Origin of the sequence: Aeromonas popoffii (assembly GCF_037818705.1) — a bacterium.
Lineage (GTDB): Bacteria > Pseudomonadota > Gammaproteobacteria > Enterobacterales > Aeromonadaceae > Aeromonas > Aeromonas popoffii.
Window position 1 is genome coordinate 4,451,991 of sequence record NZ_CP149129.1, and the last position, 228,307, is coordinate 4,680,297.

At 58.8% G+C, this 228,307-nt stretch carries 212 protein-coding genes, 7 pseudogenes and 2 riboswitches (2 of these 221 only partly in view); of the genes and pseudogenes, 82 read left to right on the plus strand and 137 right to left on the minus strand.

The genetic code is table 11. The features are described 5' to 3' along the window. Positions 1–552, minus strand: the 5' portion of a protein-coding gene (locus tag WJM78_RS20655) for a 1,4-dihydroxy-2-naphthoate polyprenyltransferase (protein WP_287147066.1). It extends 354 nt beyond the left edge of the window; the window shows 552 of its 906 coding nt (coding positions 1–552); it begins with the start codon at positions 550–552; its stop codon lies off the left edge, out of view. A 207-nt stretch (positions 553–759) separates the two neighbouring features. On the opposite strand from WJM78_RS20655, the gene WJM78_RS20660 reads away from it, so the two are divergent. The 7 genes from WJM78_RS20660 to WJM78_RS20690 all read left to right on the plus strand — a co-directional run bounded on the left by WJM78_RS20660 (position 760) and on the right by WJM78_RS20690 (position 9,506). Next, the gene (locus WJM78_RS20660; RefSeq protein WP_339011584.1) at positions 760–2,079 is read left to right on the plus strand and encodes an isochorismate synthase; all 1,320 of its coding nucleotides are present in this window, start codon (positions 760–762) and stop codon (positions 2,077–2,079) included. A gap of 51 nt (positions 2,080–2,130) precedes the next feature. After that, positions 2,131–3,849, plus strand: a complete 1,719-nt coding sequence (menD, locus tag WJM78_RS20665) for a 2-succinyl-5-enolpyruvyl-6-hydroxy-3-cyclohexene-1-carboxylic-acid synthase (protein ID WP_339015954.1) — start codon at positions 2,131–2,133, stop codon at positions 3,847–3,849. Beyond that, complete coding sequence (gene menH / locus WJM78_RS20670) at positions 3,839–4,612, plus strand: 2-succinyl-6-hydroxy-2,4-cyclohexadiene-1-carboxylate synthase (RefSeq protein ID WP_108535977.1); 774 nt, start codon at positions 3,839–3,841, stop codon at positions 4,610–4,612. The genes menD and menH overlap by 11 nt, the downstream gene beginning before the upstream one ends. A gap of 162 nt (positions 4,613–4,774) precedes the next feature. Then, complete coding sequence (gene menB / locus WJM78_RS20675; protein WP_422388423.1) at positions 4,775–5,635, plus strand: 1,4-dihydroxy-2-naphthoyl-CoA synthase; 861 nt, start codon at positions 4,775–4,777, stop codon at positions 5,633–5,635. Further along, positions 5,635–6,564 carry an o-succinylbenzoate synthase gene (gene menC, locus WJM78_RS20680; RefSeq protein WP_339011588.1) on the plus strand — a complete coding sequence of 310 codons (930 nt, stop codon included), beginning with the start codon at positions 5,635–5,637 and terminating at the stop codon, positions 6,562–6,564. Before menB ends, menC begins: the two co-directional genes overlap by 1 nt. Before the next feature lie 10 nt (positions 6,565–6,574). Continuing rightward, positions 6,575–7,981, plus strand: coding sequence for an AMP-binding protein (locus WJM78_RS20685; protein WP_339011591.1), 1,407 nt, complete (start codon positions 6,575–6,577; stop codon positions 7,979–7,981). Between the two features lie 301 nt (positions 7,982–8,282). After that, positions 8,283–9,506 (plus strand): winged helix-turn-helix domain-containing protein, encoded by a 1,224-nt coding sequence (locus tag WJM78_RS20690; RefSeq protein WP_339011594.1) that lies wholly within the window; start codon positions 8,283–8,285, stop codon positions 9,504–9,506. A gap of 2 nt (positions 9,507–9,508) precedes the next feature. Here WJM78_RS20690 and WJM78_RS20695 read toward each other — a convergent pair whose 3' ends face one another. From WJM78_RS20695 to WJM78_RS20720, 6 genes are all read right to left on the minus strand, one after another. Beyond that, a complete protein-coding gene (locus WJM78_RS20695) occupies positions 9,509–10,057 on the minus strand; it encodes a fimbrial protein (RefSeq protein ID WP_339011597.1) in 549 nt (182 codons plus the stop codon). Between the two features lie 11 nt (positions 10,058–10,068). After that, the gene (locus tag WJM78_RS20700; RefSeq protein ID WP_339011599.1) at positions 10,069–11,094 is read right to left on the minus strand and encodes a fimbrial protein; all 1,026 of its coding nucleotides are present in this window, start codon (positions 11,092–11,094) and stop codon (positions 10,069–10,071) included. Between the two features lie 4 nt (positions 11,095–11,098). Further along, on the minus strand, positions 11,099–11,830 hold the full coding sequence (locus WJM78_RS20705) for a fimbrial biogenesis chaperone (protein ID WP_042038642.1): 732 nt from the start codon (positions 11,828–11,830) through the stop codon (positions 11,099–11,101). A gap of 10 nt (positions 11,831–11,840) precedes the next feature. Beyond that, complete coding sequence (locus WJM78_RS20710; RefSeq protein WP_339011604.1) at positions 11,841–14,372, minus strand: fimbria/pilus outer membrane usher protein; 2,532 nt, start codon at positions 14,370–14,372, stop codon at positions 11,841–11,843. A 67-nt stretch (positions 14,373–14,439) separates the two neighbouring features. Then, positions 14,440–14,829 (minus strand): hypothetical protein, encoded by a 390-nt coding sequence (locus WJM78_RS20715; protein WP_339015958.1) that lies wholly within the window; start codon positions 14,827–14,829, stop codon positions 14,440–14,442. A 100-nt stretch (positions 14,830–14,929) separates the two neighbouring features. Further along, on the minus strand, positions 14,930–15,478 hold the full coding sequence (locus WJM78_RS20720) for a fimbrial protein (protein ID WP_339011607.1): 549 nt from the start codon (positions 15,476–15,478) through the stop codon (positions 14,930–14,932). 1,110 nt (positions 15,479–16,588) lie between these two features. Continuing rightward, a riboswitch (cyclic di-GMP riboswitch) is annotated at positions 16,589–16,675 on the plus strand. Positions 16,676–16,762: 87 nt separating this feature from the next. Between WJM78_RS20720 and WJM78_RS20725 the strand changes: the two genes are divergently transcribed. The 3 genes from WJM78_RS20725 (at position 16,763) to WJM78_RS20735 (ending at position 21,400) form a co-directional block, all read left to right on the plus strand. Next, on the plus strand, positions 16,763–17,095 hold the full coding sequence (locus WJM78_RS20725) for a fimbrial protein (protein WP_339011610.1): 333 nt from the start codon (positions 16,763–16,765) through the stop codon (positions 17,093–17,095). A gap of 498 nt (positions 17,096–17,593) precedes the next feature. Further along, on the plus strand, positions 17,594–20,341 hold the full coding sequence (locus WJM78_RS20730; protein WP_339011613.1) for a collagenase: 2,748 nt from the start codon (positions 17,594–17,596) through the stop codon (positions 20,339–20,341). A 216-nt stretch (positions 20,342–20,557) separates the two neighbouring features. Beyond that, on the plus strand, positions 20,558–21,400 hold the full coding sequence (locus tag WJM78_RS20735; protein WP_339011616.1) for a SanA/YdcF family protein: 843 nt from the start codon (positions 20,558–20,560) through the stop codon (positions 21,398–21,400). Positions 21,401–21,472: 72 nt separating this feature from the next. Here WJM78_RS20735 and WJM78_RS20740 read toward each other — a convergent pair whose 3' ends face one another. Further along, the gene (locus tag WJM78_RS20740) at positions 21,473–22,087 is read right to left on the minus strand and encodes a superoxide dismutase (RefSeq protein WP_108536767.1); all 615 of its coding nucleotides are present in this window, start codon (positions 22,085–22,087) and stop codon (positions 21,473–21,475) included. A gap of 21 nt (positions 22,088–22,108) precedes the next feature. Beyond that, a complete protein-coding gene (locus WJM78_RS20745) occupies positions 22,109–22,534 on the minus strand; it encodes a hypothetical protein (protein ID WP_275931134.1) in 426 nt (141 codons plus the stop codon). A 290-nt stretch (positions 22,535–22,824) separates the two neighbouring features. Here WJM78_RS20745 and WJM78_RS20750 point away from each other — a divergent pair, with 290 nt between their 5' ends. Together WJM78_RS20750 and WJM78_RS20755 are read left to right on the plus strand one after the other, a co-directional pair. Continuing rightward, positions 22,825–23,736 (plus strand): triacylglycerol lipase, encoded by a 912-nt coding sequence (locus WJM78_RS20750; RefSeq protein WP_339011621.1) that lies wholly within the window; start codon positions 22,825–22,827, stop codon positions 23,734–23,736. After that, on the plus strand, positions 23,733–24,485 hold the full coding sequence (locus WJM78_RS20755) for a lipase secretion chaperone (protein WP_339011624.1): 753 nt from the start codon (positions 23,733–23,735) through the stop codon (positions 24,483–24,485). Before WJM78_RS20750 ends, WJM78_RS20755 begins: the two co-directional genes overlap by 4 nt. A 50-nt stretch (positions 24,486–24,535) precedes the next feature. Here WJM78_RS20755 and WJM78_RS20760 read toward each other — a convergent pair whose 3' ends face one another. The 4 genes from WJM78_RS20760 to sgrR all read right to left on the minus strand — a co-directional run bounded on the left by WJM78_RS20760 (position 24,536) and on the right by sgrR (position 29,921). Next, positions 24,536–25,249 (minus strand): hypothetical protein, encoded by a 714-nt coding sequence (locus WJM78_RS20760; protein ID WP_275931124.1) that lies wholly within the window; start codon positions 25,247–25,249, stop codon positions 24,536–24,538. A 32-nt stretch (positions 25,250–25,281) separates the two neighbouring features. Further along, a complete protein-coding gene (locus WJM78_RS20765) occupies positions 25,282–25,677 on the minus strand; it encodes an acyl-CoA thioesterase (RefSeq protein ID WP_042039144.1) in 396 nt (131 codons plus the stop codon). Between the two features lie 198 nt (positions 25,678–25,875). Further along, the gene (gene katG, locus WJM78_RS20770; protein ID WP_339011630.1) at positions 25,876–28,053 is read right to left on the minus strand and encodes a catalase/peroxidase HPI; all 2,178 of its coding nucleotides are present in this window, start codon (positions 28,051–28,053) and stop codon (positions 25,876–25,878) included. 191 nt (positions 28,054–28,244) lie between these two features. Next, on the minus strand, positions 28,245–29,921 hold the full coding sequence (gene sgrR / locus WJM78_RS20775; RefSeq protein WP_042039147.1) for an HTH-type transcriptional regulator SgrR: 1,677 nt from the start codon (positions 29,919–29,921) through the stop codon (positions 28,245–28,247). Positions 29,922–30,018: 97 nt separating this feature from the next. On the opposite strand from sgrR, the gene WJM78_RS20780 reads away from it, so the two are divergent. From WJM78_RS20780 to WJM78_RS20790, 3 genes are all read left to right on the plus strand, one after another. Next, positions 30,019–30,198, plus strand: a complete 180-nt coding sequence (locus WJM78_RS20780) for a hypothetical protein (protein WP_212514222.1) — start codon at positions 30,019–30,021, stop codon at positions 30,196–30,198. Positions 30,199–30,343: 145 nt separating this feature from the next. After that, positions 30,344–31,612: an O-acetylhomoserine aminocarboxypropyltransferase/cysteine synthase family protein gene (locus WJM78_RS20785; RefSeq protein WP_339011634.1), complete on the plus strand. Its 1,269-nt coding sequence runs from the start codon at positions 30,344–30,346 to the stop codon at positions 31,610–31,612. A gap of 111 nt (positions 31,613–31,723) precedes the next feature. Continuing rightward, positions 31,724–32,350, plus strand: coding sequence for a glutathione S-transferase (locus WJM78_RS20790; protein WP_339011637.1), 627 nt, complete (start codon positions 31,724–31,726; stop codon positions 32,348–32,350). 159 nt (positions 32,351–32,509) lie between these two features. Here WJM78_RS20790 and WJM78_RS20795 read toward each other — a convergent pair whose 3' ends face one another. Together WJM78_RS20795 and WJM78_RS20800 are read right to left on the minus strand one after the other, a co-directional pair. Continuing rightward, positions 32,510–33,685 carry an iron-containing alcohol dehydrogenase gene (locus WJM78_RS20795; protein ID WP_339011640.1) on the minus strand — a complete coding sequence of 392 codons (1,176 nt, stop codon included), beginning with the start codon at positions 33,683–33,685 and terminating at the stop codon, positions 32,510–32,512. Positions 33,686–34,050: 365 nt separating this feature from the next. After that, the gene (locus WJM78_RS20800; RefSeq protein ID WP_339011643.1) at positions 34,051–34,503 is read right to left on the minus strand and encodes a hypothetical protein; all 453 of its coding nucleotides are present in this window, start codon (positions 34,501–34,503) and stop codon (positions 34,051–34,053) included. Positions 34,504–34,831: 328 nt separating this feature from the next. Between WJM78_RS20800 and WJM78_RS20805 the strand changes: the two genes are divergently transcribed. Next, positions 34,832–34,963 (plus strand): hypothetical protein, encoded by a 132-nt coding sequence (locus WJM78_RS20805; RefSeq protein WP_275931132.1) that lies wholly within the window; start codon positions 34,832–34,834, stop codon positions 34,961–34,963. Positions 34,964–35,024: 61 nt separating this feature from the next. On the opposite strand, the gene WJM78_RS20810 is transcribed toward WJM78_RS20805, so the two are convergent. The 3 genes from WJM78_RS20810 to WJM78_RS20820 are packed head-to-tail and all read right to left on the minus strand — an operon-like array spanning position 35,025 to position 36,614. Further along, positions 35,025–35,771, minus strand: a complete 747-nt coding sequence (locus WJM78_RS20810) for an SDR family oxidoreductase (protein ID WP_287145702.1) — start codon at positions 35,769–35,771, stop codon at positions 35,025–35,027. 41 nt (positions 35,772–35,812) lie between these two features. Further along, positions 35,813–36,058 carry a DUF3624 family protein gene (locus tag WJM78_RS20815; protein WP_339011650.1) on the minus strand — a complete coding sequence of 82 codons (246 nt, stop codon included), beginning with the start codon at positions 36,056–36,058 and terminating at the stop codon, positions 35,813–35,815. 25 nt (positions 36,059–36,083) lie between these two features. Next, positions 36,084–36,614: a GNAT family N-acetyltransferase gene (locus WJM78_RS20820; protein WP_042039161.1), complete on the minus strand. Its 531-nt coding sequence runs from the start codon at positions 36,612–36,614 to the stop codon at positions 36,084–36,086. 186 nt (positions 36,615–36,800) lie between these two features. Between WJM78_RS20820 and WJM78_RS20825 the strand changes: the two genes are divergently transcribed. Both WJM78_RS20825 and WJM78_RS20830 read left to right on the plus strand, forming a co-directional pair. Then, a complete protein-coding gene (locus WJM78_RS20825; RefSeq protein WP_339011654.1) occupies positions 36,801–38,246 on the plus strand; it encodes a RimK family protein in 1,446 nt (481 codons plus the stop codon). A gap of 24 nt (positions 38,247–38,270) precedes the next feature. After that, positions 38,271–38,807, plus strand: coding sequence for an MgtC/SapB family protein (locus WJM78_RS20830; RefSeq protein ID WP_042039163.1), 537 nt, complete (start codon positions 38,271–38,273; stop codon positions 38,805–38,807). A 60-nt stretch (positions 38,808–38,867) separates the two neighbouring features. Here WJM78_RS20830 and WJM78_RS20835 read toward each other — a convergent pair whose 3' ends face one another. Together WJM78_RS20835 and WJM78_RS20840 are read right to left on the minus strand one after the other, a co-directional pair. After that, positions 38,868–40,475 (minus strand): alpha-amylase family protein, encoded by a 1,608-nt coding sequence (locus WJM78_RS20835; RefSeq protein ID WP_339011658.1) that lies wholly within the window; start codon positions 40,473–40,475, stop codon positions 38,868–38,870. A gap of 121 nt (positions 40,476–40,596) precedes the next feature. Next, positions 40,597–42,564: a TonB-dependent copper receptor gene (locus tag WJM78_RS20840; protein ID WP_339011661.1), complete on the minus strand. Its 1,968-nt coding sequence runs from the start codon at positions 42,562–42,564 to the stop codon at positions 40,597–40,599. On the opposite strand from WJM78_RS20840, the gene WJM78_RS20845 reads away from it, so the two are divergent. After that, positions 42,563–42,817: a hypothetical protein gene (locus tag WJM78_RS20845; protein WP_212512537.1), complete on the plus strand. Its 255-nt coding sequence runs from the start codon at positions 42,563–42,565 to the stop codon at positions 42,815–42,817. The genes WJM78_RS20840 and WJM78_RS20845 overlap by 2 nt on opposite strands. Here the strand turns inward: WJM78_RS20845 and WJM78_RS20850 are convergent. Beyond that, the gene (locus tag WJM78_RS20850; protein ID WP_108535832.1) at positions 42,810–43,067 is read right to left on the minus strand and encodes a DUF2442 domain-containing protein; all 258 of its coding nucleotides are present in this window, start codon (positions 43,065–43,067) and stop codon (positions 42,810–42,812) included. The genes WJM78_RS20845 and WJM78_RS20850 overlap by 8 nt on opposite strands. A gap of 275 nt (positions 43,068–43,342) precedes the next feature. Then, positions 43,343–43,813: an Lrp/AsnC family transcriptional regulator gene (locus WJM78_RS20855; RefSeq protein ID WP_042038432.1), complete on the minus strand. Its 471-nt coding sequence runs from the start codon at positions 43,811–43,813 to the stop codon at positions 43,343–43,345. A 157-nt stretch (positions 43,814–43,970) separates the two neighbouring features. On the opposite strand from WJM78_RS20855, the gene WJM78_RS20860 reads away from it, so the two are divergent. Continuing rightward, positions 43,971–44,489 carry a cyclin-dependent kinase inhibitor 3 family protein gene (locus WJM78_RS20860; RefSeq protein WP_042038431.1) on the plus strand — a complete coding sequence of 173 codons (519 nt, stop codon included), beginning with the start codon at positions 43,971–43,973 and terminating at the stop codon, positions 44,487–44,489. Positions 44,490–44,507: 18 nt separating this feature from the next. Here the strand turns inward: WJM78_RS20860 and metA are convergent, their stop codons facing one another. Continuing rightward, positions 44,508–45,452, minus strand: coding sequence for a homoserine O-acetyltransferase MetA (metA, locus tag WJM78_RS20865; RefSeq protein WP_339011671.1), 945 nt, complete (start codon positions 45,450–45,452; stop codon positions 44,508–44,510). Positions 45,453–45,597: 145 nt separating this feature from the next. Here metA and WJM78_RS20870 point away from each other — a divergent pair, with 145 nt between their 5' ends. The 5 genes from WJM78_RS20870 (at position 45,598) to WJM78_RS20890 (ending at position 52,144) form a co-directional block, all read left to right on the plus strand. Next, the gene (locus WJM78_RS20870) at positions 45,598–46,836 is read left to right on the plus strand and encodes an HD-GYP domain-containing protein (RefSeq protein WP_339011674.1); all 1,239 of its coding nucleotides are present in this window, start codon (positions 45,598–45,600) and stop codon (positions 46,834–46,836) included. A gap of 58 nt (positions 46,837–46,894) precedes the next feature. Beyond that, positions 46,895–48,046 carry a CinA family nicotinamide mononucleotide deamidase-related protein gene (locus WJM78_RS20875; protein WP_339011677.1) on the plus strand — a complete coding sequence of 384 codons (1,152 nt, stop codon included), beginning with the start codon at positions 46,895–46,897 and terminating at the stop codon, positions 48,044–48,046. Between the two features lie 322 nt (positions 48,047–48,368). After that, entirely contained in the window at positions 48,369–50,039 is a 1,671-nt protein-coding gene (locus tag WJM78_RS20880; protein ID WP_339011680.1) for a FapA family protein, read from the plus strand. Positions 50,040–50,195: 156 nt separating this feature from the next. Then, positions 50,196–51,005 carry a sugar-phosphatase gene (yidA, locus tag WJM78_RS20885; RefSeq protein ID WP_339011683.1) on the plus strand — a complete coding sequence of 270 codons (810 nt, stop codon included), beginning with the start codon at positions 50,196–50,198 and terminating at the stop codon, positions 51,003–51,005. A 365-nt stretch (positions 51,006–51,370) separates the two neighbouring features. Beyond that, positions 51,371–52,144, plus strand: a complete 774-nt coding sequence (locus tag WJM78_RS20890) for a gamma-glutamyl-gamma-aminobutyrate hydrolase family protein (RefSeq protein WP_339011686.1) — start codon at positions 51,371–51,373, stop codon at positions 52,142–52,144. Here WJM78_RS20890 and WJM78_RS20895 read toward each other — a convergent pair whose 3' ends face one another. After that, the gene (locus WJM78_RS20895; RefSeq protein ID WP_042038421.1) at positions 52,145–52,558 is read right to left on the minus strand and encodes a hypothetical protein; all 414 of its coding nucleotides are present in this window, start codon (positions 52,556–52,558) and stop codon (positions 52,145–52,147) included. A 115-nt stretch (positions 52,559–52,673) separates the two neighbouring features. Here WJM78_RS20895 and WJM78_RS20900 point away from each other — a divergent pair. Then, a pseudogene (locus tag WJM78_RS20900) lies at positions 52,674–52,937 on the plus strand (mechanosensitive ion channel protein MscS); the annotation flags it as partial. Between the two features lie 157 nt (positions 52,938–53,094). After that, positions 53,095–53,493 carry an STY0301 family protein gene (locus WJM78_RS20905; RefSeq protein ID WP_339011689.1) on the plus strand — a complete coding sequence of 133 codons (399 nt, stop codon included), beginning with the start codon at positions 53,095–53,097 and terminating at the stop codon, positions 53,491–53,493. Positions 53,494–53,522: 29 nt separating this feature from the next. On the opposite strand, the gene WJM78_RS20910 is transcribed toward WJM78_RS20905, so the two are convergent. From WJM78_RS20910 to lptM, 6 genes are all read right to left on the minus strand, one after another. Continuing rightward, positions 53,523–54,233, minus strand: coding sequence for an HAD-IA family hydrolase (locus tag WJM78_RS20910; protein WP_339011691.1), 711 nt, complete (start codon positions 54,231–54,233; stop codon positions 53,523–53,525). A gap of 34 nt (positions 54,234–54,267) precedes the next feature. Beyond that, complete coding sequence (xerC, locus tag WJM78_RS20915) at positions 54,268–55,224, minus strand: tyrosine recombinase XerC (RefSeq protein WP_042038417.1); 957 nt, start codon at positions 55,222–55,224, stop codon at positions 54,268–54,270. Then, a complete protein-coding gene (locus tag WJM78_RS20920; protein ID WP_275929125.1) occupies positions 55,217–55,897 on the minus strand; it encodes a DUF484 family protein in 681 nt (226 codons plus the stop codon). The genes xerC and WJM78_RS20920 overlap by 8 nt, the downstream gene beginning before the upstream one ends. 81 nt (positions 55,898–55,978) lie before the next feature. Continuing rightward, entirely contained in the window at positions 55,979–56,809 is an 831-nt protein-coding gene (gene dapF / locus WJM78_RS20925; RefSeq protein ID WP_042038414.1) for a diaminopimelate epimerase, read from the minus strand. Between the two features lie 88 nt (positions 56,810–56,897). Further along, the gene (lysA, locus tag WJM78_RS20930) at positions 56,898–58,148 is read right to left on the minus strand and encodes a diaminopimelate decarboxylase (RefSeq protein WP_339011697.1); all 1,251 of its coding nucleotides are present in this window, start codon (positions 58,146–58,148) and stop codon (positions 56,898–56,900) included. 19 nt (positions 58,149–58,167) lie between these two features. Then, on the minus strand, positions 58,168–58,344 hold the full coding sequence (lptM, locus tag WJM78_RS22855; protein WP_219927913.1) for an LPS translocon maturation chaperone LptM: 177 nt from the start codon (positions 58,342–58,344) through the stop codon (positions 58,168–58,170). 73 nt (positions 58,345–58,417) lie between these two features. Between lptM and cyaY the strand changes: the two genes are divergently transcribed. Both cyaY and WJM78_RS20940 read left to right on the plus strand, forming a co-directional pair. Beyond that, the gene (cyaY, locus tag WJM78_RS20935; RefSeq protein ID WP_042038410.1) at positions 58,418–58,732 is read left to right on the plus strand and encodes an iron donor protein CyaY; all 315 of its coding nucleotides are present in this window, start codon (positions 58,418–58,420) and stop codon (positions 58,730–58,732) included. After that, a complete protein-coding gene (locus WJM78_RS20940; protein ID WP_212512545.1) occupies positions 58,729–59,382 on the plus strand; it encodes an alpha/beta hydrolase in 654 nt (217 codons plus the stop codon). Before cyaY ends, WJM78_RS20940 begins: the two co-directional genes overlap by 4 nt. A gap of 183 nt (positions 59,383–59,565) precedes the next feature. Here the strand turns inward: WJM78_RS20940 and WJM78_RS20945 are convergent, their stop codons facing one another. Beyond that, positions 59,566–62,040: a class I adenylate cyclase gene (locus tag WJM78_RS20945; RefSeq protein WP_339011701.1), complete on the minus strand. Its 2,475-nt coding sequence runs from the start codon at positions 62,038–62,040 to the stop codon at positions 59,566–59,568. Positions 62,041–62,364: 324 nt separating this feature from the next. Here WJM78_RS20945 and hemC point away from each other — a divergent pair, with 324 nt between their 5' ends. Genes hemC through WJM78_RS20965 form a run of 4 tightly spaced genes read left to right on the plus strand, consistent with a single transcriptional unit; the run spans position 62,365 to position 66,295 of the window. After that, positions 62,365–63,294, plus strand: coding sequence for a hydroxymethylbilane synthase (hemC, locus tag WJM78_RS20950; RefSeq protein ID WP_339015960.1), 930 nt, complete (start codon positions 62,365–62,367; stop codon positions 63,292–63,294). Between the two features lie 46 nt (positions 63,295–63,340). Further along, on the plus strand, positions 63,341–64,075 hold the full coding sequence (locus tag WJM78_RS20955; RefSeq protein ID WP_339015962.1) for a uroporphyrinogen-III synthase: 735 nt from the start codon (positions 63,341–63,343) through the stop codon (positions 64,073–64,075). Then, a complete protein-coding gene (locus WJM78_RS20960; protein ID WP_339011704.1) occupies positions 64,072–65,121 on the plus strand; it encodes a uroporphyrinogen-III C-methyltransferase in 1,050 nt (349 codons plus the stop codon). Before WJM78_RS20955 ends, WJM78_RS20960 begins: the two co-directional genes overlap by 4 nt. A 10-nt stretch (positions 65,122–65,131) precedes the next feature. Further along, a complete protein-coding gene (locus WJM78_RS20965) occupies positions 65,132–66,295 on the plus strand; it encodes a heme biosynthesis HemY N-terminal domain-containing protein (protein ID WP_042038403.1) in 1,164 nt (387 codons plus the stop codon). 102 nt (positions 66,296–66,397) lie between these two features. Here WJM78_RS20965 and WJM78_RS20970 read toward each other — a convergent pair whose 3' ends face one another. Both WJM78_RS20970 and glpX read right to left on the minus strand, forming a co-directional pair. After that, positions 66,398–66,649: a YkgJ family cysteine cluster protein gene (locus tag WJM78_RS20970; protein ID WP_042038401.1), complete on the minus strand. Its 252-nt coding sequence runs from the start codon at positions 66,647–66,649 to the stop codon at positions 66,398–66,400. A 183-nt stretch (positions 66,650–66,832) separates the two neighbouring features. Beyond that, the gene (gene glpX / locus WJM78_RS20975) at positions 66,833–67,843 is read right to left on the minus strand and encodes a class II fructose-bisphosphatase (protein ID WP_042038400.1); all 1,011 of its coding nucleotides are present in this window, start codon (positions 67,841–67,843) and stop codon (positions 66,833–66,835) included. A gap of 218 nt (positions 67,844–68,061) precedes the next feature. Between glpX and WJM78_RS20980 the strand changes: the two genes are divergently transcribed. The 4 genes from WJM78_RS20980 to WJM78_RS20995 all read left to right on the plus strand — a co-directional run bounded on the left by WJM78_RS20980 (position 68,062) and on the right by WJM78_RS20995 (position 71,571). Beyond that, positions 68,062–69,126 (plus strand): porin, encoded by a 1,065-nt coding sequence (locus WJM78_RS20980; RefSeq protein WP_212512550.1) that lies wholly within the window; start codon positions 68,062–68,064, stop codon positions 69,124–69,126. 133 nt (positions 69,127–69,259) lie between these two features. Next, the gene (locus tag WJM78_RS20985; RefSeq protein ID WP_212512551.1) at positions 69,260–70,174 is read left to right on the plus strand and encodes an ABC transporter substrate-binding protein; all 915 of its coding nucleotides are present in this window, start codon (positions 69,260–69,262) and stop codon (positions 70,172–70,174) included. Between the two features lie 281 nt (positions 70,175–70,455). Continuing rightward, positions 70,456–71,013: a hypothetical protein gene (locus WJM78_RS20990; RefSeq protein ID WP_212512552.1), complete on the plus strand. Its 558-nt coding sequence runs from the start codon at positions 70,456–70,458 to the stop codon at positions 71,011–71,013. Positions 71,014–71,142: 129 nt separating this feature from the next. Then, complete coding sequence (locus WJM78_RS20995) at positions 71,143–71,571, plus strand: N-acetyltransferase (protein WP_339015964.1); 429 nt, start codon at positions 71,143–71,145, stop codon at positions 71,569–71,571. Positions 71,572–71,764: 193 nt separating this feature from the next. Here WJM78_RS20995 and WJM78_RS21000 read toward each other — a convergent pair whose 3' ends face one another. After that, on the minus strand, positions 71,765–72,388 hold the full coding sequence (locus tag WJM78_RS21000; protein ID WP_275929194.1) for an outer membrane beta-barrel protein: 624 nt from the start codon (positions 72,386–72,388) through the stop codon (positions 71,765–71,767). A gap of 242 nt (positions 72,389–72,630) precedes the next feature. Between WJM78_RS21000 and WJM78_RS21005 the strand changes: the two genes are divergently transcribed. Further along, positions 72,631–73,269: an exopolysaccharide biosynthesis protein gene (locus WJM78_RS21005; protein WP_339011715.1), complete on the plus strand. Its 639-nt coding sequence runs from the start codon at positions 72,631–72,633 to the stop codon at positions 73,267–73,269. Between the two features lie 65 nt (positions 73,270–73,334). On the opposite strand, the gene WJM78_RS21010 is transcribed toward WJM78_RS21005, so the two are convergent. Continuing rightward, positions 73,335–74,534, minus strand: coding sequence for an HAAAP family serine/threonine permease (locus WJM78_RS21010; RefSeq protein WP_339011718.1), 1,200 nt, complete (start codon positions 74,532–74,534; stop codon positions 73,335–73,337). A 762-nt stretch (positions 74,535–75,296) separates the two neighbouring features. On the opposite strand from WJM78_RS21010, the gene WJM78_RS21015 reads away from it, so the two are divergent. Beyond that, positions 75,297–75,614, plus strand: coding sequence for a DUF6968 family protein (locus WJM78_RS21015; RefSeq protein WP_042037900.1), 318 nt, complete (start codon positions 75,297–75,299; stop codon positions 75,612–75,614). Between the two features lie 2 nt (positions 75,615–75,616). Then, positions 75,617–75,949 (plus strand): annotated as a pseudogene (locus WJM78_RS21020) (GNAT family N-acetyltransferase). A 67-nt stretch (positions 75,950–76,016) separates the two neighbouring features. Here the strand turns inward: WJM78_RS21020 and WJM78_RS21025 are convergent. Then, positions 76,017–76,598 (minus strand): penicillin-binding protein activator LpoB, encoded by a 582-nt coding sequence (locus WJM78_RS21025; protein ID WP_212512555.1) that lies wholly within the window; start codon positions 76,596–76,598, stop codon positions 76,017–76,019. A gap of 237 nt (positions 76,599–76,835) precedes the next feature. Here WJM78_RS21025 and WJM78_RS21030 point away from each other — a divergent pair, with 237 nt between their 5' ends. From WJM78_RS21030 to WJM78_RS21040, 3 genes are read left to right on the plus strand one after another with little or no spacing between them, the layout of a single operon-like run. Further along, the gene (locus WJM78_RS21030; protein WP_339011725.1) at positions 76,836–77,471 is read left to right on the plus strand and encodes a Vat family streptogramin A O-acetyltransferase; all 636 of its coding nucleotides are present in this window, start codon (positions 76,836–76,838) and stop codon (positions 77,469–77,471) included. Positions 77,472–77,499: 28 nt separating this feature from the next. Then, on the plus strand, positions 77,500–77,916 hold the full coding sequence (locus WJM78_RS21035; RefSeq protein WP_339011728.1) for a GNAT family N-acetyltransferase: 417 nt from the start codon (positions 77,500–77,502) through the stop codon (positions 77,914–77,916). After that, a complete protein-coding gene (locus WJM78_RS21040) occupies positions 77,916–78,458 on the plus strand; it encodes a GNAT family N-acetyltransferase (RefSeq protein ID WP_339011731.1) in 543 nt (180 codons plus the stop codon). Before WJM78_RS21035 ends, WJM78_RS21040 begins: the two co-directional genes overlap by 1 nt. Positions 78,459–78,661: 203 nt before the next feature. Here the strand turns inward: WJM78_RS21040 and WJM78_RS21045 are convergent, their stop codons facing one another. Together WJM78_RS21045 and WJM78_RS21050 are read right to left on the minus strand one after the other, a co-directional pair. Next, entirely contained in the window at positions 78,662–79,177 is a 516-nt protein-coding gene (locus WJM78_RS21045; RefSeq protein WP_339011734.1) for a hypothetical protein, read from the minus strand. 3 nt (positions 79,178–79,180) lie between these two features. Next, a complete protein-coding gene (locus WJM78_RS21050; RefSeq protein ID WP_339011737.1) occupies positions 79,181–80,437 on the minus strand; it encodes an ATP-binding protein in 1,257 nt (418 codons plus the stop codon). A gap of 246 nt (positions 80,438–80,683) precedes the next feature. Between WJM78_RS21050 and WJM78_RS21055 the strand changes: the two genes are divergently transcribed. Beyond that, the gene (locus WJM78_RS21055; protein WP_339009338.1) at positions 80,684–81,820 is read left to right on the plus strand and encodes an ISAs1-like element ISKpn31 family transposase; all 1,137 of its coding nucleotides are present in this window, start codon (positions 80,684–80,686) and stop codon (positions 81,818–81,820) included. Positions 81,821–82,390: 570 nt separating this feature from the next. Here the strand turns inward: WJM78_RS21055 and thiH (WJM78_RS21060) are convergent. The 10 genes and pseudogenes from thiH (WJM78_RS21060) to WJM78_RS21105 all read right to left on the minus strand — a co-directional run. Then, positions 82,391–82,507 (minus strand): annotated as a pseudogene (gene thiH / locus WJM78_RS21060) (2-iminoacetate synthase ThiH); the annotation flags it as partial. A 146-nt stretch (positions 82,508–82,653) separates the two neighbouring features. Beyond that, positions 82,654–83,922 (minus strand): 2-iminoacetate synthase ThiH, encoded by a 1,269-nt coding sequence (thiH, locus tag WJM78_RS21065; RefSeq protein WP_339011740.1) that lies wholly within the window; start codon positions 83,920–83,922, stop codon positions 82,654–82,656. After that, a complete protein-coding gene (locus tag WJM78_RS21070; protein ID WP_339011743.1) occupies positions 83,919–84,686 on the minus strand; it encodes a thiazole synthase in 768 nt (255 codons plus the stop codon). The genes thiH (WJM78_RS21065) and WJM78_RS21070 overlap by 4 nt, the downstream gene beginning before the upstream one ends. A gap of 1 nt (position 84,687) precedes the next feature. Next, positions 84,688–84,900 (minus strand): sulfur carrier protein ThiS, encoded by a 213-nt coding sequence (gene thiS / locus WJM78_RS21075; RefSeq protein WP_249126446.1) that lies wholly within the window; start codon positions 84,898–84,900, stop codon positions 84,688–84,690. Further along, positions 84,897–85,673, minus strand: a complete 777-nt coding sequence (locus tag WJM78_RS21080) for a HesA/MoeB/ThiF family protein (protein WP_339011751.1) — start codon at positions 85,671–85,673, stop codon at positions 84,897–84,899. Before WJM78_RS21080 ends, thiS begins: the two co-directional genes overlap by 4 nt. Further along, positions 85,663–87,237: a thiamine phosphate synthase gene (thiE, locus tag WJM78_RS21085; protein WP_339011754.1), complete on the minus strand. Its 1,575-nt coding sequence runs from the start codon at positions 87,235–87,237 to the stop codon at positions 85,663–85,665. The genes WJM78_RS21080 and thiE overlap by 11 nt, the downstream gene beginning before the upstream one ends. Beyond that, on the minus strand, positions 87,234–89,270 hold the full coding sequence (gene thiC, locus WJM78_RS21090; RefSeq protein ID WP_339011756.1) for a phosphomethylpyrimidine synthase ThiC: 2,037 nt from the start codon (positions 89,268–89,270) through the stop codon (positions 87,234–87,236). Before thiC ends, thiE begins: the two co-directional genes overlap by 4 nt. Positions 89,271–89,559: 289 nt before the next feature. After that, positions 89,560–89,673, minus strand: a riboswitch (TPP riboswitch). A gap of 105 nt (positions 89,674–89,778) precedes the next feature. After that, positions 89,779–91,257, minus strand: a complete 1,479-nt coding sequence (gene aerA / locus WJM78_RS21095; protein WP_339011759.1) for a beta-barrel pore-forming toxin aerolysin — start codon at positions 91,255–91,257, stop codon at positions 89,779–89,781. Between the two features lie 301 nt (positions 91,258–91,558). Then, positions 91,559–92,050, minus strand: coding sequence for a hypothetical protein (locus WJM78_RS21100; RefSeq protein ID WP_422388424.1), 492 nt, complete (start codon positions 92,048–92,050; stop codon positions 91,559–91,561). A gap of 86 nt (positions 92,051–92,136) precedes the next feature. Beyond that, positions 92,137–92,559, minus strand: coding sequence for a hypothetical protein (locus WJM78_RS21105; RefSeq protein ID WP_108535503.1), 423 nt, complete (start codon positions 92,557–92,559; stop codon positions 92,137–92,139). 90 nt (positions 92,560–92,649) lie between these two features. Between WJM78_RS21105 and WJM78_RS21110 the strand changes: the two genes are divergently transcribed. Together WJM78_RS21110 and WJM78_RS21115 are read left to right on the plus strand one after the other, a co-directional pair. Next, positions 92,650–93,318 carry a response regulator transcription factor gene (locus WJM78_RS21110; protein ID WP_339011762.1) on the plus strand — a complete coding sequence of 223 codons (669 nt, stop codon included), beginning with the start codon at positions 92,650–92,652 and terminating at the stop codon, positions 93,316–93,318. Positions 93,319–93,373: 55 nt separating this feature from the next. Further along, entirely contained in the window at positions 93,374–94,603 is a 1,230-nt protein-coding gene (locus WJM78_RS21115) for a HAMP domain-containing sensor histidine kinase (protein WP_339011765.1), read from the plus strand. A gap of 122 nt (positions 94,604–94,725) precedes the next feature. On the opposite strand, the gene rimK is transcribed toward WJM78_RS21115, so the two are convergent. Together rimK and metH are read right to left on the minus strand one after the other, a co-directional pair. Beyond that, on the minus strand, positions 94,726–95,622 hold the full coding sequence (gene rimK, locus WJM78_RS21120) for a 30S ribosomal protein S6--L-glutamate ligase (RefSeq protein WP_042037925.1): 897 nt from the start codon (positions 95,620–95,622) through the stop codon (positions 94,726–94,728). Positions 95,623–95,861: 239 nt separating this feature from the next. Beyond that, on the minus strand, positions 95,862–99,557 hold the full coding sequence (gene metH, locus WJM78_RS21125; RefSeq protein WP_339011768.1) for a methionine synthase: 3,696 nt from the start codon (positions 99,555–99,557) through the stop codon (positions 95,862–95,864). Between the two features lie 203 nt (positions 99,558–99,760). Here metH and WJM78_RS21130 point away from each other — a divergent pair, with 203 nt between their 5' ends. The 4 genes from WJM78_RS21130 (at position 99,761) to WJM78_RS21145 (ending at position 104,040) form a co-directional block, all read left to right on the plus strand. Next, positions 99,761–101,038 carry a cation:proton antiporter gene (locus WJM78_RS21130; protein ID WP_042037929.1) on the plus strand — a complete coding sequence of 426 codons (1,278 nt, stop codon included), beginning with the start codon at positions 99,761–99,763 and terminating at the stop codon, positions 101,036–101,038. Positions 101,039–101,504: 466 nt separating this feature from the next. Continuing rightward, positions 101,505–101,681 carry a hypothetical protein gene (locus WJM78_RS21135; protein WP_021139540.1) on the plus strand — a complete coding sequence of 59 codons (177 nt, stop codon included), beginning with the start codon at positions 101,505–101,507 and terminating at the stop codon, positions 101,679–101,681. Between the two features lie 659 nt (positions 101,682–102,340). Then, a complete protein-coding gene (locus WJM78_RS21140; protein ID WP_339011777.1) occupies positions 102,341–103,546 on the plus strand; it encodes a J domain-containing protein in 1,206 nt (401 codons plus the stop codon). A gap of 68 nt (positions 103,547–103,614) precedes the next feature. Next, a complete protein-coding gene (locus WJM78_RS21145) occupies positions 103,615–104,040 on the plus strand; it encodes a hypothetical protein (protein WP_339011780.1) in 426 nt (141 codons plus the stop codon). Between the two features lie 53 nt (positions 104,041–104,093). Here the strand turns inward: WJM78_RS21145 and WJM78_RS21150 are convergent, their stop codons facing one another. Both WJM78_RS21150 and WJM78_RS21155 read right to left on the minus strand, forming a co-directional pair. Further along, the gene (locus WJM78_RS21150) at positions 104,094–104,594 is read right to left on the minus strand and encodes a GNAT family N-acetyltransferase (RefSeq protein ID WP_275929146.1); all 501 of its coding nucleotides are present in this window, start codon (positions 104,592–104,594) and stop codon (positions 104,094–104,096) included. Positions 104,595–104,710: 116 nt separating this feature from the next. After that, on the minus strand, positions 104,711–105,532 hold the full coding sequence (locus tag WJM78_RS21155) for an HDOD domain-containing protein (protein ID WP_339011784.1): 822 nt from the start codon (positions 105,530–105,532) through the stop codon (positions 104,711–104,713). Positions 105,533–105,707: 175 nt separating this feature from the next. Between WJM78_RS21155 and WJM78_RS21160 the strand changes: the two genes are divergently transcribed. Beyond that, entirely contained in the window at positions 105,708–105,971 is a 264-nt protein-coding gene (locus WJM78_RS21160) for a hypothetical protein (protein WP_108535881.1), read from the plus strand. A 180-nt stretch (positions 105,972–106,151) separates the two neighbouring features. Here the strand turns inward: WJM78_RS21160 and aphA are convergent, their stop codons facing one another. Beyond that, entirely contained in the window at positions 106,152–106,871 is a 720-nt protein-coding gene (gene aphA / locus WJM78_RS21165; RefSeq protein ID WP_339011788.1) for an acid phosphatase AphA, read from the minus strand. A gap of 105 nt (positions 106,872–106,976) precedes the next feature. Next, positions 106,977–107,651 (minus strand): ATP-binding protein, encoded by a 675-nt coding sequence (locus WJM78_RS21170; RefSeq protein WP_339011790.1) that lies wholly within the window; start codon positions 107,649–107,651, stop codon positions 106,977–106,979. 248 nt (positions 107,652–107,899) lie between these two features. On the opposite strand from WJM78_RS21170, the gene WJM78_RS21175 reads away from it, so the two are divergent. From WJM78_RS21175 to WJM78_RS21185, 3 genes are all read left to right on the plus strand, one after another. Next, positions 107,900–109,207 (plus strand): MFS transporter, encoded by a 1,308-nt coding sequence (locus tag WJM78_RS21175; RefSeq protein WP_339011793.1) that lies wholly within the window; start codon positions 107,900–107,902, stop codon positions 109,205–109,207. 144 nt (positions 109,208–109,351) lie between these two features. Then, entirely contained in the window at positions 109,352–110,068 is a 717-nt protein-coding gene (locus WJM78_RS21180; protein WP_042037945.1) for a MarC family NAAT transporter, read from the plus strand. Positions 110,069–110,232: 164 nt separating this feature from the next. After that, positions 110,233–110,436 carry a hypothetical protein gene (locus tag WJM78_RS21185; RefSeq protein WP_042037946.1) on the plus strand — a complete coding sequence of 68 codons (204 nt, stop codon included), beginning with the start codon at positions 110,233–110,235 and terminating at the stop codon, positions 110,434–110,436. A gap of 143 nt (positions 110,437–110,579) precedes the next feature. Here the strand turns inward: WJM78_RS21185 and tldD are convergent, their stop codons facing one another. The 26 genes from tldD to WJM78_RS21315 all read right to left on the minus strand — a co-directional run bounded on the left by tldD (position 110,580) and on the right by WJM78_RS21315 (position 140,651). Further along, entirely contained in the window at positions 110,580–112,028 is a 1,449-nt protein-coding gene (gene tldD / locus WJM78_RS21190; protein WP_339011797.1) for a metalloprotease TldD, read from the minus strand. Positions 112,029–112,098: 70 nt separating this feature from the next. Continuing rightward, positions 112,099–112,905, minus strand: coding sequence for a carbon-nitrogen hydrolase family protein (locus WJM78_RS21195; RefSeq protein ID WP_339011800.1), 807 nt, complete (start codon positions 112,903–112,905; stop codon positions 112,099–112,101). 19 nt (positions 112,906–112,924) lie between these two features. After that, positions 112,925–113,521, minus strand: a complete 597-nt coding sequence (locus tag WJM78_RS21200) for a nucleotidyltransferase domain-containing protein (RefSeq protein ID WP_339011803.1) — start codon at positions 113,519–113,521, stop codon at positions 112,925–112,927. A 29-nt stretch (positions 113,522–113,550) separates the two neighbouring features. Then, positions 113,551–117,450: a YhdP family protein gene (locus WJM78_RS21205; protein WP_339011806.1), complete on the minus strand. Its 3,900-nt coding sequence runs from the start codon at positions 117,448–117,450 to the stop codon at positions 113,551–113,553. Continuing rightward, the gene (gene rng, locus WJM78_RS21210; RefSeq protein ID WP_042037955.1) at positions 117,451–118,920 is read right to left on the minus strand and encodes a ribonuclease G; all 1,470 of its coding nucleotides are present in this window, start codon (positions 118,918–118,920) and stop codon (positions 117,451–117,453) included. A 194-nt stretch (positions 118,921–119,114) separates the two neighbouring features. Continuing rightward, complete coding sequence (locus WJM78_RS21215) at positions 119,115–119,702, minus strand: Maf family protein (protein ID WP_042037957.1); 588 nt, start codon at positions 119,700–119,702, stop codon at positions 119,115–119,117. Between the two features lie 51 nt (positions 119,703–119,753). Next, positions 119,754–120,239 (minus strand): rod shape-determining protein MreD, encoded by a 486-nt coding sequence (mreD, locus tag WJM78_RS21220; protein ID WP_042037959.1) that lies wholly within the window; start codon positions 120,237–120,239, stop codon positions 119,754–119,756. After that, entirely contained in the window at positions 120,239–121,144 is a 906-nt protein-coding gene (gene mreC / locus WJM78_RS21225; RefSeq protein WP_339011812.1) for a rod shape-determining protein MreC, read from the minus strand. Before mreC ends, mreD begins: the two co-directional genes overlap by 1 nt. A 42-nt stretch (positions 121,145–121,186) precedes the next feature. Continuing rightward, the gene (locus tag WJM78_RS21230) at positions 121,187–122,227 is read right to left on the minus strand and encodes a rod shape-determining protein (protein ID WP_005308111.1); all 1,041 of its coding nucleotides are present in this window, start codon (positions 122,225–122,227) and stop codon (positions 121,187–121,189) included. A gap of 204 nt (positions 122,228–122,431) precedes the next feature. Continuing rightward, complete coding sequence (locus tag WJM78_RS21235; RefSeq protein ID WP_339011816.1) at positions 122,432–126,919, minus strand: DUF6701 domain-containing protein; 4,488 nt, start codon at positions 126,917–126,919, stop codon at positions 122,432–122,434. Between the two features lie 137 nt (positions 126,920–127,056). Then, positions 127,057–127,476: an MSHA biogenesis protein MshP gene (locus WJM78_RS21240; protein ID WP_339015969.1), complete on the minus strand. Its 420-nt coding sequence runs from the start codon at positions 127,474–127,476 to the stop codon at positions 127,057–127,059. A 37-nt stretch (positions 127,477–127,513) separates the two neighbouring features. Continuing rightward, the gene (locus WJM78_RS21245; protein ID WP_422388425.1) at positions 127,514–128,317 is read right to left on the minus strand and encodes a PilW family protein; all 804 of its coding nucleotides are present in this window, start codon (positions 128,315–128,317) and stop codon (positions 127,514–127,516) included. 11 nt (positions 128,318–128,328) lie between these two features. Continuing rightward, positions 128,329–128,925 carry a type II secretion system protein gene (locus WJM78_RS21250; protein ID WP_339011822.1) on the minus strand — a complete coding sequence of 199 codons (597 nt, stop codon included), beginning with the start codon at positions 128,923–128,925 and terminating at the stop codon, positions 128,329–128,331. After that, positions 128,912–129,427 (minus strand): type II secretion system protein, encoded by a 516-nt coding sequence (locus tag WJM78_RS21255; RefSeq protein WP_339011824.1) that lies wholly within the window; start codon positions 129,425–129,427, stop codon positions 128,912–128,914. Before WJM78_RS21255 ends, WJM78_RS21250 begins: the two co-directional genes overlap by 14 nt. A gap of 61 nt (positions 129,428–129,488) precedes the next feature. After that, positions 129,489–129,956, minus strand: a complete 468-nt coding sequence (locus tag WJM78_RS21260) for a prepilin-type N-terminal cleavage/methylation domain-containing protein (protein ID WP_339011825.1) — start codon at positions 129,954–129,956, stop codon at positions 129,489–129,491. Between the two features lie 14 nt (positions 129,957–129,970). Beyond that, entirely contained in the window at positions 129,971–130,642 is a 672-nt protein-coding gene (locus tag WJM78_RS21265; RefSeq protein ID WP_339011828.1) for a type II secretion system protein, read from the minus strand. A 77-nt stretch (positions 130,643–130,719) separates the two neighbouring features. Further along, on the minus strand, positions 130,720–131,181 hold the full coding sequence (locus tag WJM78_RS21270; protein ID WP_339011831.1) for a hypothetical protein: 462 nt from the start codon (positions 131,179–131,181) through the stop codon (positions 130,720–130,722). A gap of 228 nt (positions 131,182–131,409) precedes the next feature. Next, the gene (gene mshG / locus WJM78_RS21275) at positions 131,410–132,630 is read right to left on the minus strand and encodes an MSHA fimbrial biogenesis protein MshG (protein WP_287146433.1); all 1,221 of its coding nucleotides are present in this window, start codon (positions 132,628–132,630) and stop codon (positions 131,410–131,412) included. 68 nt (positions 132,631–132,698) lie between these two features. After that, entirely contained in the window at positions 132,699–134,408 is a 1,710-nt protein-coding gene (gene mshE / locus WJM78_RS21280; RefSeq protein WP_339011835.1) for an MSHA fimbrial ATPase MshE, read from the minus strand. 33 nt (positions 134,409–134,441) lie between these two features. Continuing rightward, the gene (locus WJM78_RS21285) at positions 134,442–135,527 is read right to left on the minus strand and encodes a tetratricopeptide repeat protein (protein ID WP_339011838.1); all 1,086 of its coding nucleotides are present in this window, start codon (positions 135,525–135,527) and stop codon (positions 134,442–134,444) included. Beyond that, positions 135,524–136,414 carry an ExeA family protein gene (locus WJM78_RS21290; protein WP_042037977.1) on the minus strand — a complete coding sequence of 297 codons (891 nt, stop codon included), beginning with the start codon at positions 136,412–136,414 and terminating at the stop codon, positions 135,524–135,526. Before WJM78_RS21290 ends, WJM78_RS21285 begins: the two co-directional genes overlap by 4 nt. A gap of 83 nt (positions 136,415–136,497) precedes the next feature. Next, positions 136,498–138,165 carry a pilus (MSHA type) biogenesis protein MshL gene (mshL, locus tag WJM78_RS21295; protein WP_042037978.1) on the minus strand — a complete coding sequence of 556 codons (1,668 nt, stop codon included), beginning with the start codon at positions 138,163–138,165 and terminating at the stop codon, positions 136,498–136,500. A 69-nt stretch (positions 138,166–138,234) separates the two neighbouring features. After that, a complete protein-coding gene (locus WJM78_RS21300) occupies positions 138,235–138,555 on the minus strand; it encodes a SctD/MshK family protein (RefSeq protein ID WP_108537934.1) in 321 nt (106 codons plus the stop codon). Continuing rightward, on the minus strand, positions 138,548–139,195 hold the full coding sequence (locus WJM78_RS21305; protein WP_339011846.1) for an MSHA biogenesis protein MshJ: 648 nt from the start codon (positions 139,193–139,195) through the stop codon (positions 138,548–138,550). Before WJM78_RS21305 ends, WJM78_RS21300 begins: the two co-directional genes overlap by 8 nt. Further along, complete coding sequence (locus WJM78_RS21310; protein WP_339011849.1) at positions 139,195–139,788, minus strand: PilN domain-containing protein; 594 nt, start codon at positions 139,786–139,788, stop codon at positions 139,195–139,197. The genes WJM78_RS21305 and WJM78_RS21310 overlap by 1 nt, the downstream gene beginning before the upstream one ends. Beyond that, positions 139,788–140,651, minus strand: a complete 864-nt coding sequence (locus WJM78_RS21315) for an MSHA biogenesis protein MshI (RefSeq protein ID WP_339011852.1) — start codon at positions 140,649–140,651, stop codon at positions 139,788–139,790. Before WJM78_RS21315 ends, WJM78_RS21310 begins: the two co-directional genes overlap by 1 nt. Positions 140,652–140,720: 69 nt before the next feature. Here WJM78_RS21315 and WJM78_RS21320 point away from each other — a divergent pair, with 69 nt between their 5' ends. Continuing rightward, positions 140,721–141,668 (plus strand): 1-aminocyclopropane-1-carboxylate deaminase/D-cysteine desulfhydrase, encoded by a 948-nt coding sequence (locus WJM78_RS21320; RefSeq protein ID WP_339011856.1) that lies wholly within the window; start codon positions 140,721–140,723, stop codon positions 141,666–141,668. Between the two features lie 23 nt (positions 141,669–141,691). Here WJM78_RS21320 and WJM78_RS21325 read toward each other — a convergent pair whose 3' ends face one another. Next, positions 141,692–143,620, minus strand: coding sequence for an EAL domain-containing protein (locus tag WJM78_RS21325; RefSeq protein WP_181364751.1), 1,929 nt, complete (start codon positions 143,618–143,620; stop codon positions 141,692–141,694). 544 nt (positions 143,621–144,164) lie between these two features. Here WJM78_RS21325 and WJM78_RS21330 point away from each other — a divergent pair. Beyond that, positions 144,165–145,694, plus strand: coding sequence for an EAL domain-containing protein (locus WJM78_RS21330; protein WP_339011861.1), 1,530 nt, complete (start codon positions 144,165–144,167; stop codon positions 145,692–145,694). Here WJM78_RS21330 and WJM78_RS21335 read toward each other — a convergent pair. Next, on the minus strand, positions 145,691–146,341 hold the full coding sequence (locus tag WJM78_RS21335) for a class I SAM-dependent methyltransferase (RefSeq protein ID WP_042037988.1): 651 nt from the start codon (positions 146,339–146,341) through the stop codon (positions 145,691–145,693). The two genes, WJM78_RS21330 and WJM78_RS21335, sit on opposite strands and share 4 nt — an antisense overlap. Before the next feature lie 265 nt (positions 146,342–146,606). On the opposite strand from WJM78_RS21335, the gene WJM78_RS21340 reads away from it, so the two are divergent. Then, positions 146,607–147,704 carry a calcium:proton antiporter gene (locus WJM78_RS21340; protein ID WP_042037990.1) on the plus strand — a complete coding sequence of 366 codons (1,098 nt, stop codon included), beginning with the start codon at positions 146,607–146,609 and terminating at the stop codon, positions 147,702–147,704. A 138-nt stretch (positions 147,705–147,842) separates the two neighbouring features. Here WJM78_RS21340 and hutH read toward each other — a convergent pair whose 3' ends face one another. The 10 genes from hutH to ftsY form a co-directional block, all read right to left on the minus strand. Further along, a complete protein-coding gene (hutH, locus tag WJM78_RS21345; protein ID WP_339011865.1) occupies positions 147,843–149,375 on the minus strand; it encodes a histidine ammonia-lyase in 1,533 nt (510 codons plus the stop codon). A gap of 1 nt (position 149,376) precedes the next feature. After that, positions 149,377–151,080 carry a urocanate hydratase gene (gene hutU / locus WJM78_RS21350; RefSeq protein ID WP_108536900.1) on the minus strand — a complete coding sequence of 568 codons (1,704 nt, stop codon included), beginning with the start codon at positions 151,078–151,080 and terminating at the stop codon, positions 149,377–149,379. A 55-nt stretch (positions 151,081–151,135) separates the two neighbouring features. Then, positions 151,136–152,092 (minus strand): formimidoylglutamase, encoded by a 957-nt coding sequence (gene hutG / locus WJM78_RS21355; protein WP_339011869.1) that lies wholly within the window; start codon positions 152,090–152,092, stop codon positions 151,136–151,138. After that, positions 152,085–153,320, minus strand: coding sequence for an imidazolonepropionase (gene hutI, locus WJM78_RS21360; protein ID WP_212514705.1), 1,236 nt, complete (start codon positions 153,318–153,320; stop codon positions 152,085–152,087). The genes hutG and hutI overlap by 8 nt, the downstream gene beginning before the upstream one ends. 155 nt (positions 153,321–153,475) lie before the next feature. After that, complete coding sequence (hutC, locus tag WJM78_RS21365) at positions 153,476–154,180, minus strand: histidine utilization repressor (RefSeq protein ID WP_042037996.1); 705 nt, start codon at positions 154,178–154,180, stop codon at positions 153,476–153,478. A gap of 11 nt (positions 154,181–154,191) precedes the next feature. Next, a complete protein-coding gene (gene can, locus WJM78_RS21370) occupies positions 154,192–154,851 on the minus strand; it encodes a carbonate dehydratase (protein ID WP_042037997.1) in 660 nt (219 codons plus the stop codon). Between the two features lie 125 nt (positions 154,852–154,976). Continuing rightward, positions 154,977–155,831 carry an RNA polymerase sigma factor RpoH gene (gene rpoH, locus WJM78_RS21375; RefSeq protein ID WP_042037999.1) on the minus strand — a complete coding sequence of 285 codons (855 nt, stop codon included), beginning with the start codon at positions 155,829–155,831 and terminating at the stop codon, positions 154,977–154,979. Positions 155,832–156,282: 451 nt separating this feature from the next. Continuing rightward, positions 156,283–157,236, minus strand: a complete 954-nt coding sequence (gene ftsX / locus WJM78_RS21380) for a permease-like cell division protein FtsX (protein WP_042038000.1) — start codon at positions 157,234–157,236, stop codon at positions 156,283–156,285. Continuing rightward, complete coding sequence (gene ftsE, locus WJM78_RS21385) at positions 157,236–157,904, minus strand: cell division ATP-binding protein FtsE (RefSeq protein WP_042038003.1); 669 nt, start codon at positions 157,902–157,904, stop codon at positions 157,236–157,238. The genes ftsX and ftsE overlap by 1 nt, the downstream gene beginning before the upstream one ends. A 69-nt stretch (positions 157,905–157,973) precedes the next feature. Then, positions 157,974–159,845: a signal recognition particle-docking protein FtsY gene (ftsY, locus tag WJM78_RS21390; RefSeq protein ID WP_339011881.1), complete on the minus strand. Its 1,872-nt coding sequence runs from the start codon at positions 159,843–159,845 to the stop codon at positions 157,974–157,976. A gap of 110 nt (positions 159,846–159,955) precedes the next feature. On the opposite strand from ftsY, the gene rsmD reads away from it, so the two are divergent. Beyond that, the gene (gene rsmD / locus WJM78_RS21395) at positions 159,956–160,585 is read left to right on the plus strand and encodes a 16S rRNA (guanine(966)-N(2))-methyltransferase RsmD (RefSeq protein ID WP_339011884.1); all 630 of its coding nucleotides are present in this window, start codon (positions 159,956–159,958) and stop codon (positions 160,583–160,585) included. A 117-nt stretch (positions 160,586–160,702) separates the two neighbouring features. Next, complete coding sequence (locus WJM78_RS21400) at positions 160,703–161,017, plus strand: DUF1145 domain-containing protein (protein WP_042038006.1); 315 nt, start codon at positions 160,703–160,705, stop codon at positions 161,015–161,017. Between the two features lie 34 nt (positions 161,018–161,051). Here WJM78_RS21400 and WJM78_RS21405 read toward each other — a convergent pair whose 3' ends face one another. Further along, positions 161,052–161,417 (minus strand): YijD family membrane protein, encoded by a 366-nt coding sequence (locus tag WJM78_RS21405; protein ID WP_157013440.1) that lies wholly within the window; start codon positions 161,415–161,417, stop codon positions 161,052–161,054. A gap of 19 nt (positions 161,418–161,436) precedes the next feature. Further along, entirely contained in the window at positions 161,437–162,057 is a 621-nt protein-coding gene (gene fabR / locus WJM78_RS21410) for an HTH-type transcriptional repressor FabR (protein ID WP_042038011.1), read from the minus strand. A gap of 149 nt (positions 162,058–162,206) precedes the next feature. Here fabR and WJM78_RS21415 point away from each other — a divergent pair, with 149 nt between their 5' ends. After that, positions 162,207–163,325, plus strand: a complete 1,119-nt coding sequence (locus tag WJM78_RS21415) for a fatty acid desaturase (RefSeq protein ID WP_339011895.1) — start codon at positions 162,207–162,209, stop codon at positions 163,323–163,325. A gap of 482 nt (positions 163,326–163,807) precedes the next feature. On the opposite strand, the gene WJM78_RS21420 is transcribed toward WJM78_RS21415, so the two are convergent. Continuing rightward, entirely contained in the window at positions 163,808–165,061 is a 1,254-nt protein-coding gene (locus WJM78_RS21420; RefSeq protein ID WP_339011898.1) for a phospholipase D family protein, read from the minus strand. Positions 165,062–165,139: 78 nt separating this feature from the next. Here WJM78_RS21420 and WJM78_RS21425 point away from each other — a divergent pair, with 78 nt between their 5' ends. After that, the gene (locus WJM78_RS21425; RefSeq protein WP_339011901.1) at positions 165,140–165,277 is read left to right on the plus strand and encodes a hypothetical protein; all 138 of its coding nucleotides are present in this window, start codon (positions 165,140–165,142) and stop codon (positions 165,275–165,277) included. A gap of 15 nt (positions 165,278–165,292) precedes the next feature. Here WJM78_RS21425 and WJM78_RS21430 read toward each other — a convergent pair whose 3' ends face one another. The 3 genes from WJM78_RS21430 to tatA all read right to left on the minus strand — a co-directional run bounded on the left by WJM78_RS21430 (position 165,293) and on the right by tatA (position 167,317). Next, positions 165,293–166,717 carry a lytic transglycosylase F gene (locus tag WJM78_RS21430; protein ID WP_212514701.1) on the minus strand — a complete coding sequence of 475 codons (1,425 nt, stop codon included), beginning with the start codon at positions 166,715–166,717 and terminating at the stop codon, positions 165,293–165,295. A gap of 127 nt (positions 166,718–166,844) precedes the next feature. After that, positions 166,845–167,141 (minus strand): YfcZ/YiiS family protein, encoded by a 297-nt coding sequence (locus tag WJM78_RS21435; RefSeq protein ID WP_042038018.1) that lies wholly within the window; start codon positions 167,139–167,141, stop codon positions 166,845–166,847. 14 nt (positions 167,142–167,155) lie between these two features. Then, positions 167,156–167,317: a twin-arginine translocase TatA/TatE family subunit gene (gene tatA, locus WJM78_RS21440; RefSeq protein ID WP_108537235.1), complete on the minus strand. Its 162-nt coding sequence runs from the start codon at positions 167,315–167,317 to the stop codon at positions 167,156–167,158. Positions 167,318–167,591: 274 nt separating this feature from the next. Between tatA and WJM78_RS21445 the strand changes: the two genes are divergently transcribed. Further along, on the plus strand, positions 167,592–168,560 hold the full coding sequence (locus WJM78_RS21445; protein ID WP_108537236.1) for a LysR substrate-binding domain-containing protein: 969 nt from the start codon (positions 167,592–167,594) through the stop codon (positions 168,558–168,560). A 68-nt stretch (positions 168,561–168,628) separates the two neighbouring features. On the opposite strand, the gene WJM78_RS21450 is transcribed toward WJM78_RS21445, so the two are convergent. Together WJM78_RS21450 and WJM78_RS21455 are read right to left on the minus strand one after the other, a co-directional pair. Then, positions 168,629–169,228, minus strand: a complete 600-nt coding sequence (locus tag WJM78_RS21450; protein ID WP_108537237.1) for a YhgN family NAAT transporter — start codon at positions 169,226–169,228, stop codon at positions 168,629–168,631. A gap of 102 nt (positions 169,229–169,330) precedes the next feature. Beyond that, complete coding sequence (locus WJM78_RS21455) at positions 169,331–169,576, minus strand: YecH family metal-binding protein (RefSeq protein ID WP_339011911.1); 246 nt, start codon at positions 169,574–169,576, stop codon at positions 169,331–169,333. 208 nt (positions 169,577–169,784) lie between these two features. On the opposite strand from WJM78_RS21455, the gene WJM78_RS21460 reads away from it, so the two are divergent. Continuing rightward, positions 169,785–171,068, plus strand: coding sequence for a dicarboxylate/amino acid:cation symporter (locus WJM78_RS21460; protein WP_042038024.1), 1,284 nt, complete (start codon positions 169,785–169,787; stop codon positions 171,066–171,068). Between the two features lie 14 nt (positions 171,069–171,082). Here the strand turns inward: WJM78_RS21460 and WJM78_RS21465 are convergent, their stop codons facing one another. Then, positions 171,083–171,397 (minus strand): DUF2007 domain-containing protein, encoded by a 315-nt coding sequence (locus tag WJM78_RS21465; protein ID WP_339015972.1) that lies wholly within the window; start codon positions 171,395–171,397, stop codon positions 171,083–171,085. A 118-nt stretch (positions 171,398–171,515) separates the two neighbouring features. Continuing rightward, on the minus strand, positions 171,516–172,418 hold the full coding sequence (locus WJM78_RS21470) for a LysR family transcriptional regulator (protein ID WP_339011917.1): 903 nt from the start codon (positions 172,416–172,418) through the stop codon (positions 171,516–171,518). A 99-nt stretch (positions 172,419–172,517) separates the two neighbouring features. Between WJM78_RS21470 and WJM78_RS21475 the strand changes: the two genes are divergently transcribed. Further along, positions 172,518–173,570 (plus strand): HlyD family secretion protein, encoded by a 1,053-nt coding sequence (locus WJM78_RS21475; protein WP_042038026.1) that lies wholly within the window; start codon positions 172,518–172,520, stop codon positions 173,568–173,570. Further along, entirely contained in the window at positions 173,570–175,123 is a 1,554-nt protein-coding gene (locus tag WJM78_RS21480; RefSeq protein WP_108537240.1) for a DHA2 family efflux MFS transporter permease subunit, read from the plus strand. Before WJM78_RS21475 ends, WJM78_RS21480 begins: the two co-directional genes overlap by 1 nt. Before the next feature lie 99 nt (positions 175,124–175,222). Here WJM78_RS21480 and WJM78_RS21485 read toward each other — a convergent pair whose 3' ends face one another. Next, positions 175,223–175,849 (minus strand): lysoplasmalogenase, encoded by a 627-nt coding sequence (locus tag WJM78_RS21485; protein WP_042038029.1) that lies wholly within the window; start codon positions 175,847–175,849, stop codon positions 175,223–175,225. A gap of 188 nt (positions 175,850–176,037) precedes the next feature. Here WJM78_RS21485 and WJM78_RS21490 point away from each other — a divergent pair, with 188 nt between their 5' ends. Then, a complete protein-coding gene (locus tag WJM78_RS21490; protein WP_258224744.1) occupies positions 176,038–176,172 on the plus strand; it encodes a hypothetical protein in 135 nt (44 codons plus the stop codon). Positions 176,173–176,229: 57 nt separating this feature from the next. Here WJM78_RS21490 and WJM78_RS21495 read toward each other — a convergent pair whose 3' ends face one another. From WJM78_RS21495 to WJM78_RS21515, 5 genes are all read right to left on the minus strand, one after another. Next, positions 176,230–178,782, minus strand: a complete 2,553-nt coding sequence (locus WJM78_RS21495) for a TRAP transporter permease (protein WP_339011924.1) — start codon at positions 178,780–178,782, stop codon at positions 176,230–176,232. Positions 178,783–178,888: 106 nt separating this feature from the next. Then, positions 178,889–179,860, minus strand: a complete 972-nt coding sequence (locus tag WJM78_RS21500) for a TAXI family TRAP transporter solute-binding subunit (RefSeq protein ID WP_042038032.1) — start codon at positions 179,858–179,860, stop codon at positions 178,889–178,891. A gap of 415 nt (positions 179,861–180,275) precedes the next feature. Beyond that, entirely contained in the window at positions 180,276–182,432 is a 2,157-nt protein-coding gene (locus WJM78_RS21505; RefSeq protein ID WP_339011927.1) for a S9 family peptidase, read from the minus strand. 236 nt (positions 182,433–182,668) lie between these two features. After that, complete coding sequence (locus tag WJM78_RS21510) at positions 182,669–183,100, minus strand: DUF411 domain-containing protein (protein ID WP_042038036.1); 432 nt, start codon at positions 183,098–183,100, stop codon at positions 182,669–182,671. Between the two features lie 49 nt (positions 183,101–183,149). Further along, complete coding sequence (locus WJM78_RS21515; RefSeq protein WP_042038037.1) at positions 183,150–183,473, minus strand: hypothetical protein; 324 nt, start codon at positions 183,471–183,473, stop codon at positions 183,150–183,152. A 240-nt stretch (positions 183,474–183,713) separates the two neighbouring features. Between WJM78_RS21515 and WJM78_RS21520 the strand changes: the two genes are divergently transcribed. From WJM78_RS21520 to WJM78_RS21545, 6 genes and pseudogenes are all read left to right on the plus strand, one after another. Beyond that, entirely contained in the window at positions 183,714–184,313 is a 600-nt protein-coding gene (locus WJM78_RS21520) for an NAD(P)H-dependent oxidoreductase (RefSeq protein WP_339011930.1), read from the plus strand. A gap of 64 nt (positions 184,314–184,377) precedes the next feature. After that, a complete protein-coding gene (locus WJM78_RS21525) occupies positions 184,378–186,234 on the plus strand; it encodes a monovalent cation:proton antiporter-2 (CPA2) family protein (RefSeq protein WP_339011933.1) in 1,857 nt (618 codons plus the stop codon). Continuing rightward, positions 186,231–186,617: a SirB2 family protein gene (locus WJM78_RS21530; protein WP_042038043.1), complete on the plus strand. Its 387-nt coding sequence runs from the start codon at positions 186,231–186,233 to the stop codon at positions 186,615–186,617. Before WJM78_RS21525 ends, WJM78_RS21530 begins: the two co-directional genes overlap by 4 nt. A 296-nt stretch (positions 186,618–186,913) precedes the next feature. Further along, positions 186,914–187,900, plus strand: a complete 987-nt coding sequence (locus WJM78_RS21535) for a helix-turn-helix transcriptional regulator (protein ID WP_042038046.1) — start codon at positions 186,914–186,916, stop codon at positions 187,898–187,900. A gap of 881 nt (positions 187,901–188,781) precedes the next feature. Beyond that, positions 188,782–189,265 (plus strand): annotated as a pseudogene (locus WJM78_RS21540) (transposase); the annotation flags it as partial. Positions 189,266–189,499: 234 nt separating this feature from the next. After that, the gene (locus WJM78_RS21545; RefSeq protein WP_339011937.1) at positions 189,500–190,708 is read left to right on the plus strand and encodes a tyrosine-type recombinase/integrase; all 1,209 of its coding nucleotides are present in this window, start codon (positions 189,500–189,502) and stop codon (positions 190,706–190,708) included. Positions 190,709–190,786: 78 nt separating this feature from the next. Here the strand turns inward: WJM78_RS21545 and WJM78_RS21550 are convergent, their stop codons facing one another. Next, the gene (locus WJM78_RS21550; RefSeq protein ID WP_339011940.1) at positions 190,787–191,068 is read right to left on the minus strand and encodes a DUF6966 domain-containing protein; all 282 of its coding nucleotides are present in this window, start codon (positions 191,066–191,068) and stop codon (positions 190,787–190,789) included. Next, the gene (locus WJM78_RS21555; protein ID WP_339011943.1) at positions 191,065–191,823 is read right to left on the minus strand and encodes a hypothetical protein; all 759 of its coding nucleotides are present in this window, start codon (positions 191,821–191,823) and stop codon (positions 191,065–191,067) included. Before WJM78_RS21555 ends, WJM78_RS21550 begins: the two co-directional genes overlap by 4 nt. Before the next feature lie 27 nt (positions 191,824–191,850). Here WJM78_RS21555 and WJM78_RS21560 point away from each other — a divergent pair. Continuing rightward, positions 191,851–192,009: pseudogene (locus WJM78_RS21560) on the plus strand (IS1 family transposase); the annotation flags it as partial. A 49-nt stretch (positions 192,010–192,058) separates the two neighbouring features. Here WJM78_RS21560 and WJM78_RS21565 read toward each other — a convergent pair. Together WJM78_RS21565 and WJM78_RS21570 are read right to left on the minus strand one after the other, a co-directional pair. After that, positions 192,059–192,349, minus strand: coding sequence for a hypothetical protein (locus WJM78_RS21565; protein WP_339011946.1), 291 nt, complete (start codon positions 192,347–192,349; stop codon positions 192,059–192,061). Continuing rightward, entirely contained in the window at positions 192,346–193,041 is a 696-nt protein-coding gene (locus WJM78_RS21570) for a hypothetical protein (protein WP_339011948.1), read from the minus strand. The genes WJM78_RS21565 and WJM78_RS21570 overlap by 4 nt, the downstream gene beginning before the upstream one ends. Before the next feature lie 27 nt (positions 193,042–193,068). Here WJM78_RS21570 and WJM78_RS21575 point away from each other — a divergent pair. After that, positions 193,069–193,227: pseudogene (locus tag WJM78_RS21575) on the plus strand (IS1 family transposase); the annotation flags it as partial. Between the two features lie 49 nt (positions 193,228–193,276). Here WJM78_RS21575 and WJM78_RS21580 read toward each other — a convergent pair. Then, positions 193,277–193,567, minus strand: a complete 291-nt coding sequence (locus tag WJM78_RS21580) for a hypothetical protein (RefSeq protein WP_339011946.1) — start codon at positions 193,565–193,567, stop codon at positions 193,277–193,279. Beyond that, positions 193,564–194,259, minus strand: coding sequence for a hypothetical protein (locus WJM78_RS21585; RefSeq protein ID WP_339011948.1), 696 nt, complete (start codon positions 194,257–194,259; stop codon positions 193,564–193,566). The genes WJM78_RS21580 and WJM78_RS21585 overlap by 4 nt, the downstream gene beginning before the upstream one ends. A gap of 27 nt (positions 194,260–194,286) precedes the next feature. Between WJM78_RS21585 and WJM78_RS21590 the strand changes: the two are divergent. Next, positions 194,287–194,445 (plus strand): annotated as a pseudogene (locus tag WJM78_RS21590) (IS1 family transposase); the annotation flags it as partial. Positions 194,446–194,494: 49 nt separating this feature from the next. Here the strand turns inward: WJM78_RS21590 and WJM78_RS21595 are convergent. The 22 genes from WJM78_RS21595 to WJM78_RS21700 all read right to left on the minus strand — a co-directional run bounded on the left by WJM78_RS21595 (position 194,495) and on the right by WJM78_RS21700 (position 222,882). Continuing rightward, on the minus strand, positions 194,495–194,785 hold the full coding sequence (locus tag WJM78_RS21595) for a hypothetical protein (RefSeq protein ID WP_339011946.1): 291 nt from the start codon (positions 194,783–194,785) through the stop codon (positions 194,495–194,497). Next, a complete protein-coding gene (locus tag WJM78_RS21600) occupies positions 194,782–196,059 on the minus strand; it encodes a hypothetical protein (protein WP_339011951.1) in 1,278 nt (425 codons plus the stop codon). Before WJM78_RS21600 ends, WJM78_RS21595 begins: the two co-directional genes overlap by 4 nt. A gap of 93 nt (positions 196,060–196,152) precedes the next feature. Then, positions 196,153–196,365 carry a hypothetical protein gene (locus tag WJM78_RS21605; protein ID WP_339011954.1) on the minus strand — a complete coding sequence of 71 codons (213 nt, stop codon included), beginning with the start codon at positions 196,363–196,365 and terminating at the stop codon, positions 196,153–196,155. Between the two features lie 110 nt (positions 196,366–196,475). Next, on the minus strand, positions 196,476–196,724 hold the full coding sequence (locus tag WJM78_RS21610) for a hypothetical protein (protein ID WP_339011956.1): 249 nt from the start codon (positions 196,722–196,724) through the stop codon (positions 196,476–196,478). Beyond that, positions 196,714–197,925 (minus strand): DUF637 domain-containing protein, encoded by a 1,212-nt coding sequence (locus WJM78_RS21615; protein WP_339011959.1) that lies wholly within the window; start codon positions 197,923–197,925, stop codon positions 196,714–196,716. The genes WJM78_RS21610 and WJM78_RS21615 overlap by 11 nt, the downstream gene beginning before the upstream one ends. Then, positions 197,870–199,006 carry an ISAs1-like element ISKpn31 family transposase gene (locus WJM78_RS21620; protein WP_339009338.1) on the minus strand — a complete coding sequence of 379 codons (1,137 nt, stop codon included), beginning with the start codon at positions 199,004–199,006 and terminating at the stop codon, positions 197,870–197,872. Before WJM78_RS21620 ends, WJM78_RS21615 begins: the two co-directional genes overlap by 56 nt. Positions 199,007–199,221: 215 nt before the next feature. After that, entirely contained in the window at positions 199,222–199,722 is a 501-nt protein-coding gene (locus WJM78_RS21625; RefSeq protein ID WP_339011962.1) for a hypothetical protein, read from the minus strand. Positions 199,723–199,734: 12 nt separating this feature from the next. After that, the gene (locus WJM78_RS21630) at positions 199,735–199,962 is read right to left on the minus strand and encodes a hypothetical protein (RefSeq protein ID WP_339011965.1); all 228 of its coding nucleotides are present in this window, start codon (positions 199,960–199,962) and stop codon (positions 199,735–199,737) included. Further along, positions 199,959–208,589: a DUF637 domain-containing protein gene (locus WJM78_RS21635; RefSeq protein ID WP_339011968.1), complete on the minus strand. Its 8,631-nt coding sequence runs from the start codon at positions 208,587–208,589 to the stop codon at positions 199,959–199,961. Before WJM78_RS21635 ends, WJM78_RS21630 begins: the two co-directional genes overlap by 4 nt. 156 nt (positions 208,590–208,745) lie before the next feature. Beyond that, on the minus strand, positions 208,746–210,380 hold the full coding sequence (locus WJM78_RS21640) for a ShlB/FhaC/HecB family hemolysin secretion/activation protein (protein ID WP_339011970.1): 1,635 nt from the start codon (positions 210,378–210,380) through the stop codon (positions 208,746–208,748). Between the two features lie 386 nt (positions 210,381–210,766). Then, a complete protein-coding gene (locus WJM78_RS21645; protein ID WP_339011972.1) occupies positions 210,767–212,134 on the minus strand; it encodes an SEL1-like repeat protein in 1,368 nt (455 codons plus the stop codon). A gap of 105 nt (positions 212,135–212,239) precedes the next feature. Beyond that, positions 212,240–214,684, minus strand: a complete 2,445-nt coding sequence (locus WJM78_RS21650) for a hypothetical protein (RefSeq protein ID WP_339011975.1) — start codon at positions 214,682–214,684, stop codon at positions 212,240–212,242. Between the two features lie 2 nt (positions 214,685–214,686). Then, complete coding sequence (locus tag WJM78_RS21655) at positions 214,687–215,205, minus strand: DUF3304 domain-containing protein (RefSeq protein ID WP_339011977.1); 519 nt, start codon at positions 215,203–215,205, stop codon at positions 214,687–214,689. A 115-nt stretch (positions 215,206–215,320) separates the two neighbouring features. After that, complete coding sequence (locus WJM78_RS21660) at positions 215,321–215,824, minus strand: hypothetical protein (protein WP_339011980.1); 504 nt, start codon at positions 215,822–215,824, stop codon at positions 215,321–215,323. Next, positions 215,817–216,299, minus strand: a complete 483-nt coding sequence (locus WJM78_RS21665) for a hypothetical protein (RefSeq protein ID WP_339011983.1) — start codon at positions 216,297–216,299, stop codon at positions 215,817–215,819. The genes WJM78_RS21660 and WJM78_RS21665 overlap by 8 nt, the downstream gene beginning before the upstream one ends. A 282-nt stretch (positions 216,300–216,581) precedes the next feature. Beyond that, positions 216,582–217,325, minus strand: coding sequence for a DUF4123 domain-containing protein (locus WJM78_RS21670; protein ID WP_339011986.1), 744 nt, complete (start codon positions 217,323–217,325; stop codon positions 216,582–216,584). After that, complete coding sequence (locus WJM78_RS21675; protein ID WP_339011990.1) at positions 217,325–219,418, minus strand: type VI secretion system tip protein VgrG; 2,094 nt, start codon at positions 219,416–219,418, stop codon at positions 217,325–217,327. Before WJM78_RS21675 ends, WJM78_RS21670 begins: the two co-directional genes overlap by 1 nt. Before the next feature lie 11 nt (positions 219,419–219,429). Continuing rightward, positions 219,430–219,717, minus strand: a complete 288-nt coding sequence (locus WJM78_RS21680) for a type VI secretion system PAAR protein (protein ID WP_339011993.1) — start codon at positions 219,715–219,717, stop codon at positions 219,430–219,432. A 196-nt stretch (positions 219,718–219,913) separates the two neighbouring features. Next, on the minus strand, positions 219,914–220,432 hold the full coding sequence (hcp1, locus tag WJM78_RS21685) for a type VI secretion system effector Hcp1 (protein ID WP_339011996.1): 519 nt from the start codon (positions 220,430–220,432) through the stop codon (positions 219,914–219,916). Positions 220,433–220,661: 229 nt separating this feature from the next. After that, complete coding sequence (locus tag WJM78_RS21690) at positions 220,662–221,462, minus strand: LuxR family transcriptional regulator (RefSeq protein WP_339011998.1); 801 nt, start codon at positions 221,460–221,462, stop codon at positions 220,662–220,664. A 117-nt stretch (positions 221,463–221,579) separates the two neighbouring features. Beyond that, on the minus strand, positions 221,580–221,981 hold the full coding sequence (locus WJM78_RS21695) for an H-NS family nucleoid-associated regulatory protein (RefSeq protein ID WP_339012000.1): 402 nt from the start codon (positions 221,979–221,981) through the stop codon (positions 221,580–221,582). Positions 221,982–222,102: 121 nt separating this feature from the next. Next, a complete protein-coding gene (locus tag WJM78_RS21700) occupies positions 222,103–222,882 on the minus strand; it encodes a hypothetical protein (RefSeq protein ID WP_310015429.1) in 780 nt (259 codons plus the stop codon). Positions 222,883–223,041: 159 nt separating this feature from the next. Here WJM78_RS21700 and WJM78_RS21705 point away from each other — a divergent pair, with 159 nt between their 5' ends. The 3 genes from WJM78_RS21705 (at position 223,042) to WJM78_RS21715 (ending at position 225,529) form a co-directional block, all read left to right on the plus strand. Further along, positions 223,042–223,212: a helix-turn-helix transcriptional regulator gene (locus WJM78_RS21705; protein ID WP_310015461.1), complete on the plus strand. Its 171-nt coding sequence runs from the start codon at positions 223,042–223,044 to the stop codon at positions 223,210–223,212. A gap of 73 nt (positions 223,213–223,285) precedes the next feature. Beyond that, positions 223,286–224,044: a hypothetical protein gene (locus WJM78_RS21710; RefSeq protein ID WP_339012008.1), complete on the plus strand. Its 759-nt coding sequence runs from the start codon at positions 223,286–223,288 to the stop codon at positions 224,042–224,044. 861 nt (positions 224,045–224,905) lie between these two features. Next, complete coding sequence (locus WJM78_RS21715) at positions 224,906–225,529, plus strand: inovirus Gp2 family protein (protein WP_339012011.1); 624 nt, start codon at positions 224,906–224,908, stop codon at positions 225,527–225,529. Positions 225,530–225,674: 145 nt separating this feature from the next. Here the strand turns inward: WJM78_RS21715 and WJM78_RS21720 are convergent, their stop codons facing one another. Then, positions 225,675–226,022, minus strand: a complete 348-nt coding sequence (locus WJM78_RS21720; RefSeq protein ID WP_339012014.1) for a helix-turn-helix transcriptional regulator — start codon at positions 226,020–226,022, stop codon at positions 225,675–225,677. Between the two features lie 160 nt (positions 226,023–226,182). On the opposite strand from WJM78_RS21720, the gene WJM78_RS21725 reads away from it, so the two are divergent. The 4 genes from WJM78_RS21725 to WJM78_RS21740 all read left to right on the plus strand — a co-directional run. Continuing rightward, on the plus strand, positions 226,183–226,995 hold the full coding sequence (locus WJM78_RS21725; RefSeq protein WP_339012016.1) for a hypothetical protein: 813 nt from the start codon (positions 226,183–226,185) through the stop codon (positions 226,993–226,995). A gap of 8 nt (positions 226,996–227,003) precedes the next feature. Further along, positions 227,004–227,453, plus strand: coding sequence for an IrmA family protein (locus WJM78_RS21730; protein ID WP_339012019.1), 450 nt, complete (start codon positions 227,004–227,006; stop codon positions 227,451–227,453). 87 nt (positions 227,454–227,540) lie between these two features. After that, a complete protein-coding gene (locus WJM78_RS21735; protein ID WP_339012022.1) occupies positions 227,541–228,119 on the plus strand; it encodes a lecithin retinol acyltransferase family protein in 579 nt (192 codons plus the stop codon). A gap of 63 nt (positions 228,120–228,182) precedes the next feature. Further along, a protein-coding gene (locus tag WJM78_RS21740; protein WP_339012025.1) for a DUF2787 family protein crosses the window boundary here: on the plus strand, positions 228,183–228,307 show its 5' end (the start). 301 nt of this gene lie beyond the right edge of the window; the window shows 125 of its 426 coding nt (coding positions 1–125); it begins with the start codon at positions 228,183–228,185; its stop codon lies off the right edge, out of view.

Here is a 228,307-nt window from a genome sequence, read left to right on the forward strand (position 1 = left end):
GGTGGCAGGCAGCAACAGATCCCACTCCAGGCTCTTGGTGAAGAGGTAGTAGGAGCCGAGCACCCCCAACAAACCGAAGAACAGAAACACCGAAATATCGCCGAAACCACGATAGCCATAAGGGGTCTTGCCCACCGTGTAGGTGATGGCCGCCACTATGGCTGCGCCGCCCAATACCACAAACGCCAGGATCTGCAGCCACTGGCCACCGAAGGCACAACCCAACAACAGCAGACCGCTCGCCACCGCCGCCAGCGCGGTCAGCGCCATGGCCATGCGCATCTGCTTTTGGGTAATAAGACCAGAGACCACGGCGCGCTGGGGACCGATCCGTTCACCATTGTCGGCACCGGAGACAGCATCCCCGTAATCGTTGGCCAGGTTGGAGAGGATCTGCAACAGGATGGCGGTCAGCAGGGAGAGCGCCATGATGGTGCCATCGAAGGCGCCACGGCTGGCCGCGAGCCCGGATCCCAGCAGGATGGAAGAGCAGGCGAGCGGCAGTGTTCGCAAACGCGCCGCCAGCAACCAGATAGAGAAGGTATTTGTCATATTGTGATGGCCAAACAATCAGATATTGATCGTGTTAAGGGTTATCGAACCGGATTTCGGTATACTTGGCCCCTCGGGAGTCAGCTCCCCGGGCGATTTACATGGACGAATGGGCAGATAATATATAGGAATAATCGCTCCTTTGGCATAAACCAACGGCATCCTTCTGCAGGATTGACCGTCACTATCGGCTCATAGACGAAATCCATGTTGGCTCAGACCCATATCAAGCAACAACTGGACGCCCTGCGTCACAGCAACGCCAGCGGCTTCGTGCGGCTGCGCGTGGCTGTCGAGATCCGCTCCTTCCTGGGCTGGCTCGCGGCGCAGACCCTCTATCCCCGTATCTATTGGCATGCCAGAGGGCACGACAAGCCCGAATACGTGGCGCTGGGCAGCATTCGCGAACTGACCCGGCCGCAAGACATACAGCAGGTCTGCGAGCACGCCAACCAGCCCCACGACGACAGCCCACGCTACTACGGCGGACTGGCGTTCGATCCGGCCCAATCCGGCTGGCAAGGATTTGGCCCCTGCCGTTTCGTGCTGCCCCGTATCGAGCTGGTACGCCGTGGCGAGTGCGTCAGTCTCTGCCTCAATCTCTGGCTGACCGACGGCAATCTCGATGCCGAGCTGCAGGCGGCCGAAGCGGCCCTCGATGCCCTGCACCCGGAAACCCCGCTACCTGCCCTGCAAAAACAGCCCTGGCTGCGCCAGGATTGCCCCGGCCCCGCCCAGTGGCAGACGCTGGTCGAGCGGGTGACGGCGCCCGACTTTCAGGCGCACACCCCCAAGGTGGTGCTGTCGCGGGAGAGCCTGCTCTCCCGCCAGCTACACGACGAGCAACTCTGCCCCTGGTCACTGCTGGCACAGTGGGCGCAGCACGCCCAGGAGTGCTTCCACTTCGGCTTTCAGTTCTCCCCCGAGCAGAGCTTCATCTCCTGCTCCCCCGAGCGACTCTACCGCCGGGAGCAAGACCACCTCTTCACCGAGGCGCTGGCAGGTACTATTCGCCGATCCGGCGACGAGGCGACCGATGCGGCCCTGGCCGCCGAACTGCTGACCGACAGCAAGAATCAGCTGGAAAACCGGCTGGTGCATGCTGACATCCTCAGCCGGCTGGCACCGCTCACCACGAGCGCCAGCCTGACCGAGCCGCGCATTCTGAAACTGCGGCTGCTACAGCACCTCAAGTGCGACATAGAGGCCGAACTCAAGCCCGGGGTGTGTGACTGGCAACTGCTGGATGCCCTGCACCCCACCCCCGCCGTGGGCGGCGCCCCGCGCGAAGCCGCACTGGCCTTCATCCGCGAGTTCGAACCCCATGATCGCGGCTGGTATGCCGGTGCCTGCGGCATGCTGAGCCGGGAAACCTCCGAGTTCTCCGTCGCCATCCGCAGTGCCCGCGTCACGGCGCAGACCATCACCCTGTTCGCCGGGGCAGGCATAGTGGCGGGATCCGAGCCCGCCGCCGAGTGGGCCGAACTCGACAACAAGATCGCCAACGTGCTCTCCCTGCTGGGATAGCGTTTTCCCATCGACCCCTCATTCAGCGAGAGCCCCATGTTTGCGAGCCCCGTGTTTGCCAGTCAACATGCCACCTTCAATCACGTCTGGTCTTCCCTCTTGCTGGAAGAGCTTCATCGCCTCGGCGTGCGGGACATAGCGCTGGCCTCCGGCTCACGTTCGGCGCCGCTCACCATGGCGGCCGCCGCCCACCCCGGTTTTCGTCGCCACCTCCACTTTGACGAGCGCGGCTTGGGGTTTATGGCGCTGGGGCTGGCCAAGGGCAGCGGCCGACCGGTGGCGGTGATCATGACCTCGGGCACGGCGGTCGCCAACCTCTGGCCAGCGGTGGCCGAGGCACAGCTCACGGGCGTGCCGCTCATCATTCTTTCGGCCGATCGGCCACCCGAGCTTATCGACAACGGCGCCAACCAAGCGATCGATCAGCAGGGGATCTTCGGTCGCTACCCCGTCTATCAGCAGAACCTGCCGAGCCCCACCCCGACCATACCCGCAGCCTTCGTGCTGAGCTCGGTGGATCAAGCCCTGGCCCAGCAGACGCTGACGCCGGGGCCGGTGCACTTCAACTGCATGTACCCCGAGCCGCTCTATCCCGGCGATGAGTACCTGGATTTTTCCGACTATCTGGTACCGCTCGGTGACTGGCTGCATTCAGGCGAGCCCTGGAGCCCCTGGCAGCAGAACGAGCAGATCTGTCCCCGCCAGCCCGATTGGGCGGCCTTGCAGGGCAAACGCGGCGTCATAGTCGCGGGCCGTATTCAGGATCCCGCCCAGGCGCAAGTGGTGGCCGAGCTGGCCGAGCGCCTCGGCTGGCCGCTGCTGGCGGATCTGCAGAGCCAGATCCGCTTCGATGCCCGCAACCTCATTCACATGGATCTCGCCCTGCAAAACAGCGGCTTCGTGGCCGAGCTGGCCCGCGCCGAAGTGTTGCTGCAATTCGGTGCCCGCCTCATCTCCAAACGGCTCGGCCAGTTCATCAAGCAGCACCCCTGGCAGGATTACTGGCTGGTGGAGCCGCAGCCGGCGCGGCTCGATCCCGATTACCGGCTGCGCCGCCGCCTGGTGTGCGAGCCCGCCGCCTTCGCCGCGACCCACAAGGTGAGCACCCGCCACCTGCCCTGGCACCGGCTGGCGGAGCGCCAGCAGAGTGCCACCCGCCAGATCCGCAGCGCTTGCGATCGCTTCTCCGAGCTCGGTGTCTGCCATCGGCTGGGCTCCCTCATTCAAGGTCAGCTATTCGTTGGCAACAGCATGCCAGCCCGGCTGATGGACATGCTCGGCGAAGCGGGCAAGGGACCGAGCAGGGTGATGACCAACCGCGGTGCCTCCGGCATCGATGGCCTCATCGCCAGCGCCTATGGTTTCGCCCAGTCGAGCGACCAGCCGACGACCCTGTTGATTGGGGATCTCAGCGCCCTGCACGATCTCAACAGCCTGGCTCTGCTCGGCAAATCGAGCCGACCGCTGGTGGTGATCCTGCTCAACAACGACGGCGGCAGCATCTTTCGCATGTTGCCGGTGCCCACCGGCGATCGGCTGCTGGAGACCTACTACTGCCTGCCCCACGGCCTGCACTTCGAGCAGGCCGCCGCCATGTTCGGCCTCCACTATCGGGCGCCGACCACGCTGGCTGAATTCGAGCAGGCCTACGGCGCAGCGCTGAAAAACCCGCCGTTGGAAAAGAAAGTAACTCTGATTGAAATCAAGGTACCGAGCAGCGAGGTGGCCGAAGATCTGAAAGCACTGGGGGCGGCTATTCGTGGCCTCTAACCCGAACAGCCAGGAACTGCCTCTGGTACTGCTGCACGGTCTGCTCGGCGATGGCCGCGACTGGCAGCCAGTGATAGAAGCCTTGCCTGGAGTAGATTGCCACGCGCTGGATCTGCCGGGTCACGGCAACAACCGGGGGCTGAGCGTGACCGGCTTCGAGCAGACCCATCAGTGGCTCTGCGATGCACTAAAGGCTCTCGGCATCGCGCAGTACCGACTGGCCGGTTATTCGCTGGGTGGGCGGCTCGCCCTCTATCACGCCAGTCGAGCCCCTGCCGGATTGCAGGCCCTGCTGCTGGAAAATTGCCATCCCGGCCTGCCGCTGGCCGAGCGGGCCGCTCGCATCGAACACGACGAGTGCTGGGCCCGGCGCTTCGAGCGCGAACCGCTGGCCGCCGTGCTGGCCGACTGGTATCGACAAGGGGTCTTCGCCGATCTCGACGAAGCGGCCCGCGCCCGCCAGATCGCCAGACGTTTGGGCAACGAGGGTCACGCTATCGCGGCCATGCTGCGCGCCACCTCGCTGGGCCAGCAGCCGGATCTCGCCGCCTGGCTAAGAGCAAAACCGCTGGTCGGTGCCCGGCTGCCGGTGAGCTGGCTCTCCGGCAGCCGGGATCACAAATTCCATCAGCTGGCTTGCCAGTTGGTGAAGCAGGGCTGCAATATCCATCACTTGACACTGGATGGCGGCCACAATCTGCACGCCAGCCAGCCCGATCGATTTGCCTCGTGCCTGCGCGACTGGATTGCGAGTACGCCATAACACGGCACAACACAATTTACCTGAGCCGGCATTGCGGGCTTATCACCAACAAGAAAAAGAGCGTGCACATGATGGAAGCAATGACGAAAGCTGAACTGTATGCCCCCGTTCAGATGACGCGATTGCTCAATCTGAGTACGACCAGACCAGAAGGAAAACAACATGATTGAGGCAATGACGGAAGCGGAACTGTACGCACCTGTCGAGTGGCGTGATTGCTCCGCCGGTTATGAGGACATCCTCTATCACAAGTCCGGCGATGGCATTGCCAAAATCACCATCAATCGCCCTCAGGTGCGCAACGCCTTCCGCCCCCGCACCGTGAAAGAGATGCTGCAGGCGCTGGCCGATGCCCGTTATGACGATCATATCGGCACCATCATACTCACCGGCTTCGGCGAGAAGGCATTCTGCGCCGGTGGCGACCAGAAGATCCGGGGCGACTACGGTGGATACCAGGATGACGAGGGCACCCATCACCTCAATGTGCTCGACTTCCAGCGCGATATCCGCACCTGCCCGAAACCCGTGGTCGCCATGGTGGCCGGTTATGCGGTCGGGGGTGGCCACGTACTGCACATGATGTGCGACCTGACCATCGCCGCCGACAACGCCCAGTTCGGCCAGACAGGTCCGAAAGTCGGCTCCTTCGACGGCGGCTGGGGTGCCTCCTACATGGCCCGTATCGTCGGCCAGAAGAAGGCCCGCGAGATCTGGTTCCTGTGCCGCATGTACAACGCTAGCCAAGCCCTCGACATGGGTCTGGTCAACACAGTCGTGCCGTTGGCCGAACTGGAGCGCGAAACCGTGCGCTGGTGCCGCGAGATGCTGCAGAACAGCCCGATGGCGCTGCGCTGCCTGAAAGCGGCCCTCAATGCCGACTGTGATGGCCAGGCGGGCTTGCAGGAGCTGGCGGGCAATGCCACCATGCTGTTCTACATGACCGAAGAGGGTCAGGAAGGGCGCAACGCGTTCAACGAGAAACGCCGTCCCGACTTCTCCAAATACAAGCGGAACCCCTGATGACACTTGCCCTGTATCGCTATCTACTGCCTTTTACCCAGCCACTGACCTTTCACGGCAAGGTGGAGGTGGCGCGAGAGGGGCTGTTGGTGCGCATCAACGACGGCTGGGGGGAAATTGCCCCCCTGCCCGGCTTCTCCAGAGAGACCCTGGCCGAGGCGCAAGCCGAGGCCCTCGGCTGTCTGGAGCAGCTGGCTCAGGGGCTGCCCATCGCGCCCCTGCTGCCCTCGGTGCAATTTGGTCTGGACTGTGCACGGCGGGTTTGGCCGGAACAGACAGCGGCACTGCCCGAGCCTTATCCCCTCATTCAAGGCTCCCCCCAGGAGCTGCTCAAACACTGGAAGAACTGGCTGCACCAGACACCCAGCAAGGCAAAACTGAAGGTGGCCCGTTATCCCATGCGCGACGAGCTGGCGCTGATCCGCCTGCTGTGCGATCGCATCCCCACCCTCAAGCTGGTGCTGGATGCCAACCAGGGCTGGACCCGCGAGGAAGCCTGGGCCTTTTGCGGTCACCTGGATCCAAACCGGACCGAGTATCTGGAAGATCCCTGCGCCAACTTTGACGACATCGCCTTCGTGGCGAGCCGAACCGGCATGCCGGTGGCCATCGACGAACTGCTGGCACAGGGTAAATCCTGGGAGCCGATCCCGCAGCTGAGAGCCTTGGTGCTCAAGCCCATGCTGCTCGGCTCGCTGGCCAACAGCGAGGCACTGGTGGCCCGCGCCCGCGAGCTGCGCCTGAAAGTGGTCGTCTCCTCCTGCTTCGAGTCCGGGGTCGGCCTCGGCCAGCTCGCCCGTCTCGCAGGTGAGTGGGCGCCGGAGCAGGCGCCGGGCCTGGACACCAAACGCTGGCTGGCAAGCGATCTGCTGGACCAGCAAGGTAAACCCGATCCTGGCCTGCTGGAGCCCCTGTTTCACCGTGACTGAAAAGGCCTTCATGCTGCCGACACCTGACCATCACGCCCCCCTGGAGCCCTGCCCGGTGCGTCACTGGGCACATGCATCACCCCAGCACATTGCCATCCACACAGACAGCCCCCTCAGCTATCAGCAGCTGGATGCACGGATCAACAGCCTGTGCCTGCAGCTGAAGCTCGCTGGCTTGAAAGCCGGCGACCGGCTGGCTGCCGTGGTACGCGGCGCCCTGCCGGACGTCTTGCTGGCATGGGCCTGCGTGCGTAGCGGCATCGTCTTCTGCCCGCTCAACCCCGCCTTTCCAGCGGCCAGACAAGCCGAACTGGCGCAGCAGCTGGCTGTGGCCGCCTTCTGGTCGGCCGACGACATTCCGGCTGGAAGTTGGTGCCCACTGCGGCTGGATTTCAACACTGAACTGGCGGCAGCCGATCAGCCCTGGCCGCTGGATCCCGCCCGGCTCAACAATATGATCCTCACCTCGGGCTCCAGCGGTACACCTAAAGCCGTGGTGCATCGCCTCGCCAATCACCTGGCCTCGGCGCGAGGCTCAGCCTCCCTGATCCCGCTGGATGAGAAGTGTGGCTGGCTGCTCTCCCTGCCGCTGTTTCACATCGGTGGCTATGCCATCCTGTTCCGGGTTTTTCTGGCGGGCGCCAGCCTGGTACTGGACGATCGCAGCCAGCCCCTCAAGACGCGCCTCGAACACTTGCCCATCACCCATCTCTCACTGGTGCCGACCCAGCTCTGGCGCCTGCTGGCAGAGGGCTTTGACCCCGCTCGTACCCGCTTGCGCGAGCTGTTGCTCGGGGGTGCCGCCATCCCGCAGCCGCTGGTTGCTCGCCTCGCGGCCATGGGGTTCACCCCCAAGTCGAGTTATGGTCTCTCCGAGATGGGCAGCCAGGTCTGCACCGGCCAGCCGACCGCCGCTGGCGTGGTTGGCAAACCGCTGCCGGGGCGGGAAGTCTGCATTCAGCAAGATGAGATCTGCGTGCGTGGCGACACCCTGTTTGCCGGCTATTTCCAGGAGGGCGTGCTGGAGCGGCCACTTGACGAGGCTGGCTGGTTTCACACCCGCGACAAGGGGCATTTCAGCGCCGGTGGCGAGCTGGTGGTAGAGGGGCGGATCGACAACCTGTTTATCTCGGGGGGTGAGAACATACAGCCCGAAACCATAGAGCAGCGGCTGGTGGATCATCCCGCCGTGGCGCAGGCACTGGTGGTGCCCATGCCGAACGACGAGTGGGGGCAACGCCCCGCCGCCTTCATCGACTGGCACGGCGAGCCTGTGCCCTATCCGGAGCTAGCAGCCTGGATCCGCGCAACCCTGCCCGGCTTTATGGTGCCGGACCTCTGGCAACCCTGGCCCGACATGGGCGGGGCTCTCAAGCCACAACGAAAACCGTATCAGCCATCTATCTTCAAACAATAAGGCGTCATACGACAGTTTCCGATACAGTTGGGGCCGTCGATTCACTCCTTCATTGAAGAGAAAACCCGCTCAAGGCCAACATTATCCCCTGCCTTCATCCTGAGTGAGAACGATGACATAAATGGTCATCTTTTTGGGCATTTTTTGAACCAAGTTAATCGACTGTAGTACCATGTCACTCGCCCAGCACTTCGATGGGGACATAATTGATTGATAGTAAAAGAAATTGTTAATTTGGCGTTATTTGAACAACTGCGACATGGTGGTAAAATGCACGCCTTGGCAGTAAGGTGAGTCACACATGAGTAACAAAATTTATAAAATCTCAGAGGATATCTATTTCTCCGCTGCAACCTTCAGGCTCTCAAAGAACGAAAAAGACATCAAGCTCAGTAACAAAGAGGCCGAGCTCCTCGACATGCTGTGTGAGGAGGCTGGCAGTGTCATTCCCAGAAACATACTGCAGGAAGCCTTGTGGCCAAATCAGGACAATACTGACACCAACCTTAATAGACAGATCCTCTCCCTGAGGAGAAAACTGGAATCATTTGGCTTGCTGGATTCAATTGATACCATCCCCAGGGTAGGTTATATCTTCTGTGCACCCATTGAGGTCACCGGGGAAGCTGAGAATACGGAGGCAAGGGCAGAAACGTCAGGGGACGCGCCGCGGGCCAGACGACAATACTCCCGCAGAAAATCCGATCGCTATTTCAGCCCAAAGCGCATTATGCTGTTCGCACTGCTGATTGTGGTGGCCTGCTCGCTGGCAGCGCTTATTTATCATTACAGCAATAAAAATACCCTTAGAACGATTAATCTCGGCCACGTTTCTCTCTCTACGACCAGCGAGACTGAGAATGCATTAAAATTGAAGATTGATATGCTGGCACCGCTTGTTAAAAAAGTGCAGCGTAATGAAGAGGAACGTGTTTCCATTCTCATCGGAAAGGAAGCTATCAGCTACTTCTCTATTGATAATAAAAATAAAGAGTTGTTAGCTAATGTCTTCCTACTGAGAGCCGGCCATTCCGTCGCGGAGGAGCTGCAGTGCGTCATTAATACCATGGCATTGCAGGGCGAAAACGTTTCCCACAACTACTATCACTATCCGAATACCACTGTCAGATATCACAGCAATTGCCAAGCGCCTGATAACTGGGTCGAAATCGCCAGAAAAAGCAAAATCATAGTGGCCATGAACAGAGAAATTGTGGTGGCCACTGTGATAGCAACCGATCATCTGGGGCAAACCCTGTTCAATCTGGATTCCGTTGGCAATATAGAGCGGGATCAGGGTGATGTTGCAATCGAAATAAAGAATACCATCGTCAACTTTATCGACCAGAAAGCGTTGACCAGCAATGGCATGGTCGCCACCCTGGTGGCTGCCCTGACCCCACCCAAACAGAAGTTGCTATTTATTCAGCTGCCAGGCGGGATATATCTTTCCAGCTATATGGGGGGGGTTATCTCTTGGCCCAGCAGAGGGAATTTAAATGTCATCCAGCGTAATGAGCTTTGAGGTTATTCATAGGAGACAATGAAGTTAGCCACCGCGGTATAATCCCCAGGCGTGATATTCTTGTCGGCGATCGCCTTCGGGTGGCCCTCAACCCGAGCGTAAAACAGCAGTTCATTTTCCGTTGAATCACCCAATGCATAGCCGCTAGAAGCAGTGCCCAAATCCAGCTTGGTCTGAGCGGCATTATAGAGCCTGATCCCGGCCCCCTTGGCTGAACCGGCAGAAAACGCCAGGGCACCGCTCATCTGCGGGTCTGCAGCACCACTGAAGGTCACCTTGGCCATGCGGAAAATACCGGGTTTGCAGTTGGTGAGACGGATAAAAAATTTCACCTTCTCCCCGGCACCTGCCGAGTAGAGCTCCCTGACGTCAACCACGCCCAGGTCGACCGACTGATCGGCCGATTCGGGAGAGATGATGCAGGGTTGGGCAATAATCCGGCCATGGAGCCGCATCGTATTGCCAAGTAACTCCAAATCATTGGCGCCGGGCGCTGCCGTCACAGCCAGCACTGGTGTCATCAGTAGTCCAAACCATACTCTGCGCAACATATCGCTATACCTCACTGGAATTCGGCGACTATGGTGGCGGTGGCGTAAAAGTCACCGGCGGCCACCTCCTCACTACCAGATGCTATCGGCGCGGCAATAAACCCCCAGTCACCAATATTCCCTTGCATGGTAACGGGATAGAACTCGTTCAACTTGAGTGGATCGCCATTCAGCTGCTTGAACTTGATCCCCAGATTGGGGATGATCGTGGCACTCTGATAACCCTCCTTGGTGGTCCTCAGATACTCCTGGCTAAAGGATGTCGGTCGTCCGGAGATACCCAGGTTGATTTTGAGCGCAGGGCCTTCAAATACCCCGCCTTCACATCGAAACGTCAAGGGAACCGTCTTTTCAAAGTTATTGCCATCCAGCCCGGTGCTTGGTAAATCACCAAACTCCACCTCTATGGTCTGCCCGCCATTGATGACACACTTCTCGGGTACGTAAAGAATCGCCGAAGAAATGGTGATCCGTGACATGGGTACGTTGTTGAAATCACCTACCGTGAACCCCAAGCGACCAAACATCTCAACCACTTGGCGATCGGAGATCTGCACCCCGTTGATGATGGGTTTGCGCACCCGGAAGGTCACCTTGCCCTTGCTGCCGCTCCCAAAATTGTCGATCCGGGTCAAGCCTCCCTTAGTACAGCTTTTGTTGACGTAGTTGTTGCTCTGGTTATCGAAGGGAGCCACCACATACTGTTTGCGATTACCGGCTATCCAGATCTCCACCTTCATATCGAGAAAATCGTTGAGCTTGACGAATCCATTGCCGGCCGGAGGCAAGCCACTGCTCATGACCGCCTTGTAGTGAACCGCTGAGTTGGGAATGGATTGCACCGGGCAGGTCACGGTGCCGGTATACGTGCTACCCAGATCCCAGGTAAAGGCATTGGTCACATAACCTAACTGATTCTGAATATCAGCATTACCAAGCTCGATTTTGTAGTCATGGATCGAGTCAGGCACCACATAACCGTTGGCCAGGGCTTTGCAACTCAACAGCAAACCGGCCATCAACAGGGAATAGCGCATTGGCTTACTCGCTCTTCACGGCGCGGCAGACGTTGGCCGAGCACTGGTAAGTGATATCCATATATCCGCCGTAGTCATTGACGTAGCTGATAATGAACTGATCCGGCAAGGCTTCGGGAATCGTGGCACTCATCTCCGACTTGGGTGACACCATAAACGCCGAGAAGCCCTTGATGGCGGTTTTTTCCTTGCCCTTCGGATGAGCCAGACCGACATAGGTGATGTAGTAAGGGGTCGGGTTGTTGACCTTCAGGGTCGTGCCCTGCTTGGTGATCGTCACCTGATCCTGCCAGACGGCACCACGCTCCGGGATGATGGCCTCGGGGCGGTAGAACAGCTTGATCTTGGACTGCACCGCAATCTGCATCACGTTGCTCTTCTCGCTCTTGGGCGGGATCTCGCGCAGGTTGAAGTAATAGATAGATTCACGATCCTTGGGCAGCGCATCGATGGCAGGCACGCTGGCAATCCGGACGATCGACTTCTGATTGGCATCGACCCTTTGTACCGGTGGCAACACCACGAAAGGCGAAGAGATCTTCTGCCCCTGGGCATCTTCCATCCAGGCCTGCGCCAGATAAGGCAACTTCTGGCTCTCGTTCTTGATATTGAGACTGATGGATTTGGCACCACCAGGATACACGGCACGGGTACGATCCAGCACTATGGCGGCACTGGCATTGATTGACGTCATGCCCAGCACGGCCAGACAGGTAAAAGAGAGCAGCTTTTTCATCGGTATCCCATTACTTGCAAGTGAGAGTCTTCATCGACAGATCGGTTACTTCGTGCGGCGCCACTATCTTGCACTGACGAGCACCACCCCAGGACACATCAAAGGATTCATCCGGCTTGACCCCCGTCAAGTAGATGAGGCCATCCTCATCCACCACTGAAATGACTCGCCCGGACTCTTTGACGACGGTTGCCCCAAAAGGAGGGTTGGCGCCATCAGGCAATGTTACACTCGCCAACAGCTTGAAACCCTGAGCAATTTCAAAGGCATTATAACCAATTGCACCTTCGGTCAGCGTACCTTGCTTGATCGCATTCATGGCATCTATGTCATCGCTCAGCTGATCCACGTCTATCCGGGTATCGCTCTTGCGATAGTCGCTCATGTCGCTGATCACTGCGACCCCAAACCGGTTGGTGACAGCACGGCCATTGTTGAAAGAGACGTCAGGCACCTTGTCGGTATCCACCATCATGCGGGTGCCACCGCGTCGGCTTGCCTGGTGCAAGGCGGCCCCATGTTCGGTCGCTGTCAGGCCACCCCGCATGCTTGCCCCCAGCGAGGTGTACTCACTCTGTACGCTGTAGGCGTTCAGGCTGACGGTACCTATATCGCTGTTGTGGCTGTAGTAGCCACGAGCGACGGCATGACCGTTGCTTTGCACCCCAGCCCCCAGCTGATAGGTATCATCCGGCCGGCTGTAATCCTGATAAGTTGCCAGGTGGGTGACCTTGCCATTGGAAGACTGCACGCTGTATCCCCCGCTCTTCCTGTCCCCAATCGGCATGTTGACCGACAGCATGACGCTCTTGTCATCCTCATAATTCTCAGTCTTGGTCTTGTAGGCAGACAAATAGAGAGAGACATTTTTGAAAGTGCCAATATTCACACTCTTGTTTATTGACAGACCGTAACGATTTTCCGCCTCATGATCCCAATAGGTTCTATGGGTGTAATCCAGATACACAGTCAATGCCTTGGCCGCATCATCGGCCCAGAATGTCTTGTTGGCAGTGATGGTATATAGCTCTTTGTCTCCCCAGGTTTTGTAATCGTCACTGGCGGCTGACTCATTCCTTTCCAGTCGGTCCTTGTTATTCAGGAACTGCGACATGGTCATGAAGTCATGCTGGGAAAAACGATAACCCGCAAAGCTGATGGCGCTGTTGTATTCATCGAACTGCTTGGCATAGTTCAACCGAAATGACTGGCCACTCTTGGTGGACAAGCTCGGCAATTTTGCAATGGATTGGGTCAGGTCAGCAGAGACTGCGCCAAACGCATACAGGTCTCGACCAATCCCCAGCCCCATGGAGTTATATTCGCCAGCGACCATGCTGCCACCATAAAGCGACCAGGAGTTCGCCACCCCCCATGAGAAATCCCCTGTCACGAAACCCGGACCGTGGACATCATGGGTCGAATTCCTCCGCTCGGAGGGTGCCCCGACCGAGAGGTTATACCTGACATATCCGGGACGAGTCAGATAGGGCACTGTCGCGGTATCCACCTGAAAGGAGTGGACACTGCCATCCTGCTCCGCTACCCGCACCTCGAGCCTGCCGCGCACCGAACTGTCCAACCCCCGGAGGCGAAATGGGCCGGCAGGCACGTTGGTCTCATAAATGACGCGGCCAGACTGGGAAACAGTGACCTTGGCGTTGGTCTTGGCAATGCCGCTCACCTCGGGGGCATACCCTTGCAAGCTCGGGGGCAACATGCGTTCATCATTGGCCAGATTCACGCCTGTATAGCGAAATCCATCGATAAGCTGGGAGTTGAGCTGTTGTTCGCCGACCGTCAACTTGGCGGCCATGTGCGATAGCGGACGATAGGCATAAATGCGGTTCAGCTCGGCTGACGACCGCTCATCATCACCCCAATAGGAACTTGCCTGATAGTCGCCGCGCAGGCGCCAGGCGCCATAGTTTGCCCCCAGGGTACCGTAACTGCTGATATTGTTATTGGCATAGTCGCTCCCTTCATTGACCTGGGCGTTGATATTGTAATCCAGCATCAGACCGGTAATACCCACGTCCCACTGCTCGGGCGGAATCCAGTTGGGATCACTGTATTTCATCCATGCCTGCGGGACTGCAATTCTGAGCAGCCCATTACCGATATCGTTGGAAATAACCACCCCATCAAGCGCCAGCAGGTTGGCACACTGGCCCTGATGCCAGTTATCTATCTTGGCGATGGCCTCATCCGTCAGTGCCATTCTGGGCACAATATCCAGTGGCAAACAGGCGACGCCGCCTTTTCCCTTGCCATCTTCCACTTCATAAAAAGGGATTTTCTGGAGTGGCAACTTGTTCTTGTTGACCTCAATTTCAAGATAGTAATCGCCAGGCATGATATAACCGGCATCCGCAAACTGGGAAAGATCTATCTTGGTTCGCTCATCCACATCAAGCGCATCAATATTAAACTCCGTTTCTGCCAATGCGTTATTACCCATTACCAACAGGCATGGTACGCATAGCATAAAAGCTTTTTTTAGATAAAATTTCCTAACAGAGTTTGATGTTGCAACGCTCATAATTTCACTCTAGGGATATCATAACGGTCTCACATAATGAGGTATCTACACTAAGCAATCGGCTTGCTTACATATAACTAAGTTCGAACAGTGCCATATTATTTGGATATACTATCTGGCTGCCATTCAGACTGACATTGAATTCCATATCACCATTGACAATATCCGAGACAATAAAACGCGCACCCGATACCTTGTGATATTGTCCATTGCTGACAATACCCAGATCGTCACTTATGGCCCCATGCACCGACATGGAGATAAGAGACAATGCCCCCCTCACAGATCCACCTGTCTGGCAACCACTGAATTTCAGCGTGCCGTGACGTGCCTGCTGCAAGGGAATGCTGTGCAATTCATCCAGGGTGCAACCTGATTCAGCCAGACCGTCCGTCTGCTCATTTGCACAAGCAGAGCCTGCCATCATCACCACCTGCAGCACCACTGGCACCATCATTGAGATCTTCATGATCAAGGTCCGATGTGAAGAGAGAAAGTGGAGTGAGGTTGTGGTGGTTTTCACCACCACAACCCTTGTCACACGTTAAGGCAGACTATTACTCGTAGGAGAGAGTAAAGTTGGTCACTGCAGTGAAGTCGCCAGCTCTCAGCGGGTTTTTAGCATCATGTACGGCATAACCTTTCAGCACGGCGGTGAAGGGCAGCTCGTTGTCACCAGGTGACAGTGCGTAGGCAGCGGTAGGCTGGCCCAAAACAACGGTAGCACCACCCGGAGCGATCATCTTGATACCGGCACCAGCAGCCTGACCACCGATCACCAGCAGGCTGGGGTCGACAGGATCTTTGGCACCGCTGAAGGTCACTTTAATGGCATCGTCAGTCTCACTGAGTTCGCAGTTCAGCAGCTTGATACTGAACTTCCCATTCTCTTCATTGGACTCACCACCTTTGGCCAGCTGTTTGGTGCTGATCTGGCCCAAATATACAGTTTGGTCAACAGAATCACTGTCTACGGAGCAAGGTGCATTGATGATTTCACCGTTAAAGGTGACTTTACCTGACCCAGTAGTGCCGGCAGCAATAGCAGAGCCGCACAGCAGCATGGAACCAACACCCATAGCAACCAGAATTTTATTAGCGTTCATTCGTATATACCTACATTAACGTGTGTTGTTATGCGGCATCATCTAGATCAAGCTGGAGTCATGATGTTCGATGATACCGCCATATCATTGCTCAGCAACTGTCAGCAGACCTATGCCTCATTAATGAGAAATGGTCACCAGTACAATTATCCGGGCATGTTAAACAAGCAAAGGAAAAAGCTATTTTCAATATTTATAGGCAGTTCCCGCCACCTCTCATCTGCAAGACGACACACATCCATGTCATCCGTACAGAAAACTGAATTCAACTGTATTCAACTTTGCTTGGCGGTCAAATTAACGACACATTTGATGCACATCAAATACATTTTGATTTTTATAAATCCCAAAATAAACACTTGAAAATCATCAACTTGCAAACAAAAGTGACATTTACAAATAATGAAAAACAATTAACTACTTTATACGCTGCGCGATCAACATGGCCATTTTTACAGCAACCTCACATTAAAAATCAAATTAACAAAAAACCAACATAGCTCACTAAAAATAAACACCATAACCAAGCTGGCAGCCTCTCTCCTCTTTGCCAGGTAATCAGGTAATCAGGTAATCAGGTAATCAGGTAATCAGGTAATCAGGTAATCAGGTAATCAGGTAATCAGGTAATCAGGTAATCAGGTAATCAGGTAATCAGGTAATCAGGTAATCAGGTAATCAGGTAATCAGGTAATCAGGTAATCAGGTAATCAGGTAATCAGGTAATCAGGTAATCAGGTAATCAGGTAATCAGGTAATCAGGTAATCAGGTAATCAGGTAATCAGGTAATCAGGTAATCAGGTAATCAGGTAATCAGGTAATCAGGTAATCATAATAAAAGCATATTGTGTATAAGAAAAATAAATATATCAGTTATGTGCTACGGATGAACAACCTCACTATTAAAGCCAGATAATGCAATAGACGAGCATATTTTCACTGTCGCACTGTTTTATAATGTTCATATTGATATTCAACCACTCTATTTCCTCAGTAGGTCACCAATATATCTCTCTCATCTGGACACTCATGATTTCTGCTATCTGTGACCCATATCTCATGTTTTTATGCTGATTGATTTCTCAAAGTAGGGTGTTATCATCTACACATAGAGTAAAGGGCAAACCGGTCGAAAGGTCGGGACGCAAAGCCACCGGTCTAAGGGTTTCAATACCTAAGACAGCGGAGCTGCCATCTGAGAAGAGTGATGTCATAAGCTGTATGCCATTCTCTTTGATTGCGTTGCCCTTTTCGTACAACACATGTAACGAAAAGGACATAAAATGAACACTTCCAACGCCTCTACCGGTTCCATCCGCAAAAGCATTCTCAGTTACGCCTCCTCTGCCGCCACCGCCTTGCTGCTTGGCGCCGCACTGCTGCCCGGCACAGCCTCAGCTCACGATGGCAGCGTGACCTTCACCGGGACCATCTACGAAACGCCGTGTGATTTTTCGGACAACAGCGTGACCTGCTATTCAGGCATTCAGCGCCAGACCCTGGATTTGGCCAGCCTGCAGCAAGCTGGCAGCCTCAACACTCTCAACAGCACCCTGAATTACAAATTGTCAGAGGGCAGCGCCAAGATGGCCATAGTGACTGTGAGCTACCTCTAACAGCACGAAGTCGCAGCGCCAGATCGCTTGCATTCCCGGGCAAGTGCACCAGTTTGTCCATGACCTGCTGACCAAGGGCTGTAGACAGAAGGACTGGGGTCCTCAGCTGCCTTGTTGTGCTCTTGTCAGCAGCGAGCTCCCGCGTCCTGACCTCGCATACTGTTATTGTCCCCTGTACCAGGGGGCCCTCCTTTTTGTACCTTTTCTATACCTCCCCCTCTAATCGCATGCACCAACCTGCTCTCTATCCGGGCGCAGGAGCCATGGCTCACGCCGTACCGGCGATACCTGACACCTGGCCTTAACAGGCTGGATGCTTAGCCCCCCCCCAGATGGCAGATGAGTCCTTGCTATCACTGCAGCCCCCAATGGGGCTTGTTTTGTTATGAACCAAGCTAAATAAATGATTTATATCGCCTGATTGGTGAGTTGATAGCCTTTTGGAACTTAGTACATTGCCCGCGATAACAACGCAGACTCTCATCTAAAGGGATAAAAATGAACTATCTGGGTACAAGGTTGCTGCTTCTGGCAGCACCGGGCCTGCTCGCCACTTCGGCGCTGGCCAATTACTCCCCCACCGACTGGCAAGCATACCGGCTGGACAGTGAATCGAGCCGCCAACTGAGCGATCGGATCACCGAAGTCAACTACGAGCTCAGCGCCCGTAATGACGATGCCCCCTATCAGCAACTGCGGGTCTATCGCCGCTTCGACTGGAGCGGTGCCAATCTGACCGCGCTGGCAGAGCAGCAGTGCGGCAAACCGCAGCTCAAAATCGAGCAGGGTTGGCAGATCCGCTACCTCCTCTGCGAGCAGGTAGTGCCGGTAGGCAAGGCCATCCCGGCCAGCAGCTATGACTTTGGCTACGGCATGAAACAAGGCCGCTGGGAACCCCTGACGGGCACCCCGACCGCTCCGCGTCAGGATCGTCTGTCGTTGGCCGAGCGCATCATCCTGAGTCACAGCGAGCAGGAGCTGGATCGCTGCAAGCTCAATGCCCAGGGCCGCTGTAACGAACAGGTTTGGCAATATCAGCCGCAAAACTGGCAGCAACTGAATGTACTGGAAGAGTCCCCCAACGAGCGGAATGGCCGCCTCGAGCAGATCTTCTTCCGCCTGCAACCTGTGGCCGGTAGTCAGGCCGCCCGCCAGGTGAAAGAGCTCCACGTCTGGCGCCAGTACAACTGGCAACTGGATCAGGCCAAAACCCAGCAGGAGTGTGATGAACCCCAGACCCGCCAGGAAGGGGACAAGACCATCAGCTACCGGGTTTGTCGCCAGACCCTGCCCGCCGGTAGCAAGGTGCAGGTGGTACTGAAAGACTCCGGCTATCAATACCCGGTCGGTAGCAGCGAATGGCAGACACTGCCGGAAACTGAAGAGTGGCAAGAGAGCCGGGTGCTCAATCGCCCCATAGTGCTGGCCAGCAAGGAGGAGCAGATCGACTGCCGCCGCGCCGATGGCCGCGCCTGCTCCGAGCCGGAACAACCGGGCACGGACCTGCTGGATGCCGACGCCGCCAAGATAGTGCAGGATGCCAGCGGCCAGCCCGCTCCCGTCTGGCAGGAAAACTATGGCCACGATGACACCAAGCTGCTAGCCGTGTCGCGCGGCATCCAGAGCCTGCTGGCGGCCAATCAGCCCGCCCATCCGGCCATGAAGCTGCTGCTCGAATATGTGCGCGCCCACAACTATCACAACTACGGCAAGCACAAGGAAGACGGCCCGGCCGCAGCCGAGGCACTGGCCAAGGCGCTGACCGCGCTCGGCGCCCATCCACGGCTCTATCCGAAGCAGATCAGCGATGAGGTGGGAGCCGTCATGGGCGCCTGGAGTATCGCCCTGCATGGCCAGTTCAAGAGCCCGGCGGTGCAGAGCCGGTTTGGTACCCTGCTCGGCCAGTTCAACCAGATGCTGGCCTACAGCACCCAGCATGCCCGCGAGATCAATGGTCAGCACGCCTGGGCAACCGGTCTGTTCGATCTGCTGAACTTCCTCGACTTCGCCAGCAACTACAGCGATGCCTTCGCCGCCGATTTCCGCCAGCAGGATGCCGAGCTGCGCAAACAGCTGCACGCCCTTGGCATGAGCGAGCTGTCGCTGTGGCAAGAACGGGATGGTCCGGATCTCTTCCTGCTCAGCAACGTGCTGGATGCCTATACCCGCCTCTACCGGGTCGCCCGTTATACCCGTCCCGACGAGAGCGAAGGCTATCGCAAGCTGCTGGATGACTCCGTCATCGCTCTCATCCGTCATCATGACCTGATCCCCGGCGGTCAACAGAGTCCGGCCCTGCTGGAAGACATGTCACTGACCCTCTCCACCTACTATCTGACCTACACGGATCGCACCAGCGAGGCCTGTATCAGCGGTGACTTTGCCGGACTCTGCACCCCGATCCGAGTGGAAAACGTGCTGCCGTTCGAGCACACCTGCTCGCCGACCCTGCGCCTGCGGGCCCAGGAACTGAGCCAGGATCAGGCCAACGGCATCTGCCGCGAGCTGGGCGCCGAGGAGCGGCAGTTCCATCAGCAGATGGAAACAGGCTGGCAGCCGGTGAGTGATGACAACAACGAGGTGCTGGAGCTGGTGATCTTCAACTCCTCCGCCGACTGGAAGCGCTACGGCGGCGCCCTGTTTGGTGGCGTATCCACCGACAACGGCGGTATCTACATCGAAGGGGATCCGGCGCGTCCCGGCAACCAGGCCCGCTTCTTCGCCTATGAGGCGGAGTGGAAGCGCCCGGCCTTCCAGGTATGGAACCTGCGCCATGAGTACGTGCACTACCTGGATGGTCGTTTCAACCAGTACGGCAGCTTCGGTCACTACCCTCTCAACCGCACCACCTGGTGGTCGGAAGGGCTGGCGGAGTTCATCGCCCACGGTCAGTGTTTCGCCCGCGGCATGGATAACGTCTCGGATCGCCCGGCGGCCGAGCGACCGAGCCTGGCCGACATACTGCACCTGGATTACGACAAGGGTGGCGATATGGTCTACTCCTGGTCCTATACGGTGCATCGCTTCCTGAACGAGACCGGCCGCGGCGCCAGCTGGCTGGCCATGGCCCAAGCCCTGCGCAACCCGGATAAGCAGCAGGCGATGAACGCCTTCGAGGCCGAGCTGGATCAGTTGATCGCGAGCGACAGCGAAGCCTACCAGAGCTGGCTGAGCCGCGATCTGCTGCCCTGGTGGGAAGCCAACAAGGAGTCTGACGAGTGCAAGGCGAACGACTCCTCCCACTGAGGATGAGACGCTAGCGACAAGGGGCAGCCACGGCTGCCCCTTGTTTTTATACGAGAGGTTTTTATCGGTGCAGGATCAACCGGTTAGCCAGCCACAGGATGCGACAACCTTTGCCCGAGTGATGCCATCGGCCGCTATCAAGCCTGACGTGCAGCGGTAACTTGTAATAGAATGACCCCCTGTCACCTATTACTTCAGATCTGAACCGCACCGCGCATGAAGAAGTTTGCCAAGATCCTCCTCGCCTGCTTTTGCCTGTTGCTGGCATCTGCCGCCATGCTGCTGGGCTACAGCGAGTGGACCATCTCGGATGCCCGTCATTACACCTATGACGACGTCGATGCGGTCCCCTACAACCGGGTCGCTTTGGTGCTCGGCACCTCCAAGTACCTGATAGGGGGCAGTCCGAACCACTACTTCAAGTACAGGATCAAGGCTGCCGCCGAGCTCTACAACAACGGCAAAGTGGACTACATCCTGGTCTCCGGTGACAACGCTACCGTGCAATACAACGAGCCACGCCAGATGCGGCGGGCCCTGATCCAGGCCGGCATCCCGGCCAAGGCCATCTACAGCGACTACGCCGGCTTTCGCACTCTGGACTCCATCGTGCGCGCCAAGGAGGTGTTTGGTCAGGCCCACTTCACCGTGGTATCGCAAGCCTTTCACAACGAGCGCGCTATCTTTATCGCCCGCCACTTCGGCATCGAGGCCGTCGGCTTCAACGCCAAGGATCCCAGCGCCTATCAAGGTATCAAGACCCGGGTACGCGAGGTATTCGCCCGCCTGATGGGACTGCTCGATCTCTACGTGCTGGACAAGGGGCCCAAGTTCCTCGGCGAGCCCATCGTCATCGGCGGCCCCACCCCTTGCCAGACCCTGAGCACCATAGGTGCAAGCCAGCCCTGCCTGCCCGTCCCGCCGGTTGCGCCTGCCGCCAGCGCGCCCACCGCAAGCAAAGAGGCCGATACCGCCAGCGCTGCCGCAGCAACCAGTGCGCAGCGCTCGACCAGCTCGGCCATGGCAACCCGTGGCGCAGCCCCCGCTTCAACGCCCTGACAAGACACAAACAAGAGACCCGCCATCAGACGGGTCTCTTTCATTTGGCTGCGTGCACAATCCTGCCGACGGTCATGCCAGCGCGGCACGATAGCGACGTGCCACCTCGTGCCAGTCGATCACCTGATAGAAGGCGGCGATGTAATCGGGCCGCTTGTTCTGGTACTTGAGGTAATAGGCGTGCTCCCACACATCCAGTCCCAGTATGGGCACATGGCCCTGCATCAGGGGGCTGTCCTGGTTGGCGCTGCTCTCCACCCGCAATCTTCCCTCCTCGTCCACCACCAGCCAGGCCCAGCCACTGCCAAACCGGCTTAGCGCCGCTTGGGTAAAGGCCTGCCTGAAGACCTCCAGTCCGCCCAGATCCCGATTGATCGCCTCCGCTAGCTCGCCGCTCGGCTCACCGCCGCCGTGTGGGCTCATCACCTGCCAGAACAGGCTGTGGTTGGCGTGACCGCCACCGTGATTGCGCACCGCCCCCTGCACGTTCACCGGCAGGCTGTCGAAACGGGCAAGCAGCGCCTCCACCGTCAGGGCCGCCAGCTCGGGGAGATCGGCCAGGGCAGCGTTGAGGTTGGTGATGTAGGTCTGATGGTGACGACTGTGATGGATCTCCATAGTCAGCGCATCTATGTGGGGTTCCAGCGCGTCGTAGCCGTAGGCAAGGGCGGGCAGGGTATGACTCATGATCACCTCTTTTTAGTGTGATTAATGCAGTTGATAGGCTGGCTCGGTCTGACACAGACACTGACCGAGACAGCGCTGAATGGCATCCTGGGTGCCATGTTTGCGCACGAAGGCGAGCAGCTCGGTGCGGGTGCTACGGGTGTGGCGCAGGGCCGCATCCCTCAAGGGGCCAGGGCTGGCGGGGGACTGGCTGGTGGCGAGCAGACAGTCGTGGATATGGCACAGCAGATCGGCGGCACGCTCCGGCAACGCCATGGCCACCAGCAGATCCGCCAGATTGTGGTGAGCCACCACCAGCGCGGCCACCGCCTCGTCTGCATCGTGCCAGCAGGCCAACTGCTGGCGCGCCAGCCACAATGCCTGCTGGTAATAGGCAAGCGCCTTGGCGTGCTCGCCGGCATCGAAGTGGCGATTGCCGCTCAGGGTCTGCACTTTCCAGTTCACCATGCTGCTGTCGGCGTCGCTCGAACCGACCCATCCCTTCACCCAGGTTCCCGTCATGATCTCCACCACTCAAATGATAATAATTATTATTTAACTTATATAAGTGCCGAACACAAGGGATACGTGTGCCAGCGCCCCCCACAGCACTGCCCATATGGGTAAGGCTTTTTTGAATCTGTCTGTTTAGTGATCACTTGCACAGATACAAGCGACCCTATTCGCCATGCTGGTTGGCACTGGCATGAGGCCGGTGGCTGTCGGAGCGGCAGCCTGTTTTCACAAGGATGATGACGATGAAAAGATGGCTATTGGTGCTGCTGTGCGCCCTGCCCATACTGGGCCAGGCGGCAGGTTATACCCAGACCCGTTACCCCATAGTGCTGGTGCACGGGCTGTTCGGCTTCGACAAGTTGCTCGGGGTCGATTACTTCTACGGGATCCCCCAGGCGCTGACCCGGGACGGCGCCCGGGTCTACGTGGCCAAGGTCTCTGCCACCGAGAGCTCGGAGCGGCGCGGTGAGCAGCTGCTCAAGCAGGTGCAGCAGGTACTCGCCATCACGGGGGCTGACAAGATCAATCTCATTGGCCACTCTCACGGCGGCCCCACCATACGCTATGTCGCCTCGGTCGCCCCCGAGCTGGTCGCCTCCGCCACCAGCGTGGGAGGCGCCAACTATGGCTCCGAAATCGCCGATCTGGTGCGCGCCAAGGTGGCGCCGGGCTCGGTGACCGAGAAGCTGGCGATGGCCGCTGCCTCGGCGCTGTCCGGCGTTATCTCATTGCTCTCCGGTGCCTGCCAGCTGCCACAGGATCCCCTCGCCACCCTCGATGCCCTGACCAGCGCAGGTGCCCAGCGCTTCAACCAGCGCTACCCCGAGGGGTTACCCGACCAGTATTGCGGTGAAGGGCCGCTGCAGGCCGCCAACGGCGTCTACTACTTCTCCTGGAGCGGGCGCGGCAACATGACCAACATACTGGATCCGGTGGATCCCGCGCTGGCCCTCACCGGCAGCTTCTTCAGCGAGCCCAACGACGGTCTGGTCGGGGTGTGCAGCAGCCATCTTGGCAAGGTGATCGGTACCGGCTACCGGATGAACCATCTGGACGAGGTGAATCAGTCGTTCGGCATCCACCACCTGTTTGAAACCGATCCTGTCACCCTCTATCGCCAGCACGCCAATCGCTTGCAGAGGCTGGGACTATGAAAAAATCCCTGCTAATCGCCGTGTTCCTCGGGGCGGCCCTGCTACTGGGGGCCGTCCTGTTCTCGCCCGACCCGCAGCCAGATCTGACGGCGGCCCCCGAACAGGGGGCCCTGCGCCACCAGCTGGCCCAGCGTCTGGAACGGGGGGAGACGAACGCAGAGGACGAGCTGCTGGCCCGCTACCAGAGCTTTCTGGCGGCGGAGGGCAGCCTGACGGTACCGGCGGATCCTGGCCTCGCCAGCCTGCTGGTGCTGTTTGACGAGCGCGAGCAGCTGCGCCAGCAGAGCTTCACCCCGGCCGAGCAGGATCAGCTGTTTGCCGAAGACCGGTTAATGGAACAGTGGACCCTGCGCCGCAAGGCGCTGGCAGAGACGAGCGAGGCCGACAAAAAGATGCTGGCCGATGAACTCGATCTCTGGCTGGCGGAACAGCCCCAGTGGTTCAGGGAAGCCGAGGCCAATAGCCGCCTGCTCGGTGATCTGCAGGCGTTGGAGCCACTGACGCCCGCCGAACGCGACGCCGTGCTGCTGGAGAGGCTGGGACCTGAAGCGATGGATCGGCTGCATCAGCTGGAGCAGGGCTGGCAAGGGTTTGAACGACAGCTAGCGGGCTATCTGGCCGAACTCAAGCCCCTGCCCGCCCTTGCTCGGGCCGAACAGCAGCAGGAAATACTGGCCCGCTGGTTTCCCGCCGAGCAATGGCGGCGGGTAGAGGCGTTGACCCGGCTGCAGCTCGGGGAACAACCATAAACAACAAGGGGGCCCCGACGCGGCCCCCTTAGTTCATGCTGCAACCGCACTCATTGCGGCTTGTTGGCACCGGGCAGTGGCTGCCAGGTGAGGCGGGTCACTTGTGTGCCCTGCACCTCGCACTTGAGGCTAAGATCCTGCCACCCCTTCTCCTGACGCAGGGAGACTTCCCCCTCGATCCCCTGATCGCCAATCTTCAGCATCTCCTGCTCGAAGATCACCTTGTCACCCCGGGCGAGCTCCATCAGCCTGCCATTGCAGAGCCAGTGGGCGAGATCCGCCCCCTTCAGCTTGACCTCCCCCTTGGCCGCCTTCTGCTCGACCGGGCTCGGGGCAAATAGCTTAGTCAACTCGGCGGCCCGTTTGGTGAGCCAGGCTTCGCGCTGCTGCATGCCCATCTTGCTGACGAACTCGGCCGGCTGGCCCTTGTCGTCCAGCCAGTGGGTAAGCGTCCCCTTTTCATCGAAGGCGAACTGGGCCGCAGGCTCCTTCACCCCGAACAGTTTGCCCCCCTTGAAGTAGTAACGGCTCTCCCCTTCCAGCTTGCCCTGCTCGTTCATGATGGGCACGGCTATGATGACGGGGAAACCATCGATCCAGGCCTTGATGTCGACACCATCATGGCTGAACAGGCGAGTGTCGAGGGCGTTCTCAGCCCCCCGCTCCATCAGGGTGAACTGCTCTGCGAGAGAAGCAGCCACAGAGGGCAGGGAACAGATCCCCAGCCCCAAGCCCAGACTCAGGGCGATCACTGTATTGCGCATTAAGTGTCCTGTGATTGGCCGATAGGCCAAGGTTAACTTTCTACCAACCAGGCCCGCAACCCCTCCCTGTGCTTCTCGCTCAGGGGGAGGGACTGGCGGGTCTGATAGTCAAAATGGATCAGGGTCGTCTCGGCGGTGACGGCCAGCTCGCCGCCCTGCCAGGCTTCCTGCCAGAGCGTGAAAGAGCTGGAGCCAATGCGACGCACCCCGGTTTTGATCGCTACCTGCTGGCCATAAAACAGCTCCCGTTTGAACTGCACCGTGTAACCCGCGATGATCAGGTGCCAATTATGCACATCCAGCTCGGGGGAGAAGATGCGAAACAGGGGATCCCTGGCCGCTTCGAACCAGACCGCCGGCACCGTATTGTTGATGTGACCGAGGGCATCTGTCTCTTGAAAACGGGGTTGGATCTGCATTTCCAGCATGGGCGACTCCTTGTCAGCAGGGGCTTGGTAACTAGCCATCATCAATGAATCAAGATGTTACCTGATATCCAGTCCGAAAAGACAGGGTACTGCGCTTTCCCCCAGCGCTGGCCAATCTGTGTCGCAACCCCCGCCCTGCCGTTGGCTCAGGACAAAAAATACCCGCACACCTGGGTGTGCGGGGTTGTCAGGTCGGCCTTAACTCATCAGATCAAAGCGGTCCGCATTCATCACCTTGTTCCAGGCACTGATGAAATCGCAGACGAACTTCTCCTTGTTGTCATCCTGGGCATAGACCTCGGCGTAGGCACGCAGTACCGAGTTGGAGCCGAACACCAGATCGATCCGGGTCGCCGTCCATTTCACCTTGCCGCTCTTGCGATCGCGCACCTCATACAAACGCTCTCCCGCTGGGTGCCAGGTGTTGGCCATATCGGTGAGGTTGACGAAGTAGTCGTTGGTCAAGACCCCTTCTCGCTCGGTAAAGACACCGTGCCGGGTGCCGCCATGGTTGGTACCGAGCACCCGCATGCCGCCCACCAGTACCGTCATCTCATGGGCCGTCAGCCCCATCAACTGGGTGCGATCCAGCATCAGCTCCTCCGCTGTGACCGCATAGTCCCCCTTCAACCAGTTGCGGTAACCGTCCGCCAGCGGCTCAAGCACGTCGAACGAAGCCACATCGGTCTGGGCCTGACTGGCATCACCGCGACCCGGATTGAAGGGGACTGTCACCTCGACCCCGGCGGCCCTGGCCGCCAGCTCAACCCCCAGGTTACCCGCCAGCACTATCACATCTGCCACGCTGATCTGGCTGGCGGCAGCAATGGGCTCCAGCACCTTGAGCACCCGCGCCAGTCTCGCCGGTTCATTGCCTTCCCACTCCTTCTGCGGGGCCAGCCGGATACGGGCACCGTTGGCACCGCCACGCAGATCCGAGCCCCGGAAAGTACGGGCGCTGTCCCAGGCGGTAGTGACCAGTTCGCTGATGGAGAGGCCACTGGCGGCAATCTTGGCCTTCACCACAGCCACGTCATAATCGGTACGCCCAGCGGGAACCGGATCCTGCCAGATCAGCTCTTCAGCCGGCACATAAGGCCCCACATAGCGGGTTTTCGGCCCCAGATCCCTGTGAGTCAGCTTGAACCAGGCACGGGCAAAGGCGTCTGAGAAACGGGCCGGATCAGCGCGGAAACGCTCGGCTATCTTGCGGTACTCGGGGTCGAACTTCAGCGCCATGTCGGCGTCGGTCATGATGGGATTGTGGCGAATGGCGGGATCTTCCGCATCCACCGGCTTGTCCTCCTCCCGTATGTTGACGGGCTCCCACTGCCAGGCACCGGCCGGGCTCTTTTTCAGTTCCCACTCGTAGTTGAACAGCAGGTAGAAGTAGCCGTTGTCCCAACGGGTGGGGTGGGTGGTCCAGGCCCCTTCAATCCCGCTGGTCACCGCATGGCGGCCAATGCCGCGCTGGGTCTTGTTGAGCCAGCCCAACCCCTGATCCGCGACATCGGCGCCTTCCGGCTCGGGCCCGAGCAACTTGGCGTCCCCATTGCCGTGGCACTTGCCTACCGTGTGTCCACCGGCCGTCAGGGCGACTGTCTCTTCGTCATCCATCGCCATGCGGGCAAAGGTAACCCGCATGTCCTTGGCTGTTTTCAGCGGATCCGGATTCCCATCCACCCCTTCCGGGTTGACGTAGATGAGACCCATCATCACTGCCGCCAGCGGGTTGGCCAGATCCCGCTCGCCAGAGTAACGGCCACCGGGCTTGCTGCTCGGTGCCAGCCACTCCTTCTCCGCTCCCCAATAGATGTCTTTCTCGGGGTGCCAGATATCCTCGCGGCCAAAGGCGAAACCGAACGTTTTGAGCCCCATGGACTCATAAGCCACAGTGCCGGCCAGAATGATCAGATCAGCCCAGCTGATCTTGTTGCCGTACTTTTTCTTGATGGGCCACAGCAGGCGCCGGGCCTTGTCCAGGTTGGCGTTGTCAGGCCAGGAGTTGAGAGGAGCAAAACGCTGATTGCCGGTACTACCACCACCACGACCATCGGCGATGCGGTAGGTACCGGCCGAGTGCCAGGCCATACGGATCATCAGGCCGCCATAGTGGCCCCAGTCTGCCGGCCACCAATCCTGGCTGTCGGTCATCAGGGTGGTCACATCCTGCTTGAGGGCCGCCATGTCGAGCTTCTTGAGCTCTTCCCGGTAATTGAAACCGGGCCCCAGCGGATTGGTCTTGGTATCGTGCTGATGGAGAATGTCGAGGTTGAGGCTTTTTGGCCACCACGCCATGTTGGCTTGCTCGCCGGAGGTGGTACCACCGTGCATGACCGGGCATTGTCCTTGGGAACGTTCTGAATTGTTGCTCATCGTTTTCCTCATTTGCTCTGCTGTCCATAACCTCAACCAGCATGGCACTTTGGAATTGAATGTCCAATGAACTGCGACCTGCCGACCCATCGTAAAAACCGCAATCAAGACAGGATGACGATCTGCCGAAAGCGCCCCTACAGGTACAAGGTGGGGCGAGCTCGGTTCAACCCGCAACACGTGCGTCGCACTTACTCCGGCCTCAGCCAGGCACTGCGAAAATCGAACCAGCCGAGCGCCGTCATGCGCACCCCGTGTACCCCGACCCGACTCTCCAGCTCCAGCCAGTGATGAAACAGGGGCACAAACCAGCCCTGTTGCTGCACCCGGGCCAGCAGGGCGCGCGGGCCTGGCTCCTCACCGCTGGCACGCCACTGCGTCAGACCCTGCCACAGGGGTCGCTGGCTTGCCCACACTTTACGCAGCAGCGGCGTGCCCAGCAGCCAGGCGTAGGGGGCGAAGGCGTGCTCGTGTTCCAGGTTGAGGCTGCCGAGCCAGAGGTCCACGTCTTCATCCGCCCCGCTCACCCAGCGGCCGTAATCCAGGGTGCGCACCTCGAGCCGGATCCCCTGTTCCGCCAGCAGGCTGGTCATGGCCACGGCGCACTCGTTGAACTCCGGATGCTGGTTGAAACAGGCCAATACCAGGGTCGCTGGCAAGCGGGCCGGCGTTGGCAACGGCGCAGGCAGGGCCTCACGCCAGTGAGGCAGCAGGCCGAGGGCACTGGTCCAGCCCCGCTGCAACTCGGGGGTGACCCGCCCCATCAGGGCGACCGGATTGAGCTGCTGGCCGAGCCACTGGCGCAGGACGGGATCCTGCAAGGATCCGGAACGATCGTCCTGCAGCAGGAAATAGCAACCCGATTCAAGCTCCGACTCGCCACGCATGGTGCCCAGCTCCGGGCGGTCACGGCCCAGCTGCAGGTGGGTCTCCAGCCGATCCGCCAGATCCGGCAACATCCAGATGTCGATCTCGTCGAGCAGGGCGCGCAGACCGAAGTAGTCGTCGAAGGCCGCCAGACACAGGTGCAGGGGGTCGTTGGCCGCCACCTTGTAGGGGCCGGTACCGACCGGCTGCAGGGCAAAACCCGCCTCTCCCTTGAGTTCGCGCGGCAAGATGGCGGCTACCGGCTCGGCCAGCAGATGGGGCAGCAGGGGATCCGGACTATCGAGATACATATCCAGGGTGCGCGGCCAGGGGCTCTCCAGCCGGGCCAGATGGGCAAACAGCGGGCGATCCTGCAGGGCCAGCAGGCTCTCGATCACATCTTCCACCCCCAGCTCGCGCCCATGGTGAAAACGCACTGCCGGGCGCAGGTAAAAGCGCCAGTGACAGGGGCCGAGGCACTCCCAGTGGTGGGCCAGATCCGCCTCTATTTCCCCATTTTCCTCATTTCGTCGGGTCAGACCGTTGAAGAGCTGGCGGCTCAGGTGGATTTCGGAGCGGCGCATGGGGCCGGTCGGCAGCAACTGGGGCAACGGCCGGTAGTAGGGCACCCGCAGGATCTGGCGCCCTTCCCGGGTGGCCTGACCGAGCTGTTCGATCAGCAGTGGGGTAAGCAGATCGAGGCGATCTTCCGCCAGTCGCACCGCCTGCGCCAGCTGGCCCTGACTCAGCAGATCCCGCAACCGGCGCCGGGTCAGGCTCTCCTGGCTGTCCAGTAACACCAGCCGTGAGCGCCGTCCCCTGCCCGCCTCGGCCGACCAGCTGAGCCAGCCCTGATCCTGCATCCGCCGCAGCAGCAGACGGGCATTGCGCGGGGTGCAGCAGAGCAGATCCGCCACCTCGGCGAGACTGATCTCCCGCTCATCACTGCCAAGCAGCTGAGCGAGTCGTTGAAATTGCTGGTAGAGGCGACCGGTTGGCATAAAAGAGGAAATCCTATTGCTGTAATTCATCAGTTTTTACTTCCTCATTTTAGCTCAATACTGGTGGCGAACGTGAGAACCACAGCACAGGAGCACTATGATGAGCCAAGCCACCCCCCTCAAACCGAACCGGATCCAGCAGACCCTGCGTCGTTACTTCAAGCGGATCCTGCCCAAGCCGCTGCCCCTTATCGAGGATCCAATGCACCAGCTCAACCGCCTGATGCAGTGGGACATGCACCAGATAGACGACAAGGAGTATCGTCGCCGTCTCTGAGTGCCATCCCTCACACAGGTCGCTCAAGGGCTCGCTGGCGCAATTGCGTTGCCGGATCTTGCTGTTTACATCGGCTACGGGCCTGATAGATTGGACGTCTATCCATCTATAACTGCGACAAGCAACATCCAACAAGGAGTGTGTGATGAAAGATGCGACCCTGGCCCTGCACCACGGCTTTTCCAGCGACCCCACCACCAAGGCGGTCGCTGTGCCTATCTACCAGACGGTGGCCTACGAGTTCGACAGCGCCCAGCACGGGGCGGACCTGTTCAATCTGGCGGTGCCGGGCAACATCTATACCCGCATCATGAATCCCACCAACGATGTACTGGAACAGCGGATGGCCGCGCTGGAAGGGGGGATTGCCGGTCTGGTGGTCTCGGCGGGTTCTGCCGCCATCACCTACGCCATCCAGGCGCTGACCGCCGCCGGTGACAATATCGTCTCCACGCCCCAGCTCTATGGCGGCACCTACACCTTGTTCGCCCACATGCTGCCGAGCTTCGGGGTCGAGGTACGCTTCGCCAAAGATGACAGCGCCGAGGCCATCGCCGCCCTCATCGACGACAAGACCAAGGCGGTCTACTGCGAGAGCATCGGCAACCCGGCAGGCAACATCGTCGATCTGGCCGCCTTCGCCAAGGTGGCCCACGCCCGTGGCGTGCCGCTCATCGTCGACAACACGGTCGCCACCCCAGTGCTGTGCAAACCCATTGAACACGGCGCCGATATCGTGGTGCACAGCCTGACCAAATATGTCGGCGGTCACGGCAACTCCCTGGGCGGCGTCATCGTCGACTCGGGCAAGTTCCCCTGGGCGGATAACGCCGAACGCTTCCCCCAGCTCACCCAGCCCGAGCCCTCCTACCACGGGGTGGTCTACACACAAGCCTTCGGCCCGGCCGCCTTCATTGGCCGGGTGCGCACCGTGCCGCTGCGCAATACCGGCGCAGCGCTGGCCCCCATGAACGCCTTCCTGCTGCTGCAGGGGCTTGAAACCCTGAGCCTGCGCATGGAGCGCCACGTGGACAACGCCCTTCAGGTCGCCCACCACCTCAAGCATCACCCGAAAGTAGCCTGGGTCAGCTACGCCGGTCTGCCGGGTCACCCCCACTATTTGCTGGCGGAGAAGTACATGGGCGGTCGGCCGTCGGCCATCCTCTCGTTCGGCTTGAAGGAGGGCTATGAGGCCGGGGTGCGTTTCTACGATGCGCTCAAGATTTTCAAGCGGCTGGTCAACATAGGCGACGCCAAGTCGCTGGCATGCCACCCCGCCTCCACCACCCATCGCCAGTTGAGCGAGGAGGAGCAGGCCAGGGCCGGGGTCAAGCCGGAGATGATCCGCTTGTCGGTGGGGATCGAAGCGATCGAGGACATACTGGCGGATCTGGATCAGGCGCTGGAGGCATAAGCCAGGCGTTGAGCGAGCGGGCATCAGCCCGCTCTCTTGATTGCGCCATGCCAGTGAACCAGTCACCTCCCCGACGCGTATACCGACTCCTGCCACCGAATCGAGGTTTCAATGATAATCCTGCACCACCTGAACAAGTCCCGCTCCCAGCGCATCATCTGGCTGCTCGAAGAGCTGGGGTTGCCTTACCAGATCAAGGCCTACCAGCGCGACGCCACCACCTTTCTGGCACCGCCCGAACTCAAGGCCATCCACCCCCTCGGCAAGTCGCCTGTTATCGAGCTCGACGGCCGGGTGCTGGCAGAATCCGGCGCCATCACCGAGTACCTGATAGCCCGATACGCCCCCGAGCGACTGGCTCCGGCCACGGATAGCCCCGAGTACCCCGAGTACCTGCAGTGGCTCCACTTTGCCGAGAGCTCAGGCATATTGCCGCTGTTGCTGGATATGTTCGTGCGCAAAGATGGCAGCCCGATGCGCTTCCTGCCGGACTACGCCAAAGCGGAGTGTGCCAAGGTGCTGGGTTATCTGAACGAGGTGCTGGCAAACCGCCACTATCTGGTGGGGGAGCGTCTCTCCGGCGCCGACATCATGAACTCCTTCCTGGTGGATCTGCTGGCCCAAGGCGGCCAGCTGGCCCATTTCCCGCACCTGCAAACCTACTGGCTGCGACTCAATACCCATCAGGCCCGCCAAAAAGCAGTGGTGCTGGAGCGCGAGCTGGATCTGGGCGCCTGATCCTCTGCCCTCAGCGCCTCACCCCAGAATGCAACACGCCCCGACTATCGGGGCGTGTCCTTTTCAGCTCGTCAGCCAAATGATCAGAGTGCATGGGCAAGGACCCTGGCGACTGTGATTGCCCGGCTCTCTCTTTCGCCCGAAGCTGAAACCCCTGACTTACAGGGCGTGGGAAAGGATCCGGGCGACCTTGTCCGGGTCTATATCCTGCTGCTCTCCCAGTGCCGTCAGGCCGAAGCGCTTGAGGTTGGAGCAGATGCCGGGGATGCAGCTCTCGCTCAGGCCGTAGTCGGCAAGACGGGTGCCCACCCCCATCTGCTGGAAGAACTGCTCGGTGCGGATGATCGCCTCCTCGATGCGCAGTGCCTTGTCCTCCCGGCTCGAATGCCACACCCGTTCGGCGAACTGGGCCAGTTTATCCTGCTTCTGGGCCGCCTGCTCACGCAGCAGGGAGGGCAGCACCACCGCCAGACTCTGGGCATGATCCAGCCCATGCAGCGCGGTGAGCTGGTGACCGATAGCATGGGTGGACCAGTCCTGCGGTACGCCGCGGCCGATGAGACCATTGAGCGCCAGGCTGGCGGCCCACATCAGGTTGGCGCGCACCTGATAATTGGTGGGATCCACCAGGGCTTTGGGGCCGTTATCCACCAGCACCTGTAGCAAACCTTCCGCCAACCTGTCCTGCACCTCGCCTCCCACCGGGAAGGTGAGGTACTGCTCAATGATATGGACGAACGCATCCACCACCCCATTGCCGACCTGGCGGGCAGGCAGGCTGTAGGTAGTGGCGGGATCGAGCACGGCAAACACAGGTTGCACCAGCGGATTCATGAAGGAGAGCTTGGCCTCCCCCCGGCTCACTACGGCGGCGGGATTGCTCTCCGAGCCGGTGGCGGGCAGGGTCAGCACGCAGCCCAGCGGCAACGCCGCCTTGACGGGTGCCTTGTGCAGCAGAATCTCCCAGGGATCTTCACCCTCGAAGCAGGCTGCAGCGGCCACGAACTTGGTGCCATCCACCACGGATCCACCGCCGACCGCCAGCAGGAAGTCGATGCGCTCGCGCTTCACCAGCGCCACCGCCTCCATCAGCTGATCGTACCGGGGGTTGGCGCCAATACCGGGGAACTCCTGCCAATCCCTGCCCGCCAACGCCTGGGTCAACTGCTCATAGACGCCGTTCTGCTTGATGCTGCCACCGCCGTAGAGCACCAGCAGGCGGCTGTCCGCCGGGATTAGATCGGGCAAGCTGGCGATCTGGCCTTCACCGAAACAGACGCGGGTAGGATTGGCATATTGGAAGTTGTACACGGCAGAGCCCTCGGTTGAATGCACGCAGGGAATTGTGCGCCAGTGGCTCCATGAGGTCAAAAACGGGAGTGGGCTATCAACACATGCATTGCGTTCGGGTCCGCATAGTGCCCAAAAGAAATAGTGTCCGGGCAGAAATAGTGCCTGAGAAAAATAGCGCCGGAGGAAAGTAGCAACTCCCAATCCCCCCTGCCGACGCTACCTAAGCCGCGCTAGCAGGCTCAGTCCGATCAAACAGAGAGCGGCATCCACCCTCTTTTTTGCTGCCTCTTTTGTGGCGCAGGTCAGCCCATTCAGTGCGGATATTCAACCCGGCCATGGCGCCCAGACAGGGGCAAGTGCTTGCCCCTGACGACAACGAATTGCCGTGCGAGTCGACCGGCCATCACTCAGGCGCGCTTGGTCTCTTCCTTTGGTGCACTCTTCTTGCCGGTGAGGCGATCCATGGCATCTTGCAGCATGGTCTCCTTCTGCTCGTTCAAGGCCTTGCTCTGCTGCTCGCGCTCTTCGGCAGACAGCTGCTTGTTGTCAGCGATCTCCTTGAGCTTTCCTTCTATCTCGTTGAATTTTTTGCGATCAAACCCCAGCGCCTTGTCCACCAGTTGCTGCATCATGCCCCCCTTGTCTGAACTGAGGTCCAGCGCTGGCGGCAGTTTGCTGTTCTTGGCCAGGTGCTCATAGGTGAGAGTCTGCTGAGCCTTGCTGGTCAGTCGCTGGGAGGAGAGGTTGACCAGCTCCTCCCAGCCGTCCCCCTGACCACCGTCGGCACTGCTAAGGGTGGCAAGGGCGCGGGAATTGGACGCACTCTGGGCAAGCTGCTGGCTGTAGGGTTTGATATCCATGGGGGCTCCAATTCGGTAGGCATATCCGGCATGGCGCGTTGGCCGATCCGGTGACATGGGGCGCCAAGCCCCACCATTGTCAATCAAACCAGCAAGTTACAGGCCAACTTGCCAGATGAGCCGAGATCCTGCGTGCAGGCTGGCGCCACACCCATTGCTCACCGCCGCATGGCGTCAGAATCATGACTCCTGCGCCGCCTCGCCATGAGGCTGCGGCATATTTATCTACACTCGACCGCCACCATCAGAGCAAGACAAGCATTAGCGCGAACATCGCAGAACAACCCCAGAGACATACAATGTTGGCGTCAAGCACGGGAAAAAATACTTGGCCTTTCGACCCGCCCGGCAGAACGGGGGCAAGCGCTGGAAACTCGGCAACGGGCGAATGACCGACCTCACCAAACGCCGCGAGAAGAAGTATCCGGAGGAGGAGTTCAAGCAGATCATGAGCCTGTAATCGGCTCACCAAAACAAAGAGGCACCCCGGGTGCCTCTTCTCATTTCGTCAAACGATCAACTCAGCGGCGGCTGATATGGAGCGGGCCGAAGGTCTGGGCCACCGGCATGATCTCTATGCTGTTGATGTTGACGTGGGCGGGCTGCTGGCTGACCCAGAGCACCGTATTGGCGATGTCTTCCGGCTGAATGGCCTGCACCCCCTGATAGACGGTGGCCGCCTTGGCATCATCACCGTGAAAGCGCACGTTGGAAAACTCGGTGCCGCCACACAGACCCGGTTCCACATTGGTAACGCGGATGGCCGTGCCCGCCAAATCGGCGCGCAGGTTCAGGCTGAACTGCTTCACGAACGCCTTGGTGGCGCCGTAGACGTTGCCGCCCGGATAGGGGTAGGTACCAGCGATGGAGCCGATGTTGACGACGTGACCACGATTGCGCGCCACCATGCCTGGCAGCAGCAGGCGGGTAAGCAGGGTCAGACCGCTGATGTTGGTGGCGATCATCTGCTCCCAGTCTTCGATCTCCGCCTTGTGGGCAGGCTCCAGCCCCAGCGCCAGACCGGCGTTGTTGACCAGCAGATCCACTTCGCTCCAGGCGGCAGACAGACCCGCGATGGCAGCGCGGGTGGCCACCTTGTCCTGCACGTCGAACACCAGCGGCAGGAACTGCTCGCCCAACTCGTCAGCCAGCGCAGCCAGCCGCTCGGCGCGGCGGCCGGTGCCTATCACCCGATAGCCCGCGCTCACCAGCTGACGACTGATGGCCTCACCAAAACCGGACGAGGCGCCCGTTACCATTGCAATCATCTGAACCTCCATTGTCATTTATCTTGTTGAAAAAAAAGAATTTACTCATCATCCAGCTCGCGACCCGTCACTTTTCGCCAGATAAACATCGCCAGATGGAGCAGGAGCAGGCCCCCTCCCCCCAGCGCAAACAGCAGGCCGGTGAGGGCATTGACAGAAGTGTCAGCGCCGCACCACCACCAGACCAGCCAGCCGATCAGCCCGATGATCAGGGTCTGGCCGGCGCATACCGGGCAGCGCCCCAGCTTAGCCTTGATGGCGGTGGCCAGACAGTCATCACAGCTCATGCCAATCCTCCGGATTCATTGCCGCTCAAGGCGTGGACTTGGCGACGCCGGGCTGTGTATGCATGGCACTGCGACGCTGGCGCCTGAGGGTGCGCACCTCGTCGCTCACCAGCGGCAGCACCAGCCGGTGGGCATGCTGGTCGCGGCCATAATAGTCCGGCAACCTTTGCTGGGGTCTGAATCCCAACCTCTGGTAGAGGGCCTGCGCCTCTTCGTTGGCATCGCCGACCTCGAGGCGGATCGCCCCCCAGCCAGCCTCGCGCCCCTCCCTGATCACCTGCTCCAGCAGGCGACGGGCCCAGCCCTGGCGACGAATGGTCCAGCGGATGGCAAGGGTCTGGATCACCAGTCGATCCCAGCCCCTGTGCTCCAGCAGACTGAGATAACCCATCAGCTGATCCTTCTCATCTAACACCAGCAGGGTGCGGCCCTTGGCGTGGGTCAGCAGATAGTGCCAGCGGCTGCGGCCAAAGGCGACTTCAGGGGGAAAACAGTAGCGTTCCAGCTTAACGATGGCGCCCAAATCATCGGTTCGGGCCGCTCGTACGGTCAACACGGGGAGTCCTTGTTCGGTTATTTATCTTCAGCACCAAAAATGCGACTTGTATCACAAGTTACCAAAGCAGAATATTAGGCACTGTAACCTCTTGTTTCCCCTCGCGCCATTGTCGTGCTTGTCGGTGCATCGAAGCCCACTGGGGATCCTGCCATTCAAGGCAGTCTGATCTGTGGAGCCGAAAATATGAGTACCTACGTCATCGTCGAAGAGCTGGGCGACTGGCCTTGCCATGCCAATTATCTGCTGACCGCCCGCACCTATCTGCAACACGGCGTGCCGACTACCGGCGGCCGCCCTCGCATCATTAACCTCTGCCGCAATCTGGAGCACCTGAGCGCGGGCTACTACTGCTCCCTGCTGGCACAGGCCCGTAGCCACCACTGCCTGCCGGGATTGCAGGCCATCAGCGTGCTGCAACCCCAGCAACCGCCGGCCAAGCTGTGGCGCAAGGTACAGGGCTGGCTGGCCCAGCAGAGCGATGATCGCATTCGGGTACGCGCCATCTTCGGCCAGAGCGAACAGATCGAGCTGGCGGGGCTGGCCCGCTACTATTACGGCCTGAGCCAGCTGCCGCTGCAGGAGCTGACCCTGAAACGCGGCCGCCACGGCTGGTCGGTGCGCCAGCAGCAGAGTCTGTCGCCGCTGGAGTTGAGCCAGAGCGAGAAGGCGCTGATGCTGCACCACGCCCAGGCACTGGTTGGTGCTGGCGGCGATGAGGAGCACGCGGCCCCGCTCTACCAGCTCGCCATCCTGGTGGATCCCGATGATGGCCGCGCCAGCAGTGACACCCTGGCACTGGATCGCTTCATTCAAGCCGCCGCAGCCCAGGGGATCCAGGCCGAGAGGCTGGCGCCGTCCGCCATCGAGCGGCTGCCGGAGTACGATGCCCTCTGGTTACGTGCCGAAACCGCGGTCGGTCACTACACCTTCGAATTTGCCCGCCGCGCCGAACAGCTCAAGATGCCGGTGATCGACAGCTCCCGCGCCATCCTCGCCTGTAGCAACAAGCTCTACCTCTACGAGCTGATGGTGCGCAGCGGCGTGCCCATGCCGCCCACCATGGTGGTGACCCGTCGTGGCCGCCACCACGTGGATGAGCTGGTGCAGCGGCTCGGCTTGCCACTGATGGTCAAAGTACCCGACGGTGCCCAGGGGCGGGATCTCGCCATGGCCAGCGACGAGCAGCAACTCGCCCGCCTGCTGGATGAAGGGCTGGGCCGCTCCGCCCTGCTGCTGGTGCAGAGCCGGATCCCCGCCGAATTTGATTGGCGTATCGGCTTTCTCGACGGCTCGCCGCTGTTCGCCTGTCGCCGCTACCGGCCCGAGCCGGGCAACCGTATTCGCCGCCGCAAGCACCCCCTCGACATGAGCCGGATCGAAGCACTGCCACTCACCGAGGTGCCGGAGCGGGTGCTGCAGACCGCCCGCCGCGCCGTGCACCAGCTCGGCAATGGCCTGTTCGGGGTGGATCTGCGCCAGCAGGATCGCGACTGCGTGCTGCTGGAAATCATCGACAATCCCTGGATACGTGGCGATATTGAGGACAGGGAGGCAAAGGACCTCTACGAGCGCCTGGCCAGGGCCTTCCGGCAACGGCTGGAAAACCGGGGGCAGAGCGCGGCAGGATAACAAGCATCGACAGCAGAGGTGATTATGATGACAACTGATTGGTGGGACATAGCGCCCCTTGGCTGGGAGAACATCCTGGCCTGCCTGGTGTGTGGCACTCTCGTGGGGGTGGAGCGGCAACTGCGCGGCAAGCCGGTCGGGATCCGCACTTCTTCGCTCATCATTCTCGGCACTTACTGCTTTCTCGCCATCGGTGCCGCCGTCAGCCCGGAAAGCGCCGATCAGGCGCGGGTACTGGGTCAGCTCATCACAGGCATCGGCTTTCTCGGCGCCGGCGTCATGATGACCCGGGATGGTCAGGTGCTGGGGGTGACCTCGGCCGCCACCGTCTGGATGCTGGCGGCCCTCGGCGCCCTCATCGGCATGCAGATGCTGCATCAGGCCGTGCTGCTCACCGGTGTCACCCTGGCCATCCTGGTGGGAGTGGATTATCTCGAAACCAGCTTCAAGAGCCTGCGCCGCGGCGTGCACAACCGGCTGGAGAACTGGCGCCACGGCAATGGTCACCCCCCGGCCACCAACGCCCCTCAAAAGGAGCTGGGCAGCGGCATTGAGAAGTGATCCCGCCTCTATTTGCCAATGAAAAGGGCTCCCGCAGGAGCCCTTTTGCTGTCAGCCATCTTATTGCAGCAGCAGGAAGCGGCCGCTCAGCGGCGGCAAGTCCACCGTCACACTGCTGCCACCTATGGTCAGGCTCTCGCCACTTTGCAGATCCAGCAGGGTGCTGCCACTGCGTAATTTGCCGACCGGCAGGGCATAGCTCTGGGGCGTGCTGGAGACATTGAGCAGGTAGACGATCTGCTCGCCCGCCGTCTGCTTGATGTCGCCATAGACGCTGCCATCGACCACCAGCTTGACCCGCTCCCCCTGATAGAGGGCGGGATGCTTGGCACGCAGGGCCAGCAGCCTGGCGAGCCACTCTTTCAGCTCAGCCTGTTCGGCACTGGGCACGAAGCCGGTAACGCCGGGCACCTTGCCATCGCTGCGGGCCACGTGATCGTCACAGAGCCCCTGCGCCGCGCAATCACCGCTTACCTGCTTGGTAAAGCCCGGCACCTCGTCACCAAACTCCTCGCCGTAATAGAAGGTGATGGGGCCAGAGCGAGCCGCCAGGAAGCTGAAAGCCGCCTTGTGACGCAACCAGTACTCGGCTGGGTTGAGGTGGCCGCGCTCCAGCAGATCGCCGAAACGTACCAGATCGTGGTTGCCCAGCATCAGGTTGGGCATGGCGTGACTGGGGTAACTCTCCACCTTGTTCCAGCTGGCATCGAGCACGCTGGCGCCCTGCCCCCCCTTGCCGGACTCCTCCACCGCCAGTGCCTGTACCAGGCCGTAGCGCAGCGGGAAATCGAACGCCGAGGCGAGCGCCGGATTGTCGCTCGGGCCGTAAGCCTGGGCACGGATCTCGTCGGCCCCCTTCCATACCTCGCCCACCATGTAGCCGAGGGTGCCCCACTGCTGACCGGCGGCCTTGCGCGCTGCGCTGGCCTGCTCCACTTCGCTGCGAATGGCGCGCCACTCGTCCAGCCCCAGCTGATAGGCCTGATCGAGGCGCCAACCGTCGATGCCATACTGCTCGACCCAGTAACGGGCCACCTCCTTGAAGTAGGCCAGGCTCTGGGGCTGGCTGTAATCCACCAACTGACCGGGATAACCGACACCGCCACTCTTGAGGGCAGGCAGGCGCCCCTCTGGCGACGGCTTGCTCACCCCCACCTTGTTGACGTGGCCGAACACCCCGTCGAGGAAGAGATAGAGGCCGCGCTGGTGCGCCGCATCCACCAGCTGTTTGAGCTGGGCATTGCTGCCAAAGCGGGGATCCACGGTGAAGAAGTCACAGGCGAAGTAGCCGGTGGCATCGAGCTTGTTGTCGCCGCCCTGACCGGCGCAGGAGTCGAAGACCGGCGTGAGCCAGATGGCATTGACGTTGAGACTCTTGATGTGATCCAGGCTGTCGATGATCCCCTGCAGATCGCCGTTGTGCCGGGAGGGGCCGTAGCCGACGCCGTAGTTGGCGGCGTTATCGCCATCGACGAAGGATTCCACCATCACCTGATAGGTGCGCAGGTTGCAGGCGGGCTGATCATGGCCGTGGCAGGCGCGGCTGGCGGTGGCAAGCGGCGGATTGACCACGGGGGGCTGGGGCTCGCTGCGGGATCCACTGCCGCACGCCGTCAGTAACAGGGCGGCCCCGAGCAGGCCGCCATAGCGCAACGTTCCTTGTTTCATTGTTATGTTCCCGCTGGGGTGATATCGGCGCAGAAGGCGCCACTTCGGGGCCATGATAACGGCCCCGCCAGTACCGGTCCGTGACTGAAAACGTTACCTGCCTCAGCCGACGCTCACTCGCCTAGAGCACGCCAGCGGAGGCGAAACGGTAGTTGAGGGAGAGCCAGACGGCGCGACCCGGCTCCGGAATGCGACCGACCTGTTCATAGCCCAGCCCCGCCTGACTGGCGTGCACCGACTTGGATAGGTGCTCGTAATAAAAGGTGTCGAACAAGTTGTCCACCCCGGCCGACAGCTGCCACCGCTCTGCAAACTGCCAGGCACCGCTCAGGTTCAGGGTGAAGAAGCCGGGGGTTTCCCCCTGATCCTGACCCGCGACCGTGCCAGCGCCCACATCCACCCTGCCCTGCGCGGCGACAGCGCGGCCAAGCAGGGTGACGTTCCACGCCTCGGCCGGTTGCCAGCCAAGCGCCAGCTTGCCATCGAGCGGCGGCATCTGTGCCAGCGGCTGGTGGTCGCTGTGGTTTTCGCCGTAGACCACCGCCAGGCCGCCATCGAGGCGCCACTGCTCGGCAAACTGCCAGCGCCCTTCCAGCTCACCGCCACGGGTCTGGGCATCTATGTTGCGCACCTTGTTCGACTGGTTGTTATAGAGCAGGTAATCCTTGATGTCGGCGCTGAACAGGGAGAGGGTCAAGTCCAGCTCGCTGCTGCGCAGGGCCAGCCCCGCATCCCACTGGCGGCTGCATTCGGGGTTGAGGGTGAAAGGGACGCTGTCCTTGCTGCGCTCCCAGTAGTCCGGCGCCCGCTTGGCCTGACCCCAGGCCAGATAGCCGGACCAGGCTGGCGACCACTGATATTCGTAGCGACCAAAGCCGCTGCCCAGAGTCAGGGTATCGCTGTAGAGGGTCTGATCCCCTGCGCCATAGCGGGTGGTCTCGACCCTGTCCTGCCGATACCCCCCCTTGTAACTGTGCGATCCCTGCTGGCGGCCCAGCTCGGTGAAGCCCCCCTGTTGCTCGAAACGCAGGGTACGCTGGCGCGGCTGGCTGGCGTAATCGACCCCGCTGCGGGCCCTGTGCTGATCCCGGTTGGCATCCAGCCCGGCGGTCAGCAGCCAGTTGGCCGGCAGGGCGATGTCGTTAGCCCAGCGGCCCCCGGTGTTACGCCGATCCGGGTTGGAGAGCATCTTCATACCGCTGCTTTGCCGCAGACTGAAGTTGTCCATGATGTGGTCTATGTCGTTGTCCCACAGGGTCAGCTCGCTGCGCTGCCAATGGCTGCTGATCTGATCCTGCCTGAGCTTGAGGCCGAAGGACTCCCTATCGAACATGGGGCCGTCCATGGTGCGATCCGCATAGGCGGCGCGGGCATTGCTGCGCTCGGCGGTGAGTTCGAGCCAGCTGTGCTCCCCCGGTGTCCAGCCAAGCTGGGCGGTGCCATTCTCCCGGCGATAGAAAGAGCGCACCCTGTCGCCATGACCATCTCGATAGTCATCGCTGTCTGAGTGGGTGAACTGACCACGCAGATAACCCTCGGGGGAACCGACAGTGGCATCCAGCATCTGGTCGTCACGCCCGAAGCTGCCATAGAGCGCCGAGGCCTCTGCCTTGACGCCGGGGGCCGTGAACTCGGGCCGGTCGCGTTCGAACAGCACAGTGCCCGCCAGGGTCGCGCCCTGCTCGAGGGATTGCGGCCCCTTCAGCACCCGGATCCGGTCGAAGGATTGGGGAAACACATAGGCGGTGGGCGGATCCATGCGGCCGCCGCAGCCACCGGCCAGCATGCCACCATCCATCTGCACATTGAGGCGGGACATCCCCATCCCCCGCAACACAGGATCGCCCCCCAGCCCCCCCTTGCGCACCATGCTCATGCCGGTGACATTCTTCAGATAACCGGCGCCGTCGGCGGCAGGCATGGGAGAGCCCGGGGCCTTGGGATCCAGAGTCACTTCCAGGGTGCTGGCGGGGCGGCTGGCGACCACCACCATGGGCTCCAGCTGCTGGACCCGCTCCTGACCGGCGGCGCCGTGACAGGCGAGACCGCCCACCAGCAAGGCAAGTGGGGTGCGCATATGACAAGCCATGTTTCTTCCTTATTTTTTTGTTTATTTTGTGTTTTTCATCTCTCCCGGCAAACCTTTCAGCTGGGGAAAGGTTTGCCATCCGGCCGTAAAAAAGGCCTGCGGCGGGAAGCGGCAAGCCTTGACGGGCAAAGCTAAGAGAGGGGTTGGCAAAATGTTGCGCAGGTTTTACCCAAATTGGGTAGAGAAGGCAAACACACAAACATTCCAGTTGAAGGAATCTGGGGATGGCTCACAAAAACAGGGGCTTAGCTGAAGGCCTCCCACTCATTGATGGGTCTGATCAGGTGATAAACATCATGGGCCGACAGGGTGCAGCCGGCAGGCCACTCCAGCTGGTGGTGACGATTGATGAAGACCCGGGCACAACGCTGCTCCGAATCCAGCGCAGCAAACAGGGGCTGCGCGCGCCAAGGGGTCAGATCCAACGCCCCCGTGGTGCCGTCGGAGAGCACCACAAACAGGCGCCATCCCTGCAAATATTCCACATCGATAAAGACCGGCATCCCTTCGGCTCCGATTGATAAAATCCGGCGCCATTATAAATAAGCTTCCTACGTTGCTTTGCAAAAGGGATCACAGTTTCTCCAGCCGTTTATGCTGTCTTGGAGCCCTGCACGCCCTCACATGAAAATCATGAATCGTGCCGCGCTCGGGCTGGCGCTATGGGGCAGCCTGGCTTACCAGAAAGGACTCAACCAGACTGCGCGGCACTGAACCCGCCACCGCAATCACATAAAACCCGCCAATTGGCGGGTTTTATGTGGGGTGCAACACGGGATCAGGTGTTGAGAAAACAGGGCAGCGAGCGGCTGAACCTGTGTTCGAACACCAGCGAGGTCTCGAGGTGCACCACTTCCTCCCGGGAGGTGAAGTGATCGAACACGAAGTTGCGCAGATGCTCGGTGTCGGAGACACACAGATGCACCAGAAAATCATCCTTGCCTCCCATGTGAAACAGGCTGATCACCTCGGGCAGCGCCAGTATGGCGTCGCGGAAGGCATCGATGATCTGGCGGCTGTGTCGGGCCAGCTGCAGGGAGACCATGGCCTGGATATGGCCACCGAGCGCCTGATGATCCACTTCGCAATGCGCCCCCTTGAGCACCCCATCCTGTTGCAGCTTGCGCACCCGCTCCAGGCAGGTGGACGGCGCCACGCCGACCAGCGCGGCCAGATCCTTGTTGGTCATGCCCGCATCGCGAAACAGATGGGCCAGGATATCCAAATCCAGTTGATCCAGGTTTCTCATCTTAACTCCTTGCACCGATCAATTTTTTAGACTCTGCCCGTAAACCGGGCCGAACACAACGCAGATTGACATCGTGGCCGCGCCCCCTATGCTTTGGCGCACTCAGAAACCGGCCATGCCGGCTCGCCCCGCCCTTGCTGGCCTCATAAGGACCTTTATGCTCCCGTCTCACCCTTTCTGGAGCCAGGAAGTGCCCCGCGTCGATGGCCAGCTACTGCTGACCCCCTGCCCCGGCACCCAGCAGGTGGCGCTGCCACTGACGCTGGATCAGCTCAGGCTGGCGGGTGCCCATGGCGTCCTGACCCTGATGACAGAGGCCGAACTGGCCCGACTCGCACTGAGCCAGCTTGGCCCGCTGGTCGAGGCGAGCGGCATGCGCTGGTTCCACCTGCCTATCGAAGACGATCAGGCCCCCGATGCCACCTTCGAACAGGCCTGGCAACAGGCCCTGCCGCAACTGACCGGACTGCTGTTCGAAGGCAAAAATCTGGTCATCCACTGCAAGGGGGGCAGCGGCCGCACCGGCCTGATCGCCGCCGCATTGCTTGTCTCCCTCGGCCAGCCACAGCAGGAGGCCATGGCCGCCATCCGGGCCCACAGGCCCAAGGCCTTCACCCTGGCGGTGCATCGCCAGTGGCTCGACGCCCTGACCGCACGACGGGAGCAGGCCGACTGAGCCCCACCACGCGGATCCTTACTTGGGCTGCTGGTAGGTAAACACCTTGCCTATGTCTTCCACCCGATAGCTGGTGAGCTGATAGACGTAGTAGTTGAGCCAGTTGGAGAACAGCAGGTGGCCGTGGCTGCGCCAGCTGGCGCGCGGGGTCTGGCCGGGATCGTTAGCCGGATAATAGTTGACCGGGATGACGGGCTCGAGCCCGGCCGCCAGATCCCGCTGGTACTCCCCATCCAGGGTCAGGGCATCGTATTCAGGGTGACCGGTAACGAACACCTGGCGACAATCCTTGGTCGCCGCCAGATAGACCCCCGCCTCTTCGGACTCGGCAAAGATCTGCAGGTCGGTGTGGGCGCGGATAAGATCCCCGTCGAACGCGGCATAGCGGGAGTGGGGCGCCACGAATTCGTCATCGAAGCCGCGCAGCAGCGGCTCGTGCTCATCGAGCCTGTGATGGCGGTAGACGCCGGAGAGCTTCTCACCGTGGGTCTGTTTTTCCATGCCATACAAGGCTTTCAGCGCCGCCTGTACCGCCCAGCAGAGGAACAGGGTCGAGGTCACATGCTGATGGGACCACTCTATGATCTCGACGATGCGCGGCCAGTAGACCACCTCCTCGAACTCCACCAGCCCGAGTGGCGCTCCCGTGATGATCATGCCGTCGTAGTTGTTGCCCCGTACCCGTTCGAAGTCGTGATAGAAGTTCTCGAGGTGCGCCTGGGGCGTGTTCTTCGACTCCCGATCGTCGATACGCAGCAGATCCACGTCCACCTGCAACGGCGAGTTGGAGAGCATCCGCATCAGCTGGATCTCGGTTTCAATCTTCTTGGGCATCAGGTTGAGGATCAACACCCGCAACGGGCGTATGTTCTGGGTGACGGCCCGGGATTCCGTCATCACGAAGATGTTCTCCTGCCCCAGCACTTCGGCGGCGGGTAACTGATCCGGGATCTTGATCGGCATGCTTACTCCCTGTACTGCATCGGTAAATATGTCTGGACATCTAGAAGCCTATAATAAAGCGCTTACCCTGTCATCAGATACCTTTTGTATTCACCTCCGCCTTTGACTAGCATACGGCTCACATGTGTCTCTCGCAGCCAAGACAATGACAGGTATCAAGATTTCCGTAGACCGACTGCAAGTCGGCAATTTCGTCTCTCTGCCACTGGGTTGGCGCGAACACCCTTTCCTGTTTTCCAGCTTCAAGCTCAAGAATGAAGAGGAGATCGAGCTGATCCGCCGGCTCGGTCTCAAACTCGTCACCATCATCCCCGACAAGAGCGACGTCCCGCCCAAACCGCTGGACCAGATCCAGAGCCAACCGGTGGAGGCGCCCGACACCTCCCAGCGCCAGGCCGAGATGCAGCTGGAGAAGACACGCCGCATCGAGCAGTTACAGCAGTATCGCCGCGATCTGCAGCAGTGCGAGAAGCAGTTCCAGCAATCCCTGGCGCAGGTGCGCAGCGTCATGAGCAAGCTCCAGTCCCGCCCCCTCAACGCCATCGGCGAGGCACAGGAGCTGATCAACGCCATGACGGAACAGCTGCTGTCGGTGGATGAGATGGTGCTGCACCTGGTCTCCGACAGCGAGGATGGCAACAACCTCTACTTCCACTCCCTCAACGTCAGCGTGCTCAGCATGTTGCTGGCCAAGGAGTGCAACATGTCGGCTGACCAGATCCGCCAGGTCGGCATGGGCGCCCTGTTCCACGACATAGGCAAGCTGAAGATCCCGAGCCAAATCCTGCGCAAGACGGAGCCGCTGACCAAGCCGGAGCAGAACCTGATAGCCCAGCACCCGCGCTATGGCATCGACCTGCTCAATCTGGTCAAAGATTTCCCCGCCGAGGCCAAAGGCATCGTGCTCCATCACCACGAATATCTCGATGGCAGCGGGCCTGAGGGGCTCAAAAAGGGGCAGCTCGATCCGCTCACCCAGATGGTGTCGCTGATCAACGAGTACGACAACCTCTGCCACATGCAGGCCAAGGTGCCCTACTCGGCCCTGAGCGGCCTCTACAAGCAGCGCAAGGCCCAGTTCAACCCGGAATACCTCAGCATGCTGATCCGGCTGATGGGCATATACCCGCCCGGCAGCGTGGTGCAGCTCTCCAATGGTCAGGTGGGGCTGGTGATGTCGGTGAATGCCTCTCGCCTGCTCTACCCCTCCGTGCTGGTGTATGATCCCCGTATCCCGCGCCAGGAGGCGGCCATCATAGATCTGCAACAGGCCGAGCTGTCGATCGCCAAGGTGATCCACCCCAAACGACTGCCGCCGGCGGTGTTCGAATACCTCAATCCGCGTACCCGGATCAGCTACTACTTCGAACACACCAAGCCCTGATTGTCCCGGCCATGGTGCATGGCCGTCCCTGTTTACTTCCCCAGTTCAAGGAGCCCCCATGCGTATCGAGATCATCAGCACCGGAGACGAGATAGTGACGGGTCTGGTGGTGGATACCAATGCCGCCTGGCTCAGCGCCCTGCTGCTGGAGCAAGGCTGGCAGGTGCGCCGCCGTGTCACTGTGGGAGACAACCTCACCGATCTGAAAACCGTGCTGCAGGAGAGCGCCAGCCGCGCCGACGTGGTGCTGGTGTGCGGCGGGCTGGGGCCCACTGCCGATGATCTCACCGCGCAGGCCGCCGCCGAAGCTTTCGGGCAACCGCTAACGCTGTACCCTGAGTGGCTGGCCACCATAGCGGCACGCTACGCCAGTCGGGGCCGCCCCATGGCGCAAAGCAACGCCAAGCAGGCCTGGTTGCCACAGGAGTGCGAGATCCTCGACAACCCGGTCGGCACCGCCTGCGGCTTTGTCGTGCACAGTGGTCAGAGCCAGCTCTTCTTCACCCCGGGCGTGCCGTTCGAGTTCAAGCAGATGGTGCGCGAGCAGATCCTGCCACGCCTCAAGCAGCTGGCTGGCGCGCAGACCGATACCGAACTACGCCGCTTCTACAGCTTTGCTATCTCGGAATCGGCTCTCTCCGACATGCTGGATGCAGCCCCCTGGCCAACCGGCATAGAGCTGGGCTACCGCTCCTCCATGCCGCTGATTGAGCTGAAACTCATCGGCCACGGCGCCAGCGCCGCCGACATGGATGACGCCGAGGCGCGACTGCTCGCGGCGATCCAGCCCTGGCTGGTGGGACGGGGAGATGAAGAGCCTGCGCGGCAGATCCTGGCCCTGCTGGGGGAGAGGCCGCTGACCCTGCTGGAGGGGGAAAGCCGGGGTGCGCTGCTCGCCCTCTGCCACGAGTATCCCCGGCTTGAGGCCAGCTTTCGCGGCAACGTCGCCAGCGAGCTGGCGCAGTTGGAGGCAAAACGTGAGGGGCTGAGCCTGACCATAGGATGGGAGGGGACGGAGGGCGTGCCGCTGCTGCTCTGCGCCGACGGGCAACAGATCGGCCAGACGCTGAAGGCCAGCCACCCGGATCCCGAGAGCCGGCGCAAGATCCTCGCCTTCGCCGCCCTCGACATGCTGAGCCGCCACCTGCAAGGCTTGCCAGTGCTCGGCGACTACCTCACCTTGGCCAGAACGGCGCAGCGCGGCCGCTAGGCATCCAGCGCCGGTACCCACAAAGATCGGATACCGGCCAACGCCTCAAGCCAGACTCTTCCGGTACACACCGCCCCCGGGTTCAGGGCCGACACGTCTCTTGCCGACCTGCGGGCTTCTCGTGCCGTCAGCATACCCGCTGTCATCCTTGATTTCCTCGTCCAGGCTCACCCATTTGTGCCTAGCTCGTTGACCAAAAAGGAGAAATGCCCGAATACTGCAGACCAGCGCCATATTGATGACTCGCATTTTTAACAAAAAGTCGATTAAATAGAAATCAAAGGCTATCTCGATATGGGTAAAAACGAGAGAAGGAAACCGGGTGTTAAGCAAAGAGTGGTTACTGTTATCAGCCGATATGGAGTACGCCTGCCTGCGCATCATACCCGGGCTGACCACCCCCGTTTCGGAGAGCGATATCCAGACGCTGTTGCTGGCTTCCAACTGTCGCCGCTACCAGCCGCTGACGGAAGGGATCAAGCAGGCCATCAGCTTGCTCAACACCCTGTTAAGCAACCCGGACACCCCCCTGCCCGACAATCCGGTCCCCGTCGCCCAGCGCCACGATGCCCGTGTCACCCTGGTGGTGGAGAAAGACCGGATGAGTGCCATCGCCCAGATCACCGCCGACTGGGGTGGCAAGTATCTCACCACTGAAGATCTGGAGCAGGCGGTGCAGGCCAGCGAGATCAGCCGGGGGGTACAGGCGCCTCTCATCGCCGCCGCCATTCTGGCCGCCAAGGAGGCGACACCGGGCACCCTGCTCAAGCTGCCGGTGGCGCTGGGCAAGGCCGCCGTCAACGGCCAGGACACCCGATTCGAGCGGCTGGTGGAGACGCCGGCCGAGCGGATCCTCAAGCCCCGGGAGCTGGATCATGGCCGGGTCGACATGCGCGACCTCGGCACCCTGATCACCGTCAAGGCCGGCGCCCAGCTGATGCGCCGTCACCCCGCCACCCAGGGCGTGCCCGGCTTTACCGTCACCAACCAGGAGCTGCCCGCCAAGCATGGCAAGGACAGCCCCATGGTGGCCGGTGAGGGCACCTTCATCTCGCCGGATGATGCTGATCTGCTGCTGGCCAGCCGCCCAGGCCTGCCCCGCCAGGAGAAGAATGGCATGAAGGTGGATGACGTGCTGAGCGTCAAGCAGGTCGACATCCGCCACGGCCACGTCATCTTCGAAGGTGCCCTGATAGTGGCGGGGGATGTCACCCCCGGCATGAAGATAAAGACCAGTGGCGACGTGGTGATCGGCGGCTTCGTCGAGGGGGGCTACATAGAATCGAGCGGCACCATCACGGTGCGCAACGGCATCATAGGCCGCAAGAGCAAGCAGAGTGACGAATACCTCTGCCACCTCAATGCCCAGGGCGAGATCCACGCCAGCTATGCCCAGTACGCCAAGCTGGAGGCCGGGGGCGACATCCAGATCCAGAACCAGCTAAGCCACTCTTACAGCCGCAGCGGGCAAGACATCAAGGTGGGCGACAGCGGCATGCGCAAGGGCCACCTGCTGGGGGGCATCAGCATTGCCAATCGCCTCATCATGGCCCCCATCCTGGGCGCCTCGGCCTACAACCAGACCCGGTTGCAGATCCTCGGCGGCTACTTCACCCACAAGGAGCAGGAACAGGCCCTGCGCCAGCGCAAGCAGGAGTGCCGGGAGCTACTGGACAAGCTGCAGGATCTGCTGCTCAAGCTGTTACAGCTGCCAGGGGACAAGCGCAACCCCCAGACCCTGCAGAAGATCAAATTGATCCGCACCCGCCATATCGACGAGAGCAAGCTGCTGGATGAACAGCTGGAGGCCGCGCAGGAAGAGCTGCAGAAACTGATGGCTGAGATGGACATCATAGCCACCCAACGCGCCTTCCCCGGGGTCGAGGTGGAGATGGCCCACCACCACTACAGAGTCGACATAGAACACGGCCCCATCCACTTCGCCATCCGCGAAGATCAGTTGCAGCTGACCCCCTACGAACCCCACAAGTGACAGCAGCTGGCCCTGCGGCTCGCCTTCCCCCTGGCAACATTCCCCCTGCTGGCCCAGCCTCTCGCCGCCAACCCGTGATCCTGGCTGCGAATTTCGCTACACTCGGCCTTCCATTGGCCCCATAGGGCGGGCCAGCCAGACTTCAGGTAGTGAGAGATGTACAAGCTGATCGCATTGGATATGGATGGCACCCTGTTGGACTCCCAGGGCCAAATTTCACCCCGCACCCACGCCGCCATCCAGGCCGCCCGCGCCAGGGGCGTGACTGTGGTGCTGGCCTCAGGTCGCCCGCTGGAAGGGATGAGCCGTTACCTGGTCGAGCTTGGCCTCACGGGCCAGGACGACTACGTCATCTGCTACAATGGCGCCCTGGTGCAACAGGTGGCCGATCAGCGCATCATCCGCAGCCAGCTGCTGACCGGCAGCGACGCCAGTGCCATCGCCAAGCTGGCAAACGAGCTGGAGGTTAACGTACACGGCTTCTCTGTCACCCGGGGCCTCATCAGCCCCAGGGTCAGCACCTATACCGAGCACGAATCCCGCCTCATCGGCATGCCCATCAATCTGATCGATTTCGCCACCCTGCCCGCCGACGAGCAGATCATGAAGGTGATGATGATCGACGAGCCGCCCCAGCTCTCCCGCGCCATCGAACGCCTGCCCGCCGAGCTGCATGAGCGCTACACAGTGGTACGCAGTGCCCCCTACTTCCTCGAGTTCATGCACAAGCAGAGCAACAAGGGCACAGGCGTCGCCGCCCTGGCCGAGCATCTGGGGCTGGACGCCACCCAGGTGATAGCCGTGGGGGATGCGGGCAACGATCACCACATGATCGAATACGCCGGGCTGGGAGTGGCCATGGGCAACGCCACCGACGAGATCAAGGCGCTGGCCCAGCACACCACGGCGCGCAACGATGAAGATGGGGTCGCCCAGCTAATTGAACGGTTCGTGCTGAACGCCTGACCCACACAAGGGGCCTCCACCCGGGCCCCTTTTGCTATCCGGCTACCCCGGCCGAATGTTTAATATATCCACCACAGCCATCTCCCTCATCTCGCCAACATGCCCCACAGCCCCCTTAAAAAGGGACTCAAGGCAGTTCTTCACTTACATCAGTTAACATTTCAGCATCATTTCGTTTGACATATTGAACGGCCTTGGCAGACTGGGATCAGGATCCAGGCTGTCATTGCCCAGGCTGACCGACGATTCTGGTACTGCGGCATGACCCTGATCCCATGACCATGCCTTGAGGCATGCCCTTGCCCTTTCAGCGGCAGCAAGGGCCTTCCCAAGGCGCAGGACCGCAAAGGATAGCAAGGTGAATCATGACAGCTCGCAACCCCCCCACCCCGCGTAAACCCGTCGTACTCATGACCATGGGCGCCCAGCCTCGCAATGGTCATCCCTATCAGGTGATGACCCACAAATACATATTGCCGCTGGTGGATATCAGCGGCTGCGTGCCGCTGCTGGTGCCGACCTGCTGTGGCACCGAGGATCTGGCGCAGTATCTGGATCTGGCGAATGGCGTCTATCTGAGTGGCGCCGGTTCCAACATAGATCCCGCCCTCTACGGCCAGGAGAACCTGACCCCGGAGAAACAGCAGGACAGAGACAGGGATCTGTTCGACATCCCGCTGGTGCGCGCGGCCCTCGATCGCGGCCTGCCGGTCCTGGGGATCTGCCGCGGCATGCAAGAGATCAACGTGGCCCTTGGCGGCGACATTCATCAGCAGGTCTACAAGGAGCCGGGTTATGACGATCACAGAGAGGATTCGGACGATCCGGTCGACGAGCAGTACGGAGAGAGTCATCAGGTCAAACTGGTACCCGGCAGCTGGTTTGCCGCACTGATGGGGCAGCCGTCGATCCCGGTCAATTCACTGCATGGGCAGGGGATCAAGACGCTGGCCAAGGGGCTTGAGCCGCTGGCCCACGCCGAGGATGGGTTGATCGAGGCGCTCCATGCCCCCACCCTCGCCTCCTTCCTGCTGGCGGTGCAGTGGCACCCGGAGTGGAAGGCGCGTGAGAATCGCCACTCCATCAAGATTTTCGAGGCCTTCGGCGAGGCCTGCCGGGCCCACGCCAGCAATAGCTGACTAGTCACCAAACCCTCGCGCCTTGAGCTTGGGCAACCCACCCCGCTCGGGGCGCAGGGTGCGGCATATCTCCATTCCCTTGAGCCCACGCTGGATGTGATCCGGCGTGTGGCCGAACACCATGCCGTTGCTGCGATAGAGAGCATTGTCATCCAGCTCGAACAGCTCGCCCCCTATGAGCAGCTGCTCGCGGCCATTGATCGTCTTGCCCCGCTTGAGCGGCAGCGTCATGTCGGTCAGCACCTCACCGGTGGCACAGCCCTCGCGCCAGCGGGCCTCGTCGGAGAAGGGGGTAATGGCGATCTCGCGCCAGGAGCCATCGCGAAACTCGACCCGATACTTGTCGGCCAGCTGATCGCAGCCCACCAGCAACCAGGCTCCCGCGATCCAGACCATCTTGTTCAACTTGCGCACACTCGCCACTCCCTTGTCACATGGGCGCCAAGCATAAATAAATTGCCCTCACCCCGCACCCATTTACCGGTTTGAAAGCAACTATGCTGGAAATAACCAATGATAAGGGGCTGTTATGTTGAGTGATCACCTCATTGCGCTACCTACCCTGCTGTGGATTGGTGAGCACCCGTTCTGGACCCTGCTGACCCTGCTTTTACTCGTGACCCATGTTTGGCGCTCCCCTGGCCGGCGGAGGGAACTGGTCTCCGAGCTCAGCTTTGTCATGCTGAGCATTGGCACTATCCTGCTGATCCAGTTCGAGGGCGGCTGGTTTCGCCTGCCCCTGCCCCACCACTGGCTGGTGGAGATCTCCAGCCTGCTGGCCGGCCTGGTGCTGAGTGCCAGACAGCAGGAGCAGCGAGCCCTGCTGGCACGGGAGGCGGAATCCCTGAGGCAGGTAGCACCGCCGCGGGATCTGCTGGATAAACTGAAGGCGCTGTTTGGCGGCCGATGACGTAGCATGAGGCCTGAACTTTAGACAAGAGAGCGACTCCATGCTGCTGACCGCACTGGCCCTGAGTGCCACCCTGCAATTTGACTGCCCACCCGGAATCGAGACCCGCCAGCAACTGTTGACCACACCAGAGGGCTGGCAGGGGCTTAGCCGGGATCAGGAAGAAAAACCGAGTCAGGTACTGAGCCACCGGCTGGCAAACCTGGCGCTGTTTGATGGTGAACCGGGTGAACAGGTTCAGCTCAAACCGGACAATGGTGACAACGACGAGCTCCACTACTGGAGCCTGCTCGGCAACAACCTGCGCCCCCTCTATCTGGTCTGCCACTATCAGGATACCGCCCTCACCCTGCAGCAGGCGCTGCCCCTCGGCATCAGCTACTGCCGGGTCAATCAGGGCGACCCTTACGATCTGCGCGGGCTGATCTGCCGCAAATAACGGCCGTGAATAGCGATCAACCACCGCCGTCAGAGCAGCAACTCGGCCAGCTCGCCGAGTGCATTGAGCTCCACATCAGGCAGCAGTTGCAACCCCAGCCCGGGCTGCTGGCGATCGTTGAGCCAGGCAGCCCGAAAACCGTGCAAGCGGGCACCCAGCACATCCGTCTCCGGGTGATCCCCCACATGCAGGATCTGGCCGGGTGCAAGCATGAGGACCCTCTGCGCCTGCACAAACATGTCCGATGCCGGTTTCATTCTGGTGCCCGTGCCCGCTTTGCAGACCAGGGTGAAGTAATCCCCCAGCCCCGCTTGCACCAGGTCCAGGTTGCCGTTGGTGATCGCCACCAGCGGATAGCGCCCGGCCAATCGCGCCAGCAAGTCGTGGGTCGCGGTGCTCACCGCTATCTTGGATCGCTCGGCGAGAAAGGCGGCGAATACCTGCCCGGCCTCCCGGCTGGCGGTGGCGGCCGCCATGCCACCCTGCACCATGGCCTCATGAATGGTGCGCTGACGCGCCAGACTGACATCCTGGCGCAACTCGGGATGGGCAAGCAGCATGGCGCGCTTGAGTGCCAGCCAGCGCGGCTTGTCCAGCATGGCGGTCGCCAGATATTCGCTGCGCAAATGGGCCAGCATCCACTGCTCGGCCCGTTCAATGGCGGGGCCGTTGTCGTAGAGGGTGTCATCGAGGTCGAACGAGATGGCGGCCACCGGCTGCCAGCGGCGATAAAAATGCATTCATGCTCCTTCACGGCGGGGTAACCAGACCCCGTTATTCATCTTCCGGCGTAGCAGGATCCCGCTTTGCTCTGGGATGGGCGTTGTCGTACACCTTGGCCAAATGCTGAAAGTCGAGATGGGTATAGATCTGGGTGGTGGAGAGATCCGCGTGCCCCAGCAGCTCCTGCACGGCCCGCAGATCGCCGGACGACTCCAGCATGTGGGTGGCGAAGCTGTGGCGCAGCTTGTGAGGGTGAATATGAGCATTGAGCGCCTGCTTGTTGCCCCAGCCATCGAGCCGCTCCTGCACCGAGCGGGCCGACAGTCGCCGCTTGCGCTGCGAGACAAACAAGGCCTCGGCCTCGTCCCCTGCCAGCAGGGGGCGCACCTTGAGCCACTTGTGCAACCACTCCACCGCCATCCGCCCCATGGGCAGCACCCGCTCCCGCGCGCCCTTACCGGTCACCTTGAGCTGACGATCATCGAGCTTGATGTCCGTCAGATTGAGCCCCACCAGCTCCGCGAGGCGCAGGCCGGAAGAGTACATAAGCTCCATGATGGCCCGATCCCGTACCGCCAGCGGATCCTGCTCGTCGGTGATGTTGAGCAACTGGTACATCTCGTCCACATCGAGGTTTTTCGGCAACGGTCGCCCCTGCTTGGGAGTCACTATGCCACGGGCCGGGTTGGCGGTGAGCCGTCCCTGGCGCACCTGCCAATCACAGAAACTGCGCAAGGCGGAGAGCTTGGTGGCGAGGGAGCTGGGCACCAGTCCGGCCTTGTGCATCCGGGTCACCAGATTGCGCACCTGACTCGCCTCTAGCCGGGCCCAGTCGTTCAGGCCAAGCCTGACCAGCTCGGCGGCCATGAGATCCAGGTGAGATCGGTAGTTGCTGCGAGTATGCGGGCTGAGCTGACGCTCGACCCTCAGGTATTCGATGAAGGCAGCCAACTCATCGGCCAGGCTGGCCGGCAGCGGCTCTGCGGCGGGAGATGGTACCTTAGCCACGAACCAGCTCGGGCAGGCGCAGTTGCAACAAGCGGCCCAGCTGACCCAGCAACAGGGTGTCATTGTGGGGGCTGAAGTGGCTGGGATCCGAGCTGGCAAAGGCCAGCACGCCGAGATCGCCGAGCCGCATCAGGGCGACGGAGTTGACCAGCACATCGTGGCCAAACAGCGCCTGCTTCTCGCTCTGGTTGAGGCGACCGAAGAAGTAATCCTGCCCCGGCAGCCGTTGACCCAGCAGCTGATCGAGCTGCTTGCCCTCCGCCATGAAGCGCTGCTCGGGGCCGCTCAACTGGAATTTTTTCGGGCTGAGCCAGAGCCGCAGGCCAGTCAGTCGCAGTCGCTGCACAAACGCCTTGCCCATCACGGCACTCACCTCGAACAGGGTCTGGCAGCCGTAGAGCTCGCCGTAGAGGTCGGCGTACACCCGGAAGATCCGTTCGTTCTCGCTGGCGATCCCCATCAGCTCGGTGATCTCCTGCTCCAGTTGCTCGATGCGCTCGCGCTGTCGGTCCATCTGGCGTTCAACCAGCGAGACCGAGCCTTTGCGCTCGTGGGGAATGCGGATCCGATCCAGCATGGCCGCGTGGCGCTGGAAAAACTCGGGATAACGGGCCAGGTACTCCAGCACTGTGGCTTCCTCCACCAGTGATTCCTGCCGTTTGAGTTCGCTCATAACTTGGTTGGTCCATCTGAAAAAGGGGCACAAGGCCCCGACATTAGCGCTTGGCAGAGCGGAGCCATCCCCGCCCCATGCCTACAACTCGATCTGGCCGTCGAATACATGCTCGGCTGGGCCCGTCATATAGACCGGCTGACCCGGCCCCTTCCAGGCGATGGTCAGCTTGCCACCCGGCAAACTGACGGTGACCCGCTCCTTGAGCTTGCCCTGACTTATGCCGATCACCGCCGCCGCACAGGCGCCGGTACCACAGGCAAGCGTCTCGCCCACTCCGCGCTCGAACACCCGCAGCTTGATCTCGGTGGCGTTGACCATCTCCATGAAGCCGACGTTGACCCGCTCAGGGAAACGCTCGTGCCGCTCCATGATGGCACCCAGTGTCTCTACCGGCGCGTCGGCCACCGAAGGCACTTCGATGACGCAGTGAGGGTTGCCCATGGAGACAACACCACACATCACAGTATGCTCTTGCGCCCGCAACAGATAGGTTTTTTCCGCCTTCTGGGCCCGGAACGGGATCTTGCCCGGTTCAAACTGGGGGACACCCATGTTGACCGTGACCTGATTCTCCCCTTCCAGCTGCAGGGTAATGCGACCGCGGGCCGTGCTGACCGCGATGCGATCCCGGTTGATCAGCCCCTTGAGACGCACGAAGCGGGCGAAACAACGGGCACCATTGCCGCACTGCTCCACCTCGCTGCCATCGGCATTGAAGATACGGTAGTGAAAGTCGAGTTCAGGATCATAGGGCGGCTCCACCAGCAGCAGCTGGTCGAAGCCGATCCCGAAGTGGCGATCCGCCAATTTCTTGATGACGTCATTGCTGAAAAACACCTTCTGGGTGACGCCATCCACCACCATGAAGTCATTGCCCAGCCCGTGCATCTTGGAAAAATCTATCAACATCGTGCGTTCCTGTACCCTTTAGGCAGTAAATGCTCACTGCACCAGCGATCGGTCAACTTATCACGCTCAATCGTGCGTTTTCCTGCTATCAGGGCAGTAGATGCTCGCCGCGCCAGAGATCGGCCAACTGCTCGCGCTCTCTGATGAGGAAGGATTGCGTGCCATCCACCAGCACCTCGGCCGCGCGCGGACGGGTGTTGTAATTGGATGACATGGTAAAGCCATAGGCACCGGCCGAACGCACTGCCAGCAGGGACCCCTCAGCGATAGCGAGGGAGCGCTCCTTGCCGAGAAAATCACCCGTCTCGCACACAGGGCCGACCACGTCGTACAGCGCCAGCTCATGGGCCGCGCGGCTGTCCACCTCTATGATGTTCATCCAGGCGCCGTAGAGGGAGGGGCGTAGCAGATCGTTCATACCGGCGTCGATCAGCGCGAAGTTGCGGGTCTCACCCGGCTTCAGGTACTCCACCCGGGTCAGCAGCACACCGGCGTTGGCGACGATGGCGCGGCCCGGTTCGAACAGCAGGGTCAGATCCCGGCCCGCCAGCTTCTGCTTGAGCGCCTCGGCATATTCGGTGGGGTGCGGTGGCTGCTCGGCGCCATAGTTGACCCCGAGCCCACCGCCCACGTCCAGGTGATGGATCTGGATGCCTTCTGCCGCCAGTTCGTCGATCAATCGCAGCAGCTTGTCAGCCGCCTCCATAAAGGGTGTCAATTCAGTGAGCTGGGAGCCGATATGGCAATCCACCCCCTTGATCTCTATGTTGGCCATAGCCGCCGCCTTGCGATAGATGGCGGGCGCCTGCTCGATGGGGATACCGAATTTGTTCTGCTTGAGGCCGGTGGAAATATAGGGATGAGTCCCGGCATCGATATCCGGATTGACCCGCACCGAGACCCGGGCTTTCTTGCCCATGCTGCGCGCCACCCGATTCAGCCGTTCCAGTTCGGCTTCCGACTCCAGGTTGAAGCAGAAGATCTCTTTATCCAGCGCCAGTTGCATCTCGGCTTCGCTCTTGGCCACACCGGAGAAGACCACCTTGGCCGGATCGCCGCCAGCCGCCAGTACCCGCGACAGCTCGCCGCCGGAGACGATGTCAAAACCCGATCCCAGGCGGGCAAGCAGGTTGAGCAGCGCCAGGTTGGAGTTGGCCTTGACCGCATAGCAGATCAGATGGGGAATATCGCCAGCGGCCTGATCGAAGGCATGCCAGTGGCGTTCAAGGGTCGCGCGGGAGTAGACATACAGCGGAGTGCCGTACTGCTCGGCCAGGTATTGCAGCGAGGTGTGTTCGGCCTGAAGCTGGCCGTCGGCGTCGTAGTTAAAGTGATCCAAGGGGCGGTTCCTTCCTAAATTATTGCGGCGCGGCCTCTGGGGCGGCCTCGGCGGTCACAGGCGTCTGTGCTTGCGGTGTATTCTGGGTCTGGGGCTGCTGGGGGGGCGGCATGTAAAGCGGCCCCGTCAGGCCACATGCGGCCAAACCAAGAGACAGAGGAATGGCAAGCAGACACTTGGTAAGCTGGGTAATCATAATGGTTCGCTGCGAAAAATTTTTTGGCCCTCTATAATCGCACTCACATTGTTAAAAGCAACAGGATAAACCGATGAAGGATCACGAGTATCACGCCCTGACCGACGCCTTTTTCCAATATGTGGAAGACACTGTCGACGCAGGATATCCGGATATTGATTGTGAACGCGCCGGCGGGGTCTTGACCCTGTCGTTCGAGAACAGGACCAAGGTCATCATCAACAAGCAGGAGCCCCTGCACCAGATCTGGGTCGCCACCCGCGAGAACGGTTTCCACTTCGAGCTGCAAGGGGAAACCTGGATAGACAACCGCTTCGGCCATGAGCTCAAGGCCCTGCTGACCAAGGCCTGCACCACCCAGGCGGGTGAGGCAGTGGTATTCCCATGATCGACCGATATCCGCAGGACGCCCGCCACGCCGTGATCTGGCTGCACGGGCTGGGGGATTCCGGCGCGGGTCTGGCACCGCTGGTGGATGCGCTGGACTTGCCTGCCGACCTGCCGGTGCGTCATCTGCTGCCCGATGCCCCCGAACGCGCCATCACCATCAATATGGGCTACAAGATGCGCGGCTGGTACGACATCAAGAGCTTCGACGATCCGGTGGATCGCGCCGTGGAGTCCCATGTGCGTGAATCTGCCGATCGTATCGCCGCCCTGCTGGATCAGCTGGTGGCCGAAGGCTTTGCTCCCGAGCGTATTCTGCTGGCCGGTTTCTCCCAGGGCGGCGTCATCGCCTCCTTCACTGCCCTGCGTCATCCGGCACGGCTTGCCGGGCTGCTCTGCATGTCCACCTATCTGGCGGCGCCCGACGCCCTCCTGGCGGAGATGAGCGAGGCCGCCCGCAGCCTGCCCATCTGCTACATGCACGGCATCTATGATGACGTGGTGAGCCTCTCCATGGGCTGGGACGCCAAGAATAAGCTGGAAGCAGCAGGGCTGACCCTCGAGTGGCACGAGTACCCCATGCGTCACGAGATCTGTCGCCCGCAGCTTGACGACATCCGCAGCTGGCTGCTGGCCCGCCTCGCGCACTGAGCAGGCTCCGGATAGCCAAACGGCCTGCATCTGCAGGCCGTTTTTATTCGGCAGGTTCGAAGACCCGTATCAGCAAGAGGGCCATGCCGGCTGCCTTGTCGCCAACCCCATGCCCGACCTCTGGCGCTACCCCGTCGCCGAGCCCAATTCACGGGCCTGGCCTGCACCGTCACGCAGCTGTCCCTAGCTGCGGTAGGGGATCACCTCGAGCTCGCCATTGACCTGCACTATCTCGTAGTACTGTGGCAGGTTGAAGTTGCTGAACTGGCCTGCATCGCTGAAACGCTCATGGCTGGAGGTGTAGAAACGGTTCACCCCCTGCACCAGCTCATCCTTGTTACCGGCAAAATGCTGGTAGATCTCCACCCGGTTCGCCTCATCCAGGATATAGATGTTGGTACCCGCATCCCGGGTATCGAAGAAGAACTGCACCAGCCCTTCGCTGGCATAGGAGTCGACGATACCGGGCAGGTGCTGGCTGTGAGTCTTGTCGAGTCGTAGCGGCAGGTGATCCAGCTTGTTGTGGGAGATGTGACGGTAAAAATCGATGGCGTTTTCCAGCTTCTTGACCGACACCCCGCGCCGCTCGAAGAAGATGCCGTACTTCTCGCGGCCGAGCGCCAGCGTCTTGACCAGCTGCTGCTTGTCACGGGCGAGGCGCAACTCGATACACTCGGCCACCAGCTGCTGGAAACGGGTCCGCACCAGGGAGCGGAAGTGCTGGCTGTAGCAGAACACCTCTATCATCTCGGGGGCGGCGGCGTCCTGGTGCATCTTGCCGAGTATGGTGGTAAGGGCATCCACCACGGCTTCGTCACCCTGGAAGTGCAGGGTGCGGATCTCGCTCCAGGAGTTGCGATAAACCAGATCCACCGATCCCACCAGACACTCCAGATTGCGGCCGAACGAGAAGACATCGGCGGCATTGGCGTCGAATTCGATCACCTGACCCACCCAGTGGCTGGTCGGATCCGTCTCCAGGTTGAGGAAGATGGAGAGCTGACGGATCTCGCACGGACGGCTGAGGGCCAGGTTGGTGGCGCGGGGATACTTGACCGGGAAGGTGCCGGACAAGTCACGACAAAACTGGTGCAGATTGTCGATGTGCAGATCCGACCCCTGATTGAACAGGTGTACCCGGGACTGGGGCGTCAGCAAACCGTTGAAGTAGGCCCAGGAGACCAGCTTGCTGATGTAGCCGTTATATTCGAGCGGTGCCCGGCCTATGATATCCACCGGTTCGAGGGAGTGCTTGTAGAGATACCAGCCAGCGCGGTTAAGGCGGCCATGGGGCACCTGCACCAGGCTGAGATCCGGTTCGCTCAGATCCGGCGCTATGGTCAGGTTGATGCGCTGCACCTTGCCCGGCAGGCTCTCGAACGCAGCGTAGAGCTTGCGCGACAGTATGCCGATGTCTTCCGGGTTGATGGACTCGCTGATGTTGTTGCGCCGGGCAAACTGGATCAGATTGCGATAGCTCTGCATCAGGGCTTCCAGCAGCTCGGCGTGGGCCACCTTGACGTCCTCGACCTTCCACTCCTGGCGGTGATCCAGATGATGCAGCCGCTCCGGACTCCAGCCCCAGTAGGCCACCAGCTGGGTCATCTGCTCGCGGCGCCAGGCCGGGGAGTGATCCTCCTTCGGATGGCTGAGGCCGTCACACACTTTCAGATAGAAGCAGCGTCGCACCAAATCCAGCCGCTGCATGTCGCCGATGGACTTGAGGTAGTTGGTCACCTTGTCCAGCATCAGGCAGTAGTTGTCGAGCCGGTAGTGCATGCCCTCGTTGTGCTGGAACCAGTCGCGGCTGGTGACAGACAACAGGCGGGTATTGGGATACTCGTGGGAGTAAGCCTCCATCAGCACCGACTTGAGCACGGCTTTGTAAGGGGAGTCGATGCCCTTATAGAGCTGCCACAAGGCGGAGCCGAAGTACTCCTCGGCGGGAATGCGGTTGAAACTACCAAGATCGAGCCAATCGTCCTGGCTCAGCTTGTCGTGGGCAAACAGGCCGTTCACGTACTCGTCGTAGTGATCGTCATACTCGGCCGGCACCAGATACCAGAGCAGGCGCTTGCCAGCGATCAGCATGGCGCTGCGGTAGAACTCGTCGAGCAGCAGCAGGTGCTGGGCGCTACCGCAGCTCTCCCCCTGCATCTGGGCATCGTTGCGCTGGCGGAACTTGTCCTCGGGGATCAGGAAGAAGTTGAGATCGACCCCACGCTGCTCGGCCCACTTGGAGAGTTGCTGGCACTTGAGATCCAGCAACTCGAGCCGCTCCTGCGACAAACCGGCCACGTGGCACACCCAAATATCGAGATCCGAGTAGCAGCACTGACCAATGGACGAGGTGCTGCCCATGGAATAGAGCCCCTGAATCGACTTGTCATGGGTCGTGAGGCCGTTCTGGCAGTTGGCGTTCTGGCACAGATCCTGGATGAAGGCCTGCTGGGCCTCGTTGGCGGTAAAACTCCAGATACCGTGGGGCACATCACCTGCCACATAACCGGGCAACAGGGGATGATTGAAGTGCAGCATGACGGGCAGCAGTTGGAAGACCTGCTGCCCGTAGCGACTCATGAGACCTAACGCCCGTTGCGTCTTGAGACGATTGAGTTCGTCGTAGCGCGCCACCAGCGTATCGAGTTTTACCAGCAATGCCCTGCCTATACCGAGGTAAGAAATGACGCACCAAAACGGGGAAGACGTCAAAAAAGTGTGATCATGTTAACAATGCAAACAGCGGTGGTAAACAAGCCCGCACTGAATCACTGGATTATTTATGACTCACTGCTTAACAGTATCAACGGAAAGCAATAAAAATTAATAAATTCAATGCATTAATAAATTTATTCTACTTAATGAAAATCATTTTCAACCCCTCTTTTTGAGCTTGGCCCCGCTTTTGCTGGCTACGCCATGAAAGCCCCTGCAAAGGGTGGTAAGATCGTTTTCCTTCTAAAGATGAAACAACTGATTGATATGGCAGCCCGAACCCTGAAAATTGCCACTCGCAAGAGCCCATTGGCCCTGTGGCAGGCCAACTTCGTCAAAGACCGGCTGGAAGCCCTGTACCCCGAGTTGCAGGTCGAGCTGGTACCCATGAGCACTCAGGGTGACAAGATCCTGGATACCCCTCTCGCCAAGGTGGGCGGCAAGGGGTTGTTCGTCAAGGAGCTGGAGACCGCCATGCTGGAGGGGCGTGCCGACATCGCCGTCCACTCCATGAAGGATGTGCCGGTGGAGTTCCCCGAGGGACTGGGTCTGCACACCATCTGCGAGCGCGAAGATCCGCGCGATGCCTTCGTTTCAAACCGCTACAGCCAGATGGACGCGCTGCCGCAGGGTGCCGTGGTCGGCACCTCCAGCCTGCGCCGTCAGTGCCAGTTGCGAGCAGTACGCCCTGATCTGGTGATCCGCGACCTGCGCGGCAACGTCAATACCCGTCTCGCCAAGCTGGATGCCGGTGAATATGACGCCATCATACTCGCCGCCGCCGGCCTGAAGCGTCTGAAGATGGCGCACCGCATTACCACCTTCCTCGAACCGGAACAGAGTCTCCCCGCCAACGGCCAGGGGGCTGTCGGTATCGAGTGCCGACTCGATGATGAGGAGCTACACGCCCTGCTGGCGCCCCTCGAACACCGCGAGACCCGGATCCGGGTGCTGACCGAGCGCGCCATGAACCGTGCCCTGCAAGGGGGCTGTCAGGTGCCTATCGGTGCCTATGCTCTGGTGCAGGGGGATGAGGTCTGGTTGCGCGGCCTAGTGGGCAGCCCGGATGGCAGTCAGGTGATCCGCGACGAGATCCGCGGCCCGCTGGCAGACGGTGAGGCGCTCGGCCACACCCTGGCCCAGCGTCTGCTGGCAGCCGGCGCCGACGTCATCCTGGCCGAGGTCTACCGGGCATGAGTGCGGGCCGGGCCAGGTCATGGCCACACCCGCTGAGCGCTGCCTGATGGTCCCGCTGGTGGTGCGTCCGACCGCTCAGGCCGCCGAGCTGGTGCAGCTGTTGCGCCAGCACGGCCACGCACCGCTCTGCTGTCCGCTGCTGGAAACCGTGGCGGGCAGCGAACTCTCTCGCCTGCCCGAACTGCTGCCCCAGGCTGACATAGTCATAGCCGTCAGCATGCATGCAGTTAATTTTACTCATCATTTTCTGTTGCAAACTGGTCAGACCTGGCCACATATTGACTACTTTGCGGTCGGTCAGGCCAGCGCGGACGCCTTCGCTGACGCAGGCATAGCGGCGAGCTGCCCGGACGATCAGCGCAGTGAAGGGCTACTGGCCCTGCCCGCCCTGCAACAGGTGAGCGGCAGGCGGGTGCTGATCCTGCGCGGCAATGGCGGTCGGGATCTCATCGCCCGGACGCTGGCCTCACGAGGTGCTCTGGTGCACTATTGTGCAGCCTATGAGCGTCACTACCCCGAGCTGGACGGGGAAGCATTGACTCACCACTGGCAGGCGACCGGGCTCGACAGCCTGCTCATCACCAGTGGCGAACTGTTGCAGCGGCTGCTGGAACTGGTGCCCAGTCAGCAGCAGCCCTGGCTTTATGACCGCCTGTTGGTGGTGCCCAGCCCCCGCGTAGCCGAGATGGCCGAGGCGGCGGGCTTTACCCGAATCACGATTGCCCAAGGTGCATCCAACCAGGCCCTGACGGCTGCTCTGGAAGCGAGGAAGATGGAATGACTGAACAACAAGAATCCCAGGTCAAGCCCCAGCCGACCCCAGTGGTCAACGGCGGCAAGAGCCGTCCCGGCACCCTGCTGGGTGGCGTGGCCATATTGCTGGCCCTCGGCCTGACCGGCAGTCTCTACCTGCACGGCCACAAGATTGCGGTGGCCCAGCAGGGGGAACTGGATCAGCTCAAGCTGCAACTGGCCGGGGCCATCGCTAAGCTGGATCAGAGCAACAGCAAGGAGAGTGAACAGCTGGCAGCTTTCGGCAAGCAGCAGCAACTGCTGCAAGACGAGCTCAAGGACTTGCAGAACCGGGTGCTGGATCTCAACGACAAGCGCCCCAACGACTGGATGCTGGCTGAAGCCGAATACCTGGTGCGCATGGCGGGCCGCAAGCTGTGGCTGGAGCATGACCTCATCTCTGCTATCACACTGCTTGGCAATGCCGACGAGCGGATCAAGGCGCTCAACGACCCCAGCCTGATGCCCATCCGCAAGGCGCTGGCGGCAGACATAGCCCAGCTCAAGGGGATGCCGCGCATCGACCGTGAGGGGCTGACGCTCAAACTGGCAGCGCTATCCGACCAGATTGAGCTGCTGCCGCTCTCCACCGTCAATATGCCGGAAGCGAAAATCGAACCGGATCAGGCCGTCAGCACCAACCCGGACGAGTGGCAAAGCAACCTGAAGAAGAACTGGCTCAAGTTCACCGAGAACTTCATCACCATACGTCGCCGCGATGGGGGCGTGGAGGCCCTGCTCTCCCCGCAGCAGGAGATCTTCTTGCGCGAGAACCTCAAGACCAAGCTGCTGCAAGCCCAGTTCGCCGTCTACCGCGAGCAGCAGGCACTGTATGACGACAGTCTGGAGAAGGCACAGCGCTGGCTCACCCAGTATTTCGATACCGACAACAGCGCGACCCACTACATGCAGACCGAACTGGACAAGCTCAAGGGTGAGCAGATCCAGTTCGACTATCCGGATCGCTTCAAGACCCAAGCCATGCTGGAAGAGGTGCTGAACGAGCGCCTGCAACGCATTCTGGCCAGCAACTGAGGAGGGCACCATGATTCGTCTGATTGTTCTGGTGGCCGTGATGGTGGCGGGGCTGATATTCGGCCCGCAAGCCTCCGGCAACAAGGGGTATGTCCTGATCTCCCTGGGTAACTACACGGTGGAATCCTCGGTCACCAGCGCCGTGATCCTGGCCGTGCTCTTCTATGCCGCCCTACTCATCGTCGAGTGGGTGCTGGGCCGGCTGTTCGGCCTGCGTCGCAAGACGCTGGGCTGGTTCGGCTCCCGTCGGCGCCGCAAGGCCAACCAGCAGACGGTAGCCGCCACCCTGGCCATGGCCGAAGGTCACTACATCCAGGCCGAGAAGCTGATGCTCAAGGGGGCCAGCAACAGCGATACCCCGCTGCTCAACTACCTGAGCGCCGCCAAGGCCGCCCAGGCACGTGGCGATGACGTGCGCCGGGATCAATACCTGCAAAAGGCGCAGGAGGAGCACCCCAAGGCCGAGCTGGCGCTGACCCTGACCCAGACCCAGTTGCAGATTGAGCAAGGCCAGTACGATACGGCCCTGGCCATGCTGGAATCCGCCTATGCCCTCAATCCACGCCACCCCATGGTGCTGGATCAGCTGCGTCAGGTACACCTGGCGCGCGAGGAGTGGACGGCCCTCATCGACCTCATTCCCGCCCTGCACAAAGTGGGCAAGCTGACCCCCAAACAGGAAGAAGCTCTGCTGCATCAGGCCTGGCGCGGTCGGCTCAAGAGCGCCAGCGGCGCCCTCGAAACCCTGCGCCCTGTCTGGCAGGAACTGCCGCGCAAGCTGCGCCAGGATCCGGATCTGCTGGCCTGCTATGGCGATCGACTGCGCCAGCTCGGCGCCGACCAGGAGGCTGCCGAGCTCTGGCTGGATGCGCTGCGCAAGCAGGTTTCCCCCCAACTGCTGGCTCGCCTGCCCAGGCTCAAGCTCGACAACTACCAGCCCATGCTGACCCTGTTGCAGAAGATCCAGGATCAACCGGCCGCAGAAGCGGCGCTGGCCCAGATCTATCTGCTGGCCGGTCAGCTGGACGAAGCCCAGCGACTGCTGGAGAAGGCGGTGGAGACAGCACCGAGTGCCGCCATCTACAACGCCCTCGGCCAGGTAATGGACAAGCGCCGGCTCACCAACAAGGCCAACGAGTATTATCGTCAGGCCCTGCAACTGGCCGACATCTGATCCTTACCCCTGTGCCAACAGCACAAAAAAGAGAGGCCGCTATTGCGGCCTCTCTTTTATCTGTTCATCTCTCTTTTTACCCGGATTAACACCAGTTCTGGCTTATGCCGTCAACCGCTCCAGCTCACCGATGAGCCAGATGGCCTCCTCCCTGTGATAGCCGCACACATCCGGCATGGGTCTAAAACCGCGGCACACCAGAGGGCGATCCGGCTGATCGAAAATCTTGCAGCCCAGCCGCACATCGAGCTGGACACAGGGTACCCCGGCCGGTTTGCCGGCGGGCATACCCGGAATAGCGCTGCTGATACTGGGAGCAATGCAACAGGCTCCACAACCTTGACGACATTCCATGTAACGCTTTCCTGAGCGTGGCGAACCAGTCTATCAAAGGGCTGCGATTCCCCTTAGCCTTATCCCCTGCGCCCGTGAAATAGTCGCCAGTCGGAGGCAGTGTCAGCCCGCAGACAACAAAAAGCCCGACAGCGGCAGCGGTCGGGCTCTTCATGTTGCAATGGCAGGTTCAACCCATTCTCATCAGAGAATGATATCGCGCACCACGCTGTCTTTACGATCCAAGAAGTGGATCGACTTGATGCGACGAATGGTGCGTGACTTGCCACGGATCAGCAGGGTTTCCGTGGTCGCCATGACGCCATCGCTGGTGATGCCATCCAGCAGATCACCCTTGGTGATGCCGGTTGCCGAGAAGATGACGTTGTCATTCTTGGCCAGGTCTTCCAGCTTGAGCACCTTGCTCACGTCTATGCCGAGCGCCTCGCAGCGGGCAATTTCCTGCTCGCCCAACGCACGCACTTCCGGGCTGTCACCCTTGACCTTGTGACGGGGCATCAGGCGAGCCTGCATGTCACCATCCAGCGCGCGGATCACCGCCGCCGAGATCACCCCTTCCGGCGCGCCGCCAATGCCATACAGCATGTCGACTTCGCTGTCCGGCAGACAGGTGAGGATGGAGGCGGCAACATCACCATCGGGGATGGCAAACACTCGCACGCCCAGCCCCTGCATCTCCTTGATCGCCTTGTCGTGACGCGGCTTGGCCAGGGTGATCACGGTCAGGCGGGAGAGCGGCTTGCCAAGCGCCTTGGCCACGGCCTTGAGGTTCAGCTCGAGGGCCTGATCCAGGTCGATGGCACCTTTGGCCTTGGGACCCACGATCAGTTTTTCCATGTACATATCAGGCGCCTTGAGGAAGGAGCCCTTGTCGCCGACGGCCAGCACGGCCAAGGCGTTGGCCTGGCCCATGGCGGTCATGCGAGTACCTTCGATCGGGTCGACCGCGATATCCACGGCGTCGCCCAGACCCGTGCCTACCTTCTCGCCTATGTAGAGCATAGGGGCTTCGTCAATTTCACCTTCGCCGATCACAATCTCACCATCGATCTGGATCTGATTGAGGATATGGCGCATGGCCGCTACGGCCGCCCCATCGGCGATATTCTTGTCACCACGTCCGAGCCACTTGTAGCCAGCCAGTGCAGCCGCTTCCGTCACTCGGGAAAACTCGATTGCCAGTTCACGTCTCATCGCATATCCAACCTTTGGAGCTCGAAAACGGGCGGCATTCTATCACAAGGGCAAACCTTTGCGCGCAAAAGTGGCGGATCGTCAAATAAATCACGGCCCTTCACCAAACTGACATCAAATCGCCACCGACACGTCACTTGGGTGTCACCCCGCTGTCATTCCCCGCACCTAGCATGGCCCCGTCTTTAAAACCAAAGCTTGCAACACAAGGAATTAAGATGAAAAAGCTGACTGTAGTGGCACTGGCTCTCACCGCGGCCTTCCAGGCGCAAGCCGTTGAAGTTTACAAAAATGACACCACCAGCCTGGATCTGTACGGCCGCATCTACGCCGGCCAGTTCTTCGGTGACAAGAAGGAAGGGGTCGACACCGCCCATCCGAACGGCACCCAGGAGTACAGCGACAAGCAGGGCGCCAACCAGTTTGTCCGCTTCGGCGCCAAGGTGGATAGCCAGATCAACAGCCAACTGAAGGCGCTGGCCCAGTACGAAGTGCAGATGTACATCAACGACAGCGAGAAGACCATCAGCGAGGATTCCGACAACCTGCGCACCCGTCTGGCGTTCGCCGGTGTCGGCGCCGACTGGGGCAATATCACTTTCGGTCGCCAGAAAGGGGCCCCTGGCTTGCTGGCCGACTGGACTGATGTCTCCCTCTCCGATGGCTACGGCAACGAGGCCCTCGGTGCCAAGACAGACACCTTCGCCACCAACCGCGCCGGTTCAGTGTTGAAGTACTCGGGTCTGTTCAACGGCTTCCAGGTAGACACCAGCTACAAGTTCGATGGCGGTGACACCGAAGAGACCACCAGCAAGGACAGCGATGCCGCCTACGGCGCCGCCGTGGCCTACACCTTCCCGTTCAACCTGGCGCTGGGTACCGCCTACAACGTGGGTATCCGTGACAAGAACGAGGAAAAGGATGCCAAGCTGTGGCTGCTCTCCGCCAAGTACGACAACAAGGCCGTCTATGCAGCCCTGAGCTACGCCGACGGCACCGACTTTCTGGCCACCGGCAAGGATCACACTGGCTGGGAAGGGGCGCTCGGTTACAACTTCGAAAACGGCTTCGGCCTGATGGCACTGTGGAACAAGCAGAAGGTGGAGCAGGACGGCAAGACCAACTACGACTCCATCGACTACTACACCCTGGGCGCCCAGTATAAGTTCAACAAGAACCTGCGCGTCATCGGCGAGTACCGCATCAACAACCTGGACAGCCAGGAGAGCGGCAAGCTCAACGTCAAGGATGACTTCCAGCTGGCGGCCCGTTACGACTTCTAATCTCGGCTCTCAGTCAACAACAGAACGCGCCGGCTTATGCCGGCGCGTTTTTTGTTGGCCCGTAAGGGGAGACAGGCCAGCTGCAGTCCGGCCCATGATCTAGGCTCAACAGAACCACGAAGAGGAGATCACCATGCCGTTACGCCTGCTCATCTGTTGCTGCCTGCTGCTCGCCCTTCCCGCTCAGGCGCTGACCATCGCCATGGTGCTGTGGCGCGGCGAAACGGATGCCGAGCGGAGCTTTCGCGCCGAGCTGATCCGGCTCGGCCATCAACCCACCTTCGTCACCTTCAACGCCAATCAGGATCGCGCCGCCTTCGCGACCCAGTTGCGCCAGCAACTGCTGCCCTCCCTCGCCCGCTACGACTACATCTACAGCTTCGGGACCACGGCCACAACCATGGTCAAGAGCCTGCTCGGCGAGCGCAAGCCACTGATCTTCAACATAGTCTCTGACCCCGTGGGGGCCGGAATCCTGTCGGAAGATCAGGCGGAAAACCGGATGGTGGCCGGAACCAGCAACCTGGTACCCATGGCGCTCCAGCTCGCCAACGCCCGCAAGCACCTGCCCACCGACAAGGGACTGCTGCTGCCCTTCAACCCCCGCGAACAGAACACCCTGCTGACCGGTGAGCTGCTGCTGCGCGAAGCCAAACGCTATCAATGGGATCTCGCCACCTGGCGCATCGCGCCTGACAAGCGGCGGCTGGCCAACGAGCTCAAGCGCCTGCAACAGGATGCCCGCCAGCGCATTGTCTTCCTGGCCGCCGACAGCTATCTGCTCTCCATCGCCCCCGAGTTGCTGGCCGCCCTCAACGAAGGGGGCATCCCCACCATCTGCAGCGCCGAGCTATTTGTCGAGCACGGCTGCACCGTCGGCACCATAAGCAGTTATGAAACCCTGGGCCGGATGACGGCCAACATCATCCACCGCAACCTGCAGGGCACACCGCTGCAAGACATTCCATTGCAAACGGATCCGGCCCCCCGGCTGGTTCTGGGCAAACAGCTGACATCTGCCGACAATCAAGGCTCTCAGGGCAAGTGACCACACAGCCCGCCCATGGACCCCAGAACCGCCGCCAGCCTAGCCCGGCTGCATCGCGACATGGGCTCTGGCAGCCCTCGCCACTGTGCTGGTCGCCCTGATCTGAAACGCTCACGCCAGCCCTGGTCTATACTCCCAAAGCACCATATGGGAGCTGTTTAGCCGTTTGATGCAGATCCCTTGCTTATATAACCTGAATGGCAGGTTCAAATTTTATTCATCGCAGTTCGATAAACTCTGAGTCATGCCCTACAACATACACGCCAAGGAGTAATTACAAGATGAAGTTATTTACCAAGAAGCACGGCCTTGTCCTCATTCTGCTCGCCGCCAGCGGAACCCTTAGCGCCACCGAGATCGCCAACAGCAACATCACGGAAACCGAGATAAAAGCTGCGCAAGATGCCTGGGGTAAGGCCCTTATCCAGATCAGCGATGATTACCGTAGCGGTGGTATCGAGAAAGCCAAAAAGACCGCCACTGCGGTACTCGACAGCGCCTATGGCTATTCCCAAGGCCCCGTACTGTTCAAACCGACCCTGGCCAGCGGCGAACAGACCTTCCGTATCAATAAGGAAGGGGCCCTCGCCTACTTCGTCGGCCACAACACGGCCTATCCTGCCGACAGCGGCTTCGCCCTCAAAAACTGGAAAAGTTACAGCTACGACAACGCTGCCATCTACATCAATGGCAACATGGCACTCACCATGGGCAATGTGCACCTGATTGACCGGGATAACAAAGAGACCACGGTCGACAAAACCTGGGGCTTCAAGAAAGGGGACGACGGCAAGGTGCGCATAGTGCTGCATCACTCCTCCCTCCCCTTCAGCAAATAAATTAAACAAGCAAAGGCGACCAATGGGTCGCCTTTTTGCTACTGGGCCATCAGTTTTGCTGCCTATGGGGATGACGACAACACCAATTCTGTTAGCATTCCCGCCATCATGAATCCAAACGAAACACAGATGCAGATCCGCCCCTTCACCACAGCTGACATGGAAACCGTCCTCACCATCTGGCTGGATGCCTCCCTGCTGGCACATCACTTCATCCCATCGAGTTACTGGCACGACAATCTGGGCCCGATGCGAGAGCTTTATCTACCCGCTGCCGACTCTTATGTGCTCTGGCAAGATGGCAAGGCTCTCGGTTTTTATTCCCTGCATGAAGAGACCCTGGCCGCCATCTTCGTTACCCCGGCGCAGCAAGGACACGGCTATGGCAAGGCGCTGCTGGCCCATGCCAAGCAGCAGCGGCAAACACTGCGCCTGCAGGTGTATCAGCAAAACCGGGCCAGCTGCGACTTCTATCTCGCTCAGGGCTTCCAGATAGAGGCCGAACAGCAGGATCCCCACACCGGCTGCGCCGAGTGGGTGATGGCCTGGTCGGCATAAGACTAACGCCGTTCGATAGCGAGGAAGCTTGCCGAGCCATCCCCGGCCCGCACCAGCAGGCCATCAAAGTGCAAGGTCTGCGCGCACAGATGAAACAGGATCGCCGGTCAGCTGAACGGGAAGTTCGCGGGGCCCTGGTTGCAACACATTCAAGGCGCCTGCTCCTGTGAGGAGAGCCTCCCCATCATGGGACTTAAAACCTCAGAGTCAGGCCGATATTGGCCTGCCATTGGGTCACCAGCTCGCCGCGCACCTTGAACACGCAGTTATCCGGGTTGCAGAGAAACTGGTTGCTGTCATTGACCAGCGAGCCATAACCGCGCACCTCGGCCCGCAGCGCCAGATGCTCGGTCAGGCGTGGCAGCACCCCGAGCGCCAGCGACATGGAGGGCGTCACCTCGCTGTCGTAGGCGGCAAAACGGGTCACCCCGATACCAGCACCTATGTAGGGCGCCATCAGGTTGTCCGACAAGATGAGCGCCCCGGCAAAATGTAACATGTCCACCGTCAGGCGATCCGGCTGATCCGGGGAGAGGCGGGTGGATTGGTGGCTGTAGAGCAGCTCTACCATTCCGGGGTCGTCCACCTCCTTGCTGATAAAGAGGCCCCAGTTGCCGGAGCTCTGCCCCTGCAATGAATCCAGCGAGGCCGAGAGCGGCACCGGCTGCACCACATCGCCGCTCTTCTCGAAATCGATGGATGAGCTGTAGCCGAAAAACGGCGTCATCTGCCAACCGGTGCTGGCGGCTGCCTCGGCACTCCAGGCCTGCCCCAGCGGCAGCAAGAGCCCCATCATCATGATCCCTGCTCGTTTCATCACAGTCCCTCTGCTTGTGCACCAGTGCCCACCAAGCATATCAGAGTCCCCTGACCCCCATCCTAAACCCAGCCTGTATCAGCCCATTTTCGCAGGGAGGATCACACCGCCGCGATCCTATCCCGCCACCACGCGACACATAGCCACTGCCGTTATTCATCCGGGATTAACCTCTGCCCCGTATGCTGGCACGTAACCGGCTCATGGTGATCCGGTTCAACTCACCATAAGGACATCCGGGGATGGTTGCCGCGCAACTCAAAGACCCGCAACACAAGCTCTCCGACACCCTGCGGGCGACCGCCCACGCCATCGAAGAGAGCCATATCAGCCTGCGCCAGATGCTGGCCCTGGTGGGTGAGCAGGGCATGTTGCTGTTTTGCGTGCTGCTCACTGTGCCCTTCCTGCTGCCGGTCTCCATCCCGGGCGTCAGCACCCCGTTTGGCCTGCTGATCCTGTTTATCGGCATCGGCATCACCCTCAACCGGGTGCCCTGGCTGCCCGCTATCCTGATGGAGCGTCGCTTCGCCGCCGCTCAGCTCAAGCCGACCCTGCACAAGGGCGCGGACCTGCTGGCCCGTGTCGATCGTTTCATTCGCCCGCGCCTCTTGCTATTGACTGGCAGCGGCCCCATCAACCGCTGCAACGGCCTGCTGCTCATGCTGGCGGCCCTGCTATTGATGCTGCCGCTGGGAGCCATCCCCTTCACCAATGCCATGCCCGCCTGGGCCATATTGCTGCTGGCCATCGGCATGTTGCAGCGGGACGGTCTGTTCGTCGCCAGCGGCTACCTGCTGGTCAGTGCGACCCTGGTCTGGTTCAGCGCACTGGCCATCGGTCTGATGATGGCGGGGCAGAACATCTCGACCCTGCTGAGCTGACGGCACCGACATGAAAAAGGGGCGACCAAGTGGTCGCCCCTGTTGTTTGCGCTCTCTTCGGCTCGTCAGAGCAGATCGTAGATGAGGGCCGAGATGGCCAGCAGTCCCACCACCATCACGAACAGTGTGCTGGGCCCGCGATAGCGCGCGAGCGCTGGCAGGCGATAGATGGAGTAGGCAGGCAGCAGGAACAGGATCACCGCGATCAGCGGTCCGCTCACCTTCTCAATGATGTCCAGCACATTGGGGTTCAGATAGGTGATGATCCCGGTCACGACAAACAGGATAACGGATGAGACACGGGCTATGGTGACCTCCCGGAGGGAGAGCCCCAACCCCTGACAGGCGCCGCTCACCATGCTCACAGTCCCCTCGCTCACCCCCATGGAGGTACCGAGAAAGGATTTGGACATGGCCAAAATGGCGATGAGCGGACCCACATAGGCGATCAGCGGATTGGAAAACTTGTTCGCCAGCGCCGACAGCACGGAAATATTGTCGGTGCGGGCCAACGCCATTTCCGCCTGGCTCAGACTCATTACACAGCTGATGACAAAAAACAGCACGCTGCCGCAGATCAGCAGGCTACTGCACTTGATGATGCGCTTGCTGCGCACGTCGGCGCTCACATGGCAGCGCTTCTTCTGGGCGGCAGTAAAGGAAGAGATGATGGGGGCATGACTGAAAGAGAAGACCATCACGGGCACGATCAGCCAGAGGGATTTCCAGAAGGCGGGATCGCGCCACTCCACCGCCGGACTCTCGCTGAAATAGGAGAGGCTCCACTGGGGCAGCAGAAAAACGGAGATGCCCAGCAAGAAGACGACCATTGGCAACGCCAGCAGGCTGATGGCCGACACCACCACCTGTTTGCCGGTCAGCAGGATCAGATGCAGCCCCAGCATCACCGCCAGCACCAGCCAGCCACGGCTCAGCACGGCGCCCCCCAGCTGATGCGCCATGAAGCTCTCGATAGCATTGGTGATGGAGATGCTGTAGACCAGAATGATGGGGTAGAAGGCCATCAGATAGACCAGCATCAGCAGCTTGCCAGCCCTGGCACCGAAGTGCTCCTCCACCACATGGGTAATATCCCCTTCCCGATGGGAACCGGATAATACCAGGCGACTCAGCGCTCGGTGGGAATAATAAGAGAGCGGGAATGCCATCAATAATATAAACAGCAGAATAACGGGGGAATTACTGCCTACGGTAATAGGGAGAAAGAGTGTACCAGCACCGACGGCAGTGGCATATAATCCCATGGTCCATACCGAATCACTTTTCTCCCATTTCAACTTTGAAGCAGGATTCTTCTTTTCAGCAATAGCAACACTCATTGCGATATACACCTTACTTGTCTGTCATATTTGTTATTTTATTAGCCTGTGTAATAGGCAGGTGATATGTCTGTTCATATCGACCAGATTGTAGAAAAAGAAAATCCGCCAGCGGTCAATAAGACAGCTAATATGAAGCGGAAAAGTCACGCTACCATCGTTGAAATCGCTATAAAGGTCAAGGTTAATAATTCATAGCTGTTTGAGTGGTGTTGTTTCAAAAGACAATGAGATGTATCATTTTGTTCTCAATATGACCAGTTCGTTCCCGGCTGATAACATAAGACAACACTGCTGGGCGTGGTCCAATAACATGAATAAAATCAGTCATCAGGCCAATAATATTGGCACCATCAAGCCGGGCATATCAGCGAAATCAGCGGGTCATAATATCGACTAATTGACTCACTCACCAATAGTCGACATTGCCGGATATAGATATCGCCAGCCCCCTTCATTATTCTGTCGCCCCCCCTCACCCGCCCCGTCAGAACCGGCCACAGTAGGTCCTGCGTTCGGATAAGCCGATCCCGCTCACACTGCGCACTGTCCAGCCATTGTCTCCTCTGGCTGGTTCCATTAGGCTGACCTTCCTGAGTCTGTTTTTGTTGTCTGTCCAGACTCACCATTTCATGCTCATCGCCTTGGCGAAACAGGATTGTGGGCAAGCGGAGAAAGGATATCCAGATGAAGAAGACCATAGTGACCGCCAAGTTCGAGGCCGTGAGCATCGAAGGCGAGCAAGTGACCCTGAAAATGGCAATCAAGGCGCCGGAGCGGGACCCCAAATCCGCCAGTGGCGACTGGCGCTGCAAGGTGAAGCTGGAGGGGCTGAGCGACAAGACCTTCATCTATGGCGTCGATGCCCTGCAGGCCCTGAGCCTGGCCCTGAAATTTGTCGAAAATGAGCTGCGCGCCTTCGCCGATGCCGGCTGGCAATTCTATCTGCCCGGTTGCCCCGATCAGCCCGTCGATATTGCCGCCTGCTATTTTCCAGAGGTGTGACAATGCAGCTGACCGCCCCTCAACTACCCGACACAACAGAATTCGACGCCCTGCGCAGCGGCCTGAATTAATTCAACGAAACCATCACGGGCCCATTAACCCGTGAGCGGATCGCCCGCGTTATCAGGGATGAAGAGGGCGTGGTGCAGGGCAGTATTCTCGGCGAGATAAAATGGGGCTGGCTGCATAGAGAGGGCATCACCCACTACCATCTGGAAACCACCCGCTTCCAGGCGCTGCCCTTCCACCAGAAACAGGGCTACGCCGTCTTTGGTCAGCTGCCGGATAGGCCGCCGGGGCATATCAGCTATTTTCTGAACAAGACGGAGCAGTAACAGGCGCAGCCAGGGGCATGGAAACAAGAGGGTTGAATGCAATGACCATCAAGCCTCTTTGTCATGTTTAGTGACTGGCTGAACGGCTGCCGTTCCAGAGCAGCTCGCCACTGCGTAACTCCATCAGGCTCATGGTGAGTCGATAGCGACTACCCTCGGACACCAGATCCCCATAGAGCATGTAACCGGCCCCGGTCTGGCGGCCGAGCCGCACCAATGAAGCCGGATTCATTCTCCCCTGTTGATACTCAAGCTGGCCTGTGATGGCAGCCACCTGGCCGGGATCGACGAAGCGAAAACCACTTTTGGACTGGATCCGCTTGCTCATGGCCGCCGCCATGGGGCGGGTATCGAAGGGTTCACCCGTCCCGTTCTGGGGCGGGGTGAGCAGCAGCACGGGATTGCCGCTCTTCACCAGCTCCCGCACCTCGGGGGCCTGCACGAAGGCATCCGCCATGGCCAGCGCCAGCCCGGTCGGGGCCACCGGCTTGGGCAGGGGCGCCCCGGTATCCGGCTTGGTAACCGGTTTATCCGGCTGGCTCACCGGCTGGTCCGGTTCACTGACAGGCGCCTGAGTACCGCCGTAGGGATTGACCGCACAGCCGCCCAGCAGCAGGGCGCTCAGCATAAGCAGGTGACGCATCTTCATCGTGTTCTCTCCGCCAAAAGTCCGTAGAACGGACTTCGCCAAAAGCCCGTGGCGGAGCCCTTGCCCCGCATCTGCTCCATGCTAGAGACAAACCCGCCCCGGGTCGATACACCAGATGACACTGGACGACAGAGCCTGGCCAACCCGCACCCGGCCAGTGATACACCAAAAAAAGGTGGCAGGCCCTCATCACATTCCTTTACGGTAGTGTGCTGACAGATTCGAAAGGAGAGCACAGTGCACGGACCCGACCCCGCCAATCCCCACCCCATGAACGGCTTCCCCCAGGTGTGCTTTATCAAGAACACCATCAAGGGGCCCAATATCGAGGTGGGTGACTACACCTATTACGACGACCCGGAGGATTCGGCGGGCTTCGAGCGCAACGTCCTCTACCACTTCCCCTTCATCGGCGACAAGCTCATCATCGGCAAATTCTGCGCCATCGCCCGCGGGGTCAAGTTCATCATGAACGGCGCCAACCACCAGACCTCCGGTTTCTCCACCTACCCCTTCTTTATCTTCAGCAACGGCTGGGAGAGCGCCGCCCCCGCCCCGGGCAGTCTCCCCTACAAGGGCGATACCGTCATCGGCCACGATGTCTGGATAGGCTATGAGGCACTCATCATGCCGGGTGTAAACGTCGGCAATGGCGCCATTATCGCCGCCCGCTCCGTGGTCACCGGAGACGTGCCCGCCTACGCCGTGGTCGGCGGCAACCCCGCCAAGGTGATCCGCTACCGCTTTGACGATGACACCATAGCCCGCCTCAATACCCTCGCTTGGTGGGACTGGCCGGTGGAGCAGATCAGCCGCCATCTGCCGCTCATAAGCGGCGGCGAGATAGCCGCGCTGGAAGCTGTCACCCGATAGAGACAACCACCATCAAGCAGGAAGCACGATGCAATTAACCACACCCCAAACGCCTCAGGACGATGAGATCGACGCGCTGCGCATTGGTCTCTCGGGCTACAACATAGGACACGCCGGTACTCATCTGCGCGAGCGGATCGCCAGCTTTATCAAGGATGAAGAGGGCAAGGTACACGGCGGCATCATCGCCGACATCAAGTGGGGCTGGCTGCACATCGACTGGCTCTGGATCGACGAAAGCCTCCGCCGCGATGGCTGGGGCGGCCGCCTGCTCGGCGCCATGGAGCAGTACGCCCAAAGCAAGGGCATCACCCACTACCATCTGGAAACCACCAGTTTTCAGGCCCTCCCCTTCTACCAGAAGCAGGGCTACGAAGTCTTTGGCCAACTGCCCGATATGCCGCCGGGGCATATCAGTTACTTTCTGAAAAAGCAGGATAAGTGATGACATTCCAGCGCCTTGCCAACACCACACTCGTTATCCGCCCGTTCGAAGCGGGCGATGCCGACGAGTTTGTCCGCGCAGCCCACGAATCCATCGAGACGGTCGGCCAATGGATGAGCTGGTGTTCCCACTCATTTACTCGGGACAGCGCACTGGAGTGGTTTGCCATCTGCGCTCAGGATCGCGCGGCGGGACGTGCCTACGATATGGGCATTTTCTGCGCCACCACCGGTCAGCTCTTGGGTGGCGCAGGTATCAACCAGCTGTCGCCCCATCATCGCTACGGCAATATCGGCTATTGGGTGCGGCAATCCCGCCAAGGCTGCGGTATCGCCCGACAGGCGGTCGCCCTGCTCCGTGACTTTGGCTTTGAACAGTTGGGTCTATTTCGGCTGGAGATCGTGATGGGAGTTGGCAACGCGGCCAGCGAAGCCGTCGCTATCGCTTCAGGCGCCACCTTCGAATGCCGAGCAAGAAACCGCATCTTCCTCCATGACCAGCCTATTGATGCACATATCTACGTCCTTGTTCCCACGGACTGAGGCCTGTAGTTGGGCATAGCGACTAACTTATATGACCTCTAAAAAGTATTTTCATAACAACTTTCCTCTCCGCCCATTTTTTAACCATGCTGCCCAGCACCAGTCAAAATAAAGATGTTCAAAAATACTAAGCGACTACAAAAATCAAGTATCCCTTATACCATATAGGTTCCATTATTTACGAGTCATGCAATATGCCCTATTTATTTAAACACACCTCCAGTCATAACTAGATTAACCTTGTAAATTACTTCATCCTGACAATCCTCCTTAAGATGCTTAGATATAATATCTTGACTTAAATGCCGTTCAAACGATTTCTTATCTGTTGTGGGACCAAACCCGATCTCATCTAATTTTGATTTGCAAACTCTGCTTTCAACAGGCACAGGATGACCCAATAGTTTAAGTAAGTATCCCTCAATGCAAGGCGAACTACCGATCAATAACACACCTCTTTTAATTGCCTCCTTAACAATTTTATTTGGCCATGCGATATCCGTATCTAGCAACACAGCACAATAATCATAGCCTTCACATTGCCATGTTCTGATTGCATCATCAATTATATGCTCAGGACCTTTCCCTCCAGCAGACTTAACTGTTATAGCCAACGAACCATCCGAAAAAAAAGACCTCAAATGAAGTAAAAAAACACGTTCTGCAACTCCTTCCCCGACAAAAATGAGAGTTTTCTTTAGTATCTTTTTTCTTTTCATAATTTAACCTATGTTTGGTACACCACCAATTGCACCTGTCATATATTTGACATATAGATTATCTTGACTACGAAGACCATCAATTTCATCTAATCGCCAAACAGAGGATACTGAGTTCTCTTTTTCAACAATAAAGCAGTGATGTCTTTTTAAATGTTTTAGTACCTCTGGTGTATGCGTAGACATTATTAATTGAGCATTATTTATATTTATCTCAGGATTTCTAAAAAGATCAATTATTTCAATCAAGATATGGGGGTGAAGGTCGTTATCCAACTCATCAAGAATTGCAACGCTGCCATATTTCAGTATGGATGCCAAGCTAAAAAGCATGCAATAAGCAGCTTTAGTCCCACTAGATTCATGATTGAGAGGAATCATAAATTCTTCGCCACTGTGTATATGAACACCATATGGCAACATTTTATTTTCCTCTTTGCCATTATTGTCAATAATAGTTTTCTCTATTAACCTAACATCAATCAAGCCCATGTCATATGACTTAATGATGTCAATGACAGCATTTTTTATATCTGGATTTTTTTTATATTCTTCAGAGGTAATCAATATTTTTCTATCTATATCTTCATGATATCTGCCATGGAGATCCAAATTTGTTTCTGTGTTGTAGAAATATATATGCACAACATCACACACTGACAGTTTTTTTTCATTAATTTCATCAGCACCATCAAGCCTAGATAAAAATGATATAACAGATGCATTATGAGGTGTTTTATCTACAATTGATTCTACATCCTTAGGCATGTACTTGCTAAGATTGAAATTATATTTCTTAGCTTTGGAGTCATATTTCCTAGAGAATACTCTAGAGTAGAGTCTTGATGTTTTTAACTTCAACTCCTCATGATATACACGAGTGTTATCAAGCTCGACAAAGTAACGGCATTCTATTGTATCAATCTCATTGTCATCTGTACTTGCCGGGATGCAAAACTCAATTTCAATCTTTGTTTTCAATTGTTTGGATGCGCAATGCACCTCAAGAGGGATGTTATCTCTTTGCTTTATATCTTTAAACGAACTAGTCAAAAACCAGCGCAAGAATGCTAATGGCTTCATAAGGTTTGATTTACCAGAACCATTAGCACCAAGAATAGCCGCCACTTTTGATACCTTGGTGTTCACATCAAGTTCAAAATCAATATCAGAATAAGAAGATTTCGGACCTGATGTAAAGTCTACGTAGGTTTCATCCAAGAAAGAATGAAAGTTATTGAATTTATACCACTTAATCATTTTTTTCTCCTCAAACAAGCCTTCAGCCTGTTAGTGAAGTATAACATAGACCATTAGTGGCTCGTTTTGAACAAAAAACTGTCCAAAACACAACTTTGTAATGGAAAAACTTACATTATTTCTGGGGTCGATGACTAAGTAAGGTCTAGATGCAGGGCAAGATCGCGAACGTTTTTTGACCAAGAAAAACAGGTTTGACCCTGCGATCCAGCTGTGATCTTATGCTCCTTTTTCAGGAGTGCCTTCATGTCTATTGATGCTGTTTTTGCTCAGTTTTTCGATGATATTCCCGACCCTCGCCAGCATGCCAAGATTTATTATCCTTTCTACGATGTCCTGTTTCTCACCGTCTGCGCAGTGATCGGTGGCGCAGACGGCTGGGAAGATATTGAAGATTTCGGTGAGGTTCATCTTCCTTGGTTTCAATCCAAGGGGCTGTTTAAAAATGGTATTCCTGTCCATGACACCATCGCCAGGATCATCTCCGGTATCAAACCAGAGCCGTTTCAGGCCGCGTTCGTACGTTGGACTCAAGCCATCAACCAGCACACCGAAGGCGCCTTGGTCGCTATCGATGGCAAAACCCTGCGCAGTTCCTATAACCGTGAAGATCGAACGTCGACCATTCACATGGTAAGCGCCTATGCCGCCGCTAATAAACTGGTGCTCGGACAGATAAAAACCGACGCCAAGTCCAATGAAATCACCGCCATTCCCGACTTGTTGGCGTTGCTCGACATCAAAGGCTGCCTGGTATCCATCGATGCGATGGGGTGCCAAACCGAGATCGTCGAGACCATCCTCCAGCAAAGTGGCGATTACTTGTTGGCCGTCAAAGGCAACCAGCCCAAGTTGTTCGAGGCGGTCCGGCAAGCCCTGGCCCCGCTGGCGGCTACCCCATTATGCGCAGCAACGATGACACTTGATAAGGCTCATGGGCGCATCGATGGTCGTGAGTACCATATCATGGCGGCGGGTGAGTTAGCTGCCCAGTTTCCTCATTGGGAACAGTTGTGCAGCATTGGCGTGGCCATCTCTTATCGCATTGAAAAAATGGAAAAAATCACTCTTGAACAGCGTTATTACATCAGTTCCAAAGCGCTGACGCGGGATGAGTTTTCACGAGCGGTACGTGGGCACTGGGCCATCGAAAATAGCCTGCACTGGGTGCTGGACGTCACGATGGGCGAGGACGATTGCCCAATTTATCGCGGTGATGCCGCAGAGATCCTTGCGTGCATCCGGCACATGGGGCTGAACATGCTCAGGGCTGAAACTTCACGCAAAGCGAGCATCAGACGGAAGCAAAAGATTGCAGGAATGAGCAGTGAATACCTGGAAAAGGTACTCAATGCTGGCCTCAACAAATTGGGTGAATTTTAACAATATGTTCACGCTCTCGCCCTGGGTCTAGATGGAGGCTCGTGGCCGTAGCAAAGCCATTTGTGGGTTGTGCAACTGCTCCGCTTATTGTCCCTACGACTACGTCCCTGAAATTATGGTGGGCACAGTATTGGTTTCCCCCCTCTTATTCGCTGAGGCGAGCCCGCTTGTCCAGGCCGCGAGACAGGATGTCGAGCGAGCGGCGCCGGGCCATGGACGGCCCGTCGGCGCGTGCCGTCGGACAAGCGGGTGAGCCGAAGGAACCCGACGTAAGTCGGGCGAATAAGCGGGGGAAAAGACCTTTGGTGACTTTGGGTCTTTCCAAAGTCACTCGCCCCAGCCCGAAGGGCGGGCGAAACCCCTTCGAGGCCAGCGGCCTCGCGTCCTGCACGGCAAAGCCGTGCCACCACACAACGGCTCCTGCCGCCAACGCCATACCTCGGAACGGACGATTACGCCTGACGGCTAATCGACCCTACGATTGCATGGCACAACCGTGCCTGCTTGCCACAGGCACGGAGTCTGGCTGGACGCCCGGATGCCACCAGCAAAAGGGGGGCCTGGCCGCCCCTATCGGCCCAAAAACGGTTCCCAATCTTTAAACACCGGCTGCAACCCCGCCTGCCGCACGGCGGCCGCCACTTCCCCCACCGAGCGGTCATCGTGGATGGCAAACTGCTCCATCTCGTATGTTGGGCTTCGCTACGCTCAGCGCCAACCTACCACAGATGTAGGTTGCGGCTGAGCTTGCGAAGCCCAACGTTTACCGCGAATAGCTATTGTGTTCCGGCATCACTCTCTCTGCTCTGCTTATGGCAAAGGGAAATCACCCTCTATCTCCCCAAAAACGGTTCCCAATCTTTAAACACCGGCTGTAACCCTGCCTGCCGTACGGCATCGGCGACCTCACCGAGGGATCTGTCGTCGTGGATGGCGAACTGCTCCAGCTCCTCTTTATCCCCCTCGGCATAGCCACCCGGCTGGGTGCGCGACTCGGCCGACATCTGGGTGATGCCAAGGCGCAGGGCACCGTTGCGAAACGCAGGGGATTCGCGGGTCGAGAGCGACAACTCCAGGGTCGGCGAGAAGAGGCGCCAGGCGCAGATAAGTTGCACCAGCTGCCTGTCCGACATCACCACCTCGGGCTGCAGGCCGCCGGTGCAGGGGCGCAGGCGCGGAAACGATAGCGAATAGCGGCTCTGCCAGTGGTGACGCTCCATCCAGGCCAGATGCTCGGCCACAAAATAGCTGTCGGCACGCCAGTCCGGTGACAGGCCGATCAGCGCCCCCAGCCCAATCTTGTCGATGCCGGCGCGACCGAGCCGCTCCGGGGTGGCGAGCCGCCACGCAATATCCTGCTTGTTGCCGCGCAGATGGTGGCGGGCGTAACTGGGGGCGTGATAGGTCTCCTGATAGACCATGACGGCATCCAGCCCCAGGGTTTTGAGCTCGGCGTAATCGGCTTGCGACAGTGGCTGCACCTCCATCGCTACTGCGCTGAAATGGCGGCGGATCTGCGGCAGATGCTCACGAAAATAGGCCATGCCTACCTTGCTCTCGTGCTCGCCGGTCACCAGCAGCACGCTGTCAAAGCCCCGCGCCTTGATGGCCAGACATTCGCGTTCAATTTCCTCTGCATCCAGCGTCTTGCGCTTGAGACGGTTGCTCATGGAGAAGCCGCAATAGGAGCAGTCGTTGGCGCACAGGTTCGACAGATAGAGCGGCACATAGAAGCCGATGGTATTGCCGAAACGCTGACGGGTGAGGCGCTCGGCCTCTGCCGCCAGCTGCGGCAGGTACGCCTCGGCGGCGGGCGAGATCAGCGCCATAAAATCGGCCAGGGTGCGGCGGGGAGTGGTCAGCGCCCGCTCGACATCCCGGGGCGTCTTGGCGCGGATCTGCATGCCGATATCGTCCCAATCAAGCTCCTGCCAGCGGTCGGCAAAATCCAACCCCCTCCCGGCCTCCCCCTTGGCAGGGGAAGGTGCGCAGGGCTCGCCCCATGCCAGCGCCGGATCAGCCTCTGCCCTCACCCCCAGCCCCGATCCCAAAGGGAGAGGGGAGCATACAGACGCCTCATTTTCCCCCACGCCCTGACTCATAGCGCCCCCAGAAAATCGGTGAGCGGGCTGGAGGCGCTGGCTTGCAGAGCGCGCGCGCCGAGGCCCGCCTCATAGGCGCTGCGACCGGCCTCACAGGCGAGCGCGAAGGCACGGCCCATGGCAACCGGATCCCGGCTCACGGCGATGGCGGTGTTGACCAGCACGGCGTCGGCACCCAGCTCAAAGGCGGCGGCCGCGTGGCTCGGCGCCCCTATGCCCGCATCCACCACTACCGGCACATTGGCCTGTTCGATGATGATGGCGAGAAACTCCCGGGTCACCAGCCCCTGATTGGAGCCGATGGGCGCGCCGAGCGGCATCACGGCGGCGCAGCCCACCTCTTCGAGCCGCTTGCAGAGCACGGGATCGGCCCCGCAGTAGGGCAGCACCACGAAGCCTTCTTTCACCAGCTGCTCGGCCGCCTTGAGCGTCTCGATGGGATCGGGCAGCAGGTATTTGGGATCGGGGTGGATCTCCAGTTTCAGCCAGTTTGTGCCGAGCGCCTCGCGGGCCAGATGAGCGGCAAACACCGCCTCGGCGGCTGTCTTGGCGCCAGAGGTGTTGGGCAGCAGCTTGACCCCGAGCTTGATCAGGGGAGTGAGGATATCGTCGTGGCGCTTGCCGGCTTCGAGCCGCTTGATGGCCATGGTCACCAGCCGGGAGCCGCTTGCTTCAATGGCGGCAGCCATCAGATCCGGGCGGGCAAACTTGCCGGTGCCGGTAAAGAGGCGGGACGAAAATTCATGGTCGGCAATGGTCAGCATCTCAGCCTCCGGCAATGGCAGTGAAAAGGTGGATCTCGTCCCCGTCATTGAGTCGGGTGTCTGGCCAGCGGCTACGGGGCAGTACGGCGCCGTTAAGAGCCACCGCCACCCCCTGCGGGGCAACCTCACGGGCCGCCAGCAGCTCGGCCACGCAGATCTGGCTCTCCGGGCTGGTCGTCAGCACCAGCTCGCTGTCGTTCAATCGGATCTTCATTGCGCATCCTCCATGGAATTGGCAAAGGGAGTGGCGCCGCCGCACACGGAGCAGGCAGGGTCGGAAGGCAACCCCAGGGTCTGCCACTCGTGGGTCAGGGCATCGAAACGGCGCAGGGTGCCCGCCACCGGACTGGGCTTGCCCAGCAGCAGACGCAAGGCTTCCAACGCCTGCAAGGCGCCCATCACGCCCACCAGGGGGCCGGTGACGCCGCTGCTCTGGCAGCTTTCTGTGATGCGGGTATCCAGCGGATAGAGGCAGGCATAGCAGGCATGTTCGGGGGCGGTTCTCACCATCAGCTGCCCCTGCCAGCCGACGGCGGCGGCGGAGATCCAGGCTTTGCCCTGCCCTACGCAGGCGGCGTTGATGGCGTGGCGACTGGCCAGGTTGTCGCAGCAGTCGATCACCAGATCTACCTCAGCCACGAAGGCTGGCAGGCTCTGCTCATCGAGCCGCTGATTGATGGCAATCAGCTCCACATGGGGGTTGTGAGCCGCCAATCGCTCGCGGGCCAGCTCGGCCTTGGAGTGGTTGACCGCATCCGCATCGAACAGGATCTGGCGCGGCAGATTGCTGGAATCGACCGTATCGCCATCGGCCAGCCACAAGGTGCCCACCCCGGCACCGGCCAGATAGAGCGCCAGCGGCGAGCCAAGCCCGCCGAGGCCAACGATCAGCACGGATGCCTCTTTCAGCCTCGCCTGCCCCGTCTCGCCGATTTCACTCAGCATCAGTTGCCTGCCGTAGCGCAGGTACTCCGCATCAGAGAGCATGATCGGCCTCCTGCGGCATGATGGCCTGATGGATAAGCGCAGAGCAAGGCTCATCCCCCGCCCCCACTGCATCGAGCAGCCGTTTGGTCGCCCCCTGCCAATCGTCACTGGCAGTGATGGCCGACACCAGCGCAATGCTGCCGACCCCGCTCGCCTTGACCGCCGCCACGCGATCCTCGCTGATGCCGCCGATGGCGACCGTGGGCCAGTCGCACATGAGTGCCCGGTAGCGGTGCAGCCGTGCCAGCCCCTGCGGGCGGGACGGCATCGCCTTGGTATTGGTCGGGAAGATATGGCCCAGCGCGAGATAGGAGGGGGCCAGCTCGCAGGCCCGCATCAGCTCGAAGTAGCCGTGGGTGGAGATGCCAAGACGCAGCCCTGCCGCCTGAATAGCGGCGAGATCGGCGCTCTCCATGTCCTCCTGCCCCAGGTGCACACCCCAGGCACCGGCGGCGATGGCCTGCTGCCAGTAGTCGTTGATAAAAAGCCGCGCCCCATGACGGCGACCGAGCGCGACAGCATCGCGAATGGCCGGTGCCACCTCTGCGGCAGGCAGGTTCTTGATGCGCAGCTGGATGGTCTTGACCCCCTGCCCCAACAGGCGCCTGAGCCACTTGACCGAATCCACCACAGGATAGAGACCCAGCTGATGTTCGGTCGCGGCAAAGGCGCCCTCGGGCAGGCGGGCCTCGCTGACGGGATAGAGACCAAAGCGCCGATCCAGGTTCGACCCCGCCAGCACGGCGCGAGGGAAGTGCGCGAGGCTGGTCGGCCAGCCGAGATGGGCAATGGGGCCAGGGCCTGCCCCCACCCCTTGCGCCGCAGCCAGCCCCTGTTGCAAATAGGCGCGCGCCAACGTGATGGCGTCCTCCACCGGATAATCCTGCGCCACCACGGCGGCGATGGCGCTGGCATAACAGCAACCGGTGCCGTGGCCGTGACGGGTGTCGAGGCGCGGCGCCGCCAGCCAGAATTCACGGCTCTCGTCCTGGTAATAATCGAGGCAGAGATCGCCACTCCACCCAAGATGCCCGCCCTTCACCAGCACGGCGCGGGCGCCCAGTTCGCGCAGGCGCGCCGCCCCCGCCCGCACCAGCACGGGGCTGCTGGCAGGAATGCCCGTCAGCGCCTCCAGCTCGGGACCATTGGGGGTAATGAGCGCGAGGCGTGGCAGCAAGTGTTCGCGCACTGCCGCCAGCATGTTGGCTTCGGCCATGGGGGTACCGGTGCTGGCGATGGCCACCGGGTCGTAGACCACGAAAGGTGCTTCGATGGCTGCCAGTCGGCGTGCCAGCACCTCCACATGGAGCCGGGTCGGCAACAGGCCGATCTTGATGGCGGCGGGTGGCAAGTCGACACCGAGGGCGTCGATCTGGGCGGTGAAGGTCTGCATCAGCACGGGGTCGACCATCTTCACCGCCACCGAGTTCTGGGCGGTAATGGCGGTGATGACAGAGCAGCCGTGCCCGCCAAGGTCGTGCATCGTGTGCAGATCGGCCTGAATGCCGGCACCGCCGCCGGAGTCGGAACCGGCTATGGTCCAGACGATGGGTCGGCTGCTCACGCCTCCTCCCCTGCGGCCTGTTTCAGCACCGCCGCCTGATGGTAGATCTCGCCGCCGGTCTCCTTGAAAGTTTCCGCCATGCGAGCCATGCCGCTCGCTACTTCAGCCACCACCCGCTCCTGCTGGCCATCCATGCCCACCAGTGTCACCTCGACCGCTTCCAGGCTGGCCGCGTAGTCGCGCACGTCCTGAGTGATCTTCATGGAGCAGAACTTGGGGCCACACATGGAGCAGAAGTGCGCCACCTTGCCTGACTCCTGGGGCAGGGTCTCGTCGTGATAGGCGCGGGCGGTTTCCGGATCCAGCGCCAGATTGAACTGATCCTCCCAGCGGAATTCGAAGCGCGCCTTCGACATGGCGTTGTCGCGGATCTGGGCACCCGGATGACCCTTGGCCAGATCGGCAGCGTGGGCGGCAATCTTGTAGGTAATCAGCCCCTGCTTCACATCCTCCTTGTTCGGCAGCCCCAAGTGCTCCTTGGGGGTGACGTAGCAGAGCATGGCGCAGCCATACCAGCCGATCATGGCGGCGCCTATGCCGGAGGTGAAGTGATCGTAACCCGGGGCTATGTCGGTGGTGAGCGGGCCCAGGGTATAGAAAGGCGCCTCGTGACAGTGCTCAAGCTGCTCCGTCATGTTGCGCTCTATCATATGCATCGGCACATGACCCGGCCCCTCTATCATCACCTGCACGTCGTACTCCCAGGCAATTTTGGTGAGCTCGCCCAGAGTGCGCAGCTCGGCGAACTGAGCCTCGTCGTTGGCGTCATAGACAGAGCCGGGGCGCAGACCATCCCCAAGCGACAGGGCCACGTCATAGGCGGCGCACAGCTCGCAAATCTCGCGAAAATGCTGGTAGAGGAAATTCTCTTTATGGTGCGACAGGCACCACTTGGCCATGATGCTGCCACCGCGCGAGACGATGCCGGTGAGGCGCTTGGCGGTCATGGGCACGTAGCGCAACAAGACGCCGGCATGGATGGTGAAGTAGTCCACCCCCTGCTCGGCCTGTTCGAGCAGGGTGTCGCGAAACAGCTCCCAGGTGAGGTCTTCGGCGATGCCGTTGGTTTTTTCCAGCGCCTGATAGATGGGCACTGTGCCGATGGGCACCGGGCTGTTGCGCAGGATCCACTCGCGGGTCTCGTGGATGTTGCGACCGGTGGAGAGATCCATGACGGTGTCGGCGCCCCAGCGGGTGGACCAGACCAGCTTCTCCACCTCCTCTTCAATGCTGGAGCTGACCGCCGAGTTGCCGATATTGGCGTTGATCTTCACCAGGAAGTTGCGGCCAATGATCATGGGCTCGGTTTCCGGGTGGTTGATGTTGTTGGGGATGATGGCGCGGCCAGCCGCCACTTCGTCACGCACGAATTCGGGGGTGATGTTCTCGGGCAGGCGGGCGCCGAAACCCTGACCCGGATGCTGGCGCAGCAGCAGCTCGGATCGCACCCGCTCGCGACCCATGTTCTCGCGGATGGCGATAAATTCCATCTCGGGGGTGACCAGCCCCTGACGGGCATAGTGCAGCTGGGTCACCCGGCGACCGGGCTTGGCGCGGCGGGGCTTGGGCAAGTTATCGAAACGCAGGTGATCCAGCCCCTCGTCGGCCAGGCGCTCCTGGGTAAAGGCGGAGCTGAGATCATCGAGCGCGGCTGTGTCCCCCCGCTCCAGCACCCAGCCTTGTCGCAAGCGTGGCAGACCGAGGCGCACATCGATGACGGCATGCTCATCGCCATAGGCACCCGAGGTGTCATAGACGGGGACAGGTTCATTGGCTTCGAACTGCGGGTGCTCTTTGCTGCCGCCGACCAGGGTGTCGGCCAGGGCGATCTCACGCAGCCCTACCCGGATATCGGGCCGAGAACCTTCGATAAAGATGCGGCGGGAGTTGGGGTGGGCCATCCCCTTGAGGTTGTCGATAAAGCGCTGGGCGCTGGCGCGCTGCTCGCGACGACTGGGGACTGGCTTGCGCGGCTCGGAAACAACCTGCTCGGATACGGCCTGTTCAGTGGCGGATGATACGGAAGTAGACATAGCAAAACTCTCATTAACTGATTGAAGTTATGGGTGTTTGCTTGTCTGGAGTTCGAGGAGAAGTGATGAACTTGCGGCGGGGTGTTCACGTCAGGAGGGAGTGCGCGCGGGATGGATCTCCGCTGTGCTGCGCGACTGCTGTCCTGCGGCCTTCAGGCCAGCAACCCGGTGCCCTGATGGACAACCGGACGGGACAGACTCCCTCCTGTGCGCCCTGACCCATCTCGGGTGATCCCTTCGATGAGCGGGGGCTCTGCTCTCTGTAGCGTGACGCCCCCGGCGCGGCAACCCGCAAGTTACCCTTGTTTCCCTTCGCAGGTTTTAACCTGATCAGGTTCCACGGATCCCGAATTAACGGTCTCAGCTTTGCGTCGTTCGACGGTCAGCACTCCGACAAGATGGCGCCAGTATAAGTGGGGAAATGGAAAGCACAAGCCTTTAACAAGACCGACCAGTGCAAACAACAACCGGGCCATGGGCCCGGTTCTCTTACTGCAACACACTGCCATTATTGGTTGGTAGCAGGGGTCACACTGAGGCTGACATTGTTGAAGCCAAGCCCGGAGAGCTCTTGTGCATCGAGCGGGATATCCAGTCTCAGACCCTGACCGGCACCCAGGTTGCGAGCACGGCTCGAGTGGCTGGCGGCAGCGACCGGCACGGGAGCGCCGATTTCGATGTTGCCGGCAAACTGGCTCTCGGCACTGAAATCACCTGTGATCCCGGCCCGAGCCGGGCGCAGCACCCTGGCCAGGTTATTCTGCATGGTAGGCAGACCATTCTGCTGTATGGTCCAGTTCCAATCCCACCACTTCACTTCACCCGGGATATAACGCTTGTCCCACTGGTAACGGATACTGCTGGCCTTGTCCTTGTATGGCCCTATGACGAAGGTGTGGTTCCAGTTCGGACGGTTGTCCGGATGGGTATACCAGGCATTGCCGCCCCAGCGCAGGAAGCCGCTCAGGGTCAGGTCATAGCTGATATCGGCCTTGAACTCGTAGGGGTAGGAGATGTCGGCCTTGTAGAGCTCTATCTTCACCGGGATCTTGGAGTGGGCCGGTACTGTCGGGCGCACGGACTGGGACAAAGAGGTGGTGGTCGAGCCCCCGTTCTGGGAGGCCCAGGACTGGTTTGCAGCAATCTCGATGGAGAGCTCGGTTTCCCCCACCAGCGGCCACTTGAACTTGTTCTTGGTGGTCACCTTCTCGCTCAAGCCATAGGTGTTGGTCTTGGACCAGTTGGTGGCCGTGTCGTAGCGCAGGGTAACGTCATAACCGGATTGAGGCGTGTCGCTGTCGTTGATAGCCCACCCCACTACGGTCTTGACCAGTTGGCGGTCAGACTGGGTCACATCGCCATGCTTGAAACTGTCAGGATCCAGGTTGTAGGCAAAATTGCTCACCTTGATGGAGGTCTTGTCACCACAGCGATAGCCGTCACAGCCACCATCATTGTTGCCACGGATCACCCAGCCATCGCCATCACGGGTCACATCCATGTCTTCACCGACATATTGACTGTGATTCCCCCCTACCCAGGCATAGCCGAGATAATGGGCCAGATAACTGATTGGTTTGATGAAATTCGCACTGTCATGTACCAGCCGCCATTGCACATCAACTTCATCACCATCTGGAAGATCCAGGGCAGACAGATTCGGTATTTCTCCGGTGGCAGGATTGGTCGGATAACACCAGGTATTGGACGCTGTTCCTGGTTTTATTTCGCCGTTATAACCAGGACCCATAATGACCCAGCCATTGGCCAGCCCGCTTATTTGCCATTGTCCCATCATGCCGACAATATTGCTTTTAACGCTCTGCGCCTCTTCTCGATTGACGGGGCGATACTTGTCGCCACAGACCTCTTGACCCAATGAAAACAAGCGAAGCTGGTCTGGATAAACGGGCTCTGCCGCTTGAGCCTGCGCCAGCATCAGGCCAGATATGATTAATGACAAGCCAGTTAGCTTTAATTTTTTCATAGCAACCCCTATATGTTTAACATTGGCATGCATTCACCAACTTTATATATCAGCGGGTGGCATGTGGGTATAGCCGTATCAGTCGCATCAATCTCATTATGCGATCAAACCCACACTTAAATATATAAAAAGAATTAATCGGAAGATATATTCAGCATTGCTTTATATTGAGCAATGTAATATCAGAGCGTGAGCTCTATTATTTCATTCGTCACTTAATAACATTTGAGAATCTCTTAAAAAAGAGATTTCTAATTTAGCAATTTAAATACTTTCCAATTAAGTGACCAAGGCCTTGGCATTATTTCGGCTCATCCTCCGGATTCGGGATCAGTATCTCGGTCACCCGGCCCGTCTCGTCACGAGTCAGCACCAGGGTACGCCCCGGTTGCAGATCGGCGGGACTGCCGTTGAGCCAGCGGGTACCCGCATCGAATGTTATTGTGCCCAGCCCCTGCAATTGCAGCGCATGACCCGTCACGGCGAGCAAGGTGCCCTCCGCCCGGCGCCACTGGGCAGCCGGTTCTGACTCAGGCGCGTGTCCATAAAGGCGAATATGTTCGGCGACGCCGTTGCGACTCAGGATGGCGAGCTTCATACCGGGCTTGAGGTCAGAAAACTGACGCACCCCGGCCAGTGCGGCGCTACCAAGCTCGAGCTCGGCGCCTTGAAATTGCAGCCGAATGCCATCGTTGTGTTCCAGCTCTACCAGCCACAATTCGTCGGCGCCTGCCTGCGCCGCCCAAAGCGGCACACCCAGCATCCATGCACACCATTTTCTCGATTGTTCCATCTTCGTTCGTCCCTGAACAAAAAGCCCATGCTGGACAAGCATGGGCTTCATTCGGGAGCATTTCTAATCGGGAAGCAGAGATCGGATCAGTCATCCTCGCGGCAGCGGCTCAGGCGCATGCCGTCAAACTTGCACTCCAGCTCGAGCCAGCGCCCTTCAAAGGGAGCCAGGCTGTTGTCCGAGGTAGTGTAGCCCCAGATCCGCCCAGCTTCGACCGGCCCTTCCAGATCCATTTCGCCCTTGTCATCTTCGTCCAGTGCTTCGACCTTGCGCACATAGCGCACACCGTTCTCCACCCCCCCCTTCATCTCGACCCAGGTGCCACCGAGATCGTCCTCGCTCAGCCCGTCCTTGAAGCGGGTCTGGTCGTCGATCACGAATGGCAGGCCGTTGACCATCAGCTGGCCCAGCTGCCAGGTGGTGCGGCCGGTTAACTTGAACTCGGCCGACTGCGCGATGCCAAGTGGCAACAAGATAAACAGCAAGAGCGCGCAGAGAGACTTCTTCATCGGGGATCCTCGGGGTTACACTGCCACACAGGATGGCGCGTCCGGTGTGAGACGAGCGTGAAATGCCAGTCAAAACCAGGAGATCAAAACATGAAAATGCTGGTGGTGGAAGACAATCCTCAGGTGGCGGAAACCATCATGGATTACCTGGAGCTGTCGGGGCACAGGATGGACTGTGCCTATCACGGTCAGGCCGCGCTGCAACTGTTGGCGGAGCAGCGCTTCGACGTCATCATCATGGACGTCATGATGCCGCGCCTCGATGGCCTCAGCACGGTGGCCCGCCTGCGTGAGCAGGGGATCCCGACCCCTGTGCTATTTCTCACTGCCCGCGACAGCCTGGATGACAAGCTGGCAGGCTTCAAGGCAGGGGGGGATGACTATCTGGTCAAGCCATTCGCCATGGAGGAGCTGGAGGTGCGACTGCAGGCGCTGGCCCTGCGCGGCCCCCGCTGCGACATGGGTGCTCTCAGCGTGGGCGAGCTGACGCTGGATCCCGCCAGTAGCCGCGCCACCCGCGCCGGGGTCGAGCTCAAGCTCGGCAAGATCCCGTTCCAGATCCTCACCCTGCTGGTGCGCCGCGCCCCCCATCTGGTGAGCCGTCAGGAGGTGCTCGACACCGTCTGGGGCGATGAGGAGCCCGACTCCGACGCACTGCGCAGCCACATCTACGCCCTGCGCAACGCGCTCGATAAACCCTTTCCCACTCCCATGCTGGAAACCCTGCACGGTCAGGGCTATCGGCTGGTGACCTCATGAGACGAACGACGCCGCGCATCGGCCAGCCACAGGCCCGGCATAAAGGGAGCCCGCCATGAGCCTGCCCAGCCTGCGCCGTCGCCTGATCCTGACCCTGAGCGGGGCCGGCATGCTGCTGCTGATCATCATCAGCCTGCTGATGCTGGTGGCCGAAGACAAGATGGAGGAGCTAAGCCTGCGCCACTGGCTGGAGGCGGAAGTGACCCGCTACAGCGATGACTGGCTGCGACTCGGCCCGGCTGCGGCCGCCCCGAGCCCCAGGCAGTTCTCCAGCTACTGGACCGAGGCGGGCCGCCTGCCGAAGTGGCTGAAACCCTACCAGACACCGGGCTTTTTCGAGCACCAATTGGGCAAGGAGGATAAACACTTTCTGGTCACCCGCCACCCCTCGGGAGATGGCCTGCTTTATCTGGTGTTCAACGACGATGCCGATGACTATCTCGACCCTTACGAAGACAGGTTGCATCTGGCGACCCGGCTGATCGGGCTGACCCTGCTGCTCGCGTGTATCGGGTTTGGCATCTGGCTGGTGCGCCATATCACCGGGCCACTGCAACGACTGCAACAGAGGGTCGCCCACCTCACCCCGGATCAGGCGGATTTCGAGCCTGACGCCCCCTGGCAGGAGCTGCGGGATATCGAGCTGGCGCTACTGGCAGGCAAGCAGGAAGTCAGCGCCGTGTTTGCCCGCGAACAGGAGTTCAGCCGCTTCGCCAGCCACGAGCTGCGCACCCCCAACATGGTGATCCAGGGTTCTGCCGCCCTGCTTGGCAAGGTGACAGACTTGCCCGCGCCGGCTGCCCGCGCCACCCTGCGCATCCGCGCTGCCGCCGACGAGATGGCGCTACTCACCGAGACCTTCCTGCTGCTAGGCCGCAAGGAGGCGGTGGAGCGACCACTGCAACAGGTCACTCCGCTGATCCGCCAGGAGCTGGCTCGCTTGGCTCCACTGCTACAGCGGGAGACGCTGGATATCCGGCTGCATCTGGATGAGGAGAGCGAGGTCAATGCCCCTCTCTCCTTGCTCGCCATCGCGCTCGGCAACCTGCTCAAGAACGCCCTCAGCTATGCCGAGGGGCATATCGAGATCGAGCTGTGCGGCCCCGTGCTCACCATCAGTAACCCGACGGCGGCAGCGCCGGATCAGATCCTCGGCTACGGCTGCGGCCTCACCATCATACAGCGCATCTGCGAGAAGCTCGGCTGGCAGATAGAAACCCGGCGGGAAGATGGGGTGTTCAGCGCCCGACTGGTGATGATCACCACCGACCTCACGGAGGCATAGCCCCCCCCTCCATCCCCCGCCCGGCTCCCCGTTTATGCCAAAAAGCGGAAGAAGGGAGGCCAGAAACGACAAGGCGCCCGAAGGCGCCTTGTGTTAATACCGCGATGCAAGCCGCCAGCGGCTCATTCGGCGGGCTTGTTCTTGCGGCTCGCCTTGAGCTCCAGGAACTCGATGATCTTGCCCGCTACATCCTTGCCGGAGGCCGCCTCCACCCCTTGCAGGCCGGGGGAGGAGTTGACCTCCAGCACCAGCGGGCCACGGGCACTGCGCAGAATGTCCACCCCGGCCACATCCAGCCCCATGATCTTGGCTGCCTGCACCGCAGTCGCCCGTTCTTCCGGGCTTATCTTGATCGCCTCGGCCGTGCCGCCACGATGCAGGTTGGAGCGAAACTCCCCCGGCTGAGCCTGACGACGCATGGCCGCCACCACCTTGCCATTAACCACCAGACAGCGAATGTCGGCGCCGTTGGCCTCGCGGATGTACTCCTGCACCAGGATGTTGTTGTTGGTCTGGATAAAGGCCTCGATCACGCTCTCGGCGGCCTTCTGGGTCTCGCACAGCACAACACCTATCCCCTGGGTTCCCTCCAGCAGCTTCACCACCAGCGGCGCCCCGCCCACCATGGTGATGAGGTCGGGCACATCGTGGGTGCTGTGGGCATAACCCGTGATGGGCAGACCTATGCCATGGCGCGACAACAGCTGCATGGCACGCAGCTTGTCGCGGGAACGGGAGATGGCCACCGAGCTGTTGAGAGCCATGGTGTTCATCATCTCGAACTGGCGCAGCACGGCGGTGCCGTAAAAGGTGATGCTGGCGCCGATGCGCGGGATCACGGCGTCGTAACTCTCCAGCGCTCGCCCTTCGTAATGAATGGAGGGGCTGTGGGAGGCGATATTCATGTAGCAGCGCAGGGTGTCGAGCACCTCGACCTGATGACCGCGCGCCTGCGCCACCTCGACCAGACGGCGGGTGGAATAGTTTCTGGGCTCACGGGATAAAATGGCGATCTTCATGAAAATTCCGCTAGAAGGCAGTGCCTGGGCAGGATGGGGCGGGAGAGTATAAGGTGCCACAGCGCCAAGACAACGCCAATTGTTTCTCCTGACAACAAGACAAACCACACAGAACTGCACACTGCAATCCCGTTGTCACCGATATGTCAAACGGCGGCTCCAGGCTGGAGTGTCCACCAGCCCAAGGATGCCGCCGTTTCTCGTCAAAGATCAACCTGTGTCACGGGGGAGATCACTATTCAGTTCAGGTTTGGTCCCAGCCAGCGTTCTGCTTCTGCCAGGGTCATCCCCTTGCGGGCAGCGTAATCCTCGACCTGATCCTGCTGGATCTGCGCCACCGCAAAGTATTTGCTCTCGGGGTGGGAGAAGTACCAGCCCGACACCGCCGCCCCCGGCCACATGGCGTAGGATTCGGTGAGCTGCATGCCGATGGCCTGCTCCACGCCCAGCAGCTCCCAGATGCTCCCTTTTTCAGTGTGCTCGGGGCAGGCGGGGTAGCCGGGGGCCGGACGTATGCCACGATAGTTCTCGCGGATCAGCTCCTCGTTGCTGAGGGCCTCGTCGGGGGCATAGCCCCAGTGAACCTTGCGTACCTGTTCGTGCAGATACTCGGCGAAGGCCTCGGCGAGACGGTCACACACCGCCTGGATGAGGATGGCATTGTAGTCATCGTGATCGGCTTTGTAGGCATTGGCGATGGCCTCTTCGCCGATGCCGCCAGTCACCGCGAAGGCACCGATCCAGTCGGGCTTGCCGCTCTCTTTCGGCGCCACATAGTCCGCCAGACAGTAGTTGGGAAAGCCCTGCTTCTCGCTCTGCTGACGCAGATGATGCAGCACTTTTTTCACTTCGCTGCGCGACTCGTCGCTGTAGACCTCAATGCTGTCGCCCACGGCGTTGGCGGGGAACAGGCCGATCACCCCAGCGCAGCGCACACTGCCATCGCGCTCGAGTTTGTCCAGCATGGCGTTGGCATCGGCAAACAGCTTGGTCGCCTCCTCACCTATGATCTCGTCTTCGAGAATGCGCGGATACTTGCCCGCCAGCTCCCAACTGAGGAAAAACGGCGTCCAGTCGATGTAGGGACGCAGCACGGAGACGGGCACGTTCTCGAACGTCTGTACACCCGGCTCGCGGGGCTTGGGCGGTTGATAATTCACCCAGTCCAGCTGCTGCCGGTTGGCGCGGGCGTGGGCCAGGCTGACCGGCCGGGATCTCGGCTGCTTGCGGGCATGCTGATCACGGGCAACCTCGTACTCCTTGTCGATGCGGGCGACAAACGCAGGCTTGAGTTCCGGGTTCAGCAGGCTCTGGGCCACCCCCACCGCGCGAGAGGCGTTGGAGACATAGACCACGGGCTCCGAGTAGTTCTGCTCTATCTTGACCGCGGTGTGCGCCTTGGAGGTGGTGGCGCCGCCGATCAAGAGCGGCAGCTTGAAGCCCTGGCGCTCCATCTCTTTGGCCACGTGCACCATCTCGTCGAGAGACGGTGTGATCAGGCCCGACAGCCCTATGATGTCGGCTCCCACTTCCCGCGCCGTCTTGAGGATGGTCTCGCAGGAGACCATGACGCCGAGATCCACGATCTCGTAGTTGTTGCACTGCAGCACAACGCCGACGATATTCTTGCCGATGTCGTGCACATCCCCCTTCACGGTGGCGAGCACTATCTTGCCGTTGCTGTAGCCGCCCTGTTTTTCGGCTTCGATATAGGGCTGCAGATAGGCCACCGCCCGCTTCATCACCCGCGCCGACTTCACCACCTGGGGCAGGAACATCTTGCCCGCACCGAACAGGTCGCCGACTACGTTCATGCCATCCATCAACGGCCCTTCGATGACGTGCAGCGGCTTCTCGGCGCCGGCCCGCGCCTCTTCGGTATCCTCTTCGATAAAATCTGTGATGCCCTTGACCAGGGCGTGCTCCAGCCGCTTGCCCACCGGCCAGCTGCGCCACTCCTGATCCCGCGGATCCTCGGCCTGGGCACCAGCACCGCGATACTTCTCGGCGATGGCCAGCAGATCCTCGGTGGCGCTGTCACTCAAGTTGAGCACCACCGCCTCGACCTTGGCCTTCAGCTCGGCCGGAATATCTTCATAGATGGCGAGCTGACCGGCGTTGACTATTCCCATGTCCATGCCGTTCTGGATGGCGTGGTAGAGGAAGACCGCGTGGATGGCTTCCCGCACCGGCTCGTTGCCGCGAAACGAGAAGGAGACGTTGGAAACGCCGCCGGAGATCATGGCGTGAGGCAGATGGGTCTTGATGTCCTTCACCGCCTCGATGAAGTCCACCGCATAGTTGTTGTGCTCGTCGATGCCGGTCGCCACCGCGAAGATGTTGGGGTCGAAGATGATGTCTTCCGGCGGGAAACCGACCTGATCAACCAGGATGCGGTAGGCACGCTGGCAGATCTCGAACTTGCGGGCTCGGGTGTCCGCCTGCCCCACCTCATCGAACGCCATGACGATGACGGCGGCGCCGTAGCGGCGCAGCAGCTTGGCCTGCGCGATGAATTTATCCTCCCCCTCCTTCATGGAGATGGAGTTGACCACCGGCTTGCCCTGCACGCACTTGAGGCCCGCCTCCAGCACTTCCCACTTGGAGGAGTCGATCATCACAGGCACCCGGGCTATATCGGGCTCGCCAGCGATGAGGTTCAGGAAGCGCACCATGGCCGCCTCGGCGTCCAGCATCCCCTCGTCCATGTTGATGTCGATGATCTGGGCACCGCTCTCTACCTGCTGCTTGGCCACGTCGAGGGCCTCGTCGTAGAGCCCCTCCTTGATCAGTCGCTTGAACTTGGCCGAGCCGGTGACGTTGGTCCGCTCCCCCACGTTCACGAACATGGAGTCCGCCGTGATAATAAGCGGCTCAAGCCCAGACAGCCGGCAGGCCACCGGCAGCTCGGGCAGGGCGCGCGGCTTGATACCCGCCACGGCGTCGCTCATGGCGCGGATGTGGGTTGGAGTGGTGCCGCAGCAGCCCCCCACCAAATTGAGGAAACCGCTCGAAGCCCACTCGCGGATATGGGCGGCCATCTCGTCGGCATCCAGATCGTACTCACCAAACGCATTGGGCAGACCGGCGTTAGGGTGGGCACTGACGTTAGCCTCGCTGATGCGCGACAGCTCTTCGACATACTGGCGCAACTCATCGGGGCCGAGCGCACAGTTAAGGCCAAACGAGATGGGCTTTACATGACGCAGTGAGTGATAGAAGGCTTCGGTGGTCTGGCCGGAGAGGGTACGGCCAGAAGCATCCGTGATGGTGCCAGAGATCATCACCGGCAGGGCATAGCCCAGCTCCTCGAACACCAGATCCACCGCGAAGGCAGCAGCCTTGGCGTTGAGGGTATCGAAGATGGTCTCGATCAAGATGAGGTCGGCGCCCCCCTCAATCAGGGCGTGAGTCGACTCCGTATACGCAGCCACCAGCTGGTCATAGGTGACGTTGCGCTTGCCGGGATCGTTCACGTCCGGCGAGATGGAGCAAGTGCGGTTGGTAGGGCCCAACACCCCGGCGACAAAGCGCGGCTTGGCCGGGTCTTTGGCCGTCCACTCGTCCGCCACGGCGCGGGCCAGACGAGCGGCCTCGCGGTTGATCTCGGCGGAGAAGGCCTCCATTTCGTAATCGGCCATGGCGATGCGGGTAGCGTTGAAGGTGTTGGTCTCGAGGATGTCGGCCCCGGCGGCACAATACTGATCGTGGATCTCACGAATGATCCCGGGCCGGGTCAGCACCAGCAGGTCGTTGTTACCCTTGATGTCGGTATGCCAGTCGGCAAACCGCTCACCGCGATAATCCGCCTCGCCCAGCTTGTAGCCCTGGATCATGGTGCCCATAGCCCCGTCGATGATCAGGATCCGTTCCTTGAGACAGGATTCCAGCCTCTTCTTTATGTCCGACTTTTTATTCGACTCTATGCTCGACACCGCTCTTTCCTCTTACATCCATGCAACTGCGTGAACTTCATCCTAGCAGCAAACAAATCAAATGGAAATCTAGCCGTCTATCTGTCCGTAATCTCGCTATATATACTCATAAATAGGTAATGAGTAACATGTGACCCCAGAGTACCCTATGCCCGTCCTCAATAGGGGTACGTGCTTGCTGTTTACTAAAGAGAAAAATAACTATGAGCGTCTACTACACACTCTGCTTCCTGGCAGCGTTGGCGATCTTCATCGCCTTTGCCAATCAGTATGTTGTGAAGATCCAGACCACCATCGCCATCACCGCCGGATCCATGCTGATCTCCGCGCTGCTGGTGCTGTTCGGTAAGCTGGGCTGGTTCAATCTCGAACCCCTGGCCGTCAAAACCATGGAGAGCATAGATTTCCAGAATTTCCTGCTGAAGGGGATCTTGGGCTTCCTGCTGTTCGCCGGTGGTCTCGGCATCAACCTGAAGGCATTGCGTAGCCAGAAGTGGGAAATCACCATTCTCTCCATCGTGGCGACCCTGCTCTCTACCTTACTCATCGGCTACGGCTTCTGGTTCATCGCCAAGCTGCTGGGCTGGGAGCTGCCGCTGGTCTACTGCATGTTGTTCGGGGCCCTGATCTCCCCCACCGACCCCATCGCCGTGCTGGCCATCGTCAAGAAGATGAAGGCGCCCCCCCAGATCGCCATCCAGATCGAAGGGGAATCCCTGTTCAACGACGGTGTCGGTCTGGTGATCTTCGCCACCGTGTTTGCCGTCGCCTTTGGCGGGGTGGAACCCACCTTCGGCAGCGTGGCCGGCCTGTTCCTGCATGAAGCCCTCGGCGGCATACTGTTCGGCGCCGTGCTGGGCCTCATCGCCCACGTGATGATCAGCGCCACCGATGACGGCTCCCTGGAGCTGCTGCTGACCCTGTGCATACCGACTGCCGGCTTTGCGCTGGCCAACATGATCGGCGTCTCCGGCGCCCTGGCCATGGTGGTCACCGGTATCATGATCGGCAACTGGACCCGTCACTCCGGCTTCTCCGAGCAGAGCCGCCATCACCTGGATCACTTCTGGGAGTTGATGGACCAGTTCCTCAACGCCCTGCTGTTCCTGCTGATCGGTCTGGCGCTGGTGTTGCTGGAGCTCGCCTGGCAAGACTGGATCCTGCTGGTCATCGCGGTTCCCCTCTGTCTGGCCGCCCGCTTCATCAGCGTGTCGCTGCCCTACATGGCCTTCCGCAAATTCCGCAACTACAACACCTTCTCGGTGCGGATCCTCACCTGGGGCGGTCTGCGCGGTGGTCTGGCCATGGCCATGGCGCTGGCACTGCCTTCCGGTGTCATGATGATACCCGAGCACAACGTCGATCTGCGTCAGGTCATACTGGTGATGACCTACTCGGTGGTGATGTTCTCCATCGTGGTGCAGGGCATGACCATTACACCTATGATCACCGCCGCCAAGAAGGCCTGCGGCGACTACTGAGTCACCCGCTGATCACTGTTGGCACCATGCAAAAGGGCTCCCGACGGGAGCCCTTTTTGTGACTGGCGATACTGAAAAAAACGGATTTGATACAAAACCACCAAATAATTGTTTGCTTTTTATTCATATCGAGGAGAGAATGCGCGCCGGCTAGTTAATCAGCCCTGTTTATGTTCGCAATGCTTCAACGTTAGATGAATCCTGCCAGTACCTACATAACCTTCCTCTGATTTACTCGCCTTGAGAACCGTCAGGCTGTCTGCCTGCGTTGCCCGGCTCTCACGGTGCAGACCCGATCTGCCCACCCAATTTGATTTATGCATCAGCATATTCCTTGACAGTGCAGACGCCCGTGACTCGGGCTGGGTATTCCTGCGCGCTTGTCGACCCCACCGGTTGGCCGCGCCCATTAACCTGAAATTTGCAAAAACAAGGAGCAAACACTTAATTTATATAGAGAAATTTAATGATGAAAACCATACATACACACAAGCCCCTGCGTCGTAGCAAGCCCATCAACCTGCCTGTGCAAGAGCAGGATTCCGATGCGTTTCTGATCCAGTTCAGCACCCGCTTCAGCGGCGGTTTCGCCATCTCCTGTGATGGTATCGCTGGTGAGTTCTCCATCGAAGACCTCAACTGATCCTGCCTGCCAAGCGGCAGCGCCCGATGCAGACAGGCCGCAACTCACGGCGGCCTCTTTGCTGCTTGGTCACCACCCAAGTGACCACCATCAAGGCAACATCAGCTGATACCAGCGCAAGGTTGCCACTGACCTGACCTCCCCCGCACGCCTCAGCAGATCAAGCCCACAATCCGCAACATGCCCAGCAACGCCATTCAAGTCGCAGTGGCAAGATAAGCCTCTGTTTTATCTCGCACTGATCACCCCGAAACGATACCCGGCCATAAAGCCATGATGCCTGTAGCACTCAAGGTGTCGCAAGGCAATGGCAAGCGCCAGACCCGCACCATCAAGACCCTGGATTCGGATTACTTTACGAAAGAGTGACCATGCCCGAGCGCAGCAACTTCTATGTCCTGAAGGCCCATGACCCATTCTGCCAAGGCTGGCGCAAAGGGCTGAACGGACATTCTCCGCCGATCCCGCAGGTTTGATTAGCGAAGCGTAACCAAATGTTCGCGACCCCTTGCGAACCTTGGGCACAGGTTCGCAGCTGGCGGCGTTCGCCACTTTTCCCTCTCCCCCGGAAGTAGTCAGTGCTATTTCCCTCTGTTAATCTGCCCACGGCAACGACCGATGCAGGTTGTTGAATCTCTGACCATTCCCCTGGAGCCCCCATGTCACTGACCAAGCGTAAAACCTCGGCCAAGCGCAAAGCGGTCGAGCCGCGCCACGATAATCCTGCCCTTGCCTCTTTTCATCGTCAGTGGCAAGACATCGAGCAGCTGCAGGCCAAACTGGCCAAACAGGAGCAGGAGGGGGCAGGCATCTATCAGCGCTTTGTCAGCGACATTGAGCCCCTCGAACGTCAGCAGTGCGCGTTGATTTTTCAGCTTTGCCAGCGGCTGGCCGGATTTACCGCCCGCAAGAGTTTTACCCAGTGGCAACGCGAGATGCTCCATGACTGGCTCAATGAGTTGATGGAATATCTTGAATCCAATCCGTTTCGGGGAGAGCTGGATCTGGAGTCACTCTATATGGCGGTGCAATCGGGCAGTGTCACCCAGCTTGATGAAGCGCAGCTCGAGGCGAGCTGCGACTTTATCACTCACATGCTGCAAGAGGCGTTCGGTGACAGCCCCGATGATATCGAGGTGCTGCGCGAGATGGTCAGACACCCCGAGAAGCTGCGCGACTATATGAAAGCGCAAGCGGAAATGAGAAGGGCTGGTGACGCCGGTGCAGCAGAGTGGGATGACGAAGAGCCGGACTTTGCCGAGGAAGCGTTTGCCAGTGATGAGCCATTCGAACGCTGGCGGACCCGCCATGACCACGTCCATCCGGACGAGGTCGCCAGGGTTGAGCAGCTGCTCGACAGCTCGACCCTCAAACAGCTCTATCGCAAGCTGGCGATGGCGCTGTACCCCGACCGGGAGCAGGACCCGGCACAGCGGGATGCGAAGACTCGCATCATGGGTGAGCTCAGCCTCGCCTGGGAACAACGGGATCTGTTTACCCTGCTGCAACTGGCCCATAGCCATCTGCCCGAGGCAGAAAACCTGCTGAGCGAGGAGAACCTCGCGGCCATCAACCCCGCGCTCAAGCTGAAGATATGTGAGCTGAAGGTCCGTTACTACGGGGGTACCGAGGGGGTGCAGGGGGCTGTCTTGCATAAGTTCAAACAGAGTTCGAAGAAGAAGACCGATCTCGCGTTCGAGGATCACCAGCACTATCTGCAGCGCGACATCAAGCAGCTGCATACACAGTTGGCGACCATCACCACACTACAGACCCTCAAGCCATATCTGGCAAAGCGCTGGGATGAACGCGAGTATGCTGCCTGGGATGAGGCAGCAGGATTTGACGAGATCTTCTTCCGCTAAGCTCGCCCATCACCCGATGCGCGATATCGCATCCTCTCACTGCCATCACGCCACAGAAGGAGAGTGCCTTGGCCCGCCATTCCACCCATTTCGATGAACTGATCGATATTGCCGAACTGAAAGCGTTAAGTGGTGAGGCCAGCTTTGCCAAGGGGCTGCAACTGGCCAGCCAGGGGCGGGTTCAGCAAACCAGCGACTCCCCAAACCATCACGATACGCTGGTGCAATTTTATCTAGTGCTGGGAAGGGTGCAGGATACCTGTGATTGGGTGGCAAACCACAGGATCAACCCCCCTCTTGCTGACGCTGGCCGGGCAGATCTTGCCAAGCAATCCTGTGCTGGGGATGGACACTACTTCCGGACGGCAGGCTGCTATGTGGATGAGGGCCATAACGACGGCTATCAGGCGGATTTCCAATGGGATAATCATGCTAATTACTCATATTATTCAGTCTGTTGCTGCATCAGCCCATGGCTTGCAGAGAGACGATGATGGAGCACGGATTATCAGCGCCAATGCCTGCCAGCAACCACCATAAAAGGCTTTCAAGCCTGTTCCAGCAGCAGACACTCGTCAGCATCCTCACTCAGCTTGACCAGACGACTGCGCACCAGCCCCAGCTTGGCCAGCAGTGCCACCGATCGCTCGTTGCCCGGCGTGACGATGGCGACCACTTGCCCAATCCCCAAGCGGTTTTTGCCATCGGCAAGGGCGGCCTGCGCCGCTTCTATGCCGTAACCCTGACCTCGATATTGCGGCAGGAAGGCATAACCGATATCGACCTGCTCCAGGGTATCGCGCTTGATCAAACCGCAGATACCGAGGCTGGCACCATCCTCCTTGCGCGCCACCAGATAGAGCCCGTGACCATAACGGGCATAGCTGACGGCAGGCCCCTGCTGGATGTAGTTTTCGGCGTCGAGCAGGGTACGTATCCCCCGATCCCCTATGTAACGGTGAAAGTCGGGATCGTTAAGCAATGCGAGAATGAAGGGGGCATCGGCTAGGGTCAGTTCGCGCAGCAGCAGGCGCTCGGAGAGGATCATGGCAAAGACTCTTTCAGCAAAAAAGGCCCTCAAGACTGCCCCTGCTCCGCCTCGTTGGCAAGGTAAACCCCATGAAAAAGGGCCGCAGTGCGACCCCGATAGCAAGATGAGCGGACTCAGGCCGCCAGCAGGCCCGCATAACCATTGCCCTGCTCGCGCAAGGCCATGAACACGGCGGCACAATCCGGCCAGGCCAGACCGAGTCGCTCGGCCACCTGAGTGGGCCACTCGGGGGGCGCCTCCTCCCCCACATCCGATTGCGCCGCCAGCACTATGCCCAGGTGGATAAGCGCAGCCTCGGCAGAGAACTCTTTGGCCAGCAAGGGGTTGTAGTGATACTCCACCGCGTGGCAGATGCTGAGGGGAAATTGCCAGCGCCTGGCCATCTCGGCCCCGGTCTGGGCATAGTTGAAGCCGACCACCAGCTCCTCGGCCTTGGCGCGCCCCTTGCTCGGCTCCAGATCCTTGATGTGGTTTACCATGTTCTCCGGCAATCCTACATGCATGATGAGTCGCCCCATGTCATAGAGCAGGGCGCAGGTGAACACCTCCTCCCCCTTCATACCCTTGAGCTTGGCGAGCCGTCTGGCCAGCTCCGCCACGTCGAACACCTTTCCCCAGAAGTGTTTGAGGTCGATGCCGGGCACCGCATTGATGAAGCCTGTCAGGCCGCACGCCAGCACCATGTTGCGCACCACATCGACCCCGAGTCGCACGACCGCTTCGTTGACGGTGCCGACCTGGCGACTGCCGCCAAACTTGGCGGAATTGGCCAGCCGCAGCAGCTTGGCTGAAATGACGGGATCCTTGTTGATCTTCTTGGCGATCAATAGGATATCCGGGTCTTTCTCACTGAAGGTCTGCACCAGATCGCGCATGACTTCGGGCACATTGGGCAGATTTTGGGGCTTGGATAATAGCGAGTCTATGGTGGGCATCTTGATATCCGTCCATACAATTTTATGATGGTTTTCGTTTGCCGACAGCAAACCCTCAGTAAGTATGGGTAACAAAAAGCAGCCTCACGAAAATGTTTTTATCGACATATTTCAATGTGTTAATAGCATTGTGGCTATACTGGCCCCCTTTAATGGCATGACGAGGAAGTTGAGCATGAGCGAACCCACCGAGTTCTTTGACGAACAGACCCTGCTGGAAATGGTCGACAACCAGCTGATCGATGGCCACCCGTTGCAGGTCAAGGCAACCCTGATGCGGCTGGTGATGAAGGGCACCCCACGGGAAGAGGCGCTGCAATACATCGCCTGTGCCCTCGGCGCCGAGCTGATGGCGATGGAAGCCGAACAGAGTGCCTTCAACCTTGAGCGTTACGCTCAGTTTCTGGACTCCCTGCCCGAGATGCCCTGGGCCGAATAAGTACCTCAGCCCGACGAATCGCACCGGCTACATAGGCCTCTCCTCTATCAGGAGATGCGCGGCAAGCCTGGAGCAGACGGCAAACCCGCCAGCGGCAATACCTTGGTCGCCCGCCAGGCACCCGAAAAAAGGGCCGGATCCTGACAGGATCCGGCCCTTTTGCCACCCAACAGACTGCGTTCAGAACTGGGAGTTGACTATTACCTCTTCCCCCAACGCGCCCGCCAGCGGCAGCGGCCGATAGGTAGAGTTGGCTGCCCGCAGCAAGCGTATGCCACGCACACCCACGGCCTGCGCCGCCTTGATATCCCCATCCGCATCGCCGTAGAAGATCTTCATCTGCTTATCCTTGAGCCACTGCACCTTGGTGTTCTGACCCGGTTCATCACCGGCGAAGATCACCGGATTGAGCCGCTCGGTCGGGATCCCCATGGTCTGCTGCAGCGTCTGGCTCACCGTCTCGGTCCTGGTGGCCGAGCGACCGGTGACGAAATAGATGTGATCGCCGCGTTTGAGGTGCATGGCGATGAGCGCTTTGCCCACCTCTTTGGGCACACTGAACGCATCCCAGCCGTTGTTCATCTTCTCCCAGAAGGCGGGATTCTTGAGATAACTCTCATCCTTGGGCGAGAACTCCTGCTTGCCACGATAGAAACCCGGGCTGGAGAAGAGCAGGGTATCGTCGATATCGAAGCCGACCGCCATCGGTAGCAGGCCATCCAGACTGGCGGCAATCTGCGCCACCGACACCCAGTGAATAGGGGCCTGCTGGGCGAGGGTGACTGTGGTGACACCGGCAGCAACAGGCTGAACGATCGCAGCGTCACCAGCCAGCGCAGGCAGAGAGAGCGCAGCCGCCAACAAGGAGGCAAGCAGCGCCGGGCGAGAGAAGTGTGTCATAAGAAGGAGTCATCATCTGCAATCAAAAGAGGGGTCAATGGTGCCCCCATCCAATTCCTCAAACTGTGAATGCTCCAGCAAAAGGGAGTATTTGACGCCTGAACATTAATCTTCGATGGGTAGCAGATCGGTAAAGACAAAGCCGTCTCGCTGCACGGTTTCCCCTACCCGGATCCCGAGCGGACGGGAGAACATGGGGCCATCCCAGGCCAAGGTATGAAACTCGCCATTCTCACCGCAGGGGTCCACCCCGGTGGGCAGGAGGGCCAGCAAGGCGGGATCAAACGCGTGGCCACCCAGGCTGGCATCCAGTTTTTTCGGGTCCAGGGAGCTTATCCTGGCCTTCAGGCCGGCCGCCATCATCTGCTGCGCCAGCTCGCTCGTGTCGCTGCCCCACAGTGGAAACAGCGGCTCAATGCCCGTTCCCACCAGCTGTTTCTCCCGATAAGCGCGCACATCCTCGAGGAAGAGGTCGCCAAACGCCATGTGGCGGATCCCCTGCACCACCACGCCCGCAATGAACTCGGTCATGATACGGGCGTAGTCCTCATTGGTGCAGGGCCAGGGCAGGTCTATGGTGGTCAGCGGCAAGCCAACGCACTCGGCCTGCTGCATCAACAACTGCTTGCGCACTCCGTGCATGGCCACCCGCTCGAAAGCCTGATTGAGCGTGGTAAACAAACCCACCACTTCGATGGCCGGATCCTGCCGCAATGTGTGCAGCGCCCAGGCGCTGTCCTTACCGCTGCTCCAGGAGAGCAGCACCTTGGTTTTCGTCATGATTTATCCCGTTATCTTGTGCCCGGAAACTGGCTGAGCCCCCGGGTATCATCGTTGTTATTCACCCCGGGAGCAGGATCCCGGATGTGGGCCCGGTTCCCCAGCCTCGCGGCACCAAAAAGCTGCAAGACAGTGTTGCGAATTACGCGATTTACACACCAGAGGCGGACAGCATACTCTCGATAACCTGTATATGCCCCTTGCCCGGGGCGACAATAACTAAAAAAACCGATGGGAAACATACGGATATGACGACAACCGCACAACAACACGATCACGCCCGCCCCCTCAATCGACAGGATTACAAGACCCTGAGTCTGGCCGCCCTCGGCGGTGCGCTGGAGTTTTACGACTTCATCATCTTCGTCTTCTTCGCCGTGGTGATTGGCGAGCTGTTCTTCCCGGCCGACATTCCCGAGTGGCTGCGCCAGTTCCAGACGTTCGGCATCTTCGCCGCTGGCTATCTGGCGCGCCCCCTTGGCGGCATCATCATGGCCCACTTCGGCGATCTCATCGGCCGCAAACGCATGTTTACCCTCAGCATATTGCTGATGGCACTGCCTACCCTGCTGATCGGCCTGCTTCCCACCTACGCCGTGTTGGGTATAGGTGCACCGCTGGCCCTGCTGGGTCTGCGTATCCTGCAGGGAGCCGCCATCGGTGGTGAAGTGCCGGGTGCCTGGGTGTTCGTGGCAGAGCACGTGCCCGCCCGCCGGGTCGGGCTCGCCTGTGGCACCCTGACCGCCGGGCTGACGGCCGGCATACTGCTGGGTTCCCTCATCGCTACCGCAGTCAACAAGAGCCTGACCCCGGCCGAGGTGAGTGACTGGGGCTGGCGTGTTCCCTTCCTGCTCGGTGGCATCTTCGGCATCGTCGCCATGTACCTGCGCCGCTGGCTACACGAGACACCTGTTTTCGCCGAGATGCAGGCCAACAAGGCCCTGGCAGAAGAGCTGCCGCTCAAGACTGTGCTGCGCAACCACAAGGGCAGCGTGGTGATATCCATGCTGCTGACCTGGTTGCTCTCCGCCGGCATCGTCGTGGTGATCCTGATGACCCCTACCTACCTGCAGAAAGTACATGGCATCAGCCCCGCCGATGCGCTGACAGCCAACTCCCTGGCCATCCTGGCCCTGACCCTGGGCTGCATCCTCTATGGCCGACTGATCGATGCCATCGGCAGTGGTCCCACCTTCATGCTGGGCTCCCTGTTGCTGGCAGGCGCCAGCTACGCCTTCTACCATGGCCTGGCAGCGGGCACAGATCTGCTGGTGCCGCTCTACATGCTGGCGGGCTTCGCGGTCGGGATCGTTGGCGCCGTGCCCTACGTCATGGTCAACGCCTTCCCGGCTGTGGTGCGCTTCTCCGGATTATCGTTCTCCTACAACGTGGCCTACGCTATCTTCGGTGGCCTCACCCCCATGCTGGTCACCCTGTGGATGAAGAACGACATGCTGGCCCCCTCCCACTATGTGGTGAGCCTGTCGGCACTGGGCTTTGCCATTGGCCTGCTACTCTGGCTGCAACAGCGGCAGAAGGCGCCACAAACAGCCTGAACCACCCAAGAGCCCCGCAGACCTTAGGGGCTTTTTAATTCGGCATATGTTCAGCTTGGCCGACATAAGCTAGCCTCCCTACCGGGTCTGGTGACTGACCAGCCCGGGACTATCCCTTTCAATTGCTGTTATTCGAGGCTCAAGATGTTCTTTCAGGTCGTATTTCTCGCCTTGCTTGCCCTGCTGCCCATGGTCAATCCGCCTACCACGGCCACCCTGCTGCTGGGGCTGAGCAAGGGCATGTCCCGTGAGCACGTGCGCCGCCAGATCAATCTGGCCGCCATCTATCTGTTCTGCACCCTCTGCGTCAGCTTCTTCATCGGCTCCTCCATCCTGGATCTGTTCGGGATCTCCATTCCCGGCCTGCGCCTGGCAGGGGGGCTCATCATCGCCTTCATCGGCTTTCGCATGCTGTTTCCGGCCCCGAACCAGGAGGCAGAGGTCGATATCAACCAGAACATCGCCTTCGTACCGCTGACCATGCCCAGCATGTGCGGGCCGGGTACCATGGCGCTGGTGATCAGCGGCGCCGCCCAGATCGCCGAGCTGCCCGACGAGTACAACCGTTTCACCATCTATGCCGCCACAGTGACCGCCTTCGCCCTGATGAGCATATTCAGCTGGGGCGTGCTCAAGCTGGCGGATCCTGTCTGCAAGATCCTCGGCGCCACCGGCATAGACGCCATGACCCGGCTCATGGGCTTCCTGCTGGTGTGCATGGGTATGCAGTTCTGCATCAACGGCATCAAAGAGGTGGCGCAGGATCCCGTGTTCCACGGCGCCCCTGCGGCACAAACGACACAGGCATTACCACATGTGTCCGGTGCATTTGAACTATTGGAGGATACCCGTCGGCCTTGACTGACAAAACGGTGTCATAACCTCCAACAATCGTCACTGATCTTGCGCCTGATCATGCTACTGACACACAAATGAGTTAGTGTGATTTTTGTACAGACTCAATTCAGAGTGTGCTTGATAGGTTTGTGGGTGAAGACACCCACTCACTAGCAGGAGATGTGCAAATGGAAAAAATGCTGACCGAGATTGGAAGCTACAGCCTGTTTCATGAATATCTGAATGTGGTCGGTGCAGCCAGCCCCGTCCTGGCCAGGATAAAAACACGGTGGGAGTACAAGCAGAGCGATCGTCTGATTGCCCAGATCAGGGTCGATCCACAAGGCAATGCGCGATTTTACATAGACGCCAGAGCCATATCGGTCAATTGACCCAGCCCCCTATCCAGCAGCCCCGGCCATGTGCCGGGGCTTTTTGTTGGTTGCCGTCTGCCTGAATGACAAAACCCCGGCAAGAGCCGGGGTGTGATGTGGCAGATGCCGCGTCGGGTTACGCGCGCCGCGGTTGACCCAACCTAGGAGGTGCCACCCACGGTGAGCTGGTCCAGTTTGAGGGTGGGCTGGCCGACCCCGACTGGAATACTCTGCCCCTCCTTGCCGCAGACGCCGACACCGCGATCGAGGGCGAGGTCGCGACCCACCATGGAGACCTGGCTCATCGCCTCGGGGCCATTGCCGATCAACGTCGCCCCCTTGATGGGAGTGGTGATCTTGCCATCCTCGATGAGGTAGGCCTCGGAGGCGGAGAAGACGAACTTGCCGGAGGTGATGTCCACCTGGCCGCCGCCAAAGTTGGGGGCATAGATGCCCTTCTTCACCGAGGCGATGATCTCGGCCGGATCATACTGACCCGCCAGCATGTAGGTGTTGGTCATGCGCGGCATCGGCAGGGCAGCGTAGGATTCGCGGCGGCCATTGCCGGTGAGCGGCACGCCCATCAGGCGGGCATTCTGCTTGTCTTGCAGATAGCCCTTGAGGATGCCGTTCTCGATCAGCACGTTGTAGCCGCCCGGCGTCCCTTCGTCATCTATGCTGACGGAGCCCCGCCGCCCCGGCAGGGTGCCATCGTCGACGATGGTGCAGTGTTTGGAGGCCACCTGCTCGCCGATGCGGCCAGCGAAAGCGGAAGAGCCCTTGCGGTTGAAATCCCCCTCCAGACCATGGCCCACCGCCTCATGCAGCAGCACGCCGGGCCAGCCGGCACCGAGCACCACCGGCATGGTACCGGCCGGTGCATCGATGGCTTCGAGGTTCACCAGCGCCTGACGCACCGCCTCGCGCACATAACCAAAGGCCCGGCTCTCCAGCCCGTCCAGCTCCAGGAAATAATCATAGCCACAGCGACCACCGCCGCCGGCACTGCCACGCTCGCGGCGATCCCCCTTCTCGGCGATGACGGTCACCGACAGGCGAACCAGCGGGCGCACATCGGCGGCGAGCGTGCCATCGGTGGCAGCCACCAGTATCTCTTCATAGACACCGCTGATGGAGGCCATCACCTGATTGATGGCGGGATCCAGGCTGCGGGCAAACTTGTCCATCTGCTCCAGCAGGGCGATCTTCTGGTGCTTGTCGAGGGTCTGCAGCGGATCCATGGCCGGATAGAGCAGGTTGCCCTCTGTGCGGGCCCAGGCCTTCACCTTGCCGTGAGCACCGGCAGCGGCGATGCCACGGGCGGCGGTCACCGACTGTTGCAGTGCCAGCAGGCTCAGCTCGTCCGAGTAGGCGAAGCCGGTCTTCTCGCCGCTGACGGCGCGCACCCCGACCCCCTGATCGATGTTGTAGCTGCCATCCTTGACGATGCCATCTTCCAGCATCCAGGACTCGTGCCAGCTGCGCTGGAAATAGAGGTCACCGAACTCCACCTGATGGCTCATCAGACTGCCGAGCAACTGCTGCAGGCGGCCTTCGTCGAGATCGTGCGGGGCCAACAGGGAGGCACTAACCTGGCTCAATAGACTCAATCTTCTTCTCCACTCTCGTAACGAGATGTTTTAAATCGTCTTGCCGACGGGTTGGCAACAAGCCACACCATCACAACAAACGGGCATGGGCCAGCACTGGCATGGTGCGATGCAATTCGTCGATAAGCCCGGGCTCCAGCTTCGCCAGCACGGTACCGCGCCCGGACTCTTTGCAGGCCAGCACCCGCCCCCAGGGGTCGATCACCATGCTGTGGCCCCAGGTCTGGCGCCCCGTCTCGTGGGTACCACCCTGATTGGCGGCCACCACATAGCACTGGTTTTCGATGGCGCGGGCCCGCAGCAACGGTTCCCAGTGCGCCTCGCCGGTCACGGCAGTAAAGGCGGCAGGCACCAGCAGCACGCGGGCTCCAGCCCGGGTCAGCTGGCGGTAGAGCTCGGGAAAGCGCAGATCATAACAGATAGAGAGGCCGAGGGGACCAAAGGGGGAGTCCACCAGCACGCACTCCTGACCTGGACTGAACGTCTCCGACTCCCGGTAGCGGCCCTGATTGTCCGCCACATCCACATCGAACAGGTGGATCTTGTGGTAGTGCCCCTTGAGATCCCCACTCGGGTCGAACACCAGCGAGCTGGTGCGAATATGCGCTGAACCTGCGATGGTAGTCGGCATAGCCCCGGCCACCAGCCAGATGCCATAGTCGCGGGCCCACTCGGCCAGCTGCTGCTGGATGGGGCCAGCACCGATCGCCTCGGCACCATCCAGATAGCCCTGCCGCTCACCAAACAGGGCGAAGTTCTCCGGTAGCAGCACCAGCAGTGGCCGCTCGATTGGCAGCGCCGCCAGCTCGGCGGCAATCTGCTCCCGGTTATCCTGCCAGCTGCGGCCTGATATCAGTTGTATGGCGGCTAACCACATGACGCTCTCCTTGTCCGCGTTAAGCGCGATCCACAATATCCGGGTCTTTATCCATCTCGGCCAACAGTTTACGCAGATGATGCCTGACCAATCCACGCTGGCCCCGTTCAGCCCATTTGAGGCAATCGAACAGCTCCCACACCAGCCCATCCCCTTCGGCCATATAGGCGGGAAAGTCCCAATGGCTGGGCGCCGGGCCGTCTACCTCCAGCGCATGAATGCAGGAGGTTTTATCGAACAGCGGCAGATATGGGCGAGCCAGAGGGAATTCTGCGTTCACATCGATCAGATGGATCTCGATGCTGGTGAAATCATAAAAAATATAACGCCAGTAGTAGCCCTGATTGCCATGCGCCCCCTGCCAACAGTGAAACACCTCTCTGCCCGCCAGAAACCGATCAATGCAGGGCTGCCCATCACGATGAAAACCAGGTTCCACCATGAACAGCACATCCACATCAGAAACCCGATCGGCCTTGCCCTTGGCCAAAGAGCCGACCACTACCGCAGCCAGCACCTCGACTCTGGGTTCAAAACACGCCACTACCGCCTGCACCAATGTCCGCTGCAACGGCGGTATGGCAAGCAAGTCCATCTGGTCATCACTTCCTGTCATGGCTCACTCCTTGTGATGGCAGACCAGCCTCAGCGCTGGGTGGGCCCCGCCTGTTTAGGGGTCAGCAGTAAGGGGGTGACTTCCTGCGTCGGCAGAGTGGGGGTCACCGAATCGACCGCCTCTTTCTGCTGCTGGTTGAGCTTGATACGAGCCCTGTCCCGCCCCGCTTCGATCAACTTGGGAGCATCCAGCGGACCCGAGACCCGAAAATCGATGCGGGTCACCACGTCCACTACGGGCTCCAGCAGCTTGGAGAGGGCCAGCACATAGAGGCCGGTGATCGGGGTCAGGGAGAAAGCCGCCAGGACCGGCAGGGTGCCGCCCAGGTTGGGAGAGAAGCTCAGCTCGTAGTCGAGCCGCCAGCGCACCAGATCGGCGATCCCCTCACCGCGCAGGTTGCCCGCCGCCCCCTTCATGTAGAAGTCATCATTGCTGACCTGCCCCTGCTTGATGGTGGCGGAGGCGGACATGGATTCGAAATAGAAGCCCTTGTCGAACACATCGCGAAAATCGAGCCGCAGCTTGCGCAGCAGGGAATCGAGACTGAGCAGGGAGAGCAGCCGCGCCCCTTTGTCGTTGACCTCGCGCAGAGTCCCCCCCTCCAGCTGATAGTTGGCACTGCCGGCCAGGGTCGACACATCCAGCCGATAGGGCACATCGTTCCAGTTCAGATCCAGCGCCATCTTGCCGGGTGCATCGCCGATGGGCGAGGTATAGCCGAGCCGCTTGAGCAGCAGCTCGCTGTTGTTGCTGTGTATGTTGGCGCGGGCATGGGTTTGCATCCGGCCTGGCTGGGCCAGCCAGTCCACTGTGCCGGTCAGCTGGCTGCCCGCCAGCCGCATGTCCAGATCCTTGAGGGTCAGCTTGTTGGCGCCAGGCACCAGCTCTCCCTTTACCTCACCCAGCGGCAGAGCGCCGAAGCGGCAATCCACACAGCTGAAGGTGAGCCAGGGAATGGCGTCCATGATGGCCCTGTCCTGTCTGGCATCGGGCTTGGGGCTCAAATCCGAACTATTGCCGGACCAATAGATGCGGGCAAATTTCGCCTCTATGGGCTGACGCCCGGTCACCGGCAGGTGCACCACCCCCATCACGTCCGGGCTGTCGATCATCACCTCGGTGGCCTGCTTGACCGGCCCCACAGTGAAGTGCACCGCCTTGAGGGTGGCGCTGCCGATGTCGGCGCGGACCAGCTGACCATCCACCCACCACTCCCGAGGCAAGAAGGCGGGGCCGACCACGGCATTGCCGCCCGGCGCCGTGCTCGCAGGCAACCACTGCTTGAGTCGGACCAGCCAGCCGGCCACGTCCGCATGCTGCTGGTTGATGACCAGCAGCATGGGCTTGTCACGCAGCACCCGGGCCCCGGGCTGACCCACGTCCACCCGTACCCGGCTGAGGTAAGGTGCGCCATCGCCATAAACCAACCGGCTCTGCATATCCACATCCGCCCCCAGCACGGCGCGAATGTCGGCGCTGCCGTCGCGGCCACGGGCGGTCACCTTGAGCGGCAAGCGGCTGTTGGCGGCCTTGGCCAGCGGTGAGGGCAGATCCAGCCCCATGCCCTGCAGGTTGGAATCCAACGCCAACTGGAAGCTGAACGGCTTGTCGTTGGGCAGGGTCAGCCCCAGGGTGCCGGCCCAGTTGCTGCGCCCCTTGAGGATATCGAGAGCGGGGATCTTGCGCTGCTCGCGGCGGCTGTCCCACTGCCCCTTGAACTTGAGATCGACCTGATAACGGTTCGGCAGCTGCTGGCCCTGATAGTCCAGGGTCAGCGGCTGGTTCCACAGGCTGGCTTTGAGATTACTGAAACGGGTCTGTTCGTTGTCATATTCGAGGCGGCCCTGCACTTTCTCCAGCGGCAGATCCAGGCTGGCAACCCGCACCATGTTGTTGCTGAACAGGGCGTCACCGTTCGCCTTGACCTCACTCTCGCCATTGAGGGGGATATCCAGCTTGACCGAGCCCTTGAGCGGGCCCCGGATCTCGATCTCCCGCAGCGCCTGACCGACAGAATCCCCCAGCGGAGAGTCCTGCAGGTAGTCGCTGATGGCCTTGCCCTCCCCCTGTACCTTGGCATCCACATAGAGGTGGGCGCCCGGGTAGAGATCCGGGATCCAGGCATGCACCGAGTCGGATCTTGCTTTGCCAAGGTGGGTGGAACGGCTGTGCATATCGAGGCTGGCATTCTGGAACAGCAGATCGATCTGCAGCTCGGTGAGTGGTTGCCAACCGGGGAAAAACCGGAAGGTGGCCTGTTCCAGCGGCACCGCCACCTGGAAGATCCCCTCACCCTTGCTGAAGGGGAAATCCTTGAACTCGCCGTACCAGAGCAGATCCGCACCCTTGGCCTGACCGCCCTTGATGGCACCGCTCAGGTAGTCCACCAGGCCCTTGCCCATCACCTGCAAGGGGTAGTAGCGATCCGCATTGCCCGCATTCTTGACGTTGATACGACCGGTCAGGGCGAGGAAGGTGTGCTCAAAGAGATCCATTCTGAAACGACTGGCGAGGGTCAAATCCGGGTTGTCCAGCGCCACGTCCTGACCATAGAGCACCCAGCCCCTGGGATCCTGCCACCAGTCGAGCCGCGCCGAGAAGCTGTCGACCGGGATCGGCTCCTTGAAATGGCGAGCCGGATCCACCTTGTCCTTGTCCAGTGCCAACCGGGCGCTGCCGCCGATCGGGGTCAGCCAGAACTCACCGTTGAGATCCTCCACGCCGGGCACATCCTGCCAGGCTGTGACCTTGATGTGGGAGAGCTGGCCGCTGAGAGAGAGTCCGCGCCAGTCGGCGTCAGCCTGCAGGATAAGGTCCTGGACCTTGCCGGTCGGACGGGTCTGCTTGAGAGTCTCGGTCAGCTCTGGGTAGAGGCCGGAGACCAGCTGGCTCAGATTGGCGACCTGATCCAGATCGATGGCGGGCAAATACCCCTGAATGCGGGAGCCAACCCGCTCGAGCTGCAACCGGCTCTGCAGCCAGCGCTTGCCATCGAGTTTGAAGGTCACGTCATGGCTGGCGAGCTGCCACTCTTCACCATCCCGGTGCAGCTGGATCTTGCCCCCCTGCAGGCCAAGACGGTGCATGGCACCCTGTTTCTCATCCTTCCAGATCAGGTAGTTGTTGCCAAACGCCAGCACGGATTCCCCCAGCTGGCCGCTGGCAAACGTGCTCCAGAGCTGAAAATCGAGCTGGCCGGCCACCCGTGGATCGCCAGCGTGGATCCGTGCCAGCATGGGGCTGATATCGAGCTGGCTGGCTTCCAGATAGAGCTGGCCCTTGAGACGCTCGAACCGCGCTTCAGGCGCATCCACATCCAGAATGAGATCTATGGTGCTCTCGCCCACCCCGTTGATGAGATAGGCCTTGCCGACCCCCTGATGGCGCTTGCCGCGGTTCTGCCAGCGCAGCTGGGCGATGTCGAGGGCCCGCACCTCCCCCAGCGCCGTGGTCAGGCTGAGGCGGGTGTCATGAATGTCGAAAGTGGAGAGCTGGGTCAGCAGGAAGCGCAGCAATGCTTGCTGCTGATCGCGGCCGTTACGGGGCTCGAGGTCGGCTGGCTGGGCCAGATCCAGGGCTATGTCGCCATCGCTCAAGATGAGCTGCCCAAACACGGGTTTGAGCTCGTTGAGGGAGCGCCAGAAGTCGAGGTGCGCCCACACCTTGCCAAGACGCACAGCGAAACGGCCGGAATCGGGCGCTATCACCAACTGTTGCAGTTCGAGGGCTGGGCCGCGCTGGGTCCAGTCCAGGCCGATGCGATCAACGCTGGCTTCCAGCTTGCTGTCGGCCAGCAGGGTGTCGAGCAGTGCCTGTCTATGCTGGTTGAGTAAGGGGCCACCAACGCGCACCAGACTGACCAGGATGGCCAGCAGCACGAAGAAGACCCCGAGGGCTAACCAGCCCCGACTCAGCCAGCGATAGACCAATTACATCATCACCACATCGAATTGTTCCTGACCGCAGAGCGGTTCACTCACCACCCGGACCTGCTTGCCGATAAACACCTCCAGCTCGGCGAGGCTGTGGGACTCTTCGCCCCGCAGGTAGTCGGCCACGGCTGGCGCGGCGTAGACGGTGAACTGATCCGCATCGTAGGCGCGATTGACCCGGATGAGCTCCCGCAGTATCTCGAAGCAGACCGACTCCACCGTCTTGACCCGACCGCGCCCCTTGCACTCGGGGCATTCGGAGCAGAGCACGTGTTCCAGGCTCTCGCGGGTACGCTTGCGGGTCATCTCCACCAGACCAAGCTGGGAGAAGCCATTGACGTTGGTCTTGGCCCTGTCTTTGGAGAGCGCCTGCTCCAGGCTGTGCAGCACCCGCCGGCGGTGATCCTCGGACTGCATGTCGATGAAGTCGATGATGATGATGCCACCGAGGTTGCGCAAGCGCAGCTGGCGGGCGATGGCCGCGGTCGCCTCGACGTTGGTATTGAAGATGGTCTCTTCCAGATTGCGATGGCCAACGAAGGCACCCGTGTTGATGTCCACCGTGGTCATGGCTTCGGTCTGGTCGATGATGAGGTAGCCGCCGGATTTCAGCTCTACCTTGCGATCCAGCGCACGCTGGATCTCGTTCTCCACGTCGTAGAGATCGAAGATGGGTGACTCGCCGGAGTAGTACTCCAGCTTGCCGGCCAGTTCGGGCACGTACTCCTCGGTGAAGCGCTTGAGCTGATCGAAGCTCTGGCGTGAGTCGACCCGGATCTTGTCGAGCTCGGCGCCGACGAAATCGCGCACCACCCGAAATGCCAGGCTGGGATCTTCGTAGAGGATCTTACAGGGCGGGTATTTGTGCTTGCGCTCCAGGATCTTGCGCCACAATCGCTTGAGGAAGGCAGCGTCCTGCTCCAGCTCCTGCTCCCCCACCCCTTCGGCGGCGGTGCGAATGATGTAGCCACCGAGATCATCCACATAGCTGGCCACGGTACGCTTGAGGCGCTCGCGCTCCGCTTCGGATTCGATGCGCTGGGACACCCCCACATGCGCACTCCCCGGCATAAACACCAGATAGCGGGACGGCAAGGTGATGTCGGTGGTGAGACGGGCGCCCTTGGTACCCAGTGGATCTTTCACCACCTGCACCATGATGTCCTGCCCCTGGCGTACCAGCTCGGCGATGTTGCCAACCTGGAACTGCTCTTTCTCCTTCACCGCCACGCACTCGGTGTGCGGCACTATGTCGGAAGCGTGCAGGAAGGCCGCCTTGTCCATGCCGATATCGACGAACGCCGCCTGCATGCCGGGCAGCACTCGGCTGATCTTGCCTTTGTAGATGTTGCCCACTATGCCGCGCTTGGCCTGACGCTCTACGTGCACTTCCTGCAGCAGACCGTTTTCGACCAGGGCAACCCGGGTTTCGGAGGGGGTGACGTTCACCAGCAGTTCTACCGACATAAGTTACCTTGCCTTTCTAGTTTTAAATTCTGGCAGCCAAACCGGCACGTGCCCGGTGAGTAACGCAGTAAGAAACAGCCGGCGAGTTTCACCGACCCCTGCCTTGCCTGTGATGGCTTCAAATTCTGACCGCCATGTTCCGACCCTGTGCCTGCCCGCTGAACGGGCCTTGCAGAACACGGCTGGCGGATAGATTACCGAGACTGTTCCAGATGATGCTTGATCAGCAGATCCGTTTCCAGCAGGGGCAGACCGACCACGGCGCTGTAGCTCCCCTCGATGCGGCTGACAAACTTGCCCGCAATCCCTTGAATCGCATAGGCACCGGCCTTGTCACAGGGCTCACCCGTGCGCCAGTAGGCCTCGATCTCGGCCTCATCCAGCTTGCGAAATGCCACATTGGTGGTGACCAGGCGCACATCGCAGCGCTCCGGGGTAGCCAGCGCCACCGCCGTCATCACCTGATGCACCTTGCCGGAGAGCGCCTCCAGCATGTCTTTGGCATCGAGCAGGTCGGACGGCTTCTCGAGCACCCTGTCACCCAGCACGACTATGGTGTCGGCACCCAGCACCGGCAGAGCCGCAGGGGCGGCGGCCACGCCGGCCATCGCTTTGTCACGGGCGAGGCGGCAGACGTAATCCTGTGCCTTTTCACCCTCTTCCCGCCGCTCCGGCACATCCAGTTTTAGCACCTCGAAGCGGTACCCCAGCTGGGCAAGCAGTTCATGGCGGCGGGGCGAGCCCGAGGCGAGATAGAGTTGCAGTTCGTTGTGCTTGTTCATATTCACTTAATGAGAGGAGGTAAGGTTACAATGCATTGTTTTTGCACATATTCACTTGATATTGAAGCGGCGGCGCACCTTGCGCAAGACCAGAAACACCCAGGGCCATATTAGCATCGTGCTCAGGGTCGACCAAAAGTAGGCAAGATTGAGGCTGGCACGGCTGAACAGGTGTTCGGCCCAGAAGATGGTCACCTTGCCCACCAGCGAGAGGCAGCCAATGATCAGCGCCTGTTGCCAGAGGGAGAAGTTGCGGATCTTCTGAAACTGGAAGGCCGCCAGATAGGTGGTAATGGCCATGGCCATGGCCCGCACGCCGAGGGTGCTGCCCAGCAGCACATCCAGCAGCAGGCCCGCCACCCAGGCAGAGCCGACGTTGGTCCGATGCGGCAGCGCCAGCGCCCAGTAGATGAGCACCATGGCGAGCCAATCCGGACGGAAGGGTTCAAATTGAAAGGGAAGCGGCAGGATCGACAGGCACAGAGCCAGCAGAATCGAGATCCAGATCCAGATCCTGCCGCTGGCGGGTTGCAGCATCAGTGCGTCGCTCCCGCAGTCGAGCTCAGCGCGACCGATGCAGCAGCCGGGGCCGGCGCCTCTTCATCATCATGCACGTCCGGATTCTTGTCGGTCCACAGCAGCAGCAGGTAGCGCAATCTGTCCAATGCCACCAGCGGCTTGGCCTCGACCTGGGCAAAGGGCTTGCCCTCCACATAGTCGGAGCGGGTCACGGTCGCCACCGGATAACCTTCCGGGAAGCGGCCGCCAAGGCCGGAGGTGACCAGCAGGTCGCCCACTTGCACGTCCGTGTTGCGCGGCAAGTTACGCAGCTCCAGCTTGTCCAGCTCGCCACTACCGGAGGCAATGGCACGCAGGTCGTTGCGCAGCACCCGTACCGGGATACCGTGACTGGAGTCGGTAATGAGCAGGACGCGGCTGGTGGTGGAACCCACGTGCAGCACCTGACCTATCACCCCCTGATCGTTGATCACCGGCTGACCATTGTAGACACCATCCAGCGCCCCCTTGTTGATCAGCACCTGATGGCTGAAGGGGTCGGAATCCACCGACAGCAGCTCGGCCACCATCTTGCGGGACTCCTTGTGTACCGGGGAACCAAGCAGCTCACGCAGACGCTGGTTCTCGTGCTCCAGATGATCCATCTTGAGCAGGCGCGAACGCAGGGTGAACAGCTGTTGTTCCTGCTGCTTGGTTTGTTCGATAAGACCGGCCCGGGTCTGCACCTGGGTAGACATGGTATCGAGCATGATACCTGGCGCATTGGCCATGTATTGCAGCGGACTGACTAACGAACTGAGGTAGACGCGGACATGGGTAAACACACCGAAGCGAGAGTCCGCTACGATGGCAGCAATGGAGATGATGACGGCGAGAAACAACCGTAACTGAAGCGAAGGGCCTCTACCAAAAATGGGTTTCATGAGTCGTCAAAAAAGAGCCGGCGCGCTGGCCGGCTTTGGGTCTTATTCGTAGTGGAACAGGTCGCCACCGTGCATATCGATCAGCTCCAGCGCCTTGCCGCCGCCACGGGCCACACAGGTGAGGGGATCTTCGGCAACCACTACCGGTATGCCGGTCTCTTCCATCAGCAGACGGTCGATATCCTTCAGCAGTGCACCACCACCGGTCAGCACCATGCCGCGCTCGGAGATGTCGGACGCCAATTCTGGCGGAGACTGTTCCAGCGCCACCATCACGGCGGAGACGATACCGGACAGCGGCTCTTGCAGCGCTTCCAGGATCTCGTTGGAGTTGAGGGTAAAGCTGCGCGGCACACCTTCGGCCAGGTTGCGACCACGCACTTCGATCTCGCGTACCTCTTCGCCCGGATAGGCGGAGCCGATTTCGTGCTTGATGCGCTCGGCGGTGGCTTCCCCGATCAGGCTGCCATAGTTGCGACGCACGTAGCTGATGATGGCTTCGTCAAACTTGTCGCCACCGATCCGCACGGACTGGGAGTAAACCACGCCGTTCAGGGAGATGATGGCCACTTCGGTCGTACCACCACCGATATCAACCACCATGGAACCGGTCGCTTCGGAGACCGGCAAGCCGGCACCGATGGCGGCAGCCATGGGTTCGTCGATCAGGTAAACCTCACGGGCGCCTGCGCCCAGTGCGGATTCCTTGATGGCACGGCGCTCTACCTGGGTAGAGCCACACGGCACACACACCAGCACACGGGGGCTCGGGCGGAAATAATTGTTGTCGTGAACCTGCTTGATGAAGTGCTGCAGCATCTTCTCGGTCACGTAGAAGTCGGCAATGACGCCGTCTTTCATCGGACGGATGGCGGAGATGTTGCCAGGGGTACGACCCAGCATCTGCTTGGCGGCATGACCGACGGCAGCGACCGATTTGGCGTTCCCGCGCTCTTGGCGAATGGCGACAACTGAGGGTTCGTTAAGGACGATCCCTTGATCTTTTACGTAGATCAGGGTGTTGGCAGTTCCCAAGTCGATCGACAGATCGTTGGAAAAGACGCCTCTGAGCTTTTTGAACATGGCTACGGGAAATCCTAAGAATTTGGAGGTGCAGAAAACCGGCTAACTTTACCAATGCCCACCCCAATGGGCAAGCGCTCAAACTGTCGCCAACCCATCAGGCGCGACAAAAATGCGAGTCATCACTCACTCGCACAGGCAGACAAACGCTAATAAACAAGAAGATAGGGGGGAAGATCACGAAGATCCGCCGCCCCGCCTCCATTACGGCATTACTTCGCGCCGATAAATAATTCTGTCATTACCCCGGCTGGAGCCGAAACGAGCCTCACCTTGCAGGCTTGTCGGGTCAGACAACCACGTCGGCGAAGATGGCTGTTTTGCCAAATCGACACGATAGGGAATGACGACATCCACATTGGGGGCAGAGAAATGAAAAATAATCTCGCCTTTTTTTGCCGTGGCTGAGCTGGCCGCCCCTTGTTGCCCGCTCAACGTTAGCGTACTGCTATAGGGCCGGGGTACATTACCGGTAACCTGGTAAGAAGAGCTCGCACTGTTAAAACTGATTTTGCGGTCTTTGTCTATCGGCGACTCACCGGGTAATGGATCAAAGCCATCATTTGCCAGCGAGAGCTGAGTACAGCTGTCCTCGTCGTTGGGCAACCATCCACCCTGTTCAAAACGCTCCATTAGTAGCGTCACAGGTAAGCTGGCACTGTTCACGCCACGACTTTTCCCGGCAAGCAGGCGGCCGAAATAGGCTGTCATGGTGTTATCCACCCGCGTAGGAATCGTTAACTGCCTAGCATTGCAGTTGACCCCTTTGGTACAACCATTCTTGATGCCCGGATTCAGGTCGGTTTCAGCTATGAAGCTGACTGAGGGTGACTCTCCATCGACCACTTGCAGGCCAAAACGTAGTAACTTGTAGGGCTCTTCGGGCTCAGTCAGGCTGGGATCTCGCTCAGAAAGCCGTGCAAAGCGACTCTGGCTGTCAATATTAGCTTCGCCAGATATCCAATTGGACATCACCGTCCCTACTCGATCCGTGCGATCAACCCCGTCATGGTTATTGCCAGCAACCAGATAGAGCCGCCCCTTGGCAAAATCTCCGCCATAGTTCTTGGTCACCCCAACGCTCTTGTTGCGAGCTTGTACCGCCATCTTGACCCCGAATGGCTGACTCATATAGCTGAACTGCCCACAAGCTGGCGTGAGAACACCGCTCAACAAATTGAAATCCCAAGGGACAAAACGCCCCACCGGCTGGCTCTGCGCAGAGGGGATTGTGTAGCCAAAGTAACCCTGAACTTGTGGCGTGACCACTGGTGGAGTCGCCGTCATCCGGAAGACCCCCACCTCGCTCACCGTCTGGCTAACACTATTGAGGCCGTTGCTCGCGGGAACATGGTTATAGGTGGCAGTTCCCACCGCTGCATCGGTGCCGGGGGTTGGCGCCACCAGGGTGCTGCCTAGGGCAATATTGGTCAGGGCAAAGTTGGGCGTGGTCTGATTCCCGACGCAGATATCGCTATCATTGGCAGATTCCCAGGCCATCGCCTTGATATCTACCTGGAACGTTTCCCCCGCTTTTTTGAATACCGGACAACTGCTATCACCTGCCACGCAGACCCCTTGCGGGGGCGTGATGCACAGGCCGACCGGACGTGCCACAAACTTGTCGGACCCCGTCATCGCCAGACCCGCCGTCTCGCCACTGCCATTATGACTGGCTGAAAGCTGCATCTGACCCGCATCGGGGTAGGTCACTTTTTTCAAGGTCGCCTTACCCTGATTATCGAAAGTCAGGTTAAGGGTGGTTGGCGTTGGCAAAGCAACACTGGCGGCATAAGTAGCAATGGCATTGCCATCGATGGAGATCTTGCTACCAAAGTTATTGGTATTTGGACTGGCATAGGTTCCCCAAAAACCAACCGACCTCACCCCGGTGAATCCGGGCACACATTGTTTGGTAATGTCGTCTTTTTTAACCGCACTGATAGTCACATCCTGAGGCTGGTTGGAATAGGTATCCAACACATTGAAGATAAAGCCACTGTCGGCAAAATTCAGGGTACAGGCCTGAATCGTTGGCACTCCATTGCCAGAAGTGCACAAGGTCTCGCTGAGCGGCTTGGCTGTAGGAACTGATTTTTGTACGCCTAACTTAACCGGTGTCTGCGTATTGTTACGCAGCAGAACCTTGCCGATTCCTCCAGTAAACGTCACCGTGTTACCACTGACGTTGCTGGCACCAGGTAATGGGTACCAGCCACCATCCGACAAGCCTTCTGGGAGTAAGGAAACAGAAACAAGCTCGGTAATCAGCAGGCTACAATCCGAATTAGCGCACGCCTTGATGGTTATTTCTTCGGGGTTGCAGGTTAGAGGCTGGCCTGAATACTGTAATTCGAAGTGATCAACTTGAACCCCCACCTCTCTTGATTTAAGTGCACATATTTCCACGTTATCTAGCTCATGGATATTGGTCAGCGCACCTGTCGACCCAGTCAGGGAGACATAAAAATCTTGCGGCAACGGGCTTTGGCCCAACGCAGGATCCAGTGAATCAAATGAATCGATAAGAGGGACAAACCCACCTCCCGTATCACGCTCCACTTTGACAAGGGCACGGCCACTGGTCCGTGAATCGACCGTAAGGCGGTAACGATGATTGGTATTTGCGCCGCCATTTCCATCGACCTTAGGATTCAGGCAATTACCAGAAGTGTTTTCCGTACCATTCTTGCAAGTACCACGCAGATAGTTATACCCGGAAAAATTAGCCCCCGATCCGCGCACCACCACAGATTGCGGACGATTCCCCACACTCCCCCCACCACCAAAAGAGGAGAAATTACCAAATTCATCCAACCCAAATCCAAGCCAGCCACCCGCAAATCCGGGTACGTTACTCGGTTGGTAATGACCATAACCAAGGGGGCCCCCAGCGGCGCCAGGCTGCGGTGTCACCGACGCGTCGGAGAACACAACCGTCATGCCATCCGCACCAGGACTGCTACCGCCATACGCGTAATGATTAAATGTCAGCGTCACCAAATTACCTGCAGCCGGAAAGAGCCGCTGATAAGTCGCAGATGTCGCTTGCCCCGTGCTTGCCTGAGTCATCCGCAGACGCTGGTTAGCTGTAATGGACGGTATAAATCCACCAGCACTCTGTTTGACGACCCAATTATCACCGAGTGGCGTGGAAAAATCATCGGTGTAACATTGTAAAATTGCCCCACCACACGGATGGCGTTGATTATATAAATCAACGATCTGACTGTCTGACAAAGCCGAGCCATATATAGCAACCTCGTCAATTCGGCCATTAAAGCTACGACTATCAATATAATCCCGTCCAATCTCTAAATTCTGTGTGTTCGCTCTTAATGCACTTACATCATTGCCAGAAGTGACAGGCACACCATTAATATAAATTGTTTGCCTTTTATTTCCTGCATTACTAGTGTCATACCGAATCGCGATATGCGACCAAGTATTTAATGGTATTGACTGTGCTGTAGTTAATGTCCCATTACCGCCAGCAGTTTTTTCCCAATACCAGAATATTCTTCCTTGACTATCAAGATGAAACTCATAGTTACCATCTTTTGACACTATGGAGTGTAGGTTGCCCGCAGATGGCCGACTAACCGGATAGACCCAAGCGGACACAGTCAACTGATTAGAAAATGACAAACGAGAATCATGTGGTATTTCAATGTATTGATTACTACTGCCCGTGAATTCACCATAGCCACAGGTGCCAAGATTATTCGAGTTCGCAGGTAATGCTGGTGCCACTGTATTGGTTTTCGCCCCTCTCATTGCGCGACCATGCAGCGCATTGGTAACGGAGTTTTTGACCTCTCCAACGAGACCAGCCCACTTATCTTCTTCAAGTTGATACAAGGCAACAGGCCCGGGAACACAGGCATTAACAGGATTGGATACAGGTAAACATGTGCCGGTCACAGAACTGTTGTTAACATTAACCACTCCCCCTACATTGTTTGTTGCTGCGGTCAAATTGCCATAAACAGTAGAGTTAGTAATGGTGATATCATTTGATGTGGTCGAGATAGTGACAGGGCTTCCTTGAGCTCCTAGCTGACTGCCTGTGGAATTAAAAGAGCTGGCGCCAGCGACACTTCCACCGGTCATATTGACCGAATTGAATGTCACCGAATTGTTAGAGCGCATGGTTATATTGCCACCGTAGGTTCCACCCGCCATAGTCACGGATTTATTTGCACTTATATCACCTGATAATTGCACATTTGTCACACTGACAGCATTGCTATTGCTGATTACATTACCCTGAACGACCCCGGAACTCAGTGAGACATTTCCACCAGTAGTAACATTACCATACAGGTAGATATTATTAAGTGTGATGTTGGAACTATTCGCAGAGATATCACCATATATGGTATTTTGATAACCTTGAGCGGTAATTTCGCCGGCGGTAGCTTGCAGGCTAATTTTTCTTGATGTATTACCTATTTTACTATTTGTGAGAGAGAAACCAGCACTAGCGATAACCGTCGAGTTTGTATTGGCGATGAGCACATCACCGTCATATAACGTTACCTGACCATTACCACCAGTACAGGTGTAAACATTTCCTGACTTTTGCCATATGGTATTACATGGTGGGTATTGATTGATGGATAAATTATATTGTTGCGCCACAGCTGTACCGCAGAAAAGTAATAAACCAACCAGCCATTTAAAATCCATCACTTTCCTCTCCACTTGTATCATCTGCCGCAATATCGATCGTCAGTACAAAGTGCAGGCGAATGACTTGCACTGAAACAGCGGTAACCACTCCAGCCAGAATCGACTAACACAACCGACATCATCGCCATCACGACTCATGGCGTTCCTCCATCATAAGCTTCGACCATCAGGGTTCGGCTCACGGCAAAATCAGGGTTGGCACTGTTGAGGTCCGAGCTGCCACAGGTGCCGACACTCTCGAGACGGTAGCCCGTGCTGCTCTGGTTGTTATAGGTCACCGGTACCTCCTGGCAACTTACGGCTACCTGACAACCTACCAAGCCAGGATTGCTAAACTGAGGCGGGGCCTGCACCAAGCTGCATCGATCCGCAGGTGGCGCGGTCGGTCGGTTCGGAAAAAGCTGATACAGGGCAATCTCCAACCCGCTCTGGGCGGCCAGCAGGGCTCGCACGCTACGCACATCTACGGTATTTTTCTCGCCGCTATCGACCAGAAAACGACCCATGGCAGCAGCCAGCAGCGCCATCACCACGATGACAAACAGGGCGATCATCAAGGCACTGCCCCGCATCCGCCCAAGCATGTGCGAATCAAGGGACATTCTGCATCTCTATCTTGTGGTTGAAGGTGACCGACTCCCCTTTGCGCTCGAACACAAAACGCATGCCAAATCCCCCAGCGGTATTGAAAGTCGAAGCGGCGGTCTCCCGATAGAAGACATTGCCAGGCCGCAGCGACTCGGCCATCAGGTCTCCTAGCGGTAAGGTGTTGCCAGCGGCACTGATCCCGGCACTGGTACGGTATAGCGCCCCCCCTGATACGCAGTAACGCACCTGCTCGCGAGCAAAATATGCTCTCATACCGGGAGATGTCCCATCCAGCTGCGCACCGCTATACCCGATGGCTTGGGCGCCAGAGATCACCGGCCCAACCGCCGTTACCTGCGCCACACAGCGGCCGTAATCACAGCGGTCCCGTATCGTCTGCGTACCGCTGGATATGGGCTGGGGAAACACCACCAACCAGTCGTTGCTCGGCTCAACCGCAACAGGCGGAGCCACCATAACCAGCTCAAGTGAGGACGAACTACCCGACGCCGGACGATTGAGGGCAAGATAGCGTCCGGAGTTACTGATCGGCCAGAACCGCAGACAGGGGCCTTGGTCCAACCAGTTACCATCCTGATCTTCAATACGCTCCGAGCCCGGCACCGCATCGTGCAGTTCGCGGTTAAGCCGCTCCATGGCGAAGCGGGCATCGCTCATCAACTGCTCGCGGCTGCTGGCATCCCCATAGATCTGGGTGCCGATGCCGATAAACTGGCTGCTAAAGGTCGCCATTATCCCGAGTAGCAGGATCACCATCACCAACTCGACCAGGGTGAAACCGCGCATTGCCCCTCTCATCAGTAGTTACCCCGATAGAAGGAGAAATCGAGCACGCTCCCATCCGGTAGTTTGACCTGCAGATCAATACGCTTGCCGATAGACTCCACCTTAAGGCCCGGGCTTCCAAACAGGTTATCCGGAGTGACCGCGATTCTGACCTGATAGTTGCGATACTCATCGCTTGCAACCTTGGAATCGGTTTGAGTAAAAAATGCCGCATCAATCCAGTCACCGTTGAAACAGCTAACCTCGACCCAGCCCTTGGCACAAATGGCACTGGTCTGATAATCATCCACATCATTAAAGGTGTAGGGGGCCCGTTCAGGATCATCAGGGCCATAACTGCCGGAGCAGGGAGAGATGGTCACCCCCGTAACCTGCTCGCCACAGCGATAGCTACCGCCGTTATGATCCGAATTTTGATCAAACGACTTTTGCAGTATCTCCCCTGAGAGGCGCTGGGCCAACTGGGCGGCACGTACCTGCTGCACCGGGTCCACCGCCTGCGGCGCCTGATTGATCAAGAGCCCGAGAATGCCGGTCAATGCCACCGCCAGCAGCACAATACCGACGATCAGCTCTATCAGGGTAAAACCGCGCTTAAGGGATCTCATGGATATACCCCTCGGACTCTATCTTGATGCGGCTGGTCTCACGGCCATCGCTCACCAGCAGAGTGCACCCGCTTGCGGTGGCGCAATTCCCGATTGGACGACCCAGCCGATCAAAGCGCAGCACAAAACTGCTGCTGTTATTGAGGGAGACAGTGATGCCAGAAGATGGGGTGATAAGGCGTCCCCGGGTGCGCTGATTATCACTCCAGCTGGCAATAGGGCCGGGGGCCGGGCAAACGGCACCGGTCATCGCCAGGGTGATATGGGCAAAACGGGACGCGTCCACCACCAGTTGGGTACAGCGGTTGGCGGGTTCATGCATATTAACGGTCTGCACCAGCCGCAGCCGGGTCAGCAGTTCGTCGCGAACGGTTTGAGTTTCAAAGCCGCCTTTACCCAGCCATTTGGGCACGGCAAAGGCGGCCAGAATCCCGAGTAACAGGATCACAATCACCAGTTCAATCAGGGTAAAACCATGTCTGCTTATTAATGCTGGTCGCATGCCATATTTACCCTTTTGAAGGAAGCAGAGAGAAAATCTCTCTGCTTCCTTCATCATTTTATTAATTACAAGCTTTAGTAACTGCAGATGGGACCGCAGTAGAAGTAGCTTCGGTATAAGTTATGTAGCATGTTGCCGAACTGGTAGATACACCGTTCGGGAAGATCCTGATGGATGCAGGGTTAGTACCTGTCGGGGCTGCAAACGCCCAATCATTTGCGTTCAGCTCCACAACTGCGGATAGCGCAGCTGAAGTCGCAACCGGGTAGCCAAACAGAGTCGACACTGTCTTGCCGTTACCCAGATCCAAGGCGTATGCGGTACTTTCTTTATCCTTACCTTTGAGCACTGCCTTGCTGTAAACCATAGCGCCAGCCGAGTTCAAAGAGCCCTCAACTCCTTTCAGGGTTGAAGTTCGCGCATCATCCTGCAGATTCAGGAACTTGGGCGCTGCTGTCACTGCCAGAATGCCCAGAATAATGATCACTATGACCAACTCGATCAGGGTAAAACCCGCCTGTTTTTTCATTTTACTTTCCTCTGTCAATTGATATTGGTGGTCACCTGACCGGACGCCGGACGGTAACTGAAACTCATAAATGCATCAGTACTGCCTTGCGGATCCTGATACTTGCCATCACTGCCCTTACTCAAACTATTGACCAGATAGTAGCGACAGACGGAGTCCAGGCCGTTATTGGTCACACTGACATAGTATTTCAGGTCATTGCCGCTACCGCGCACCTCGTCAAAGCTGGCAGTAGCCTTGGGCGGGTTCTGCAACAATCCCTCCCAAATCTTGAGACAGCGCTGGGCCGTCAGGTTAGCCGGGTCCACATCGATACCGCCACCCGCCGAGGTATCCATGGGATAACCGGGCGACAGCTCGCCATTGCTGACTTGGGTCTCGGTCGGCGTGGTCAGATAGAAACGCGAACCGTCATACAGCACCGTATTGAGGCTGTCCTGCTTGGCTCGTCCCTCCGCTTCCCACTGGGCCCGCACCTGCGACACACCGGTGGCAAAGCCGCCGGAGACCCCTTCCACACTGGCCTTCTTGGCCTCGTCGGTCACATCGAGGAAGCGAGGCAAGGCGGTCACCGCCAGGATCCCCAGGATAACGATGACGATCACCAGCTCGATCAACGAAAAACCCGCCACCCGAGACGTTATTACCAACCCGGGATGTGTTGATGCCATTCGATTTGTTGCCATGGTCCCTCCGTAATAACCCGCATTATTTCATGCAGATATAAAAAAATCATTTAACTGGGCCACACAATGGGCCTCATTCAAGGCTTTTTCAGCACTCTGCCATCAGAAAATTGATACATCAGCCAATTATCTTCCCAACCGAACTCGCATCCCCCGCCATCGCGGCTCGCCAGCGCTTGCAGCGGCGGCAGATCCTGGCTCTGTGTGCCTATGATCGACAACCACAGCTGGCGGCAATTTTCCGAGGGCGTCAGCAGGGGGCCGGCCCCAATAGGCCAACCACTGTTATCAAACTGCCAGACCAGACCATCGGCGAACAGGCTCGCGGGACGGCGCTGCTCCAGCCAGAGTCCGTGCAACCTTTGCGTCCGCCCGGCAAACTGCTCTCCCAGCAGGACCAGGCTGAGGGCCAGCGCCTCCGCTCTGTGGGTGCGATAGCTCTGGGCCAGGGTCGCCACTATGATCAGCAGCAAGATCAGGGCGGCCATTCTCCTATATCCCCCCAGCCAGCGATCATCCTGTTGTGATTGTCTGCTCACTCGCACCTCTCTCACACCCAGTTAACCAACCACATTGCATCATATCCCCATCAAGAGGAGTAAAGGCCGTTAGCTACCGCGCACGGCCCGCATCATGCCCCCACCAGGAGGAGTAAAAGTCGTTAGCTACCGCGCACAGCCCGCATCATGCCCCCACCAAGAGGCGTAAAGGTCGTTAGCTACCGCGCACGGCCCGCATCATGCCCCCACCAGGAGGCGTAAAGGTCGTCAGCTACCGCGCACGGCCCGCATCATGTCCCACATGGGCGTGAAGATACCCAGTGCCAGCACCAGCACCATGACGGCCACTATGCCTATCAGGATGGGCTCGATACGGGCGGTCAGACTCTTGAGGTCATAGTCCACCTCCCGCTCGTAATACTCGGCCGCCTCATGCAGCAGGTCGTCAACCTGACCGGTCTCTTCCCCCACCGCGATCATCTGCATCACCAGGGGGGTAAACAAGCCGCTGCTGCCAGCGGTGCGTAGCAGGCTCTCACCCCGTTCGATACCGGCTCGCATGTCACGGATCTGGCCCGCCATATAGGCGTTATCCACCGCATCGGCCACCAGGGTCAGCGCCGTATTGAGCGGCACCCCGGCCTTGAGCATCATGGAAAAGCTGCGGGCGAAGCGGGCCAGCAGGGAGCGCTCTATGATGGTGCCGACGATGGGCAGCCTGAGTTGCCATCTGTGCCAGATCAGCTTGCCCTTGACCGTTGCAACCCAGCGCCGCCAGCCCAACACCATGGCGAGCAGTATGCCAAGCAGCAGCCACCAGTAGTGGACAAAGAAGTGGGAGGTGGCGAGCAGGATCCGGGTCGTCAGCGGCAACTCGACGCCGAACTTGGCAAACATGCCGGCGAAGACGGGGATCACCATGATATTGAGGATCACCATGGCGATGCCGATGGCGATCATCACGAAACTGGGATAACGCATGGCGGTCTTGATCCGCTTGCGGGTCTCCAGCTCCAGATCGAAATAGTTGGCAAGCTGCAAAAAGGCCTCTTCCAGCTGACCCGTGTTCTCGCCCACGTGAACGATGGCGACGAACAGACTGCTGAATACCTTGGGGTGAGCCTGCATCGAGCTGGAGAGCGGCCGGCCGTTGCCGAGATCTTCCCCCAGCGCGTGCAGCGCTCGCTTGAGCGTCTTGCTGTGGGCACTCTCCTCCAGCCCGGCGATGGCACGCAGTATGGGGATCCCCGCCCGGGTCAGGGCATACATCTGGCGGCTGAATACCACCAGCTCGTCCAGCTTGACGCCCCCTTCCAGCAACAGCGACCAGTCGATGGCGGCCGATTTCGCCCTGCCCGGCTTGAGTTCGGTCGGCATCACACCGCGGCGCATCAGCTGCTCGGCCGCAGCCATCTCGTTAGCTGCGTCCACCACGCCGTTGACGGCATTGCCCTGGCTGTCGCGCCCCTTGTAGGCAAAGGTACTCATGAGGTGCGCCCCTGACCGAGAGTGTCATGGCAACCAGCCTGTGCGTTGGCGTTGAAGTGAGTCATGGCTTACCCCAGATCCTCGGCCAACCGCAGCACTTCATCCACCGAGGTGATCCCCTGGCGGGCATAATCCAGCGCCGTCAGGGCCAGTGGCCGGAAGTGTTCATGCTGGCGCGCCGCCTTGGCGAAACCTTCGGCATCGTTGCGGCGCAGGGCATCCATCATGGGTTGATCCAGTTCCAGCAGCTCATAGACCCCGATCCGGCCAGAGTAACCAGTGAAGTTGCAGCTCTGGCAGCCACGCCCCTTGTGATAGGCATGCTGACCGGGCGCTTCGCCGGAGAGCACAGTCAGCCAGGTGGCCTGCCCCTCGTCCGGCGCCCGCTCCTCGACGCAGTGCTCGCACACCCGTCGCACCAGCCGCTGGGCCACCACGGCTCGCAGCGCGCTCGCCACCAGATAGCCAGGCGCGCCCATGTCGATGAGACGCAGGGCACTGGTGACCGCATCGTTGGTGTGCAGTGTGGTGAGCACCAGGTGGCCTGTGATGGCGCCACGCAGGCCTATTTCCACCGTCTCGTTGTCCCGCATCTCGCCCACCAGCAGTATGTCCGGATCCTGACGCAGGGTAGAACGCAGCACATGGGAGAAGGTGAGGCCTATCTTGGGGTTCACCTGCACCTGGTTGACTCTGGGCAACCGGTATTCTACGGGGTCTTCCACCGTGATGATCTTGTGGCTGGCCTGATTGAGCTCGGAGAGGGCGCCGTAGAGGGTGGTGGTCTTGCCGCTCCCGGTCGGGCCCGTCACCAGTATCATGCCGTGGGGTCGTTTGAGCTGACGGCGAAAACGGGCCAGGATCTCCAGCGGCATGCCGGTCTCGCTCAGCGACAGTATGCCGGAGGATTGATCCAGCAACCGCATCACCACAGACTCACCGTACTGCACCGGCATGGTGGACATACGCACATCCACGTCCCGGCCGCGCACCTTCATGTTGAAGCGGCCATCCTGGGGCAGCCGCTTCTCGGATATGTCGAGCCCTGCCACCAGTTTCAGACGCAGCACCAGCGCCTGGGCGATGCGCACCTCGTTCAGAATATTCTCGTGCAAGATGCCGTCGATCCGCTGGCGAATGCGCAGCACCTTCTCATCCGGCTCTATGTGTATATCGGAGGCCCCTACCTGCACCGCGTCCTCGAACAGGGAACGCAGCAGCTTGGCCACCGTCGCCTCCCCCTCGTCACCGGACCCGATGTTGCTAGAACCCAGCTCGAAGCCAGTATCCTGATACTCCTCCTGCAGCTGTTCGGCGAAGCTCTCTATTTCGCGGGTACGGCGATAGAGGCGGTCGAAATACTCCAGCAACTGGCCTTCCCGCGCCACTGACAGCACCATCTCCCGCGGGCGCAGCAACGCCGCGATGGCATCGAGGGCACTCAAGTCCGCCGGATCCGACATGGCCACCGTCACCCGGTTGTCGGTGAGGTTGACCGCCAGTGCGCGATAGCGGCGCGCCTGTACCTCGGGCAACAACGGTACCGCCGAGACGTCGATGGTGAGGTTGTTGAGATCGAAGAAGGGCACGTCCAGCTGGCGGGCAAGAAACTGCAGCAGCTGTACCTCGCTGATGAAGCCGAGATCGATCAGTGTGGTGCCCAGCTTGCGGCCGGTCTGACGCTGCTGCTGCAGGGCGAGCTGCAACTGATCATCCGAGATGATCTGCTCTTGCACCAACAGGTCGCCGAGGCGCATTTTCAGTCTGGGTTGTGCCATGCAAACTCCAAAAAAAGTTAACCAGCCCGCCCGTCAGGGGGCAAGCTGGGCAATTCGTTGTTCAATCCAGCTCGCCGATGCTTCGCCGAGGTTGCCGTGTAGCTGGGCGTTGCGATAGGCATCGAGCGCCCGCTGGCTGTGGCCCTGACCATCTTCGGCCACGCCGAGCCCGAGCCACCAGCGGCCCTGATCCGGCTGCTGACGCAGCAAGGTCACATAGATCTCGGCCGCCTCGGCATTGCGGCCCAGCTCCTGGGTCACACCGGCCCAGGTGGCGTAATAATCCAGATTGCTGGCCAGATCCGGCTTATAGCCGGTCAACCAGCCGAGCGCCTTGAGCTGATCGCCGCTGCTGATGGCGAGCCTGGCCAGCAGCAGCCGAAAATCTGCCTGCTCTGGATCGAGCCGGATACCCTCTTCCAGCAGTTGAGTGGCCTCGCTCAGCCGACCTTCGCCATAGAGCAGACCCGCCAGTTGCTCGCGGGCCCCCTGATTGTGCGGGGCGTGAACCAGCACCTGATAGTAGTTGTCCTGGGCATCGCGCAATTGCCCCCTGGCCATGGCGGTGGTGGCCTTGCGCTCGGCCAGGGTTGCCAGCTCGGCCTCGGAGAGGTTCACCGTCTCTATCTTCAGCACACCCGGTTTGCGCGGTGGCGGGACGACAGCCTCTTGTTCCGCTTCCAGCTCGGCATAGAGGTCAGGCTGCAGCGCTTCATCACTCGGCGCCACCGCTTCATAGCCGGTTTCATCCTGCTCCTCCTGCACCGGCTCGGGATCCGCTGCGAGCTCGGGCCTTGCGCTCGGAGTGGGTAAGGCCACCACCAGATCCACCGGCTCAGGCTCCTGCTCCTCGTCCGCGGGTGTGACCGGCACAACGCGGGCAACGGCATCAGGCCGTGGCTCGCTGGTCGCCTGCACCTGACTCTGAGGCACAACCCGCTGGCTCTGCTGCCAATAGATCCAGGTCCGCCAGCCGAGAATGCCGAGGGCCAGACCGCAGATCAGGGTCAGCACCAGCATCCACCAGCCCTGTTGCCGAACAGGAGGCACATAGACGGCCCCCTCGCTCCCCTGCTGACGCAGTTCCAGATCCTTGAGCATCTGGTTTATCACGCTCATGGCCAGACTCCATAGGCCAGGGCGCACCCCAGCAGTAGTAACAGTGGCCACCAGCGACCCCGAGCGGGGCGGCTGGCATCGTCGGTATCGCGAATGGCGAGGTGCACCAGACCGGCATCGATCTGACGCTCACCCCGGCCATAGGCCAACATCAGGCACTTCTGCGCCAATATGTTGGTAAGCCGCGGGATGCCACGGGAGGCGCGCCACAGCAGGCGCATGGCGCGACCACTGAACAGCGGGGCCCCGCGATAACCCGAAACATGCAATCTGTGCTCCAGATAAGCGCGAGTCTCGTCAAAACGCAGTGGCCGCAGGCAGTAGGAGAAGCCGACCCGCTGGCGCAACTGGCGCAGATGGGGCTTGGCCAGCCTGGCATCCAACTCCGGCTGGCCGAACAGCACTATCTGCAACAGCTTGCTCGATTCGGTCTCCAGGTTGCCGAACAGCCGGATCGCCTCCAGGGTCTCGTCCGGCAGGGCCTGCGCCTCGTCGATCAGCACCACCACCCGGCTCCCATGCTGATGCAGGCCTATGAGGTGGCGATGAATGCGATCCGTCAGATCCAGCTCGTTGCCCTCCCGTACCGACAAGCCCAGCTCCAGGGCCAGTGCGGTGCGCAGCTCGGCGGGGGTGAGGTGCGGGTTGGGCAGCCAGGCCAGACGCACAGGACAGGCCTCTGAACCCAACTCGCTCAGTAGCTTGCGACAGAGCAGCGTCTTGCCGGTGCCGACCTCGCCGGTCACCTTGATGAAGCCCTCCCCCTGCATCAAGGCCCAATTAAGAACCTGCAGCGCCTCCTCATGGGGAGGCAGCCCGTAGTAAAAACCCGTGTTGGGGGTGAGGCCGAACGGCGCCTCCTGCAGACCGAAGTGGTTCAGGTACATGAGTCGTCACCGGCCTGGGGGTCTGCCGTGGCACTGGGCCACAGGCCGTCTGGAACAAAGCCAACCGTGTGCTGGGTCATGGCTTAGCCCTTGGGCGGATACCACTTGTCGAGCAGATCGGAGGAGCGCTGCAATTCGTTTTGCCAGGTGTCCTTCTCCACCACGGTCGGTTTGAGCAGGATCACCAGCTCCACCTTCTTGGTACTCTCGCGGCGGTTGGTGAAGGCCTCGCCGATCCAGGGGATATCCCCCAGCAGCGGTACCTTGCTGACGATCTCCTGCTTGTCGGTCTTCATCAGGCCGCCGATGACGATGATGTCACCGTTATTGGCCTGCACCACGGTATCGGACTCGCGGATCGAGCTCTTGGCGAGCGGCAATTCCAGCTTGCCACCCGTGGTGCCCAGATTTATCGTCTTGTTCTGCTCTTCGGTGTCGATGACAGAGGGGTGAATGTGCAACAACACCTTGCCCTCTTCGTCGATCTGTGGCGTCACGTCCAGCGCGATACCGGAGAAGAAGGGTGTCAGCTCAACGTTCGGGGTGCGTTCTGTTCCGGCCGTCGTTGAGGTTACCGTGCTAGTGGCGTTGGTGACGAAGTATTCGTCCGTCCCCACCTTGATCACCGCCTTCTGGTTGTTGGTCGCTGTCACCCGCGGACTGGAGAGGGTATTCACATCACCCTGGGTCTTGAGCAGGTTGACCGCCACGTTGAAGTTGCCATCGGAGATCTTGAAGCCGGCACCGCCCCCCAGTGCAGTGAAGATCTGGTTGGGTGTCGTGGGCAGCTGGGTCGGGGCGAGCGAGCCGCCACCGGTAATCCCCTTGTTGCCATCCCAGCTGGCGGAAAGGCCGCTCCAGTCCACCCCCTGTTCGTAACCCTCGTTGAGAGCCACTTCCAGAATGCGCGCCTCCAACACCACCTGGCGCTTGAGGTGGGTCTCGGACTGGCTGAGGAATTCACGCACCGCTTTCAATTCTTTCGGATAGGCGCGGATGGTGACCAGACCCGCCTGCGGGCTGGTGATGACGGCACGACCATCGCCACTGCCAACCAGCATCTCCAGCGAGGTACGCAGATCTGTCCAGTAATCGCTGTTGGTGTCTGTCTCGATGCGGGTGCCGTTGCCGTTATTCGAACTGGTATTGCCGTTGGATGCATTGCTGCTGTTGTTACTGTCGCTGTTGGCGTTGTCGAAGTTACTGCTATTGCTGTTGTTGCCGTTGGCCGTCACCCCGCCCGTGCTGACCGAGGTACGGGACAGACCACGACGGGACATCATCAGGTAGTTTACCGGTATGGTTTCGGTGCGCAGCCCAGCCGGATAGACGTGGAACACATTGCCCTTGCGCTGCACATCAAAGCCATACATGTCACCCACCACCGCCAGCACTTCAGACAGGGTGACGTCCTTGAGCTCGACGGAGATCTGGCCGGCCACACCGGGATGCACGGCCACGCTGTAACGGGAACCCTTGAAAAGGGATCCGAAAAACTCCACCGCATCCACATCGTGGGCGGCGATACGCAGCCGCGGTTCCGGCATGCTGAAGGCCTGGGGCGGCCGATTCATCTGCAGTAACTCGCTCTGTACCGACTTGGGCACTGTCGCCAATCCCCCGACTTTGTTCTGCTCGGCCATGGCGTGTTTCAGTGCATCCTTGGCCTGCACGGGTTCGGGGTGCTGGTAGCTGGTACAGCCTGCCGCCAGCACGGCCACAGAGATCAGGCAGAGATGATTTTTTTTCATGTAATGAGTGCACCCTGACTTTCAATTAAACTCGACAAACCTTGCCCCACCATCTCGGGTGGGGCGCGTTCAGATGCGGACCTTGCTGGCAAACAGGGTCAGCGACTGGCGCTTGCCCCCCTTCTCCAGCACCACGGCATCTGCACTGATGGACACCAGTCGATATCCCTCGACCTGCTGGCCCACCCGGTAACTTTTTCCATTGAGCACCGCCAGTGCCGGACCATTGCCCAGCATCACGCTCTGCAATGTTGGTAAACCGGCGCTCTGGCTGGCGGAGACCCCTGCCCGGCTGTTCATCCCGTCCAACGGTTCCGTGGGGTCCTGCAGCACCTCGGCCTGGGCCACTGCGCCCAGCAGACAACACAATAGCGTCAGCCATCTAACCACGAATAAACTCCTTGCTGGTGCTCAGGGTGTAGATTTCCATCTCCACCACGGCCTTGGGATGCTCCTGCACTTGGTAGTCAAACTGCTTCCAGTAGAAGTGACGGGGTAACGCCTCCAGTGCCTTCAGGTACTGATAGACGTCGAAGTAACCGCCCTCCAGCTTGAGGCGGATACCGTGCTTGAACAAGTTGATGCGCTGATCCCCCGCCATCAGCGGCTGGGGGGCGAGGGAGGTCAGTGCCAGCATGTGCAGATTGGTGGAGCGTGACAACAGAGCCTCCAGCACGGCTGGCATCTCGTGGGCCTGGATCAGATCCACCGTCTGGGCCTTGAGCTCGGCATCCAGCCTGTCGATATCCCCCTCGACCCGTACCAGCTGCTCGCGCACGCTCTGATCGGGATCACGCGCCAGCCTGGCCTGCTTGCCCAGGTTCTCGAGATCCATGATTTCCAGATCCCGCTGGGCCGTGGTCAAGGCCACCCTGTCCTGCGCCAGCCGCAGGGCGGCGCCATCCAGCCAGCCATAGATGACGCCAGCGCAGATCAGCACCAGACCGGTCAGCAGGATCAATATCCGCTCGCGCTGGCTGAGGGCGGCAATCTTGTCCGCCCATGCCTGCCATTGTGCTTTCAGGCTCATCAGGGCTTCTCCCGCTCTATGCCACTGAGCTGGAAGGCCAGCCGGCCCTCCTTGTCACGGTTCAGGGTCAATTCACCAAACTGCTTGCCCGCCAGCGACGGGGTCTGCTGGAAACGCTTTACCCAGGCGGGCACATCCTGGCTATGGTTGGCAAAGCCGGACAGGTTGATCCGCCCTTCGGCGATCTCGATCCGCTGCAAGGAGAGCTGCTTATCCCGAATGCGGGAGAGATCGGCCATCAGGCCAGCGTAGCCCTGGGATTTTTGCAACGCCAAACTGCCCAGCTGCTGCATCAACTCCTGCTTGGCAGTCAGTTCTTCCTGCTTGCTGGCCAGCTGCTGTTGCAACACAGCATTGGCTTGGTGGCGGGTCAACTCGGCATCCAGCCGTTGGGCCTCGCCACGCTTGACCTCCAGCGCCGCGCGCACCTGCGCCAGCTCACGGCCAACCCCTTGTTGCTGCCAGCCGTAGAAGGCGCCCATGCAGAGCAGCACTGCCACGCAGCCACCCCAGACCAGCGCCATCTGGTTGAGGCTGGCCCACTGGCGTCTGGGGCGAAATTCGGCGCCATAAAGGTTGATCTGATGTTTCATCAGGCATCCTCCCCGATGGCGGCAGCATAGGCAGAGAGATATTCAACACCGGACAGTATCGCCTTGTTGGCCATGGCGGAGACGGCGAAGCCGAAGGTCTGCTCCATGTGACGCACCAGGGTACCGATGAAGGGTGAGGCGATGGCGAGCTGCATCTGACCCAGCTCCGGCAGCTTGAGCTGGCCGACCAGGTAATCGAGGGAGCGCTGGATCTCCAGCGCCAGCGAATCGAGCAGCATGCTGTCCGGCTCATGCTCACCGGTGAGGGCGGTGAAACCGCGCAGCTGGCGGGAGAAGCAGAGGCCGCCCTGATGGAATACCAGCAGCTGCAGATCCTGTCCCCTGGGCTGCCACAACAGCATGCGCACCGCGTTGTCAGCCTCATAGAGCGCCGTCATGGCCAGCTCGTCGCTGATGATGGCATCCAGGCAGGCGATGCCGTTGACCGCATCCGCCAGCTGCTGCACCCGCACCTTGGGCACGCAGATCACGTTGATCCGCGGCCGGCCAGCCGGCGGCGTGGGCAAATCCACGTAGTCCATGGCGAGCTGCAACACGGGTTCATTGACGTAATCCTTGACCGCCCAGGGCAACGCACCGGCCATTTCGGCGTCGGGCACGGCGGGCTTGTCGATCTGGACTTGCTGATAAAGGCTGGCGGCGAGGGCGACCCGCACCTTAGACTTGGCGAGGCCATGGCGGCTGAACAGCTCGCTCATGGCAAGCGACCACTCCTGCGGGCCATGGATGGCGCGGGTGGCGAAGACAGGCTGAGGCCCTAGCGAGGCCAGCATAATCCGATCGCTGGCAAGCAGGAGTCCTACCTGATGGCTTGGGGTTGAACGTCTGAAAAGTTGTTTCATTAAAACCCGCACCTGGCTGCATAAAACGGATTAAACCTTAGCATAAACAGGATATTAGCCTCCATATAAATGAGGGATCACGCATTGCAACCCAACTCGACCCGCTCGCAGGTGTTGGCCCTGCAGCCGACCCGGCTTCCCTCGCCGCTCCAGGCCATCTCACACCCGCTGCTGACCGAGCATGGCGTAACGCTCTGGTGCAAGCGGGATGACCTGATCCACCCAGCCATCTCGGGCAACAAGTGGCGCAAGCTCAAGTACCATGTGCAACACGCTCAGGAGCAGGGCATACAGCACCTGATCTCGTTTGGGGGGGCCTACTCCAACCACATCCATGCACTGGCAGCAGCAGGGGGCCAATCCGGCCTGAGAACTACCGGCATCATACGTGGTGAACCGGAGGCCGTCAGCAACTCAACCTTGAGCGCGGCAAAGGGATGGGGCATGGATCTCATTTTTGTCGATCGCCAGAGTTACCGGCGACGGCAGGAGCCAAACTGGCTGGCCCAGTTCGCGGCGCCAGATAGCCTGATAGTGCCGGAAGGAGGCAGCAGCCCGCTCGCCATTCCCGGGGTAGCCGAGCTGGTCGGCGAGGTGCCCTTCTCACCGGATCTCTGGGTGTTGCCCTGCGCCAGCGGCGGCACCCTGGCTGGCCTCATCGCCGGCAAACGGGAGCAGGAACGGATCCTCGCCATCGCGGTACTGAAAGGGGCAAGTTTCATCGCCGACGAGGTACGGCGCCTTCACCCGGCCGCAGCCACCACCCCTGGCTGGCAGATAGCGCTGGATCACCATGATGGCGGCTATGCCAAATTCAGCCCGGGACTCTGGCAGTGGGTGCAAGCCTTCAGTGCGCAGACTGGCCTGCCGCTTGAGCCCATCTACAGCGGCAAGGCGATGTGGGGTCTGTTTCGCGAACTGGCCGCCGGGCGCATCCCCCGCGGCAGCCAGATAGTCTTCATCCACACGGGGGGCATGCAGGGACTCGCGGGTTTGAAAGAGCAAGGCCGGATCTGAGGGCGCCCCTGCGGTCACCGGTATCAGGCGCCGGCGGGTTCCATCACTAACTGCTCCGGCTCGGCAAACCAGGGCCCCTGGCCGGCATGGACGCCGAGGTGGCGCAGCATCTTCCACTCGTCGCCGCTCTCCACCCCCACGGCGATGACCCGGGTGCGGGTATTGGCACAGCCCCCCACCAGGCTACGCACCGCCATCTGGTTGACCTGACGGGTGTGGATCTCACGAACCAGACTGGGATGGAGCTTGAGGAAGTTGATCTCGAACTCCTTGATGTATTGGGTGCTCACCACATCCTGGCCGGCATGATCGATGGCCAGCTGGCAACCCAGCATGCGCAGCGCTCGCAACGGCCGCTTGAGCGCCTCGTAGTGGCGGGTCACCTGGGCCTCCGACAGTTGCAGGATCAGCCGTTCGTTGGTGCTGCGCGACAGCTGGAACAGATCGAAGAAGAGCCAGCGCTGGAACTCGCGGTGCAACAGGCTCTGGGCGCAGAGAGTCAGGCTGATGGGGCAGCTCTGCTCTGAGCGCTGACGCAGCAGCCACAGGGTCTGCTCCGCCACCAGTCGATCCAGTGGCAACAGCAGCCCCGCCTTCTCGGCCATCGGCATGAAGACACCAGCCTGCAACTCCCGCCCCTGCTCGTCGTGAATGCGGATCAGCAAGTCCTGCTGCAACACCACCTGATCCCGCTCCTGCTGCACCGGCTGGACGTAGAAGTCGATGCCGTGCTCCTCGATGCGGCGACCGATCAGGGTGCGCCAGCGTACCGTGCCCTTGCTGCTCTGCTCCTCATCCAACTGCTTTTCGTAGAGGAACCAGCCGGTGTGACCCTGCAGCCGCGCGCTCTTGAGCGCCAGCTCGGCCTCTTCCTGCACCTTGAGCAGGGAATCCTGCGCCTGATAGCAGACGGCGCCGAGGTAAATGGCGGTCTCGACGTTGACCGCCTCGGGCCAGTGCAGCCGTTGCAGGCTCTTGTGCAGCTGACCCGCACCGTCCACCATCTCGCTCTCGGACATATTGGGCAACAGCACGGCAAACACCTGCCCGGCATAGCGGGCCTGCAGGGCGCCATTGTGCTTGCGCACGAAGGCGGCGATGGAGGCACTCGCCTCCATCAGCAGCTCCTGGCTCTGGCGCCCACTCAGCTCGGGGTCCAGATCCTCCAGACCGGCGAGCTCGATTAGCAACACGCCACCGCTCATCACGCTCGCCTCCATGATGGCGCTCTCCAGCCGGTTGTCGAAGAACAGGCGGTTGCCTATGCCGGTCATCTTGTCGACAAAGGCGTTGCTGCGAATGAAGTTGTCGAAACGGCTGCGCTCCTTGCGGGCATCCGCCAGCTCGGCCAGCAGATAGTCGATGGCCTGGCTGGCGGAGACGGGCCACTCATCGGCCGGATCGTGCGCCAGCTTGGTGAGCTTGTTATCAAGGATCAGCTGGGCGCGCTCGGCCAGCAGCTCGGCACCCCGTAGTTGCAGCCTCAGCCAGCGAATGGAGTACCAGAGTCCGAAGATGACGATGAAGACGCCAAGGGAGATGCCGGACATGGCCTGCATGGAGTATTCAAACTCCTTGAACGGCCGCTCCAGTTTGAAGTCGGCCTGCATGTCGGTCTGATGGGAGATGGGCTGGCTGTAGGGGATCAGCAGGCTCTCATCGGTCGGCTGCTGCACATCGCGAAACCAGTAGACCCGCTGCTTGCCCTGACGGATCTCCAGCTCCACCACATGGGCCGAACGCAGCAAGGTTGGCAGCCAGCGGGTGAGATCCTGGTGGTCCTCGGCCACCTCCAGCTGCTTGTCGATGATCTCGACCAGAGAGTTGACCTTTTTCTGCTGCAGCTCCATGCCCAGCTCACGAAAGCTGAATACTCCGCCGAGCAGCACCATGGCCATGGCGGCGATCACGCACAGGGTAATAAACGAGACAAGCTGAGTGGTCAGTTTCATGTACCTTTCCGTATGCCCGACAACATCCATGTGGCTTCATCGTATCAGCCAACGCCGAAGCGCGCCTATGGACGAAGATCCCGCTTCTGGAATTCAGCGGGCGAGCATAACCAAATGGGCACAGGAACACCAAGCCTGACGGCAAGCAAGCCATGAAAAATAGCCACAGGGACAGGAAACGAGAGATGGGCGGCGGGATCAGGGATTTTCAGGCAGAAAAATGGTCCCACTAAGGGGACCGAAAGAAACACTCATATCAAAACTAACACTCTGTGCTACTGACAAAAAAACAGATACAGGAGTATTGAACACACGGTGAGTCAAACCGCACGGGTACTGTAGTCGCTTCAGATAAGCTGGACAATTGTCACTTATGACAGGTAAGCGATTGAATCTTCATCAACTGATTTAACAAAGTCTTTATTTATCATGTTGTTATGATTTTTCGTTGCGAGTAAGGAATGAACAGCTCAAATCGATGTAGCTAATGCACTATGATATTGCCGTTCATATGCATCCCATCTCCACATCAGGCAGGTGTACCTTGCGAAAAATTCCCCCTCTCTGGATCAGTCTGCTGCTGTTCTGCCTGCCCGTGCTGGCGAGCCTGCCCCTCAGCCAATTGCTCGGCAAGCCGCTGGCACGCCATATGTTGCAACAGAAACGGGAGGAGATAGAAGCCGCACTGGTGGAACGACACCTGGCGCTGGATGAGAGTATCCGCACCCAGCTGGCCCAGTTCGCCTTCGACTGCGGACCTGAGGACATGGCGCTGCTGCGGGGTCCCCGCTTCTATAACCTCCATATTCGCCTGCAAGGCCTCATCCTGGCCTCCGGGGCGAGCTGCTCCAGCCTGGGGCTCCCCGTCCCCTTTACCACGACCGCGCTGCCACCCTATTCCGGGCAGGAGCAATACGGGGTGGCCGCCACCCCCGCACAGTTCAATACCGAACAGGAGCTGATCGCCTACTTCCGACAGAATGGCAATACCGCCTACTGGGTGCTGAACAACAGCTGGAGCCATACGCTACTACAAACCCCCTGTGCCGACTGTTTCTACCTTGAATTCAGCCAGCAAAATGGGGACCACGCTACCCCGCTCTTCCCCCGAGGTGACAAAACCATCAAACAGGAAGAGGGCAACCAAAGTTTGAGCTTTCTTGAGTCCGAAAATCAGATAAGGCAGACGTTATGGGCGGGCAAGGCGCTGGAGCACTATGCCCGGCAGCAGGCTCGGTACTATGGGCTCTGGTATGGCGCCGCGCTGGGTTCCCTGCTGGTCGCCGCCTACTGGGGGCTGCGCAGCTATCGGCGATCTCTCAAGGGACTGCTGCAAGCCGGGCTGGCCCGGCGGGAGTTTGTCCCCTTCTATCAGCCCATAGTGGATAACCGCAGTCAGCAGGTGGTTGGCTTCGAGGCACTGCTGCGGTGGCAGCGGGAGCGCGAGATGGTGCCACCTGGCGCCTTCATCGACTATGCGGAGGAGCAGGGGCTGATCCTGCCGATGACGGAACAGCTGCTGGAGCGGATCATGACGGATCTTCCCCGGCTGGCGCCGGCGCAGTGGGTCAGCGTCAACATAGTGGCCGCTCACATAGAGCAACCCCATCTGCGCACCCTGTTGCAGCGACATGGCTGGCCCTCACCGACCCGGCTCACCTTCGAACTGACCGAACGCAAACCGATCACCGATATCAAGGCGGCGATCGGCGAGATCACGGCACTGCAGCAGCGGGGCTATCACTTCAAGCTGGATGATTTTGGCACCGGCTATGGGGGCTTCGCCTACCTGCAGCGACTCGGTATCCGCCAGATCAAGATCGACAAGATGTTCGTCGACACCATAGGTACAGACGACCTCAAACGAACGCTGCTGGACTCCATCATCGCCTTCGGCCACGAATCCGGCATGGAGATGATCGCCGAGGGGGTCGAAACCGGGGAACAGGTCGATTATCTGCGCCAGCACGGCGTGCATCTCATCCAGGGCTATGTGTATGCCAGGCCCATGGCCCTTGCCCAACTACAGATTTGGCTGTTGGCGTGGCAACAACACCATGCCGGGGAAGGCTAACGCCGGTATTGCAGTATCTGACCGCGAAAAGGCTGGCTCAGATAGCTCACATCCAACGGCTTATGCTGGCTGTGTGTATAGCCCAGGCTCATCATCAGCTTGCTGAAACGGCCCTGCTGGCCACGGCCCGGATCCACCAGGATCACCTCGCAGTGGGACTTGGCGTGTTGTTCGATAAAGCCGGCCAGCGTCTCGACCTGGCCGCGCTCATAGAGCAGATCACTGCCGATGATGAGATCGAAACGCCCCAGTTCGGTGACCGCGTCTTCCCAACCGGTACGGATAAAGGGGATGATCGCCCCCTTGTTGAGCAGCACATTGGCCGCCAGAAAGGCCCCCGCCTCAGGGTGATAATCGGTGGCCGTGATATCCGCCAGCCTGTGGTTGAGCACCAGACTTGCCAGGGCTATGCCGCACCCCACCTCCAGGATCCGCAGATCCGCCACCTCGTGCTCCACCATCAGATGGGCCAGCACATTGCCAGAATCCCAAACGATGCCAAACAGCGGCCAGAACGCCGAGGAGATGCCAAGCGCCTCTGCCTCTCCTTCGTCATCAGAGAACTGCTGGTTGTCGCGCAACGTGCACAGGTGAATGTCGAGTTCGCCAAACTCTATGGTGTGATAACGCAGACGTACAACAGACATGGGAGTCCCTGGTCAAGATGCCGCCAGACCCACAGAAGCATGAATTCGACTGGCATGACCCCATGCTACGCAGTAACCGGACAGATACCTATCTATATCCCGGCCCGACCGAGCAGGCGCGGCAGATTACATCTTGCAACAAAATGATTTTCCCCAGGCAGTACAACTCCCTTTATCATTAGCGGGCTCGCCACCCCCGTGGCGTCGCCGTTTTGCCTCCATACCCCGTCGGCCCCAGCCGCCCCGAGATGAGAACCATTGCCCTATGAAGTCATTTATCCGGCAAGAGATTGCCCTGCCCGTTGGCCTGCTGACCCTGCTCTTTTTCAAGACCCTGGGGAGCAACCTGCTGACAGAGGCCACTCCGCTCGGGATCTATCTTCCGGTATCGGCCGGGCTGCTGGCCATCGTCACCTGGGCCATCTTCTCGGTGGTACGCCACTCTGACGCCCTCGCCATCAAGCTGGGCGAGCCCTTCGGCACCCTGATCCTGACCCTCTCGGTCATCTCGCTGGAAGTGGTGATGATCTCCTCCGTCATGCTCACCGGCGAGCCCAACCCCACCATGGCCCGCGATACCATGTTTGCGGTGGTGATGCTGGTGAGCACGGGTCTGGTGGGCTTCACTCTGCTGTTTGGCGGCTGGCGCTACCACACCCAGAGCTTCAATCTGGACGGGGTCAAATCCTATCTGGTGGCCATCATACCGCTGGCGCTGCTCTGTCTGGTGCTGCCCAACTTCACCCGGGGCGGCACGGTCGGCAGCATGTCGAGCGCCATGTCATGGATGCTGATCATCGTCTCGATCCTGCTCTATGGCGTCTTTCTGCTGATCCAGACCCGCAGCCACAGCCACTTCTTCGTCGACAGCGATCACGAGGATTACGAAGAGTACCACGGCCCGCTGCAGAGCAATGTCTACCACACCCTCCTGCTGCTCGCCTACCTGGTGGTGGTGATCCTGCTGGCCAAGACGCTAGCCATCCCCATCAACTACGGGGTGCATGTCATGGAAGCACCCGCCGCACTGGGCGGCTTTATCGTGGCCTGTATCGTGCTGGCGCCGGAAGCGGTGGGCGCCCTCAAGGCGGCCTTCAACAACCAGTTGCAGCGCGCCATGAACCTCTACTTCGGCTCGGTGCTGGCCACCATAGCTCTCACCGTACCCGCTGTGCTCTTTATCGGTTCCATGCTGGATCAGGAGGTGCGCCTCGGCCTTTCCGCCGCCGACATGGTGCTGCTCTTCACCACTCTCATGGTCTGTAAAGTGACCTTCAGCAGCGGTCGCACCAATGTGCTGCATGGCGCCACCCATCTGGTGCTGTTCGTGGTCTATCTGTTCCTGATGTTCGAACACGAATAACAGGCGCCAGCACCTATCCCGGTGCTGTTCGTGGTCTATCTGTTCCTGATGTTCGAGCACGAATAACCGCGTTCAACCAACGTCAGAAACGCAAAGACCGCCCGATTGGGCGGTCTTTTGTTATGGGCGGATAACCCCTTACAGGCTGGGCAGCACCCCGGCCGGGATCAGGTCGTTGTAGCTGGCGCGGCCCAGCAGGGCGGCAGCCGCTTCGATATCCGGCGAAAAATACCTGTCCTTGTCGTAGAAGCTCACCTCTGCCCGCAGCCGTCCCTTGGCCAGTTCGATAAGCTCGGTACTACGCAGCGGCGCCCGAAAATCGAGCCCCTGGGCCGCAGCCAGCAGCTCCACCGCCAGGATACCACGGGTGTTCTCCGCCATGTCCGCCAGCCGGCGAGCGGCGAAGGTGGCCATGGAGACGTGATCCTCCTGGTTGGCGGAGGTGGGCAAGCTGTCCACCGAGGCGGGATGAGCCAGGCTCTTGTTCTCGGAGGCGAGCGCCGCCGAGGTGACCTGAGCGATCATAAAGCCGGAGTTGACGCCGCCGTTGTTGACCAAGAAGGCGGGCAGGCCCGACATGCGGGAGTCGATCAGCAGCGCCATGCGGCGCTCGGAGAGCGACCCGATTTCGGCGATGGCCAGTGCCAGGTTGTCGGCGGCGAAGGCCACGGGCTCGGCGTGGAAGTTACCGCCGGAGAGGATCTCCTCATCCTCGGCAAACACCAGCGGGTTGTCGGAAACCGCATTGGCCTCGCACACCAGCACCTCGGCGGCGTGGCGGATCTGGGCCAGACAGGCCCCCATCACCTGGGGCTGGCAGCGCAACGAGTAGGGGTCCTGCACCTTCTCGCAGCTGTGATGAGACATGCCGATCTCGCTGCCATCCACCAGCAGGTGACGATAGCAAGCCGCCGCATCGATCTGACCGCGCTGACCACGCACCTCATGGATGCGGGCATCGAACGGACGACGACTGCCCAGCGCCGCCTCCACGCTCATGGCGCCGATAGTGATAGCGCCGGCGAACAGATCCTCGGCATGGAACAGGCCTTCCAGCGCGAACGCCGTGCTGGCCTGGGTGCCATTGAGCAGCGCCAGTCCCTCCTTCGGTGCCAGAGCGATAGGCTCGAGGCCCGCGATCTTCAGCGCCGTGGCGGCGTCCATCAACTCGCCCTTGTGGCGGGCTTTGCCCTCCCCGATCAGCAGACAGCTCATGTGGGCCAGCGGTGCCAGATCGCCGGAGGCGCCGACGGAGCCCTTCTTCGGCACTACCGGATAGACTTCGGCGTTGATGAGTGCCATCAGCGCCTCAAGTACCGTCAAGCGGATGCCGGAGAAGCCCCGCGCCAGGGAGTTGACCTTGAGCACCATCATCAGCCGCACTGTGGCGTCATCCATGTAAGTGCCGATGCCAGCCGCGTGGGAGAGCACGATGGAGCGCTGCAATTCGTCGAGCTGCTCCACCGGGATGCGGGTGTTGGCCAACAGGCCAAAGCCGGTGTTGATGCCGTACACCACTCGGTTCTGCTCGATCACCTTGGTGACCACGGCTGCGGAGGCGTGGATCCCCGGCAGGGCGGCCGGGGCCAGGCTGATATGAACCGGCTCGCGGCTGACACGACGCAGGGTGTTGAGGCAGAGCTTGCCCGGTAACAGATTGAGTTCAAACATCTTATTTAGCCCCTTTGTCCGCTGCGGTCAGCATCGGCAGATCCAGTTTCGCCTCATGGGCACAGTTAATCGCAATCTCGTAACCCGCATCCGCATGGCGCATCACACCGGTAGCCGGATCGTTGCGCAGCACGCGGCCAACACGCCTGGCGGCATCCTCTGTGCCATCACAGACGATCACCACGCCCGAGTGCTGGGAGAAGCCCATACCCACACCACCACCGTGGTGCAGGGAAACCCAGGTCGCACCACCGGCGGTATTGAGCAGGGCGTTGAGCAGCGGCCAGTCGGAAACGGCGTCTGAGCCATCCATCATGGCTTCGGTTTCACGGTTCGGGCTCGCCACCGAGCCAGAGTCCAGGTGGTCGCGGCCAATGACCACGGGCGCCTTGAGCTCGCCATTTTTCACCATCTCGTTAAACGCCAGGCCCAGACGCACCCGATCCTTGACGCCGACCCAGCAGATCCGTGCTGGCAGACCCTGGAAGGCGATGCGCTCGCGGGCCATGTCGAGCCAGTTGTGCAGATGGGGATCGTCCGGGATCAACTCTTTGACTTTCTGATCCGTCTTGTAGATGTCTTCCGGATCGCCGGAGAGCGCCACCCAGCGGAAGGGGCCAATCCCCTCGCAGAACAGCGGGCGAATGTAGGCAGGCACGAAGCCGGGGAAGTCGAACGCATTCTTGACCCCCTCCTCCAGCGCCATCTGGCGGATGTTGTTGCCGTAATCAAGCGTGGCAGCGCCACGGGATTGCAGGGTCAACATGGCTTCCACCTGGCGCGCCATGGAGTGGCGGGCCGCCTGGTTAACCTCCTGGGGCGCGGATTTTTGCAACTCGCGCCACTGAGCGACGCTCCAGCCCTGGGGCAGGTAGCCGTGGATCGGATCGTGAGCGGAGGTCTGGTCGGTGACCACATCCGGGGTGATGCCACGGGCCACCAGCTCGGCAAAGACATCGGCGGCGTTGCCGAGCAGGCCGACCGAGACGGCAGTGCCGCCCTGTTTGGCCTCCTCGACCATGGCCAGCGCCTCATCCAGGCTGTGGGCCTTCTTGTCCACGTAGCGGGTCTTGAGGCGAAAATCGATGCGAGTCTCGTCGCACTCGACGGCGATCATCGAGAAACCGGCCATGGTGGCGGCCAGCGGCTGGGCGCCGCCCATGCCACCCAGACCACCGGTCAGGATCCAGCGGCCCGCAGGCTCGCCGTTGAAATGCTGGTTCGCCACTGCGAAGAACGTCTCGTAGGTGCCCTGCACGATTCCCTGGGTGCCTATGTAGATCCAGGAGCCCGCCGTCATCTGGCCATACATCATCAAGCCCTTCTTATCGAGCTCGTTGAAGTGTTCCCAGTTGGCCCAGTGCGGCACCAGATTTGAGTTGGCGATCAGCACCCGAGGCGCATCCTTGTGGGTCTGGAACACACCGACCGGCTTGCCCGATTGCACCAGCAGGGTCTCGTCTTCCTCGAGCCGGGTCAGCACCTCGACAATCTTGTCGTAGCAGGCCCAGTTGCGGGCGGCGCGGCCGATACCGCCATACACCACCAGGGATTGGGGATGCTCGGCGACTTCCGGATCCAGGTTGTTCATCAGCATCCGCAACGGCGCTTCTGTGAGCCAGCTTTTCGCGGTCAGCGCGGTACCACGGGGGGATCGGATGACCCGGCTCGGATCCTGACGGGGATCCAGGTGTTGCTCAGACATACACACTCCTTGTTTTATCAATGCAGCAGCATGGCGACCTGCCTTCGGCAGGCAGCTACTTGGTTAACTGATGGACCAGCCGGGCGGCCACGCGGGCGCTGCGGTTATCCTGATCCAGGTTCGGGTTGTACTCGGCCAAATCGGCGAGCCGCAGCTTGCCGCTGGCCCGGATATGGGCGATCAGGGGTTCGATGACCGCCAGCTCGACGCCGCGAGCGGCGGGGGCGCTCACCCCCGGCATCACTGCGCCGGGCAAGACGTCGAGATCGATGGTCAGATAGAGGTGATCGCAGCGGGCGATAAAGCCATCCAGCCCGTTCAGAAGCTCGGGCAATTCGACCAGGGTCATGGCCTCATCCAGCGCATACCAGACCCTCAGCTCATCGGCCCGGGCAAACAGGGCCTGGGTGTTGGCGGTCTCGGCCACCCCGAGACAGGCGTAGTGAAATGGCGTGCCTTGGGCAGCGCACTGCTCGGCGATCTGGAAGAAGGGAGTACCTGAGCTGGCCTGATCTTGCTTCATGCGCAGATCGAAGTGGGCATCGAAGTTGATGATGCCAACCCGGCCCTGGCCAGCCAGATGACGGTTGAGACCGCTCCAGCTGCCGAACGCCACCTCATGGCCGCCCCCCAACACCAGCGGGAAGTGGCCTTCATCCAGCAGGCTTGCCACCCGCTCGGCCAGACGGGCATGAGCGGCATCGAGATCGCCGTCGTCGCAGCCCACATCGCCGGTATCATAGACAGGTTTGCTCAGATGCCAGGCACTGTTGGCCAGCAGCTTGCGGATCGCCAGCGGTGCGCCGGCTGCCCCCGCGCGCCCCTTGTTGCGGCGCACCCCCTCGTCGCAGGCAAAGCCCACCAGAGCGATGCCGGGGGCGGCATCATCACCACCCGCCCCGGTGGCTTGCCAGGGTTGCACCCTGTCGTGCCAACGCAGGGCAAGTTCGCCATCTTCCGGATCCTGACGCCCCTGCCAAACCGACATATGGGGCTGGCTGAACTTATCCATGCAGCGTCTCCTCGCCGTTGACGATACGGCTCACCAGCTGATCGACGCCAATGAGGTAACTCAGCTCGGCCGGGTGCGCGCAGTTCCAGACCAGGAAATCCGCCAACATGCCGACTCTCAACTGCCCCAAACGCTCCTGCTCGCCGAGCGCGCGGGCGGCGTTGCGGGTCACCCCGACCATGGCCTCGACCGGTGTCAGACCGAACAGGGTACAGGCCATGTTCATGGCCATGCGCAGCGACACAATGGGGGCAGTGCCCGGGTTGATGTCGGAGGAGACCGCCATGGGCACATGGGCCTTGCGCAGGGCTGCAACAGGGGGCAATTTGGTCTCTTTCAGGAAATAAAATGCGGTGGGCAGCAGGGTGGCGACCACGCCGCGGTGGGCCAGCGCCTGGATCCCTTCCTGATCCAGATGCTCCAGATGATCCACCGACAGGGCGCCAAAGTTGGCGGCCAGCGCACTGCCCCCCAGATTGGAGAGCTGCTCCATGTGGCCCTTCACCGCCAGACCGTATTGATCCGCGGCCAGATAAACCTGCTCGGTCTGGGCCAGCGAGAAGCCGATGTGCTCGCAGAAGACGTCCACCGCATCGGCCAAGCCTGCCTCGGCCGCCGCCGGGATGATCTCCTGGCAGATGGTCTCGACCCAGGAGTCGGGATCGTCACGATATTCAGGCGGCACCGCATGGGCAGCCAGCAGTGTGGTCTTGACCCGAATGGGCAGCGCCTCCCCCAGTCGGCGGGCAACCCGCAACATCTTGAGCTCATCATCCAGAGTGAGGCCGTAGCCGGACTTGATCTCCACTGTGGTGACCCCTTCCCGGATCAGCGACCTGATCCTGGCTGCCGCCAACGTGAACAGCTGCTCCTCGCTGGCGGCACGGGTGGCCCGCACCGTACTGAGAATGCCGCCGCCCTTACGGGCGATCTCGGCATAGGGCACCCCTTTCTGGCGCAGCTCAAACTCTTCGGCCCGGCTGCCGGCGAAGATGAGATGGGTGTGACAGTCGATGAGGCCGGGCGTCACCAACTTGCCCTTCATGTCCTGCCAGTGGGCGGGATAAGGGCCTTTGAGATCCTGCATGGGCACCAGGGCGTGGATCTTGCCTTCATGAACGCCGAGGGCGTGGGGTTCCAGCAGACCGTAGTCCGCCAGATCGGGGCGCAGGGTGGCGGGTGTCACGTTGAGCCAGACCCGCTCGCAGTTCAACAGTTCCTTGTTCATACCGACCTCTAAATGTATATACATTAATTTATATCCGATCTTTGTCAGGAAAGAAAGGATCAAATTCACATCTTGATAACAGCGCTGTAATTAGATGTTAAGCACAAAAAAGCCCACCATGAGGTGGGCTCCGTTAAAAAGATATGTATATACAATTAACTGAGGCTGGTCTTGGAGCTCAGCTTGTAGCGAGAACCCGGCGAGAGCAGGCGGGCATAGGAGACCAGATAACCTTCCGACCAGGTACGGCGGTGCAGCAACAGGCAGGGGGTATCGACCCGCACCTGTAGCAGACCAGCTTCACCGGCACTCGGTAACACAGCCTCTACCACATGCTCCATCTCGGAGAGAGGACAGACGTCCATCAGGTAGCGATTCGGGGTCTGTTGAGTAAAATCCTGCTCGCCATAACCGGGCAGACGCTCGGCATCGACAAAGCGCTCCTCCAGTTGCAGCGGCTCCCCATCGGCCTGATGGACGATGAGACTGTGGAAGATGGCAGCGCCGACTCTCAGCCCGAGCTGGACCGCCACCTTCTCGTCGGCGGCCTGGCGTTGCAGCCGGATCACTCGGGCGCTGTACTGGCTACCGCGCTCGGCGATCTCGTCGGCTATGTTGCGAATGGCCAGCAAAGGCGACTCGGTGCGCCTGTCCGCCACAAAGCTGCCAGAGCCGGCGGTACGCACCAGCCAACCCTCGGCCACCAGCTCGCGCAGCGCCTTGTTGACCGTCATCCGGCTCACGGTGAACTGCTCGCACAGCGCGGCCTCGGTCGGGATCCGGTCCCCCGCCTGATAGCGGCGTTCGCGGATCCCGTCCAGGATGTGCTGCTTGATCTGGAGATAAAGGGCTGGTGCCAACGGCAGGTTCCTCAGCGACGGCGGTGGGGCGGACGCATGTCCGGCCAGGCGCGATAAACATCGGGGATCTGCTCCGGCCCGCTGATGCAGAGATCCAGATCGTGCAACAGACCATCCTTGATGCCATAGATCCAGCCGTGCACCGCCAGCTCCTGCCCCTTGCGCCAGGCATTCTGGATGATGGTGGTGTGGCAGACGTTGGCTACCTGCTCGGCCACGTTCAGCTCGCACAGGTAATCGAAACGCTCGTGCTCATCTTCGATGGCATCCAGCTGTTCACCATACTTGAAATAGACATCCTTGATATTGCGCAACCAGTTGTCGATGAGCCCCAGCTCCTGATTCTGCATCGCCGCCTTGACGCCACCACAACCATAGTGACCGCAGATGATGATGTGTTTCACCTTGAGCACCTCGACCGCGTATTGCAGCACCGAGAGGCAGTTGAAGTCGGTGTGCACCACCAGATTGGCGACGTTGCGGTGGACGAAAACATCCCCCGGTAGCAAGCCCATCAGCTGGTTGGCGGGAACCCGGCTGTCGGAGCAACCGATCCAGAGGTATTCAGGGGCCTGCTGGGCGGAGAGGGTAGCGAAGAAATTCGGGTCCTCGGCCTTGATCCGTTCCGCCCACTCGCGGTTGTTGGTAAACAGGTCGTTCAACAGTTTCACTATCTGCTCTCCCTACTGTGGCTGTGGCGGCAACATAACATAGACAAGGGTAACCAAGGCAAGGCCGACCAGATACTCGCGAAACAAAAACAGGGCCATCAGGCCCTGTTTTTGTGGGGGAAGCATCAGGCCTCCATGGCGTCTTTCAGCTTCTTGAGTGCGTTTTTCTCAAGCTGGCGCACCCGCTCGGCAGAGACACCATAGGTGTCGGCCAGCTCCTGCAGGGTGGTCTTGCTGTCATCATCGAGCCAGCGGGCGCGGATGATGTGCTGACTGCGCTCATCCAGAGTGGCAAGGGCCGAGCTCAGGCGACGGGTCGCATGGTCATCCCAGTTGTCATTCTCTATGGTGGCCGCCAGATCAGACGATTTGTCTTCCAGATAATGAACCGGGGCAAAGCCGCCTTCGTCTTCATCATCACCGACCAGATCGAACGCCTGATCGTAGTTGCTCATACGTGCTTCCATCTCGGTCACATCGGTCGGGGAAACGCCCAACTCGGCGGCGACGGCCTGCACTTCGTCATGGCTGAACCAGCCCAGACGCTTCTTGGATTTGCGCAGGTTGAAGAAGAGTTTGCGCTGAGCTTTGGTGGTCGCCACCTTGACCATGCGCCAGTTGCGCAGGACATACTCGTGGATCTCGGCCTTGATCCAGTGCACGGCGAAGGAGACAAGCCGTACCCCGACGGTCGGGTCGAAGCGCTTGACGGCCTTCATCAGGCCTATGTTGCCTTCCTGAACCAGATCAGCCTGGGGCAGACCGTAACCGGCATAACTCTTGGCGACGTGAACGACAAAACGCAGGTGCGACATGACCAGCTGACGGGCAGCCTCGAGATCACCGCCCTGCTGCAAACGCTCAGCCAGCTCACGCTCTTCCTCTGCGGTCAGCACAGGAATCGAGTTAACTGCCTGGGTATAGCCTTCCAGACTACCTTGCGGAATCAGAGCCATAGTGCGTTGCAATGAAGTTCCCATGTTCTACCTCTTTCTTTTCAATCGAATCAGTCTAACACCCTGAGAGGGACTGTCTACTGACCGGACGCCATTCTGCGGCCTGTATCAAACATAGTGGGCATGTCTGAACCGCGTTTATCTTAGGCCGGCAGGATGAATCATGAATGAACAGTCAAAAAAAGGGGGTCACAATCAAGGACCCCCGAAAAGTAGCATGCTAAGTCCATTGTTGCGGAGCTCGCAACCTTCACATGCTTGCCAAGTCAGACGAGCAAGGCAGAGGGCCACACCCGTATAAGTTCTTCAGCGCTTGTAGACTGCTTATAAATCAGAAGGTTCGCAGGATCCAGAGAAGATCCCGAAGATCGGTTTCGTTCAGATTACCCTCAGAACGCTGTCCATGCCAGAAACGGCCACTCTTTTACTTGATCCGTATCTCAAAATCCAGCGCTTTAAAATGCTGATAAATTAATCAGGATGGTTCTATGTCGCGAATGTGGCGATGGACCGAGAACCAGGAAGCGATCAACCCCAGTAGAGCCCCAAGCAGAATCAGATTAATCCCATCCACCGCACCCATGCCGACTAGCCGGAAATGACTGTTGTAGAGCCCGGCCAGCTCCTTCACCACACCCTCGCTCCAGATCACCATCACCTCGGTCAGCCACCAGGCCAACATGCCGCCGATGACCCCGAACCAGATGCCGGTATAAAGGAAGGGACGATGAATGAAGGCATCGGTCGCCCCCACCAGCTTGAGAACCTCGATCTCGGATCGCTGGTTAAGGATGTTCAGGCGCAGGGTATTACCGACGATCAGCAGCACGGCGGAGAGCAGCAGCACGGCGATACCTGTGATGGTGTGGCGCAGCAGGTTCATGATCCCCTGCAAGCGGGTCAGCCACTGCAGATCCAGCTTGCCCTGCTCGACGCCATCCTCGTTGTTCAGCTTGTTGAGTAGCTCCGCAGCCCCTTCCGGATTCTGCCAGCGGGGATCGGGAATAACGCTCAGCACAGGCGGCAGCGGGTTGCTGTCGAGGTAATCGAGCGCATCGCCGAAACCGGAGATCTCGCGAAACTCCTTGAGCGACTCATCCCGGCTCATGTAGGTGACGGATTCCACCTCGGGATAGAGCAGGATCCGCTGCTGCATATCGAGAATGCTCTGCTCGGGCAGATCCTTGCGAAGATAGAGGGAGATCTGGGAGCTGGTCTGCCAACTCCCTTCCACCACCTCGGCGTTTTTCAGCAGCACATGGAAGCAGGAGGGCAGCGCCAGGCTGACGCCAAGCACTGCCAGCGTCATCAGGGAGGCCAGCGGATTGCGCCACAGCTCGCCCAGACTGGAGAAGGCCTGACGGGCGTGGTCAACCCAGTACATCATGAAACGGCGCAGCGGCGGTTGTTTATGACGAACGATAGCCATCAGCGCTCCTCCCCTGCCGAATACATGCGTCCCGCCTTGAGGGTCAGCGTGCGATAGCGCATGCGAGCGATCAGCCCCAGATCGTGGGTGGCAATCAGCACGGAAACGCCGAAGCGATTGAACTCCTCGAACAGCCGCATGATATCCATGGAGAGCTGGGGATCCAGGTTGCCGGTCGGTTCATCCGCCAGCAGCAGCGGTGGCTTGTTGACGATGGCACGAGCGATGCCGACCCGCTGTTGTTCACCACCGGAGAGCATGCGCGGCTGGTAACGTTCCTTGCCGAGCAACCCTACCTTGTCCAGCGCCGCGGCCACCCGTTTGTTGATATCGGCATGGCTGTAGCCATCGATCACCAACGGCAGCGCCACGTTGTCGAATACGGTTCTGTCCATCAGCAGCCGGTGATCCTGAAATATCATGCCGATCTGGCGGCGCACATAGGGGATCTCTCCCCGCTTGATATGACTGACGTCGTCGCCATGAAAGAAGACGCGACCATCGGTCGGCCGCTCCATCACGCTGATCAGTTTGAGGAGAGTGCTCTTGCCCGCCCCCGAGTGCCCGGTCAGGAAGGCCATCTCCCCCTTGCGCAGGTGAAAGCTGACCTTCTGCAACGCCTGATGGCCGCCGCTGTATACCTTGCTGACCTTATCGAAACGAATCATAACGGATCCCTGACATTGACAAGCCCCGACCTGAGTCGGAGCATGTGGCGCTTACCATCACGCCTGAGCTTACTCATCGCGACTGAACAGTGCCTCGATAAAGTCGTTGGCGACGAAGGGGCGCAGATCATCGATCCCCTCGCCCACCCCGATATAGCGGATCGGGATCTGGAACTTGTCGGCCACCGCGAAGATAACGCCGCCCTTGGCGGTCCCGTCCAGCTTGGTGAGGACTATGCCATCCAGCCCCACCGCCTCGCTGAACAGCTTGGCCTGGCTGAGGGCGTTCTGGCCCGTGCCCGCATCCAGGGTCAGCATGACCTGGTGGGGTGCCTCTTCATCCAGCTTCTTCATCACCCGCACCACCTTCTTGAGCTCTTCCATCAGATTGCTCTTGTTTTGCAGGCGACCAGCGGTATCGGCGATCAGCACGTCGGCCCCGCGTGAGCGGGCGGCCTCGATGGCGTCATAAATGACGGAGGCGGAGTCGGCACCGGTATGCTGGGCGATCACGGGGATGTTGTTGCGCTGACCCCATACCTGCAGCTGCTCAACCGCAGCGGCACGGAAGGTATCGCCGGCAGCCAGCATGACGCTCTTGCCTTCGGCCTGGAACTGCTTGGCCAGCTTGCCGATGGTGGTGGTCTTGCCGACGCCGTTCACGCCGACCATCAGGATCACGTAAGGCTTCTTGCTGGTATCGATCACCAGCGGCTGCTCAACCTGAGCCAGCATAGCGCCCATGTCCTGCTTGAGCAGGCCGTAGAGCGCCTCGGCATCCTTGAGCTGTTTGCGATCCGCATGCTGCACCAGGCCATCTATGATGCGGCGTGTGGTATCGACGCCCAGATCGGCAGTCAGCAGCTGGGTCTCCAGCTCTTCAAACAGCTCATCGTCGATCTTCTTGCCACGGAACAGACCGAAGAAACCGGAGCCAATGTTCTCCTTGGTGCGCACCAGACTGCGTTTAAGGCGGGCAAAGAAGCCCTCCCGCTGCGGCTTGTCCTGGGTATCATCATCCACCTTGGCGGCCAGCGGCAGGGCAGCCAATGCGGCGGCGTCAGCCTCCATCTCGGCGACCAGGCGAAGATCTTCCGCTCTCTGGGCCTCTTTGGCGAGACGAGCCTCTTCGGCAGCCTGCGCTTCGGCGGCGATGCGGGCGACTTCCGCAGCTTGTGCCTCGGCAGCGATACGAGCAGCTTCGGCAGCTTGTGCCTCGGCGGCGACACGGGCGACTTCAGCAGCCTCTGCCTCGGCGGCAACACGGGCGGCTTCTGCAGCTTGTGCCTCTGCGGCGATACGAGCAGCTTCGGCAGCCTGCGCCTCAGCGGCGATACGAGCGGCTTCAGCAGCCTCGGCTTCGGCGGCAATGCGGGCAGCTTCAGCAGCTTGTGCCTCGGCAGCGATACGAGCAGCTTCGGCAGCTTGTGCCTCGGCAGCGATACGAGCAGCTTCGGCAGCTTGTGCCTCGGCGGCAATGCGGGCAGCTTCGGCAGCCTCTGCCTCGGCGGCAATGCGGGCAGCTTCGGCAGCTTGTGCCTCGGCGGCGATGCGGGCAGCTTCGGCAGCTTGTGCCTCGGCGGCGATGCGGGCGACTTCGGCAGCCTCTGCCTCGGCACTCTCCTGCTCGATCAGCAGTTCATTGACGATGACGGGCTCCAGCTCGGAGGCACACTCTTCCACCACCAGCGGACCTGCGTCCAGTTCGGTGGGGGTACAGCAATCATCATGGTGCGCAGCGCCAGCAGGCAGGAGATCATTCTGTGCGCTGACGGGCAATTCGGGGGGCACTACCGGCGTAGTATGGGAAACGGGAGCGGAGTGAGCTACGATCTCAGGCTCAACGGGAATGGGGGTGGCTTGGGGTGTCTGTGGTTGGACAGCCTCAGCCTCTTCTTTCTTGCGGCCGAAACCCAGCCAGGAAAACAAACCTTTTGCCATCTAAAAATACTCACATCAAAGGCTGACTGCTAAGATAGCCGTCCCTTGGCGGGTCGGCATAAAAATGAACCGCCTTATACTACCACTTTATTTTCTGACGACGAAACGCGATGCCCAGAGTGAAATCCAGCCATAACAGCCCGAGCAAGAACCCTGCCCCACAGGGAAAATCAGGCTTTGTCAGAATCATCAGCGGCCAGTGGCGAGGCCGCAAATTGCCGGTCAAGGATGTGGAGGGGCTAAGACCCACCACGGATCGCGTCAAAGAGACCATCTTCAACTGGCTGGCCCCCCATATCCGTGGCACTCGCTGTCTGGATCTGTTCGCCGGCAGCGGCGGTCTGGGGCTGGAGGCGCTGTCGCGCTATGCCGAGCAGGTGACCCTGATCGAAATGGACAAGAGCGCCGCCGACCAGATCAAAAAGAATCTGGCTGCCCTCGGCAGCAGCCAGGGGCAGGTGATCCAGTCCGATGCCGTCAGCTGGCTGCAAGGTCCGGCCACGCCGTTCGATCTGGTGTTTCTCGATCCGCCGTTTCGGCGCGAGCTGCTGCCCCAAGTGTGCGAGCTACTGGAGCAGCGCGGCTGGCTGGCAAAGGATGCCCTCATCTATCTGGAGCGGGAGAAGGAGATGGCGGATCTGGCACTGCCCGCCAGCTGGCAACGGCTCAAGGACAAGCAGGCCGGCCAGGTCTGCTATCAACTCTATTTGCGGGACACCAGGAATGACGCTGCGGTTTAAATACCGGGTGGGCGGGGGGAAATCGGCGCTGTGCCCCTCCCCGTCAATTTGGGCAACGGCTCAAGGACAAGCAGGCCGGTCAGGTCTGCTATCAACTCTATCTACGGGAGGTAAACGATGAAGCGGGTATTTACTCTGTTGGCGATGGGGCTGACCCTGTTCTTCTGGTTAGGCGTGCTGGTCAGTCTGGTGGCTCCGCTACCTGGCAAGCTGAATGATCTTTTGCCGATCTGCGGCCTGCTCATCGCCCTGGTCCACCTAGTGCAAGCCAGCATGGTGAAGTCTGCCTGCAAGCCCTATTTCGTGGTCACAAAACTTGAAGTCATACTGATACTGGTATTCGGCGTCTTTGGCATGGTGGATATCCGCGCCAGACTCAAAGCCATCATAGAAGCCAAACAGCATGGCACAGAGATAAACAACGCCGAATAAGACAGCACCTCTGTCTGTCAGGAAGGAGTGCGCGTCACTCCTTCTCTTTTTTCCCCACACTGATACCCAGCTTGATCGACAGCACAGCCAGCAGCAGCAACATCATGATGAGCGCGAAGAAGTTGCTGCCAAGCTCGGGGTACTGCACCTTGACCAGCGCCGAGTGGCCGAAGCCGCCGATGAAAAGACAGAGCAGCATGCAGAGCGGTGTATTGCCCTCCAGCGACACGTGACGATAGTGCTGGTAGAGCTGATAGGCAGCCAGCACCAGAGCAATCATGGGGAAGAAGGAGAAGGGGAGCACCGACTCGGTCAGCACGGACAGGGAAGCATCCCAACAGATGCCAATGAGCAGGGCCAGCAGCAGGGGTTTCTTCGGGATCGGATTCTGATCATGCATGGAAGTGTCCATCCTTGGTTTAAGAAAGGGGTTGGCGGCGCTTCTGGTTCTGAACCTCGGCACCCATGGCGATCATGCGCAGCTGGCGTATGGTGCGATCAGACAAGGCCCGGCACTCTTCGCAGGTCATGTCGAGGGCGTCAGCGCCGGCGCTGAAGACGATGGTCACCATGGCTTCGGCCTGGATGTAGGCCTCTTCCCTCGGCGCCCCCGTGGTGGCTTCGAGGTAATCGGTCAGCTCGGCGATGAAGTGCTGTATCTCCCGCGCCACCGCCTGCCGAAATGCCGCCGAGGTACCGGAACGCTCACGCAGCAGCAGCCGGAAGATGTTCGGATTGTTCTCGACGAACTCCATGAAGGTCTGTACCGAGGTGCTGATGACGCTGCCGCCGCCGGCGATGCGCTGACGCGCCTGACGCATCAACTGGCGCAGGGTCAGGCCACCTTCATCCACCAGGGTCAGCCCCAGCTCCTCCATGTCGCGAAAATGGCGATAGAAAGAGGTCGGTGCTATACCCGCCTCCCGCGCTACTTCCCGCAGGCTGAGGTTGGAAAAGCTGCGATTGGCGCACAGTTGACTGAACGCAGCATCGATCAGCGTACGCCGGGTTTTTTCTTTTTGTTGCGCGCGAATACCCACGAAAACAGTCACCTTCAGGTTATCGAGGCCAGATGATAACCCGAAGGCCGAGTCGTGATCAGGTTTGTCTCCTACTTTTTTACCATTGACCCGAATTCTGGCTGCGTGGAGAATGGCGCACAGCTGTTCGCTGAAAGGAACCGAGTGAGATGGAACGCCCACCGATCATCATGACCAATACCCTGCTGTTTGCCCTCTCCGGGTTGACCGCACTGATCGCTGTGCCCTGGTACGGCATGACCCATGGCTATGACCTCTGGCAGTGGAGCTGCTTCCTGCTGCTGTTCTGTTACAGCGGTATCTCCATCACGGCCGGCTATCACCGCCTCTGGTCGCACAAAGCCTACAAGGCCCACCCGATCCTGCAGTGGATCCTCGCCATCGGCGGTGCCCTCGCCTTGCAAAACTCGGCCCAGCACTGGTCTTCCGATCACCGTCGTCACCATCGCCACGTGGATGACAACCTGAAGGATCCCTACAGCGCAGGTCGCGGCTTCTGGTACTCCCACATCGGCTGGATGCTGCGCGAGTACCAGCGCGATATCTACAACGATTACAGCAACGTGCGGGATCTGCAGAACAACCCCGTCGTGGTCTTCCAGCACAAACACTATCTGGCGCTGACCCTGGCCACCAACCTGGGGATCCCGCTGCTGCTGGGACTTGTCCACGGCGATCTGCTCGGCATGCTGCTGTTGGCCGGGGTGCTGCGCATGGTGATGACCCACCACACCACCTTCTTCATCAACTCCCTGGCCCACATCTGGGGCAGCCAGCCGTTTACCGACCGCAATACGGCGCGGGACAACGGCATCCTGGCCTTCTTCACCTTTGGCGAGGGCTATCATAACTTCCACCACCTGTTCGAGAACGACTATCGCAACGGCATCCACTGGTGGCAGTTCGATCCCACCAAGTGGCTGATCCGCAGCGCCTCCTGGTGCGGGCTGACCCGGGATCTGAGATCCTGTCCGGAAGAACTGATCGAACAAGCCAGACTGGAGATGCAGCTCAAACGGGCGCAGGCCAAGTTGCGCAAACGCGATGACCGGGAGCTATGGCAGGCACTGTTGCAGGAGGAGTACGACAAGCTGAGCCAGCAGTTACAGCACTACTACGCCAGCCGCAAGCGCCTGCTGGAACAGCGCAAGCGCAAGGCGCTGGCCCACTATGACAAGTTGAAGCTGCAGCTGGAATATCGCAATCTGCACGATGGCTTCGTTGCCAGCAAGCGCAACTGGAGCCGACTGCTGGCAGGTATCGCCTGATCATGAGCCGTCGGGCTGAACAGAGCAAAGACCGCCAACCGGCGGTCTTTTTCCGGGAGCGACTCAGCCAGCGGGCCATAAAAAATGGGGTGACATTTCCATGTCACCCCCTCGCAAATAGCATGTTCCATATTGGAATCCGGTCCTGTCGGGTGCCTGTCCTGTTTCCTGAGTTTCCGCTACCCATCTGAAGCAGGTGCCTGCTGGAGTAATCCAGTCGGCCAGTACTCTTCACAACCCTCTTCCACACGGCAGACAAGCCACCGTGTTTATCCTTGCAACTGAAATATTACGCAGTTAAATAAAATAAAAAACCGTTTTATTCATTGGCGTATGCAAGTAACTGGACGCTCTCAGGATTCCTGCACCTGAACAAACTGATGAAAAACAATACGATAAAAACATTCATCGCCTTTGGATGGCAAACGTTATCCTCGAAGGCGTACAAGGCTTTGCGAGATCTCGCACAAGACATGACCCGCTCACAACCAGCGCTGCAGCGGCAGCCAGTCGCTCACCCTGGCCAGCAATCGGCGCAGGGTCGACTGTGGTGCGACAACGGAATGGGACGACCGCTGCTGCCACCCCGCCAGCCACAGCTGCAACTCGGCGCAGAGCGCGGGGCACTCCAGGTGCAACATCAGCTCTGTGTTGAGCATCAGGGAGCGGGGATCCAGATTGAAGCTACCGAGCAGCGCCTCCCCTTCCCCGATCAGGATCAGCTTGGCGTGCAGGCTAAGGCCCTCCCCCTCCAACTCGGACAGCGCTATCCCCTGCCGTATCAGCCAGGGGCGATGACGCCGGTAGACGCCATACACCAGGGGCACGTCCGTGCTGGCCAAGGAGTTGGTAAGAATCTCTATGCTCACCCCCGCCCGGCGCTGCTGCCTCAGCCGGCGGCGTAGCCCCCGGGTCAGGATCAGGTAAGGGCTCACCAACTTCAGACTCCCCAGGTTGTCGGCCAGCTTGCGCCAGAGCAGGGGCGCCGTGGTCGGCCGCGACACCAGCCCCTTGCCTGGCCGGTCGAACCAGACCTCGGCCTGTCCCGGATGCCAGCTCAGGGAGGCAGGCTCAGCGTCAAACAGGCTGGCGGGCAGGTCATAGACGGCCGCCACCTGCGGATCGGTCAGGGTAAGCAGAAAGTCGTTCACCGCCGCCACTTCGGCCCGCACCAAGGGACGACGCAGCAAGCGGCGGATCGGGTGACTCCAGCGGCTGCGCCAGAATTGATCGAAGCCCTGTTCGGCCTGCTGGCAAAGCAAACCACGGCAGGCGAGATCCAGATCGACGAATTGGGGCGTACCGCCCAGCCCGAAATAGCGGTCACCTATGTTGCGACCGCCGATCACCGCCTGGTTGCCATCCACCAGCAGTAACTTGTTGTGCATGCGGTGATTGATGCGGCGAAAGCTGAACATCCCCTCCAGAAACAGGGTCAACGGACGCCAGCCCCGCAGCCAAAAGGGGTTGAACAGCCGCACTTCTATGCCGGGCTGATGGGCCACCATCTCCAGGAAACGGTTATCGCCAGCATAGAGGTCGTCGATGAGCAGTTGTACCCGCACCCCGCGCCGGGCCGCGTGCAGCAGCTCCGACAACAGCAGCTTGCCGCTGCTGTCTTCCTCCCAGCTGTAGTATTGGGCCTGGATCCGGCTGCGGGCGCTGCGGATCAGCTGGCAGCGCACCTTGAGCGCAAGCTCGGGTTGATCAATCAGTGCAAACTCGCCGGGGATCATGGCGTCATCTGCCTGTCATGGGGAAATGGCATAACGCTGGCTACAGACCTCATTGGAACGTGGATGAAGGAATTTACCATGGAACTCACGGATCGCCCCGCCATCAGCTATCGACCGCAAGCCAGTCAGCCAGATCCCTCGCCGACCGGCCAGCTGGCCCCCTGGTATCTGCAGCACAGGGATCAGCCCTTTGTGCCGCCCACTCAGCCTGTCTAGACGGGCGAGAGAACGTCAGGGCTGGGCCACCGCCTCGATGGCGGCTGCCTTGCCCTCCAGCTGCGGCAGGCTGAAGCGATAGGCCACGTAGTACTTGTAGATGGTACTGACGTAGTTGATGGGCCCCTGGCCGACCTCGTTGGCCACCAGCTGCTCCACGTTGCCAAACCAGACATTCGGATCCAGCCCGGCGGCTTCCGCCTTGGCCCTGATCGCCTGCACCCGATTCGGACCGGCATTATAGGCCGCCAGCGCAAACAGATGGCGGTTGAGCACATCCAGCCCGGGATCGTTGAAGTAGGTATCCAGGATCAGTCGCATGTAGCGGCAGGCCGCCTCCACATTGCCCTCCAGGCTGGCGAGCCTGGCTCCACGAATGCCCACCTCTCCCCCTGTACTCGGCAACAGCTGCATGATCCCCACAGCACCTCGCTCTGAGCGCACGCCGGCATTGAGGCCCGACTCCTTATAAGCCAGCGCCGCCAGCATCAGCCAGTCCAACCCGTACTTGTCGGCCTGCTGCTCCAGCACCTTGCGGATAGTCGCCAGCCGCCCCAGAGGATCCGGCGCCAAAATATTGCTCATCTGATCGCTGCGGGCCAGCAAACCGCGCAGGGTCATGTCGCTATAGAGGGTACGCTTGCCCGCATCGGCCAGATAACCGTTCACCGCCTTGAGCAGCTTGGGGCTATTGTTGCGCAGCGCCCAGGCACTGCGGCCCTTGTCCCGCAGCGGGATCAGCTTGTGAGCTCTCAGGCCGCTGATCATGCCGAGCCAGATGCGCCCCTTGAAACTGTCGGTTACCGTGAGCGGTATGATGCCGGCCGCTACCATCTCCAGCAGATCCCCGTCCTGCAGGTATTCGGGCACCGTCTCTATGTAGATGGGCGGCAGCCCCAGTTCGCGAAACAGCCAGTTGAGCTGGCGCAGGCTCTCATAATAGCTGGAGCTGGCGCGCACCCAGATGCGCCTGCCGGAGAGCTGGGTGATGCGGTTGAAAGTCGGTAGGGAATGCTGGCTCACCACCCACTCTTCGATGGGGGCGATCACCGGATCGGAGAAGGTCACCTGCTCGCGCCGGGTCGGTGTCACCGTCATGTTGGCCGCCACCAAATCGCCGCGCCCCTCGCTGAGGTAGTCCAGCAGCTTGTCCTGGCGCACAGGTATGTAGATGATCTTGAGTTTGATCTTCTCCTTGGCCAGATAGGTCTGGTTCAGCCAGCGCTCGAACCCCTGCAGCTGATTGACCAGGATGCCGTGCTGGGTCCCCTTGTCGAGGAAAAAGAATCCCCGCTCATAGACCACCAGGGCCCTGAGTTCTTTCTTTTGCAGTATATGTTCGAGGTCCCCGGGTTGGGGCAGGCGCTGTGGCTTGAGATCCGCCGCCAGCAGAGGAAGACACCAGAGGGCCAGCAGGCCCCAGATCCATCGCAGCCTCATTATGTGGTCGCCTTCTGTTGGCCGACTCGCGTCGGGCAAAACCGTCTGTGGGATAACTTACTATAGAACGCAGACCTACAGCAGAAGGGTCAACACGGCAGGCGCACCCGCCGTGTCATCACAGGGCTCAGATAGAGCGGGCACGCATCTCGAAAATCAATTTTTCGGCGGTGCAGGTGAACTGCAGGCGGGCTTTCAGGATCACACCGTTGGCGCCCTGGCTCAGCTCGCTGCTGATGCTGGCTTCGGCAGTCACCTGTTTGGCCAGTGCCTCATAAGCGGCCAGCTTGGCACGGGCATCGGCTTCTACCGCCGCCTCGATCACCAGATCCATGACATCGTCACCTTCACCTATGATGGTGCCGATCTCGGCGAAACAGCCACAGCTGTCACAGGTTTCCTGCACTTTATCTTCTACGGACATCATTCAACTCCTACTTATTTCGGCTGTACTTCATCGTCACGCAAGGCTTTACGAAAATCCCTGATGGCGGTGCCCAGATCCTCACCGGCGCCGGCCAGGCGTTTGCTGCCAAACACCACGACCACAACCACAAGCAGGATCAACAAATGCCAGATATGAATTCCACCGAGTCCCACTGGGATACTCCTGACTGATAGATACCGATTGTTTGTATCAAAAGAAGGCGCAAGGATTGTTGGGCAAAATCAAGGCAGGTGCAAGTTTGCAAATAAATCACGCAAAAAAATACGGCGACCCAGGGTCGCCGTATCACTTGATGCTACTTGTCCCCTCAACCACTACATCCTGTACCAGCCGCCATTGAAGGCGAGAGACAACCGAAGCATAGATTCGCCAAGATATGAAAACAAATGGTATAAATTCATCTAAGAATTGAAGGAGATTCATATCATGTTGCTGGAACAGCTGGGGCGTATCGACCTCAATCTATTAATTATCCTGCAAGTTTTGCTGGAAGAGCGGAATGGCAGCCGGGCGGCCCGCCGCCTGCATCTGAGCCAGTCTGCCGTCAGCAAGGCCCTTGGCCGCCTGCGGGAAACCTTCGATGACCCCCTGTTCGTGCGCTCCGCCTATGGGCTGGAGCCCACCGCCCGCGCCCTGACGCTGCAGCAGCAACTGCAACCCATATTGCTGTCGCTGGACAACCTGATCCAGCCGCCAGATTTCGATCCGGCCAATACCGAGCGGGAGTTCGTCATCGCCAGCATGGACAGCGCCTTCACCCTGTTCGCCCCACTCTACCTGAGCGAGCTAAAACGGCAGGCACCGGGCATACGGCTGCGCTACGAGGAGTGGACCGAGAACAGTCTGACAGAGATGAGTCAGGGCCAGGTGGACATCGCCTTCACGGTGCGGGAGAACTGCATCAGCTCGGATTTCCGGCTCGACACCCTGCCCAACGCCATCTGCCAGCGGTTGCTTGCCATCGATGACCTCACCTGTCTGGTGCAACACGATCACCCGGCCCTGCACGAGCCCGAGTGGGATCTCGCCCGTTACCTGGCCTATCCCCATGTGCAGACCTATTGCGAGGGGCGGGACCGCTGGATGCTGGATCACAAGCTGGCAGGGATGGATCTCTACCGCCGGATCGAGGCGACCGTGCCCTCGTTCGAGGCGGCGCTGCGTATGGGCATGCACTCGGACATGATAGTGACCCTTTCAAGGCTCTATGCCCGTCACGCTACCCAGGTCTATCCGCTGGTGCCGCTGCCGCTGCCCATAGCGCTAGACAGCATCTCCCACCTGCTGATCTGGCATCAGCGCCACGAGGAGGATCCGGGCCACCGCTGGCTGCGGGAAACCTTGCTCGCCCTCATCATGAGCAAACTGGAACCCTCCACCATAGAACAACCCTGATCATGGGACGCGCTTCCTCCTCGGCATGAGCAAGCGGGGAACCGGGGCTGAAAAGCAGCCCTGACACTTCAGCCCTGGCCGGTCACCGCCAGATAGTGGTGCACGCCGTCCAGCAGCATCTGCACCGAGATCATCACCAGCAGCATGCCCATCAGCCGCTCCACCGCTTTGAGTCCTCGCTCACCCAGCAGCTTGTTGAATACCTCGTAGAACATCAGGATCACGGCGCTGGCTCCCCAAGCCATCAGCAGGGCCAGCGACCAGTCCACCATCCGGGTCGGCTCCTGGTTGGCCAGCAACAACAGGGAGGCAAGAATGGAAGGGCCGGCGATCATGGGGATGGCCATGGGCACCAGGAAGGGCTCTTCGCCCGCCGCCAGCCCGGTCACCCCGCCTTCACTCGGGAAGATCATCTTGATGGCGATGAGGAACAATATGATGCCGCCCGCTATGCTGACCGCCTCCTGGCGCAGATTGAGGAAATCCAGGATCTGCTGACCAGCAAGCAGGAAGGCCATCATGATAGCGAGAGAGAACAAGAGCTCCCGCATCATCACCTTGCGCCGCCGCTTGGGATCAAGATGACGCAGGATCGACAGGAAGACCGGCAGGTTGCCCAGCGGATCCATGATCAAAAACAACATGACGGCTGCGGAAAAAGTGTCCATACAACGCCCAGGCTAAGCCTTCAACAAGGAGGGGGAAGAGGGCAAAATATAACAAAGGCGGCGGGATTCAGCGAGCGCCACAGGCCGCTCGCTGCGGGGGGATCACCCGTGGTGGCAGATCTTGCCGGCGTGGGTCTGAAAACCCTGCTCCGACGCGATGAACTTGCCGCGCCGGGCAAGGAAGGCGATCAGCGCATCTGCATCCATCTCGCTGGCACTGCAGGTATGGAAACGGGCGTCGGTGTCAAAGCGCGCATCGATCGCCTCCCTGAGGCTGGTCCGGGTAAATTGGCCACCCTGCGCCAGCATCATCTCCATCACCTCGTGACCGTGTACCGATTGAGTCATTGCAAATCTCATTAATGAACATATTTAATGTCAATTAAATCCCGCCCCGCCACTGGCGACCTTGATATAAGCCAATAAATTGCCAATTTCCCTCCGGTCGGGCTGGCTGTGAGGAGTGCTTTGTCGATAATGTGGCAACCTGACAAGGGGATGGCTACACTAACGCCCCTTTTTGCCATCTCAGACCGACTATAAGGACATTGGCGTCATGCTGCTCCATGGATTGGCTTTCAAACCCTGGCGGATCTGGACCCGCCGTCCTCTCTGGTTGAAGACCCTGATCGGTATGCTGACAGGGATCGGCCTGGGACTTGGTTTCAGTGAACAGGCGTTGCAGCTCAAGCCCATTGGCGTCCTGTTCGTCAACACCATACAGATGCTGATGGTGCCCCTCATCTTCTGCTCGGTCATCGCTGGCCTCACCTCATTGCTCAAGGGCAAGAGTCTGGATCGGATCGGCAGCAAGGCCATAGGCCTCTATCTCTTTTCCACCGCCATCGCCATCTGCATTGGCCTGATGATGGGCTGGCTGCTGGAACCCGGCATGGGCGCCAATATGGGGCCCTATGAGCGCGTCGGTATGCTGGAACAGCCGACCCTGGCCAGCGTGCTGAGCCATCTGGTACCGCGCAACCCGGTGCAAGCCATGGTGGATGGCAAGATACTGCAGGTGATCGTGTTCGCGGTGGCCCTCGCCCTCGCCCTCAACGCCACCGGCCGGCGCGGCCGTCCCGCCATCCTCTTCTTCACCTCGCTGGCGGAAGGGATGTTCAAACTGACCCAGATGGTGATGGCGCTGGCCCCCTACGGCGTCTGCGCCCTGATGGCCTGGATGACAGGCAAATACGGGGCGAGCCTGCTGATGCCGCTGCTCAAGGTGATCGGCGCCGTCTATCTCGGCTGCCTGCTCCATGTGCTTGGCGTTTACAGCGGCCTGTTGATCCTGCTGGCCCGGCTCAATCCGCTGCACTACTTCAAGAGCATCGTTGATGCACAGGCCGTGGCCTTCACCAGTAGCTCCAGCAGCAGCACCCTGCCCATCAGCCTGGCCTGCGCCGAGCGTCGGCTCGGTGTCTCCCCTGCCATCACCGCCAAGGTGCTGCCCATAGGCGCCACCATCAACATGGACGGCACCGCCCTCTATCAGGGGGTAACCGCCCTGTTCGTGGCACAGGCCTTCGGAGTGGATCTGCACATGGTGGATTACCTGACCATCATCAGCATCGCCACCCTGGCCAGTATCGGTACGGCGGGCACACCGGGCACCGGATTGATGCTGCTGACGCTGACGCTGACCGCAGTGGGATTGCCGCTGGAAGGGGTGGCACTCATCGCCGGGATCGACCGGATCCTCGACATGGCACGCACCACGGTCAACGTCTCTGGCGATATTCTGGTGTCCGTGCTGATCGCCCGCAGCGAGAAGGAGCTGGATCTGGCGACCTATCACGACGCCAGCGCGGGGGAGGATATCGACTTCACCCTGCGCTGAGGCAGGGTGAGCGATTAATGATCGTGGGGATCGTGATGACAGCGCCAGCAGACCTCGAAGTTGGCGCCGTTCTCCTCCCCGCATTGACCGCAGAGCCAGCCATTGCCCTGACGCTGCTGGTAACGCTCTATGACCCGCCCAGCCTTGCTGCGGTCCTCGGCCCTCACCATCAGGGTCACCTGCAACATGTCTACCGGCAACTCGCCCAGGGCGCTGGACAGCGCCTCCCCGTTGAGCCGTACCAGCACCCCTTCCACTTCCAGCGCCCCCTTCAGGGCATGGGCCTCCAGTGAATGGGAAGCCCGATAAAGATTGATCCATTGATCCATGCCTTCCCCCTGCAACCGGTTGTCGATGCCACATATAACCGGCACCATGTCCCTCTTCCATCCTCGGGATAGAACCTGGACCCCATGATCCAGCCCCCTTATTTCCCTAACACGCCGGTCACAGCAGGTTGTCGATGCCGTAATCGGCCCCCTGCGCCACCATGAAATCGATAAAGGTCCGCAACTTGCGCGGCATCAGTCGCCGCTCAGGAAACAGCAGATAAATCGGTACCTTGGGCTGCTGCCACTCGGGCAGCAGGGTCACCAGCGCCCCGCTGACCAGCTCCTCATGACAGAGCATGGCAGGTAGAGAGGCCAATCCCAACCCTGCCTTCGCCGCCTCCCTGGCGCAGGTTATATTATTAACCCGAAAACGGAATGGAGGGTCAACCAGCACCTCCCTACCCTCGCGCTCGAAACACCAGTGAGAGGCCAGAAAGCCGCTGCTCACCGCCACCCGCTCGTGTAAAAGCAGATCTTCCGGCCGCGTGATGGCTGAGCTGCGCGCCAGATAATCCGGGCTGGCACAGAGCAGCCGCTCCGTGCTCCACAGCCGCCGCGCCGCCAGATTGGAGTCGCTCATGTCACCGATGCGCACGATCGCATCCAGCCCCTCGTTGATAGGATCCACGATGCGATTGGTCAGCTCCAGCTCCACCTGCAGGCCCGGATAGACTTGCAAGAATTTAGCCACTAACCGACCAACCACCAGCTGCCCCGTCTCGATAGGCACCGCCAACTTGAGGGTACCTGTCACCTCCTGCTGGCTGGCACTCACCATCAGCTCGGCCTGAGCCAGCTCATCCACCGCCTTGCTGCAGCGCAGGTAATACTGCTCCCCGGCCTCGGTCAGGGTGAGCTGCCGGGTGGAGCGGTAGAGCAGCCGCACACCGAGGCGTTGTTCCAGCTCGGCAATGCGGCGACTCACGGTCGCCTTGGTCATGCCCAGATCCTGGGCAGCCGCGGTGAAGGAGCCCTTGTCGACGATCCGCACTAAAATCAATGCCGCGTTCAAATCCATTGTTGCACCAGTGAAACTGTCTATCTCATAAATGGATACTAATCGAAACAGTTGGCCAGTGTTAGCCTGCGCCTCTTAAGTTCAGGAATCCCCCCAAAAATGAGTCAACACAAGAAGATCCCCCTGCTGGCCGCCATGGTGCTGGCCCTGCTCGGTCTGCTGTTCGCCGGTTACTGGTATCTGCATGGCCGCTATTTCGAGAGTACCGACAACGCCTACCTGCAGAGCGAGGTGACCGGGATCGGCTCCAAGCTGCCGGGCTACATCAGCGAGGTGCTGGTGACCGACAACCAGGCGGTGAAGACCGGTCAGCTGATCGCCAGGCTGGATGATCGGGAGTACAAGACCAAGGTGGCCGAGGCCGAAGCCGACCTGCGCCTCAATCAGGCGACGGCGGAGAATCTGGCCGCGACCCGCACCCAGCAGCTGAGCCTGATCCGTCAGGCCGAGGCCAAAGTCAGCTCTGCCACTGCCGAGCAGGTGCGCGCCCAGCAACAAGTGCAGCGCGTCAGCCAGCTCAACCAGCGCCATTACAGCTCGCAAGACAGCCTCGACGAGGTACGGGCTGGACTGCAGGTTAATCTGGCACAGGAGCAGGAGGCCCAAGCCGCCCTGCAAGCAGCCCGTGAACGACTGCTGGTGCTGGATGCCGAAGCCAAGCAGAACAAGGCCAGGCTGGCCCTGAGCGAGGCGCTGCTGGAGCAGGCCAAACTGGCGCTGACCTATACCGAGTTGCGGGCACCGGCCGATGGCATTATCGGCAAACGCAGCCTGCGGGCCGGGCTCTATGTCCAATCCGGCATGCAGGTCGCCAGCCTGGTGCCGCTGCAACAGGTGTGGGTCGAGGCCAACTTCAAGGAGACTCAGCTGCTCCACATGCAGCCGGGCCAGAAGGTGAAGGTGATCCTGGATGCTTATCCGGGTCAAGCAGTCGAGGGGATCATCGACAGCCTGGCCCCCGCCACCGGCGCCAGATTCGCCCTGCTGCCACCGGAAAACGCCACCGGCAACTTCACCAAGATAGTGCAGCGGGTGCCGGTCAAGATCCGCATCCCCGAGCCGGGCGCCCTGGCTGGCAAGCTGCTGCCGGGCCTCTCCACCGAGGTGATAGTGGACACCCGGGACCCCGAGCCCCTGGTCGCCGCCCACTGATGGAACCCATTCCACGTCGCCACTGGATCGCTGTCATGGGGGGCCTCATTGGCGCCTTCATGGCCATCCTCGACATCCAGATCACCAACGCCTCCCTGAAGGACATTCAGGGGGCCCTCTCCGCCACCCTGAGCGAGAGTTCCTGGATCTCCACCTCCTATCTGGTGGCGGAAATGATCGCCATCCCCCTGAGCGGCTGGTTCAGCAGGGGCCTGAGCGTGCGCCGCTATCTGCTGTGGACCACCGGTGCTTTCCTCATCGCCTCCGTGCTCTGCTCGTTCAGCTGGAACCTCACCAGCATGATCGTCTTCCGGGCATTGCAGGGCTTCACCGGCGGCGCCCTCATTCCCATGGCCTTCTCACTCATCGTCACCCTGTTGCCACTGCACAAACGGGCCACCGGCATGGCGCTGTTCGGCATCTGTGCCACCTTCGCCCCCGCCATAGGCCCAACGCTGGGCGGCTGGCTGACCGAGCAGCTGTCGTGGCACTACATCTTCTATCTGAATGTGCCACCGGGACTGCTGGTGATGGCCATGCTGGCCCACGGGCTGGACAAGCAGCCGGTGGACTGGGAGGTGATCAAGCGGGTGGATCTCATCGGCATAGTCACCATGGCGATGGGGCTGGGTCTGCTGGAGGTGGTGCTGGAAGAGGGCAACCGGGAGGACTGGTTCGGTTCCAGCTTCATCGTGCGGCTCACCGTCATCTCGGTAGTGGCCCTGGTGTTCTTCGTCATCAGCCAGCTGCTCAGACGCCATCCGCTGGTCAACCTGCGGCTACTGCACAATCCGCGTTTCGCGCTGGCCTGCTTCGCCTATCTGGTGCTCGGCATGGCGCTGATGGGCTCCATCTATGTGCTGCCGCTCTACATGGCGCAGATCCACAACTACAACGCACTGGAAATCGGTGAAGTACTGATGTGGATGGGGCTACCACAGCTGCTGGTGTTGCCGCTGGTGCCCAAACTGACCCACAAGATAGACCCGCGCTACCTGGTGAGTTTCGGCTTCCTGGTGTTTGCCATCAGCTGCTTCATGAACATGAACATGAGTGCCGACTACGCCGGCCCCCAGCTGATCCAGTCGCTGATAGTGCGGGCGTTGGGTCAACCCTTCATCATGGTGCCGCTCTCTCTGGTGGCGACCGCCAGCCTGACCCATGACGAGATCCCCTCCGCCTCGACCCTGCTCAACGTACTGCGCAACCTCGGCGGCGCGTTCGGTATCGCCATCATCGCGACCCTGATCGATAACGACACCCGCGTCCATGTCAGCCAGATCAGCAGCACCCTGGCCGCCAGTAGCATAGAGGGGCAGAGCTACCTGCTGCAGCTGGCCCAGAACATGATGGTGCAAGGCTCGGGTCCCGAGCTGGCACAGCAGCAGGCCCAGGCCATGCTGGCGAACACCATCAGTCGCGAGGCGGCCATCATGGCCTACAATCAGGTGTTTTACGTGATGGGCATCTTCCTGCTGATCGCCAGCGCCCTGATGCTGCTACTCAAGCAGCCAGCACCCAGGGCTGCCGACGCCGAGCCGCTCGAGGCATAGCAAGGGTCTGAAAACAGGCCCATTTTCCTTGCCGCGGTTCATCGCCCGCCGGCGAGGATCAGGGATCTAGTGCGAGCGATAAAAGGCACCGGCGCCTCTTCACCCTGCCAGCGAGGCGGCGATCAAAAACTGGGCGGCGAAGTAGCTGCTCATCACCCAGGCCGTCGCATGGGGGAAAGGGCGGCGGAAGCGATCCAGCGCCAGCATGCTGTCGGAGAAGAGGAACATCAAGGCCCCCACCAGGGCAGCGGCACTGCCTGCGGTCAAGGAGGCGTGCCAGGCACCGGCGGCCACCCAGGCCATGCCAATGATCACCAGCATGTAGCAAAGCACGGGGACCTTCATCTCCCCGAGTTTGCCCCACAACAGGCCGAACACCATGCCCGCCACCAGCAGCAACAGCAGGCCATCCATCAGCTTCAGCACCAGCGGCCCCTGGGCGAAACCGACTATGTAGCAGAGGTGCGCGACAAAAAATGCCGCCAGCCCCTGAATAAACCGATCGCTTGGCAGCATCAGCAGCACGTCTCCGGCCAGCGACAGGCAGAGGCCGAGCAGGATCCAGGCATGGGAGCCGTCGTGGTCATAACCCTGATAGCCAAACGCCAGCGCTATGATGAGCAGCATGGTCAGCGGCTTGCTGATGTAGAACTGACGGGAGTCTGAGCCGTAGGCCGCACGAATGTGCCACCAGCCCGATGCGATGATCAAGAAACTCAATAACATGCCCTGCTCCTCACGTGTTGCTCGCACTCATACGGCAACATCTTATTTACCAGGGGCAGAGTAGCAAATTCCCCCGCCCAGTGGCAGGGGGGCTCAGAACACCAGCCCTCTACACCTAAAGTCTAATTGCCTCGCCCCCCTTGCTGGGGCATAAGGAACGGGTCTGGAGGATCACCATGGAAGAAGCAATGAAAAACTATCTGCCCGCCATCGATATTATGATGTGCCATCTGGGGATCAGCTTCGAGCAGGCCTGCGAACAGCTTGGCCTCAGCCCGCAGGAGCAACAGGCGCTGGACCAGTTGCAGGATCCGCAAGAATAAGCCCCGACCGGGGAGATGAAAACGGCGCCTCGATGGCGCCGTTTTTATTGACCCTTGTTAGGCTCGCACCGCCCGTCGCCGTTGCAGCCCGACGATCAACGCAAACAGCAGGAAGCCGGGCAACCACATCAGCTCCTTGCGCCAGCGCTCGGTGGGCGCCTTGACGGTCAGGATCTCCTGATCGAACTCCAGCCCCATGGTGGCCGCAGGGCTGCCAAAGGCGACGTTGTCGATCAGCGTCTTGCCATCCTGTTCATAGAGGCTCAGCCCCAGATTGGCCAGCCGCTCCTCGCCATCCGCCCCATCCGGAACGGCGACCAGCAGGGTGAACTTGCGCGGTTTTCCGACCGCATCTTCACCCTGGACGCGCAGCCGCAGCGTGCTCTCCGCCTCCACTTCACCCATGGTTTTTGCCAACTCGGCGGGCGGGGTAACCCGATAGGGATCGTGCACCATGTCCATCCAGAAACCGGGGCGGAACAGGGTAAAGGCGACCAGCAGCAGCAATATGCTCTCATACCAGCGGCTCTTCACCAGGAACCAGCCCTGGGTAGCAGCAGCGAAGATCAGCATGGCGATGGTCGCCACGATAAAGATCAGCACTCCGTGGGCAAAGTCCACATCGATCAGCAGCAGGTCGGTGTTGAAGATGAACAGGAACGGCAGCGCGGCGGTACGCAGGCTGTAGTAGAACGCCGTGATCCCGGTCTTGATGGGATCGCCCTTGGAGACGGCGGCTGCCGCGAACGAGGCCAGCCCCACCGGCGGCGTCACATCCGCCATGATGCCGAAGTAGAAGACGAACAGGTGCACGGCGATGAGCGGCACTATCAGGCCGTTCTGCTGCCCGAGCGTCACCACCACGGGCGCCAGCAGGCTGGAGACAACGATGTAGTTGGCGGTGGTGGGCAGCCCCATGCCGAGAATAAGGCTCAGAAAGGCGGTGAGCAGCAGCATCAGCAGCAGATTGCCCATGGAGAGCATCTCCACCAGATCGGCCAGTACCAAACCCACCCCGGTCTGGGAAACGGCGCCCACTATGATGCCGGCAGTGGCGGTCGCAATGCCGATACCGATCATGTTGCGGGCACCGGCCACCAGCCCCTCGCGCAGATCGATCAGACCGTCCTGCACTGAGCCGTAATCGTGCAGGCCATCACTGCGCAGCCAGTTGAGCAGCGGCCGCTGGGTCAGCAGTATGATCACCAGCATGACGGTTCCCCAGAAGGCCGACAGCCCGGGCGAGAGCCGTTCAACCATCAGGCACCACACCAGCACCACCACGGGCAGCAGGAAGTGCAGACCGGAGAGCAGCACGGCGCGGGTGTTGGGCAACTCGGTCAGCGGTTTGTCCGGATCCTCTGCCGCCAGCGGTTCGTTACTGGCCGCTATCTTCAACAGACTCAGATAGGTGATAACCAGCAGCAGGCTGATCCCCGGCAGGGCGAAGTCACCCAGCACAGGTTTGAGCCAGCCCAGACCATAGTAAACCGCCATCGACAGGCCGCTGATGAGGGTGGCGCCGAAGGCAAAACCGGTCAGACGGCGCAGCCAGGGCTTGGGCTGATGGCCACCTATGGGCTGCATGCCGAGCTTGAGCGCCTCCAGATGGACGATGTAGAGCAGGGCTATGTAGGAGATGGTGGCCGGCAGGAAGGCGTGCTTGATGATCTCGACGTAGGGAATGCCCACGTACTCCACCATCAGGAAGGCGGCCGCACCCATCACAGGGGGCATGATCTGGCCGTTGACCGAGGAGGCCACTTCCACTGCCCCCGCCTTCTCGGCGCTAAAGCCCACCTTCTTCATCATGGGAATGGTGAAGGTGCCGGTGGTCACCACGTTGGCAATCGACGAGCCTGAGATGAGGCCGGTCAGGCCGGAGGCTACCACTGCCGCCTTGGCTGGACCGCCGCGCAGGTGGCCAAGCAGGCTGAAGGCGAGCTGGATGAAGTAGTGACCGGCGCCGGCCCGCTCCAGCAGGGCGCCGAACAGCACGAACAGGAACACGAAGCTGGTGGAGACGCCGAGGGCAATCCCGAACACCCCTTCAGTGGTGATCCACTGATGGTTGGCCAGCGCGGTGAAGCTCACCCCGCGGTGGGCCAGCAGGCCCGGCATCCAGGGGCCCGCCAGACTGTAGACCAGAAAGGCGATGGCGATGACCGCCAGTGCTGGCCCCAGCGCGCGGCGCGCCGCTTCCAGCAGTAGTGGCAGACCGATACAGGCGGTGACCAGATCGGCGGTGGTAAGGCTGCCCGGCCGCAGGGCCAGCGCCTGGTACATCACGAACAGGTAGCAAGCCGCCCCGGCGGCAATGAGCCCCAAGGCTATGTCGCCGATCGGCACCCGATCACGTGGCGATGAACGAAACGCCGGAAACACCAGATAGGCCAGCAGCAGGGCGAAGGTGAGGTGAATGGCGCGGGTTTCGGTGTCATTGAGTACGCCAAAGCCCAACATGAAGGGCAGCGGCGAGGCGATCCAGAGCTGGAAAAGAGACCAGGCCAGCGCCAGTGTGGTGATGAGCCCGCCCATGAGGCCGAACGGCAGACGAGCGCCCACATCCTGGGCGATCAGTTCCTCGGTAGAGAGTTGTTTATCTTGCATAGGGTTAACTTGTGCCAACGAGTACAACAAGAGCGACACCCGCCCCCGCAACTGGGCTGCGGCTGACGGGTGTCGAAGAGAGTGACCTGGGCCCTTGGGCCGTCAATCAGAGCCAGCCGCGCTCCTTGTAGTAGCGGGCAGCCCCTTCATGCAGCGGCGCAGAGAGTCCCACCTTGATCATGTCGGCCTCTTGCAGGTCGGCGAAGGCCGGGTGCAGGCGCTTGAAGCGATCCAGGTTGCCGAACACCGACTTGACCAGCTGATAGACCACTTCAGGATCTGTCTTGGCGCTGGTGGAGAGCACCGCCTTGCCGCCGATAGACGGGGTTGGCTGGTCGCTGCCCTTGTAGATGCCGCCGGGGATTTCAGCCTTGCTGTAGTAGCTCTTCTCGGCCAGCAGCTTGTCGATATCCGCGCCGGTCACCGGTACCAGTACCGCATCGGTCGTGGTGGAGGCTTCCTGGATGGCGCCGTTCGGGTGACCGACGAAGTAGCTCATGGCGTCGATGTTGTTGTCGCCGAGGGCGGAGGCCTGCTCGGCCGGTTTCAGTTCGGAGACCAGGCCGAAGTCACCCTTCTTCCAGCCTTTGACCGCCATTATCTCTTCCATGGTGTCACGCTGGCCGGAGCCCGGGTTGCCGATGTTGACGCGCTTGCCCTTCATGTCGTCGAAGCCGGCGATGTTGGCATCACGGCGCGCCAGTATGGTGAACACTTCGCTCTGCAGGGAGAGGACGGCACGCATGTCATCCATGGCCCCTTCAGCCTGGAAGGGGGGCAGGCCTTTCATCGCCTTGTACTGATGGTCGGACTGCATGATACCGAAGTTGAACTCACCGCTGCGGATACCGTTGACGTTGGCCACACCGCCACCGCTGGCCGGGGCGTTGCACTTGATCTGGTGATCGGCAACGCCGCGATTGAGGAAGCGGCAGATAGACTGGCCAGCGACATAGTAAACACCGGTCTGACCGCCAGTGCCTATGGTCACGAAGCGCTCCTGCGCCTGCAGCGGACCACCAAACGAAACACCGACCAGGGCAGCCGACAGGGCACACGCCAGGGAAAATCCTTTCATGTTGTTCATCCTTTTTGATTGATTCAGCTCGCCCGTTCCACGGGCGAATGCCGGACAAACCACCGTTCTGCACCGGTGGTCATCCATAACCTCTATATGAGGAATCGGGTGAACGGCGAGCGTTCCCCAAAAAGCCACCAGCATCCTGTGGTGAGACAGTCGGCGTCATGCCAACCGAAGATAATTGACCCGGAGGGGATCAATCAAAGCGTCATAGCGGCTTCGATTAAGCACATGGAGCCAACATAAATCAAACAAAAACACAAAATAATGGATATGAATGACGAGAAATTTGAAGCCGATCATTAATTTACTGCTCGGGGATTAATTGGATGTGCTACCGGTTGGCAGGCGGGAGGATAGAGATAAGATTCTTTTGCAGCCCTTTACTGGCAAGGGCTGCAACCTTGTTGACTTATGCTTTTGGCTTGGCCAGATCCAGGATAAACGCAAACTCCAGCGCGATATCCTCATAAGCCTTGAAGCGACCGGACTTGCCGCCGTGACCGGCATCCATGTCGGTATTCAGCAACAACTTGTTATCATCCGTCTTCAGCTCGCGCAGCTTGGCCACCCACTTGGCAGGCTCCCAATACTGTACCTGGGAGTCATGCAGCCCCGTGGTCACCAGCATGTTCGGGTAGGCCTGTGCCTTGACCTGATCGTAGGGGCTATAAGCCTTCATGTAGTCGTAATAACGCTTCTGCTTCGGGTTGCCCCACTCGTCGTACTCCCCGGTGGTGAGGGGAATGGATTCGTCGAGCATGGTAGTGACCACGTCGACAAAGGGCACCTGAGCCACCACGCCACGATAGAGCTGGGGCGCCTGATTGATGACAGCCCCCATCAGCAGGCCGCCGGCGCTGCCGCCCATGGCGTAGACCTGATCCCTGGCGCCATAACCCTGCGCCATCAGCGCCTCGGTCACGTCGATGAAGTCGTTGAAGGTATTCTGCTTTTTCAGCAGTTTGCCGTCTTCATACCAGTGGCGGCCCAGCTCCTCGCCGCCCCGAATGTGGGCGATGGCATAGACGAAGCCCCGGTCCAGCAGGCTCAGGCGAGCCGTGCTGAAATCGGGATCCATGCTGGCGCCGTAAGAGCCATAGCCGTAGACCAGTAACGGATTTTTTTGCGACCCGGCACTCTCTTTCTTGAACAGATCCGTGCGATAGACCAGCGACACCGGCACGGTCACCCCATCGCGGGCGGTCACCCAGAGGCGCTCGCTGGCGTACAGCTCCGGCTTGAAGCCCGCCACCGCTTGCTGTTTGAGCAGGGTACGCTTGCCGCTGGCCATATCCAGCTCATAGGTGGACGACGGTGTGGTCATGGAGGAGTAACCGTAGCGCAACTGGCTGGTCTCCGGTTCCGGGTTGTAGGCGAGCCAGGTGACATAGGCGGGATCGTCGAAAGCGATCTCTTTCTGCTCGCCGCTCTGCCAGTTGATCTGGCGCAGCCGGGTAAGCCCCTGATTGCGCTCCTCCAGCACCAGCCACTCCTTGAACAGGGCATAGCTCTCCAGCAACACGTCCGGATTGGGGGCAATCACCGCCTTCCAGCGCTCGACCGGGCTCTCCTTGGTCTCGTACAGGCCGAAGTTCTTGCCGTCCTTGTTGGATCGCACATAAAAGCGACCGCGGTAGTTATCCAGGCTGTATTCGTGATCCACCTGGCGGGGCAGGAACAGCCGTGGAGCCTGGGTCGGCACGTTGGCGTCGATGAGGCGCGCCTCGCCCGTGGTGGTGCTGGAGAGGGCGATGACGATGAAATCTTCCGAGGTGGTGGCGTAGAGGCTGACGTAGAAGGTGTCATCCTTCTCCTCATACACCAGAGTGTCTTTCGCCGGATCCGAGCCAAGCTCGTGGCGATAGACCTGATAGGGCAACAGGGTCTTGGGGTGCTTGCGCACGTAGAACACTGTCTTGCTGTCGTTGGCCCACACCAGGTTGCCCGAGGTGTTCGGAAGCGACTCGGCCGCCCACTTGCCGCTCTCCAGATCGAGGAACTGGATCTGGTACTGGCGGCGCGAGAGGAAATCTTCCGCCACCGCCAGCCAGCGGTTGTTGCGGCTCACCTCCAGGGCGCCAAGGGCGTAGAACTCGTGCCCCTCTGCGCGCTGGTTGCTGTCGAGCATCAGCTCGGGCTCCTGCGACCCTTCCACCTTGCTGCGGGAATAGATACCGTACTCCTTGCCCGGCTCATAGCGGGTCTGGTAACGGTAGCCATTCTTCACATAGGGGACTGACTCATCCTGCTGGGGAATACGGGCCACCATCTCCTGGTAGAGCTGGTCGCGCAGCGGCCTGGTCGGCTTGAGCATGGCCTCGGTATAGGCGTTCTCCGCCTCCAGGTAGGCCAGCACCTCGGGTTTCTGGCGCTCGTCATCGCGCAGCCAATAGTAGTTGTCGACCCGGGTATCTCCGTGTTTCTTGATGGTGTGAGGGTGTTTGGTGGCCACGGGAGGCTGGATAAGGGTATCGCTTGTGGGCATGGCGGACTCATCATTGGCATATGAACAGGGAACGGCGGCCAGGCAAGCCAGCAGCAGAAGCCCTCGGGAAAAGGTAAACATGTCGCATCCTTTGCGCTTTAAAAGGGTTAGCAGACCTGAGCCTTGGCTCCTTGGATAGGGGATCAATCTGCCCCTTGTCGCCCCCAGTTGCAAGTTATCACCCCGTAAAACCCGCAAGAACAGGTAAAAGGGCCGCTATCTCGCGACAGCGGCCCTCAAACCTGACCATGAGCGACACAGGTTCGCTCAGGTGTGCCTCACATGATGGAGTCGTGCCTGCTCATGGCCAGTTTGCGTCAGCCGGAGTAGCTCGACCAGACCCTGGTCGCGCCCTCATCACTGATGCTCAGCACCTGGTAGGGCTGACCCGGAATATCCATGCCTGGCGCACTCTGGGGCATGCCCGGAATGGTCAGGCCGCGGATCGCCGGTTTTTCCTTGAGCAGCTTCTGCACATCGGCGGCGGGTACATGCCCCTCCACCACATAGCCATTCACCACACCCGTGTGGCAGGACGCCAGCTGCGGTGTGATGCCGTACTGCTGCTTGATGGGATCGAGCTGCTCGGTTTCGACGACCTTGACCTCAAAGCCGTTCTCTTCCATGTGCTTGATCCAGGTCTTGCAACAGCCGCAATACTGGGACTTGTAGACGGTCATCTGCTCCGCGGCCAGGGCGGAGAAGCTGACGGTACCGGCCAGCAGGGCCAGTAACAGGGACTTGTACATAACTCACCTCAGATAAGAAGAAATACCCAAAAAAACAGGGGAACTCGACTCAACCGGGATGACGGGGAGGACGATCCAGCCGCTCGAGCGGCACCTCAGGCGTGAACAGGGAGGGGGAGAGAAACTGTGGCATATCCGGTTCCAGCACGGCCACCGTCAGGCTGTCGCTGGTGAGCACCGTCATGGCCAGCGCCGAGGTGAAGCTGCCGCATGGCATGGCCTTCTCCAGGGTGCGCTCGCTCTGGCTGCAATGGGGCGTCAGAGTACAGAGATCGGTCGCCGCCCGGCTGCCAAACGACATCAGCACCATCAGCAGACTCCACAGAGGGAGCCAGCGGCGGGCGCGAGCAAGTTGGCGACGGGTCAGAACCATGACATGACTCATTGATCGGAGGAACCCCATGGTAACCCCTGGCCCAGGGGGAGGGTCAAGCCCTCCCCTCTATGGTTGGATGTAAGTAGTCTGGCGGGGCGCGATTCACCCACGTATCCCCGCGTCCGGCGTTGCGCGATCTGATCCCGGAACTGGCGGGCTATTGCGCTTCTTGCTAACGTCGCAGCTCAATACATCTTCTTTTCACCGGTATTAGGCCCATCTTCAGGTTATGACCCCATGAAACGCATTCTGGTTATCTTTTCACACCCGGCCCTGCAGAGCTCCAGGGCCAACAAGCAGCTGCTGCAAGCTGTCTCCAACCTGGAGGGGGTCACGGTGCACGACCTCTACCAGCACTACCCGGACATGTTCATCAATGTGAAGCGGGAGCAGGCCCTGCTGTCGGAACACGACATCATCGTCTTTCAGCACCCCTTCTACTGGTACTCCTGCCCCGCCATCATGAAGGAGTGGATGGATCTGGTGCTGGAGTATGGTTACGCCTACGGCCCCGAGTCCCACGCCCTCAAGGGCAAGCAGTGGCTGAGTGCCATCACCACGGGGGGGGCCCCCGACTCCTATTGCAGCGAAGGCTACAACAGCCGTCCGCTGCTCGACTTCCTGCTGCCGTTCCAGCAAACGGCGCAGCTGTGCGGCATGAGCTGGCTGCCACCGTTCGTGCTGCACTCCTTTCACAAGATCAAGGATCCGAAGGCGCTGCGTCGCTGTGGCCAGGATTATCGCCAGCTGCTGTGTGCCCTGCGCGACGAGCAACTGACCCCGGCCCAGCTCGGCGGCAGCCCCTATCTGCGGGATCTGCTGGAGGTGCTCTCATGAAACACTGCCTGTCATTTGGCCGAGCCTATGAGCCGGGCCAGAAATTCGAACGGAGGGCTGGCTGATGGGCCACGGATTAATGTTTGATGCGCTTATCTACCTCTCGGCGGCGGTGATCGCCGTGCCGCTGGCCAAGCGCTGGGGGCTGGGGTCCGTACTCGGCTACCTGCTGGCGGGCATCATCATAGGTCCCTTCCTGCTCGGGCTGGTGGGACAGCAAAAGGATGTGATGCACTTCGCCGAGTTCGGCGTGGTGCTGATGCTGTTTCTGGTCGGGCTGGAGCTGCGCCCTGCCCTGCTGTGGAAACTGAAGGGGCCCATCCTCGGCACCGGTGGCCTGCAGGTACTGCTCACCACAGGGGCCCTGACCGGGGTGGCTCATCTCATCGGCCTGCCCTGGCAACAGGGGCTGGCCATAGGTCTCATCCTGGCGCTATCGTCCACTGCCATCGTGCTGCAGAGTCTGCAAGAGCGCAAGCTGATGCAGAGCGAGAGCGGCCGCTCTGCCTTTGCAGTACTGCTGTTCCAGGATATCGCCGTCATTCCCATCTTGGCGATCCTGCCACTGCTCGCCATCGCGCCGGTGGCCAGCAATGGCGGCTCCGAGCTGGCTGGCTGGCAACACGGCCTGCTGGTGGTGGCGGCCATCTCCGGCATAGTGCTGGGTGGCCACTACCTGATGCGGCCGGTGTTTCGGGCCATAGCCCAATCCCACATGCGGGAGATCTTCGTCGCTGCCGCCCTGCTGCTGGTGATTGCCATCGCCGTGTTGATGGAGTCGGTGGGGCTCTCCCCGGCGCTGGGCTCCTTCCTTGCCGGGGTGGTACTGGCCGACAGCGAATATCGCCACGAACTGGAGGCGGACATAGAGCCGTTCAAGGGACTCTTGCTCGGCCTGTTCTTCATGTCGGTAGGGGCCGGTATCAACTTCAGCCTGTTTGCCGAACACCCTTTCCTTATTCCGACGCTGGTGGTGGGGCTGATGGTGCTTAAATGGCTGGTGCTGATGGCGCTTGGCTTCATTATCCGCATCTCGCCGAGCCAGCGCTGGACCTTCGCGCTGGCGCTGGCACAAGGGGGGGAATTTGCCTTCGTGCTCTTCTCGTTTGCCGCCCAGAACAGGGTGCTACCCGGCGAGACCATTTCACTACTGACGTTAGTCGTGGCACTCTCCATGGCGCTGACGCCGCTCTTGCTGATCCTCAACGATCGGGTGATCCAGCCCTGGTTCGATTACCGTACCCACAGCGACGCACCGCAACACGAGCAGCCTGAGCTGGTGGAACACCCCGTCATCATCGCTGGCTTCGGCCGCTTCGGCCAGATAGTGGGGCGTCTGCTGCATGGCCACGGCATCGGCACCACCATCCTCGAGCAGGATGCCAGTCAGATAGAGATGCTGCGCAAGTACGGCTACCAGGTGTTCTATGGCGATGCCAGCCGGCTCGACCTGTTGCATGCCGCCGGCGCCCACAAGGCCAAACTGCTGGTGCTCTCCATCAACGATCCAGCCACCTCGCTCGACGTAATTGAAATGGTGAAGAAACATTTCCCGCACCTTAAGATACTGGCGCGAGCCCAAGACAGGCCTCACGCTCACGAGATCCTGCGCCAGGGCGTGGGCAGCGTGTATCGGGAAACCCTGGGTTCCGCCGTGGATCTGGGGGTGGAAGCCCTGACCCAGCTGGGATTTAGAGCCAACCAGGCCTGGCGGGCAGGACAGACCTTCAAACAGCACGACAACTGGTTGCTGCGGGAGCAGGTCAACTACCTGGACGACGAACACACCTATATCAACAAGAGCCTGCAATACCGGGATATCCTCTCCGATCTGTTGCAAGACGATCAGGAAGGACAGGAGCGTATTCACGCTCACAACTGGAACAGCGGACTGCCCGACAACGACAAGGAAGCAATATGATTGCCTATTACCCCATGCTCAAACATCTGCATATGACCCTAGCCATCGTCAGCCTGCTGCTGTTTGTCTATCGCTGGATGCTCTCTCTCAACAGCAGTCCGCGCCTGCAACAGCGCTGGCTGAAGATAGCGCCCCACGTCAACGACACCTTTTTGCTGCTGTTCGGGTTCCTGTTGGCGGTCACGCTGCAGATGAGCCCGGGCCAGCAGCCCTGGCTGATGGCCAAGCTGATCGCACTGGTGGTCTACATAGGTCTCGGCGTCATGGCGCTCAAGCGACCAGCCCGCAACCAGAAGCTGGTGGCCGGTGCCGCCGCGCTGGCCGTCTTCGGCTACATGGTGGGTGCAGCCATCACCAAGTCAGCCTGGTCCTGGCTGGCCTGATCACAGAGCTTCATCTGGTGGAGGGGCCGAGCCCCTCCACATCATCTACTGCCTCTTCCTGCTATTTTTATTTTTTCCTCTCCAAAAAAACCGCAAGACAGCACTTTAATTTGCGATTTTCGCATCATTTAAAAGCCTCGATTGATCCCCACCAAAACACATATTGGTTTTAATATCATCTAGTTACAGCATTTTGTATGAAAATGGCGACAGTTGTCGCAGCAAAAGTTGCGACATAGACTGTCGCAAGTCATGGCTAGGATACACTCAACGCTAAACCAGTGAAGGCATGCACCATGAGTAAGAAGCTGTTACGACAACTGACCTTGGCGCGTTGCATCCCGCACCGCCCTTACAAGCTGACCGCCAGCCAACTCCAGGTAAAACTGGAAGAGGAAGGTATACACGTCAGTCTGCGTACCGTGCAACGGGACCTGGAGGAGATGTCCGGCATGGGGTTGTTCGACCTCACTTCGGATGAACGCAGCAAACCCCACGGCTGGTGCTTCGAGCGCCATGGCCTCAACGACTTCGCCAACATAATGCCGCTATCGCTGGCGGTGGCCCTGAAAACCTGGAGTGATCAGGCAAGCCAACTGCTGCCGGCAAGTGTGTTGACCGAATTGAACCCGCTGGTCGACAAGGCCAGTCAGGTGATCCGCGACAGCCAGAGTGAACTGGCCGAACGCTGGCTTGAAAGCGTGCATCAGTCACCACGTCCGTTTGCCGGCAATCCTGAGATCCGTCGCAGCACCCTGATCCGCGATGCCCTCTGGCGTGGTCGCAAATTCAGTGCCGAGATCCAGCGTGTCATCAAGGAACGTACCGTATGGCTCTGCTATGACCGCATCAATCCCCTCGGCATTCTGAATCAGGCCGACGGTCCCATACTGCTCTGTACCCTGTCCGAGCTGGATCCCAAGGTGTACGGCATACCGTTCGATCACATCAAGGGTGTGGAACTGACCAACTTCAGCGCGACCCAGCCGAAGGACTTCAATGTCCAGAAGCTGATCCGCGATCAGGGCTATCAGGACGTCAGTGGCCCGATCCGCTTCGTCGGTCGTATCGATGCCAACTGCCCGACGCTGGTCGATGGACAGATCCCGGGCCACAACCCGCGCATGACCCGCTACGATAAACGCAGCGTGGTAGTGGAGACCGAAGTACAGGACACCCCTGAATTTCGCACCTGGTTGAACAACATGAGCGGCAACCTGGAAGTATTGGCGCCAGAGTCGCTGCGCAAGGCATATCCCACGCCTGGCAGCCGAGTCAGCTAACCCAAAAAAGCCGAGCTCAGCCTCGGCTTTTTGTATGCTTTTCAAGCATGTTTTTTCAACTACTTTTTAACTCTTATCCGCTGAATTGAGCCCCTTTGTACCCTCGTTTTCCCCCAGTTTTTGCGTGTGAGAGATCCGCCATCACTGCTGTAAGAGGCCGCTGTGTTGACCCGTACGCGAAGGCGTCTTTGAATCTACACGCTTTCCAATGAAACAAACTAAGTTGATGATATATATATATTTACATTGTTAATGACTAGGTTTGATCAAGCTGGCTCATACTGATAACCGCCCAAACGCCCTTGTTCCTCTGTGGGGTTCCCTTAATATGGGCGTCACAGGGATGGAGCTGGTTCGGCAGGATGCAGGAACAGCGCATAAACAGGGAATAATCCACAGGACGTGGCCAAGGACACCTCAGGATGAGGCAGAGCGGTACGGATTACTACTCTTCAGGAAGAACAGGACCTCGCCCGATGCGAGTAGGACAGCTTCAGGATGAAGCGTGATAGCTAGGATGGTTATCTGTCAGGACGACGCAAGGAACACCACAGAATGTGGTAACGGACACCTCCAGGATGGAGAGAGTGCAGCAATCAGGATCGATTGCCAGGCTAGGATGGCCACAGGACACCTCAACGGATTGGGAAGGGGATATTCCGAAGGATTAGGATAAAGTCAGGGATTGCAGGGAGCGTTGCAGTTCATGGACTGGACTAGATGACTTGAGGGGACGGCAACTGCCGTCCCCTTTTCTTTTGCCTCTTTACAACTCTTGGCGGTAGAGTTTGAACAGCAGTTCAATGTTCAACAACAGAGAGCCTGTAAATCCAATTGTGTAACCGCCCACGCATAAGTAACTTTTTCAAAAGGATACCTTCGTGGGTAAGCAAAGGGAGCAAGACAAACTCAAAGCACTCACCGCTGAGCTGGCAAAAGATATCAAGTCTGAAAAAGATCTCCGCACCCTCGCCCAACAGCTGATCAAGCTCACCGTCGAGATCGCTCTCAATACGGAAATGGACCAGCACCTCGGCTACGAGAAACACGCCCCACAAGGCCATGGGACCGGCAAATGGCTATTCGAGCAAGCGCTTAAAAGGGCAGTACGGCGAGGTGACCATCCAAGCGCCTCGTGACCGTAACGCTTCCTTCGAGCCGCAGTACGTCCGCAAGAGCCAGTCACGCCTGACCCAGATGGACGACCAGATCCTCGCCCTCTACGCCAAAGGCTTGAGCACACGTGATATCGTTGACGCGTTCAAAGAGATGTATGACGCCGACATCTCGGCGACGCTGGTGTCCAAGGTAACCGAACTCGTGATCGAGCAGGTCCACGAATGGCAGAACCAGCCGTTATTCCCGTTCACAAATGCCAAAAAGCAAAAAGGCCTTCCCGATTGGGAAGGCCTTTCAATTTATTGGCGGAGCGGACGACCGCTATAAATAAGCCCGACACACTCCAACCAAATTCATTCTAACAATCAAAATCATACACTTACACTGAAACCTTGTTCATTCCTGTCCAATCCAACTTAACCATAACCAACTCAAAGTGGCATACTGCATGGCATACCATGCCTTTATCAAGGATCTGTTATGGCACTCCTCTCTGATGCGAAAGCACGTAGCATCAAACCCGATGACAAACCTCTACCTCATGGCGGCATTACCGGCCTTACCCTGCATCCCTCAACCACGAAAGGGCGTGGGAAATGGGTATTACGCTATGTCAGCCCTATGACCGGCAAACGACGTAACGCAGGGCTCGGTATCTATCCTGAAATCTCGATTGCCGATGCGGGCAGCCAAGCTCGCCTGATGCGTGAACAACTGGCCAAGGGACTGGACCCCTTGGAAGTAAAGAAAGAAGAAGCCAGTAAGCCTGCGATACCCACAGTGGAAATTGCGGCTCGTCAGGTGCACGAGCAGTTGTTACCCGGCTGGCGTAACCCCAAGCATGGGAAACAATGGATCTCGACCCTGGAGCAATATGCCTTCCCGATCATCGGTCGGCAGCCTATCAACGCCATCACCCCGGCACATATCGCCAGTGTACTACAGCCTATCTGGCTGGAGATCCCGGAAACCGCCACCCGCGTGAAGCAGCGGTTACACGCCGTGATGGCTTGGGCGTGGGCGCATGGCTTCTGCCAAGCAAACCCTGTCGATGTCGTGGATAAGCTACTACCACTACAGCCCAGTAAAGCAATTCGCACCCAGCACCAACCTGCGATGGATTGGCGGATACTGCCAGCGTTCTACCAACAGCACTTGGCGAATGCAGAGCGCTTTGATGTCAGCCGAGCCCTACTGTCGTTCGTGATCCTGACCGGCTGCCGCTCTGGTGAGGCTAGAAGCATGCGCTGGGAAGAACTCGACCTAGATACTGCAATCTGGACCATTCCGGCTGATAGGATGAAGACCCAAGTCATTCACCGCATTCCGTTATCTCTTCAGGCTATGGCTGTATTGGATAAGGTGCGGGGGCTGCATGGTGAATGGGTTTTCCCGTCCCCACGTAAACAAGTACCGCTCACAGATATGGCACTGACCACCCTGCTCAGAAGAGTCGAGGCCCCAAGCACGACACTTGGGCGACTGGCCACTGCTCATGGCTTTCGCTCGACGTTCCGAGACTGGTGTAGCGAACAAGGCTACCCCAGAGACTTAGCTGAGCGAGCACTCGCGCACCTTATCCAAAATAAGGTGGAAGCGGCATACCACCGCACTGACCTGCTGGATCAGCGTCGGCCTATGATGGATGCATGGGCTCAGTTTGTATACGGTAATTCACCAATTGAATAGGAAGGAAGCGGCCTTGGTGGGCCGCTTCCTTCCATGTTCTTTTTTGCTGAGCCTAGGCCCAATCTAACAGCGATCTAGTTATGCAGACATTTTTACTTGGTCATATAGCTGTTCCCTAAGCACATCAAACTCATTATTCTCTGTAAGAAGCAACTGACCATTTCGATAGAGAATAATGTCATTCAAAGAACCCATTCCTCCATACATGGATAATAACTTCGACGATGCATGCTTGGGTGAGTTTTGAAACTCTACTCGCAACATTTCCAGAGCCTCTTCCCACTCCCTTCCACTATCGTTTATCTGGAGCAGTTCAACCATTCTTTTAAGTTTCAGGTCAACAGTATTGTACTTTGTCATTTCAATGGACTCGAACCAATCACTTTAACCCCATCAATTAACCAAGGCTTTTGAACTACTATTTGTTGTGAACCACCGATGTAGAACCCGCCTTGGGACCCGACTTCACCAGCATACACTTTAGTGCCCGCAGGTATCTTTATCGCAAAAGTAGTATTAATTGGAGACTTAGCGCCCCCCGGCCACTCAGGCAAAACCGCCTTATCTATCCGAGTCTGTACAACTCCGATTGGTGGCTCACTGCTAAAGAATTGTCCAAGAGGCTGATCGACAGTACCTGCTCGGTAAAGAACAGTATCCTTCTCAAGAGTTACAACGGTATATCGCCCACCAGAAAAGGTTTCCGCAAGATTATCAGCTAAAGGTCCTGGTCTGATGGCCGAGTATGTGTTTTCCACTCTCCCCAGCCCCACAAGTTGTGCGTGACTGATACCTTTTGACCCTGCAGTTACGGCCTCATGTACTCCCTCTTTAACCAACTTAGCAGTGAGCTTCTCGGTCAGCAGCGCCCCGCCTTTGATTGCGCCTACGCCCCCTGCGACCAGTGAAGCCCCCTCAGCCAGCAGTTTGCCATACTCCACACCAGCATTGAACGAGCCGCTGGCTCCTGCCTTCTGGTATTGGGCCTCTGCTGTCTCAATTCGAGCCAAATAACTCTGCTTTACCGCCTCCGTTACATTACCAAGGATTTCGCCACTGTTGATTAATCCCTTCAACGCACCCAGCGTCTGAGCGGGGTTCAGCCCCAGTTGCACCAACTCTTGGCACCAAATGAGACACCCCTGCCCGGGAAGATATTCACCCAGCGTATCGAGCGTAACAACCTGACGCTCAGAACGCGCATCAAGCGATTGGCTCGCAAAACCATCTGCTTCTCTCGTTCCATTGAGATCCACGAGAAAGTGACTGGTGCCTTTATCGAAAGGCACCATTTCAACTGATTGGAGGCATCACCCTATTTTTTATCTGACGCTCCTTTTGGAATAGGTTCTAAACCTTAAGGGAAATAGTAAAGTCCGGCCCAAGCTCATTCCTTAAACTTTCAGCTAATCGCGCCCCCTCCATCTTGAATTCACGCTCTAACTCTGCACTTTTAAATCCAGAGTTTGGCGGATAATCAGAGTCTAGAGTTTCATCATACATGGCAGCCCACTTTGATAAACGTCGCCGAAGCTCTTCAGATATAGGAAGTTCACAAGGGTCTATGTCCCCATACTCATCGGGAGACATATTCCAAAGCGGGTGACATTGATAATCCGCCATCAGTTTTATATTTTTCACTTAACGCTTCCTCTTGGATTCGCACCGACGACAAAACCATTGTTACCAACGGTAACAGCAATTCGCTGCGGCTGACCATTTATTGTTAACTCATAAATTGGTCGCCCAGTTCCAGAGCCTTGATAACCAACGAGTCTCCCTTCAGAAACCGCCCTCATTACCACGCTAGGAATCTCCGCCTCAGACACCCCCATCCGAACAAATTGGCTGCCATGCTCCTCAATTATGTGTTGCAAACCAGCTTTTGAGTTTCCAGTCTCTAGGAATACAACCTGGCCGCTAGAACTGCGAATCGTTGCAATGACATTCTCTGGAGTAAATTTCACACCACTAGCAGCTAGCTCATCAAGTAAAGATGTGTGAAGAGAGCCTTTTGACCCTGCAGTTACAACCTCGCCCACCCCCTCCTTCACTAACTTGGCCGTGATCTTCTCGGTCAGCAGCGCACCGCCTTTGACTACGCCTACGCCCCCTGCGACCAGCGAAGCCCCCTCAGCCAGCAGTTTGCCATACTCCACACCAGCATTGAACGAGCCGCTGGCTCCTGCCTTCTGGTATTGGGCCTCTGCTGTCTCAATTCGAGCCAAATAACTCTGCTTTACCGCCTCCGTTACATTACCAAGGATTTCGCCACTGTTGATTAATCCCTTCAACGCACCCAGCGTCTGAGCGGGGTTCAGCCCCAGTTGCACCAACTCTTGGCACCAAATGAGACACCTCTGCCCGGGAAGATATTCACCCAGCGTATCGAGCGTAACAACCTGACGCTCAGAACGCGCATCAAGCGATTGGCTCGCAAAACCATCTGCTTCTCTCGTTCCATTGAGATCCACGAGAAAGTGACTGGTGCCTTTATCGAAAGGCACCATTTCAACTGATTGGAGGCATCACCCTATTTTTTATCTGACGCTCCTTTTGGAATAGGTTCTAAACCTTAAGGGAAATAGTAAAGTCCGGCCCAAGCTCATTCCTTAAACTTTCAGCTAATCGCGCCCCCTCCATCTTGAATTCACGCTCTAACTCTGCACTTTTAAATCCAGAGTTTGGCGGATAATCAGAGTCTAGAGTTTCATCATACATGGCAGCCCACTTTGATAAACGTCGCCGAAGCTCTTCAGATATAGGAAGTTCACAAGGGTCTATGTCCCCATACTCATCGGGAGACATATTCCAAAGCGGGTGACATTGATAATCCGCCATCAGTTTTATATTTTTCACTTAACGCTTCCTCTTGGATTCGCACCGACGACAAAACCATTGTTACCAACGGTAACAGCAATTCGCTGCGGCTGACCATTTATTGTTAACTCATAAATTGGTCGCCCAGTTCCAGAGCCTTGATAACCAACGAGTCTCCCTTCAGAAACCGCCCTCATTACCACGCTAGGAATCTCCGCCTCAGACACCCCCATCCGAACAAATTGGCTGCCATGCTCCTCAATTATGTGTTGCAAACCAGCTTTTGAGTTTCCAGTCTCTAGGAATACAACCTGGCCGCTAGAACTGCGAATCGTTGCAATGACATTCTCTGGAGTAAATTTCACACCACTAGCAGCTAGCTCATCAAGTAAAGATGTGTGAAGAGAGCCTTTTGACCCTGCAGTTACAACCTCGCCCACCCCCTCCTTCACTAACTTGGCCGTGATCTTCTCGGTCAGCAGCGCACCGCCTTTGACTACGCCTACGCCCCCTGCGACCAGCGAAGCCCCCTCAGCCAGCAGTTTGCCATACTCCACACCAGCATTGAACGAGCCGCTGGCTCCTGCCTTCTGGTATTGGGCCTCTGCTGTCTCAATTCGAGCCAAATAACTCTGCTTTACCGCCTCCGTTACATTACCAAGGATTTCGCCACTGTTGATTAATCCCTTCAACGCACCCAGCGTCTGAGCGGGGTTCAGCCCCAGTTGCACCAACTCTTGGCACCAAATGAGACACCTCTGCCCGGGAAGATATTCACCCAGCGTATCGAGCGTAACAACCTGACGCTCAGAACGCGCATCAAGCGATTGGCTCGCAAAACCATCTGCTTCTCTCGTTCCATTGAGATCCACGAGAAAGTGACTGGTGCCTTTATCGAAAGGCACCATTTCAACTGATTGGAGGCATCACCCTATTTTTTATCTGACGCTCCTTTTGGAATAGGTTCTAAACCTTAAGGGAAATAGTAAAGTCCGGCCCAAGCTCATTCCTTAAACTTTCAGCTAATCGCGCCCCCTCCATCTTGAATTCACGCTCTAACTCTGCACTTTTAAATCCAGAGTTTGGCGGATAATCAGAGTCTAGAGTTTCATCATACATGGCAGCCCACTTTGATAAACGTCGCCGAAGCTCTTCAGATATAGGAAGTTCACAAGGGTCTATGTCCCCATACTCATCGGGAGACATATTCCAAAGCGGGTGACATTGATAATCCGCCATCAGTTTTATATTTTTCACTTAACGCTTCCTCTTGGATTCGCACCGACGACAAAACCATTGTTACCAACGGTAACAGCAATTCGCTGCGGCTGACCATTTATTGTTAACTCATAAATTGGTCGCCCAGTTCCAGAGCCTTGATAACCAACGAGTCTCCCTTCAGAAACCGCCCTCATTACCACGCTAGGAATCTCCGCCTCAGACACCCCCATCCGAACAAATTGGCTGCCATGCTCCTCAATTATGTGTTGCAAACCAGCTTTTGAGTTTCCAGTCTCTAGGAATACAACCTGGCCGCTAGAACTGCGAATCGTTGCAATGACATTCTCTGGAGTAAATTTCACACCACTAGCAGCTAGCTCATCAAGTAAAGATGTGTGAAGAGAGCCTTTTGACCCTGCAGTTACAACCTCGCCCACCCCCTCCTTCACTAACTTGGCCGTGATCTTCTCGGTCAGCAGCGCACCGCCTTTGACTACGCCTACGCCCCCTGCGACCAGCGAAGCCCCCTCAGCCAGCAGTTTGCCATACTCCACACCAGCATTGAACGAGCCGCTGGCTCCTGCCTTCTGGTATTGGGCCTCTGCTGTCTCAATTCGAGCCAAATAACTCTGCTTTATTGCCTCCGTTACATTACCAAGGATTTCGCCACTGTTGATTAATCCCTTCAACGCACCCAGCGTCTGAGCGGGGTTCAGCCCCAGTTGCACCAACCCTTGTACGCTATCCACTATCCCAGCGGGAACACCAGCCAACATGCCTGCACCAAAGCTGGTTTCTTGCAAGAGATTGATGGCATCCCACTTTGCTCCATGTTGGGCGATACACAGCAGTTCCCCCTGACACGAGGCAAAATCCTGTTCACGGGTCGCTTTCTGTTGGTGGCTTAAGTAGTTATACCGATGCACCGTCTCTGCCCGATCGGCGCCGGTATCAAAGTCGTTCTCATCACCAGTAACCGCCGCTGCAGCAAGGCCACCTAACACCTTGTTGAGGGCAACTTGATACTCCTCGTTGCCGCCAAAGGCGCCCAAGCTCCAGTTGCTGGCAATCTCAGACATGGCACCGCCTGCTGCCCCTGCCGCAAACTTGCCACCGGTGATTTCAGCAATGGCGCCGCTGGTCACCCCATGGGCGGCGATTTTTCCAGCCTCTGCCAACGGGCTGTTGGCAGCATCAAATTTAATGCCTTGATCCCCTATCCAATTGGCAGTGGCTTTACCCACTTCCCCCTGAATATTGCTCAGCAAAAAGGTGGACCCCGAATTTTTAAAGAGCAGCAGTGATGTCACATAACTGAGCCAATACCGCTAACGCCGCTCATTTATTAACCGAAAACCCCCTATGCGCGATAGCCCGATTACGCTTCTCTAATCGAGCCGGCCCTACATCTGTCGAATCTCTGATAGTAAGATCCAAAATTCTTTTTCTATCATTTCGAATTCTGGCCCATCCTCCATCGCTATCAGCGATAACAACGCCATATCTAAATTCTCTGTGAGGGAGAGCTCTGGATCCTGATAAATACTAAATGCCTCTTTTGATATTTTAAAAACATCAAATCCACCGACAGCTGTTTTTTCAAGCCTATCGGCCACTACGTTTCCTAGAGTCATTGTTGTCCCCAACTCTTCAATTCAGCTCCCGTTGGAGGGTAATGCTGAGCGTCAACTGGTTGTCCATTGATACTCTTTGTCGTAAAACATTTCTACATTCGTCTCCATCGCCTTAAAAAAAACATGATTATTGTTAAAACACTACCAACCGAACCAACAATGCCACCTTTGATTGCAAATACCCACAGTTCATAGTCGATTGAAAATGGAATCTCATATCTAAAATATAAGTATCCGTTAAGTATCACCCCGAGCACTAAAAAACCAATAGCCCCCATCAACACAGGCAAGACCATCACAGAAAAAAAATAATAAAAAAATATTGATATTTTATTTTTCATCTTTACTCTCTACTGTGTTCAATTTTTCCCCCACGTAATCAGTTCCAATTTCAGATGTACCAGAGCCAAGTGCATTGCCCACAGAGCTTGGAATGGAACTTATATCTGCCTGCTTACTGACACCCAACCCTAAATCTATCCACTCATAGTTTTTCCAATTAGGGTTGAATGCCCCGTTCAGTGGAGTTTCGATTACCTTGCCCACTCCGTAACCAATACTAGCACCCACGCCACTAGCCACCCCACCAACGAGGGGATCTTCTCCCTTCAAATAACTCATATATGCACCGCCAGCGCCATTGGCACTCACTGTTGACCAGAATCCCCAACCAGCTGTACCTGCGCTCAAGTAGGCAGCAAATACAGCCTCCGTGGCATCAACTTTACTGAAATCCCCACCGTTCGCCCACAACTGAAAGCCTGCACTTGCTCCCCCGCCAATCCCAGCGGCAAGCAACAGTTCGGATGAAAGCAATGGAAAACCGACGAGGCCGAAACCCGCTATCGCCACATTTTTACACTCAGGTGATTCACCGCAAGCTTTAAACTGCTCTTGTTTAGCCTCCATCAACTTGGCAAATCGCTCAGGATCGCGTGCTTTCAGTGCGGCTAGCGTATGAGCCATCGCATTATACCTATATACCGTCTCTGCTCGGTCAGCCCCGGTATCAAACTGGTTTTCATCGCCAGTGACGGCCGCGGCAGCAAGGCCACCCAGTACCTTGTTCAGAGCAACCTGATACTCCTCGTTGCCGCCAAAGGCACCCAGGCTCCAGTTGCTAGCAATCTCAGACATGGCACCGCCTGCAGCGCCAGCAGCAAATTTGCCACCGGTGATTTCAGCAATGGCGCCGCTGGTTACTCCGTGGGCCACCACTTTGCCAGCCTCGCCCAATGCATTGCCGTTATCGCCGATAACGCCAGCAACCGATTTGCCCACTTGCCCCTGAATATTGGCCAGCAAACTGTCTTTAAACGCATCGCCAAAGCTACCACCGTTGATGGTGCTATTGATACCTGCACTGATGGTGGCGTGACCGGTCACCCGGTTGAAGGTGTCCCAACTCATCAAGTCCGCCGCCCCCGGCTGAGCAAACGGGTTGTTAGCTTGCTTGGCCGCACAGGGCGAGAGCGTGAACATATTGTTAAAATTCACCCAATTTGTTGAGGCCAGCATTGAGTACCTTTTCCAGGTATTCACTGCTCATTCCTGCAATCTTTTGCTTCCGTCTGATGCTCGCTTTGCGTGAAGTTTCAGCCCTGAGCATGTTCAGCCCCATGTGCCGGATGCACGCAAGGATCTCTGCGGCATCACCGCGATAAATTGGGCAATCGTCCTCGCCCATCGTGACGTCCAGCACCCAGTGCAGGCTATTTTCGATGGCCCAGTGCCCACGTACCGCTCGTGAAAACTCATCCCGCGTCAGCGCTTTGGAACTGATGTAATAACGCTGTTCAAGAGTGATTTTTTCCATTTTTTCAATGCGATAAGAGATGGCCACGCCAATGCTGCACAACTGTTCCCAATGAGGAAACTGGGCAGCTAACTCACCCGCCGCCATGATATGGTACTCACGACCATCGATGCGCCCATGAGCCTTATCAAGTGTCATCGTTGCTGCGCATAATGGGGTAGCCGCCAGCGGGGCCAGGGCTTGCCGGACCGCCTCGAACAACTTGGGCTGGTTGCCTTTGACGGCCAACAAGTAATCGCCACTTTGCTGGAGGATGGTCTCGACGATCTCGGTTTGGCACCCCATCGCATCGATGGATACCAGGCAGCCTTTGATGTCGAGCAACGCCAACAAGTCGGGAATGGCGGTGATTTCATTGGACTTGGCGTCGGTTTTTATCTGTCCGAGCACCAGTTTATTAGCGGCGGCATAGGCGCTTACCATGTGAATGGTCGACGTTCGATCTTCACGGTTATAGGAACTGCGCAGGGTTTTGCCATCGATAGCGACCAAGGCGCCTTCGGTGTGCTGGTTGATGGCTTGAGTCCAACGTACGAACGCGGCCTGAAACGGCTCTGGTTTGATACCGGAGATGATCCTGGCGATGGTGTCATGGACAGGAATACCATTTTTAAACAGCCCCTTGGATTGAAACCAAGGAAGATGAACCTCACCGAAATCTTCAATATCTTCCCAGCCGTCTGCGCCACCGATCACTGCGCAGACGGTGAGAAACAGGACATCGTAGAAAGGATAATAAATCTTGGCATGCTGGCGAGGGTCGGGAATATCATCGAAAAACTGAGCAAAAACAGCATCAATAGACATGAAGGCACTCCTGAAAAAGGAGCATAAGATCACAGCTGGATCGCAGGGTCAAACCTGTTTTTCTTGGTCAAAAAACGTTCGCGATCTTGCCCTGCTTGGCCGCACTGTCGAGTTTCGCCCACTGGTCAAAGCCGCTTAGAAAAAGGTGGGTGTCCCAAATTATTGAGCGTCATTCAAAACATGACTAATTACAGTGCAATGACACACCGAACACATTAAAAAACGTAGCAACTGCCTCTATCATTCGTCTCATAACGCCAAGAACGAATAATACCGTTATCATCAACCAGCACGGAGTATTTACATTGCCTTACCCAAGTAAGATAGTATCTTTTCCAAGTTTTCTCGTCGACAATTTTGTCTGCAACTTTATTATCATTGACTGGCGACCAAAAAGGACCATTTGAAATTTTGTAATGCTTGTCAAAAGCATCCCCAATTACCGCATTCAACTCTTCTTCCCAGCCCGAGTGGGATGGAGCACAACCAACCAATCCTGTCGCAACAAAAAACAACAGTACTACAACCTTATTTTTTTTGCCAACATTTTTAGTTCCTTGTATTGCAGCACTGTATTTATCATAAAGTGCGCCGTAGTTAATGAGAAGGGCTGGTGGCATTGAACCAATGTTTTCAAACACATTCATACCTCGATCAACTGAGCTTTCCCAGAATTTACCAGACATTAAAACCAGAATATTACCACCAGCATTCATACATATTTTATCTCACTCTTTTTTTTCACTTTTTTTAAAGAGACTGACAACGAAGACATATATTGACATCGATGTTCCTGCTATAAAACCAAATATAACAGCCCGTTCAACCTCTCCTTTAGGAACAAGAAACTCTCCTGCTTTAAAATAAAAAACAATGGAGGTTACCCCTCCAATAAAAAAACATAACAAGACACAAAACAAACATGAGTAAAGCCATAGTCTAAGATAATATTTCATTTTATAACCTCTTTCTTTTCAACTCGCTCTAAAAGCAACTTATTCGAGTACCCAGTAAAAAACTCACTACCAAGACTACTTGTTGTTTCAAAAACAAATCCAGGGATTTTTTCTCCCTCTAGGATTTTACTTGAAAGCCCTGGTATATACTTTCCATATACCCCCCCCAAGGCGGCGCCAACCCCAGAAACGCCAGCTTTATCAAGACTTAAATCATCTAAAATCAGAGATGACCCAATAGCTATACCTATATTTTCTTTTATACCTCTACCAGGTGCCAATGCTCCGGCAACTGCTGCATTAGCGCTCCCCCAATAATCCCATGTTTTGTTTTCATTTCCAGGTCGTAGCATATCAAACCACTGATATGCAGCATTAGCCATTGTTGATATCGATGATCCTGCGACAACACTCTCGACTGCTGCTGCAGGCCCCAAATATGCGGCACCGACAATATAGGCACTTGTTTTAACTGTTTCTTTTAGTGTTTCTTTCTTAGCCTCTTCATCAGCCTTTTTAATTATGGGTTCAAGTTCCCTGTTCACATCTGCCATCTTCGCTTCAGCAGCCAAGTTATAAATATGCTGAAGACTATTGTAACGATACACAGTCTCTGCCCGATCTGCCCCGGTATCAAAGTCGTGCTCATCGCCAGTGACGGCCGCTGCTGCTAGCCCACCCAACACCTTGTTCAGAGCAACCTGATACTCCTCGTTGCCGCCAAAGGCGCCCAGGCTCCAGTTGCTAGCAATCTCAGACATGGCGCCGCCTGCTGCGCCAGCAGCAAATTTGCCTCCGGTGATTTCAGCAATGGCGCCGCTGGTTACTCCGTGGGCCACCACTTTGCCAGCCTCGCCCAATGCATTGCCGTTATCGCCGATAACGCCAGCAACCGATTTGCCCACTTGCCCCTGAATATTGGCCAGCAAACTGTCTTTAAACGCATCGCCAAAGCTGCCGCCGTTGATGGTGCTGTTGATACCTGCACTGAGGGTGGCGTGGCCGGTCACCCGGTTGAAGGTGTCCCAGCTCATCAAGTCCGCCGCCCCCGGTTGGGCAAACGGGTTGTTGGCTTGCTTGGCCGCACTGTCGAGCCCTGCCCACTGGTCAAAGCCGCTTAGCGCTCCCGCTGTCGCGACCGCCGTCGCCAATTGCTTGATATTGGCGCTGCTGCCCAGCTCTTTGAGCACCGCAGAGAGGTCGCCACCGTGCAGCACCATGGACTGGGCTGCCTGGGTCGCCAACGTGGCAAAGGCGGTGTTGGCCATGGCGGTGGTCGCAGCTGTCTGTGTACCCAGTAAGGCAGCACCAGTACCGCCCGAGGCGGCCGCCACCGCAATCGCAATCACCGACGCAACGATGGGGTTGAGGCTCTGCTGCTTGTAATCCCACTGCTCATAGGCCTCTTGCACCACCTCCATCTTCACGCCCGGCATCTTGCTGACCTGATTGACCCAGGCCATGCCCGGTTCGTTTGCCAGAGCTGTGAGGTTCGCTTGCAGGGTTTCCCCTTCACGCTGACCCACTTGCAGCAACACGCCCTGGCCTGCGTTGATGGTGATGTCGCTGCCTTCGAGCTGGTTTTGCCGCTCGGTAGTCGAGCTGGTGCCATTGCCCTGAGCGGTGACAGTGAAGCCCTTCTTCTGCTCATCCTTGCGGTAGAAGTGCTCGTCAGTGGCGGTTAACAGGTTGAGCTGACCGTCGGTGTCAATAGCAAGGCTATCTGTGGCCTTGATATCGCTGCCTTTGAGGGTCATGTCCCCTTGGCTAGCGAGGCTTACATTGCCACCTGCTGTGATGGTGGTGCCTTGCGCCGTCACATCCTTCTGTTCTATCTCAGTGGTTTTGGATTTGAAGGTGCCACCACTCTTGCTCTTCTCGAAGTGATAGACCTCGTTGTCAGCCGTGAGCAGTTGCAGTTCACCACCGGCTTGCAGGCTGGCATTGCCTTGCGCCTCGAGGGTGCTGGCCTGGGCCAGCAGGTTGTTGCCTGCGCTCAGACTCACGTTATCGCCAGAGACGGTGGCGCCGACCTGGGTGGTGGTGCGGTCGATGGTGTGCTTGCTGCCCTGGCGCACATCGTCGCTGGTCTGGTTCGCTTCACTGGCCAGTACCAGGTTATTGCCCGCACTGAGGCTCACATCGCCTTTGGCCTCAGCCGTTGAGGCCACCAGGTTTAAGTCATTGCCCGCAGTGAGGGAGAGATTGCCACCGGCATTGAGCTCGCTCATCAACTGGTCGATGCGCGAGAAGCGGTTTTGTCCCTCTTCCCAGGTATGGCGGCTCTCGGTGCTGCCGATGGTGATATCGTTACCCGCCAGCAGGGCCATATTGCCGCCCGCCAGCAGCTCGGCGGCAGAGAGGTTGATATCCTTACCCGCCTGCAACAACAGATTGCCAGCCGACGTGATACTGGCGGCATCACCAATGTCGGTGCGGCTAAAGCGGGTCTGGTCGCTCAATACATCAGAGAGGATGCCATTGACATCCACATGGCGCTGCGCAGTCTGGGTCTGGTTGATGATGCTGCCGTTGGCGCTGGCAAGCGTCACATCCTGGCCGGATATCTGCCCCTGGTTGAAGAGGTCATCCATCGCCAGCAAGGTGAGGTCGCCACCGGCTTGCAGCGCGCCCTGGTTGGTCAGGGTACTGCCACTTTTAAGCGACAGGGTACCATCGGCCAAGAGGGTACCGCTGTTGTTGATGCCACCGGCTTTGAGGTCGATATTGCCCGCGGTGATGACACTCCCCGAGAGGTGGCGTTTATCGGCCTCGGTCAGGTAGAGCTTGGGCGCCAGTACGATTTGGCCGTTGAACCACACCGGCTCCCACCACACCATGCTACGGCCGAGCTGTGCCACTTGGGCGGCCGTCAAGGCGACGCCCGGCATCAAGCCCAGTTCACGCTGGTTTTGCGCAGCGTTATCAATCAGAGCGCGCATCTGTGCTAAATCAGAGCCCATCTCACCATTGATAAAGCGACGGCCAGTTTGGGCCAGCACCGCATCGCGGATAACGCGGGTATCGAAGGCTGCATCACCCAAGAGCTTGATATCGCGCTCCGGGTTGTACCCAAGCTGCGCAAAGAAGTAGTTAGAGCCCAAGAAAGTGCCAAGGTCCGTCCAGGTCGGGTTTTGCTCGACAGCGGGTGCCTGAGTCAGTGCCGCGCCATCGGGTAGCGCGTCTGGCTGCGCGGTGTTAATGGTCTGCCAGCTATCCCATTGGCCACTGGCCTGCGCGGCGGCGGCCAGCGCCTGGTCGATATTGGAGAGCGCGGCATTGCCCGCCGAGCCCAGCTCGCTAATGAGCGGGTTAACCTCTATCAGATATTGGCTATCGGGCTTGTCGGTGACCACAAACAGGCCACTGCCACCGCCCGGCACCGGATAATCCGGCAGCGGCACGCCGTTGGGTTCGCCCACCGGGGTGAAGGTGACTTGCTGGGCATTCGGGCCTGCCTGCCAGCTCGGGCCATTCGGGCCGTCAACCGCAACATTGGCAAGCTCAGGGCGAGTCGTGGTACTGGAAACGGGACCCGCATTGGCTTTGATGGTGACGTTGTCAATCATGCCGGCCACGGTGCCGTTCAGATTGCCGCCTGCGGATATAAGGGCGTTGACACTACCTGTATCGGTCTGTTCTTGATGTGTCCCTGTTAACTTGTAATAAAGTTCAGCATCAGGAAAACCATATTCTGGTGGACTAGAAGGCCCTCCCTGATACGAGGCTCCGGCATCTTTTAACCCCTGAAACTCATAATCCGCATACTCAATACTGCCGCCGAGTGCATAGGACTTATTGAGAATGCCGCCAGCATGAATGGTCAGGTTTCTCCCAGCACTTATCACACTGGCATCATTCGTTAATGCTCCAGCATCAATGATGAGATCATCACTCGACAATATAAGGCTCGCAGAGCTACTACTGCGTACTTCCTGCGTTTGTTTGGATAACTGGAGCTTGACATCTTGCTCGCCCGAAAACGTCACCGAGCGACGCCAATAAAAACTAGCACTAGGCTGAAAATGGCTGAATGACCACACAACCTGATGTTCCGGTAGCAATGAGTCACCCGCGGACAAGTACAAGTTCAACGGCAATTGCTGATTTGATGACTCTCGGGTGGTCGAGATATCAAAAACAGCGCGCTTATTGATAACATCCCGAGCTGACAACCACAGCTCACCATTACCCGCATCAATGGTGCCTGATGCGTTGATAAGCTGACCCTGATTGACCTTGAGCGCAGCGCCCTGTTCGGCAAGCAGAGTACCGTACTGGTTGGTCAGGTTGCTGTTGGCGGTCAGCGACAAATGGCCACCGCTGTAAAAAGTGCCTTCGTTATAGAGCGTCTCGCCCGCCCAACCTTGGTCACCCAGACTGGCTATCATGCCCGTATTGTGCAGCGCCCCGCTGGTATCAAGACGTAGCGTGCTGCCCGCCTGCAAACTGCCGCTGTTATCAAGGCTACTGGCGCCCACTTGCAGGGCGCCGGTGCTGATAAGTTGCCCCCGGTTATCAAGTGCGCCAGTGGTCGTGGCGCGCAGGCCATTGCCCGCCACCCACTGGCCTTGGTGTAGCCAGTCCCCCTGCACGTCCAACTCAAGCTGGTTCTTGGCGCTGATGCTCCCCTGACTTGTCAGGCTGCTGCCGACCTTCAGCGCCAAATCGCCCCCCGAGAGCCATTGGCCAATCTGGGTAATGCGCCCGGTATCGATGCCTAACTTGCTGCCTGCCAGCAGTTGACCGCTGCCATCGAGCGTGGTGCTGGTGACCAGCAGTTGGCGCAAGCCAAACAGGATGCCCGCACTGCTGAGGCTGGTGTCGGCGCGCAGGGTCAGGGTATCGGCACTGATTAGGCCGCTGGCTTGGTTGCTGAGGGTATTGCCGCTGATTTGCAGGGCACCTTGGGCAACCAGTTGACCGGCATTATCGAGCTGCTGCGCATTGATAATGCCATTGGTTTGGCTGCGCAGCTGTGCCCCTTGGCCATTAGTTAAGGTGGTGAGGGTCAGGGTTTGCGCCCCGGCCTGCCACTGTCCCAGGTTGCCCAGTCGCTCGCCAGTGAGGGTCAGCTGGTTTTGCGCCAGTACGCTGCCACGGTTGTTGGTTTGGCTGGCTTGCAAGTGGATATCGGTGGCCTGAAGTTGCCCACTGTTATCGAGCTGCTTGCCCTGATAGCTAAATTGCCCGCCGCTCAGCCACTTGCCTTGTTGGTTAACGGTGCGGGCATTGACCAGGCTGTTGCCTGCAACGACCTCACCTTGCTGGTCAAGTTGGTCTGCACTGATGGTGAGGCTTTGTTGCCCCATCAGCTTGCCCATCTGTTTCAACATGCCTTGTACGGTAAGGCTGACATTACCTTGCCCCAGCAGCTCGCCGCGCTGGGTCAGGGTGTTGGCGGTGATGCGAATATCGCTGTTGCTGCTGACACGCCCCCCCAGCTCGCCATGGCCAGTGAGGGTCGCATCGATTGTGCCAGCCGCTTGGGTTGAACCCTCCGCTTGCCAGCTATCTGCCTGCAAATGCAGCTTACCGCCCGCCACCAGGTCACCGGGTTGGGTGAGTTGATGGGTGGTGACGGTGGCATCCGTGCCTGCCTGCCAGCGTCCAGCTAACCGCAGGGTCGGCGCGGTCACCGCGAGCTGAGTGCCTGCGATGACCTTGGCACTGTCGCTACTGCCCAGGGCGGAGCTGGCGTTGAGGGTAAGCCCGGAGAGTGCCGCCAGGGTGCCACCCAGTTGCAGGGTGTCGCCGCGCAGGCTCGCGCTCTCTTTGGCGAGCCAGGTGCCGTCTTGTGCAAGCTGGTTGGCGTTCACACTGAGTGCTTTCTCGGCGTAGAGGTCACCGTTACCATCCACGCGCGCCGCACTGACCGTAATATGATTGGCGTTAATGCGGCCATTGTGGTGCAGACTGCTTCCCAGTTGCAGGTTGGCATCTTGCAAGGTAGTGAGGGTGCCATTGAGCGTGGCATTGGTGGCGCGAAGATTGAGCGCGCCCTTGCTGTAGCCACTGCCCGCCAAGGTCAATTGGTCGGCGTCGAGGGTCAAGGCATCGTCGCTGTGCAGTTGCCCATCGACGGTGAGGGTTGTCGCCTTGAGGGCCAGGGGGCCTTTGGCCGAGAAGACACCTTGCCCCGTCAGGGTGGTGGCATCGATGGCGAGGGCGCTGTTGCTGGCGGTGATGCCGGTTTGCCCCTGAATGACGGTGTCAGCCTTGACACGCAAGGCATCCCCAGCCGCCCACTTGCCATGATTGGTCAGCGTCGCGCCCTGCAGGGCGAGGGTGGTACCCGCAGCCGTGGTGCCGCTGTTGGTAAAGGTGCCGGTAGTGATAGCCAGCGCCAAGCCGCTGATAAGCTGGTTGCTATTGAGCAGCTCGGTGGTGTTAAGGGTAAGGTCACCGCCTGCCTGCAGGCGTCCCTGGTTGTCCAGGGTCTGGCTCGTTATCTGCCCGGCTTGCGCTGCCAGCAGCAACCCGCTGCTGCGCAGTTGTTGCGCGTGTATATCCAGCGTCTGGGTTGAGAGGGTGCCGCTATTGACCAGGGTGTTACCCTGATAGCGAAGCGTTGCATCACTGGCCAAGGTGCCACGGTTAAGCAGGGTGCCGATGTTAACACCCATCCCCCCTTTGGCGGCCCAGGTTCCCTCTTGCACTGCCTCGCGAGCAGTCACGTTGAGGGTGGTTTGAGAAAGCAATTGCCCCTGCTGGCCACTGGCTATCTGGTCCGCCTCAAGCGTGACACGCTCACCTTGCAACGTACCATCAAGCACCAGCTGATGGGCCTTGATGGCAATATCCTGCCCTTTGGTAATGCCGCTCAGTAGCAGTAACTGGCCGCCGATGGTGAGAGCGTCATCGCTCACCAGTTGTCCTGATGAAGAAAGTTCGCGGCCGGTGAGCGCAATGCCATCGCGCCCAAGCAGCATGCCACGGCTGTCCAGCCGGTCCGTGTCGAGGGTCAGTCGGGCGCCACCCAGGGTACCGGTATTGAGTAAAGCGCCCTTATTGGTAAGCGCCAAGGCACCTTCACTGACCACCTTGCCCTGGTTGGTCAGCGTATCGGTGGTGACAGTCAACGGCCCTTTGGTCAGCAACTGGCCAGCTTGCCCATTGCTGAGTTCAGCGAGCGTGAGCTCACCATTGCCATCGGCCGAGAGGGTTCCCTGGTTATCAAGTTGTCCGCCACGCCAGCTCAGTTGCCCCTGGCTGTGCATGACACCTTGTTGCGTAGCGCGCTCCGCATTCACTGCTAATGCTTGTCCCGCCGTGACACTGGCATCGCTGGTGAGGGTCTTGGTGTTAATCGCTATCTGCTGGCCCTGCATCCGGCCAGACAGGGTGACCTCATCCGCGGCAACATCGACATGACCCTGACTTTCAAGAGTGGCATCCTTACCTTGCACCCAGCGACTACCTCCCTTGATAGTCACGGGGCCTGCCGCCGCCAGTGTGCCTTGCAGGTTCGCCCCCTCGCTGGCGGTGACCGTTACCCCGCCACCACTTTGCTGGCGACCGGTAAGGGCGACCGTTTTACCAGACAACTCCAGTCGCTCAGCAGCGCTCACCTCACCACCCTGCGTCAGGGTCTCTTTGGCAGCCAGATTGACGGTGCGGGCATCCACCCGACTGCCTGAGAGGGTGACCTGCTTGCCCGCCAGCTTGGCACTGTCGGCAGCCAGCTGGCTCTGCGAGAGCGTGATATCGCCCGTGGCATTGGCCGTCAGTGCACCCTGTGCTGCCAACTTGCCACCGAGCTCGGCATTGCCCTGTGCATTAACGGTTAATTGCCCCTGCGCAGCACTGTCACGCAGCCGAACGCGGCCATTGGCATCCAGGGTCAAATCCCCTTGTTTGGCCACCAGGTTGGCTAAATTGACCCCCACACCTTGTTCAGTAGAGACCAGACGGATTTTGCCCGCGTACATGCCGCCCAAGGCGGCGGTATCGATAGCGACCTCGGGTACAGGACCATTGCCTGCCTGGGCGACGACTTCCCCTGTCTGGCGATTAACCTTGTTGGCCCCCGCCACCACATTGACCGTCTGGCCATGCAAGGCACCATTGAGCTGAACGGCGCGCGCGACCAAGTCGACCGATGCCTGGCGGCTGCCATCCAGCCCCTTACCCCCCACTGTCAATGCCCCTTGTTTGACATCCAGCATCTGCAGCTGACCATGGGCATCCAGCACCGGCTTGCCGGTCGACAACGTCACATTGGGGGTATTGATAAAACCGCAGCCATCGCAGGTGAGGCCATTGGGGTTGGCCACCACCACCCCGGCCTGCTGCCCCGCCACTTCCAGATAGCCCTGCAACTGCGATGGGTTGGCGCCCACCACTTCATTGATGATGAGGTTGGCCGCCTGGCCATTGAGGTGGGGGTTGTTTTGGATCAGCCCCCCCAGCTGGGTCTGAGTCAGCTGGCCGGTGGCGTTGTTGAGGATGACGCCCACCTGACCGACATTGAAATCGTGATAAATATTGTGGGATAACCCGGCGCCATTGGGCGTAGCAATATCGACGATGGGGACACCGTTACCGGCCTGATTGAGGGTGGTGTTACCGGTTGCAACCGCAATCCCTCCTGCAAATGCAGGATGTGCTGGCTGCAGAGCCATCATCAGACAAAGCTGGTAAACCACGGCGCGACATACCAGAGAAAACCGGGGCTCACCTTGCTTCGTTGCTTTTGCATCCATCTCAACCACCCTCATCAAATTCGCTTACGTCTTATTGCCACGTCACGGCTTTCGCCGCCTTGCTACCAACCGCTTTTGCTAAAACGCCACACTGGCCCGGTAATAGAACACCCAGGGGTCAGCATTGAGCCAAGCTGGCGCGCTGAGTGGAAAGCCCACGCTGACATTGCCGATGAAGTGGCGGTAACGCTGCTCCCAGCCAATGGCTGTGCCTACCATGCCACGCCACTCATCACCCTGATTACCCATGTCCACCCGCCCCATATCCAGCGCCAGCCAAGTACGCCATTGGCCCAGCCAGGCCGGTGTCGCCCCTTGCCAGCTCGCTTCGTTGCGAAGGTATCCACCCACATCACCGCTGATACTCTGCTCCTTGAATCCTCGCACCGATGCCTCACCACCCAGTGACAAACGCTCCACGCCATAGAGCCGGTCCGGCGTCCACTGGGCGCTGAATGTCGAGAGCCATCCCCACCGCTCGCCCGCGGTGCTGTAGCTGCCAAACAGCCCCCACTTCTCAAACTGGGCCTGTGGCAACAGGGCTGAGCGACCACTGTCTTGGTCAGCACCGAACCAATCGGTGCCGAGGGTCAGCGCCGGGTTTAACGTGAAGAAGTGACGGTCTGCACGCGTCGCCAGATTGAGGCCTAGCCGCAAAGAGGAGAGCTGATAGCTGCTGGTTTCCAGCAACTGGCTCATGATGAAGTTGCGACTCTGGCGATGGGTAACACCCAGCACACCGGATACTTTGCTCTGCCCATCGCGATAGAGGGTTCGCGTAGCCGTACCTGTCGTGGTGCGCGTCTCACCCCGGCTTTCATAGACATAGCCACGAGAGACGATATCGTTGCGGTAATCACTGTATTGGTAGCCCGCATCAAACAACCAGAAGCCATAGGGCAGACTTAAACCGGCCTGCCAGTTGGTGGCATTGTGGCTCGCACGCCCATCCGTGCTGCTGCCTGCCAGCAGGGTCCACTGCTCGGCCAGTGACAGCAGGCTATCGGCAGTCAGCGAGAGTCGCCCCTGCTCCTCACCGGTACTCTGCTGACCACTGTTGTCGAACTCCAGCGCCCCTTGCAGGGGCACACCTTTGGCCCCTTTCAGATTGACCACGGACTGGCCGGGCGCACTACCCGGCTGGATATCAAGCTGATAGGAGAGCGAACGCAGGCGAGAAAGATGGTCCACCCCCTGCTCCAGGTCACGCAGATTGAGCACCTGCCCGACCAGTCCAGGAAAGAGCGTCCGCGTGATGGAATGAGATTCGCCATTGACCACAATGGCTTCGATACGTCCCTCAAGCACCGCAATAGTAAGCGTCCCCGTCGCCAAATCCTGCTCAGGTAAAAAGGCTCTGCTGGTGACGAAACCAGCTGACAAATACCACTGACTGATATCTCGGATAAGGGCATTGATATGGGAGAGCCCCATACAGCTATTGAGGTAGGGTGAGGAGAGCTGAACCTGCTGGTTAGCGGAAAGCTGGGTACTCCCCTCAAAATTGATTTGGCTCACCTCAAAACAGGGGCCTTGCGCTTGCGGCACCTGCTCGACTGGCTCTGCGGGCAGTGACAGTGGACGGGCAACTTCATCACGCTGACGGGCAGCCCCTTCCAGCAAGGCCCGCTGGCGCTGCTCAATCTCCTGCCGTTCGGCAGGGGAGGCAGCGAACGCGAATGACCCATGCAGTGTGCATAGCGCAAATAACAAAACGGTGCGCCAAACCAACGCTGGGCGCAAAGAAGAGAGGAGACACATTTATATTAACAACCCACCGCACTTATTATTTTTGATGCTTTGCAGGTTACCCTCACGCCTGTATCCCACAGTCATGAAGCCGCAACCTAGCTAGCCTGAACATTTATTTGGCTCCGATTAAATACACACTGAGCACAAAAAACAACCTGGAAAATATGCAAGGGTCACAAACGAGATAAATTCAGATAAATCTGACAAAAGGGTTAATATGCGGCGATATTATTGACAATTAAGGTATTAACATCGGATATAGCATCAGTACTCAGTTTGTGTCTGGTGATTTACCAACTGAATAAGCAGGAAGCGGCCAGATGGCCGCTTCCTGCTATGTTCTTTTTTTAGCGTTTCCTGACGGTTAATAACATCTTGCCAAACCAGTGTTCCGACAACTTCTGAGCCTGTTTGACTTCCGGTTTGGTCATCATGGCCTCCAGCTCATCACGGGCCTGCATGGCTTCAGGCATCCCTTCGGTGGCGGCCAATGAGAGCCAGGCATAGGCATGTATCCGGTTGCGCGGAGCCCCCAAGCCTTTTTCACGCAGTGTCCCCATCCGGTATTGGGCCATGCGGTCACCTTGCTGAGCGGCCAGGCGATACTGCTTGAGAGCCAGCGTGTAATCCTCTTTGCCACCTTGGCCCAAACGCAGCATTTCACCGTAGGCGTATTGCGCTACAGTGTGTCCCTGTTGAGCGGCCTTGGCATAACTGGCTCTGGCTTGCTCCAAAGCCCCTTGGTCCTGCTGTAGCTCCGCCAGTTCGAACAACGCCTTGGTTACGCCACCATCAGCAGCCTTCTCTAACCAGTAGCTCTGCTGCTCCCGGTCTACCTGCTGCAAGCTCAGTTGGTACTCAGCTTCGTGGGAGCCGTGTCCGGCTGCCAGCTCCAGCCAGTAACGCCCCAAAGCGGGATCTGCGGGGACTTGCTCCCCTGCCAGATATGCCATCCCTAGCCAGAGTTCAGCCTCGGCAGAGCCCGTATTGGCTGCGCGCTGATAGGCAGCGAAAGCATTAGAAGGAAGCGCCTGTTTAGCTTGCAGCAACCAGGCGTCCGGTTGCTGTTGGGCAGCGGCTTTATCATTCCAGCGCTGGGCAATATCCGGCCGTTTGGCAACCCCTTTTCCCATTTCATAGCGCTGACCCAGCAGGTACTGCGCATCACGGTTGCCCAGTTCTGCGGCCCGTTCTAGCCACTTGATGGCGTCCGTATCTGCACCCGGTTGCTTGCTGTACCACAGTGCCAGGACTAACTGCGCCTCGGCATGATCCCGCTTGGCGGCCTGCTCGAACCAGTCGAGGCATTCACTCACCAGTTTGCCTTGATGCTGCTCCTGGCACATCACGCCCAGTCGATAACTAGCATGGGTGTTGCCAAGCCGCGCAGAGCGTTGCCACCACTGGGTAGCGAGCGCCGGATTTTTGGGCTCACCGAGCCCAGCCTGATACCAGTCACCCACTTGCCACGCAGCGTTGGCGCGGATCTGCTGATCAGCGGCCAAAGGGCCAGACTGCTCTGCCGCTTGCTGCATCCAGTGCATGGCGTTGGGGTAATCTGGTTCGCTAGCCAGACGTTTAGCCAGCTCGTATTGGGCTCGGCCATCCCCCTGCTTTGCCGCTTGGGATAACTCGACGTCAGTGAGTGACTTAGTGGAAGAACAGGCTGCAAGCATACTGGCTGCCAGCGCCAGCCATAAGGCTCGGTGTGTCATGGGGAAAATCTTCGCAGAGTGAAAAAGTGATGGATGAGGCACTGCAGCCTTGCTGCCAGATCCATTCTGCCTCCCCAAACTACCACGGTTCATAATTGGTATTCTTTAAACCTCGATAGCTCGACTACCCGTTGCAAAAACCTTAGGTGGAATCGTGACTAACGCAGTCTCAAATTCTGTTTTAGAAAAAAGGCCGGTAGCTTTCTTTTTAACCAACTTCATGGTTCCAACGTTCGCTTGCCACTTTATAACCCAGCGCCCTCCGCTATAGACCATAAACGCAAACCCACACCTATTTTCACTCCCATTAATTATTCCGTAGTCATCGTATAGCATGTGTCCGACCATTCCATTACCAATCTCAGATGCCTGAAGAGTGTTATATTGCACTTCTTCTTTCCCGCCCTCTACATGCCTTACTCTGAGTGTTGTATCGTTAATTTTGTCTACCACTAAACAACACCCTGAAAAATCTGGGGTAAATACATAGTTAGGCTCACCATTCTCAGGGTTTGCAGGAATATCTACAAAGCCACCTTGGGGCGCCCAATAGGCATATTCCGCATGCTTTCTAGCACCTGCATTCACCCTTTCCCTCTGGTGAGTCAACTCTAACGAATAAAATTTACTCGCATCATTAAGAGTGTTCTCCGCGATGCTAAACATACATTTATCACCAGATAACATTGCCCCATCCAACAGCACCGCAGAAATAAACCCACTATTGATTTTATTGAGCGCATTCCCTATAGGAACATATGATACAGCATCAACTTTTTTCTCAATTAAACCCGTGCTGATGGAAACCGGAGCGCCCATTCCACGCGGAGGTATTTTCCATCTATTTTCATTGCTATCGGCTACCACTTCATCAATAGCTTCAATGCCACGGGGAACGAAGAAGTTGTTGCTGCGGAGCATGGTGTTGGCCTGAGCGTCGAGTGTGGCGTACTTGAGCTCCTTCGAGCTGAAGTCATGCATGAAGTAGTTGAAGAAAGCATCCACTTCACGTGGTACCCGTTGAGACTCGTTAAAGTACTTTACATATTTCGCGGCCTGTACAGTCTTGCTCTGGTAGCGTTGCCACATCACGATGTCATCGGCATCCTTTCCTACCTGCTCAAGCCAGCCCCAACGCTCCTTGAGTTCATCACGTTCGCTACCATTGGCCACTTTCAGGCGAGCACGGTAGTCGAACAGCTTTTCTCCCAGCCATGTGCAGTAACAAGTCATATGCCGTTCGAACCCAGCCGGAGTCGGGTCGACCCGACCGGCCCACTGCTGGTAATGGTCGCTAAAATCTTGCACGGAGCGTCCGGCCAGGTTGTCCAGCATAACGAAGTAGCTAGCCACATATGGATCATTTTTGTCCAGCGTACGGAAGTTAGGAAACGGCACCTGAGCCCGACGAGCGGTATCAAACATTTTTCTAAGCGGCACCCGGCAAAGCTCGGCACTGGGCCGCTGTTCGTTGGGCAGCAGACCTCCAGTAACATCTTCGCTGATGCCAGGGCAGAGCTCCTCCCGCCAACCTGACTTGAGCGGCCCAAGGGGCAGCAGTGGGCGATAGTCACGACGTTCATGGGCTGCCACCAGATGCAGGGCTCGCTTGACGGCTGGGTGAAGGGGCTTGTTATAGTCGATCACCTTGGCACCCGCCACCACGCCCAACGGCACACCAGCCGGATTCTTGGTCAACAGACCGGCCCAGTCAGACACCTCAGCGACGGTGTCCCCCATATCGAGCAGGCTACGCCGTGAACTGTCGAAGAAGCCCGCGAAGATCACCTCGACCTTGCTCTCCTCGTAGCGGTATTCGTTGCCCACCTTGGTACAGACTGACTCCAGCAGCTCCGCAATAAAGCGGCGGGCCAGCGCCGCCCCCAGATCGGCCCCGAAGACCGACACCTGAATCAACTTGATGGGAAGTTGGTTCTCTTTCTTGCTGAGCGCAATGTTTTCTTTGAATTTGTTCTTGGCAAAATCTACTCTGGCGTCCACCCCTGTCATCAGCAGGTCAGCGACCAACGGGTTATCCCGGATGGGAGCTACCGCTTCGACCAGTGCTCGCTTGGCCGCATTTTTGGCCGCTGAGACGGATGCCTCGAAACCACTCTTCAGGGTCAGCATATCGCCGAGCTTATTGGTCAGAACCTTGCTCCAATCCCCCTTGACGGCCTCGACCACAGTTTCTTTAGCCTGACCTTTCAAATCGTCAAGGTAATCGCCAGCCAACGCCTTCTGCCTTGCATCCAGAATGCTGTCCAGCCGCTCAGAAGTCATATCGTTGAGCTCTGTGCCCAAGCCGGGAATGTAAACCTTGGCGTATGAATAGGACGAGGTGAGTGCAGCATTGATTTTATCCGGATGGGCTCGAAACAGACGTCCCACATTGGTTAGCCGCTGGCTCTCTTCATCTGTATAGATATTCCGATTGGTTCCATCGAAGAAGAAACCAATCTGCAACGCCAGCGAGCAGGTGCCGATCCCCGCCTGATGCAGGCTCTCTTCTCGATCTACCCGGCACTGCAAGTCATCCCTATCCATCATCACTATTTCCTCGTCCGATAGGTATCAATCACGTCATTCATCACAGGCTCAGCCCACCCCCCCCATCGCACCATCACTTTGTTGTCGGGCAAAAAGAGGACATGAAAGTTATTCTGCCCCTTTTCCCGCTTGGGCATAGGTAAGGTTATCGAGTGCTTTTCAGGCCGCAGCCCTTCCTTATCCAATTGGTCTCGCGTGGTACTCAGCAACCAGTCGATTTTCACCGTATCGCCATCGATCTTATAGGGGCCAGCACTACCGCCCCCGCCAGCACTGACCCCGTCAAATGCAAACGTGTTGCTCCCCATCTTGCCATTGACATAGACGTAACTGATTGGGCGGTCGAGCACCGAATGGACGACGATAGAGGCCCCGCCATGTCGCTCCTGCAACAGAAACGTCCATCCCAGCCAGAGCACCAGCAAAATGGCACTCAGCCAGCGTCCCCAGCGGGGCATCAAGTTCCACGCAGCCGTGGCCATCGTGGAGATAAATCGTGTCAGATTTCTTTCTACTGTCATGCTTGTCTCTTTTGTTATTCCTGGGCCGAACGCTCAACCAGTGAGCAGGTCCCCGCCTGATGAAGGCTCTCTTCTCGATCAATACAGCACTTCTGGTCATCCCTAACCACCATCACTATTTCCTCGTCCGATAGGTATCAACAATGCTATCCAGCTCAACAGGGCAGCTATGGGCCCAGCGTACCATCGGGGTATTGTCAGGCAGCATCAGTACACAAAAATCATCCTGCCCCTTTTCCCGCTTGGGCATCGGTAGGGTGACAGAGTGCTTTTCAGGCCGCAGCCCTTCCTTGTCCAATTGGTTTCGCGTGGTACTCAGCAACCAGTCGATCTTCACCGTATCGCCATCGAGCCGATAGGGGCCTGCACGTCCGCCACCGCCGGCACCGAATCCATCAAACGCCAACGTGTTGCTCCCCATCTTGCTATTGACATAGACGTAACTGATGGGGCGATCGATCACCGACATGAGCACGATAGAGGCCCCGCCATGTCGCTCCTGTAACAGAAACGCCCATCCCAGCCAGAGCAGCAGCACAATGGCACTCAGCCCGCGTCCCCAGCGGGGCATCAAGTCCCAAGCCGCATTTATCATGGAAAGCCCCCATGAACTAGACATGATGTGCTCTTGCCTTATACCAGTTGATCACCTCGCCGACTCGCCGCAATTCATTGTTTTTCAACATGGCGAACACGCACAAAAAGGCGGCAGCACGCAACAAGTTGCACAGGGCGATAAATATAAACTCGGCAAGATAGATCAACTTCATCTTGGGATCATGAAGGTTCACCCAGCTATCGACACACTCCTGATATTTGAAGTCCAAGGAACCGACCTGCTCCTGATCCTGAATATCGGCACAGACCTCTTGGTTCTCTGCCTGCTTTCTTGCCTGCTGCAATCCATAGCCAGAAAGGGCGGAGCTAATATAGGTACTATCTAGCAGTAGAAATAGTGCAGCCAGAGCGATCACAACGTATGCACTGCGCCCCCTTGCCATCAGCCATAAACTGAGGATGAAGAGGGTGGCATAGAGCCAGCCCTCCCACGACAAGTTGTCTGGCCTCAAAGCCCATAAAATCTCATTGAACATGGGGCCTCCTTTTTAGCAGGACCAGCGACCCCATGATGATCACCATAAGGGTCACCCATTGGTAAATACTTTGACTGAGGGTAAAGAGTGCCCAGAAAGAAGGGATATATTTGGCTGAAAACAGAGCGTATATGCTGGGAAAGGCCATCAATAGCTGTAAACAGGATAACAGCCACAATCTGCGACTTCGCCTGGCGCAAAATGAAAAGCACAAAGCCAAGGTCAGCGAAACAAATACATATAAATCACTATAAAGGGACATAAATCTCTCTTTTCCTCTGACTAAGCGCAGCTCTGTTCAATCTCTTCATTGAGGGCTTTATTACCCCCCTCCAGCCATATCAGGGCCCAAAGTAGCCGGTCTGCCGCCGAGGCGCCGCGCTTATCTGCCTTGCCCAGGGCCTTGAGCGCCTGAGCAGTACGCAGGCAGGCTGGGAATTGCGAAAAGGTGTGCCCCTCCCGCCACTGATTTAGCAATCTGGGCAGATCCTTATCTCCCATCAGTGCAGCAAACAGGGGCTCGCTAAGCTGGATAGGCAACAGAGGCGCGACAATAGCTTCAATCTGATGCTCGGCCCAATTATCCTCACACTGCCATGTCCACCAACACTCTATTCCACCAAAGAGAGCGCCATACCAGGGCGCCTGACGCTCGGCCAGCATCAAAGGCAGCGCCTGCGCCGTATAGAAACGCAGTAATTGGCTATGCAGCCCCTTGGGCTCAACCACCATGCAGCCCATTGCCAGTTGCTGCTGGAGCTCATCCAGTGAACGCTGGCTGTGGATCAATCCCAGTACCAGCCCCTGTTCAGTCATTGACTCGAGTAAAGACGCAGAGGCTTGTTGGCAGCGCCAAAGCCAAGGGCCCAGGTTAATCAGTTCAAAAAGGTCGGGATGGATCAATAGCGGACGCAAAAATTCACTCTCGCTGGCTAACAGCCTCTCTCGTAATTCACCTTTCAGCTCTGCACCTTCGAACAATACATAGCAAGCATCATCAGACCACAACTTCTCAGGTAGCATCATTATTCCCCCTGTACGACAGCATCACCCTGTCTCATTGCCCGTAGCATGCAAGGGATGCAGACAGGTTTCTCCATAGGCGGAAGCGCCTTTAACAAGGCCTCTGCACTCGTCTGGGTGGCGATTTGTGGCACGATAGTGACATGTTCTGGAGACGGCTCAGATGCGACAGCTTTCGGTAATGAGGGGGCCTGTCCACCCCAGCCGGACCCATTACCAGGGCTACCGCCAGAGTTCATTTTGATGGTGGGGCCGACCAGGGTGACGCCGCTCGGGTCAACCTTCACAAAGCTGCCGCCAACTTTGAGGGTGATTTCAGCTCCAGCCTCCAGCACGACCTTTTGACCCGACTTGAAGTGAATTTCCTGACCCGCCTCCACCAATAGCGCCTGCGCGATTTTCTGGTGGAGCGATGCATCCATTGTGAGGGAGTAGTCAGCCTTGATGTGGTCGCGCTTCTCGCCTTCCACCGTCAGGTGGTCGTTGGCCTTGATGCGGGTGACCCGCTCGTTGTCGATATCGGTGTGCTGGTCGTGCTTGATGTGCCAAGCAGCGTCGTTCTCTATCAGCACATTCAGGTCTTTCTGACCGTGGATGTAAACCTCTTCCTGCCCCGCCTGGTCTTCAAAACGCAGCTCGTTAAAACCTTCCCCCTGGTGGGTCTCGGTGCGCAGCACGGTGCGCGTCTTGTTGGCGGGCAGCTCGTAAGGGGGGCGGTTGGTGGCATGGAAGGTGCGCCCCGTCACGATGGGCTGGTCAGGGTCGCCTTCCAAAAAGCTCACTATGACCTCATGGCCGATACGGGGGATGGCCATCATGCCGTACTGGCCACCGGCCCAACCCTGACTCACCCGTACCCAGCAGGAGCTCTGGTCGTTGCTCGAGCCGTAACGGTCCCACGGGAATTGCAGCTTCACCCGGCCATGCTCGTCGCAGTAAATCTCTTCCCCTTCAGGGCCCACCACGATGGCGATTTGTGGGCCATCCACCATCGGCTTGTGGGGGGCCTCGGGGCTGCCGATACGGGCACGCCAGGTGGTGCTCGCTTTCACTACGCCAAATTCGTTGTGGTAGACGGTCGGGCCGCTGCCCCCTTCCTCTTCCAGCGCCTGCGGCTGTTCACCGGTGTGGCGGATATGGACGATTTGCCAGTCGGTATTGAGGCTGCCGTTGGGGTGTTCGGTGAGTGAAAATGTCTGGCCCGGCAGCAGGGCTGCGCTGTTGGACTTGCCACTGCCGCTGACCGCGTCATTACGCAGCGCATCGAGCCGGTGCTGGGCAAACGCCTTGCCACTGCCGTCCTGCTTGTAGCGGCCCGGATAGTCAAAATGCTGGTAGGTATCCCGTTGGTGCTCCAGCTCTGCGCCCTGCTTTTTGTGAGATAGGCCATAAGCCGGGGTCTTGAAGCTGTAGTCCTTGAGCTCCACATCTGAAGGGCGCACTGACTCGCGGTAGTGGAACTGGCGAACATAGGCACCCTGTTCCAGCGAGCGGTTGCCGAGGTTGAAAAAGAGCTCGGGGCCAGCAGTCAATGCAGCCGCATCGTCGGCAAATACAATGCGATGTTTGCCTGCTTCAAACTCATGGAAGTAGAACAGCCCCTCTTCGGCGGCCAAACGGTTCAAGAAGTCGAGGTCGGTCTCGCGATACTGAACGCAGTATTCCCTTTGGGCATGCTCGTTTTTCAGGGCAAAGGCGTAGTCGGTGATGCCATGTTCTTGCAGCAAAATGGAGAGGATTTCGTCAGGCTTTTGCGCCTGAAATATGCGGGAGTTCTGGCGAAGGCCCAATCGCCACAGCGCCGGTTTGACTTCCAAGCTGTAACGGGTGCGGCGAAAGCCGCTATCCCCTTGCGCAAACTCGCTCACCACCCCGCACACTCTGCGCTGCAGCTCGCCGTGGTACCACACCAGCAGCTCGCAGGGCTGGTCCAGCACAGCGCCAAAGTCGATGTCCGGTTGGTGACTGGCGACGTCCAGTTTGAGGCTAAACGGGCTGTTCAAGCCCTCATCCAGTTTGAAGCTTGCGACCGCAAAGGTGTTGTCAGCCAAGGCGCCAACCTTGACGGTGAATTGTAATCCTGTGCTCTGTGCCATGACCTTGTTCCTTATCCTGCTTGCCCGCTGCCCGAACCAATCACCACGCCACCACAATCCACCGCTGTGCCGGTGATAGCGATGGGCTTGCCGTTCATCAATACCGAGCCCACACCACCGGCAATGCTGCGCGGGTGGGGCGGGTTATTCGGCTTGTCGTGCGGCGCCAGCGGGTCACCCTGACGAGCCACCGGCTTGCCATCGAGAAAAACATCAGGGCTGGCGGCTATCACCGGGGTCGGTGGAAAGCCATCGTGGTCGGTGCCAAGGTCACCAAGCAGTGCAATGGAGGGACACATAATTCAAACCTCTTGTGTGCTTTGCCATCACTCCGCTCTCACTACCACGACATCCATGTCTGGGCAGGGGGATGGCAAAACATAAAAGGCTCCGGTAGCCAAAGACTGACCGGAGAAACACGGGATAAAGGCCGGTGCACACCGGCCACAAGATACGAAACCTAATACAGGAAATAACGAAATCAGAACGTCAAGCTTATGCCTCGATAGGGGCGCGCCAGTCATCAGCACCAGAGGTACCGGCAACGGTGTGCTCCCAGTCAATCTTGCGGTAAGCCAGAGAGACCTGGATAAGCTGGGTGAAGTCGGATTTCGCCGGGTCTTGGCAGTGCGGCATCTGGCAGTCGATGTCAACGATGGTGGCATCGGTCAGCGCGGTAGAGAAGAAGTGCTCCTGCTTGCCCTCAACAGAGGTGCGATACCACTTCAGGGTCACTTTCGGCAGCATCTCGCCGGAAGCCAGGGAGTTGTACATCAGCGGCACAGCTTTGTTCAGCGCAACGGTGAACTTGAACGGCTTGTGGACACGCTGACCAGCAGGCTGACCGGATTGCGGGTCAGTCGGCACGGTGACAACGTGCTGGAACTCTTGTACCAGCATCTCATCTTCGTGACCTTGTACGAAGATGTTACCGACGGAGTCAGAGGTGAAGGCACCAGCGGTGATGTTGCCCTGGGTTTTACCTTCGATGCTGATATAACATGGAGTTGGCATGGGTATGCTCCTAAATAGGTGGGTTAAATGAGCTAGCACTCGACCAAACCCTTAGCAGTGACCATGCCAACTTTTCGTTTCATTATTTATCAATCACTTACCACCAATCCATAGCCTCAACCGCACAACCCTGAGCAAATCTTCGCTCAAACGGCGTACATATCTCAGCAAATATTGCTCAGGTAGTGATTTAACCTAATAGGTGGGCAATAAATTGCGCCAGTCAGAATTATTGACCATCCTCATCAACGTTCCCCACTAACGCAGCATCGATATTGAGCCGTACCAGCCCCTGCTTGAGCGCCCAGGATATCGCCTGGCTTTTATTGCTGGCTCCCAGCTTCTCGGCAATACGCTCCAGGTGAAAGGTCACCGTTCTAGGGGTGATGCCCAATATCTGGGCAATATCGCTCACCTGCTTCCCTTCTGCCGCCCACTGGCAGACCTCCAGCTCCCGCAGACTCAGCGCATCCCGAGGGGGTATATCGGACAAGCAGACCCGCACGACCGCCTCAAAGATGTGCACCGACAGCCAGCTCAAAAAGGGCGTGGCCGCCAGCCACTGGTGCTCAGTACGGGGTGTTCGGGTAATAAGTGAGAGCAACCCCACATGACCGTTGGCCCCATGCCAGGGGAAGGTGATGCCATCGCGCAATCCGGCCTCATGAGCCTGCAGCATTACCTCAAGCCCGTCAGTATCCTGTCGGTCGCAACATTCGGTGATGAGGTTGGCCCACAGGATAGGCGTACTCTGAGTCATCCCTTTGCGCACTACTGGGTCTACCGCAAAGAAGCGCTGCGCGTCATAGGTCTGCACCCACTCGGCTGGACAGCCATTAAAGATGCGCACCTCGGGGCGTTGGATAGAACTTGGAAAAATGAATCCCAGCCGAAAATGGTTAAAACCCATCTGCTGGCAGAGGGTGCGCAACAGCGTGACGATGGTGTGCTCGTCAGTTGCCGTATCGAACTGGGTGATGAGCGTCAGTGCGTCGGCAGTATTGAGGAAATGAAGCGGGGTAGTGGTCAAGCATTCAGCTTATAAGCGATAAACGTACTAAATATTACCAACAATCTCAGATGGCGCAATCTATCACCAGCTAATGATAGATAAGGCCGCATCGAGCGTTGATGCGGCCCAATATGTTCAGATGAGGAACTCGTCAAGTTGACGGCCTTGCTCCAGCTGCTCAGCCAGGAACTTGGGCGTGCGGCCCTGACCGGTCCAAGTTTTCTCTACGCCATTTTCAACATAACGGTATTTCGGGGGACGTGGCGCTCGTTTAACTTTAGCTGCAGTCGCTGCTGCCGGGGCGCAGCCAACCAACTCAGTGGGGTCAATACCAGCTTGAGCCAACATCGCTTGGAACTCAGCCAGCTTTTGCTGGTGCTCAGCTTGGGCTGCTTGTTCTTTCTCCGCCACCTCCAACCGCTCCAGATAAATCAGCTCGATTTTCTCATGGGCTTCTTTGAGTTGGTCCAGAGATAGCTCGCGTAGTGCGGCCCGCAGACTACGCACATTCAACAACACTTTTAGAAATTCGCTCATCGCTTTTCCTCAATCCATCACATCAATACACGAAAAAAAAACTATCGCAGCAATAGGTTGCCTTTTAGGCTGTTACTGTGCTTTGTGATAAAAACAAGATATCTAAATAGAATTAGTACCATTATTTTTTAGCATTCGTAACTAACTTGAATGCCTCAGACACGCTCTCGTCCTTACGAGACCAATCTAGCATCTGCCTGATGAGATTGTCTTTTTTCAATCCAGGCACCTTTCTGGTCTGTTGAAAGGTTGGCAATTTAAGGTTCTCGGCTTTAATTTCCGCCGTCAAGTGATCACAGAAAAGCCAAACCGCCTCAGATATCGCTTCTGCTGCCGTTTGCTTCGTTTCATATCTCCCAGCGCCCTCAGCTTGCAATAGCCTGACAACCTCTTGCTTCACGCTATCATAGCGTTCATTTTTTACCTTCCCTCCCTTCTCCCTCGCCACCATTTTCTTTTCTTCACGCTTTTCTTGGATATGGGCAATCTCGAGCGCTTCTAGTAAACCTATCAACTTCATCAGTACACGTATTGCTCCCAAGAGAGCCTTACATGCTTCTTCTGGCTGTGTCTCTTTAAGCCTCTCACTCCACAGATAATAAAGTGCAGCGATGTTGCTATATTCTGATACCCGTGAGGGAAAATCCTTTTTATTACCGCGAGCACATTCGGTGACAAACTCAAGACCCGCAATTTTTTCCACGTTATCGATCGTCATCCAGTTAATGGTCAGCTGTATTTTATCCATCAGCTCATCAACAGAGTAACGCGTCTGCAGTATATCTGTTGGCGCCAACCATACCTTGCTCTGAGCCCACTCTGCATGAACGCAGAGCACTCTCAGGTCGTTTAGACGTTCTTCGTACTCGGCAGTCAATATATCAAATAAAAATGTAGCCATAAATCAATCGCTTATAGTTTTTTGGTGTACGTAAAATTTGTTGGTTAGCACGCGTATTTTCGATGCCAAGTGAAAACGCTAATCTTGACCTCGTCGAAAGTCAACCGACCAAGAGGAACGCAAACCATGGCTACACAACCCAGAGTTAAGGTATTACGAATGCCCGCCGTCGAAGAAAAAATAGGCGTTGCGCGCTCAACCGTTTATGACTGGCTCAACCCCAACTCCCCCCGATACGACCCGACCTTGCCTCGTCCTAGGCGCTTAGGCAAACAGTCCGTGGGTTGGATTGAATCTGAACTCGATGAGTGGATATTGAATCGCGGATAAACATCTTCTCTTCGCATTGGAATTATCTCAGCTATACCTGCATCAGATTATTGTAACACCAAAAGGATGATATATGCCTAAACGTATCACGTTTCAAGCAGATAGAGATTCGACTATTTGCGAGATAGATAATTATTGCCGAGCCAAAAAACTTTCTCGCTCGGCAGTTATTTCAAGCCTGCTGAACGCATTAGTGCCGAGACTGAAATGTATCAACGAACATTACAATGCTGCAAACAACCTTGAGCATGAATTAACGAATGTGCTGGGGCAGCAAGACTGCTTGCTGCCAAAACAACAATTTTCAATCAGCGCAGAAGAACATTTCCATCAGCTATGGATGATGAAAATTCGACACCCCAGAAATATTATCGACTACCGGCTCCATGAACATCAGAAAGCCAAAGCCAGTATGGAGCAAGATGAAATAACCTATATCAAGGAAATGCTTGAAAACATTGTCAGCAAAATGAACGTTGAAAAAGCCATTTTTATCTATACCGACAGACGAGTGTCTCACAAATTTCAGAAAGCTGGAGGGCTATCAAACACGCTGCTTATCAATCAATCGGAATATGATGGTTATTTCTTTGATTTTGCAAACTCGACGCCATTGCCCATGCTTGATGTCATCGCACATGGGCTCACAGAAGCACTAAAGAAGCATCAGGTAACAATATCTGCCCCTTGTGTTTGCTGGATACCGATCTACTACGTTGATGACATGGTGATTATGACGCCCGTAATAAAGGCGACCGACGTAAAAAAACAAAAACTGACGATGGATAAAGCCATCATCATCAATCTCTTCGGGCTGGAAGTCATAACGTGAGGGGATAGGCACAGAAATGGCGTTGTTCAATTTATAGGCGAAAAGGAGGGTTAATGACACTATTTGTAAGCAGAATTGACACATTGCATAACCCGTTGGCCTCTGCTTTATCGGTAGCACAACCCTGTTCCATTCACTCTTGAGAGGCATGATAGACCGATGAGCGAGGGACATCAATGTAAACCCGGAAGGCCCAAGGGCAGTCACTTTGCTAATGCTATCCAACAATGTCGGCTCTTAGGCATGACACAAGCGAATACAGCAATCGCACTGAACATCAGTATTTCGACGGTTAAACGATATTGGTCTAGATGCGTGATTGAAATATTCAACCACTAATTAATGAGTGATATTTAACTATCAACCCTATGTCATGCCTAGCTTTGAGGGGAACAATTCTGTTGGATAGTTATTATATACGTATTGTATCAATGACCCTACATGACATTACATCAACCATAATGAGGGAATTATATCACACCATGACCTCAGTCATGGGTAGCGGCACATTATAGACTACAGATACCGCAAACAGATAAACCATCTTCTATTTACACAGACAACCCATGGTCTGCTAGCTAGCACGCCCCTAGGCGTAGGGTATCAGCCATGAAAAACTACCAGACAACATAAACACGGTGATAGCCGATTATTAATCTGCGAGACCAGGATAACGTCAGTCCCTCTTAGGGGAGCTATCGGATTAAGAATATATTCATGAAGGAGGACATATCACTCTGTAACGCTCAGCCCCTGTAAGGGGAACATTAGAAAAATAACGATACCCGCAGCATCTATTCCCCTCAAGGGGAACGTACACGCTCGCACCTGAAAACATGAATCCATATAGGAATTAACAACATGAAATACTATCAAACCATCTTTGGCCCCCATATCCTCGACTACTACACCCGCATTATTGACCTTATCCGCGCAGCTCTCGTAACGCATCCGAGAACCTTAGTGCTGCGGGTTGATTTACATGACCCAGCCATTATAAACCATGGAGATATGATGACGCGCCTTCACAATAACCAAGGGTGTGTCATGAATAGCTTCATTAACTCTCTAAATTCCAAAATAGCATCCCACCAACGACGACGAGCCAAAGCAGGTAAACGGGTTTATCCCAACACTCTCCGTTATGCCTGGGTGCGTGAATTCAGCCAAACAGGGAAGCGTCACTTTCACATCCTCTTGCTGCTAAACAAAGATGCCTTCTTCCATCTCGGAGATTACAACATTGAAAACAGCACCCTCAGAACCATGATAACAACAGCGTGGTGCAGCGCATTAAGCCTGTCTCCTGAAGAGGGGCATTACTTAGTCCACTACCCCACCAACGGGAAATACGCCCTCCTTAAGCAGGCCGTAGATCGAGGCATTTATCCGGCTGGTTTCATGAACCGAGTCCATTACATGACCAAAGCCAAAAGCAAATCCTTTAATGATGGGTATCGTAGCTTCGGATGCAGTCATATTTAATCACCACATCGATTACACGTAATTACAGATATATTTTACTGTAGTGAACCTACCCAAGGGACTGCACAGAGCAGTCCCTTTTACTATTTATCTCACCGCGATGTCTTCCATGAAAACATGGACCGCTCTCAGGGAGATCGGTGATTTAACCTTTGGCTAAGCGATTAACCAACCGCTCGACTGTGTCCAGTAACAAAGCCCGATCAGCATCATCGAGCCGGGCCAATTGCTTACTCAGCACAATGCCCTGTTCAGTGGGCCTGTTGCTGGTCTCACGCAGAAAGTCCGCCAGCTCACAACCAAACAGCTGAGCAAGCTCCGCTAGCCGCACTACAGTCGGCACCACAATGCCCCGCTCCATCCGCGAGACCGCTTCCATCCCGATATTGAGGTGCTCAGCCACCTGCTCCTGGGTAAACCCTGCCCGGTTGCGCTGACGCCCAATCGCCTTACCTACGCTCTTGGCTAACTGTCCAACGTTGATATCTGTCATAAGTCCTCCCATCAACCCTTATGGTTGGGGGTGGACCCGTTGACATGAAGAACCTCAAAAGGCGAACATCGACCCTACAGGTTGTTACTAGGCATTTTTTACCTGCCAGCTCGACATAGTGTTACCCCTTCCCACGATTAACTAAGCAACAGGAGTTCTCATGAAACAACTCGTTCCATTGCTCACCCTGGCACTCACTGCACCGAGCGCCATGGCAAGCAGCCCCAATGACATCTGGTCCTATCAAGACAGTGATGGCATCACGCTGGCTCAGTCATGCAACAACAAAAGCACCTGTGAGCCGCTCTACAAAAACCGCAACTATGTCGCCCTGGTCAATAACCGCTCCCAAACGGGCTGTGCCATCGGTGACCTGTTCGTTGCTGAACACGCCAGCCGCAGCTTTAAAAAGCTCGATACCGGTACCTGCAGCCCCTCAGCCAGTATCGAGGTCAATACCTACAATCGGCTGAACAACGTCGATGTCATGGTCGGTGACCGGCTCATCAAGCGTTATCCACTGGATACCTGGATGTACTTGGAAGAACGTAAGGAGGGTAAGGTTGCATCCTGGAAAAAGGCAGAAGAGAACGCAAAAAAACAACCTGTGTCGATTGAAGAGCCTGTAGGACATGCCGAATGGAAAATGAGTAACCAAGGCACCCAGTACGACCTATTCCAAGGCGTGAATCTGTTAACGCTTCAGTGCTCTCGTAAATTTGAAACCTCAGATGGGCGCTCCACCTCAAGCCTGGTACACACCAATGGCAAAGGTAGCCAATTTGTCGATGCCATTGAGGTCGATGGCAAGCGTCTCTCCGCGAAGGTAACCAATCAGGCGCAATGGACTGACCTTGTCAGCACCCTCTTGGCCGCATCCAAAGTCACAGCTTATAAAGACGAGACTGCCGTCGCGATATGGAAGATGAAGCCCGTTCAGCTTCAGACACCGTGTGAATATTACCGGGGGTAATCAACCAAATGATAACTATCAAGAACACGCTATTGACTACCGTTGTTGCCGCACTGTTCTGTACAACCGTCAGCCATGCAGAAGATCAGCGCTATCTAGCTATCCAGCACACTGACACCGTCTACGCCAACCAGGGCGTCTGCGCCTACCACTTCTCCCTCGATAGCGGTGGGGCCGATGAGTTTGGTCGGCTGTACATCACGCTGCAATTCAATGACAAGAAGGGCAAAGCGCTGGCCGAATCAACTCTGGAGGTTGAATCGTTCGGCGGGAGCTCCACCACTCGCTATGGCGGTGGCTTTACGGAGGTTGACTGCGGACAGGTAGAGCAGGCCAAGTCCATCGCCATCATTCAGGCGACCGAGGTGCTCGCTCACAACGAAGTCACCCGACTGCCAGTTTCGACCTTCACCCCTGAGTTTCATCAACCACTGAAGATCACCGTGGGCAACAAGTAGCCCGCTCAGCAAAAACAAAGCCAAAGGGCGTCACCGTGATGGTGACGCCCTTTTTCATTTCCAACTCTTGATGAGGATCATCATCCCATGACACGACATTTCATTATTGGCGATCACCTGATTGCGCCACAGCCTGAAAGCCACCACCACGGACTCTTTGTTGGCCATGACCAGGTCATTCACTGTCTACCATCCCTTGCCGGAGAGCACTCAGGCCAACTGGCGCTGACCTCCCTGGCTGAATTCAGCCAACACTGCACCATTGAGGTCAAGCCCCATACCCAACGCCTTTTCAGCCGAGAGGAAAGCCTGACACGGGCCTACGCCCGACTGAGTGAAGGTGAGCAAGGCCAACCGTTTGCTAGCAGCGAGCGGTTTGTCACCTGGTGCATTGAAGGGGTTCAGCACCCCCCCAAGCTGCTGCAGACCGCTGTAGCAACGGTGGTGGCAGCCGAAGTGGCTCGCCATACGCTGGGTAAAGCGGCCACAAGTGCAACGGCAGGGCTTGCTGCCAGCACGCTGGCCACGACTGCTGGCGGTAGTGGCGCCGCAGCAACGGTAGTGTCGGTGACCGGTATTGTTTCAGCCCCGCTGTTAGCCCCCCTTGCCGTGGGCGCCGTCGCTGCCTATGGCATCAGCAAACTCTGGGATTGGCTCAACGACTGAGTCATCCCCCGGTCTGGACGAGAGGTGACCCCCCTCTCTCTTTGAGTTCCACGAGGAAACACCATGACCATTCCCTTTTTCCGGGACGGCTTTGCCCTGCCCGTTGCCCAAGCATTACTTGCGCTACTCAATCAGGAGGTCGCCAATACAGGCCTCGACCAGGAGCGTCTGACTCAACTGACCTTCAA

Excerpts from the sequence above, each read along its gene's own strand:
- WJM78_RS21080 (WP_339011751.1), bottom strand. The coding sequence starts at position 85,673 with ATGCTCTCTGATGCGGAGTACCTGCGCTACGGCAGGCAACTGATGCTG.
- WJM78_RS21400 (WP_042038006.1), top strand. The coding sequence starts at position 160,703 with ATGAAGCGGGTATTTACTCTGTTGGCGATGGGGCTGACCCTGTTCTTC.
- WJM78_RS21630 (WP_339011965.1), bottom strand. The coding sequence starts at position 199,962 with ATGAAATATTATCTTAGACTATGGCTTTACTCATGTTTGTTTTGTGTC.
- aerA (WP_339011759.1), bottom strand. The coding sequence starts at position 91,257 with ATGAAAAAATTAAAGCTAACTGGCTTGTCATTAATCATATCTGGCCTG.
- WJM78_RS20790 (WP_339011637.1), top strand. The coding sequence starts at position 31,724 with ATGATAATCCTGCACCACCTGAACAAGTCCCGCTCCCAGCGCATCATC.
- WJM78_RS20825 (WP_339011654.1), top strand. The coding sequence starts at position 36,801 with ATGAGTACCTACGTCATCGTCGAAGAGCTGGGCGACTGGCCTTGCCAT.
- WJM78_RS21005 (WP_339011715.1), top strand. The coding sequence starts at position 72,631 with ATGGTTGCCGCGCAACTCAAAGACCCGCAACACAAGCTCTCCGACACC.
- WJM78_RS21260 (WP_339011825.1), bottom strand. The coding sequence starts at position 129,956 with ATGAAAAAACAGGCGGGTTTTACCCTGATCGAGTTGGTCATAGTGATC.
- WJM78_RS21340 (WP_042037990.1), top strand. The coding sequence starts at position 146,607 with ATGAAGTCATTTATCCGGCAAGAGATTGCCCTGCCCGTTGGCCTGCTG.
- mshL (WP_042037978.1), bottom strand. The coding sequence starts at position 138,165 with ATGAAAAAAAATCATCTCTGCCTGATCTCTGTGGCCGTGCTGGCGGCA.
- WJM78_RS21160 (WP_108535881.1), top strand. The coding sequence starts at position 105,708 with ATGAGCGAACCCACCGAGTTCTTTGACGAACAGACCCTGCTGGAAATG.
- WJM78_RS21500 (WP_042038032.1), bottom strand. The coding sequence starts at position 179,860 with ATGAAAGGATTTTCCCTGGCGTGTGCCCTGTCGGCTGCCCTGGTCGGT.
- WJM78_RS20910 (WP_339011691.1), bottom strand. The coding sequence starts at position 54,233 with ATGCATTTTTATCGCCGCTGGCAGCCGGTGGCCGCCATCTCGTTCGAC.
- menB (WP_422388423.1), top strand. The coding sequence starts at position 4,775 with ATGATTGAGGCAATGACGGAAGCGGAACTGTACGCACCTGTCGAGTGG.
- WJM78_RS21035 (WP_339011728.1), top strand. The coding sequence starts at position 77,500 with ATGCAATTAACCACACCCCAAACGCCTCAGGACGATGAGATCGACGCG.
- WJM78_RS20960 (WP_339011704.1), top strand. The coding sequence starts at position 64,072 with ATGACTGAACAACAAGAATCCCAGGTCAAGCCCCAGCCGACCCCAGTG.
- ftsX (WP_042038000.1), bottom strand. The coding sequence starts at position 157,236 with ATGGCTATCGTTCGTCATAAACAACCGCCGCTGCGCCGTTTCATGATG.
- WJM78_RS21010 (WP_339011718.1), bottom strand. The coding sequence starts at position 74,534 with ATGGGATTATATGCCACTGCCGTCGGTGCTGGTACACTCTTTCTCCCT.
- WJM78_RS20765 (WP_042039144.1), bottom strand. The coding sequence starts at position 25,677 with ATGCTGGAAATGCAGATCCAACCCCGTTTTCAAGAGACAGATGCCCTC.
- WJM78_RS21110 (WP_339011762.1), top strand. The coding sequence starts at position 92,650 with ATGAAAATGCTGGTGGTGGAAGACAATCCTCAGGTGGCGGAAACCATC.
- thiS (WP_249126446.1), bottom strand. The coding sequence starts at position 84,900 with ATGAAGATCCGATTGAACGACAGCGAGCTGGTGCTGACGACCAGCCCG.
- hutU (WP_108536900.1), bottom strand. The coding sequence starts at position 151,080 with ATGTCTGAGCAACACCTGGATCCCCGTCAGGATCCGAGCCGGGTCATC.
- WJM78_RS21475 (WP_042038026.1), top strand. The coding sequence starts at position 172,518 with ATGAGTCAACACAAGAAGATCCCCCTGCTGGCCGCCATGGTGCTGGCC.
- WJM78_RS21315 (WP_339011852.1), bottom strand. The coding sequence starts at position 140,651 with ATGAAACAACTTTTCAGACGTTCAACCCCAAGCCATCAGGTAGGACTC.
- WJM78_RS21430 (WP_212514701.1), bottom strand. The coding sequence starts at position 166,717 with ATGAGGCTGCGATGGATCTGGGGCCTGCTGGCCCTCTGGTGTCTTCCT.
- WJM78_RS21700 (WP_310015429.1), bottom strand. The coding sequence starts at position 222,882 with ATGGCTACATTTTTATTTGATATATTGACTGCCGAGTACGAAGAACGT.
- WJM78_RS21460 (WP_042038024.1), top strand. The coding sequence starts at position 169,785 with ATGCTGCTCCATGGATTGGCTTTCAAACCCTGGCGGATCTGGACCCGC.
- WJM78_RS20660 (WP_339011584.1), top strand. The coding sequence starts at position 760 with ATGTTGGCTCAGACCCATATCAAGCAACAACTGGACGCCCTGCGTCAC.
- mreC (WP_339011812.1), bottom strand. The coding sequence starts at position 121,144 with ATGAAACCCATTTTTGGTAGAGGCCCTTCGCTTCAGTTACGGTTGTTT.
- WJM78_RS21505 (WP_339011927.1), bottom strand. The coding sequence starts at position 182,432 with ATGTTTACCTTTTCCCGAGGGCTTCTGCTGCTGGCTTGCCTGGCCGCC.
- WJM78_RS21510 (WP_042038036.1), bottom strand. The coding sequence starts at position 183,100 with ATGTACAAGTCCCTGTTACTGGCCCTGCTGGCCGGTACCGTCAGCTTC.
- WJM78_RS21495 (WP_339011924.1), bottom strand. The coding sequence starts at position 178,782 with ATGCAAGATAAACAACTCTCTACCGAGGAACTGATCGCCCAGGATGTG.
- WJM78_RS21130 (WP_042037929.1), top strand. The coding sequence starts at position 99,761 with ATGAGCGTCTACTACACACTCTGCTTCCTGGCAGCGTTGGCGATCTTC.
- WJM78_RS21725 (WP_339012016.1), top strand. The coding sequence starts at position 226,183 with ATGAAACAACTCGTTCCATTGCTCACCCTGGCACTCACTGCACCGAGC.
- WJM78_RS20725 (WP_339011610.1), top strand. The coding sequence starts at position 16,763 with ATGAACACTTCCAACGCCTCTACCGGTTCCATCCGCAAAAGCATTCTC.
- rsmD (WP_339011884.1), top strand. The coding sequence starts at position 159,956 with ATGCCCAGAGTGAAATCCAGCCATAACAGCCCGAGCAAGAACCCTGCC.
- WJM78_RS20755 (WP_339011624.1), top strand. The coding sequence starts at position 23,733 with ATGAAAAAATCCCTGCTAATCGCCGTGTTCCTCGGGGCGGCCCTGCTA.
- WJM78_RS21665 (WP_339011983.1), bottom strand. The coding sequence starts at position 216,299 with ATGTTCAATGAGATTTTATGGGCTTTGAGGCCAGACAACTTGTCGTGG.
- WJM78_RS21180 (WP_042037945.1), top strand. The coding sequence starts at position 109,352 with ATGTTCTTTCAGGTCGTATTTCTCGCCTTGCTTGCCCTGCTGCCCATG.
- ftsE (WP_042038003.1), bottom strand. The coding sequence starts at position 157,904 with ATGATTCGTTTCGATAAGGTCAGCAAGGTATACAGCGGCGGCCATCAG.
- WJM78_RS21425 (WP_339011901.1), top strand. The coding sequence starts at position 165,140 with ATGGAACTCACGGATCGCCCCGCCATCAGCTATCGACCGCAAGCCAGT.
- mreD (WP_042037959.1), bottom strand. The coding sequence starts at position 120,239 with ATGCTGCAACCCGCCAGCGGCAGGATCTGGATCTGGATCTCGATTCTG.
- WJM78_RS21055 (WP_339009338.1), top strand. The coding sequence starts at position 80,684 with ATGTCTATTGATGCTGTTTTTGCTCAGTTTTTCGATGATATTCCCGAC.
- WJM78_RS21530 (WP_042038043.1), top strand. The coding sequence starts at position 186,231 with ATGATTGCCTATTACCCCATGCTCAAACATCTGCATATGACCCTAGCC.
- WJM78_RS21155 (WP_339011784.1), bottom strand. The coding sequence starts at position 105,532 with ATGCCCACCATAGACTCGCTATTATCCAAGCCCCAAAATCTGCCCAAT.
- WJM78_RS21215 (WP_042037957.1), bottom strand. The coding sequence starts at position 119,702 with ATGAACAAGCACAACGAACTGCAACTCTATCTCGCCTCGGGCTCGCCC.
- WJM78_RS21255 (WP_339011824.1), bottom strand. The coding sequence starts at position 129,427 with ATGCGACCAGCATTAATAAGCAGACATGGTTTTACCCTGATTGAACTG.
- rng (WP_042037955.1), bottom strand. The coding sequence starts at position 118,920 with ATGTCGGTAGAACTGCTGGTGAACGTCACCCCCTCCGAAACCCGGGTT.
- WJM78_RS21485 (WP_042038029.1), bottom strand. The coding sequence starts at position 175,849 with ATGTTATTGAGTTTCTTGATCATCGCATCGGGCTGGTGGCACATTCGT.
- WJM78_RS21535 (WP_042038046.1), top strand. The coding sequence starts at position 186,914 with ATGAGTAAGAAGCTGTTACGACAACTGACCTTGGCGCGTTGCATCCCG.
- WJM78_RS21285 (WP_339011838.1), bottom strand. The coding sequence starts at position 135,527 with ATGAGCGTGATAAACCAGATGCTCAAGGATCTGGAACTGCGTCAGCAG.
- WJM78_RS20830 (WP_042039163.1), top strand. The coding sequence starts at position 38,271 with ATGATGACAACTGATTGGTGGGACATAGCGCCCCTTGGCTGGGAGAAC.
- WJM78_RS20705 (WP_042038642.1), bottom strand. The coding sequence starts at position 11,830 with ATGAAAAAGCTGCTCTCTTTTACCTGTCTGGCCGTGCTGGGCATGACG.
- WJM78_RS21720 (WP_339012014.1), bottom strand. The coding sequence starts at position 226,022 with ATGACAGATATCAACGTTGGACAGTTAGCCAAGAGCGTAGGTAAGGCG.
- WJM78_RS21200 (WP_339011803.1), bottom strand. The coding sequence starts at position 113,521 with ATGACAGGAAGTGATGACCAGATGGACTTGCTTGCCATACCGCCGTTG.
- WJM78_RS20870 (WP_339011674.1), top strand. The coding sequence starts at position 45,598 with ATGACAGGTATCAAGATTTCCGTAGACCGACTGCAAGTCGGCAATTTC.
- WJM78_RS21105 (WP_108535503.1), bottom strand. The coding sequence starts at position 92,559 with ATGAAGAAGTCTCTCTGCGCGCTCTTGCTGTTTATCTTGTTGCCACTT.
- WJM78_RS21250 (WP_339011822.1), bottom strand. The coding sequence starts at position 128,925 with ATGAGATCCCTTAAGCGCGGTTTTACCCTGATAGAGCTGATCGTCGGT.
- hutG (WP_339011869.1), bottom strand. The coding sequence starts at position 152,092 with ATGGATAAGTTCAGCCAGCCCCATATGTCGGTTTGGCAGGGGCGTCAG.
- WJM78_RS20965 (WP_042038403.1), top strand. The coding sequence starts at position 65,132 with ATGATTCGTCTGATTGTTCTGGTGGCCGTGATGGTGGCGGGGCTGATA.
- WJM78_RS21455 (WP_339011911.1), bottom strand. The coding sequence starts at position 169,576 with ATGACTCAATCGGTACACGGTCACGAGGTGATGGAGATGATGCTGGCG.
- WJM78_RS21465 (WP_339015972.1), bottom strand. The coding sequence starts at position 171,397 with ATGGATCAATGGATCAATCTTTATCGGGCTTCCCATTCACTGGAGGCC.
- WJM78_RS21170 (WP_339011790.1), bottom strand. The coding sequence starts at position 107,651 with ATGACGAAAACCAAGGTGCTGCTCTCCTGGAGCAGCGGTAAGGACAGC.
- WJM78_RS21675 (WP_339011990.1), bottom strand. The coding sequence starts at position 219,418 with ATGGCACAGAGCACAGGATTACAATTCACCGTCAAGGTTGGCGCCTTG.
- WJM78_RS20980 (WP_212512550.1), top strand. The coding sequence starts at position 68,062 with ATGAAAAAGCTGACTGTAGTGGCACTGGCTCTCACCGCGGCCTTCCAG.
- WJM78_RS20955 (WP_339015962.1), top strand. The coding sequence starts at position 63,341 with ATGGTCCCGCTGGTGGTGCGTCCGACCGCTCAGGCCGCCGAGCTGGTG.
- ftsY (WP_339011881.1), bottom strand. The coding sequence starts at position 159,845 with ATGGCAAAAGGTTTGTTTTCCTGGCTGGGTTTCGGCCGCAAGAAAGAA.
- WJM78_RS21695 (WP_339012000.1), bottom strand. The coding sequence starts at position 221,981 with ATGAGCGAATTTCTAAAAGTGTTGTTGAATGTGCGTAGTCTGCGGGCC.
- WJM78_RS20735 (WP_339011616.1), top strand. The coding sequence starts at position 20,558 with ATGAAGAAGTTTGCCAAGATCCTCCTCGCCTGCTTTTGCCTGTTGCTG.
- WJM78_RS20695 (WP_339011597.1), bottom strand. The coding sequence starts at position 10,057 with ATGTTGCGCAGAGTATGGTTTGGACTACTGATGACACCAGTGCTGGCT.
- WJM78_RS21240 (WP_339015969.1), bottom strand. The coding sequence starts at position 127,476 with ATGATCGCCCTGTTTGTCATCGTGGTGATGGCGCTGCTGGCTGCTGCC.
- mshE (WP_339011835.1), bottom strand. The coding sequence starts at position 134,408 with ATGGCACAACCCAGACTGAAAATGCGCCTCGGCGACCTGTTGGTGCAA.
- WJM78_RS20715 (WP_339015958.1), bottom strand. The coding sequence starts at position 14,829 with ATGATGGTGCCAGTGGTGCTGCAGGTGGTGATGATGGCAGGCTCTGCT.
- WJM78_RS21025 (WP_212512555.1), bottom strand. The coding sequence starts at position 76,598 with ATGAAGATGCGTCACCTGCTTATGCTGAGCGCCCTGCTGCTGGGCGGC.
- WJM78_RS20855 (WP_042038432.1), bottom strand. The coding sequence starts at position 43,813 with ATGAGAAACCTGGATCAACTGGATTTGGATATCCTGGCCCATCTGTTT.
- WJM78_RS20710 (WP_339011604.1), bottom strand. The coding sequence starts at position 14,372 with ATGAGCGTTGCAACATCAAACTCTGTTAGGAAATTTTATCTAAAAAAA.
- WJM78_RS21235 (WP_339011816.1), bottom strand. The coding sequence starts at position 126,919 with ATGGATTTTAAATGGCTGGTTGGTTTATTACTTTTCTGCGGTACAGCT.
- WJM78_RS20750 (WP_339011621.1), top strand. The coding sequence starts at position 22,825 with ATGAAAAGATGGCTATTGGTGCTGCTGTGCGCCCTGCCCATACTGGGC.
- WJM78_RS21620 (WP_339009338.1), bottom strand. The coding sequence starts at position 199,006 with ATGTCTATTGATGCTGTTTTTGCTCAGTTTTTCGATGATATTCCCGAC.
- WJM78_RS21650 (WP_339011975.1), bottom strand. The coding sequence starts at position 214,684 with ATGATGGATAGGGATGACTTGCAGTGCCGGGTAGATCGAGAAGAGAGC.
- hutI (WP_212514705.1), bottom strand. The coding sequence starts at position 153,320 with ATGAACAAGGAACTGTTGAACTGCGAGCGGGTCTGGCTCAACGTGACA.
- WJM78_RS21230 (WP_005308111.1), bottom strand. The coding sequence starts at position 122,227 with ATGTTCAAAAAGCTCAGAGGCGTCTTTTCCAACGATCTGTCGATCGAC.
- WJM78_RS21335 (WP_042037988.1), bottom strand. The coding sequence starts at position 146,341 with ATGTCTGTTGTACGTCTGCGTTATCACACCATAGAGTTTGGCGAACTC.
- WJM78_RS20745 (WP_275931134.1), bottom strand. The coding sequence starts at position 22,534 with ATGGTGAACTGGAAAGTGCAGACCCTGAGCGGCAATCGCCACTTCGAT.
- WJM78_RS21545 (WP_339011937.1), top strand. The coding sequence starts at position 189,500 with ATGGCACTCCTCTCTGATGCGAAAGCACGTAGCATCAAACCCGATGAC.
- WJM78_RS20990 (WP_212512552.1), top strand. The coding sequence starts at position 70,456 with ATGAAGTTATTTACCAAGAAGCACGGCCTTGTCCTCATTCTGCTCGCC.
- cyaY (WP_042038410.1), top strand. The coding sequence starts at position 58,418 with ATGAAGGATCACGAGTATCACGCCCTGACCGACGCCTTTTTCCAATAT.
- thiH (WP_339011740.1), bottom strand. The coding sequence starts at position 83,922 with ATGAGTCAGGGCGTGGGGGAAAATGAGGCGTCTGTATGCTCCCCTCTC.
- WJM78_RS21070 (WP_339011743.1), bottom strand. The coding sequence starts at position 84,686 with ATGCTGACCATTGCCGACCATGAATTTTCGTCCCGCCTCTTTACCGGC.
- thiC (WP_339011756.1), bottom strand. The coding sequence starts at position 89,270 with ATGTCTACTTCCGTATCATCCGCCACTGAACAGGCCGTATCCGAGCAG.
- WJM78_RS20995 (WP_339015964.1), top strand. The coding sequence starts at position 71,143 with ATGCAGATCCGCCCCTTCACCACAGCTGACATGGAAACCGTCCTCACC.
- WJM78_RS21305 (WP_339011846.1), bottom strand. The coding sequence starts at position 139,195 with ATGAGCCTGAAAGCACAATGGCAGGCATGGGCGGACAAGATTGCCGCC.
- WJM78_RS21550 (WP_339011940.1), bottom strand. The coding sequence starts at position 191,068 with ATGACAAAGTACAATACTGTTGACCTGAAACTTAAAAGAATGGTTGAA.
- WJM78_RS21325 (WP_181364751.1), bottom strand. The coding sequence starts at position 143,620 with ATGAAACTGACCACTCAGCTTGTCTCGTTTATTACCCTGTGCGTGATC.
- WJM78_RS21100 (WP_422388424.1), bottom strand. The coding sequence starts at position 92,050 with ATGGAACAATCGAGAAAATGGTGTGCATGGATGCTGGGTGTGCCGCTT.
- WJM78_RS20740 (WP_108536767.1), bottom strand. The coding sequence starts at position 22,087 with ATGAGTCATACCCTGCCCGCCCTTGCCTACGGCTACGACGCGCTGGAA.
- WJM78_RS21470 (WP_339011917.1), bottom strand. The coding sequence starts at position 172,418 with ATGGATTTGAACGCGGCATTGATTTTAGTGCGGATCGTCGACAAGGGC.
- WJM78_RS21040 (WP_339011731.1), top strand. The coding sequence starts at position 77,916 with ATGACATTCCAGCGCCTTGCCAACACCACACTCGTTATCCGCCCGTTC.
- WJM78_RS21435 (WP_042038018.1), bottom strand. The coding sequence starts at position 167,141 with ATGTCCGTAGAAGATAAAGTGCAGGAAACCTGTGACAGCTGTGGCTGT.
- sgrR (WP_042039147.1), bottom strand. The coding sequence starts at position 29,921 with ATGCCAACCGGTCGCCTCTACCAGCAATTTCAACGACTCGCTCAGCTG.
- WJM78_RS20815 (WP_339011650.1), bottom strand. The coding sequence starts at position 36,058 with ATGAGCTGTGATGACTGTCTGGCCACCGCCATCAAGGCTAAGCTGGGG.
- WJM78_RS21635 (WP_339011968.1), bottom strand. The coding sequence starts at position 208,589 with ATGATGGCTCTGCAGCCAGCACATCCTGCATTTGCAGGAGGGATTGCG.
- WJM78_RS21645 (WP_339011972.1), bottom strand. The coding sequence starts at position 212,134 with ATGACACACCGAGCCTTATGGCTGGCGCTGGCAGCCAGTATGCTTGCA.
- WJM78_RS21290 (WP_042037977.1), bottom strand. The coding sequence starts at position 136,414 with ATGTACCTGAACCACTTCGGTCTGCAGGAGGCGCCGTTCGGCCTCACC.
- metA (WP_339011671.1), bottom strand. The coding sequence starts at position 45,452 with ATGCCGATCAAGATCCCGGATCAGTTACCCGCCGCCGAAGTGCTGGGG.
- katG (WP_339011630.1), bottom strand. The coding sequence starts at position 28,053 with ATGAGCAACAATTCAGAACGTTCCCAAGGACAATGCCCGGTCATGCAC.
- WJM78_RS21185 (WP_042037946.1), top strand. The coding sequence starts at position 110,233 with ATGGAAAAAATGCTGACCGAGATTGGAAGCTACAGCCTGTTTCATGAA.
- WJM78_RS21195 (WP_339011800.1), bottom strand. The coding sequence starts at position 112,905 with ATGTGGTTAGCCGCCATACAACTGATATCAGGCCGCAGCTGGCAGGAT.
- WJM78_RS21610 (WP_339011956.1), bottom strand. The coding sequence starts at position 196,724 with ATGAAAAATAAAATATCAATATTTTTTTATTATTTTTTTTCTGTGATG.
- WJM78_RS21045 (WP_339011734.1), bottom strand. The coding sequence starts at position 79,177 with ATGAAAAGAAAAAAGATACTAAAGAAAACTCTCATTTTTGTCGGGGAA.
- WJM78_RS21520 (WP_339011930.1), top strand. The coding sequence starts at position 183,714 with ATGAAACGCATTCTGGTTATCTTTTCACACCCGGCCCTGCAGAGCTCC.
- WJM78_RS21705 (WP_310015461.1), top strand. The coding sequence starts at position 223,042 with ATGCCCGCCGTCGAAGAAAAAATAGGCGTTGCGCGCTCAACCGTTTAT.
- WJM78_RS21670 (WP_339011986.1), bottom strand. The coding sequence starts at position 217,325 with ATGATGCTACCTGAGAAGTTGTGGTCTGATGATGCTTGCTATGTATTG.
- WJM78_RS20690 (WP_339011594.1), top strand. The coding sequence starts at position 8,283 with ATGAGTAACAAAATTTATAAAATCTCAGAGGATATCTATTTCTCCGCT.
- WJM78_RS20850 (WP_108535832.1), bottom strand. The coding sequence starts at position 43,067 with ATGCCGGTCTTTATCGATGTGGAATATTTGCAGGGATGGCGCCTGTTT.
- WJM78_RS21710 (WP_339012008.1), top strand. The coding sequence starts at position 223,286 with ATGCCTAAACGTATCACGTTTCAAGCAGATAGAGATTCGACTATTTGC.
- WJM78_RS20730 (WP_339011613.1), top strand. The coding sequence starts at position 17,594 with ATGAACTATCTGGGTACAAGGTTGCTGCTTCTGGCAGCACCGGGCCTG.
- WJM78_RS21480 (WP_108537240.1), top strand. The coding sequence starts at position 173,570 with ATGGAACCCATTCCACGTCGCCACTGGATCGCTGTCATGGGGGGCCTC.
- WJM78_RS21140 (WP_339011777.1), top strand. The coding sequence starts at position 102,341 with ATGTCACTGACCAAGCGTAAAACCTCGGCCAAGCGCAAAGCGGTCGAG.
- WJM78_RS21420 (WP_339011898.1), bottom strand. The coding sequence starts at position 165,061 with ATGATCCCCGGCGAGTTTGCACTGATTGATCAACCCGAGCTTGCGCTC.
- WJM78_RS21730 (WP_339012019.1), top strand. The coding sequence starts at position 227,004 with ATGATAACTATCAAGAACACGCTATTGACTACCGTTGTTGCCGCACTG.
- WJM78_RS21655 (WP_339011977.1), bottom strand. The coding sequence starts at position 215,205 with ATGACAGTAGAAAGAAATCTGACACGATTTATCTCCACGATGGCCACG.
- aphA (WP_339011788.1), bottom strand. The coding sequence starts at position 106,871 with ATGACACACTTCTCTCGCCCGGCGCTGCTTGCCTCCTTGTTGGCGGCT.
- WJM78_RS20785 (WP_339011634.1), top strand. The coding sequence starts at position 30,344 with ATGAAAGATGCGACCCTGGCCCTGCACCACGGCTTTTCCAGCGACCCC.
- yidA (WP_339011683.1), top strand. The coding sequence starts at position 50,196 with ATGTACAAGCTGATCGCATTGGATATGGATGGCACCCTGTTGGACTCC.
- WJM78_RS21525 (WP_339011933.1), top strand. The coding sequence starts at position 184,378 with ATGGGCCACGGATTAATGTTTGATGCGCTTATCTACCTCTCGGCGGCG.
- WJM78_RS20840 (WP_339011661.1), bottom strand. The coding sequence starts at position 42,564 with ATGGCTTGTCATATGCGCACCCCACTTGCCTTGCTGGTGGGCGGTCTC.
- glpX (WP_042038400.1), bottom strand. The coding sequence starts at position 67,843 with ATGAGACGTGAACTGGCAATCGAGTTTTCCCGAGTGACGGAAGCGGCT.
- WJM78_RS20970 (WP_042038401.1), bottom strand. The coding sequence starts at position 66,649 with ATGGAATGTCGTCAAGGTTGTGGAGCCTGTTGCATTGCTCCCAGTATC.
- WJM78_RS20760 (WP_275931124.1), bottom strand. The coding sequence starts at position 25,249 with ATGCGCAATACAGTGATCGCCCTGAGTCTGGGCTTGGGGCTGGGGATC.
- WJM78_RS21310 (WP_339011849.1), bottom strand. The coding sequence starts at position 139,788 with ATGAAACATCAGATCAACCTTTATGGCGCCGAATTTCGCCCCAGACGC.
- rimK (WP_042037925.1), bottom strand. The coding sequence starts at position 95,622 with ATGAAGATCGCCATTTTATCCCGTGAGCCCAGAAACTATTCCACCCGC.
- WJM78_RS20835 (WP_339011658.1), bottom strand. The coding sequence starts at position 40,475 with ATGAAACAAGGAACGTTGCGCTATGGCGGCCTGCTCGGGGCCGCCCTG.
- WJM78_RS20810 (WP_287145702.1), bottom strand. The coding sequence starts at position 35,771 with ATGATTGCAATGGTAACGGGCGCCTCGTCCGGTTTTGGTGAGGCCATC.
- WJM78_RS21625 (WP_339011962.1), bottom strand. The coding sequence starts at position 199,722 with ATGAATGCTGGTGGTAATATTCTGGTTTTAATGTCTGGTAAATTCTGG.
- WJM78_RS21715 (WP_339012011.1), top strand. The coding sequence starts at position 224,906 with ATGAAATACTATCAAACCATCTTTGGCCCCCATATCCTCGACTACTAC.
- lptM (WP_219927913.1), bottom strand. The coding sequence starts at position 58,344 with ATGATTACCCAGCTTACCAAGTGTCTGCTTGCCATTCCTCTGTCTCTT.
- WJM78_RS20860 (WP_042038431.1), top strand. The coding sequence starts at position 43,971 with ATGCTCCCGTCTCACCCTTTCTGGAGCCAGGAAGTGCCCCGCGTCGAT.
- WJM78_RS21405 (WP_157013440.1), bottom strand. The coding sequence starts at position 161,417 with ATGCATGATCAGAATCCGATCCCGAAGAAACCCCTGCTGCTGGCCCTG.
- WJM78_RS20800 (WP_339011643.1), bottom strand. The coding sequence starts at position 34,503 with ATGGATATCAAACCCTACAGCCAGCAGCTTGCCCAGAGTGCGTCCAAT.
- WJM78_RS20720 (WP_339011607.1), bottom strand. The coding sequence starts at position 15,478 with ATGAACGCTAATAAAATTCTGGTTGCTATGGGTGTTGGTTCCATGCTG.
- WJM78_RS20845 (WP_212512537.1), top strand. The coding sequence starts at position 42,563 with ATGTTTCTTCCTTATTTTTTTGTTTATTTTGTGTTTTTCATCTCTCCC.
- WJM78_RS21680 (WP_339011993.1), bottom strand. The coding sequence starts at position 219,717 with ATGTGTCCCTCCATTGCACTGCTTGGTGACCTTGGCACCGACCACGAT.
- WJM78_RS20890 (WP_339011686.1), top strand. The coding sequence starts at position 51,371 with ATGACAGCTCGCAACCCCCCCACCCCGCGTAAACCCGTCGTACTCATG.
- WJM78_RS21265 (WP_339011828.1), bottom strand. The coding sequence starts at position 130,642 with ATGGCAACAAATCGAATGGCATCAACACATCCCGGGTTGGTAATAACG.
- mshG (WP_287146433.1), bottom strand. The coding sequence starts at position 132,630 with ATGAGTACCTTTGCCTACAAGGGGCGCGACAGCCAGGGCAATGCCGTC.
- WJM78_RS21445 (WP_108537236.1), top strand. The coding sequence starts at position 167,592 with ATGTTGCTGGAACAGCTGGGGCGTATCGACCTCAATCTATTAATTATC.
- WJM78_RS21050 (WP_339011737.1), bottom strand. The coding sequence starts at position 80,437 with ATGATTAAGTGGTATAAATTCAATAACTTTCATTCTTTCTTGGATGAA.
- hcp1 (WP_339011996.1), bottom strand. The coding sequence starts at position 220,432 with ATGCCAACTCCATGTTATATCAGCATCGAAGGTAAAACCCAGGGCAAC.
- rpoH (WP_042037999.1), bottom strand. The coding sequence starts at position 155,831 with ATGGGAACTTCATTGCAACGCACTATGGCTCTGATTCCGCAAGGTAGT.
- WJM78_RS21175 (WP_339011793.1), top strand. The coding sequence starts at position 107,900 with ATGACGACAACCGCACAACAACACGATCACGCCCGCCCCCTCAATCGA.
- WJM78_RS21320 (WP_339011856.1), top strand. The coding sequence starts at position 140,721 with ATGAGGGATCACGCATTGCAACCCAACTCGACCCGCTCGCAGGTGTTG.
- WJM78_RS21000 (WP_275929194.1), bottom strand. The coding sequence starts at position 72,388 with ATGAAACGAGCAGGGATCATGATGATGGGGCTCTTGCTGCCGCTGGGG.
- WJM78_RS21660 (WP_339011980.1), bottom strand. The coding sequence starts at position 215,824 with ATGTCTAGTTCATGGGGGCTTTCCATGATAAATGCGGCTTGGGACTTG.
- WJM78_RS21150 (WP_275929146.1), bottom strand. The coding sequence starts at position 104,594 with ATGATCCTCTCCGAGCGCCTGCTGCTGCGCGAACTGACCCTAGCCGAT.
- WJM78_RS21415 (WP_339011895.1), top strand. The coding sequence starts at position 162,207 with ATGGAACGCCCACCGATCATCATGACCAATACCCTGCTGTTTGCCCTC.
- dapF (WP_042038414.1), bottom strand. The coding sequence starts at position 56,809 with ATGTTGATAGATTTTTCCAAGATGCACGGGCTGGGCAATGACTTCATG.
- WJM78_RS21115 (WP_339011765.1), top strand. The coding sequence starts at position 93,374 with ATGAGCCTGCCCAGCCTGCGCCGTCGCCTGATCCTGACCCTGAGCGGG.
- WJM78_RS21015 (WP_042037900.1), top strand. The coding sequence starts at position 75,297 with ATGAAGAAGACCATAGTGACCGCCAAGTTCGAGGCCGTGAGCATCGAA.
- WJM78_RS21735 (WP_339012022.1), top strand. The coding sequence starts at position 227,541 with ATGACACGACATTTCATTATTGGCGATCACCTGATTGCGCCACAGCCT.
- WJM78_RS20780 (WP_212514222.1), top strand. The coding sequence starts at position 30,019 with ATGATGAGCCAAGCCACCCCCCTCAAACCGAACCGGATCCAGCAGACC.
- WJM78_RS21245 (WP_422388425.1), bottom strand. The coding sequence starts at position 128,317 with ATGCGCGGTTTCACCCTGGTCGAGTTGGTGATGGTGATCCTGCTACTC.
- WJM78_RS21450 (WP_108537237.1), bottom strand. The coding sequence starts at position 169,228 with ATGGACACTTTTTCCGCAGCCGTCATGTTGTTTTTGATCATGGATCCG.
- WJM78_RS20920 (WP_275929125.1), bottom strand. The coding sequence starts at position 55,897 with ATGAGCGAACTCAAACGGCAGGAATCACTGGTGGAGGAAGCCACAGTG.
- hutH (WP_339011865.1), bottom strand. The coding sequence starts at position 149,375 with ATGTTTGAACTCAATCTGTTACCGGGCAAGCTCTGCCTCAACACCCTG.
- hemC (WP_339015960.1), top strand. The coding sequence starts at position 62,365 with ATGGCAGCCCGAACCCTGAAAATTGCCACTCGCAAGAGCCCATTGGCC.
- WJM78_RS20985 (WP_212512551.1), top strand. The coding sequence starts at position 69,260 with ATGCCGTTACGCCTGCTCATCTGTTGCTGCCTGCTGCTCGCCCTTCCC.
- WJM78_RS20685 (WP_339011591.1), top strand. The coding sequence starts at position 6,575 with ATGCTGCCGACACCTGACCATCACGCCCCCCTGGAGCCCTGCCCGGTG.
- WJM78_RS21490 (WP_258224744.1), top strand. The coding sequence starts at position 176,038 with ATGAAAAACTATCTGCCCGCCATCGATATTATGATGTGCCATCTGGGG.
- WJM78_RS20875 (WP_339011677.1), top strand. The coding sequence starts at position 46,895 with ATGCGTATCGAGATCATCAGCACCGGAGACGAGATAGTGACGGGTCTG.
- WJM78_RS21515 (WP_042038037.1), bottom strand. The coding sequence starts at position 183,473 with ATGGTTCTGACCCGTCGCCAACTTGCTCGCGCCCGCCGCTGGCTCCCT.
- WJM78_RS20940 (WP_212512545.1), top strand. The coding sequence starts at position 58,729 with ATGATCGACCGATATCCGCAGGACGCCCGCCACGCCGTGATCTGGCTG.
- WJM78_RS21135 (WP_021139540.1), top strand. The coding sequence starts at position 101,505 with ATGATGAAAACCATACATACACACAAGCCCCTGCGTCGTAGCAAGCCC.
- menC (WP_339011588.1), top strand. The coding sequence starts at position 5,635 with ATGACACTTGCCCTGTATCGCTATCTACTGCCTTTTACCCAGCCACTG.
- WJM78_RS20700 (WP_339011599.1), bottom strand. The coding sequence starts at position 11,094 with ATGCGCTATTCCCTGTTGATGGCCGGTTTGCTGTTGAGTTGCAAAGCC.
- WJM78_RS20905 (WP_339011689.1), top strand. The coding sequence starts at position 53,095 with ATGCTGCTGACCGCACTGGCCCTGAGTGCCACCCTGCAATTTGACTGC.